Source organism: Burkholderia sp. IDO3 (genome assembly GCF_003366075.1).
GTDB lineage: Bacteria > Pseudomonadota > Gammaproteobacteria > Burkholderiales > Burkholderiaceae > Burkholderia > Burkholderia anthina.
In genome coordinates, this window is record NZ_CP028963.1 from 2159305 (window position 1) to 2389990 (window position 230686).

207 protein-coding genes, 8 tRNA genes and 3 pseudogenes (3 of these 218 only partly in view) are annotated in these 230686 nt (G+C 65.6%); 74 read left to right on the forward strand and 144 right to left on the reverse strand.

Going from position 1 to position 230686, the window contains the following annotated elements; translation table 11 throughout:
- The 4 genes from mfd to DCN14_RS24660 all read left to right on the forward strand — a co-directional run.
- Positions 1–3147, forward strand: partial view of a transcription-repair coupling factor gene (mfd, locus tag DCN14_RS24645; protein WP_096503193.1) — the 3' portion only. Its footprint begins 324 nt before the window's first position; the window shows 3147 of its 3471 coding nt (coding positions 325–3471); its start codon lies off the left edge, out of view; the stop codon is at positions 3145–3147.
- A gap of 95 nt (positions 3148–3242) precedes the next feature.
- Positions 3243–4463, forward strand: coding sequence for an acetylornithine deacetylase (argE, locus tag DCN14_RS24650; protein ID WP_096503195.1), 1221 nt, complete (start codon positions 3243–3245; stop codon positions 4461–4463).
- A 59-nt stretch (positions 4464–4522) separates the two neighbouring features.
- Entirely contained in the window at positions 4523–5542 is a 1020-nt protein-coding gene (locus DCN14_RS24655) for a threonine/serine dehydratase (protein WP_096503197.1), read from the forward strand.
- A 76-nt stretch (positions 5543–5618) separates the two neighbouring features.
- Positions 5619–6152: a DUF3574 domain-containing protein gene (locus DCN14_RS24660; RefSeq protein WP_346265280.1), complete on the forward strand. Its 534-nt coding sequence runs from the start codon at positions 5619–5621 to the stop codon at positions 6150–6152.
- A gap of 86 nt (positions 6153–6238) precedes the next feature.
- Here DCN14_RS24660 and DCN14_RS24665 read toward each other — a convergent pair whose 3' ends face one another.
- Positions 6239–8758, reverse strand: a complete 2520-nt coding sequence (locus DCN14_RS24665) for a penicillin-binding protein 1A (RefSeq protein WP_162826241.1) — start codon at positions 8756–8758, stop codon at positions 6239–6241.
- 440 nt (positions 8759–9198) lie between these two features.
- Between DCN14_RS24665 and DCN14_RS24670 the strand changes: the two genes are divergently transcribed.
- The 4 genes from DCN14_RS24670 (at position 9199) to DCN14_RS24685 (ending at position 12564) form a co-directional block, all read left to right on the forward strand.
- Positions 9199–9879 carry a PspA/IM30 family protein gene (locus tag DCN14_RS24670; protein WP_059233905.1) on the forward strand — a complete coding sequence of 227 codons (681 nt, stop codon included), beginning with the start codon at positions 9199–9201 and terminating at the stop codon, positions 9877–9879.
- A gap of 79 nt (positions 9880–9958) precedes the next feature.
- Entirely contained in the window at positions 9959–11107 is a 1149-nt protein-coding gene (locus DCN14_RS24675; RefSeq protein WP_096503203.1) for a tetratricopeptide repeat protein, read from the forward strand.
- Between the two features lie 235 nt (positions 11108–11342).
- Positions 11343–11774 (forward strand): large conductance mechanosensitive channel protein MscL, encoded by a 432-nt coding sequence (gene mscL / locus DCN14_RS24680; protein WP_096503205.1) that lies wholly within the window; start codon positions 11343–11345, stop codon positions 11772–11774.
- A gap of 343 nt (positions 11775–12117) precedes the next feature.
- The gene (locus DCN14_RS24685) at positions 12118–12564 is read left to right on the forward strand and encodes a hypothetical protein (RefSeq protein ID WP_027784713.1); all 447 of its coding nucleotides are present in this window, start codon (positions 12118–12120) and stop codon (positions 12562–12564) included.
- 66 nt (positions 12565–12630) lie between these two features.
- On the opposite strand, the gene DCN14_RS24690 is transcribed toward DCN14_RS24685, so the two are convergent.
- Entirely contained in the window at positions 12631–13524 is an 894-nt protein-coding gene (locus tag DCN14_RS24690) for an NAD(P)-dependent oxidoreductase (RefSeq protein ID WP_096503371.1), read from the reverse strand.
- Positions 13525–13658: 134 nt separating this feature from the next.
- Here DCN14_RS24690 and DCN14_RS24695 point away from each other — a divergent pair, with 134 nt between their 5' ends.
- Both DCN14_RS24695 and DCN14_RS24700 read left to right on the forward strand, forming a co-directional pair.
- The gene (locus DCN14_RS24695; RefSeq protein ID WP_096503207.1) at positions 13659–13868 is read left to right on the forward strand and encodes a dodecin; all 210 of its coding nucleotides are present in this window, start codon (positions 13659–13661) and stop codon (positions 13866–13868) included.
- A gap of 222 nt (positions 13869–14090) precedes the next feature.
- A complete protein-coding gene (locus tag DCN14_RS24700; RefSeq protein WP_006402708.1) occupies positions 14091–15020 on the forward strand; it encodes a LysR substrate-binding domain-containing protein in 930 nt (309 codons plus the stop codon).
- Between the two features lie 115 nt (positions 15021–15135).
- Here DCN14_RS24700 and DCN14_RS24705 read toward each other — a convergent pair whose 3' ends face one another.
- Positions 15136–16548 carry an 8-oxoguanine deaminase gene (locus tag DCN14_RS24705; RefSeq protein WP_096503209.1) on the reverse strand — a complete coding sequence of 471 codons (1413 nt, stop codon included), beginning with the start codon at positions 16546–16548 and terminating at the stop codon, positions 15136–15138.
- Between the two features lie 510 nt (positions 16549–17058).
- Here DCN14_RS24705 and uraH point away from each other — a divergent pair.
- Positions 17059–17412 carry a hydroxyisourate hydrolase gene (uraH, locus tag DCN14_RS24715; protein WP_012364099.1) on the forward strand — a complete coding sequence of 118 codons (354 nt, stop codon included), beginning with the start codon at positions 17059–17061 and terminating at the stop codon, positions 17410–17412.
- A gap of 54 nt (positions 17413–17466) precedes the next feature.
- Positions 17467–18660 carry a urate hydroxylase PuuD gene (locus DCN14_RS24720; RefSeq protein ID WP_096503211.1) on the forward strand — a complete coding sequence of 398 codons (1194 nt, stop codon included), beginning with the start codon at positions 17467–17469 and terminating at the stop codon, positions 18658–18660.
- A gap of 95 nt (positions 18661–18755) precedes the next feature.
- On the opposite strand, the gene DCN14_RS24725 is transcribed toward DCN14_RS24720, so the two are convergent.
- Together DCN14_RS24725 and DCN14_RS24730 are read right to left on the reverse strand one after the other, a co-directional pair.
- On the reverse strand, positions 18756–19166 hold the full coding sequence (locus tag DCN14_RS24725) for an ACT domain-containing protein (protein WP_096503213.1): 411 nt from the start codon (positions 19164–19166) through the stop codon (positions 18756–18758).
- 248 nt (positions 19167–19414) lie between these two features.
- On the reverse strand, positions 19415–19819 hold the full coding sequence (locus tag DCN14_RS24730) for a RidA family protein (protein ID WP_096503215.1): 405 nt from the start codon (positions 19817–19819) through the stop codon (positions 19415–19417).
- Positions 19820–19970: 151 nt separating this feature from the next.
- Between DCN14_RS24730 and DCN14_RS24735 the strand changes: the two genes are divergently transcribed.
- Positions 19971–20954 (forward strand): LysR family transcriptional regulator, encoded by a 984-nt coding sequence (locus DCN14_RS24735; protein ID WP_096503217.1) that lies wholly within the window; start codon positions 19971–19973, stop codon positions 20952–20954.
- A gap of 62 nt (positions 20955–21016) precedes the next feature.
- On the opposite strand, the gene DCN14_RS24740 is transcribed toward DCN14_RS24735, so the two are convergent.
- The 11 genes from DCN14_RS24740 to DCN14_RS24790 all read right to left on the reverse strand — a co-directional run bounded on the left by DCN14_RS24740 (position 21017) and on the right by DCN14_RS24790 (position 31233).
- Positions 21017–21529 carry an ureidoglycolate lyase gene (locus DCN14_RS24740; protein WP_096503219.1) on the reverse strand — a complete coding sequence of 171 codons (513 nt, stop codon included), beginning with the start codon at positions 21527–21529 and terminating at the stop codon, positions 21017–21019.
- Positions 21526–22539 carry an allantoicase gene (gene alc / locus DCN14_RS24745; protein ID WP_096503221.1) on the reverse strand — a complete coding sequence of 338 codons (1014 nt, stop codon included), beginning with the start codon at positions 22537–22539 and terminating at the stop codon, positions 21526–21528. Before alc ends, DCN14_RS24740 begins: the two co-directional genes overlap by 4 nt.
- Before the next feature lie 62 nt (positions 22540–22601).
- Positions 22602–23123, reverse strand: coding sequence for a 2-oxo-4-hydroxy-4-carboxy-5-ureidoimidazoline decarboxylase (uraD, locus tag DCN14_RS24750; RefSeq protein WP_096503223.1), 522 nt, complete (start codon positions 23121–23123; stop codon positions 22602–22604).
- Positions 23120–24073, reverse strand: coding sequence for an allantoinase PuuE (puuE, locus tag DCN14_RS24755; RefSeq protein ID WP_096503225.1), 954 nt, complete (start codon positions 24071–24073; stop codon positions 23120–23122). The genes uraD and puuE overlap by 4 nt, the downstream gene beginning before the upstream one ends.
- Before the next feature lie 149 nt (positions 24074–24222).
- A complete protein-coding gene (locus DCN14_RS24760) occupies positions 24223–25050 on the reverse strand; it encodes an aspartate/glutamate racemase family protein (RefSeq protein ID WP_096503227.1) in 828 nt (275 codons plus the stop codon).
- Between the two features lie 10 nt (positions 25051–25060).
- Positions 25061–26545, reverse strand: a complete 1485-nt coding sequence (locus tag DCN14_RS24765) for an NCS1 family nucleobase:cation symporter-1 (protein ID WP_096503229.1) — start codon at positions 26543–26545, stop codon at positions 25061–25063.
- Positions 26546–26694: 149 nt separating this feature from the next.
- Complete coding sequence (locus tag DCN14_RS24770) at positions 26695–27399, reverse strand: GntR family transcriptional regulator (protein ID WP_096503231.1); 705 nt, start codon at positions 27397–27399, stop codon at positions 26695–26697.
- A gap of 321 nt (positions 27400–27720) precedes the next feature.
- On the reverse strand, positions 27721–28659 hold the full coding sequence (gene ldcA / locus DCN14_RS24775; RefSeq protein WP_096503233.1) for a muramoyltetrapeptide carboxypeptidase: 939 nt from the start codon (positions 28657–28659) through the stop codon (positions 27721–27723).
- Between the two features lie 113 nt (positions 28660–28772).
- The gene (gene tadA / locus DCN14_RS24780; RefSeq protein ID WP_096503235.1) at positions 28773–29348 is read right to left on the reverse strand and encodes a tRNA adenosine(34) deaminase TadA; all 576 of its coding nucleotides are present in this window, start codon (positions 29346–29348) and stop codon (positions 28773–28775) included.
- Positions 29345–29746, reverse strand: a complete 402-nt coding sequence (locus DCN14_RS24785; RefSeq protein WP_096503237.1) for a DnaJ family domain-containing protein — start codon at positions 29744–29746, stop codon at positions 29345–29347. The genes tadA and DCN14_RS24785 overlap by 4 nt, the downstream gene beginning before the upstream one ends.
- Before the next feature lie 275 nt (positions 29747–30021).
- Complete coding sequence (locus tag DCN14_RS24790) at positions 30022–31233, reverse strand: MFS transporter (RefSeq protein ID WP_096503239.1); 1212 nt, start codon at positions 31231–31233, stop codon at positions 30022–30024.
- 346 nt (positions 31234–31579) lie between these two features.
- Here DCN14_RS24790 and DCN14_RS24795 point away from each other — a divergent pair, with 346 nt between their 5' ends.
- From DCN14_RS24795 to DCN14_RS24840, 10 genes are all read left to right on the forward strand, one after another.
- On the forward strand, positions 31580–32347 hold the full coding sequence (locus tag DCN14_RS24795; protein ID WP_096503241.1) for a GntR family transcriptional regulator: 768 nt from the start codon (positions 31580–31582) through the stop codon (positions 32345–32347).
- Positions 32347–34086, forward strand: a complete 1740-nt coding sequence (locus tag DCN14_RS24800; protein WP_096503243.1) for a fumarate reductase/succinate dehydrogenase flavoprotein subunit — start codon at positions 32347–32349, stop codon at positions 34084–34086. The genes DCN14_RS24795 and DCN14_RS24800 overlap by 1 nt, the downstream gene beginning before the upstream one ends.
- Positions 34087–34103: 17 nt before the next feature.
- Positions 34104–34349, forward strand: coding sequence for a ferredoxin family protein (locus DCN14_RS24805; protein ID WP_096503245.1), 246 nt, complete (start codon positions 34104–34106; stop codon positions 34347–34349).
- Between the two features lie 38 nt (positions 34350–34387).
- Complete coding sequence (locus DCN14_RS24810) at positions 34388–35812, forward strand: ABC transporter substrate-binding protein (RefSeq protein ID WP_096503247.1); 1425 nt, start codon at positions 34388–34390, stop codon at positions 35810–35812.
- A 37-nt stretch (positions 35813–35849) separates the two neighbouring features.
- Positions 35850–36725 (forward strand): ABC transporter permease, encoded by an 876-nt coding sequence (locus tag DCN14_RS24815; RefSeq protein WP_096503249.1) that lies wholly within the window; start codon positions 35850–35852, stop codon positions 36723–36725.
- Complete coding sequence (locus tag DCN14_RS24820; RefSeq protein ID WP_096503251.1) at positions 36722–37510, forward strand: ABC transporter ATP-binding protein; 789 nt, start codon at positions 36722–36724, stop codon at positions 37508–37510. Before DCN14_RS24815 ends, DCN14_RS24820 begins: the two co-directional genes overlap by 4 nt.
- A gap of 32 nt (positions 37511–37542) precedes the next feature.
- Positions 37543–38538, forward strand: coding sequence for a HEAT repeat domain-containing protein (locus DCN14_RS24825; protein ID WP_096503253.1), 996 nt, complete (start codon positions 37543–37545; stop codon positions 38536–38538).
- Positions 38535–38876, forward strand: coding sequence for a gamma-butyrobetaine hydroxylase-like domain-containing protein (locus tag DCN14_RS24830; protein ID WP_096503255.1), 342 nt, complete (start codon positions 38535–38537; stop codon positions 38874–38876). The genes DCN14_RS24825 and DCN14_RS24830 overlap by 4 nt, the downstream gene beginning before the upstream one ends.
- A gap of 160 nt (positions 38877–39036) precedes the next feature.
- Positions 39037–39921, forward strand: a complete 885-nt coding sequence (locus DCN14_RS24835; RefSeq protein ID WP_096503257.1) for an NAD(P)-dependent oxidoreductase — start codon at positions 39037–39039, stop codon at positions 39919–39921.
- Between the two features lie 49 nt (positions 39922–39970).
- A complete protein-coding gene (locus tag DCN14_RS24840; RefSeq protein WP_096503259.1) occupies positions 39971–40453 on the forward strand; it encodes an NUDIX hydrolase in 483 nt (160 codons plus the stop codon).
- Between the two features lie 9 nt (positions 40454–40462).
- Here the strand turns inward: DCN14_RS24840 and thpR are convergent, their stop codons facing one another.
- Together thpR and DCN14_RS24850 are read right to left on the reverse strand one after the other, a co-directional pair.
- Entirely contained in the window at positions 40463–41050 is a 588-nt protein-coding gene (gene thpR, locus DCN14_RS24845; RefSeq protein ID WP_096503261.1) for an RNA 2',3'-cyclic phosphodiesterase, read from the reverse strand.
- Between the two features lie 255 nt (positions 41051–41305).
- Positions 41306–41953 (reverse strand): GntR family transcriptional regulator, encoded by a 648-nt coding sequence (locus DCN14_RS24850; RefSeq protein WP_096503263.1) that lies wholly within the window; start codon positions 41951–41953, stop codon positions 41306–41308.
- A 53-nt stretch (positions 41954–42006) separates the two neighbouring features.
- On the opposite strand from DCN14_RS24850, the gene DCN14_RS24855 reads away from it, so the two are divergent.
- Complete coding sequence (locus tag DCN14_RS24855; protein ID WP_096503265.1) at positions 42007–43173, forward strand: pyridoxal phosphate-dependent aminotransferase; 1167 nt, start codon at positions 42007–42009, stop codon at positions 43171–43173.
- Positions 43174–43197: 24 nt separating this feature from the next.
- Here DCN14_RS24855 and DCN14_RS24860 read toward each other — a convergent pair whose 3' ends face one another.
- Positions 43198–44019, reverse strand: a complete 822-nt coding sequence (locus tag DCN14_RS24860) for an NAD(P)H-dependent oxidoreductase (protein ID WP_240327331.1) — start codon at positions 44017–44019, stop codon at positions 43198–43200.
- Between DCN14_RS24860 and DCN14_RS24865 the strand changes: the two genes are divergently transcribed.
- On the forward strand, positions 43971–44945 hold the full coding sequence (locus DCN14_RS24865; protein ID WP_240327333.1) for a LysR family transcriptional regulator: 975 nt from the start codon (positions 43971–43973) through the stop codon (positions 44943–44945). The genes DCN14_RS24860 and DCN14_RS24865 overlap by 49 nt on opposite strands.
- A gap of 562 nt (positions 44946–45507) precedes the next feature.
- On the opposite strand, the gene DCN14_RS24875 is transcribed toward DCN14_RS24865, so the two are convergent.
- From DCN14_RS24875 to DCN14_RS24900, 6 genes are all read right to left on the reverse strand, one after another.
- Entirely contained in the window at positions 45508–46281 is a 774-nt protein-coding gene (locus DCN14_RS24875; protein ID WP_205212600.1) for a nucleotide-binding protein, read from the reverse strand.
- Positions 46282–46488: 207 nt separating this feature from the next.
- A complete protein-coding gene (locus DCN14_RS24880; RefSeq protein WP_096503273.1) occupies positions 46489–47676 on the reverse strand; it encodes a GIY-YIG nuclease family protein in 1188 nt (395 codons plus the stop codon).
- Positions 47669–49723, reverse strand: coding sequence for a DEAD/DEAH box helicase (locus tag DCN14_RS24885; RefSeq protein WP_096503275.1), 2055 nt, complete (start codon positions 49721–49723; stop codon positions 47669–47671). The genes DCN14_RS24880 and DCN14_RS24885 overlap by 8 nt, the downstream gene beginning before the upstream one ends.
- Positions 49720–52500, reverse strand: coding sequence for a DNA methyltransferase (locus tag DCN14_RS24890; protein WP_096503277.1), 2781 nt, complete (start codon positions 52498–52500; stop codon positions 49720–49722). The genes DCN14_RS24885 and DCN14_RS24890 overlap by 4 nt, the downstream gene beginning before the upstream one ends.
- Entirely contained in the window at positions 52497–53120 is a 624-nt protein-coding gene (locus DCN14_RS24895; protein ID WP_096503279.1) for a recombinase family protein, read from the reverse strand. Before DCN14_RS24895 ends, DCN14_RS24890 begins: the two co-directional genes overlap by 4 nt.
- A 323-nt stretch (positions 53121–53443) precedes the next feature.
- Positions 53444–53770 (reverse strand): hypothetical protein, encoded by a 327-nt coding sequence (locus DCN14_RS24900; RefSeq protein ID WP_172441891.1) that lies wholly within the window; start codon positions 53768–53770, stop codon positions 53444–53446.
- 838 nt (positions 53771–54608) lie between these two features.
- Here DCN14_RS24900 and DCN14_RS24910 point away from each other — a divergent pair.
- On the forward strand, positions 54609–54860 hold the full coding sequence (locus tag DCN14_RS24910) for a hypothetical protein (RefSeq protein WP_096503281.1): 252 nt from the start codon (positions 54609–54611) through the stop codon (positions 54858–54860).
- A 50-nt stretch (positions 54861–54910) separates the two neighbouring features.
- Here the strand turns inward: DCN14_RS24910 and DCN14_RS24915 are convergent, their stop codons facing one another.
- From DCN14_RS24915 to DCN14_RS24950, 8 genes are all read right to left on the reverse strand, one after another.
- The gene (locus DCN14_RS24915; RefSeq protein WP_096503283.1) at positions 54911–55141 is read right to left on the reverse strand and encodes a type I toxin-antitoxin system ptaRNA1 family toxin; all 231 of its coding nucleotides are present in this window, start codon (positions 55139–55141) and stop codon (positions 54911–54913) included.
- A 64-nt stretch (positions 55142–55205) separates the two neighbouring features.
- Positions 55206–56645 carry a P-type conjugative transfer protein TrbL gene (trbL, locus tag DCN14_RS24920; RefSeq protein WP_096503285.1) on the reverse strand — a complete coding sequence of 480 codons (1440 nt, stop codon included), beginning with the start codon at positions 56643–56645 and terminating at the stop codon, positions 55206–55208.
- A gap of 200 nt (positions 56646–56845) precedes the next feature.
- The gene (gene trbJ / locus DCN14_RS24925) at positions 56846–57604 is read right to left on the reverse strand and encodes a P-type conjugative transfer protein TrbJ (RefSeq protein ID WP_096503287.1); all 759 of its coding nucleotides are present in this window, start codon (positions 57602–57604) and stop codon (positions 56846–56848) included.
- Between the two features lie 172 nt (positions 57605–57776).
- Positions 57777–59774: a TraI/MobA(P) family conjugative relaxase gene (traI, locus tag DCN14_RS24930; RefSeq protein ID WP_096503289.1), complete on the reverse strand. Its 1998-nt coding sequence runs from the start codon at positions 59772–59774 to the stop codon at positions 57777–57779.
- A complete protein-coding gene (gene traJ, locus DCN14_RS24935) occupies positions 59774–60145 on the reverse strand; it encodes a conjugal transfer transcriptional regulator TraJ (RefSeq protein ID WP_096503291.1) in 372 nt (123 codons plus the stop codon). Before traJ ends, traI begins: the two co-directional genes overlap by 1 nt.
- 301 nt (positions 60146–60446) lie before the next feature.
- A complete protein-coding gene (locus DCN14_RS24940; protein ID WP_143331662.1) occupies positions 60447–60788 on the reverse strand; it encodes a TraK family protein in 342 nt (113 codons plus the stop codon).
- Between the two features lie 357 nt (positions 60789–61145).
- Positions 61146–62018: a plasmid stabilization protein gene (locus tag DCN14_RS24945; RefSeq protein WP_096503295.1), complete on the reverse strand. Its 873-nt coding sequence runs from the start codon at positions 62016–62018 to the stop codon at positions 61146–61148.
- A 38-nt stretch (positions 62019–62056) separates the two neighbouring features.
- Positions 62057–62287, reverse strand: a complete 231-nt coding sequence (locus DCN14_RS24950) for a plasmid-related protein (RefSeq protein ID WP_096503297.1) — start codon at positions 62285–62287, stop codon at positions 62057–62059.
- A 91-nt stretch (positions 62288–62378) separates the two neighbouring features.
- Here DCN14_RS24950 and DCN14_RS24955 point away from each other — a divergent pair, with 91 nt between their 5' ends.
- Both DCN14_RS24955 and DCN14_RS24960 read left to right on the forward strand, forming a co-directional pair.
- On the forward strand, positions 62379–63359 hold the full coding sequence (locus DCN14_RS24955; RefSeq protein WP_240327334.1) for a LuxR family transcriptional regulator: 981 nt from the start codon (positions 62379–62381) through the stop codon (positions 63357–63359).
- A 79-nt stretch (positions 63360–63438) separates the two neighbouring features.
- The gene (locus tag DCN14_RS24960) at positions 63439–63681 is read left to right on the forward strand and encodes an AlpA family phage regulatory protein (RefSeq protein WP_096503301.1); all 243 of its coding nucleotides are present in this window, start codon (positions 63439–63441) and stop codon (positions 63679–63681) included.
- A gap of 66 nt (positions 63682–63747) precedes the next feature.
- Here the strand turns inward: DCN14_RS24960 and DCN14_RS24965 are convergent, their stop codons facing one another.
- Together DCN14_RS24965 and DCN14_RS38100 are read right to left on the reverse strand one after the other, a co-directional pair.
- Complete coding sequence (locus tag DCN14_RS24965) at positions 63748–64275, reverse strand: GIY-YIG nuclease family protein (RefSeq protein WP_096503303.1); 528 nt, start codon at positions 64273–64275, stop codon at positions 63748–63750.
- A 220-nt stretch (positions 64276–64495) separates the two neighbouring features.
- Complete coding sequence (locus tag DCN14_RS38100) at positions 64496–65725, reverse strand: hypothetical protein (RefSeq protein ID WP_143331663.1); 1230 nt, start codon at positions 65723–65725, stop codon at positions 64496–64498.
- A 79-nt stretch (positions 65726–65804) separates the two neighbouring features.
- On the opposite strand from DCN14_RS38100, the pseudogene DCN14_RS24975 reads away from it, so the two are divergent.
- Positions 65805–66209 (forward strand): annotated as a pseudogene (locus DCN14_RS24975) (tyrosine-type recombinase/integrase); the annotation flags it as partial.
- A gap of 891 nt (positions 66210–67100) precedes the next feature.
- Here DCN14_RS24975 and DCN14_RS24985 read toward each other — a convergent pair.
- The 6 genes from DCN14_RS24985 to DCN14_RS25010 all read right to left on the reverse strand — a co-directional run bounded on the left by DCN14_RS24985 (position 67101) and on the right by DCN14_RS25010 (position 74301).
- Positions 67101–68312 carry a site-specific integrase gene (locus DCN14_RS24985; RefSeq protein WP_096503309.1) on the reverse strand — a complete coding sequence of 404 codons (1212 nt, stop codon included), beginning with the start codon at positions 68310–68312 and terminating at the stop codon, positions 67101–67103.
- A gap of 307 nt (positions 68313–68619) precedes the next feature.
- Positions 68620–70239 (reverse strand): glutamine-hydrolyzing GMP synthase, encoded by a 1620-nt coding sequence (guaA, locus tag DCN14_RS24990; RefSeq protein ID WP_096503311.1) that lies wholly within the window; start codon positions 70237–70239, stop codon positions 68620–68622.
- A 107-nt stretch (positions 70240–70346) separates the two neighbouring features.
- On the reverse strand, positions 70347–70937 hold the full coding sequence (locus DCN14_RS24995) for a hypothetical protein (protein WP_096503313.1): 591 nt from the start codon (positions 70935–70937) through the stop codon (positions 70347–70349).
- 6 nt (positions 70938–70943) lie between these two features.
- Complete coding sequence (gene guaB / locus DCN14_RS25000) at positions 70944–72404, reverse strand: IMP dehydrogenase (RefSeq protein WP_096503315.1); 1461 nt, start codon at positions 72402–72404, stop codon at positions 70944–70946.
- Between the two features lie 263 nt (positions 72405–72667).
- The gene (locus DCN14_RS25005) at positions 72668–73507 is read right to left on the reverse strand and encodes a DUF2182 domain-containing protein (protein WP_096503317.1); all 840 of its coding nucleotides are present in this window, start codon (positions 73505–73507) and stop codon (positions 72668–72670) included.
- 29 nt (positions 73508–73536) lie between these two features.
- Positions 73537–74301: a DUF899 domain-containing protein gene (locus tag DCN14_RS25010; protein WP_096503319.1), complete on the reverse strand. Its 765-nt coding sequence runs from the start codon at positions 74299–74301 to the stop codon at positions 73537–73539.
- A gap of 120 nt (positions 74302–74421) precedes the next feature.
- Here DCN14_RS25010 and DCN14_RS25015 point away from each other — a divergent pair, with 120 nt between their 5' ends.
- From DCN14_RS25015 to DCN14_RS25025, 3 genes are all read left to right on the forward strand, one after another.
- Complete coding sequence (locus tag DCN14_RS25015; protein ID WP_096503321.1) at positions 74422–75642, forward strand: helix-turn-helix domain-containing protein; 1221 nt, start codon at positions 74422–74424, stop codon at positions 75640–75642.
- A gap of 31 nt (positions 75643–75673) precedes the next feature.
- Entirely contained in the window at positions 75674–76357 is a 684-nt protein-coding gene (locus DCN14_RS25020; RefSeq protein WP_096503375.1) for a PQQ-binding-like beta-propeller repeat protein, read from the forward strand.
- 178 nt (positions 76358–76535) lie between these two features.
- Entirely contained in the window at positions 76536–77504 is a 969-nt protein-coding gene (locus DCN14_RS25025; RefSeq protein ID WP_096503323.1) for a DMT family transporter, read from the forward strand.
- A 60-nt stretch (positions 77505–77564) separates the two neighbouring features.
- On the opposite strand, the gene DCN14_RS25030 is transcribed toward DCN14_RS25025, so the two are convergent.
- Both DCN14_RS25030 and DCN14_RS25035 read right to left on the reverse strand, forming a co-directional pair.
- Positions 77565–77888 (reverse strand): RnfH family protein, encoded by a 324-nt coding sequence (locus DCN14_RS25030; RefSeq protein WP_096503325.1) that lies wholly within the window; start codon positions 77886–77888, stop codon positions 77565–77567.
- Positions 77889–77892: 4 nt separating this feature from the next.
- Positions 77893–78330, reverse strand: coding sequence for a type II toxin-antitoxin system RatA family toxin (locus tag DCN14_RS25035; RefSeq protein WP_014896752.1), 438 nt, complete (start codon positions 78328–78330; stop codon positions 77893–77895).
- 98 nt (positions 78331–78428) lie between these two features.
- Here DCN14_RS25035 and smpB point away from each other — a divergent pair, with 98 nt between their 5' ends.
- Entirely contained in the window at positions 78429–78875 is a 447-nt protein-coding gene (smpB, locus tag DCN14_RS25040) for an SsrA-binding protein SmpB (protein ID WP_096503327.1), read from the forward strand.
- Between the two features lie 104 nt (positions 78876–78979).
- Here the strand turns inward: smpB and DCN14_RS25045 are convergent, their stop codons facing one another.
- The 3 genes from DCN14_RS25045 to ppsA all read right to left on the reverse strand — a co-directional run bounded on the left by DCN14_RS25045 (position 78980) and on the right by ppsA (position 82931).
- The gene (locus tag DCN14_RS25045; protein WP_096503329.1) at positions 78980–79915 is read right to left on the reverse strand and encodes an SPFH domain-containing protein; all 936 of its coding nucleotides are present in this window, start codon (positions 79913–79915) and stop codon (positions 78980–78982) included.
- 33 nt (positions 79916–79948) lie between these two features.
- On the reverse strand, positions 79949–80383 hold the full coding sequence (locus DCN14_RS25050) for an NfeD family protein (RefSeq protein ID WP_096503331.1): 435 nt from the start codon (positions 80381–80383) through the stop codon (positions 79949–79951).
- A gap of 148 nt (positions 80384–80531) precedes the next feature.
- On the reverse strand, positions 80532–82931 hold the full coding sequence (gene ppsA, locus DCN14_RS25055; RefSeq protein WP_096503333.1) for a phosphoenolpyruvate synthase: 2400 nt from the start codon (positions 82929–82931) through the stop codon (positions 80532–80534).
- A gap of 375 nt (positions 82932–83306) precedes the next feature.
- On the opposite strand from ppsA, the gene DCN14_RS25065 reads away from it, so the two are divergent.
- Positions 83307–84122, forward strand: coding sequence for a pyruvate, water dikinase regulatory protein (locus tag DCN14_RS25065; protein WP_096503337.1), 816 nt, complete (start codon positions 83307–83309; stop codon positions 84120–84122).
- A 112-nt stretch (positions 84123–84234) separates the two neighbouring features.
- On the opposite strand, the gene DCN14_RS25070 is transcribed toward DCN14_RS25065, so the two are convergent.
- From DCN14_RS25070 to rpsB, 16 genes are all read right to left on the reverse strand, one after another.
- The gene (locus tag DCN14_RS25070) at positions 84235–85017 is read right to left on the reverse strand and encodes an RNA methyltransferase (RefSeq protein ID WP_096503339.1); all 783 of its coding nucleotides are present in this window, start codon (positions 85015–85017) and stop codon (positions 84235–84237) included.
- 135 nt (positions 85018–85152) lie between these two features.
- On the reverse strand, positions 85153–85809 hold the full coding sequence (gene rnhB, locus DCN14_RS25075) for a ribonuclease HII (protein ID WP_096503341.1): 657 nt from the start codon (positions 85807–85809) through the stop codon (positions 85153–85155).
- Positions 85806–86975: a lipid-A-disaccharide synthase gene (gene lpxB / locus DCN14_RS25080; protein WP_096503343.1), complete on the reverse strand. Its 1170-nt coding sequence runs from the start codon at positions 86973–86975 to the stop codon at positions 85806–85808. Before lpxB ends, rnhB begins: the two co-directional genes overlap by 4 nt.
- A gap of 3 nt (positions 86976–86978) precedes the next feature.
- Positions 86979–87767: an acyl-ACP--UDP-N-acetylglucosamine O-acyltransferase gene (lpxA, locus tag DCN14_RS25085; protein WP_096503345.1), complete on the reverse strand. Its 789-nt coding sequence runs from the start codon at positions 87765–87767 to the stop codon at positions 86979–86981.
- 58 nt (positions 87768–87825) lie between these two features.
- Positions 87826–88293 carry a 3-hydroxyacyl-ACP dehydratase FabZ gene (gene fabZ / locus DCN14_RS25090; RefSeq protein ID WP_021159112.1) on the reverse strand — a complete coding sequence of 156 codons (468 nt, stop codon included), beginning with the start codon at positions 88291–88293 and terminating at the stop codon, positions 87826–87828.
- Positions 88294–88421: 128 nt separating this feature from the next.
- Positions 88422–89516, reverse strand: a complete 1095-nt coding sequence (gene lpxD / locus DCN14_RS25095; RefSeq protein WP_096503347.1) for a UDP-3-O-(3-hydroxymyristoyl)glucosamine N-acyltransferase — start codon at positions 89514–89516, stop codon at positions 88422–88424.
- A 16-nt stretch (positions 89517–89532) separates the two neighbouring features.
- The gene (locus tag DCN14_RS25100) at positions 89533–90030 is read right to left on the reverse strand and encodes an OmpH family outer membrane protein (protein ID WP_172441892.1); all 498 of its coding nucleotides are present in this window, start codon (positions 90028–90030) and stop codon (positions 89533–89535) included.
- Positions 90031–90094: 64 nt separating this feature from the next.
- A complete protein-coding gene (bamA, locus tag DCN14_RS25105) occupies positions 90095–92401 on the reverse strand; it encodes an outer membrane protein assembly factor BamA (RefSeq protein WP_096503351.1) in 2307 nt (768 codons plus the stop codon).
- A gap of 64 nt (positions 92402–92465) precedes the next feature.
- Positions 92466–93836, reverse strand: a complete 1371-nt coding sequence (gene rseP, locus DCN14_RS25110; protein WP_096503353.1) for an RIP metalloprotease RseP — start codon at positions 93834–93836, stop codon at positions 92466–92468.
- An 11-nt stretch (positions 93837–93847) separates the two neighbouring features.
- Entirely contained in the window at positions 93848–95044 is a 1197-nt protein-coding gene (locus tag DCN14_RS25115) for a 1-deoxy-D-xylulose-5-phosphate reductoisomerase (protein WP_096503355.1), read from the reverse strand.
- Positions 95045–95059: 15 nt separating this feature from the next.
- Entirely contained in the window at positions 95060–95881 is an 822-nt protein-coding gene (locus tag DCN14_RS25120) for a phosphatidate cytidylyltransferase (protein ID WP_096503357.1), read from the reverse strand.
- The gene (uppS, locus tag DCN14_RS25125; RefSeq protein WP_096503359.1) at positions 95875–96657 is read right to left on the reverse strand and encodes a polyprenyl diphosphate synthase; all 783 of its coding nucleotides are present in this window, start codon (positions 96655–96657) and stop codon (positions 95875–95877) included. The genes DCN14_RS25120 and uppS overlap by 7 nt, the downstream gene beginning before the upstream one ends.
- 49 nt (positions 96658–96706) lie before the next feature.
- Positions 96707–97267, reverse strand: coding sequence for a ribosome recycling factor (gene frr / locus DCN14_RS25130; RefSeq protein ID WP_096503361.1), 561 nt, complete (start codon positions 97265–97267; stop codon positions 96707–96709).
- Positions 97268–97369: 102 nt separating this feature from the next.
- Positions 97370–98083, reverse strand: coding sequence for a UMP kinase (pyrH, locus tag DCN14_RS25135; RefSeq protein WP_011885142.1), 714 nt, complete (start codon positions 98081–98083; stop codon positions 97370–97372).
- A gap of 156 nt (positions 98084–98239) precedes the next feature.
- Entirely contained in the window at positions 98240–99121 is an 882-nt protein-coding gene (tsf, locus tag DCN14_RS25140; protein WP_096503363.1) for a translation elongation factor Ts, read from the reverse strand.
- Positions 99122–99283: 162 nt separating this feature from the next.
- A complete protein-coding gene (rpsB, locus tag DCN14_RS25145; RefSeq protein WP_011352461.1) occupies positions 99284–100024 on the reverse strand; it encodes a 30S ribosomal protein S2 in 741 nt (246 codons plus the stop codon).
- A 390-nt stretch (positions 100025–100414) separates the two neighbouring features.
- Between rpsB and map the strand changes: the two genes are divergently transcribed.
- The 4 genes from map (at position 100415) to DCN14_RS25170 (ending at position 107424) form a co-directional block, all read left to right on the forward strand.
- Positions 100415–101230 (forward strand): type I methionyl aminopeptidase, encoded by an 816-nt coding sequence (map, locus tag DCN14_RS25155; RefSeq protein ID WP_046545985.1) that lies wholly within the window; start codon positions 100415–100417, stop codon positions 101228–101230.
- 47 nt (positions 101231–101277) lie between these two features.
- Entirely contained in the window at positions 101278–103854 is a 2577-nt protein-coding gene (locus DCN14_RS25160; protein ID WP_096503365.1) for a [protein-PII] uridylyltransferase, read from the forward strand.
- A 16-nt stretch (positions 103855–103870) separates the two neighbouring features.
- Positions 103871–105847 carry a pseudouridine synthase gene (locus DCN14_RS25165; protein ID WP_115531444.1) on the forward strand — a complete coding sequence of 659 codons (1977 nt, stop codon included), beginning with the start codon at positions 103871–103873 and terminating at the stop codon, positions 105845–105847.
- A 113-nt stretch (positions 105848–105960) separates the two neighbouring features.
- Positions 105961–107424 carry an IS1182 family transposase gene (locus DCN14_RS25170; protein ID WP_096507328.1) on the forward strand — a complete coding sequence of 488 codons (1464 nt, stop codon included), beginning with the start codon at positions 105961–105963 and terminating at the stop codon, positions 107422–107424.
- A gap of 129 nt (positions 107425–107553) precedes the next feature.
- On the opposite strand, the gene def is transcribed toward DCN14_RS25170, so the two are convergent.
- The 5 genes from def to DCN14_RS25195 form a co-directional block, all read right to left on the reverse strand.
- Positions 107554–108087 carry a peptide deformylase gene (def, locus tag DCN14_RS25175; protein WP_096507327.1) on the reverse strand — a complete coding sequence of 178 codons (534 nt, stop codon included), beginning with the start codon at positions 108085–108087 and terminating at the stop codon, positions 107554–107556.
- Positions 108084–110159 (reverse strand): NAD-dependent DNA ligase LigA, encoded by a 2076-nt coding sequence (ligA, locus tag DCN14_RS25180; RefSeq protein WP_096507326.1) that lies wholly within the window; start codon positions 110157–110159, stop codon positions 108084–108086. The genes def and ligA overlap by 4 nt, the downstream gene beginning before the upstream one ends.
- Before the next feature lie 170 nt (positions 110160–110329).
- Entirely contained in the window at positions 110330–111631 is a 1302-nt protein-coding gene (locus DCN14_RS25185; protein ID WP_096507325.1) for a cell division protein ZipA C-terminal FtsZ-binding domain-containing protein, read from the reverse strand.
- A gap of 85 nt (positions 111632–111716) precedes the next feature.
- On the reverse strand, positions 111717–115229 hold the full coding sequence (gene smc, locus DCN14_RS25190) for a chromosome segregation protein SMC (RefSeq protein ID WP_096507324.1): 3513 nt from the start codon (positions 115227–115229) through the stop codon (positions 111717–111719).
- A gap of 139 nt (positions 115230–115368) precedes the next feature.
- Positions 115369–116310, reverse strand: coding sequence for a DMT family transporter (locus DCN14_RS25195; protein ID WP_096507323.1), 942 nt, complete (start codon positions 116308–116310; stop codon positions 115369–115371).
- Between the two features lie 161 nt (positions 116311–116471).
- Here DCN14_RS25195 and dapC point away from each other — a divergent pair, with 161 nt between their 5' ends.
- The 6 genes from dapC to cls all read left to right on the forward strand — a co-directional run bounded on the left by dapC (position 116472) and on the right by cls (position 122661).
- Positions 116472–117719 (forward strand): succinyldiaminopimelate transaminase, encoded by a 1248-nt coding sequence (gene dapC, locus DCN14_RS25200; protein WP_096507322.1) that lies wholly within the window; start codon positions 116472–116474, stop codon positions 117717–117719.
- Between the two features lie 45 nt (positions 117720–117764).
- Positions 117765–118592, forward strand: a complete 828-nt coding sequence (gene dapD, locus DCN14_RS25205; protein ID WP_009695700.1) for a 2,3,4,5-tetrahydropyridine-2,6-dicarboxylate N-succinyltransferase — start codon at positions 117765–117767, stop codon at positions 118590–118592.
- Positions 118592–118960: an ArsC family reductase gene (locus DCN14_RS25210; protein ID WP_044847939.1), complete on the forward strand. Its 369-nt coding sequence runs from the start codon at positions 118592–118594 to the stop codon at positions 118958–118960. The genes dapD and DCN14_RS25210 overlap by 1 nt, the downstream gene beginning before the upstream one ends.
- Before the next feature lie 88 nt (positions 118961–119048).
- Positions 119049–120188, forward strand: a complete 1140-nt coding sequence (dapE, locus tag DCN14_RS25215; protein ID WP_096507321.1) for a succinyl-diaminopimelate desuccinylase — start codon at positions 119049–119051, stop codon at positions 120186–120188.
- A gap of 11 nt (positions 120189–120199) precedes the next feature.
- Positions 120200–121108: a 50S ribosomal protein L3 N(5)-glutamine methyltransferase gene (gene prmB / locus DCN14_RS25220; protein ID WP_096507320.1), complete on the forward strand. Its 909-nt coding sequence runs from the start codon at positions 120200–120202 to the stop codon at positions 121106–121108.
- A 113-nt stretch (positions 121109–121221) separates the two neighbouring features.
- Complete coding sequence (gene cls / locus DCN14_RS25225) at positions 121222–122661, forward strand: cardiolipin synthase (protein WP_096507319.1); 1440 nt, start codon at positions 121222–121224, stop codon at positions 122659–122661.
- A 131-nt stretch (positions 122662–122792) separates the two neighbouring features.
- Here the strand turns inward: cls and DCN14_RS25230 are convergent, their stop codons facing one another.
- Positions 122793–123272, reverse strand: a complete 480-nt coding sequence (locus DCN14_RS25230; RefSeq protein WP_096507318.1) for a glutathione peroxidase — start codon at positions 123270–123272, stop codon at positions 122793–122795.
- A gap of 136 nt (positions 123273–123408) precedes the next feature.
- Between DCN14_RS25230 and DCN14_RS25235 the strand changes: the two genes are divergently transcribed.
- A complete protein-coding gene (locus tag DCN14_RS25235) occupies positions 123409–125340 on the forward strand; it encodes an ATP-binding cassette domain-containing protein (RefSeq protein ID WP_096507317.1) in 1932 nt (643 codons plus the stop codon).
- A 158-nt stretch (positions 125341–125498) separates the two neighbouring features.
- Here the strand turns inward: DCN14_RS25235 and DCN14_RS25240 are convergent, their stop codons facing one another.
- The 3 genes from DCN14_RS25240 to alr form a co-directional block, all read right to left on the reverse strand.
- Positions 125499–125765, reverse strand: coding sequence for a DUF2866 domain-containing protein (locus tag DCN14_RS25240; RefSeq protein WP_096507316.1), 267 nt, complete (start codon positions 125763–125765; stop codon positions 125499–125501).
- A gap of 149 nt (positions 125766–125914) precedes the next feature.
- A complete protein-coding gene (gene radA, locus DCN14_RS25245; RefSeq protein WP_096507315.1) occupies positions 125915–127291 on the reverse strand; it encodes a DNA repair protein RadA in 1377 nt (458 codons plus the stop codon).
- A gap of 11 nt (positions 127292–127302) precedes the next feature.
- A complete protein-coding gene (gene alr, locus DCN14_RS25250; protein WP_096507314.1) occupies positions 127303–128373 on the reverse strand; it encodes an alanine racemase in 1071 nt (356 codons plus the stop codon).
- 218 nt (positions 128374–128591) lie between these two features.
- Between alr and lplT the strand changes: the two genes are divergently transcribed.
- Both lplT and thiD read left to right on the forward strand, forming a co-directional pair.
- The gene (gene lplT / locus DCN14_RS25255) at positions 128592–129899 is read left to right on the forward strand and encodes a lysophospholipid transporter LplT (protein WP_096507313.1); all 1308 of its coding nucleotides are present in this window, start codon (positions 128592–128594) and stop codon (positions 129897–129899) included.
- Positions 129900–129957: 58 nt separating this feature from the next.
- Positions 129958–130767, forward strand: coding sequence for a bifunctional hydroxymethylpyrimidine kinase/phosphomethylpyrimidine kinase (gene thiD, locus DCN14_RS25260; protein ID WP_096507312.1), 810 nt, complete (start codon positions 129958–129960; stop codon positions 130765–130767).
- Between the two features lie 18 nt (positions 130768–130785).
- Here the strand turns inward: thiD and DCN14_RS25265 are convergent, their stop codons facing one another.
- The 4 genes from DCN14_RS25265 to tsaB are packed head-to-tail and all read right to left on the reverse strand — an operon-like array spanning position 130786 to position 134027.
- Positions 130786–131745, reverse strand: a complete 960-nt coding sequence (locus DCN14_RS25265; protein ID WP_096507311.1) for a DUF1853 family protein — start codon at positions 131743–131745, stop codon at positions 130786–130788.
- Positions 131742–132776, reverse strand: a complete 1035-nt coding sequence (locus DCN14_RS25270; protein ID WP_096507310.1) for a uracil-DNA glycosylase — start codon at positions 132774–132776, stop codon at positions 131742–131744. Before DCN14_RS25270 ends, DCN14_RS25265 begins: the two co-directional genes overlap by 4 nt.
- A complete protein-coding gene (rimI, locus tag DCN14_RS25275; RefSeq protein ID WP_096507309.1) occupies positions 132763–133263 on the reverse strand; it encodes a ribosomal protein S18-alanine N-acetyltransferase in 501 nt (166 codons plus the stop codon). Before rimI ends, DCN14_RS25270 begins: the two co-directional genes overlap by 14 nt.
- Positions 133260–134027, reverse strand: a complete 768-nt coding sequence (gene tsaB / locus DCN14_RS25280) for a tRNA (adenosine(37)-N6)-threonylcarbamoyltransferase complex dimerization subunit type 1 TsaB (protein ID WP_096507308.1) — start codon at positions 134025–134027, stop codon at positions 133260–133262. The genes rimI and tsaB overlap by 4 nt, the downstream gene beginning before the upstream one ends.
- Positions 134028–134168: 141 nt before the next feature.
- Here tsaB and DCN14_RS25285 point away from each other — a divergent pair, with 141 nt between their 5' ends.
- The 3 genes from DCN14_RS25285 to aceA all read left to right on the forward strand — a co-directional run bounded on the left by DCN14_RS25285 (position 134169) and on the right by aceA (position 138058).
- Positions 134169–134438 (forward strand): acyl-CoA-binding protein, encoded by a 270-nt coding sequence (locus DCN14_RS25285; RefSeq protein ID WP_096507307.1) that lies wholly within the window; start codon positions 134169–134171, stop codon positions 134436–134438.
- Between the two features lie 370 nt (positions 134439–134808).
- On the forward strand, positions 134809–136365 hold the full coding sequence (locus DCN14_RS25290; RefSeq protein WP_096507306.1) for a DEAD/DEAH box helicase: 1557 nt from the start codon (positions 134809–134811) through the stop codon (positions 136363–136365).
- A 385-nt stretch (positions 136366–136750) separates the two neighbouring features.
- Positions 136751–138058, forward strand: a complete 1308-nt coding sequence (gene aceA / locus DCN14_RS25295; RefSeq protein WP_096507305.1) for an isocitrate lyase — start codon at positions 136751–136753, stop codon at positions 138056–138058.
- A gap of 227 nt (positions 138059–138285) precedes the next feature.
- Here the strand turns inward: aceA and DCN14_RS25300 are convergent, their stop codons facing one another.
- Together DCN14_RS25300 and DCN14_RS25305 are read right to left on the reverse strand one after the other, a co-directional pair.
- On the reverse strand, positions 138286–138720 hold the full coding sequence (locus DCN14_RS25300; RefSeq protein WP_096507304.1) for a universal stress protein: 435 nt from the start codon (positions 138718–138720) through the stop codon (positions 138286–138288).
- Positions 138721–138912: 192 nt separating this feature from the next.
- The gene (locus DCN14_RS25305) at positions 138913–139818 is read right to left on the reverse strand and encodes a LysR family transcriptional regulator (protein WP_096507303.1); all 906 of its coding nucleotides are present in this window, start codon (positions 139816–139818) and stop codon (positions 138913–138915) included.
- 154 nt (positions 139819–139972) lie between these two features.
- Between DCN14_RS25305 and DCN14_RS25310 the strand changes: the two genes are divergently transcribed.
- Both DCN14_RS25310 and aceB read left to right on the forward strand, forming a co-directional pair.
- Positions 139973–140734 (forward strand): haloacid dehalogenase type II, encoded by a 762-nt coding sequence (locus DCN14_RS25310; protein WP_096507302.1) that lies wholly within the window; start codon positions 139973–139975, stop codon positions 140732–140734.
- Between the two features lie 67 nt (positions 140735–140801).
- Entirely contained in the window at positions 140802–142394 is a 1593-nt protein-coding gene (gene aceB, locus DCN14_RS25315) for a malate synthase A (RefSeq protein WP_096507301.1), read from the forward strand.
- A gap of 132 nt (positions 142395–142526) precedes the next feature.
- Here the strand turns inward: aceB and DCN14_RS25320 are convergent, their stop codons facing one another.
- The gene (locus tag DCN14_RS25320; RefSeq protein WP_096507300.1) at positions 142527–142940 is read right to left on the reverse strand and encodes a gamma-glutamylcyclotransferase family protein; all 414 of its coding nucleotides are present in this window, start codon (positions 142938–142940) and stop codon (positions 142527–142529) included.
- A 283-nt stretch (positions 142941–143223) separates the two neighbouring features.
- Here DCN14_RS25320 and DCN14_RS25325 point away from each other — a divergent pair, with 283 nt between their 5' ends.
- On the forward strand, positions 143224–144105 hold the full coding sequence (locus DCN14_RS25325; protein ID WP_096507299.1) for a helix-turn-helix transcriptional regulator: 882 nt from the start codon (positions 143224–143226) through the stop codon (positions 144103–144105).
- Between the two features lie 24 nt (positions 144106–144129).
- Here the strand turns inward: DCN14_RS25325 and DCN14_RS25330 are convergent, their stop codons facing one another.
- The 9 genes from DCN14_RS25330 to gltX all read right to left on the reverse strand — a co-directional run bounded on the left by DCN14_RS25330 (position 144130) and on the right by gltX (position 147489).
- Positions 144130–144594 carry a GNAT family N-acetyltransferase gene (locus DCN14_RS25330; RefSeq protein ID WP_096507298.1) on the reverse strand — a complete coding sequence of 155 codons (465 nt, stop codon included), beginning with the start codon at positions 144592–144594 and terminating at the stop codon, positions 144130–144132.
- 327 nt (positions 144595–144921) lie between these two features.
- A tRNA-Asp gene (locus tag DCN14_RS25335) sits at positions 144922–144998 on the reverse strand.
- 73 nt (positions 144999–145071) lie between these two features.
- A tRNA-Glu gene (locus DCN14_RS25340) sits at positions 145072–145147 on the reverse strand.
- A gap of 64 nt (positions 145148–145211) precedes the next feature.
- Positions 145212–145288: transfer RNA gene (locus DCN14_RS25345), tRNA-Asp, on the reverse strand.
- An 80-nt stretch (positions 145289–145368) separates the two neighbouring features.
- Positions 145369–145444: transfer RNA gene (locus DCN14_RS25350), tRNA-Glu, on the reverse strand.
- Positions 145445–145507: 63 nt separating this feature from the next.
- Positions 145508–145584 (reverse strand) — tRNA-Asp (locus tag DCN14_RS25355).
- Positions 145585–145664: 80 nt separating this feature from the next.
- Positions 145665–145740, reverse strand: a tRNA-Glu gene (locus DCN14_RS25360).
- A 138-nt stretch (positions 145741–145878) separates the two neighbouring features.
- Positions 145879–145954: transfer RNA gene (locus DCN14_RS25365), tRNA-Ala, on the reverse strand.
- Positions 145955–146079: 125 nt separating this feature from the next.
- Positions 146080–147489 (reverse strand): glutamate--tRNA ligase, encoded by a 1410-nt coding sequence (gltX, locus tag DCN14_RS25370; RefSeq protein WP_096507297.1) that lies wholly within the window; start codon positions 147487–147489, stop codon positions 146080–146082.
- A 280-nt stretch (positions 147490–147769) separates the two neighbouring features.
- On the opposite strand from gltX, the gene DCN14_RS25375 reads away from it, so the two are divergent.
- Positions 147770–148687: a patatin-like phospholipase family protein gene (locus DCN14_RS25375; RefSeq protein ID WP_096507296.1), complete on the forward strand. Its 918-nt coding sequence runs from the start codon at positions 147770–147772 to the stop codon at positions 148685–148687.
- Positions 148688–148834: 147 nt separating this feature from the next.
- Here the strand turns inward: DCN14_RS25375 and DCN14_RS25380 are convergent, their stop codons facing one another.
- From DCN14_RS25380 to cysS, 18 genes are all read right to left on the reverse strand, one after another.
- On the reverse strand, positions 148835–149509 hold the full coding sequence (locus DCN14_RS25380; protein WP_096507295.1) for a C40 family peptidase: 675 nt from the start codon (positions 149507–149509) through the stop codon (positions 148835–148837).
- A 128-nt stretch (positions 149510–149637) separates the two neighbouring features.
- Positions 149638–151260, reverse strand: a complete 1623-nt coding sequence (locus DCN14_RS25385; RefSeq protein WP_096507294.1) for a dipeptide ABC transporter ATP-binding protein — start codon at positions 151258–151260, stop codon at positions 149638–149640.
- Complete coding sequence (locus DCN14_RS25390; protein WP_096507293.1) at positions 151257–152354, reverse strand: ABC transporter permease; 1098 nt, start codon at positions 152352–152354, stop codon at positions 151257–151259. The genes DCN14_RS25385 and DCN14_RS25390 overlap by 4 nt, the downstream gene beginning before the upstream one ends.
- Positions 152355–152429: 75 nt before the next feature.
- On the reverse strand, positions 152430–153473 hold the full coding sequence (locus tag DCN14_RS25395) for an ABC transporter permease subunit (RefSeq protein ID WP_096507292.1): 1044 nt from the start codon (positions 153471–153473) through the stop codon (positions 152430–152432).
- A gap of 52 nt (positions 153474–153525) precedes the next feature.
- Positions 153526–155409 (reverse strand): extracellular solute-binding protein, encoded by a 1884-nt coding sequence (locus tag DCN14_RS25400; RefSeq protein WP_096507291.1) that lies wholly within the window; start codon positions 155407–155409, stop codon positions 153526–153528.
- 205 nt (positions 155410–155614) lie between these two features.
- Positions 155615–155947 (reverse strand): hypothetical protein, encoded by a 333-nt coding sequence (locus tag DCN14_RS25405; protein WP_096507290.1) that lies wholly within the window; start codon positions 155945–155947, stop codon positions 155615–155617.
- Between the two features lie 333 nt (positions 155948–156280).
- Complete coding sequence (gene cyoD / locus DCN14_RS25410) at positions 156281–156613, reverse strand: cytochrome o ubiquinol oxidase subunit IV (RefSeq protein WP_096507289.1); 333 nt, start codon at positions 156611–156613, stop codon at positions 156281–156283.
- Complete coding sequence (gene cyoC / locus DCN14_RS25415) at positions 156614–157222, reverse strand: cytochrome o ubiquinol oxidase subunit III (RefSeq protein ID WP_096507288.1); 609 nt, start codon at positions 157220–157222, stop codon at positions 156614–156616. It lies immediately after the preceding gene.
- Positions 157222–159228 carry a cytochrome o ubiquinol oxidase subunit I gene (cyoB, locus tag DCN14_RS25420; protein WP_096507287.1) on the reverse strand — a complete coding sequence of 669 codons (2007 nt, stop codon included), beginning with the start codon at positions 159226–159228 and terminating at the stop codon, positions 157222–157224. The genes cyoC and cyoB overlap by 1 nt, the downstream gene beginning before the upstream one ends.
- Positions 159229–159231: 3 nt before the next feature.
- Complete coding sequence (gene cyoA / locus DCN14_RS25425) at positions 159232–160119, reverse strand: ubiquinol oxidase subunit II (protein WP_096507336.1); 888 nt, start codon at positions 160117–160119, stop codon at positions 159232–159234.
- A 269-nt stretch (positions 160120–160388) separates the two neighbouring features.
- Positions 160389–161918: an NADH-quinone oxidoreductase subunit M gene (locus tag DCN14_RS25430; protein ID WP_096507286.1), complete on the reverse strand. Its 1530-nt coding sequence runs from the start codon at positions 161916–161918 to the stop codon at positions 160389–160391.
- A 460-nt stretch (positions 161919–162378) separates the two neighbouring features.
- Positions 162379–163752 carry a hypothetical protein gene (locus tag DCN14_RS25435; protein ID WP_096507285.1) on the reverse strand — a complete coding sequence of 458 codons (1374 nt, stop codon included), beginning with the start codon at positions 163750–163752 and terminating at the stop codon, positions 162379–162381.
- A 185-nt stretch (positions 163753–163937) separates the two neighbouring features.
- Positions 163938–164031, reverse strand: a tRNA-Ser gene (locus DCN14_RS25440).
- A gap of 110 nt (positions 164032–164141) precedes the next feature.
- Positions 164142–165395 carry an aspartate kinase gene (locus tag DCN14_RS25445; RefSeq protein ID WP_059450411.1) on the reverse strand — a complete coding sequence of 418 codons (1254 nt, stop codon included), beginning with the start codon at positions 165393–165395 and terminating at the stop codon, positions 164142–164144.
- 342 nt (positions 165396–165737) lie between these two features.
- Positions 165738–167144: a tRNA lysidine(34) synthetase TilS gene (gene tilS / locus DCN14_RS25450; protein WP_096507284.1), complete on the reverse strand. Its 1407-nt coding sequence runs from the start codon at positions 167142–167144 to the stop codon at positions 165738–165740.
- Positions 167145–167187: 43 nt separating this feature from the next.
- A complete protein-coding gene (locus DCN14_RS25455; RefSeq protein WP_006478433.1) occupies positions 167188–168159 on the reverse strand; it encodes an acetyl-CoA carboxylase carboxyltransferase subunit alpha in 972 nt (323 codons plus the stop codon).
- 103 nt (positions 168160–168262) lie between these two features.
- Positions 168263–169129 (reverse strand): DNA-3-methyladenine glycosylase, encoded by an 867-nt coding sequence (locus tag DCN14_RS25460; protein WP_096507283.1) that lies wholly within the window; start codon positions 169127–169129, stop codon positions 168263–168265.
- 43 nt (positions 169130–169172) lie between these two features.
- Entirely contained in the window at positions 169173–170570 is a 1398-nt protein-coding gene (gene cysS / locus DCN14_RS25465) for a cysteine--tRNA ligase (protein WP_096507282.1), read from the reverse strand.
- A gap of 234 nt (positions 170571–170804) precedes the next feature.
- Here cysS and DCN14_RS25475 point away from each other — a divergent pair, with 234 nt between their 5' ends.
- From DCN14_RS25475 to DCN14_RS25490, 4 genes are all read left to right on the forward strand, one after another.
- The gene (locus DCN14_RS25475) at positions 170805–171527 is read left to right on the forward strand and encodes a tetratricopeptide repeat protein (RefSeq protein WP_162826242.1); all 723 of its coding nucleotides are present in this window, start codon (positions 170805–170807) and stop codon (positions 171525–171527) included.
- A 39-nt stretch (positions 171528–171566) separates the two neighbouring features.
- The gene (locus DCN14_RS25480) at positions 171567–172142 is read left to right on the forward strand and encodes a peptidylprolyl isomerase (RefSeq protein ID WP_096507280.1); all 576 of its coding nucleotides are present in this window, start codon (positions 171567–171569) and stop codon (positions 172140–172142) included.
- Positions 172143–172230: 88 nt separating this feature from the next.
- Positions 172231–172722 carry a peptidylprolyl isomerase gene (locus tag DCN14_RS25485; RefSeq protein WP_011352518.1) on the forward strand — a complete coding sequence of 164 codons (492 nt, stop codon included), beginning with the start codon at positions 172231–172233 and terminating at the stop codon, positions 172720–172722.
- 23 nt (positions 172723–172745) lie between these two features.
- The gene (locus DCN14_RS25490; RefSeq protein ID WP_096507279.1) at positions 172746–173546 is read left to right on the forward strand and encodes a UDP-2,3-diacylglucosamine diphosphatase; all 801 of its coding nucleotides are present in this window, start codon (positions 172746–172748) and stop codon (positions 173544–173546) included.
- Between the two features lie 35 nt (positions 173547–173581).
- Here DCN14_RS25490 and cysE read toward each other — a convergent pair whose 3' ends face one another.
- Both cysE and DCN14_RS25500 read right to left on the reverse strand, forming a co-directional pair.
- Positions 173582–174355, reverse strand: coding sequence for a serine O-acetyltransferase (gene cysE, locus DCN14_RS25495; RefSeq protein WP_096507278.1), 774 nt, complete (start codon positions 174353–174355; stop codon positions 173582–173584).
- Between the two features lie 299 nt (positions 174356–174654).
- Entirely contained in the window at positions 174655–175479 is an 825-nt protein-coding gene (locus tag DCN14_RS25500) for an RNA methyltransferase (RefSeq protein ID WP_096507277.1), read from the reverse strand.
- Between the two features lie 280 nt (positions 175480–175759).
- On the opposite strand from DCN14_RS25500, the gene DCN14_RS25505 reads away from it, so the two are divergent.
- The 5 genes from DCN14_RS25505 (at position 175760) to DCN14_RS25525 (ending at position 184484) form a co-directional block, all read left to right on the forward strand.
- Positions 175760–176563, forward strand: a complete 804-nt coding sequence (locus DCN14_RS25505) for an inositol monophosphatase family protein (RefSeq protein ID WP_096507276.1) — start codon at positions 175760–175762, stop codon at positions 176561–176563.
- Between the two features lie 302 nt (positions 176564–176865).
- Positions 176866–178488: an NAD(P)/FAD-dependent oxidoreductase gene (locus tag DCN14_RS25510; RefSeq protein ID WP_096507275.1), complete on the forward strand. Its 1623-nt coding sequence runs from the start codon at positions 176866–176868 to the stop codon at positions 178486–178488.
- A 751-nt stretch (positions 178489–179239) separates the two neighbouring features.
- Positions 179240–180124: a UTP--glucose-1-phosphate uridylyltransferase GalU gene (gene galU, locus DCN14_RS25515; RefSeq protein WP_096507274.1), complete on the forward strand. Its 885-nt coding sequence runs from the start codon at positions 179240–179242 to the stop codon at positions 180122–180124.
- A gap of 450 nt (positions 180125–180574) precedes the next feature.
- The gene (mutS, locus tag DCN14_RS25520) at positions 180575–183232 is read left to right on the forward strand and encodes a DNA mismatch repair protein MutS (protein ID WP_096507273.1); all 2658 of its coding nucleotides are present in this window, start codon (positions 180575–180577) and stop codon (positions 183230–183232) included.
- Complete coding sequence (locus tag DCN14_RS25525) at positions 183213–184484, forward strand: hypothetical protein (RefSeq protein ID WP_096507272.1); 1272 nt, start codon at positions 183213–183215, stop codon at positions 184482–184484. Before mutS ends, DCN14_RS25525 begins: the two co-directional genes overlap by 20 nt.
- Here DCN14_RS25525 and DCN14_RS25530 read toward each other — a convergent pair.
- Positions 184464–185006, reverse strand: coding sequence for a peptidylprolyl isomerase (locus DCN14_RS25530; RefSeq protein WP_096507271.1), 543 nt, complete (start codon positions 185004–185006; stop codon positions 184464–184466). The two genes, DCN14_RS25525 and DCN14_RS25530, sit on opposite strands and share 21 nt — an antisense overlap.
- Positions 185007–185038: 32 nt before the next feature.
- Between DCN14_RS25530 and DCN14_RS25535 the strand changes: the two genes are divergently transcribed.
- A complete protein-coding gene (locus DCN14_RS25535) occupies positions 185039–186256 on the forward strand; it encodes a cupin domain-containing protein (RefSeq protein WP_096507270.1) in 1218 nt (405 codons plus the stop codon).
- A gap of 320 nt (positions 186257–186576) precedes the next feature.
- On the opposite strand, the gene DCN14_RS38470 is transcribed toward DCN14_RS25535, so the two are convergent.
- The 11 genes from DCN14_RS38470 to DCN14_RS25595 all read right to left on the reverse strand — a co-directional run bounded on the left by DCN14_RS38470 (position 186577) and on the right by DCN14_RS25595 (position 195927).
- The gene (locus DCN14_RS38470; RefSeq protein ID WP_172441931.1) at positions 186577–186741 is read right to left on the reverse strand and encodes a hypothetical protein; all 165 of its coding nucleotides are present in this window, start codon (positions 186739–186741) and stop codon (positions 186577–186579) included.
- A 125-nt stretch (positions 186742–186866) separates the two neighbouring features.
- The gene (locus DCN14_RS25550) at positions 186867–187643 is read right to left on the reverse strand and encodes an MBL fold metallo-hydrolase (RefSeq protein WP_096507268.1); all 777 of its coding nucleotides are present in this window, start codon (positions 187641–187643) and stop codon (positions 186867–186869) included.
- Positions 187644–187646: 3 nt separating this feature from the next.
- Positions 187647–188792 (reverse strand): outer membrane protein assembly factor BamC, encoded by a 1146-nt coding sequence (gene bamC, locus DCN14_RS25555; RefSeq protein ID WP_096507267.1) that lies wholly within the window; start codon positions 188790–188792, stop codon positions 187647–187649.
- Positions 188793–188903: 111 nt separating this feature from the next.
- The gene (dapA, locus tag DCN14_RS25560) at positions 188904–189809 is read right to left on the reverse strand and encodes a 4-hydroxy-tetrahydrodipicolinate synthase (protein ID WP_096507266.1); all 906 of its coding nucleotides are present in this window, start codon (positions 189807–189809) and stop codon (positions 188904–188906) included.
- Positions 189810–189856: 47 nt separating this feature from the next.
- Positions 189857–190459 (reverse strand): class I SAM-dependent methyltransferase, encoded by a 603-nt coding sequence (locus DCN14_RS25565; RefSeq protein WP_096507265.1) that lies wholly within the window; start codon positions 190457–190459, stop codon positions 189857–189859.
- A gap of 9 nt (positions 190460–190468) precedes the next feature.
- Positions 190469–191671, reverse strand: coding sequence for a tryptophan--tRNA ligase (locus DCN14_RS25570; protein WP_096507264.1), 1203 nt, complete (start codon positions 191669–191671; stop codon positions 190469–190471).
- 8 nt (positions 191672–191679) lie between these two features.
- The gene (locus DCN14_RS25575; protein WP_096507263.1) at positions 191680–192342 is read right to left on the reverse strand and encodes a site-2 protease family protein; all 663 of its coding nucleotides are present in this window, start codon (positions 192340–192342) and stop codon (positions 191680–191682) included.
- 48 nt (positions 192343–192390) lie between these two features.
- The gene (locus DCN14_RS25580; RefSeq protein ID WP_096507262.1) at positions 192391–193023 is read right to left on the reverse strand and encodes an L-threonylcarbamoyladenylate synthase; all 633 of its coding nucleotides are present in this window, start codon (positions 193021–193023) and stop codon (positions 192391–192393) included.
- 72 nt (positions 193024–193095) lie between these two features.
- Positions 193096–193926: a 3',5'-nucleoside bisphosphate phosphatase gene (locus DCN14_RS25585; protein ID WP_096507261.1), complete on the reverse strand. Its 831-nt coding sequence runs from the start codon at positions 193924–193926 to the stop codon at positions 193096–193098.
- Positions 193927–194008: 82 nt separating this feature from the next.
- Positions 194009–194899, reverse strand: a complete 891-nt coding sequence (locus DCN14_RS25590) for an alpha/beta fold hydrolase (RefSeq protein ID WP_096507260.1) — start codon at positions 194897–194899, stop codon at positions 194009–194011.
- Between the two features lie 161 nt (positions 194900–195060).
- Entirely contained in the window at positions 195061–195927 is an 867-nt protein-coding gene (locus DCN14_RS25595; RefSeq protein WP_096507259.1) for a ferritin-like domain-containing protein, read from the reverse strand.
- Positions 195928–196071: 144 nt separating this feature from the next.
- On the opposite strand from DCN14_RS25595, the gene DCN14_RS25600 reads away from it, so the two are divergent.
- The 3 genes from DCN14_RS25600 (at position 196072) to DCN14_RS25610 (ending at position 198060) form a co-directional block, all read left to right on the forward strand.
- Entirely contained in the window at positions 196072–196596 is a 525-nt protein-coding gene (locus DCN14_RS25600; RefSeq protein WP_096507258.1) for a gamma carbonic anhydrase family protein, read from the forward strand.
- A 25-nt stretch (positions 196597–196621) separates the two neighbouring features.
- Entirely contained in the window at positions 196622–197572 is a 951-nt protein-coding gene (gene hslO / locus DCN14_RS25605; protein ID WP_096507257.1) for an Hsp33 family molecular chaperone HslO, read from the forward strand.
- Between the two features lie 134 nt (positions 197573–197706).
- Entirely contained in the window at positions 197707–198060 is a 354-nt protein-coding gene (locus tag DCN14_RS25610; protein WP_096507256.1) for a hypothetical protein, read from the forward strand.
- A gap of 85 nt (positions 198061–198145) precedes the next feature.
- Here the strand turns inward: DCN14_RS25610 and ftsB are convergent, their stop codons facing one another.
- The 9 genes from ftsB to DCN14_RS25655 all read right to left on the reverse strand — a co-directional run bounded on the left by ftsB (position 198146) and on the right by DCN14_RS25655 (position 209142).
- The gene (ftsB, locus tag DCN14_RS25615) at positions 198146–198568 is read right to left on the reverse strand and encodes a cell division protein FtsB (protein ID WP_096507255.1); all 423 of its coding nucleotides are present in this window, start codon (positions 198566–198568) and stop codon (positions 198146–198148) included.
- A gap of 82 nt (positions 198569–198650) precedes the next feature.
- Positions 198651–199934, reverse strand: a complete 1284-nt coding sequence (gene eno, locus DCN14_RS25620; RefSeq protein WP_006478406.1) for a phosphopyruvate hydratase — start codon at positions 199932–199934, stop codon at positions 198651–198653.
- A 105-nt stretch (positions 199935–200039) separates the two neighbouring features.
- The gene (gene kdsA / locus DCN14_RS25625; protein WP_096507254.1) at positions 200040–200894 is read right to left on the reverse strand and encodes a 3-deoxy-8-phosphooctulonate synthase; all 855 of its coding nucleotides are present in this window, start codon (positions 200892–200894) and stop codon (positions 200040–200042) included.
- On the reverse strand, positions 200891–202549 hold the full coding sequence (locus tag DCN14_RS25630) for a CTP synthase (protein WP_096507253.1): 1659 nt from the start codon (positions 202547–202549) through the stop codon (positions 200891–200893). The genes kdsA and DCN14_RS25630 overlap by 4 nt, the downstream gene beginning before the upstream one ends.
- A 160-nt stretch (positions 202550–202709) precedes the next feature.
- Positions 202710–203555 (reverse strand): alpha/beta hydrolase, encoded by an 846-nt coding sequence (locus tag DCN14_RS25635; protein ID WP_096507252.1) that lies wholly within the window; start codon positions 203553–203555, stop codon positions 202710–202712.
- 170 nt (positions 203556–203725) lie between these two features.
- Complete coding sequence (locus tag DCN14_RS25640) at positions 203726–206227, reverse strand: DNA internalization-related competence protein ComEC/Rec2 (RefSeq protein ID WP_096507251.1); 2502 nt, start codon at positions 206225–206227, stop codon at positions 203726–203728.
- 57 nt (positions 206228–206284) lie between these two features.
- The gene (locus DCN14_RS25645; RefSeq protein ID WP_096507250.1) at positions 206285–207073 is read right to left on the reverse strand and encodes a TatD family hydrolase; all 789 of its coding nucleotides are present in this window, start codon (positions 207071–207073) and stop codon (positions 206285–206287) included.
- Positions 207074–207137: 64 nt separating this feature from the next.
- On the reverse strand, positions 207138–207833 hold the full coding sequence (lolD, locus tag DCN14_RS25650) for a lipoprotein-releasing ABC transporter ATP-binding protein LolD (protein ID WP_096507249.1): 696 nt from the start codon (positions 207831–207833) through the stop codon (positions 207138–207140).
- Between the two features lie 55 nt (positions 207834–207888).
- The gene (locus DCN14_RS25655; protein WP_096507248.1) at positions 207889–209142 is read right to left on the reverse strand and encodes a lipoprotein-releasing ABC transporter permease subunit; all 1254 of its coding nucleotides are present in this window, start codon (positions 209140–209142) and stop codon (positions 207889–207891) included.
- A gap of 151 nt (positions 209143–209293) precedes the next feature.
- On the opposite strand from DCN14_RS25655, the gene DCN14_RS25660 reads away from it, so the two are divergent.
- The 5 genes from DCN14_RS25660 (at position 209294) to DCN14_RS25680 (ending at position 216022) form a co-directional block, all read left to right on the forward strand.
- On the forward strand, positions 209294–210370 hold the full coding sequence (locus DCN14_RS25660) for a regulator (RefSeq protein ID WP_162826243.1): 1077 nt from the start codon (positions 209294–209296) through the stop codon (positions 210368–210370).
- A 10-nt stretch (positions 210371–210380) separates the two neighbouring features.
- The gene (gene recJ, locus DCN14_RS25665) at positions 210381–212078 is read left to right on the forward strand and encodes a single-stranded-DNA-specific exonuclease RecJ (RefSeq protein ID WP_096507247.1); all 1698 of its coding nucleotides are present in this window, start codon (positions 210381–210383) and stop codon (positions 212076–212078) included.
- A 154-nt stretch (positions 212079–212232) separates the two neighbouring features.
- Positions 212233–213337 (forward strand): peptide chain release factor 2 gene (gene prfB, locus DCN14_RS25670; RefSeq protein WP_096507246.1). Its coding sequence is split into 2 segments (ribosomal slippage): positions 212233–212313 and positions 212315–213337, totalling 1104 coding nucleotides; the frame shifts between segments, so codons are not numbered across the junction.
- 83 nt (positions 213338–213420) lie between these two features.
- Positions 213421–214947 (forward strand): lysine--tRNA ligase, encoded by a 1527-nt coding sequence (gene lysS, locus DCN14_RS25675; RefSeq protein ID WP_096507245.1) that lies wholly within the window; start codon positions 213421–213423, stop codon positions 214945–214947.
- A gap of 349 nt (positions 214948–215296) precedes the next feature.
- Entirely contained in the window at positions 215297–216022 is a 726-nt protein-coding gene (locus DCN14_RS25680) for a glycine zipper 2TM domain-containing protein (RefSeq protein ID WP_096507244.1), read from the forward strand.
- 89 nt (positions 216023–216111) lie between these two features.
- Here the strand turns inward: DCN14_RS25680 and iscX are convergent, their stop codons facing one another.
- From iscX to DCN14_RS25740, 12 genes are all read right to left on the reverse strand, one after another.
- Complete coding sequence (gene iscX, locus DCN14_RS25685; RefSeq protein WP_096507243.1) at positions 216112–216321, reverse strand: Fe-S cluster assembly protein IscX; 210 nt, start codon at positions 216319–216321, stop codon at positions 216112–216114.
- A 76-nt stretch (positions 216322–216397) separates the two neighbouring features.
- Positions 216398–216739, reverse strand: coding sequence for an ISC system 2Fe-2S type ferredoxin (gene fdx, locus DCN14_RS25690; RefSeq protein ID WP_096507242.1), 342 nt, complete (start codon positions 216737–216739; stop codon positions 216398–216400).
- A gap of 88 nt (positions 216740–216827) precedes the next feature.
- Positions 216828–218696: a Fe-S protein assembly chaperone HscA gene (gene hscA / locus DCN14_RS25695; RefSeq protein ID WP_096507241.1), complete on the reverse strand. Its 1869-nt coding sequence runs from the start codon at positions 218694–218696 to the stop codon at positions 216828–216830.
- 54 nt (positions 218697–218750) lie between these two features.
- Positions 218751–219278, reverse strand: coding sequence for a Fe-S protein assembly co-chaperone HscB (hscB, locus tag DCN14_RS25700; protein ID WP_096507333.1), 528 nt, complete (start codon positions 219276–219278; stop codon positions 218751–218753).
- 94 nt (positions 219279–219372) lie between these two features.
- Complete coding sequence (gene iscA / locus DCN14_RS25705; protein WP_011885413.1) at positions 219373–219696, reverse strand: iron-sulfur cluster assembly protein IscA; 324 nt, start codon at positions 219694–219696, stop codon at positions 219373–219375.
- 170 nt (positions 219697–219866) lie between these two features.
- Positions 219867–220274: a Fe-S cluster assembly scaffold IscU gene (gene iscU / locus DCN14_RS25710; protein WP_006754131.1), complete on the reverse strand. Its 408-nt coding sequence runs from the start codon at positions 220272–220274 to the stop codon at positions 219867–219869.
- Positions 220275–220342: 68 nt separating this feature from the next.
- The gene (locus DCN14_RS25715) at positions 220343–221566 is read right to left on the reverse strand and encodes an IscS subfamily cysteine desulfurase (RefSeq protein ID WP_096507240.1); all 1224 of its coding nucleotides are present in this window, start codon (positions 221564–221566) and stop codon (positions 220343–220345) included.
- A 63-nt stretch (positions 221567–221629) separates the two neighbouring features.
- Positions 221630–222169 carry a Fe-S cluster assembly transcriptional regulator IscR gene (iscR, locus tag DCN14_RS25720; protein ID WP_096507239.1) on the reverse strand — a complete coding sequence of 180 codons (540 nt, stop codon included), beginning with the start codon at positions 222167–222169 and terminating at the stop codon, positions 221630–221632.
- A 117-nt stretch (positions 222170–222286) separates the two neighbouring features.
- Positions 222287–222769: a low molecular weight protein-tyrosine-phosphatase gene (locus DCN14_RS25725; RefSeq protein ID WP_096507238.1), complete on the reverse strand. Its 483-nt coding sequence runs from the start codon at positions 222767–222769 to the stop codon at positions 222287–222289.
- A 101-nt stretch (positions 222770–222870) separates the two neighbouring features.
- Positions 222871–223098 (reverse strand): hypothetical protein, encoded by a 228-nt coding sequence (locus DCN14_RS25730; RefSeq protein ID WP_096507237.1) that lies wholly within the window; start codon positions 223096–223098, stop codon positions 222871–222873.
- 127 nt (positions 223099–223225) lie between these two features.
- On the reverse strand, positions 223226–224638 hold the full coding sequence (locus DCN14_RS25735; protein ID WP_096507236.1) for a lactate utilization protein B: 1413 nt from the start codon (positions 224636–224638) through the stop codon (positions 223226–223228).
- A gap of 34 nt (positions 224639–224672) precedes the next feature.
- Positions 224673–225395, reverse strand: coding sequence for a (Fe-S)-binding protein (locus DCN14_RS25740; protein WP_096507235.1), 723 nt, complete (start codon positions 225393–225395; stop codon positions 224673–224675).
- Between the two features lie 182 nt (positions 225396–225577).
- Between DCN14_RS25740 and DCN14_RS25750 the strand changes: the two genes are divergently transcribed.
- Positions 225578–226387, forward strand: coding sequence for an IclR family transcriptional regulator (locus tag DCN14_RS25750; protein ID WP_096507234.1), 810 nt, complete (start codon positions 225578–225580; stop codon positions 226385–226387).
- A 117-nt stretch (positions 226388–226504) separates the two neighbouring features.
- On the opposite strand, the gene pbpG is transcribed toward DCN14_RS25750, so the two are convergent.
- The gene (gene pbpG, locus DCN14_RS25755; RefSeq protein ID WP_096507233.1) at positions 226505–227653 is read right to left on the reverse strand and encodes a D-alanyl-D-alanine endopeptidase; all 1149 of its coding nucleotides are present in this window, start codon (positions 227651–227653) and stop codon (positions 226505–226507) included.
- Between the two features lie 654 nt (positions 227654–228307).
- Between pbpG and DCN14_RS25760 the strand changes: the two genes are divergently transcribed.
- Complete coding sequence (locus DCN14_RS25760) at positions 228308–228874, forward strand: phasin family protein (RefSeq protein WP_096507232.1); 567 nt, start codon at positions 228308–228310, stop codon at positions 228872–228874.
- Between the two features lie 204 nt (positions 228875–229078).
- On the opposite strand, the gene lpdA is transcribed toward DCN14_RS25760, so the two are convergent.
- Entirely contained in the window at positions 229079–230473 is a 1395-nt protein-coding gene (gene lpdA / locus DCN14_RS25765; protein ID WP_346265281.1) for a dihydrolipoyl dehydrogenase, read from the reverse strand.
- A pseudogene (locus tag DCN14_RS39170) lies at positions 230415–230686 on the reverse strand (hypothetical protein); its annotated part runs 40 nt beyond the window's last position; the annotation flags it as partial. The gene lpdA and the pseudogene DCN14_RS39170, both read right to left, overlap by 59 nt.
- A pseudogene (locus DCN14_RS39175) lies at positions 230684–230686 on the reverse strand (biotin/lipoyl-containing protein) (its annotated part continues 159 nt past the right edge of the window); the annotation flags it as partial. The pseudogenes DCN14_RS39170 and DCN14_RS39175, both read right to left, overlap by 43 nt.

Genomic DNA, 230686 nt, shown 5'->3' on the forward strand with positions numbered 1-230686 from the left:
GAGGGGCGCTGCGACATCCTGCTGGTGCCCGCGACCACCGCGCTGTACCGGATGCCGCCCGCGTCGTTCATGGCCGCGTACACGTTCGCGTTCGCGCAGGGCGAACGGCTCGACGAGGCGAAGCTGAAGGCGCAGCTGACGCTGGCCGGCTACGAGCACGTGAGCCAGGTCGTGCGGCCCGGCGAATACTGCGTGCGCGGCTCGCTGATCGACCTGTACCCGATGGGTTCGCCGCTGCCGTACCGGATCGACCTGTTCGACGACCAGGTCGACTCGATCCGCGCGTTCGATCCCGATACGCAGCGCAGCCTCTATCCGGTGCGCGACGTGCGCCTGCTGCCCGGCCGCGAATTTCCGTTCGACGAAGCTGCCCGCACGGCCTTTCGCAGCCGCTGGCGCGAAACCTTCGAAGGCGACCCGAGCCGCGCGCCGATCTACAAGGACATCGGCAGCGGCGTGCCGTCGGCCGGCATCGAGTATTACCTGCCGCTGTTCTTCGACGAAACGGCCACGCTGTTCCACTACCTGCCGCAGGACGCGCACCTGGTGTTCGCCGGCGATCTCGAAACGTCGATCCGCCGCTTCACCGCCGACACGAAGCAGCGCCACGCATTCCTGTCGCACGATCGCGAGCGGCCGATCCTCGAACCGCAGCGCCTGTTCCTGTCGGACGAGGATTTCTTCGCGTTCGCGAAGCCGTTCGCGCGCGTCGTGCTGCCCGCGCAGCCGGCCGGCGGCTGGGCGACCGGGCTGCCCGAGCTGACGGTCGATCGCCACGCCGACGATCCGCTCGCCGCGCTGCGCACGTTCGTCGAATCGTCCGGCAAGCGCGTGCTGCTGACCGTCGAATCGGCCGGCCGCCGCGAAACGATCCTGCAACTGCTCGCCGAACATCACCTGCGACCGTCGTCGAACGACGACTTCGCGAGCTGGCTCGCAAGCGACGCGCGCTTCGCGCTCGGCGTCGCGCCGCTCGCGAGCGGCTTCGCGGTGCCGGGCGAAGGCTATGCGCTCGTCACCGAAACCGAGCTATACGGCGCGCTCGGCCGCCGCGCGGGGCGCCGCCGGCAGGAGCAGGCGAGCAACGTCGACGCGATGGTGCGCGACCTGTCGGAGCTGAAGGTCGGCGACCCGGTGGTCCACGCGCAGCACGGCATCGGCCGCTACATGGGCCTCGTGTCGATGGATCTCGGCGAAGGCGAAACCGAATTCCTGCACCTCGAATACGCGGGCGACAGCAAGCTCTACGTGCCGGTCTCGCAACTGCACGTGATCTCGCGCTACAGCGGCGCCGATCCCGACAGCGCGCCGCTGCACGCGCTCGGCTCGGGCCAGTGGGAGCGCGCGAAGCGCAAGGCCGCGCAGCAGATCCGCGACACCGCCGCCGAGCTGCTGAACCTGTACGCGCGCCGCGCGGCCCGCGAAGGCCATGCGTTCGCGCTCGAGCCGCGCGACTACGTGAAGTTCGCGGAAAGCTTCGGCTTCGAGGAAACGCCCGACCAGGCCGCGGCGATCGCGGCCGTGATCGGCGACATGACGAGCGGCAAGCCGATGGACCGCCTCGTGTGCGGCGACGTCGGCTTCGGCAAGACCGAAGTCGCGCTGCGCGCCGCGTTCATCGCGGTGATGGGCGGCAAGCAGGTCGCGCTGCTGTCGCCGACCACGCTGCTCGCGGAGCAGCACACGCAGACCTTCGCCGACCGCTTCGCGGACTGGCCGGTGCGTATCGTCGAGCTGTCGCGTTTCAAGACGACCAAGGAAGTGAACGCGGCGATCGCGCAGATCAACGAAGGCAGCGTCGACATCGTGATCGGCACGCACAAGCTGCTGTCGTCGGACGTGCAGTTCAAGCGCCTCGGCCTCGTGATCATCGACGAGGAGCACCGTTTCGGCGTGCGCCAGAAGGAAGCGCTGAAGGCGCTGCGCGCGGAAGTCGACGTGCTGACGCTCACCGCGACGCCGATCCCGCGCACGCTCGGGATGGCGCTCGAGGGGCTGCGCGACTTCTCGGTGATCGCCACCGCGCCGCAGAAGCGACTCGCGATCAAGACCTTCGTGCGCCGCGAGGAAGAAAGCGTGATCCGCGAGGCGATGCTGCGCGAACTGAAGCGCGGCGGCCAGGTGTACTTCCTGCACAACGAGGTCGAGACGATCGAGAATCGCAAGGCGATGCTCGAGGAACTGGTGCCCGAAGCGCGCATCGCGATCGCGCACGGCCAGATGCACGAGCGCGAACTCGAACGCGTGATGCGCGATTTCGTCGCGCAGCGCGCGAACGTGCTGCTGTGCACGACCATCATCGAGACCGGCATCGACGTGCCGAGCGCGAACACGATCATCATGCACCGCGCGGACAAGTTCGGCCTCGCGCAGCTCCACCAGCTGCGCGGCCGCGTCGGCCGTTCGCACCACCAGGCCTATGCGTATCTGCTGGTCCACGATCCGCAGGCGCTGACCAAGCAGGCGCAGCGCCGGCTCGAGGCGATCCAGCAGATGGAGGAACTCGGTTCGGGCTTCTATCTCGCGATGCACGACCTCGAGATCCGCGGCACCGGCGAGGTGCTCGGCGACAAGCAGTCGGGCGAGATCCACGAGATCGGCTTCCAGCTTTACACCGACATGCTCAACGACGCGGTGAAGGCGCTGAAGAACGGCAAGGAGCCCGACCTCACCGCCCCGCTCGCCGCGACGACGGAAATCAACCTGCATGCGCCCGCGATCCTGCCGGCCGACTACTGCGTGGACGTGCAGGAGCGGCTGTCGCTGTACAAGCGTCTCGCGAACTGCGAGCACGGCGACGCGATCGACGGCATCCAGGAAGAACTGATCGACCGCTTCGGCAAGCTGCCGCCGCAGGCGCACGCGCTCGTCGAAACGCACCGGTTGCGGCTGGCGGCGAAGCCGCTCGGCATCGTCAAGATCGACGCGAGCGAGATCGCGATCGGGCTGCAGTTCGAACCGAACCCGCCGATCGACCCGATGCGGATCATCGAGATGGTGCAGAAACACCGGCACATCAAGCTCGCGGGCCAGGACAAGCTGCGCATCGAGACGCGCTCGCCCGATCTCGCGATCCGCGTGTCGACGATCAAGGAAACACTGCGCGCGCTCGCGCCGCGTCCGGGCGCGACCAGCGCGGCGCGCTGACGGCGCGCGGCGATGCTGCACCGCACTGCGCCGGGCGAAGGCGGGCCGGCGCGTTTTTGAGTATGATTTTCCCATTCCTCTGACGGAGTTTTGCCATGTCCACTCTCGACGCGACGGCCCCGCCCGCCGCCGACCAAGGCGACGCTTCGCTCGTCGGCCTGCCCTGGATCAAGCAGTTGGTATCGATGGACACGACGAGCCGCGTGCCGAACCTCGGCCTGATCGAAACGGTGCGCGACGCGCTGGCCGCGAAGGGCATCGTGTCGACGCTCACGCACGATCCGCGCGAAGGCTGGGCGAACCTGTTCGCGACGGTGCCCGCGCACGACGGCTCGACCGACGGCGGCATCGTGCTGTCGGGGCATACCGACGTCGTGCCGGTCGACGGCCAGCAGTGGGACAGCAACCCGTTCGCGCCAGAACTGCGCGACGGCCGCCTGTACGGCCGCGGCACGTGCGACATGAAGGGTTTCATCGGCACGGCGCTCGCGCTGCTGCCCGAGATGCAGGCGACGAAGCTCGCGCAGCCGATTCATTTCGCGCTGTCCTACGACGAGGAAATCGGCTGCGCCGGCGCGCCGCTGCTGATCGCCGATCTCGTCGAGCGCGGCGTGAAGCCGTCCGGCTGCATCGTCGGCGAGCCGACCAGCATGCGCCCGATCATCGCGCACAAGGGCATCAACGCGTACCGCTGCTGCGTGCGCGGCCACGCGGCGCACTCGTCGCTGACGCCGAAGGGGCTGAACGCGATCGAATATGCGGCGCGCCTCATCTGCCACATCCGCGACATCGCCGACCGCTTCCGCGCCGAAGGCCCGTTCGACGACCTGTACGACGTCCCGTTCACGACCGCGCAGACGAGCACGATCCAGGGCGGCAACGCGATCAATACGGTGCCGGCCGAATGCCGGTTCGACTTCGAGTTCCGCAACCTGCCGACGCTCGATCCCGAGCAGATCTTCACGCGCATCGAAGCGTATGCGCGGGAAACGCTGCTGCCGCAGATGCAGCGCGAGCATCCGAACGCCGCGATCGAGTTCTCGAAGATCGCCGCGGCGCCGGGGCTCGACGCAACCGAACAGGCCGCGATCACACAGCTCGTGCGCGCGCTGACGGCCGACCAGGACAAGCGCAAGGTCGCCTACGGCACCGAGGCCGGCCTGTTCGAACGCGCGGGCATTCCGAGCATCGTCTGCGGGCCGGGCAACATCGAACAGGCGCACAAGCCGAACGAGTATGTCGAGCTCGCGCAGCTCGCGGGCTGCGAGCAGTTCCTGCGCAAGTTCATCCGCAGCATGTCGGTCGACGCACACTGACCGCCCGCCCACGCCGGCCTGCGCGAGCGGGCCGGCTCACTCGCGCCACACGCCACGTCATGTCGACTGAACAACAGGGCACAGCCCATACGACGATCGACGGCGAGCCGATTCCGACGCTCGACGAAATCGCCGCGCAGCATTTCGCATTGTCGCCGTGGGTCGCCCGCACGCCCGTGTTCGAGCGCGCCGACCTGCCGTCCCTCGAAGGCACGCACGTCAATTTCAAGTTCGAGCTGCTGCAGGCGAGCGGCAGCTTCAAGGCGCGCGGCGCGTTCACGCATCTGCTCGCACTCGACGAAGCGCGCAAGAACGCCGGCGTCACCTGCGTGTCGGCCGGCAATCATGCGGCCGCCGTCGCGTATGCGGCGATGCGGCTCGGCAGCAGCGCGAAGGTCGTGATGTTTCACACCGCGAGCCCGACGCGCATCGCGCAGTGCAAGCAGTACCGCGCGGAAGTCGTGCTCGCCGGCAGCGCGTCGCAGGCATTCGACCTCGTGCGGCGGATCGAGGCCGAGGAAGGCCGCTTCTTCATCCATCCGTTCAACGGCTATCACACGATTCTCGGCACCGCGACGCTCGGCTACGAATGGGCGACGCAGACGCCCGATCTCGACGCCGTGATCGTGCCGATCGGCGGCGGCGGGCTCGCGGCCGGCATGGCGACCGCGCTGCGGCTCGCGAATCCGCGCGTGCACGTGTACGGCGTCGAACCCGAAGGCGCCGACGCGATGAGCCGCAGCTTCGCGGCCAATCACACGATCAAGATGAGCGCGATGCAGACCATCGCCGATTCGCTGATGGCGCCGCATACCGAGGAATACAGCTACCAGCTGTGCCGACGTCATGTCGACCGCATCGTCACGGTGTCCGACGACGCGCTGCGCGCGGCGATGCTGTTCCTGTTCTCGCACCTGAAGCTGTCGGTCGAACCGGCGTGCGCGGCGGCGCTCGCGGCGCTGCTCGGCCCGCTGCGCGAAACGCTGCAGGGCAAGCGGGTCGGCGTGCTGCTGTCGGGCACCAACACCGACCCCGCCACGCTCGGCATGCATCTCGCGCACGCGAAACTGCAGCGCTGACCTCCCGCGAAGCACTCAGGGTTATCCCCAGTTTATGTTGACAGCCCTGTTGATAACCCGCCGGACAAACACGCAAGTGGTTGAACGCGCAGCGTTTTGCGCGCGCGAAGGGCGCCGGACGCGAAATAGGCAGATTCCGCCACCGAACGCGCGTCCCGCCGCGTGGCGGCAGCGCTCGCGGCAGATCATCGGCGCTGCCGCGATCGCGCTGCTCGCCGGTTGCGCGGCCCCGCCCTCGCCCGTCGCCAACACTGTCGCCCCGCTCGCCTGCACGCAGCCCGACGCGCATCGCATGTTGCAGGCCGACCTGCTGTTCGGGCGCGATATCGCCGGACGCGGCCCCGTCACCGACGAGGAACGCACCGCCTTCCTTGCCGACGTCGTCACGCCACGCTTTCCGGACGGCTTCACGGTCTGGGACACCCGCGGCCAATGGCGCGATCGCGCCACCGGCCGGACCATCCGGGAAACGGGCTTCGTGGTCCGTATCGTCGCCGACGATACGGCCGATACGCGCGCGCGGCTCCAGGCGATCCGGCACGCGTACGTCGAGCGCTTCCGGCAGCAGTCGGTCGGCATCACCATCGTGCCGGCCTGCGCATCGTTCTGAGTCGCACGACACGGCTTTCATTCGACGCCGCATAAAAAAACGGGCGCCCGAAGGCGCCCGTCGCATGCGAAACATCCGAGTACCGCTTACTTGCTCTCGAACATGTCCATGATCTGCTGCTTCTCCTGCGGCGTGACGGGCGGCGGTGCGAGGCCCGCCGCGCCGGCCGAGCCGAGCGCATCGTTCGCGCTGATCGCGTTCGCGGCCGGGTTGATGTCGACGCTCGCGACGAAGCCGTTGCCCGGCGTGCGATCGGCGTAGTACAGCTCGCCGTCGATCGTCGTCAGGCCGTCCGGCATCGGCATCTGCTGCTCGGGCACGCCGTTCAGCGCGGTGCGCATGTAGTTCACCCAGATCGGCAGCGCGAGCTGCGCGCCGAATTCGCGGCTGCCCAGGCTCTTCGGCTGATCGAAGCCCATCCACGCGACCGCGACGAGCGACTGCTGGTAGCCGGCGAACCAACCGTCCTTCGCATCGTTGGTCGTACCCGTCTTGCCCTGCAGGTCGCCGCGGCCGAGCGCGTTGGTGCCCGCACCGGTGCCGGCCGTCGCGACCGTGTGCAGCAGGCTGTTCATCACGTACGCGTTGCGGCCTTCGATCGTGCGCGGCGCCGTGCCGCCCGCGACCACCGGCTGCGACTTCTGCAGCGGCTGGCCGCGCGCGTCGTCGACTTCGGCGATCAGGTACGGATCGACCTTGTAGCCGCCGTTCGCGAATACCGCGTAACCGGTCGCGAGCTGCAGCGGCGTCACGAGACCCGCGCCGAGCGCCATCGGCAGGTAAGGCGGCGTCTTCGCCGGATCGAAGCCGAAGCGCTGCGTGACGTACTGCTGCGCATACTGCGTGCCGATCGATGCGAGGATCCGGATCGACACGAGGTTCTTCGAGCGCTGCAGGCCGGTGCGCATCGTCATCGGGCCGTCCGGCTGGTCGTCGTCCTTCGGCTCCCACGCGGTGCCGCCCGGCACGCTCGGCGGGAAGTACAGCGGCGCATCGTTGATGATCGTCGCCGGCCCGAGCCCCTTGTCGAGCGATGCCGAATAGATGAACGGCTTGAACGACGAACCCGGCTGGCGCCACGCCTGCGTCACGTGGTTGAACTTGCTCTTGTTGAAGTCGAAGCCGCCGACGAGCGAGCGGATCGCACCGTCCTGCGGTGCGAGCGCGACGAGCGCGCCCTCGACCTGCGGCAGCTGCACGACCTGCCAGCCCGTCTTGCCGTCCTTCGTCACGCGCACGATCGAACCCGGCTTGATCCGCAGCGTCGCGTTCGCACGCGGGCTCAGCGCGGCCGACACGAAGCGCAGCCCGGCCGCGCCGATCGTCGTCGTCGCGCCGCCGACGAACTGCACGTCGACCGCGTTCGGCGACGCCGTCAGCACGACGGCCGACTGCAGGTCGCCGTTGTCCGGGTGATCGGCGAGCGCGTCGTCGATCGCCTCGTCGCGGTCGTCGCCGGCCGCCGGCAGGTTGATCGAGCCTTCCGGCCCGCGATAGCCGTGGCGGCGCTCGTAGTCGAGAATGCCGCGACGCACGGCCTGGTACGCCGCTTCCTGGTCGGCCGAGTTGATCGTCGTCGTGACGGTCAGCCCGCGCGTATAGGTTTCGTCCTTGTACTGCTGGTACATCATCTGCCGCACCATCTCGGCGACGTACTCGCCGTGCACCGCGTACTGGTTGCCCGGCGTGCGCACGTGGATCTCTTCCTTCACCGCCTCGTCATATTGCGGCTGCGTGATGTAGCCGATCTCGAGCATGCGCTTCAGGATGTATTCCTGGCGCACCTTCGCGCGTTTCGGATTGACGACCGGGTTATACGCGGACGGCGCCTTCGGCAGCCCCGCGAGCATCGCCGCTTCCGCGAGCGTGATGTCCTTCAGGTCCTTGCCGAAATACACGCGCGCGGCGGCCGCGAAACCGTACGAGCGCTGCCCCAGATAAATCTGGTTCATGTACAGCTCGAGGATCTGGTCCTTCGTCAGCGCCTTCTCGATCTTGTACGCGAGCAGCATCTCGTAGATCTTGCGCGTGTAGGTCTTTTCGCTCGACAGGAAGAAGTTGCGCGCGACCTGCATCGTGATCGTGCTCGCGCCCTGGCGCGCGCCGCCGTGCAGCAGGTCGGCCACGCCCGCGCGCAGGATGCCGACGAAGTCGACGCCGCCGTGTTCGTAGAAGCGGTAGTCCTCGATCGCGAGCACCGCCTTCTTCATCACGTCGGGAATGTCCTGGAAGCGCACGAGGCTGCGGCGCTCTTCGCCGAACTCGCCGATCAGCACGTGGTCGGCCGTGAACACCCGCAGCGGCACCTTCGGCTGGTAGTTGGTCAGCGCATCGAGCGACGGCAGCTGCGGCGCCATCACGACGAGCGCGTAGCCGACGATCAGCGCGCCGACGACGGCGAGCGTCGCGAACAGGCCGACGAACCACAAAGCGACGCGCGAGCCGAACGAGCGGCGGCCACTGCCCCCGCCTCCGCTGCGCGGCGTGCGACGGTCGTTGTCGCCGTTGTCGTCATCGGGGTAATAGGCTCCCGAAGGCGAACGGCGCAACGTGTAGTGGGGTTCTTTCCGGTCGGAAGAAGAAGACGGTCGTTTGATGATTGGCATGTCGGAATGGCGGGCGTACATGGCGCCCTCGGATGCATGCGGAAATGCAAGCGGATGAATCAGAGTGGGTGCATCGCGGCAACTGTCACGTCGACAGACCCCGCCGCGCGGCGATCCGTTCCCGCGACGTGACAGCGCATTTTAATGAAATCGACCGATCGGCTTCGCGATTTTTTGTAAAAATTCCCGCACGATCGTGAATTGCGGAACGTATTGGCGGCATCCTCGACCTATCATGGACACGCACCCCATGCGTGCCGGCGGCCTTCCTTTCAAATGCGAAAGGTCGGAACGACGCGCACGCACGCTGCTTGAACTTCGGCGCTTAAGCCGTATTTAAGGGGCCGGCGGTGTAATATCCGCCGGCTCTGGCGGACCGCAACCGGTCCGCGGCGAGCACTGCCGCGCTGACGCGGCGTTTTTCAACCACGGAGGATTTCATGTCGCTTTTCGACTCTGTTTCGCGCACGATCAAAGGCCTGCTGAACGATGCGGCCGACTCGGTACAGGATCCGTCGCGCGACGCACGGCAGATCGTGCGGGAGCTCGACGACAGCATCGGCCGTGCCGAGAATTCGCTGATCGAAATCGAAGCACAGGTCGCGACCCAGCGCAGCAAGCGCGATGCGGCCGACGACAAGGTAAAGAAGTACGAAGACGGCGCGAAGCGCGCACTGCAGTCCGGCGACGAAGCGCTCGCACGCGAGGCGCTCGCCGCGCAGTCGAATGCGGAAGCCGAACGCGATGCGCTCGCGGCCGAGCTGACCACGCTCGAACCGTCGGTCGACAAGCTGAAGGGGCAGATCGCCGACATGCGTCAGCGCCGCAACGACCTGAACGCACGCTCGAACATCCTGCAGGCCAAACAGGAAATCGCGCAGGCGAAGGACGTCGCGGCCAGCGCGCTGGGCGGCATCGGCGGCAAGAACCTGTCCGAAGACTTCCAGAAGCTGGAAGACAAGGTCGCGCTGCAGAACGCGCGCTCGGACGCCCGCCTGAATTCGGCCGACACGTCGAGCGGCAAGGCGCTCGACGACAAGCTCGCCGCGCTGAACAAGGGCCCGTCGGTCGAGGATCGCCTCGCCGCGCTGAAGAAGCAGCTCGACACGCCCGCGCAGTAACGGCAACCGCGCCGCGGCCCGACCGGGTTCGCGGCGCGCACCGATCGTCAGGAGACGGGCGCGCGCGCCCGGTTCGACCATGAAGAAATCTCTCGCCGCACTCGGCTTTTCGCTGATGTTGCTGTCGTCCGCCGCATTTGCGGTACCGTCGCTGCAGCAAGTCGAGCAGTCGATCGCACAGCGTGACTGGCAGAACGCCGACACGCAGCTCTCGCAAGTCATCGACGCCCATCCGAACAACGCGCATGCGCGCTACCTGTACGCGCAGGTGCTGGACCGCGAAGGCCGCGCGTCCGACGCACTGACGCAGCTGCAGCGCGCGAAATCGCTCGATCCGCAATTGCGTTTCACCGACGCGTCGCACTTCGCCCAAACGGAATCGCGCATCCGCGCGGACGCTGCACGCACGAGCGGCAACGCGCCGTCGGCCACCCAGTCCGGCTCGCTGCAATCGTCGCTCGCGCCGGCCGCGCCGGTCGCCAAACACGGCCCGTCGACCGGCATGTGGATCGGCCTCGCGCTGCTCATCGCGATCGTCGCGCTCGTGCTGCGCTGGACGCTGCGCCGCGCGCGCTCGGCCGACGACAGTCGCGCGGACGACGAACGCCGCTCGCAACTGAAGCGCGCCACCGACGTGCTCAACGACATCCGCCCGCTCAAGCTCGATGCGCGGCTGTCGACCGCGGCCGGCGCCGCCGCGCTCACGGGCGAGCTCGAAGGCATCGAGACCGATGCGCGCGGGCTCGTCGAAGCGCTGGCGAACGGCAAGAATCCGGTGCCGCCGTATCGCATCGACGAACTCGAACAACGTCACGCGAGCGTGAAGGCGCGCGTCGAAGGACGCCCCGACCCGAGCGCGCAGCAGAACGGCAACGGCTCGGTGTACGCGCAGGAAGCCGATCGCGTCACCGGCATGCAAGGCCAGCCGTATCAGCAGCAACCGTACCCGCCGCAACAGCAGCCGACCGTCGTGGTTCAGCAAGGCGGCGGCTTCGGCGGCGGCATGGGCGGGCTGCTGACCGGCGTGCTGCTCGGCGAAGCGATGTCGGGCGGCCGCGAGCGCGTGGTCGAGCGCGACGTGATCGTCGACGACCCGCGCCGGCGGCAGGACAACGGCCAGGGCTTCGACCTCGGCCGCGGCGACGACGCCAGCTGGAGCGACGGCAACGGCGGCGGCGGTGTCGATCTCGGCAGCAACGACGACGGCTGGACCGACGACAACAGTTGAGCATCACGAACGCGGGCGTCGACGCATGGCGCGACGCCCGCGGCCTACACCGCGCTTCCTTTCATTTTCACTCGCGCCGGCCCGCCGAATTTGTCAATCATTTCAAGATGGGCTACCGGCAATGGGGTACGTTCGTTATCATGCGACCATCGGCGTGCCCCCGATCCCATCCGACGTTTCGCAGCCCTGCGCGTCGCGGCACGCCTCCCCTCGCCCAACCAGGAGAAAGCCGCTTATGAGCATAATCAAGGAATTCAAGGAGTTTGCCGTCAAGGGCAATGTGATGGATCTCGCCGTCGGCGTGATCATCGGCGGCGCATTCTCGAAGATCGTCGACTCGGTCGTGAAAGACCTCATCATGCCGGTCATCGGCGTGCTGACCGGCGGCCTGGATTTCTCGAACAAGTTCGTTCTGCTCGGCACCATTCCCCCGACGTTCAAGGGCAACCCCGATTCGTTCAAGGACCTGCAGGCCGCGGGCGTCGCCGCGTTCGGCTACGGCTCGTTCATCACGGTGGCGATCAACTTCATCATTCTCGCGTTCATCATTTTCCTGATGGTGAAATTCATCAACAAGCTGCGCAAGCCGGAAGAAGCCGCGCCGGCCGCGACGCCGGAAGACACCGTGCTGCTGCGCGAAATCCGCGATTCGCTCAAGCAACGCTGAGCACCGCGCCACGCTGCATCCGCCAGGCCCGCCACGTGCGGGCCTTTTTCATGGACGCGTGCCGCGCATCGCCGCGCGCGGCTTATCCCACTTTTTTGTGACGCGCGAATGCACGCGCGGGAAAAGCAGGTCTATGATGGAGACTAAACGACAGTACGGGCGCCAAGACGCTGGCTGTGTCGATCATCGTGGCAAGCGGGTCGACGGGAGACATTGATCGTCGTACCGCACACGAGTGCAGCATTTTCGTGTGCTATAAAGGATCGACATGCGGCGTACATAGCCGGGAGTGGGTCGCATGAAAGTGCCGCATTTCTTGCAATTGTTTTTGAGGCGAGTGTTTATGTCCTTCCCGAAAAAACGTCGACGCGCGCAGCAGGATGGCCAGGAGTCGTTCCTCGCGGTATTGCGCCACTCCAAGCCGTTCGCACAGCTCGACACCAAGATTGCCCGCGCCCGTGCGCAGGACGAGCCCGTCCTCTACGCGCACGTGCTGCCCGGACTCGACGTGCTCCTGTGCAGCGTGCGCGGCGCACAGCCGCCCTATCCGGCCATCGCCGAACTGCGCAAGCGTTGCATCGAATCGATCGCCAACGCGCTCGAGCAGCCGCTCGACGGCCTCGAGAACGGCGGGTACTGGTACGAGGCGAACGGCTTCGGCTTCCTGGTCTTCGCGAGCCGCGCCCGCGCGCGCATCCTGCCCGAATTTGGTGCAGGCACGAAGGCGAGCCTGCGCGGCGGGCTCGGACGCCAGAACGCCGGCGACACGACACCGCGCTCCCTCGGCTGAACCGACACCGATGCGATGGGCCGCCCGCGAGCGGCCCATCGGTCATTCAGGCTTCCCGCTTCGTCGTCACTGCGCTGCCGCGCGAGCGTGGCCGGGCCGCACGATGTCGATGAATGCGGCGAAATCGGCACCCGCCAGCCCTTGCGCGGCGCCCAGCCGCAGCACCTGCTGCACCGTGGCCGACACCGGCATCACCGCACCCGTTTCGCGCGCCGCGTCGGCGATCGCGTCGACATCCTTCTGGAACGTGGCGAGCGCGCCGATCGGCGGATGGCCGCCCGACGTCATGCGCGGCACGAACGTCTGCAGCAGCACCGAATCCGCCCATCCGCCGGCCAGCGCTTCGGCCAGCCGCGCGGCGTCGATCCCGCTCGCCTGTGCGAGGCCGACGGCCTCGGCAATCGCCGTCACCGTCGCGGTGACGATCGCCTGGTTGCACAGCTTCGCGGTCTGGCCCGCCCCCGCTTCGCCCATGTGCGTGATGCGTGACGCATAGGTGTCGATCAGCGGCCTGACCGCGTCGAGGTCGGCCGCACCGCCGCCGGCCATCACCGCGAGCGTGCCGGCCTGCGCGCCGGGCACGCCGCCCGACACCGGCGCATCGATCCAGCCCGCGCCGAGCGCGGCTGCGCGCGCCGCATAGTCGCGCGTCGCGGCGGGCGGAATGCTCGAATGATCGACGATGCGCCGCACGCGGCGCCCGGCCGCGTCGCCGGCGAAGAGCCCGTTCTCGCCGAACGCGACGTCGCCGACCGCACGCGCGTCGAGCACGCATACGAAGACGGTTTCGACGCGCCCGGCCAGTTCGCGCGGCGTGTCGACCACCTGCGCGCCATCCCGCGCGAGCGCCTCGGCCTTTTCACGCGTGCGGTTCCATACGCTGACCCGGTGGCCCGCCGCCAGCAAATGCCGAATCATCGGCGCGCCCATCAATCCCGGTCCGCAAAATCCGACTTCCACGATGTTCCTCGCCTCCAATTGGGGTTGCACTTGCCGCCCATCATACCTATCACTCAAGAAGCCGGACACGCGCGGCGCCGCTTCGGCCCGCGGCTTGCGCCGGCCGCACATACCGACACCCCAGGGAGCGCATCATGAGCGACCACGTCTACAAGCTGATCGAACTGACCGGCTCGTCGAAGCAATCGTGCGACGACGCCATCCGCAACGCGATTTCGAAAGCCGGCAAGACGCTGCACAACCTGCACTGGTTCGAGGTGACCGAAACGCGCGGCCACATCGAAGGCGACCAGGTCATCCACTGGCAGGTCACGCTGAAAGTCGGCATGCGCATCGACGACTGACGCGCAGCGCAGCGCACGCGGCGCCATGATCGCCGGATGCGTGCAATGCGCATCCGCGCGGTGCCGTGCCCACCTGCATTTCGCCCCGTTCCGGCCCCTCGTCGAGGCCCGACCGGCGGGGGTCTGCGGGTATCCATCCCTTGACGCTGGCTCCGGTTCATATTAAAAACGATATACCCCACCTGCCCCTCGATCAGCCCGGACATATAAAACGGAGATACCATGAGTCAGCAACGCGAGGCGATCGACACGTACCTCTTGCGCGTCTTGCACACCTTGTTGATGGAGCGCAGCGTCACGCGCGCGGCCGTCAAACTGAACCAGTCGCAACCGGCGATCAGCGCCGCGCTGCGGCGCCTGCGCGACATCACCGGCGACCCGCTGCTCGTGCGCGGCAAGTCCGGCATGGTTCCGACCGAATACGGGCTGCGCCTGCTCGAGCCGGTACAGAACGCGCTGCGCGAAATCGAGCGGATCAAGTTCCAGCAGCACAATTTCGACCCGGCCACGTCGATCCGCTGCTACCGGATCGGCTGCCCCGACTACCTGAACGTGCTGTTCGTGCCGACCGTCGTCGAACGCTTCCGCCAGGCGGCGCCGAATGCGACGCTCGAATTCCATTCGCTCGGCCCCGCCTTCGACTACGAACTCGCGCTGGAAGACGGCAAGCTCGACATCGTCGTCGGCAACTGGCCCGAGCCGCCGGAGCAGCTGCACCTGTCGAACCTGTTCGTCGATGAAATCGTCTGCCTGATGAGCAACACGCACCCGTTCGCGAAGCGCGGCGGGCTGACGCTCGACCAGTACCTGAACGCGCCGCACCTCGCGCCGACGCCGTACTCGGTCGGCCAGCGCGGCGCGATCGACGTGCATCTCGCGCGCGAACGGCTCAAGCGTCACGTGGTCGTCACGCTGCCGTACTTCAACCTCGCGCCGTACGTACTCGTGAAGTCGGACCTGATCTTCACGACGACGCGCCTGTTCGCCGATCACTACGCGAAGTTCCTGCCGCTGTCGGTCGTGCCGGCGCCGCTCGACTTCCCGCCGATGCAGTACTACCAGCTGTGGCACGAACGCTGCCACTACTCCGACGAAGTGCGCTGGCTGCGCGGCCTCGTCGCCGAAGCCACCCGCACGCTGATCGAGCCGTAATCACGCACGACGCGCGCCGGCCACGCCGTTACGGCGTGGCGCGGCATCGCGTGACGCGGCGCGGCGGCCGCGCGCCCGGTTCGGCAGCGCGCGGCGCGACCTCCGCCCCGGCGCGTCAGCGCGACGCCTCCACGAGCGCGTGCGCAAGCGCGTTATGACGCTCGATGACGGGCGGCAGATCGAGCGTCGCGAGCCGCCCTTCCCGCACCACCACCTTCCCGTTCACCACCGTGTACGCCGTCTGCGACGGCGCGCAGAACACGAGCGCCGCCACCGGATCGTGCAGCGCGCCCGCGAACAACGGCTGGCGCAGGTCGAACGCGGCGAAGTCGGCAGCCATGCCGGGCTTCAGCGCACCGATGTCGTCGCGGTTCAGCACCTTCGCGCCGCCGAGCGTCGCGATCTCGAGCGCCTCGCGCGCGGTCATCGCATCGGGCCCGAAGCCGACCCGCTGCAGCAACAGCGCCTGGCGCACTTCCGCGACCATCTGCGCGCCGTCGTTCGACGCGGAGCCGTCGACACCGAGACCGACCGGCACGCCTGCCAGACGCATCTTCTTCACCGGCGCGATGCCGGACGCAAGCCGCATGTTCGAGCACGGGCAGTGCGCGACGCCGGTGCCGGTGCGCGCGAACAGGCCGATGCCCGCATCGTCGAGCTGCACGCAGTGCGCGTGCCACACGTCATGACCGACCCAGCCGAGGTCTTCCGCGTATTCGGCCGGCGTCATCCCGAATTTCTCGCGGCTGTACGCGATGTCGTTCACGTTCTCCGCCAGGTGCGTGTGCAACGACACGCCGTATTCGCGCGCGAGCACGGCGGCGTCGCGCATCAGCTCGCGGCTCACCGAGAAGGGCGAGCACGGCGCGACGACCACGCGCAGCATCGCGTAACGGCCTTCGTCGTGATAGGTCTCGATCAGGCGCTGCGCGTCACGCAGGATGTCGGGTTCACGCTCGACGACCGAATCGGGCGGCAGGCCGCCGTCGCGCTGGCCGACGCTCATCGCGCCGCGGCTTGCGTGAAAGCGCATGCCGATCCGCTGCGCGGCGCCGATGCTGTCGTCGAGCCGGCTGCCGTTCGGATAGATGTACAGATGATCGCTCGACGTCGTGCAGCCCGACTGCAGCAGTTCGGCCATCGCGGTGAGCGTCGACACCTCGATCATTTCGGGCGTCAGGTGCGCCCAGATCCGGTACAGGTTCGTGAGCCAGCCGAACAGCTCGGCGTTCTGCGCGGCCGGCACCGCGCGCGTGAGGCTCTGGTACATGTGATGGTGGGTGTTCACGAGCCCCGGGATCACGAGGTGGCCGCGCAGGTCGAGCACCTCGTCGGCGGTGTCGGGCAGCTCGGCGCTCGGGCCGACCGCGACGATCCGGTTGTCTTCGATGTAGAGCCCCGCATCGCGCAGTTCGCGACGCGTGTCGTCCATGGTCACGAGCACGTCGGCGTGCCTGACCAGCAGGGTTTTCGGGCGGGATGAGGATGGGTGCGGCGCGCGTGCGCCGGCGTGCTGCTCGAGGTTCATGCGTTCTCCGCGTCGTTCTGCCCCCGGGAGCCGCTCCCGGAGACCATCACAAAGCCGTTCGAACGCTGATTCGCGGCACGCCCCGGTGCCTGCGTCCGTTCGAACGCGCTGGCCCGGTTACCCGGCGTGCTCGCCGTCTTCGGGGTACGCACCGGACACTGCCCGACGCGCACGGCGGCAGGATCGCCCAAGCGCGCGCCGCGCACAATGCGCGATCCGCAATACCGCGCTTCACGGTTTCGATATGGTACGCCGCGCGACGGGCCGCCGGCCGCGCGAAGCACGGGTCGCCGGCCGCTTCCGGCACGCCGTCGACAGCGGTTCATGCGCGGCGCATTATCTTTGATATCGCGCCCGTATTTACGCGGGGAACCTTTTTACAATGCCTGCACGGCGCTCGCTTCAATTTCGCCGACGGGTATGTAGCCACGTGACGTGGAGCCTCGATCCGCCGCACAGTCATGGATCGAGTCGCCGCCGAACCTCGCATTCACACAAGGACAATTGCGAATGGGAAAGCTCACTACCCACGTACTCGATACGGCGCACGGTCGTCCCGGCGCCGCCATCAAGGTGGACCTCTACGCGCTGGACGGCGAATCGCGCCGCGCGATCAAGACCGTGCTGACCAATAGCGACGGCCGCTGCGACGCCCCCCTGCTCGAAGGCGCGGCACTCGCCGCCGGCGAATACGAACTCGTATTCCACGCCGGCGACTACTTCGCGTCGCTCGGCGTGAAGGTTCCCGAACCGCGTTTCGTCGATCGCGTCGTGCTGCGCTTCGGCATCGCCGACACCGCATCGCACTACCACGTGCCGCTGCTCGTGTCGCCGTGGTCGTACAGCACCTATCGCGGCAGCTGACATACGCATCGGCTGCCCGCATCAAAGACAACGATCTGAGTCTGGAGGAGTTTCATGGAAGGCTTCATCACCGACTGGCTGAACCTCGCGCTGCGATGGCTGCACGTCATCGTCGCCATTGCGTGGATCGGCGAGTCCTTCTATTTCGTCGCGCTCGACAACAGCCTGAAACCGCCGACCGACCCGAACCAGCGCAAGCGCGGCGTGTTCGGCGAACTGTGGCACGTCCACGGCGGCGGTTTCTACAACATGCAGAAGTACACGGTCGCCCCGCCGGAAATGCCGGATGACCTGCACTGGTCGAAGTGGCCGTCGTACACGACCTGGCTGTCGGGGTTCTCGCTGTTCTTCGTGCTGTACCTGCTCGCGCCGAACACCTACCTGATCGACAAGAGCGTGCTCGACATGGGCCCGGTGGTCGCCGTCGCATCCGCGCTCGGCTTCCTCGCGGCCGGCTGGATCGTCTACGACTCGCTGTGCCGCATCCTCGGCACCAACGATCGCGTGCTCGGTATCTGCGTCGGCATCTACGTCGTCGTCGCCGCATACCTCGCCTGCCACATCTTCTCGGGCCGTGCGGCGTACCTGATCGTCGGTGCGATGCTCGCGACGATCATGTCGGCGAACGTGTTCTTCGTGATCATCCCCGGCCAGCGCAAGATGGTCGACAAGATGCTCAAGGGCGAAGAGCCGAACCCGATCTACGGCAAGCGCGGCAAGCAACGCTCGGTGCACAACACGTATTTCACGCTGCCCGTCGTGTTCGCGATGCTGTCGAACCACTATGCGATGACCTACACGAACAAGCTCAACTGGGTCGTGCTCGTGATGATCATGCTGGCCGGCGCGCTGATCCGTCAGTTCTTCGTGATGCGTCACCGCGGCAAGCAGCTGTGGTACCTGCCGATCGGCGGCGTCGCCCTGCTGTCCGGCGCACTGGTATGGACGATGCCGAAGCCGGTCGCACCGGAAGCGCAAGCCGCCAACGCGCCGAAGGTCGTGATCGCCGACATCATGCCGGTCCTGCAGCAGCGCTGCGTCGAGTGCCACTCGGCCAAGCCGACGCTGATGGGCAGCGCGCCTGCCGGCGTGATGTTCGATACGCCGGACGAAGTGTCGAAGAACGCGCAGCGCATCTATGAACAGGCCGTGCGCCTGAAGGCGATGCCGATCGGCAACGTCACGCACATGACCGACGACGAGCGCGTGAAGCTCGCCGCCTGGTTCGAGGGTGGCGCGAACAAGTAAGCCACCGTGCGCCGGAGGTTGTTTGCCGGCGCGATCCTCTCCGTTCGCGGGCCCGGAAACGGGCCCGTTTTTTTTGCGTGCGGCGAATGCGTGCGTCAGTCGCGCGACGCGTCGCGCTGCAGCGCGACCAGTGTGTCGAGCGCGCGCGCACCGTCGCCGAATGCGACGAAGATGTGATCGTGGCACGCGGCCGCCATCACGTTGCAGCTGATGCCGGCCGCGCCGAGCGCCTGCGCGAACGCGGCCGTCAACCCGACCGCCTGCAGGTCGGAATGCACGGTCAGCGTGATCCACGCGGCGCGAAACAGCACAGGCCAGCCGCGGCGGGCCGCCGTTTCCTCGCTGACGATCACCGTCAGTCCTTCGGCTTCCTGGAACGTGGCGACCGTTTCGGATAACGAAACGTCGATGCCGTTCGGCAGCGATACGAATGCGTACGCGCCCGGATGCAGCTCGGGTTGCATCGTGCGCAACAGGGTCGCAAGGTCGTTTTCAGGCTGGCTCATCGGCGGGAATCATCCGGCATGGACGTCGTGGGGTGGCAATGCGGGCACGATAGCACGTGCGATGGCCGGCGCCGGCGTGATGAACGCGTGAGCGCCCCACCCGCAATCCTCGTGTGCAGCTTCGGCATGGCGACACGGCGCAATGCGGTGCCGATCGCCGCGCGGCTGCATCGCGCGGATGAACGGAGGACGCCCCTCTCGCCGTGGCGCATGCCAACACGGCACGCAATCAGCCCGTCGGGCCCCGCTCACCCGTCGACCGTCTCCGGCATCCGCGCGATCGCCTTGATCTCGAACTGGAAACCGTACAGCCAGGTCACGCCGACGGCGGTCAGCGTCGGATGCGGTGCGTCGCCCCAGTACTCCGGAACGATCTGCCAGATCCGCTCGAACGTCGCTTCGGGATCGACGAGAAATACCGTCACGTCGACCACGTCGTCGAACGTACAGCCGGCTGCGTGCAGCACCGCGTTCAGGTTCTCGAACGCACGCCGCACCTGCGTGTCGAGCGCCGGTTCCGGCGAACCGTCGTCGCAACTGCCGACCTGCCCGGACACGAACAGGAAGCCGTTCGACTTCACCGCCGGCGAATACCGGTTGCGCTCGTACAGCGCCCGGCGCCCGGGCGGGAAAACTACGCTACGCTTCGTCATGCCGATCCTCCATTCATCCTTGGGGCCAACCGCCCCGGTATCAACGATGAAGGCACTTTAAGGACCGCTGCCCGACCGATAAACAGGCAATCGTGTCCAGCACTGTTTGCGAAACCCAAACAATTTCCGAGCGACGCGGAGCACACACCCGATGGATCGATTCGACGCGATGCAGGCGTTCGCCCGCGTGGTGGAAACCGGCAGTTTCACGAAGGCGGCCGAGACGCTGCACATGAGCCGGACCAGCGTGACGCAGCTGGTGCAGCAACTGGAAGCGCGACTGCGCGTGAGGCTGTTCAACCGCACGACGCGCAAGGTCGTCGTCACGGCCGACGGCGCCGCCTACTACGAGCGCGTGGTGCGGCTGCTCGCCGACATGGACGATGCCGAGACGAGCCTGTCCGGCGCGTCCGCATCCCCGCGCGGACGGCTGCGCGTCGACGTGCCCAGCCCGTTCGCGCGGCTGATCCTGATCCCGGCGCTGCCCGCGTTCCACGCGCGCTATCCGGACATCCAGCTCGACATGGGCGTGAGCGACCGCGTGGTGGACGTGATCGGCGAGAACGTCGACTGCGTCGTGCGCGGCGGCGAGCCGACCGACCAAGCGCTGGTCGCGCGCAAGGTCGGCGACCTGCGGCTCGGCGTCTACGCATCGCCCGACTATCTGGCGCGCGCCGGCACGCCGTCGCATCCGGCGGAACTCGAGGACACGCATCACCGGATCGTGGGTTTTCTTTGGGCGCGTACCGGCAAGGCGCTGCCATATGCGATGGAACACGACGGCGAGCGCGTCAACGTGCGCGGGCGCTACGTGCTGGCGGTCGACGACGGCAACGCGTACGTCGAGGCCGGCCTCGCTGGCCTCGGCATCCTGTGGCTGCCCGACTACATGGCCGAGCGGCACCGCGCGCGCGGCGAGCTGGTGCCGCTGTTCGAGCACTGGCGGCTCGATCCGATGCCGATGTACGTGGCCTACCCGCCGAACCGGCACGTCAGCGCGAAGCTGCGCGTGTTCATCGACTGGATCGCCGCGTTGACGGCACAGCATGCGCCTGTCACCGAGCGGCGCCGCGGCAGCAGCGGCCAGCACGACACCCGCAAGCGTCGCGCGAACGCCCGGCGCGACGACGCATGAAAAAAACCCGCGCATCGTGCGCGGGTTTCGTCGAACGGAGAACGGCTACGCGAGCCGATAACTCAGGCCGTCAACGCATGCAGCGCTTCGTCGGTGAGCCACAGCGACTCCTGCAGATCCTGCTCGTTCAGGTTCAGCCCGTCGCCGCCGCGATCGACAACGATGAAGTCGCTGACGCCGCCCAGCGCGATCAGCGGGTGATGCCACACGCCCTTCGCGTAGTTCACGCCTTGCCACCCGCTCGTCACGAACGCGCGGATCTTCGACGGATCGAGCTCGCCCGCCGGCGCGACGACGACGAGATACGGCTGGTCGTTCAGCGGCACGAACGCCTGGCTGCCGAGCGGATGACGCTCGAGCATCTTCACCTCGAACGGCAGCGTGCGCGGCTGGCCGCGGAACAGGTTCACGAGCGTGCGGCCGTCTTCGTCGGTCACGTCGACTGTCGCGAGATCGTGAAAGCGGATCGTCGTGCCGAGGTTGATCGGAATCTGCTTCGCGCCTTCCGTTTCGATCACGTCGCCGAACGGCGCGAACGCTTCCTTGGTCAGCGGTTCGATTGCAAGCGTCTTCATTGGTCGAGCGTCCCCCACAGACGCAGGCGCGATACGCCGCCGTCCGGAATGATGTTCAAGCGCACGTGGGTCACCGGGCCCAGCGCTGCGATTTCCTGTTCGAAGTAGTGCTGCTTGTCCATCTGCAGCTTCTGTTCGCCGAGCAGCACCGGCCAGAACATCGACTGCGTGATCAGCGAGCTGTCGGTGCCGCCCGACACGTACGCGGCCTGGATCGAGCAGCGATCCGGGTAGTTGCCCTTGAAGAACGCCGTATCGACTTCGATCTTGCGGATCACGCCCGGCCGCGCCAGCGCGATGATCGCCCAGTCGTTGCCCGGTTCGCGGCGGCGGCGGGTTTCCCAGCCGTCGCCCATGTTCACGCCGCGGCCCGGCAGCAGCAGGTTCGATGCGACGCCGAAGTGCTGGTTGTTCGCCGCCACCACGTAGCCGCCGTTTTCCATCGCCGCGAGATCGAACTGCTCGGTCGCGCTCGCGCCGGCCCAGTCGAGCTGCGGCTGGCCGTACACGCGCAGGCGCGCGATGCCGCCGTCCGGATAGATGTTCACGCGCAGGTGCGTGAACGCACGGGCGTCGCTCGCTTCGACGTAGTGATGGCTGTTGCCCTGCAGCGTCGTCGACGGCACGATCTCGACCCATTCGGTCGCGTGCGTCGGCGCGCCGTCGGCCACGTACGCGGCCTCGATCGACGCGGCCGGCGGGAAATTGCCGGTGAAGTGGCTCGTGTCGATGTCGAAGCCCTTGATCACGCCCGGGCGCGCGAGCTTGACGATGCACCAGTCGTAGCCCGTCGTGCGCTTGCGGCGCGTCTCCCAGCCGTCCATCCACTTGCCGTGGTCGTCGTACTTGCCGGGGATGAATACCGCCGGCTCGGGGTTCAGCATCCGGTCCTTCGGCGCGAAGAAGTCGTCGCTGGCCTCGAGCGCCTGCGCACCGAGACGCGGGTCGGCGAGGTTCACGTAGCGCCGCGTGAAATCGGGTGCGTTCGGATCGAGAAGCGGAACAGCCATGATGTTTCCTTGTTTCAGTGAGGCGGTCAGGCCGCTGCCACGCAGCAGGCCGTATTGCGGTGTCAGGCGTCGATCAGGTCATCGAGGCGGAAGCGCGCGATCCGGTAGATCTGGTCGAGGCTCGTGCGCAGTTCCTCGGTGCGAGAATGATTCACGCGCGCCTCGAAGTTCGCGATGATGCCGTGCCGGTCATAGCCGCGCACCGCGAGGATGAACGGGAAGCCGAACTTCTCGCGATACGTGCGGTTCAGCGTCAGCAGCTTGTCGAACTCTTCCTGCGTGCACTGGTCGAGGCCCGCGCCGCTCTGCTCGCGCGTCGACTCGGCCGTCAGTTCGCCGCGCACGGCGGCCTTGCCGGCCAGCTCCGGGTGAGCGTTGATCAGCGCGAGCTGGCGCACTTCGCCGCTCGCCTCCACCGCGCCCGACATCGTCTTGTGCAGCGCGTCGATATTCGCGAACGGCCGCTCGCCCGCGGCGATCTCGGCCACCCACGGCGAATGTTCGAAGATCCCGGACAGCGCCGCGACGAATGCGCTCGGCGCCATCGTGTTCAGTTGATCCAACGTGTAACGCATCGCCTTCATGCTTTCCCTTCGTTTCGATGATTGGGCTGATACGGATGATGTTCACGCCAATGACGCGCAATATCGACACGACGCGTCACCCATACGCGATCGTGCTTTTCGATGTGATCGAGGAAACGCTGCATCCCGCGGAAACGGCCCGGCCGGCCCAGCAGCCGGCAGTGCATGCCGATCGACAGCATCTTCGGCGCTTCGTCGCCTTCCGCGTACAGCACGTCGAATGCGTCGCGCAGGTAGTCGAAGAAGTGGTCGCCGGTGTTGAAACCCTGCGGCGTCGCGAAACGCATGTCGTTCGTGTCGAGCGTGTACGGCACGATCAGCTGCGGCGACGTGCCGCCGCCCGATACTTCGACGTTCATCCAGAACGGCAGGTCGTCGCCGTAATTGTCGGAGTCGTACAGGAAGCCGCCGTATTCCGCGACGAGACGGTGCGTGTTGGGACTGTCGCGGCCGGTGTACCAGCCGAGCGGACGCTCGCCCGTCACGCGTTCGATCGCTTCCATCCCGAGACGCATGTGCTCAGCTTCGAGCTCGGGCGTCATGCTCTGATAGTGGATCCAGCGCCAGCCGTGGCATGCGATTTCATGACCGAGCTCGACGAATGCGCGTGCGAGTTCCGGATGGCGTTCGATCGCCATGCCGACCCCGAACACCGTCAGCGGCAGCCCGCGCTTCTCGAATTCGCGCAGGATGCGCCACACGCCGGCCCGCGAACCGTATTCGTAGATCGATTCCATGCTCATGTGCCGATCCGGATACGCGGCCGCGCCGACGATTTCGGACAGGAACTGCTCGGAGCCCGGATCGCCGTGCAGCACGCAGTTCTCGCCGCCCTCCTCGTAGTTGAGGACGAACTGCACGGCGACGCGGGCGCGCCCCGGCCAGTTCGCCTGCACGGGATGGCGGCCGTAGCCGATCAGGTCGCGAGGATAGTTGGGATCGAGTGACATGGTTCGAAGTGCGGCGAAAGCTTGCTGAAATAATGGGTTCGCATCAGCCCGCGCGGGTGCCGGAGGGACGCCGTGCGGGCCGATGCGATGACGGCCCAGTGTAGCGAAAAGGTTCATACGCGCCCATACAGCGGCGCAGATAGTGCATGTCAGACGGAGTGTATGTGCGGTTGCGGCAAATTCGGGACCGGTTCCGGTGCGGCAACCCCGCTGCGGGCCGTGGCGACGGCCGCCGGCAGGTCGTCCGGCGGGCTGAACCGCGCGAATTCGCCGTCGTAGCGCTTAGGCAGCGGCCGCGCGTAGTCGCCGCGCTTCGCGGTCGCGAGCCGCAGCGACACGAGCGCCTCGGCCCACTTGACGGCCGCCGTGACGCCCTCGACCACCGGCGCGCCGATCTGCTGCTCGATCTCGTGCGCGAACTCGGCCATCCCGGCGCAGCCGAGCACGATCGCGTCGGCGCCGTCCTCGTCGAGCGCGCGCCGGCATTCGTCGACGATGATGCGCCGCGCGGCCGAGCCGGGCCGGTCGAGCTCGAGCACGGCCACGTCGGTCGCGCGCACGTTGCGGCAGAACCGCTTCATCCCGTAGCGCTCGGCAAGATGCCACGCCATCCCGCACGTGCGCGCCAGCGTCGTGACGACCGAGAAGCCCGGCGCGAGCACGCTGGCCGCGTGCATCGCCGCCTCGGCGATTCCGATCACCGGCCCGCGCGCGACCTCGCGCGCCGCATATAGGCCCGGGTCGCCGAAACACGCGATCACGTAGGCATCGACACCTTCGCGCTCGCCGTGCACGATCTCGGCCAGGAGCCCCGGCGTCGCGAGCGCCTCGTCGTAATACCCTTCGATCGACGGCGGCCCCATCGGCGGGCTCACGGCGACGACTTCCGTGCCCGCGGCCGCGACTTCGCGCGCGCAACGCCCCATCGCGTCGGTCATCCGCTGCGTCGTATTCGGATTGATCAGCTTGATCTTCATCGCGCGCTCCTCAGGCCTTCGCGTTCACGAGCAGCCGGTAGAACAGGAAGCCGAGCCCCGCGCCGATGAACCACGAGAAGTTCGCGGCGGCCTGCCAGCCCGGCACCATCACGCAAACGATCGCGATCACCGCGGCCGGCAACAGCGCCGCGAGCGCGCGGCGGTTCACGCCGCCCGTGTACCAGTACGCGCCGCGCTCCGACATCGTGTAGAGATCGTCGCGCACGAGCCGGCCGCGCTTGACGAGGTAGAAGTCGGCGACCAGCACGCCGTACAGCGGACCGATGAACGCGCCGAGCACGTCGAGCGTGTAGTGGATCACCGCCGGGTTGTTGAACAGGTTCCACGGCGTGATGAAGATCGATGCGACGGCCGCGAGCATCCCGCCCGCGCGCCAGCTGATCAGCCGCGGCGCGACGTTCGAGAAGTCGAACGCCGGCGACACGAAGTTCGCGACGATGTTGATGCCGATCGTCGCGATCGTGAAGGTCAGCGCGCCGAGGATCACGGCGGTCGGATGGTCGATGCGACCGACCGTCTCGACTGGATCGGTGATGAGTTCGCCGAACACCGGCAGCGTCGCGGCCGTCGTGATCACCGTGACGAGCGAGAACGCGAGGAAGTTGACGGGCAACCCCCAGAAGTTGCCGCGCTTCACTTCGCCGAACGAGCGGCAGTAGCGCGAGAAGTCGCCGAAATTCAGCATCGGCCCGGAGAAGTACGACACGACGAGCGACACGGCCGTGATCATCACCGGGATCACTTCCGCGCCGTGATACTTGACGCCGCCGAGGTTGATGCCGATGTTGCGCCAGCCCGCGCGCCACACCATGTAGCCGGCCAGGATGAACATCACGACGTAGACGGCCGGGCCCGCGAAGTCGATGAACTTCTTGATCGTCTCCATCCCGTTCCAGAACACGAACGCCTGCAGCACCCACAGCAGCATGAAGCCGGCCCAGCCGATCGCCGACAGCCCGAGAAAGCCGTAGCGATGGACGTCGGCGTACGGCATCCATTGCGGAAAGAACTTCAGCACGACGATCACGAGCGCGCTGGACGCGAGATAGGTCTGGATGCCGTACCACGCGATCGCGATCAACCCGCGGAGCACGGCCGGCACGTTCGCGCCGAGCACGCCGAACGTCGCACGGCAGGCGACCGGATACGGCACGCCGATCTGCTGGCTCGGCCGCGCGATCAGGTTGCACAGCCGGTTCACGATCGTGATGCCGACGATCAGCGCGATCAGCACCTGCCAGCTCGTCAGCCCGAGTGCGAACAGGCTGCCCGCGAACACATAGCCGCCGACGCTGTGCACATCCGACATCCAGAACGCGAAGATGTTGTACGAACCCCACGTCTGATTTTTTAGGGGTGCCAAATCTTCGTTATACAAACGTCTGCTATAGCCGTCCGGCAACGTGGGATCGCTGCCCTCGCCGCCTTCTTCCGCCGGATACGCGCTGTCGTGCGCGACACTGAACTGAGCCATGACTTCTCCTTGACGCGGCCGGACAGCCGCTCCACCGTCATCGATATCGCTCCGGATCGTCGCCCGGAGTCGGACTGGCAGCCGGCGGCAGATACCGCCGGCCTGCATTGCTCTCGTTCTGTGGCGCGCGGCCGGGTTCGCGTCGCCGCTCAGGCGCCGCCGAACACTTCGCGCAAATCGACCTGCCCTTGCGCGGGCCGATCCAGCATCTTCAGTTCGACATGCTGCAGGTGGTGCGCCATCAGCGTCACCGCCCGCTTCGGATCTCCCGCTTCCAGCGCGGTCAGGATCTCGTCGTGGTCGTCGCACGAGCACGGGCTGCGCCCGTGCGATTCGTACAGCGCCGACATCAGCGTCGAGCGTGCGACGAGCCCGTCGAGGCACTCGCAGAGCGTCGCATTGCCCGTCAGCGCCGCGAGCGCCGTATGGAATTCGCCCGACAGGCGGATCCATGCCGCGAAGTCGTGCCGCTCGAACGCACGGCGTTCCTTGTCGATCAGCGCGGCGACGCCCTTCAGCCGCTTCGCGCCCGGGCCCGTCGCGAGCCGCTCGACGACGGCCAGCTCGACGATCCGGCGCATTTCGAACACCTCGTGCACGTCCTGCAGCGTCGGGCTCGCGACGAACGCGCCGCGGTTCGGCTCGAGATCGACCAGCTTGTCGGCCGCGAGCTGCGCGAGCGCCTGCCGGATCGGCCCGCGCTTCACGCCGAACACGTCGCAAAGCTGCGCTTCCGTCAGCTTCGCGCCGGGCGCGAGCCGATGCTCGAGGATCGCGGTACGGATCCGCTCGGCGATCGCTTCGGGACCGGCTGCGCCGGACGGGTGGGAATCGGGCTCGTTCATGATCTGCATCGCGTGATGGTCCTCATCCTAGAACGGACATAAAGATTGTCAACAATTCTTTTCTCGAAATGCGCACAATCGGCGTGCGTTTCGATGTACCGAATCGGTGCGTGCCGCTCCGAATCCATGCATATCAAGCCTCTCAGGCTTGCCCACGGCCGATCACGGCGTATACCCTCACGGTCGTTTTGTTGACAAAAATGGTGCGTGACACGGTGCCGACTCGATCGGTGTCGACGAAAAATCCAGACCGTTAGTTGCGCATTTACTTAAAGAAAAAGGCGGGAAATCCCGCCTTCCGATCGTACCCGACCGTCGCATCCGGCCGGCTCAGCCGAGATGCGGATAGTCCGACAGCGTCAGCCGGAAGCCGTGCGCATTCGCGACGAGCTGCGCCTTCGCGCCGAACGGCAGCGTCAGCAGGTCGGGCACGTGACCGAACTGCAGCCCCGTGACGACCGGAATGCCGACCACCGAGCGCACCTGGTCGATCATCGCCTGCATGTCGTAGCCGTTGTCGTATTCGAACGGCCGCGCACCGGTGAACTGGCCGAGCACGAGCGCCTGCTGGCGCGCGAGCAGCCCCGACAGGTGCAGCTGATAGATCATCCGCTCGATCCGGAACGGCTGTTCGTTGACGTCCTCGATGAACAGGATGCCGCCTTCGATATCGGGCATGTACGGCGTGCCGACGAGCGACGCGAGGATCGCGAGGTTGCCGCCCCACAGCGTGCCCGTCACGTTCACGGTCTGCACCTGCGGCGCTTCGGCGACGATCGTCGTGGTCGGCTGCGACAGCGTCTGCCAGAAGTGCTGCATCGTGAAGTCGCTCGGCGTTTCGGCGCCGAAGTCGGCCGACAGCATCGGGCCGCCGAAGGTCTTGATGCGCGCCTTCGCATACAGCGCGAGCTGGATCGCGGTGAAATCGCTGTGGCCGACGAGCGCGATCGGCTGGTCGCGCAGGCGACGCTCGAGCCCGAGATAGTCGAGCCCGTGCAGGATGCGCGCCGCGCCGTAGCCGCCGCGCACCGCGAGCGCGATGTCCGGCAGCGGCCGCTCGGGATCCGCCAGGCGGTTCAGGTCCCCCGCCCGCTCGCCGTCGGTGCCGCCGAAACGCTGAAAGCGGCGCTGCGTCGCCTCGATGTTCTCGATGCGATGCTGCGCACCGCTCAGGCGTTCGAGCGCGCGATTGATCGCATCGGGATCGTGCGGATAACCGGAGGGCGCCAGCAGGCGGATGGTGTAGGACGCGGCGGGCTGGAAGGACATGGCGAAAGGTATCGGGTCGTCAAACCTGCTTAGAGGGTCCGAACCGTCTCCGGTTCACGGGCCGGGATCGCAGCGACGCTCACGGAAGCCGGCCGCTGCGCGAGGCGATGCGCTTATGACGCGCCGGATGCCGCGTCGCGGGCCAGCCGCGCTTCGCGCAGCGCGCGGCGGCGCTCCCCGAAGAACGACTTCAGCGCGGCGCCGCACTCGTCGGCGAGCACGCCGCCGGTCACGTCGGTATGGTGGTTGAGCTGCGGATTGGCGAACGCGTCGATCACGCTGCCGCACGCACCCGTCTTCGGATCGGCGGCGCCGTACACCACGCGCGCGATGCGCGCATGCATGATCGCGCCCGCGCACATCAGGCACGGCTCGAGCGTCACGTACAGCTCGCAGCCGGGCATCCGGTAATTCTGCAGATGCTGCGCGGCCATGCGCAGCGCGGCCATTTCCGCATGAGCCGACGGGTCGTGCCCGCCGATCGGATGGTTGAAGCCGCGCGCGATCACTTCGTCACCGCGCACGAGCACCGCGCCGACCGGCACTTCGCCGGCCGCGCGCGCCTCTTCGGCGGCAGCCTGCGCGAGACGCATGAAATGCAGATCGCGCGCCGACACGGGCGAGGCTTCGGAAACAGGAGAAGGCGCGACGGATTCGGTTGCCGCGGGGTGCAGCGCGTCGGCGCTCACATCGGCCCCGCTTCGGCCGACACTTCGTCGAGCCCGCGTTCGCACAGACGTTCGGCGATGCGCCGGCAATAGTCGCGCGGCATCACCATCGGGCCGCCGCGCAGCGATTCGAGCGCCATGTCGAGCGCGAGGATCTTCGCCTGCAGCCGGCAACGCGCGGCCCGGTCGCTGACCGCCTGCAGTTCGTCCTGCAGATTGCGCAGCGCGCGCAGTTGCTCGACGGCCGGCGGCACGAAACCCGCGTTCTTCAGGATACGGTTGGCCACCCGCACCTCCTCGGGTACGAGCAGGTCGTCGTCCAGCGCCTGCGGCGCGCCAGCACCCGGCAAGTCGTCGAACTCGCCCCGCGCGGCGGCGGCGGCGATACGTTGTTCGACCAGTGCGTCAAGCAATCTCATCAGTCAATCGGAACAATGCGGCAGCCGAATTCTAGCAGGGTGACGCGCGGATGACAGGCTCTTCGAAGGTATGCTCGATATTGTGTTTTTTAGGGGCCGAATCGCCGCGCATGCGTGCCGATCGACGCGATTTGCCGCTCTGCTGCGCCGCAGCAGGCTCCGCGCGGGTTTGGTGTCATTTCGGACCGGCAGCGTCCGCCCCCGTTTTTTTATTTCGTATCCTTGCAAATCGACGTTCGTTTCGCTGCCGACACCGCCTTTGTGATCCTGCCCGGTCACACGGCAACCGTTTGCGACGGCGCCTTCGGAAACGGCCTGAACATCATCGCCACGGCGAACGCGGCGATGCCGATCACGAACGATCCGATGTACAGCCAGCCGTAGCTGCCGAGCGCATCGACGATCAGGCCGCCCGCGACGGGCCCCGCCGCCATCCCGAGGCTGCCGGCCATCGCGCTGCCGCCGATCACGGTGCCCATCATCCGCAGCGGAAAATTCTCGCGGGCGAGCACCGAATACAGCGGCATCACGCCCGCATAAATGAAGCCGAACAGCATCGCGACCGCGTAGAACCCGTCGAGCGTGCGCACGAAGTAGTAGCCGAGCGCGCCCAGCGCCTGCGCGAGCAACCCGGCCGCCAGCATGCGCTTCGCGCCGAAACGGTCGCCGAGCAGCCCGAATGCGATCCGCCCGCCCAGCCCCGCGAGCCCTTCGACGCTGTAGATCGACACCGCGGCGATCAGCGGAATCCCGCAGGTCACCGCATAGCTGACCGTATGGAAGATCGGCCCGGAGTGCGTCGCGCAGCAGAAGAAATTGGTCAGCAACAGCACGACGAACTGCGGCGAGCGCAGCGCGTTGCCGACCGACAGCGGCGCGGGCGCACCGGCCGCCACCGGTTCGGCAGGCGGGCGGTCGAGCGCCGGCGGGCGGCGTACGAGCAGCGACGCCGGGATCATCACGGCGGCCGCCAGCACGGCGATCGTCAGCATCGACGCGCGCCAGTCTTCGCGTGACACGAGCCACGCGGCAAGCGGCGACATCGTCATCGGCGCCATCCCCATGCCGGCCGACACCAGCGACACCGCGAGGCTGCGGTGCGTGTCGAACCAGCCCGTCACGCACGCCATCATCGGCGCGAACACCGCGGCGGCGGCACTGCCGACACCCAGTCCGAAAATCAGCTGGAACGCGAGCAGCGACGGCGCACGGCTCGCGAGCGCGAGACTCGCCGCCAGCAGCACCGCGCCCGTCGCGACCACCGCGCGCGTGCCGATCCGGTCCGACAGGCTGCCCCACGCGATGCTCGCGAACGCCATCGCGATGAAGCCGAGCGTCATCGCGGCCGAAATGCCGGTCATCGACCACCCCGTGTCGCGCGCGACGGCCCGCAGGAACACCGGCAGCGAAAACATCGCGCCGATCGCGATGCAGCTCAGCAGGCCGCCCGCGGCGACGATCACCCAACGGTATCGGGAATCCGGCATCCGGTAGCTCCTTTCTCTGTCCAGCAGCCATCGACGGGGAACCGGGCAGCGTTCGCGCACGGGCGCGGCGACGCCATCCGGTCGACATCGATACGACGAACGACACATCGGGAAATCGACACGCGCGGCACGCCAGCCGCGAATTTCCGATTGTCGGCCGATTTCCGCGCGTGGCAAGCGGCCAGGGGGACCGATCGACGTGCCGCCCGGCATCGGCCCCCATCATTCGGTCCACGGAACCCCACCCCGCTTTTCCGGAATCGGAAAGTCGAAATCAGAAATAGTTGGTTTGGGCGCGCGAGCCCGCTCACTACACTCCAGTCTTCTTGTCATAACAAGTTGACCGATGACCCCACCCAACGTCGTGCCGCTATCGACGGCCCCGCTCTACGTGCAGATCAAGGACACGCTGCGCGCGCGCATCCTCGACGGCACCTATGCGCCGCACAGCCGGATGCCGTCCGAGCACGAACTCTGCGCGATGTTCGACGTGAGCCGCATCACGGTGCGCCAGGCGCTCGGCGACCTGCAGAAGGAAGGCCTGCTGTTCAAGCTGCACGGCAAGGGCACGTTCGTGTCGAAGCCGAAGGCATTCCAGAACGTGACGTCGCTGCAGGGCTTTGCCGAAGCGATGTCGTCGATGGGCTACGAGATCGTCAACCAGCTGCGCAGCTTTCGCACCGTCAAGGCCGATCGCCATCTCGCGACGAAACTGAACGTGCCGGAAGGTGCGCCGCTCGTCGAGATCCACCGCGTGCGGCTCTTGAACCGCGAGCCCGTGTCGCTCGAACAGACGTGGGTGCCCGAAGCGCTCGGCAAGCGGCTCGCCGGCGCCGATCTCGCGACCCGCGACATCTTCCTGATCCTGGAAAACGACTGCGGCGTGCCGCTCGGCCACGCCGACGTGTCGATCGACGCGATCCTCGCCGACGACGAGATCGTCGACGCGCTGCGCGTCGAGGAAAGCAGCCCGGTGCTGCGCATCGAGCGGCTCACGCACGACGCGTCGGGTACGCCGATCGACTACGAATACCTCTACTTCCGCGGCGACGCCTTCCAGTACCGGTTGCGCATCGACCGGCAGAAGACTCGCCAACCTGCAAGGAACCCGTGATGAATACCCATGTACTCGAATACGACATCGTCGTGGTCGGCGGCGGCACGGCCGGCCCGATGGCGGCGATCAAGGCGAAGGAGCGCGACCCGTCGCTGCGCGTGCTGTTGCTGGAGAAGGCGCACGTGAAGCGCAGCGGCGCGATCTCGATGGGGATGGACGGACTGAACAACGCGGTGATCCCCGGCCATGCGACGCCCGAACAGTACACGCGCGAAATCACGATCGCCAACGACGGGATCGTCGACCAGGAGGCCGTGCATGCATACGCGACGCACAGCTTCGCGACGATCGAACAGCTCGACCGCTGGGGGGTGAAGTTCGAGAAGGACGGCACCGGCGACTACGCGGTGAAGAAGGTCCATCACATGGGCTCGTACGTGCTGCCGATGCCGGAAGGACACGATATCAAGAAGGTGCTGTACCGGCAGTTGAAGCGCGCGCGCATCGCGATCACGAACCGGATCGTCGCGACGCGCGTGCTGACCGACGCGCAAGGCCGCGCGAGCGGCGTACTCGGCTTCGACTGCCGCACGGCGGATTTTCACGTGATCCGCGCGAAGGCCGTGATTCTGTGCTGCGGCGCGGCCGGCCGCCTCGGGCTGCCGGCGTCCGGCTACCTGATGGGCACGTACGAAAACCCGACCAATGCGGGCGACGGCTACGCGATGGCCTACCACGCGGGCGCCGCACTCGCGAACCTCGAGTGCTTCCAGATCAATCCGCTGATCAAGGACTACAACGGGCCGGCCTGCGCTTACGTGACGGGCCCGCTCGGCGGCTTCACCGCGAACGGCAAGGGCGAACGCTTCATCGAGTGCGACTACTGGAGCGGCCAGATGATGTGGGAGTTCTACCAGGAACTGCAAAGCGGCAACGGCCCGGTGTTCCTGAAGCTCGACCACCTCGCGGAAGAAACGATCCAGACCATCGAGCAGATCCTGCACACCAACGAGCGGCCGAGCCGCGGCCGCTTCCATGCGGGGCGCGGCACCGACTACCGGCAGCAGATGGTCGAGATGCACATCTCCGAGATCGGCTTCTGCAGCGGGCACAGCGCGTCCGGCGTGTACGTGAACGCCCGCGCGGAAACGACCGTGCCGGGGCTCTATGCAGCCGGCGACATGGCGGCCGTACCGCACAACTACATGCTCGGCGCGTTCACGTACGGCTGGTTCGCCGGGCAGAACGCGGCCGACTACGTGGCCGGACGCGATCACGCGCCGGTGGACGACGCGCAGGTCGCGGCCGAGCGCACCCGCGTGCTCGCGCCGCTCACGCGCGAACGCGGCCTCGCGCCCGCGCAGGTCGAATACAAGCTGCGCCGCATGGTGAACGATTACCTGCAACCGCCGAAGGTGACGCGCAAGATGGAAATCGGCCTGCAACGTTTTGACGGAATTATTGAGGATATCGAAGAAATCAAGGCGAACCATCCGCACGAACTGATGCGTGCCGCCGAAGTGCGGGCGATCCGCGACTGCGCCGAAATGGCTGCGCGTGCGTCGCTGTTCCGTACCGAAAGCCGCTGGGGACTGTACCACCATCGCGTCGATTTCCCGCATCGCAACGACGCGGAATGGTTCTGCCACACGTGGCTGCGCAAAGGTGCCGACGGTGCGATGCGCAGCGAGAAGCGTCCGGTCGAACCCTACATCGTGCCGCTCGCCGACGACGAGCGCAGCGCCTACGCGCACCTGCGCATCCGCGAACCGGCCGCACTCGCGGCCGCCCTGTGATTCCGAGGAGCCTTACCGTGTCCCATACCCCGCACGACATCTTTCTGCGCAGCAGCGCGCCCGTGACGATCGACGAGGACCGCTGCATCGCCGACAAGGGCTGCACCGTCTGCGTCGACGTGTGCCCGCTCGACCTGCTCGCGATCGACGTGACCAAGGGCAAGGCCTACATGCAGTTCGACGAATGCTGGTACTGCATGCCGTGCGAACGCGACTGCCCGACCGGCGCGGTCAAGGTCGACATCCCGTACCTGCTGCGCTGACCCGGCGCGCCGCTTCCCCACCATCGGACCTACGACACATGAACCCTACGCTACGGATGTTCCACCTCCTCGCCGCCTCGCTCGCGCTGTCGGCCGCCGGCCTCGCGCACGCCGAAACGATCCGCGTCGCGATCGGCACGCAGGACACGACGATCAACTGCGCGACCGGCGGCCTGCTGATTCGCGAGCTGCATCTGCTCGACAAATATCTGCCGCACACCGGCAAGTACCAGGACGTGAAGTACGACGTGCAGTGGAAGGACTTCACGTCCGGCGCACCGCTGACCAACGAGATGGTCGCCGGCAAGCTCGACTTCGGCGCGATGGCCGATTTCCCCGGTGCGCTGAACGGTGCGGCGTTCCGCAAGGCCGGCCGCAAGAGCGTGTTCATCACCGTGCTCGACGGCAGCATCGAAGGCAGCGGCAACGGGATCGTCGTGCCGACCGGTTCGCCGGTGCGCTCGCTCGCGGACCTCAAGGGCAAGACGATCTCGGTGCCGTTCGCGTCGACCTCGCACGGGATGCTGCTGCGCGCGATCAAGGCGCAGGGCTGGAACCCCGATACCGACGTGAACATCGTCACGCAGGCGCCCGAAGTGGCCGGCAGCGCATTGAAGGCCGGCAAGATCGACGCGCATGCCGACTTCGTGCCGTTTGCCGATCTGTTCCCGTATCGCGGCATCGCGCGCAAGATCTACGACGGTGCGCAAACCCATGCGCCGACTTTCCACGGCGCGCTCGTCGACGCGGACTACGCGCAGCGCTATCCGGAGGTGGTCGTCGCGTACCTGCGCGCCGCGATCGAAGCGAACCGCCTGCTTGCGCAGAATCCCGAGAAATACAGCCTGCTGATCGAAAAGGTCACCGGCATCGAGGCGCCGGTCGACTATCTGTATCACGGGCCGCTCGGCATCCAGACCCGCGATCTCACGTGGAAGCCCGAATACCGGCAGGCCGTCGCGACCGCCATCGACACGCTCAAGCTGCTGAAGAAGACCGACACCGCGCCCGATCCTGCGACCTTCATCGACGACCGCTATATCCGCGCCGCCTTCAAGGCGTCGGGGCTCGACTACGACGCCGCGCTGAAACACTACGGCAAGCAGCCGCTCGTCGCGAACGACGCGACGACGGGCAAGCCGATCCGCGACTTCAACGACGTCGCACAGGTCTGGCTGGTCGACGACGAACCCGTGCGTCACTATGCGAGCCCCGCAGCCGCGTTCACTGCGCTCGGCAAGCTCGGCCCGGCCGCGAAGGTGCGTGCGGTCTTCGTGCACGACCATGCGAGCGGGCTGAAGCTGTTCGCAGACCAGGCGTGGTACGTGAAGGACGCGCACGGCGCGTTGAGCGCATTCCTGCTGAAAACGAGCGCAGATGCGTACGCACAGCGGGTGTCCGGTTCGGTCGTCGACTACGCGGCCGCGAAGACCGGCGCCGCGCAAGCGCTTGCATCGCGCTGAACCTTCCCCGCCCTCTTCACCGACACCGGATATCCGCATGGCCGCCACCGTCGAGCTTGCCAAACGCCGTCTCTCCGAATCGCCGCGCGCCGGCGACACCCGCACCACGCATGCCGCCGCGCATGCGCGCCCGACCTCGTTGCGCCGCCGCGCATGGCGAATCGCATCGCTCGTCGCGTGCGTCGCGCTGTGGCAGGCGGCCGTCCAGTGGCGGCTGTCGCTCGGCATCGTCACGTTCGCGAACGTGCCGGCGCCGGCCGACGTCGGGCCTGCGCTATGGTCGCTGCTGCATTCGCCGAAGCTGCCGATGCACCTGTTCGCGAGCATCACGCGCGTACTCGCCGGCTTCGTCGCGGCGGCATTCGCCGGCGTCGGTCTCGGGCTCGCGATCGGCCGCTATCGTGCGCTCGAAGACACGCTGCTGCCGCCGCTCGAAGTGCTGCGGCCGATTCCGGCCGTCGCGTGGATTCCGCTCGCGATCCTGATGTTTCCGTCGTCCGAACTGAGCATGATGTTCATCACGTTCGTCGGCGCGCTGTTCCCGATCCTGTTGAACACCGTGCACGGCGCCGAAGCCGTCGACCCGCGGCTCGTCGCGACCGCTCGCAGCCTCGGCACGCGCGGCATCGCACTCTACGCGGAAGTGATCCTGCCGGGCGCGGCGCCGGCGATCTTCACGGGGCTGTCGATCGGGATGGGCACGGCGTGGTTCTGCCTCGTCACGGCCGAGATGATCGCGGGCCAGTACGGCATCGGCTATTTCACATGGGAGTCCTATACGTTGCAGAACTATCCGGACATCGTCGTCGGGATGGCGCTGATCGGCCTGCTCGGGATGGGCAGCAGCCTGCTCGTCAAACGAATCGGCACGGCGCTCACGCCGTGGTACGCACCGCGTGGAGGCCGGCAATGACCACCGCCGCTCTTGCCACGGCCGCACCGGGCCGCGTCGGCGTACGTGCGCTGACGATCGAACTCGGGCCGCCGCATGCGCGCTTCGCGGCGCTCGATGCACTCGACGTCGACATCGCACCCGGCGAATTCGTCTGCGTGCTCGGGCCGTCCGGGTGCGGAAAGTCGACGCTGCTCGGCGCGCTCGCCGGACACGTCGAGGCCACGCACGGCGAGATCGTCGTCGACGGCGAACCGGTCGACCGCCCGCATCCCGATCGCGGGCTCGTGTTCCAGCAGCACACGCTGTTTCCATGGAAGCGCGTGATCGACAACGTCGCATTCGGCCTGAAGATGAAAGGCGTGCCTGCGCGCGAGCGCCGCCGCGAAGCCGCCGCGCTGCTCGAACTCGTCGGGCTCGGCGACTACGGCGCGCACTACCCCGCGCAGTTGTCCGGCGGCATGCAGCAGCGCGTCGAGATTGCCCGCGTGCTGATCAACCGGCCGCGCATCCTGCTGATGGACGAACCGTTCGGCGCGCTCGACGCGCAGACGCGCCGCATGATGCAGACGCTGCTGCTCGACATCTGGTCGCGCATCGGCACGACCGTGTTGTTCGTCACGCACGACATCGAGGAAGCGCTGTTTCTCGGCGACCGCATCCTGATGCTGTCGCCGCGGCCCGCGCGCATCGTCGCCGACATCCCGGTGCCGCTCGCACGACCGCGCACCGACGACAGCACCACCGAGTCCGCGTTCGTCGACATCAAGCGCCGCTGCCTCGCGCTCCTGCGCGACGCCGTTTGATCGCGCGCCCCTCACCGCTCCGCCTATTGCCCATGACCGCTTCTTCTCCTGCTTTCCCGCTGCCCGGCGCGTTCGATCCCGACCTTGCCGGCCTCGTCGCGCGCGTCGGTTCGCCCGACGCACCGGTGCGCCGCCTTGCACTCCTTGAACTCGCCGACCTCGAGGATCCCGATCTCGTGCCGGCATTCGTTGCGGCACTGCGCGACGATCCGTCGGCCGACGTGCGCGGCGAAGCCGCGCGCGTGCTCGGCGCGTGGGAACAGCCCGACGTCGTCGACGCGCTGTGTCACGCGCTGCTCGACCCGGACGACGGTGTACGCGCGACCGCTGCACAAAGCCTGTCCGAGCTGAAGGACGTGGCCTCCGGTGCCGTGCTGTGCCGCTGGGCCGAACGGCCGGAGCCGTTCGTGCGCGGCGCCGTGCTGCGCGGGCTGCGTGAACTGCGCGACCCCAACGCGTTCGCGCCGGCATTGCGCGCGCTCGACGCGGACGCGGCGGCCGTGCGGGCGGAAGGCGTCGCCGTGCTCGGGTGGCTCAAGGACGCTCGCGGGCTCGCGCCGCTCGCCCGCGTGGCGACAGCCGACGCTCATGCCGACGTACGACGCATCGCGGTCGGCGCGGTCGGATTTGCGGCATCGAGCGACACAGCCGTCGCGACCGCATTGCTTGCGGCGTTGCGCGACGCCGAATGGCAGGTCCGCGAAGAAGCGGCCGCGACGCTCGGCAAGCTGCGCATCGCGGCCGCGCGTGCGCCGCTCGTCGCCGCGCTCGACGACGATTACTGGCAGGTGCGATTGCGTGCGGTGCGCGCGCTCGGACAGTTGCACGATGCCGCAGCAGCATCGGCCGTCGTCGCCTTGCTCGCGCATGCGATCAGCAACCTGCGCAAGGAGGCCGCGCTCGCGCTCGGCGAACTGCGCGATCCCGCGACGTTGCCCGCATTGCATGACGCGCTGGAGGATCGCGATCCCGAAGTCCGCAAGGCCGTGCGGATCGCCATCGCGCAGATCGAAGGAGACGCACGATGATCGCGCCGACCGAGATCCTGCTCGACCATGCGGCCCGCGCGCTGACGCTGCGCTGGCCGGATGGCGCTACGCAACGCATCGGCTATGCGCGGTTGCGCCGCGATTGTCCGTGCGCCGCGTGCAGGAAAATCCGGTTCGACGGCGGCAGCGTTCGCGCGCAACCGGGCCTGATGCTGGACGGTGTCGAAGCGGCCGGCTACGGCATCCGGCTGCTGTTCGGCGACGGTCATGCGCGCGGTATCTATCCGTGGCCGTATCTGGTCGAACTCGGCAAGGACCGACCGGATACAGGCCTCGCTTCGCACGGCTTGCATGCTCGCGACGAGTCCGCGGGCTGAATACCGAACGAACGGCCTTCGATCTGCCGTTTCACCGTCCCACCGGGTCGCGATCCGCACGGCTTCAGTGCACCCCACCGGCACGCGCCCGCACGAGTCCGAAAACGCTGCGATACTGACGCCTGCGCGCTGCACTCCCCTTTCCCGAAGGAGCACGGACATGCAAACGGCAGTCGGATTCATCGGCCTCGGCGTGATGGGCACGCCGATGGCACTCAACCTCGCGCGGGCCGGCACGCCGCTCGTCGTGTGGAGCCGATCGCACGGCAGCGACGATGCGCTGCGCGATGCCGGCGCGCAAGTCGTCGAACGCGTCGACGACGTGTTCGACGCGTGCCGCACCGTGCTGCTGATGCTCGCGAACGACGCCGCGATCGATACCGTCCTCGCCCGCGGCACGCCCGATTTCGCCGCACGCGTCGGCGGACACGCGATCGTGAACATGGGCACGAATTCGCCCGAATACTCGCGCGCGCTCGCCGACGAAATCGCCGCCGCATCCGGCCGCTACGTCGAATCGCCGGTGTCGGGTTCGCGCAAGCCGGCCGAAGCCGGACAGCTCGTCGTGATGCTGGCCGGCGCGCCGGAAGACGTCGACGCGATCCGCCCGCTCGTGAAGCCGCTGTGCCGCGACAGCTTCGTGTGCGGCGACGTGCCGGCCGCGCTGACGATGAAACTCGCCGTGAACCTGTTCCTGATCACGATGGTCACGGGCCTGACCGAAGCGACGCATTTCGCGCAACGCCACGGCATCGATCTCGGGCGCTTCGCCGACGTGCTGAACGCCGGCCCGATGGCAAGCGACGTGTCGCGCGTGAAGCTCGGCAAGCTCGTCGCGTCGAACTTCGACGTGCAGGCGGCAATCACCGACGTGCTGAAGAACGCGCGGCTCGTCGCCGAATCCGCGCGCGGCATCGGGATCGCGTCGCCGCTGCTGGACATCTGCCATGCGCTCTATGGCGAAACCGAGCAAGCCGGATACGGCTCGTCCGACATGGTCGCCGTAATTCATGCAATCGAGCAGCGCAGCAACGACGTGCGATGAATCGCAGGTACACCAACCCGTTCGCGTCCGCTGGCGCCTAGACCCGATCATGTCCGAACCCTCACGCTCCCCGACCGCCGACGCATCGCCGCTGCGTGCCGTTCCTGCCGTGATCGGCGTCGTGCTGCGCGACCGCGACGTGCTGCTCGTGCGGCGCGCGAATCCGCCGGACGCGGGCCGGTGGGGATTCCCCGGCGGCAAGATCGAACCGGGCGAGCCGATCGCGGACGCGATCGTTCGCGAGATCGCCGAAGAGACGACGCTCGACGTCGAAGCGCTCGACGTACTCACCGCGCTCGACTCATTCGATCACGATGCCGCCGGCCGCGTGCGCCAGCATTTCGTGATGGTCGCGGTGCTGTGCAGATGGCTGCGCGGTACGCCCGCTGCCGGCGACGACGCGCTGGAGGCACGCTGGTTCGATCTCGTTGAACTCGAACGCGACGATCTGCCGATGAGCGCGGGCGTGCGCGGCGTTGCGCTGCGTGCCGTCGCGCGGGCCGCGGACATCGACCGATCGAACCGTCCGTGAGCGGCGCCCTTACTGCAAGCCATCGTCGCTCAACGGCCAGCACCCTTTGATTTCGTGATGTGTCTTGCCGAACCAGCTGTCGATCAGCACGAATTCGCGCACGCGCCACGTAATCGGCGCAATCTCGCGCGGCCGGAATCGGTGTTCGCTATACAACAACGTGACATGAGGCGTGAAATGCCTGCCTGATGCGCGAAACCCGGCCCAGTTGAGCGCGTCGACCAGTTTCTGATGGAACGCAGTCAATGCACCCGGCGCGATCTCCGGGGTCAGCACCCACGGAAAATTTCCCGGCCGGCCCTTGAAGCTGAGAATCCGGTCGAACGTCACGTCGAACGGCGCCACGTGGATGCGTTGCGCCGCCAGGCACGCACGTGCGGCGACGCCCGACGGCACCTGCATGAACGGCCCGAGCGACTGCAACGTGATGTGGAAACGGTCGGCGTCCTGCAACCGGCCTTCGACGGGCACCTCGGCCTGCAGTCGGCCGGCCTGGTCCGCGATGCGCGCGGCGGTATCCGGATCGGGCTTCACCGCGAAGAACAGGTGATGCTCCAGCCGGCCCGCTTCGATTCCGGGTAGCGTCAGTTGGGTCATGGCAGCATGGGAAATACGCCGAAGATGACGCTTCCATTATGGTCAATCGGACGACCATGTGCCCACGGCATAGAAAATGCCCGGCAGGTTCCCCTGCCGGGCATTTCGCATCGTTCGATGCCGTGATCCGTTACCGGGGCATGCCCCATTCGCCCCCTTGGCGAATATCCCGATCAACGCTTCGTCGAAGGAACGCGTTGACTCGTGGGCTGTGTATACGGACACGTTACCCACCTGGCGTGCGGGTTGCGGCAGTCAGCGCTCAAGTGCCGCCGCGAGCGCATCACCCGCACCAATAATATGGCTGGAGAGCGCCGCGCAGGCCGCTTCGACATCGCGAACACGAAGTGCCTCGACAATCTGCTTGTGTCCATCATGCGACTGGGACTGCCAGTCCAGCCGTTTCCACGCAGCGAATAAATGGCGTGTGCTGGCGCGATGCAGGTCGTCAATTGCGGTGAGTAGACGCGGCATCGCGCAATGCTCGACCAGCGCGCGATGCAACCGCTGATTGAGCACTTCGAGTTGCAACACGCTGCGCTCGGACGATTCGTCGTCGAGCAGTCGATCAATGTCGGCAAAGCCGGCGTCGGCTAACGCCGGCATGGACTCGCGCAACGCGAGCGTTTCAAGCGCCGCCCGCATTTTCGCGACCTCCCGCACCGCCAGCGGATCAAGCGGTGCCACACGCACCCCGCGCCTCGGCTCCGAAACGACGAGACCCTGCGCTTCGAGTCGTCTGAAGGCCTCGCGCACGGGCACGTGGCTCGCCTCGAACTGGATAGCCAGTTCGTCCTGACGCAAGCGCTCGCCTGGCGCAATGTCGCCCGAGATGATGCGCTCCGCCAGCGACGTCGCGATTTGTCCGGCGATCGAACGATTCTCCTTGACATTGAAGTTCATTGCGAACATCCTTTTTGTAGATTATCTATAATCTATCACGAAATGGAGATCGCATGAGTCGCAATCGCCCAGCACGTCTTGCGCACATTGCCGGTATTGGCGTCGATCGAATGGGTTCATTGGCCGACCACACGGGCGGCGACCTGTTGCGCCTCGAGAATCTCGACACGGACATCGCGCCAGTGGCTGAAGTGCTGGCAATAACCCAGGCGTCCGTCGTGCGCGATTCGGCCAATTCCTATCTGCCGTTCGTGGGCCACGATCGATTGCGCGCGACCGCTGCCGCGCATGTCTCGGCGCTGTCCGGCGTGCCCTACACCGCCGACAACGTCGTGATTTCCGCGGGCGGCTTGTCCGGCATCCTGAATGTGCTGCTCGCCACCATCGAGGTCGGCGACGAGGTGATCGTCACGGACCCGACCTACGCCGGGTTGTTGAACCGGATCCGGCTGGCGGGTGGCTCGCCGCGTCAGGTGCCGTTCGACTTTAATCAGGAAGGCGAATGGAAGTTGAACCGCGCGGTGCTGCGGACGGCCATTGGGCCGCGAACGCGCGCGATGCTTCTGATGTCGCCCTCGATGCCCTCCGGCGGCGTATTGGATTCCGAAGACTGGGCGCTCGTCGCTGAACTGTGCGTGCGCAACGATCTTCTGCTGATCGTCGATAGCGCAATGGAACGGCTGCTGTTCGATGGACGCAAGGTGATCCATCCCGCCGGTTACGCGGGGATGATGGATCGCACGATAACGGTTGGCGCCGCCTCAAAGGAATTGCGCATGATTGGCTGGCGCGTCGGCTGGATCGTGGGGCCGGCTTGGCTCATGCCGGACCTGATTGCCGTGTCGCTCGCCAACGTCGTGGTACCCGTCGGCATCGCGCAGGAAGCGGTGTCCGTCGCACTGGAGCGCTCCAACCAGGATTTGCCCGCTTATGTCGCCGAGCTCGAGCGCCGGCGCGACACGATTGCGAACGCGCTCGCGGGATTGCCATTCGGCATGCCGGCGGGAGGCTGGTCGATGTTGTTGCGCGTCTCGGAGTTTGGCCTGACCGGCGAGCAAATGGCGCAACGCCTGTTCGCCCGTGGAGTCTGCGCGACAGGCATGGCGGGATGGGGACGCCAACACGGAGACGACTACATTCGATTCGTGTTTTCCAATGAGCCTGTCGAGCGTTTGCGCAACCTCGGCGACAAGGTTCGCCGTGCGCTTGACGGCGGCTGAAACTGGCAAGCATGCTCCGACGCCTTACCCGGTGACCCCGGGTTTCAGCACACCATGCTCGTCCCAGTCATCCCATCCGGGAAAGCGGAGCGGCGTATCCGTCTGCCAGTTCGCGAGGCGGCGGGCAAGGTTTTCACGATGCGTGGCCAGCTCGGCGATGAACGGCGCATCGGCCTGATACGCATAGCCGCCGCGCGTGTCTTGCACGCCGTGCGCAAGCACCGGCTTCAACACGTCGTAGCCCATGTAGTACAACGAATAGTGGATCGGCCACAGCAACAGGTCGATGTCGCCGCTGCGCCCATCCGGGGCGAATGTTGCCGCCGGCGCGCCGGTCGTGACCGAACAAATTGCGCGCCGCCCGCGGAAATGGCCATGATCGTAACGCCGACTGCCGGTGTACAAGCCACCGTTCACGAACACGCGATCGAACCATCCCTTCAGCATCGCGGGCGCAGCATGCCACCAGATCGGAAACTGGAAAATCACAAGGTCGGCCTGCTCGAGCCGGCCGATTTCCCGACGAACGTCCTCGGGCAGCGTGTCGTGCGCGCTCGCGTGGCGCTGCTCGGCCAGCGCGGAAAAAACGTCGTCGTTCGCGCGGCACCGGTAATGGCGCGGCGCCTCGACCGGATCGAAGGCTTCTGCGTATAGATCCGACACGTCAATTTCATGGCCGAGCGTGCGCATCGCCTGCGCTGCGGTGTCGCGCAGCGCAGCGTTGAACGAACGTGCTTCCGGGTGGCAATGGACGATCAGTGTGTTCATTTGCGACGATCCTCGATGGTGTAAAGGATGTGGCGATCTCGCTGCTGCGGTGGCCGGTATATGCTTGCTACGGTACACGCGGCGAAAATGCGCGGGAACCGGCCAACTTCGCAAACGAGGTTTGCATGAATGAACAGCGAATGTCATGGGACGATCTGAGATTGGTGCTGGCCGTTTCGCGGACCGGGTCGCTCGCAGGTGCTGCGCGACTACTCGGAACCAGCCACGCGACAGTGTTCCGCCGACTGTCGGCGATCGAGACGGGGCTGCGCGTCAGGCTGTTCGAGCGGTCTCGGACCGGTTATGTGCCTACGCCGGACGGCGAGGATGTCGCAGCTGCCGCCGCAAGGATCCAGGACGAGGTCAATGGCATCGAGCGACGCGTGGCCGGTCGCGACGCGCGCCCGTTGGGCACCGTCCGCGTGACGACAACCGACACGCTGCTGTCGGGGCTGCTGTCGCCGCTGTTTGCCGCATTCCGGCGCGCCTACCCGGAAATCGCGCTTGAGGTGTCCGTGTCGAACACGGTATTCGATCTGTCGAAGCGCGAGGCCGATGTCGCGATCCGCCCGTCGTCGTCGCCTCCGGGCACATTGATCGGCCGCCAGATCGGGACAATCGCGCAAGCCATTTATGCGACGCCGGCGTGGCGCGCACGTGGCGATGATCTGGAATGGATCGGCCCGGACCCGAAGATGGGCTACCGTTCGCTGGAACAATGGATGTGCGCGCAGGGGGCTGACACGCGTTGCGCGTATCGGGTCGATACATTGCTCGGCCTGCTCGCCGCAGCGCGCGAGGGCCTTGGCGCGGTCGTGCTGCCGTGCTATCTGGTCGACGGTGATCGCGATCTGGTGCGAATCGGCGGCCGGATCGATGCACTGGCGACGGACCTGTGGATGCTGACTCATCCGGATCTTCGCAAGACCGCCAGGATTCGTGCGTTCTCGTCGTTCGTCGCGGCGTCGATCGATACGCTGCAAGCACGTCTCGCCGGCGCGTAGCGCAGCGATACCGGCCCGCGTATCGACGCTTCGCGCGCACGACATGCCAACCTGCTGTGCAAGTGGATCACGAAATACTTGATGGCGCGCGAGAAAGGCCGCTCATCGGCACCGCAGGACAATGGCAGCGACGGGCAGGATCAGAAGCCTTATATAAATCTTGGATTTGGGCTTCAGATTGCTAGTACAGCGTCAGGGATCGGGATATCTGTTGATGCTCGGAAAGCCGTGTAAAACAAGCTTTCCCGAGAAGACTTTTACCGTCAAGGACGGTAAAAGTCTGAATCGTGAATGCGAATGTCGGCCTCGGTTCTTACCGTCAGATTTATCGTCAGCCTTTTTTGCTGGCCGGCGGATAGCCGCCGATAGGTGCCGCGACGCATTGACTTGAAAATCAACACGTCACGACAGTTTTTCGATAGCTGGCGATAGTCTTCGAAGGACGTCAATTCACTCCCACTCAGTCATAAACGGCGCTTGCAACATACTGATTTTGTTGCGTTTTCAAAACGTCACTTTGGCCGATACCCCGGAAAATACCCTGACCAGAAAACGCGAAAATTCACAGCTTGTATGTGGCCTTCAACTCACGAACAAGTACGCCGAACGACGCGCTGACGTTGCCTTTGGGGAACGGCACGTAGACTACGCCGGACAGGTTCGTTGGAATGCTCACGGCCTCTTCGTGCAAAACGCAAACACGGGATCGACCGTACTTGGCTTGAAAATATCCGATCTCGTGCATGACATTCTCGCGCACACGAGCCTTGCCTTCGTCGTCCGTGTCATCGCCGGTCATCACGATCACGGCGCTGTCGCAGGAAGAAGCGTTGTTCTCAAGCTTCTCAATGATCGTTTGCCCGGCGCTTGGCTCTTGCGCAAGTTCCAGCGTCGCAAGGCCAATGTCCTTCTCGATGTACGCTTGAACTTCCCGCCAGTCGTTTGATCGACCGTGTGAAATGAAAACGCGCTTGAGTTCTTTGGCATCCTGTGCCGCCGGCTGTGAAAGCTCGCTGTTCGCACGAATCTCCAGCACTTGGTCAATGTCGCGCCCTAGCCTCTCAACCTGCTCTCGACCGTAGAAAAGCCGCTTCTCCCCACCCTTTTCCAACAGGACTACTTCCGTCGTTGGCTCCGTGGCGATCTGCTGGAAGTCTCCATATAGCTGCGGTAGGAATTCGCGCAGTTTTTCGATCTGGTTCGCAGCCTGCTTGAAATGATGCTCGACTGAATCCGGGTCAAAACTCCTGCGTGGCACCTTTTCGCGGCCTCGCGTCAGGAGCATTTCATCCAAAGCTGCGGTAACAGCTTTGCGAATGCCGGCAAGCTTTGCCATAGCAGTTCCAACGTCTTCCATTATTGGCCTCTTGTTGGTTCAACTACAGCATGTTACCGGCAAATTCATGTCTTGGTCCTACCTCTCAGCCGTCAGATAGCAGCCCCCATTCGCCGTTAGTCGCCGCCCAAGCGTCCGATGGCTTCCTCGTCTGGTGCAGCGGAGCTGTCGCAGCCACTCTTCGGTGGGCTTCAACTTGAACTCGAACTACTCTGCTTTCACCAGCTTTGCCGCTTGGGGATCGTAGATGTAGCCGGTGATGCTGCCATCCTTGATGCGTGCGACGGCCTCGTCGATGACGAACAGTGGAACGAGAAACCATTCCTCGGGCTGCACGGGGTGACCGAAGCGGTCGTTGATGGTGATGTTCAACCGTGCGGGTGCAAACAGTCTGTGAAACAAGTTCTCCATCCGGGTGCGGTTGATGCCCGCGAGCTTGTAGGTCGCCACCACTTCGACCTTCGCCAGCAGGTAGGTGGAGTCGTGTTCGGCGTTGGCGATGCGCGTCTCCACTCTGCCGCCGGTCACGCCCATCTTATGAATGATGTCGCGGTGCTGCGCAACGTACGGATGATCGGACAGAGAGCGCAGGACGTAGATCGTGCCGCTTTCGACATCATCGGCCTCAAGCTCACCGCCGAAGGAGAGTTGCCCGCTCTCGGGCGAAGCCAGCCGCCGCGCGGCGGGGTCGTTGTAGAACGCACGCTGGAGCGAGCGCAGCAGCAGATTGCTCTCGGTACCATTGGAGAAAATGAGGCGCAGGCGGCGGTCCACCTCCCTGGCGGTCGTCTTCAGCGGCTCGCCGACCTCGGCGACGTAGAGCGTAATGCCATCGAGAACGAAAAAGTCCCCGGCTTCAATCGCGCGGCTGCCCGCGCCTATGGGCTGGGACTGGCGAAAGCCGATCTTGACTTCCGTCGTTACGCGCTCGAACAGTGGCTTGAACGCCTCGAAGTCCTCGCAGGGTTTGCGATCCGCGATCTCCTCAGCAGCGCGCTTGTCGGCGCTGGTACGGACATGACGCAGGACCGTAATGTCGTTCGCGTCGCCGGTGCCCGCCAGCTCGGCAGCCAGGTCGTTGATGTCAACGGGTTGCTTCGCCGAAGCAGCAACGGTCAGCGCCCCGGCAAGCAAGCCCTGATGGTCTAACGGCTCAAGCAGAGCGCGGCAGTCCGGGAGCGCGCGCAAGCGGTCGAGCCGTACCGCGTAAAGACGCTCGAATATGTCACGGTCTTCACCATGCTGCGGCGCATGCCCGTGCTGCTCGGTGAAGCGCTGGATTTCCTCGAAGCCTGCGATGACGCGCTCCTCGCTAGCCGGGCGTCCGCCCTTCTCCTCGGGCGGTGCGAAATCGGCAAGCTCCGCAGCGAGTGCGTCAAGATCGGAGTTACTCATACCGCCCCTCCGCCTTGAAACGCATGAATGCGGCCGCGCCTTCGGCCATGCGTCGCTCCCACACATCCTGAGAATCGAGCGCCGGAATGCGTCCGCGCTCCTTCTTGAACTGGACGGCGCGAACGGCCATCTCCTTCGCCTCATCTGGCGTCAGGCTCGTGCGTTTGGCCGAGATGGCCGCCGCGACCTGCTTCAAGCTATCCTCGCTCATGGTTTTGGCGAGGATGGCGTAGGCTTCCCCGAACGGGTTGATGCGGTCGATGAGGTCGATATCCAGCTCGCGCACGTCCATCGCAAAGCGGCGCACGCCATCGACCAGGGCGGTGTTTGGCGGTCCGTCGCCCTCGACTTCGGTGACAAGGCGCTTGGCTTGTTGCGTAATGTTAAGGGCGGCAATGGCGTGCTGGCGCACGGCCTCCTGATCTTCGGCGTCAAGGTCAGGGTATTTATCCTTGATGATCTTACCCATGCGAACCTGCGTCAGCTCCTCAGGCACCAGTTCCTCATCGAACAGGCCACGCTCGATGGTGGACTTATCCTGTACGAAGGCTGCGATGACTTCGTTTAGGTCTTCCTGGCAGATACGCGCAGCCTCCTTGCTTTTCGGCTCGGCGAGGCCCTTGATCTCGATTTGATACGCTCCCGTCTGCTCATTGACACCGATATTGCAGCGATCAGGGTCGTAGCCACCCTCGCCGTAGTCAAAGCCCGGCGTCGGACCACTGTCGGGGTTCTTCGGTTTGAACTCGAAGCGCGGGGCAAGCACCTGCTCCATCAGCAGGCTCGCCGCGATGGCCTTCAACGTATCGTTGATAGCCTCAGTGACAGCCGCTTCGGTCGCATCCGGCTCGGCGATCAGGTTGGTGAATCTCGCTCGGGTCTTGCCTGGCGCATCGCGAGTCGCGCGCCCGATGATCTGCACGATCTCGGTCAGGCTAGCGCGGTAGCCCACTGTCAGCGCGTGTTCGCACCAAATCCAGTCAAAACCCTCCTTCGCCATGCCAAGCGCGATGATGATGTCCACATGACCGCGGTTGTTCTTCTGTGTCGGGTCTTTCAGCGCGGCGGACACGCGGTCGCGCTTGCTGGCATCGTCATCGACAAGATCAGCAATGCGCAGCATGCGGCCATCGGGGCGCATGACGAGCTGGAAGCCGGTGCCGGCGTCGATGCCCTGCCACTCCCCCAGCGCCTCGATGATGTGTTCCACCTCGCGCATCTTGTCCTTCGTGCTTTCGCGCGAATTGACGTTGGGAATGTGGATGATGGTCTTCTCGGCTGGATTGAGGACGTTGAGAATGTCATCGACGTAGGGGCCGCTGTAGAAAAAGTAGCCGATGTCGAGTTGCTTGAGGTACTCGTAGCCGTTAAGCTGTTCGTAGTAGGTGTAGGTGACGGTGTCGAACTTGGCCTCATCGGCCGGAGCAAGCACGGCCTCAGCGTCGCCGCGGAAATAGGAGCCGGTCATCGCGACGATGTGCGTCTTGCCGCGCGCGATGAATTGACCCAAGTGCGCGCCCAACTTGTTGTCAGGGTTGGCTGAAACATGGTGAAACTCATCGACGGCGATCAGGCGCTCGTCGAATGCCTCCACACCATAGGCATCGACCGCGAAGCGGAAAGTGGCGTGGGTGCACACCAATACCTTGTCGTCACTTTCAAGGAATGCACCCAGGGATTTGACCTTGCCGCCATTGTCGTTGCCCGGCGCGTTGCACAGGTTCCACTTGGGTTCAACATGCCAGTCGGACCAGAAGCCGTACTTTGCCAACGGCTCGTCATTGAAGCTGGCACCGATAGACTTCTCCGGCACAACAATGATGGCCTGCTTCAATCCCTGGTTCTGCAACTTATCCAGCGCGATGAACATGAGGGCTCGGCTCTTGCCCGATGCGGGCGGCGACTTGATGAGCAGGTATTGTTCACCTCGCTTCTCATAGGCGCGCTCCTGCATGGGCCGCATCCCAAGCGCGTTAGCCTTGGCCGATGCGCCGTTGCGAGCGTAGGTAACGGAAACGGACGGTACAGATTTAATCTTCTCGCTCATGCGTTGGCTCCGGCTTTTCGCTTCTTTCCCCTGGCCGGTGCGGCCGAAGCGGTCATCTTGGTGTAGAGGTCAAACAGCTTTTCGAGCCGCTCAGTGTCGTTCTTAAAACGCCGGCCGATATAGATGCGCTCCAGCACTTCGTCGTTACGCTCATGAGCCGCGCGCAGATCGGCAGGCATGTTCTCGGGGTCGTACAGGTCTGCGATGGTCGCGGGGAAGTGATGCTCGCGCGCAAGCAAGATGTCCTCGGCACAGCGTGCGAGGTCAGCCATGTTTTTTTCCGTCAAAGTCGGGACTGGAAAAGTGTTCCATCCTAGAGTGTTGGAGTATCGATAGTCGGTTTTCATCTTGCCGCACACAGCTCCAATCCATACGATGTGCAGGCGTGATGCAATCAGGGCGAGGTTCCAAAGGGGGGCGTCATACATGGCACAAACGGCGTCGGAAGCGACTGCATCGCTTGGCACATAACCACACGGGAGATACTCGCGCGTTTCAGAAGATACCCTTGGAACAATTAGCGTCGAGTACTTGCCACTAAGCGTTCTTTGAAATTGGTGCGGTCGTCCGGCCAACTCCCTGGCAGTAGCGCCTCCATTGAGTCTTAGGCGGTGCACGTTTTGAATGCGCTGAGAAATAGGCTGGATCGTTTGTGCTTCGGCTAGATGTTGATCTTGAATCCAAAGACAATAACGTTCCAGGCCACGAATGAACTCAGCTGAACCATATATTCGACGAATGAAGCGGCTTTGTTGACTTGGCGTAAGGTGCAACGAGTCGCGCTCATCGCGCGAAAGAAGCAAATTACCTCCATCTAGCGGCATGTTCCCGAAGGTCATCTCGCTGCGTGAGTCGAGGGGTTGGCTCGCCTTTTCAACAATGACACTTTCGCCCGGCGCAAGATATGCATTGATATGTGCGCATTGGCGTTCGATGGTCTGACCGGTATCGTCGAGGGAGAACAAACGCCTCGGACTGCGAGGTTGCGTCGTAATGCCGACGATGACTACGGTCACGCCTGCATTGTGACTTGCAAGATTGGTCCACCGAAACGATGTGTGAGCAAATTCAATCTGACAGCCACTGCCGAAAATGGCTGGCCAGAGGACTGGAACTTGTAATCCTTGGCAAATGGAGTTGGTGGACACAAACGCCGAAATCGACTTAGTGTTTGTGCAGTAGTCGGTCGCCTTCAAGAACCACCCGGCGACATAGTCAAGGGACTTCCAGTTATTGATCCGCTTGTCGAATAGAAGCCGCAGATCAGCCTTCTGTTCTTCCTTCTGATCGCGCGATCCTAGGTAGGGCGGATTGCCACAGAGGTACGTCTCACCACCCTCGTTCTCGAAGTCAATCTCGGCTTGATCTAGCGGCGTGCCAAACAGATCATCGGCCTGCACCGTCACGCCTGTTCCCGTCGGCGGGCAAATACTTAACCAGTCGAGCTGTAGCGCGTTGCCGCAGGTGATCCAGTTCTCGTTTCGGAGCGGCAAGAACTCGGCCAATGCCAGCTTCTGCCCCCGGTACAGCACATCACACTGGTATTCGGCGATGACGAGAGCAAGGCGCGCGATCTCCGCCGGGAAGTCGCGCAGCTCAATCCCACGGAAGTTCGTCAGCGGGATACCTGATGCCCGATCCGGCTCACCGCGCCGTCTGTTGACCTCAGCCTCGATGGCGCGCATTTCCTTGTAGGCTATGACAAGGAAGTTGCCAGAACCGCAGGCCGGATCGAAGACCCTGATCTTAGCCATGCGCTTGCGCAGGTTTAGCAACGTACGAGGATTGTCACCCGCCTCTTCCAGCTTGGAACGCAGGTCGTCAAGGAACAGCGGATTCAGCACCTTCAGAATGTTGGGGACGCTCGTGTAGTGCATCCCCAGCTCGCCGCGCTCCTCGTCCTCGGCGACGGCTTGGATCATCGAGCCAAAGATGTCAGGATTGATCTTGGTCCAGTCCAATCCGCCGACGTGCAGCAGATAGGACCGGGCAATCTTGCTGAATCGCGGTACTTCGTCGCCGCCAGCGAACAACTGCCCGTTGACGTAGGGGAAGTCTTCGGCCCAGCGGGGAATCTTGGCTACGGCCCGGTCCTCGCGCTTAGTGTTCATGGCGCGGAACAGGGTGGCGAGGACCTCGTGCGTATTCGACGAGTCCTTGGCACTCATCTGCGCCACGGTTTCGGTGAAGCGGCCCTTGCCGATGAAGATATCGGTGTCCTCGGCGAAGAAGCAGAAGATCAGCCGCGCCATGAAGTGGTTCATGTCATGGCGCCGCTCCGAAGTACTCCATTCAGGGTTATCTTTCAACAGTTCGACATACAGGCGATTCAGGCGGCTGGTGGCCCGGATGTCGAAGGCATTTTCGCTAATCTGACGGACGGTGCTGATGCCCGCTAGCGGCAGGAAAAAGCCGAAATGGTCTGGGAAGTCCTTGAAGGCGCATGCGACGGTCTCGCCGCTGGTCAGGTCTTCAGCCTCGAAGTCCATGCCGTCAGTTGCGAGGATGAACTTCGCCTTGGCCTTGGCGGTGGCCGGGCTCGCCTTGAGGGCGGTCAGCGTCGTTGTGACTTGGTCTGTGCCGCAGGTCAGGATGTGAATGTTGCTGGTCTGCAGAACGCCGCCCAGGTCAGACTTGTTCGACGCCCCGGCGCGAAGGCGCTTGATGGTCGTGTCCTTATTGCCGAAGGCTTCAAGAAAGGCGTAGGGGAATTCTGCGGGGTCGAAGGGCTGCTCCGCGAGGTCCGTGATGGCTTGTTCGATTTCTACTGCGTTCATGTGGCATCTTGCCTATGTGACTTTTTCCGGCCCGCGTCCGACCGAGGCTCACTAGCGGGCGCAGCACTGCGGGGGGCCACATTGTAAATAGTTGTCCGCGAGACCTTGTAGCGCTCCGCAATCTGGCCGACCGGGATAGTCGGGTCAGACATCAAGCGCTTGATCTCCCTTATTTGTCGCGCATCCAGCTTCGGTTTGCGTCCCCCAGAGCGGCCACGTGCTCGTGCCGCGACCAGACCAGCCCGTGTCCGCTCCCGAATCAGGTTGCGCTCGAACTCTGCCAGCGCCGCAAAAACATGGAAGACCAGCTTCCCGGCCGCGCTAGTGGTCTCGATCTTCTCGGTGATGCTCTCGAAGCCGACACCCTTTTCCTCCAATCCAGCGACGATGTTCACAAGGTCCGGTAAGCTACGCCCGAGCCTATCCAGCCGCCAGACTACAAGGGTGTCGCCCGCTCGCAACGCCTTCAAACAGTGGTCAAGCTCCTGCCGAGCAGCATCCTTGCCGCTAGCCGCTTCTTCGTAGATGGATCCCACCCCTGCTAGGCACAGCGCATCGCGCTGCAGGTCCAGGTTCTGGTCATCTGTCGAAACGCGGGCATAGCCGATCCGTTGATTCATTGACAGTTGCCGGACGTTGAAAAATTGACGGGAATTTTAACAGACCGAAGGCGTTTCTAGCGGTCAGTTCGCATGAGGCGGCATGTGTTCACCAAACCAACGTTTGATGAACAAGCCATGCGAGCACGTGCCGTCCACCGGAGCTGTTCGTTGACACTTGAGGGATTGGCTCGAACCCACCCATCCACCAAGATCGCATGTTTTTTTAGCCGCTAAAATCCAAGCGGCAGCAGTCGAGTAGCCTAGCGAATTCACTGCGACACCGATCCCTCAAGTGTCAAAGACCGCCTCCCGTCAGACGATCTCCTCACGAGACCCAAGGCTCACGGGTTCTCGGCAGACAGATGCGAGTCCTTCCAAACCTGCCGAAAGGCAAGCTCGGCCGCATCCGGTTCGCGGCAACGTTCGTCCATCAACCAGGCCTCCCCTGCGGCCAGCGCTTCCGAGCGGCCGCAGTAACGTTGCTCCAGTGCACTAAAAATATTCCCCGTGCGGATGTTCACTTCCCACGCTCGACCATCGTGAGTACGGCACACCGCATAGGCAAAGTAGCTTCTCGAAGCATTCATCTCGTCGTGAGCCGTTTGCAGCTCCGCGCGAAGCGGCGGCAAACCGTCAGCGGTGCCACATCCACGGTTACGGTTGCTCATCGTGATTTCCTTTCGGTTCGACTTCCCAGCCTTCAATGAGGCTCATCGCAACCTCGCACCACGCGAGCACGTCCGCCTCTGACTGAAACATTTCGATCTCGCGATTTCGATCGAGCGTCCCCGCCCTGTCAACTGAATTCACCTAGTCCTCCAATGTTTCACTCCTGTTTCGAGCGGATATGCACTTGGCAGCATCTCCCACATCAGTATGAAAGGCCGGCCGCGGCGTGTCACGTACCACCGCCATAGACACCGCGATTCTCGCTATGATTGGTAACTTGCTACCGCAATATTCCTCGAAATGAAGCCCTCTGATTTCCATATCGGCCTGGCGTTCACATGCGGCCCCTTCTGGTGGCGCTGTACGGATGTTGGCTCTCGCACTGTGACAGCAATCAGGCTCATTGAAGATGACCCGATCTGGTACGCAGGGCCGCCGTATAAGGTCGAAGAAATAGTATTTGACGAGGCGGAACTCGAGTGCGCGTACCTGTCGGATGACGACGCGATTCGCGCGGCGATAAGAGAGGCGGATACGTCCGGACATCCAGGATGTCCCGCACGAAGTAGTCAGCACGATGTTTGCTGCACGTAACAACGCCCGGGCTTACCCGAGACAACCTCTGCTGCGCTTTGATCGCGTTCGCGAGGATGGTGAAATACTGCACCCCTACGCTGCGGCGCAAATCGGGAGGGATTGGGTCATCAGACTGTATTTGCCGTTCACCGCCGAATGGGCGGAGTTGCCCGAAGCAGGGTTCGTGCGATTGCCCATGTCGACCAGCGTGGACATCAAACGTCGGAGCCAAACGCATCGAGGCAATGCTGAGGAACAGCAATGAACGCCAAGAAACCCGTAGCGATTGAAGAAATGAACGAGGTCACGGCCAAAAGTTGGACGGCAGGGGGCCTAGCCGGCCTCGCTCCGGCTGAAGAAATCGACGCATGGGTAGCGAGTTGGGGAACCGAAAACGTGCGTCCCGTACCTATACTCGCCGATCTGCTCGCCAACATCACTCCGGACAATCTGCATGACGAGATTGATTTCGGGCCGCCGGTCGGCCGCGAGATCCCCGGTCAAGACAATTGAAAAGGGCGGCCAGTTCACACAGTGGCCGCCCTTTTCACATCCCTATTGCGTCAGTGTCGAGCCAACGACCGCTCAACGGCGGTCTTCGCTTCACGAAAATCCATTGGCGTAGCCCGGCCTGTTTCGGCCTGGTAGAACACGACCATGAACAGGTTTGCGATCGCCTCAGCCATCTGCGCCAGCTCGCGCGCAGTGTTCTGATCCATGAAATGCAGCGCCACGAGCTGCTCCGCCGCTTGATGGATAACCTGTTGTGCTTCGGTATGATGTGCAGTTGCCATGCTTCACCTCTCTATCAGGTGTTGTCGTGGAAGTGCCGGCCGGTTGCCGCCGGCCGGTGCGCCTTCATGCGTCCTGCAAAGGCTGTCGATTGACGAACGCGGCTACCTCGTCGTTGATTGACTGAGGCCGGCCCTGCGCGCCACCTACGCTGTTGCCGGTGAAACTCGCTGCATCCGCTCCAGCCTGCTGCTTAGCCTCCGAACCTTCCTGAATGGCTGACGCGATCTTGCCGCCCGTGGTTTGAGCGATACGATCCTTCGCCGCGTCCATCATGCCGGCAGCCTTGTCCTTGGCAACAGCACCTGCCCCTTGGGCCAGGCTTGTGCCCATGTCGGCCGCGAACTTGCCGGCCGTGCCAAACACCGACGCAAAACCACTGCTACCGCCCGACGAACTGCCGTTCGTACCACTCCCGCCGAGACTGCTGGAACCAGCACCGCCCGAGAACATGCCTGTGCCGTTCGCCATGTTCTGCTGTGCAGACTGAAACGCCGCACTCAGCGCCGACGCACCGCCGGCCGCGCTGGACGCCGCGCCCATCGCGGCGGAACCAACCGCAGAGGCAGCACCAACCGCGAATCCGGCCGCGCCGATCGCTGAACCTGCGGCAGCGGCCGCCGCACCAGCACCGAAAGCGCCGATTCCCCCCGTCGAGCTGCCGCCGACAATGCTTGCGAGCATTGGCGGCACTTTATTCACCAATGCAAGCAATACGATGGACACCAGAAGGAGCAGGAACAACGCGTTTAGCGAAAGCTCCTGGCCCTTGAGTGAATCGTAATATTGATCGACAAATGACTTGCCAATGCCGACCAGCAAGATCATCGCGAATATCTGAACGCCAACACCAAGGACCGTCTTATAGAATTGGATCGCGATATCGGATGTCCAGCGCGCCCCACCAAAGCCCAGCAGGAACACTCCGCCGTAAGCGAGCATCCAGCCCGTCACCAGGAGCAGCAGCATGTTCACGCCGACCAGCGCGAGCACAACGAGATTGACACCGGCAACCAGGATTCCGATGGCTGACTGAACAGGCTCCGACCAATGACTGCCGTCCGAAACGCGCTTCAAGATATCGAAACCGATATCGACGATTCCCGAAGGGGCCAGGCCATTGCTCAGGCCCGATGCCTTCGCCGCGATCTGTCTCATCGAATCGGTTATCGAGACTGAAATTGCCGGGCCGTTGCTGAGAATCCACCAGAAGAAACCCAGCACGGTGAAAAACCGAATTGTTTCGGCCATGAACTCACCGATGTCGGCCTTGCGCAAGGCCATCATGCCGTATGTCCACGTCATACTAAGCAACGCAAGCCCCCAAAAAAGCCAGGAGGCATAGCTCACCATCGTCGTGCTCCAGCTACTGGCAACGTCGGCGTATCGTTGCAGGATAGTGTTCAAGAGATCATCGCTTCCGTTCGTCACCGACACCGCTGCATGAGCGTGCCCGGCAAACGCGACAGCTGCCAGAAAGAGACCTGTTGTTGAAAGCTTTTTCATCGTATTACCTCACCACTGTTTCGAGGAACTTGGCTTGCTCGTCCCACCGAGAAAGCAACCACTGGCCGGGTGATCCTTGCAGGACATTTCACTCGCATCGCGCATATTTTCCTTCGCATGTCGATCGCACCCAGCGAGCACCCCCAAGGCAACTGCAATGATCACGATCGCTACTGGCATTCGCATGGCAACACCTCCACTCACCACTGTTTATCGGAACTGCGCTTGCTGGTTCCGCCGAGAAACTGCGAACTTGCTGCCATCTGTTGAGCTTCCCGATCTGCCGCTACCTGCGCGCGCGTAGCCTCTGCCGCCTGCTGCGCGACGAGCAGGCCACGGATTTGCAGCAGCTGGTTAGCCTGCGCGCTGGCGAGCTGATTCGCGGCTTGGATCGCCTGCATCTGCCCCGTCGCGCTGGTGGCTTGTGATTGCAACGAACGAAGGTTCGCCGCGTCGGCCGTGAGCGTCTGTTGCTGCTGATCGACGCCTTTTAGCACCGCATCGTTCACGGCCTTGACCGAGGACGAGCCGTTGGCCTGTGCATCGATCAACGCCTGTCGCTGTGCATTCGTACAGCCGCTCGATGTGAAGCATGGCGACGACCTGTAGTAGCTCACGTCCTCATAGCGGGAAAGATATTGATCGAGACTGCCTGCCTGGCTCTTGAACTGCGTCAACACATCCTGCGCGGCTAGCAACTTGCTGATCGTCTGGTTCGCCTGGTCCCACACCCAGGCAGCCGGCGCGAGCGTGTTTTGCAGCATGTTCTGGTACTGCTGCAACTGCGTCTCGTACTGCTGAATCTGTTTTTCGACCGCTGCGACGTTCTGGATTGCGCTGACGGTGGCCTGCGCAATGTTCGTGGCGTCGATGACCGGAATGCCCTGTGCGCCGGCGGACATCACAACGCCGAGCATCACGGCCAGCGCGGCAGTTTTAGCAGCTAAAATTTTTCTCATGACGGATACCTCTGATACGTGGCAATCGGTACATCGAATGGCTGCGCCACGAAAGCCATCGGTGCTTGACCTGGGCGACACCGAAGCCCGGCCATCTTGGGGTGATGTCACGGTGTCGGAGTGCCGGACGATGCTCAGGCTGACCGGCACACACGCCTGCTCAGCACCCGCGTCAGCGCGAATGCCCTTTCGGCTTGGCTCGCGCCTCGCGCAACTGCGAGTCGCCATTACCCTGCGCTGCGGCCTCGCGACGCATCCTTGCAAGTTCGATTTCCTGGCGTTCGGGCGACTGAGCATTGAAGCGCTCGATGCGCTGCTGCAGCGTCTCCGGGAGGCTTTGCCATGCGTTGCCCCGATCACCGTAGCCGTTGGCGCGCATCTTCCGGCGATTGGCGACGGCCCGGAACCGGCTCACGGCCTGACTTGCCGCCTGCTCGGCCCGTTGACGAACATGGTCGGGCACGGCCGGCGGAATGGTCGCCGGACGGGCGACCGCCTGCTCGCGACCACCGACAACCAACGCGCGGAGCTGGGACAGCGTACGCAGACGATTCCTGCTCTCCGGTGGAGGCTCCTGTCCGACTGGTTTCAGGGCGGGCCGGCGGGTCGGCACTCGGGATCTATGTGCGGCCTGGTCGCCCAAATGCTGTTGCCGCAACCTCTCCATCGACGGATCATCGAACGTGACCGGAAGTCGCATATCGACCGCCGCACGAATAACACGCGCTTTGAATTCGGCGCTACCGGTGACAGTGATACGGTCGCCGTAACGCTCAACCGCCATCCGTAACGCCTGTTGCACGCCGGCCTGATTCGCTTCCCGCGATACCTGGAGACGATCGCCGTCATCGCGCACAGCGCTACCGCCGGCGCGATAGATGATCGTCCCCTTCTTCGTGATGTTGTCGATCACCGGGGCACGACCAGACTGAGCCTGCCCTTCGGCCCGAATGGTGTCGCCCTTTAAGCCTTGGGCGGCCTCTCTGGCTCTCAACGCAGCCAATGCCTCAGCATTACCTTGCAAGGCTTCCTGCTTGAGCCAGTCGGCCCATGTGTATCGGCGATGCTGCTCATACAGGTGCTTGCAGGCGACACGATGCTGCGCGTAAATCGATTCCAGCTCCGACTTCATCGCACCGCTTACCTGGGCATACAGCAGCTTTTTAGTTAGGCGACCACCGCCCAGCAGCTTGATCGCTGCACGACGAGCATGCCCCACCTTCTTGGCGTTCTCGACCTGCTTTTCCTTCTGGCGACGCAGCTCCGCCAGCGCGGCTGCACGATTCTTGCTGATGCGCTGCTGCGCAGATTGATACTGCCCATACAGTTCCACCGTGTTCACGCGCAGCCGCAAGGGCTCTTTCCGGTACTCTCGTTTCGGCCGTGCGTCGGCTTGTCGTTCCGGCGATGCAGAGAAAGGCCCATACTGGCTTTCCAGCTTCGCCTTTGAGAACTCCCGGCCCAAGGTACTCGCCTTGATCTGCATACCGTTGCCGGCTTGGATCACCAGCCCGTTCCCCTTCGCACGGATTTCTAGTCCGTTCGCGTGCATGACATCGTGCAGCTCAACCCAGCTCCGAGCGCCACGAATTTCCGTAAGGCACTCGCGCTTGATCCAGCCGACCAGACTTTCGATGCCGGAATGCCGCTCCATATCGGCAGCGCTTGCCTCGGCACCTCGCCGACGCGGCTCATGGTTGTCGCGTTGCAGACCGTAGGCACGTTCAAGCACGTCGCACAGTTCGGCCAAAGCCCGATGCGGGTAGTACGGCTCATGAATCGTGTTCCGCACCGGGTGAATCTTGTTGATGGCGATATGGATGTGCAGATTGTCGGTGTCGTGATGCACGGCACTGACGCGCTGATGCTCGCCAAACCCGAGGCCGGCGCATATCCGAGATTCGATGGCTTCCAGGGTCGCTGCGTCAGGTTGTTCGCCGGCGCGAAAGCTGACCAGGAGATGGTAGGTCTTGTCCCCCTTCGCCCGGGTATTCGCGCGCTGCGTCGCGAGCACTTCGGTCATGGCGTCTCGCACCGTATAGGCAGCGCAGTTCGTCATACGCACTTCGCCAATCCGGTGCTCCCTTGCCTGATCGGCCGTGATGTACTTCACCAGCTCGGCAAAATCGCTCTTGCCGAGTGACCTCATAGGAACGTGCTTCGCGATCATCACCGGCCCCTCGGCCGCATCACGCTTTCCATGATATGGCTCATCTCGTCGCGGGTCGCCTCGATCCTCGACAACAAGGCGTGAATCGTCGCCGGGGTAAAACCTGCAACACGCGCGTCGTTCGTCAGCCATAGTTTGAGCAGGCCGCCAAGACGGCCGAGATCGCCGTTCACGCGCACCAGCTCGCGTACCTGCTCGGCATCGACAATCCCCTCGACCCGATACCCCAACCCGACCAGGCGCAGGTACGTTGAGGCGCTGTTCCCGCTCGTAGCTGCAAGCGTCTCAATTTCTGCCCGCTCGTCGGGCAAGCAATACACCTTGATAGGTGTCGTGCCCTTGCGCGTCGCGGCTTTCACCGTTTCCTCCATGGGAACCCTCGCAGTCAATCTCGCCGGCACCGCCGGCTGGCCTCGCAGAGCGGGATGCCCGTTGAGTACCGAAGGTGCGAATAAGGGAAAGTGAAATAGGAACGCCGGCTTGCCGGTGGTACTACTTCACACATCCTGCCCCGATCACCACCTTGATTTCTGTACAACTCAATGTTTGCTAAAGGCTGTTTTTCGCTGCATCCGCCACGTAGCAACAAAACTGAACGCGAAAAGATCGCATTGAACGATGATTGAACGCCAAGGAACGGGAGAAGCACGCTCATGGCTCCGTTACTGCCAATCAAAGCAGATCCTTTGTGTCCGCCAGCGGATTGAACGTAAAACTAGAGGTGGGAGCTACTGCCGCCTTTTCTGCTGGCCTGCTAGCGCTGAACTTACCCCTGCGTTCGATGCTGCATCGGTCGGGCAACAGCTGATTCACGTACCTCCGAAAAGCCTGGTAGCTGAATGTCAATCGCCCCTCGTCATGCAAGGTCTGGTAGATCGCCAAGACAGACCACCCATCGTTGACCGCCTGTTGAATATCCGAACGGAGTGCCAACACTACGGCGCGATTCGAGTGCGGAGTGACCACTGCCTTATCGCGCGCCCGCTCTGCAATTCGTTCCGACAGAGATTTCATGGCATCAACCTCATAGCCCCGTGAAAAATGCATCTGAGCCAGATTGGCAACTTCCCAACCACCCGGGCAATTCATGGTGATCGTTGAGTAGCTGCACGGGCTCCTCAGTTTCGGTGGCGGTCTTGTCACTCACGGTGATGGCGATTCGTTTCATGAATGTCCCTCAGTTGGAGTTGTCCACACTCTCTGTCGGTAGAAAAAGGTAGAAAGAAGGTAAACGGCAAAAACGGGCGGAAAAATTCAATTGCTTCAGTGGGTTGTCAGGTGGCGTCGCGACGTAACCCCGAAAAAGCGCGATGTAACCCCGACAAAACGCGACGTAACCCCGGTGTGCGCGCGACGTAACCCCGATAGCAGTCATAGCTTTATCCACATGGCTTGGGCGTTACCTTTGGTGCTGGTCCCGATGCGGCCGTCAGTGATGATTTCGAGCCGTTCAAGCTCTCGCATCGCTCGCTCCAGGGCATCGACGAAATCACGCATGCGTCCCGTGTATTCCAGCTTGGCCTTGAGCCAGTCGAGTGCATATTGCTGAATCCTTCTGTCGGAGGTCGCAACCAAGCGTTGCAGCGCTTTCGCCATGTCCTGGCGTGCCCCGAAGCGAAGGCGCTTTTCCCAGTCGATGAGTGCGAATTCACTGTTGCCGAACATTGCCCTCCAGCGCGGATCGATACGCAACGTGTAGGCCTCGGCGACGTCGTCATAGTCGAAGCCCTCAACCATGTGCAGTGCGCGGTTCTTACCAACCGCTAGCTTCGGTTTGCCGTCTTTGGTGCGAACTTCGATCACTAGCATCGCGAACGTCAGCGCCTGCATAGTCCGGTTCAGCCACTTGTATTCGTAGTTCCCTGTTTGTCGTCCGATAGACCGCAAGAACTCGGCACGCTTGATGATGACCGGCTCGCCCAGCGGCCAACGACATGCCTCATACATAGCCTGCATCCAGACATCCGCTTGAGCTTCGTCCAATTGCTCTCCCCAAAATTTGATGACTGCATCGGCACGGCTAACAAGAACCGTGTCTTTGTGAATGCGCTTTCGTCCGCGCGCAACTGGCGCAAACAGACTGGATCGGGCGATGTGGTTCGGCATGGCCCGCATGAAATCTTCAAGGCCAGGAAGGAACAGTTGCTGTGGTTCCATCGCTTCGCGGCGTGTTTCGAGGCGCGATTGCGCTTCGGCTGCACGTGCGACCACATTCGGGAATCGTTGCAACAGCGACCTAGACATCAGATATATCTAGGAGCAGCAGACCACGGCCGAGCCATTCATGCGTTCGACTCCGCTACAGCACCGTCAATCAACTTGGCAATTTCTTCGGTTCGGAAATACACGCGCCCGCCGATTTTCAAGCGGGCCGTGTTGATTCGCTGCGCCCACTCGTTCGTTGCACGCAGGCTGATCCGCAGTCCGTCGGGCGAACGATCCAAGACAGTAGCGAGCTGCGCAATGCTTAGTAGTGGGCCAAAGCGTTGCAACAGCGTGTCTTCTATCGTCATTGCGTAAACCTCCGTAATCAACTGAATTGCTACGGAGTTTAGGTGCTACTACAGGTTGTCTACACCCTATTAATTGTTCAAAATGGTTGACATGAAGAACGAACCAACCATTTCCATCTGGGAAGGCTGCGACCCCACCGTCTCAGAGGCCATCCGGCAATTTCAGGATCGCTGGCGACCGTACTCCGCATCATCGCGGCGCTATCCCATCGCGCGATTGATACAGGAACTGATCGATCCCGCTGTGACCACCTACATGGCAACCCTTCCAGCGCGCTATTCAGGGCACGTCCCTGGCGCCGGCACGGGAGTTCGCTTCAGCGAAATCATTCGGCTGGTGGGACTTGATGCAATGGTTCGCTTGCAGCGACAACTGCTGCGCGCGTTCGTTCTCACGGAAGATCGACAGTCCGCGAGAGATCGGCGCTTTGTCGCAACACTGGAATCACTAATCGAACTCGTGTGGGACTGTGCCTGCAAACGGCCAGCGAAATCGCAGGTGCGTGACACTCGCCTGAATGGCGAGCGCCATCAGGGGTTTTGTCGATTCTGCGGAACACTCGCCGAGCTGACTTCATTCGCTGGTGGAAGCGATGACCCAAAGGTCGACGATCCAGAAGAGAGGCTTCGACTCAGCAACCTGTACTGCCTAAATCACCGACCCAAATTGCCGAGCGGCGCGTGGAATCCTTCATACAGGCAAGCGAGACGCTCACTCGCTCAGTTCGACCTCGAACTTGCAAGGCTTAGCCAGCAGTGTGCAAAGCCGGCTACGCCCCAAGTGAAATCGGGCGATCAACTGGTTGACAGCTACTTCTTCCACTACGTCGCTGGCCAGGCCTTGCAGTCAGCGGACAAAGCCGAACTACGCAATCAAGCGCGGCAGATGGTGGACTCGAAATTGTCGGATCGCAAGAAGCAGATGTTGATGCTCCAGTGGTCTGGACTCAATCAGTCGGAGATTGCGCGAAAGCTGGGCATCGAGCGCCAAGCGGTATCGAAGGCGCTGGCATCGATACCCGAAATCTTCTTCTTGAGCACAAAGCCGCGCCTGCGGCGTCAACCTATTTGACCAACTAATAGGACGAAACAATCAGCATTCGCAGGCACTATCATGCACATGTTCGCAAGTGACTGAAAGAGGCCAAGGGATGCAGGCAACGACAAGTAAGACGCTCATCAACCGAAAGAAACTACTGGCAATGATCCCACTGTCTGAGCGCACGATTTTCAACATGGAGCAGCGCGGGGAGTTTCCACGTCGCATTGCACTCACCCGCCGAAACGTCGCGTGGGACTTGGCCGAGGTCGAGGAATGGATCGAAACGCGGAAGTCGTCGGGCACCCAGGCCATGCGTCCTGGCTTTAGCTCTGCTTCCCCTTTTAGCGGCTAAAATGCTATGCCCCTCAAGGGTCAATGAAATCCGAGCCAATGCCTCGGCGCTCGGGCAACACACGACTTATTGCTGGAGTTCGACGGCAAGCTTACCAGCCCGCAGCAAGGGCGCCGAAAGCTCTCGCGCCAAGAGGTCAGCAATCTCTGCTGGGCTCGCGTTTTGAGCGCTCTCAATCGGATCGCGCCCCTTTCGAATTGGTAGTTGAATTCTTAAAAACTGGAACTCATGTCGATGCAACATGATTTCGAACTCCGAGCTCACGGAGTCCGGCATGTCCCAAAGCTCTTCGTAAGTGAATCCACCTTCATTTATTCTCGAAAGCACGGCATCAAGCGTTGCAAAAAAGCTCTTCGTCCCTTCGTACCACTCTGCGCGAAGGCACTCTGATTCTAAAAGAGCGTGTAGAAGCTTTTCTAGGCCCTCAACTTCTTCCCGATACGCGGACCGCACAACGAAAGCATGCGTTATCGAATGTGGGCATCCGGTCTGAATGTTTGACAGGCGACGCTGAATGCTTGATGTCAGACCGAGCTTTACGTAGATCTTGCTTTCATCGCGACAGGCAATTAAATAAACATAGTGTGTATCCATTGGTACGGCCTCCCTGGCAGTCTAACCTGTAAAAGGTTGGACTAGATCAAACAGGCAGCGTCAGATCGGCTGACTCAGTTCGGCCATGAAGGGACATTCACGCCAATAGTCCGAATGACCGATATGATCACCAAGCGACGCTCAGTTCTTTGATGAAGGCGTGGTCGCGTCGGCAGCTTGCTCCAAGTCATCAACGATTGCTTTTCGCGTCCAATCATGCTTAATAATCCATATTATCGTGCATATCCTGAACATCGTTCCAGTGTGAAATGTATTCCTCAACATCTTGGCTGGTCGATTCGTTTAAGGCTGCATATTCTCGCAAACTGTCTTTGTCCCACGCGGGGTTGACTCCCCCGTCAGCGAGAGCACTCGGGATAGTCATGCTCGCCGCGCAGAGAAGCGCATCAACCTCGTCGAACAGCTTACACGCCGATGCGTGGTCGTCAGTATCGACAGGAATAAACTCGAAGCGCGCACTGTTCCTTGTTCTACTTAAATTGCCAGGAATTGCGCCAACATAGGGAACATGGCAAAAGATGGATCCTCGATCATTCTCAACTCCACCGTGAGCGAACGGATTTCGAATTCTCTCTTTCAGCTCTCGAAGTCGCCCCAGTATTAGCCTGCAGGTGCCGGCATCAGATTTCGGGATAACCATTTTGAGCTTTTCGTCCCACTTTGCACCTAAAATAGTCTCCAATTCCCCTTCCATTATGGGCTTGCCAGTGAACGCTCGCAGCAACGTCAGACGATGCTCAAGATAGCTAAAGTACGCATCTATCATAGCCACCGAGTAGTAGAATCCTTCGTTTTTCAGCTTTATCGTTCGTTGAAATTCCCCCATAATCGCCGTTAGGCCTTGTGACAGGTTCTTATTTTTCTCTTTGGATTTCGATCGAGTGGGCCGCTCCGCTTTCTTGAACGACACTGCCGCACGGTCGCGGAAGAACTCATAGCGGTGACGAAACTCATGCGAACGATTCGCGATGGTTGCATCTCCACTTTTAATCGCAGAATCGATTAGTGGCATTAAATGCTTCTCAAGCCGCCCCAAAGCTTTTTTCAACTGACCTTTGATTCGATTTATATTTACATCACTATTTTCACGATACCAAATCCGCAACCCGAACTTCGCGAGTTCGATGCGCACAAGCTCGCCATTGAAATTGAAGTGCACCGCCCATCGCACTTTCTCCTCGTGGCCGGACCACTGAAATCCCATCACATTTCGCAATAACATAAGCAAAAGTTCCGGAACAGGGAACTCCTCTCGGCTTGGGCGAGACCAAGTCCACTTGCCGAGATTTTCAGTGGCTCCCGGCTCTGCTTTGCTAAAGCCCGCAAGATCGCGCGCGAACGCGGCGCGAGCACTAGCAATCGGATTTACAGGACTATTAGCATTACGGCGCGGCAAGTTATTTGTCATTTTCGCGTGACGTGGCGTCATTTAAGTGTCGGAACCAAGCCGCGATTGTCTCATGCGTCATCTGAAGCGGACACGAGGCAGTCTTTTCAGAAGGACTGCAAGCCGCGTGGCGTCCAGAGCGACAATCATGCAGCAGAAGACCCAGCGGCCAGTGCAATTCGAAATCACGGAACAGACCCGTGAGAGCCGCGAAGCGTGGATCGAAGCGCGAGGATTGAAGGCGGCGGATTTTCTGTTCCGGAGCTGGTTGCATACGTCACCGCATCTATCACCGCGGCAATATGCCCGGCTGGTACATCACTGGGTTGCATCGATCGGCCTTGACGATGCCGCATACGGAACCCACACGATGCGCCGCACAAAAGCTTCACTGATCTACCGGCGAACGAAGAACCTTCGGGAGGTGCAGTTGCTGCTCGGACACACGAAGCTGGAAAGCACGGTTCGTTATCTCGGAATCGAAGTCGACGATGCGCTCGAGATAGCAGGGCAGACGGGGGTTTGATGGCATCGCGGCCGGCGAGCGGTCGCTTGCCGGCTAGGAGGCGTCATTCGCCGCCTCCGTTGTCCGATTAGCCCAATGACTGCTACACCTCAAAAAAACAGACGTTCGGCTTACGAGTCTCGAAAGGAAAAATAAGTCGGAAACGGCGCCTCATGTTGCCTGACGAAGGTCAAAGGCCCTTTGCATTCCGAGCCACAGGACCCTTCGACCGATGGACTGGGATTACAGAACGATCGTGACGTTCGAACCATCAATCTTCGCAAATTTTTCCAAGGACGTGGAGGTGTAATTTCCCGCGTGAATGGTTATATGAAGGTTCTTGGAAGTGACGATCTTTACAAGCTTCTCGACAGTGGTCGAAGTAAATCCAGAGTTGGCAGTAATCTCCAGGTTGACATTCAAATTCGCCAGCTTCTCTGCCGTGGTGCTATTAATTGTCATCGAAAATCCCCGTTGCGGTTAGTGGCCACTCTAAAATTCAGTGATATTTTGACGCTAATCATTTCCGACTCCGTGACTTTGACATCGCCTCAATTTTCGCGCCGAAACATCCCCCAGCATCGCATCATATCAGTGTTTTTTCCTTTCGCGGCGATGATAGCCCTAGCTGTCTTTCTCAACCTGGTTGTGTCTTTGGGATAGGGGATTTACCGCTCAGATACTCGTGTGATTTGCTACGAGGCGTTCATGCATGTTGGTCGGCTTTGGTCCCTACCGAGGCAGCCCCGCAGACCGGTTGAATGGCCGTTATACCTCCGGAACCTGCCTGAGCCTGAGATTTGAGCGAGCGTCGGCAACGGGTCGATCGGCTACGAGCGGTCGTATTGTCCGAGACCTAATCTGACGTTGACTGACTGGTCAGGTCTCGGCCTATACATCTAACCGCAGATTTCAACTGGCTAGCTCCTTTGGCTGCTTTAGCGTCCATTCGTCGATCATGTCCGCCCAATCCTGCAACATCGCCGTGCGCTGCTCTCGATACTCAGCCTTGTTGTAGACGGCCCTGACGCCCCTCTGCTCGTGCGCCAAGCACTTTTCAATCCAGTCCGTGTTGTAGCCGGCCTCATGCAGCAGCGTGCTGGCCGTTCGCCGCAAGTCATGTGGCCCGAACTTGGCGAGCGACTTCCCCTCATTCTGCGCCAGCCGGTATGTCAGCGTCAGCACCTGGTTGAGCGTGGCGCTGCTCATGGGCAAGTCCGAGTCATATCGCGACGGCAGCACGTAGTCCGAGCCACCAGCAAAGGTTTTGAGGGCAATGAAGATATCCAGCGCCTGCCGGGACAGGAACACCAGATGCGGATTGCGCCGCTTCATTCGCTCCTTCGGAACCGTCCAAAGCGCGTCACTGAAACTGATCTCGCTCCAGGTCGCGTTGGTCAGCTCGCTCTTGCGCACCATCGTCAGCAGCAGCAGCTTGGCGGCTGCCCGGATCGATGGCGTCGTGCCGATGCGCTCCATGTACTGGTACATCAATCCGATTTCTTCGGGTGTCAGCGCACGATCGCGCGGCTCAAACTTGGCGATGGACGTTGGGCGCACCAGTTCTGCCGGGTTCTCGACCTTCTGCCCGCGTTCGACAGCCCAGCGAAAGACCTGCAATACCACCTCGCGAGCATGCACTGCGGTTGCCGGAGCACCGCGCTCCACGATGGCGTCGGTTAGCATCCGCAGGTCTTCATGCGTAATCTCCGCCAACTTCTGGCTACCAAATTTGGGCTTCAGCTCGCGCTCGTAGACTGAACGCCGCATGTCCCGCGTGGAGTCAGCCATCTGGTACCCACGCAGCCATTTTTCCGCCCAGGCGTCGAAAGTCTCCGCATCCTTGATGCGGGCCTTGTCCCGCGCCTTCTCCTTGGCCGGCGACTTTCCAGCCGCAATCATCTTCTTGGCCTCACCAAGACGCTCGCGCGCCTCCGAAAGGGTAATGCCCCCGACTGCGTACCGGCCAAACGTGATGGTCTCCTGCCGGCCGTGGATCGAGTAGTTATAACGAAACGAGATAGCTCCGGCAGCCGTGACGGCAACATAGAGGCCATCGCGGTCGTTCACCTTGTACAGCTTGTCCTTCGGCTTGAGGTTGCGCAGCTTGGTATCGGTCAGCATGATCGGTGTTCAGATTCGGTACAAATACCATGATCTGAGGACCGTCCAATTCTGGATGAAAAACACGAAAAATCAATGTGTTATCCAGAATCAATACCATGATGCGCCGCAAGGCAGGCGCATGGTATCGGTAGCACGTCATGGAATCACGCAGAAACGATACCATCGTTCATACCATAAGGAAAACGTGCTTGAGGGTGCCGGAAGGTACCGGCCATTGCCAGACAGGAATGCAAAAAAGCCCGCAAAATCGCGGGCTTAGGTGTGTTTTACTGCCAACGGATGCCGGCCGGTGCCGGACGCCGGATCATTCCCACTCGATCGTCGCCGGCGGCTTCCCCGAGATGTCGTACACCACACGGTTGATCCCGCGCACCTCGTTGATGATCCGGTTCGACGCACGGCCGAGCAGCGCGTACGGCAGGTGCGCCCAGTGCGCGGTCATGAAGTCGGTGGTCTGCACCGCGCGCAGCGACGTCACGTAGTCGTACGTACGGCCATCGCCCATCACGCCGACCGACTTCACCGGCAGGAACACCGCGAACGCCTGGCTCGTCAGGTCGTACCAGGTCTTGCCGACGTCGGCCTCGCCGCACAGGCCCGCTGCCGCATCCTGTGCGGTGGCGGTCGTGCCGCGCAGTTCCTCGATGAAGATCGCGTCGGCACGGCGCAGCAGATCCGCGTATTCGCGCTTCACTTCGCCGAGAATCCGCACGCCGAGGCCCGGGCCCGGGAACGGATGGCGGTACACCATCTCCGGCGGCAGGCCGAGCGCGACGCCGAGTTCGCGCACTTCGTCCTTGAACAGGTCGCGCAGCGGCTCGAGCAGCTTCAGGCCGAGCGTTTCCGGCAGGCCGCCGACGTTGTGGTGGCTCTTGATCGTCGTCGCCTTCTTCGTCTTCGTGCCACCCGATTCGACGACGTCCGGATAGATCGTGCCCTGTGCGAGCCACTTCGCCTTCGACAGCTTCTGGGCCTCGGCCTGGAACACCTCGACGAATTCGCGGCCGATGATCTTGCGCTTCGCTTCCGGATCGGTCACGCCGGCCAGGTGGCCGAGGAACTGCTCGGATGCGTCGACGTGCACGACCTTCGCATGCAGGCGGCCCTCGAACATGTCGAGCACCATCTTGCCTTCGTTCAGGCGCAGCAGGCCGTGGTCGACGAACACGCAGGTCAGCTGGTCGCCGATCGCGCGATGGATCAGCGCGGCGGCCACGCTCGAGTCGACACCGCCGGACAGGCCGAGAATCACTTCCTCGTCACCGACCTGCTCGCGAATCTTCGCGACGGCTTCCTCGATGTGGTTCTTCATGATCCAGTCGGGCTTCGCGCCGGCGATCTTCAGCACGAAGCGTTCGATGATCTCGCGGCCCTTCACCGTGTGCGTGACTTCCGGGTGGAACTGCACCGCGTAGTAGCCGCGCGCCTCGTCGGCCATGCCGGCGATCGGGCAGCTCGGCGTCGACGCCATCAGCGCGAAGCCCGGCGGCAGCTCGGCAACCTTGTCGCCGTGGCTCATCCAGACCTTCAGCATGCCGTGGCCTTCGTCCGTCGTGAAATCCTCGATGCCGTCGAGCAGGCGCGTATGGCCGTGCGCACGCATTTCCGCGTAGCCGAACTCGCGATGATCGCTCCACTCGACCTTGCCGCCGAGCTGCACGGCCATCGTCTGCATGCCGTAGCAAATGCCGAGCACCGGCACGCCGAGATCCCACACGGCCTGCGGCGCGCGCAGTTGATGGTCTTCGTACGTGCTCGCGTGGCTGCCCGACAGGATCACTGCCTTCGGCGCGAACTCGCGGACGAAGTCGTCGGACACGTCGTTCGGGTGGATCTCGCAGTAGACGTGCGCTTCGCGCACGCGGCGCGCGATCAGTTGGGTGACTTGCGAACCGAAGTCGAGAATCAGGATTTTGTCGTGCATGGCTGCGGACGGGATGAAGAGAATAAGAAAAGCAGCGCATGAAGCGCTGCGTCAAAAGCATGGACAGCGGCGTCGGGCGGCAGGCGGCTCGCGCGACGCATCGCAGGTCAATCCTGCGACGGCGGGCGCGCGTCGAATGCGACGCTGCCTGACGCGCGATCGGATGCGGCCGACGTGCCTGACGCGGCCGGCGCCGCAGGCGCCTCGGGACGGCTGACGACCGGCTCGACACGCTGCGGCACAGGCGCCGGCTCGACCGGCCCCTTCGCGACCCGCGCCTCGAGCGCCTGCGTTTTCTCGCGCCGGCGCACGGCCGATGCGAGCCGCACGCCGCCGAGGCCGAGCACGATCAGCGCGACGCCGGCCACCGCCGACAGCACCCTGCCGGCAGCAGCGAGCGCGGGACCGTTACCGGTGCCGATCGACCACACGACCGTCAGCACGCCGATCAGCCAGTTCACATGGCCGACCGCCCGCGCGACCGGCGCCGTGAGTTCGCCGTTGACCGCCGCGTGAAACGCGAGCCACGCGAGCCCGAGCAGCGCGATGCCGAACGCCTGGCCAAGCATCGCCGGCTGGATGTTCGCGAGCTGCAGCGCGTTGAAAAGCGCCTGCCAGGGCGTCAGCACGAACAGCACGCCGAACGCCAGCAGCAGCACGGCATCGATGATCAGCACGGCTCGCAGCAGCGGTTTCATCGGCAATCAGTCCACGTGGTAGTTCGGTGCTTCCTTCGTGATCTGCACGTCGTGCACGTGCGACTCGCGCATGCCCGCCGCGGTGATCTGGACGAATTCGGCCTTGTCGTGCAGCTCGTCGATCGTCTTGCAGCCGCAGTAGCCCATGCTCGCGCGCACGCCACCGACCAGCTGGAACAGGATCGCGTTGACCGAGCCCTTGTAGGCGACGCGGCCTTCGATGCCTTCCGGCACGAGCTTGTCGATGTTCGCGGAGTTGTCCTGGAAGTAGCGGTCTGCCGCGCCGTCCTTCATCGCGCCGACCGAACCCATGCCGCGGTACGACTTGTATTGACGGCCCTGGTACAGGAACACGTCGCCCGGCGCCTCTTCGGTGCCCGCGAGCATGCTGCCCATCATCACCGCGTTCGCGCCGGCCGCGAGAGCCTTCGACACGTCGCCCGAGAAACGCACGCCGCCGTCGGCGATGCACGGCACGCCGGTGCCCTTCAGCGCTTCCGAAACGTTCGCGATCGCGCTGATCTGCGGCACGCCGACGCCCGCGACGATCCGCGTCGTGCAGATCGAGCCCGGGCCGATACCGACCTTGACCGCGTCCGCGCCGTATTCGACGAGCGCCTTCGCGGCGGCGGCCGTTGCGATGTTGCCGCCGATCACTTCGACGTGCGGGAAGTTCTGCTTGACCCAGCGCACGCGCTCGAGCACGCCCTTGCTGTGGCCGTGCGCGGTGTCGACGACGATCACGTCGACGCCTGCCTGCACGAGCAGCTCGACACGCTCTTCGTTGTCGGGGCCGACGCCGACTGCCGCGCCTGCGCGCAGCTTGCCGTGTTCGTCCTTGCACGCGTCCGGGTGCTCGGTTTGCTTGGTGATGTCCTTGACGGTCATCAGGCCGCGCAGTTCGAACGCCTCGTTGACGACCAGCACGCGCTCGAGGCGGTGGCTATGCATCAGCGCCTTCGCTTCGGCGAGCGGCGTGCCTTCCTTGACCGTGACGAGACGATCGCGCGGCGTCATGATCGACCTGATGGGTTCGTCGAGACGCGTTTCGAAACGCAGGTCGCGGTTCGTGACGATACCGACGAGCTGCGGGCCTTCGACGACCGGGAAGCCCGAGATGCCATGCTGGCGCGACAGCGCGATCACGTCGCGCACCTTCATCTGCGGCGGGACCGTGATCGGGTCGCGGACGACGCCCGATTCGAAACGCTTGACCTTCGCGACCTCGCGGGCCTGCTCGGCCGGCGTGAGGTTCTTGTGGACGATACCCACACCGCCCTGCTGCGCCATCGCGATCGCGAGGCGACCTTCGGTGACCGTGTCCATCGCGGCGGACACGAGCGGCATGTTCAGGGAGATGTTGCGGGTCAGCTTGGTTTTCAGGCTGGTGTCGCGCGGGAGAACGTCGGAAAAGGCGGGAACGAGGAGCACGTCATCGAAAGTGAGTGCTTTTTGGATCAGACGCATGGCAAATCCTATGGGCGCAAAAGCGAATTATACGCGAAGCGCTGCGAATTTTCACAACACGAACAACGGGTTAGCCGTTTTCCAGTGTTCGGGGGCCGAATCGTTCGGATCGCCGTTCGGTTCGTTTTCGATCGTCTTTCGTTTCACCCCGGCGTCGCCCCATTCGCACAACCGGCCGCCACCGGGCCGATTTCATGCCGCCGGCGGCCCATGCGGCGTTGGCGACAACGCATCCGCCGGCCTTGCGGCGCCGCACAACCGCCCTAACCCTGAGCCAGCCCGGCCGCACACATGACCATCATGATTCCGGCGCCGATCGCGGCACCGCCGACGATCGCTCGCACCGCGCGTTCGCCGCCGGCCGGTACCAGCCGCTCGGCGGCGATCGCCACCGTCACGGCGGCCATTACCCGCAGATCCATCCCGCCCGTCGCCAGTGCCGCGACCATCAGGTTCCCGCAGCAGGTGCCGCAGCGCAGCGCGGCCCGCACGCCATGCCGCCACGCGGCGCCGGCACCCGGCCGCCCGGCACATCCGGCAACCGGCGCATGCCGACAGCACGCGAGCCGACGCGCTTTCCATGCCGAAAACTGCAGCACACCCGCACCGAGCACGACCGCGCCGGCGGCGAACGGCATCGCAACCGCGAGCGAAGGCAGTCGCCGCGCGGCAACCGCCAACGCGTCGCCAGCGGGAAACACCGCCGCGCCAACCGCCATCCACACCGAAAAGTACCCGGCGCCCGAAATCGCGACGAGCCATGCGCCGCGGGCCGATGTCATCGCACGAATGCGCTGTCGATACCGCCAGAGCACCGGCGCCAGCACCGGCAGCATCATCGCCACCGTCATCGCGCCCCACATGCCGACAAACGCCGCGAAAGCGCGCCCCGCGCTCCATCCGCACGGCCTCGCCCATCCCGCCGACAATGCCCGGCCGCCTGGCACCGGCATGCCGCCCATCGCGTCCATCGCGTCCATCGACGCATGCTGCGCGAGCATCGCCCACACGGCGACGGCGAACACCCCGGCGAGCACGGTACCGAACACCCGCCAGCCTGCGTCTGTCGCGCCCGTCGCAGCCGGCTTCGTCGCTCGCATCATCGCCGCCCCCGGTGGTCGCCGCCCTACGCTCAACCGCGCGCGTACTCGTCGTGACGACGCCACCACGGGCCCGTCTCGTTGCGCCCGAGCGGCGCGCGATCGAGCCACTGGTACATCCCCCACAGCCCGTCGAGCCCGCGCGCATAGGTCGAATACGTGTGGTGGACGACACCCCCTTCGCGCACGAACGCGCTCATCCCCGGCCGGTCGAGCGAGTACGTGGCCGCGTCGGTGCCGCAGGTCGCCGCGAACTGCGCGACGGCGGCCGGTGGCGGCTCCATGTCCATCGCATGCGCGGCGCGCGCATAGTTGTATTCGACGTCGCCCGTGCGCTGCTGCGTTTCGGTGAACGACACGTTGAAGTCGAAGTTGAAATCGTTGCCGACCGACGACACCCACGGGAACGTCCATCCCATCCGCTGCCGGTACGCAAGCAGCTTCGCGAGCGGCGCGCGCGACACCGCCGCGAGCGTCACGTCATGGTTCGCGAGATGGATCGCAAAGCCGTCGAAGCCGTCGGCCAGCGCCGAGCACGACGGGCAACCCGCCTTGTAGTCGGGGCCGAACATGAAGTGATAGACGAGCAGTTGCGAGCGGCCGTCGAACAGGTCGGCGAGCGTCGCCTGCCCGTCCTCGGTGTCGAACCGGTAGGTCTTGTCGACACGTACCCACGGCAGTGCCCGGCGCTGCCGCGCGAGTTCGTCGCTTTGCCGCGTCAACGCCTTTTCAGCCTCGAGCAGCGCCCTGCGCGCCGCCAGCCATTCGGCGCGCGTTCCGGCGAGATGGTTCGTCATCCTGGGTTCTCCTTTCGACATCCGACAGGTATCCGGGCACGGCACATCGAGCCGTGTACGTGGTGTTAGATTAGGACCGGGCATCGGATCGCAGGGAGTGACAACTGTGTCGGGATTCGGATGGATTCGCTGATTACGGCGGCAGCCCGCGCGCTCGCGGCAGGCGACCCGCTCGGCGCGCTGAACCGCGTTGCGCTGCGCGACGATGCGCCGGCGCTCGCACTGCGCGGCATCGCGATGGCGCAGCTCGGCGATTTCGAACGCGCGCGCACGCTCGTGCGCGGCGCGGCACGTGCATTCGGTGCGAAGGAAGCCGTCGCGCGGGCACGCTGCATCGTCGCGGAAGCCGAGATCGCGCTGGCGTCGCGCGACCTCGGCTGGCCGTCGCACGCACTCGACGCCGCATGCGCGACACTCGACGCGCACGGCGACCGCACGAACGCCGCACACGCGCGCTATCTCGGCGTGCGCCGGCTGCTGCTGATCGGGCACATCGACGACGCCGAGCGGCGGCTCGCGAGCCTCGATCCCGCGCCGCTGCCGGCCGCGTCGCGCGCCGCCCATGAACTGATCGCGGCCGGCATCGCGATGCGCCGCATCCGCCCGCACGCGGCCCGCGAGGCGCTCCATCGAGCCAGCGCAGCCGCGCACGACGCCGGCATCGCCGCGCTGACGGCCGAAGTCGACACCGCCGCGCGCGTGCTCGATACGCCGGCCGCGCGACTCATCGCGCACGGCACATCGCGGCTCGTGCTGCTCGACGAGGTCGAGGCGCTGCTGGAATCGAACACGCTGATCGTCGATGCATGCCGTTACACGGTGCGCGACGCGCGCACGACCGTGTCGCTCGCCCGCCGCCCGGTGCTGTTCGTGCTCGCCCGTGCACTGGGCGAAGCGTGGCCTGCCGACGTATCGAGACACGCGCTCGTCGCCGCGGCGTTTCGTGCGAAGCACGCGGACGAATCGCATCGCGCACGGCTGCGTGTCGAGATCGGCCGGCTGCGCGCCATGCTGCGACCGTTCGCGAACATCACCGCGACACCTGACGGCTTCGCGCTCGAGCCGCTCGGCGGACGCGAGACCGTCGTGCTCGCGCGCCCGGTCGACGACCGCCACGCAGCCGTGCTCGCGCTGCTCGCGGACGGCGAAGCGTGGTCGAGCTCGGCGCTGGCGCTCGCACTCGGCGCGAACCAGCGCACCGTGCAGCGCGCGCTCGATGCACTGGCCGGCGCGGGCAAGATACAGGCGCTCGGCCGCGGTCGCGCACGCCGCTGGATGACGCCGCCGCTGCCCGGATTCGCGACGACCTTGTTACTCCCTATGCCGCTGCCGGGAGACTAGGATGGGTGCACCGAACGACGAGGTGACAGACATGAAACGCTCCACCGCAGACATCATTCGCGAATACGGCCCGTTCCCCGGCGGCGACGGCGTGCACGGCGTCACGTTCGACGGGCAGCACGTATGGTTCGCGTCCGGCGACAAGCTGAACGCGCTCGATCCGGAACGCGGCACGACCGTACGCACGCTCGACGTCGCCGCGCATGCCGGCACGGCGTTCGACGGCCGCTACCTGTTCCAGATCGTCGAGGACCGCATCGAGAAGATCGATCCGGACTCGGGCCGCGTGCTCGCGACGATTCCCGCGCCCGGCGGCGGCGCCGATTCCGGGCTCGCGTGGGCGGAAGGCACACTGTGGGTCGGCCAGTACCGCGAGCGCAAGATTCATCAGGTGGATCCGCAATCGGGCGCCGTGCTGCGCACGATCGAATCGAACCGCTTCGTCACCGGCGTGACGTGGGTCGACGGCGAGCTATGGCACGGCACGTGGGAAGCCGACCAGGGCGAGCTGCGACGGATCGACCCGCACACGGGACAGGTACTCGAACAGGTCGACATGCCGCCCGGCATCGGCGTGTCGGGGCTGGAATCCGACGGCCGCGACACGTTCTTCTGCGGCGGCGGCAACAGCCGCAAGCTGCGCACCGTGCGGCGCCCCGCGCATGCACGCGCGGCCGATGACGATGCGACGACGGCCGAACCGGTCGAGCGCTGATCCGCTGATCGCCTGCAGGCAACCCGACCCGCCGCGATCCGCCGGCAAACAGGACCGGATCGCGGCAACCTCGGCATCCCGCTCCATCCCGAGTGCAGAAGTGCAGGAATGAACAAGACGCGGTCGCGCCTGCATCGTTAAGATGCGCGCTCGTCAGTCATTTTGTTCGGAGCAGTCGATGCAGCGCGGTGTAGTGTATGGCGTCCTCGCAGGCGCGTTGTGGGGCATGGTATTTCTCGTTCCGCGCCTGATGACCGATTTCTCGCCGCTGCTGCTGAGCGCCGGCCGCTATGCCATGTACGGCCTCGTGTCGCTGGCGGCCGCGCTGCCCGCGGCCCGTTCGCTGCTCGCGCGATTGACCCGCGAGGATCTCGTCGCGCTCGCGACGCTCGCGCTGATCGGCAATCTCGCGTACTACATGCTGCTGTCCACCGCCGTGCACCTGATCGGCATCGCCCCCACGTCGCTGATCATCGGCGTGCTGCCCGTGACCGTCACGCTCGTGGGCCTCGGCGACCACGGCGCGGTCCCGCTGCGGCGCCTCGCCGCCCCGCTCGCGCTGGTGATCGCCGGCATCGTCTGCATCAACATCGACCTCTTCACGTCGGAAGCCGCGCAGGCGACGACGCTCAGCCAGAAGCTCGCCGGCATCGCGTGCGCAAGCGGCGCGCTCGCGAGCTGGACCTGGTACGCCGTCGCGAACGCGCGCTACCTGCAGCGCCACCATCATTTCAGCGGCAACGAGTGGTCGGTGCTGTGGGGTGTCGTGACGGGGCTGATCGGCGGCCTCTGCTGGGTCGCGATCCTCGCGCTGCCGTCCGGCACGGTGCAGGCGGCCGTCCCGGCGTCGCGCTGGCAGTTGTTCTGGGGGCTGAACCTCGCGCTCGCGATCGGCGCGTCGTGGCTCGGCAACGGATTGTGGAACGCAGCGTCGAAGCGGTTGCCGCTCACGCTGTCGGGCCAGTTGATCGTGTTCGAAACCGTGTTCGCGATGCTCTACGCGTTCGTCTACGACCACCGGATGCCGCGCACGCTCGAGATCGCGGCGCTCGCGCTGCTGCTGGCGGGCGTCTACGGGTCGGTGCGCCGGCACAGCGACACGCACGCCGGCGGCGCGGCCGCGAGCGCGAACAGCGCGGCCCACTGAGCGCGGCCGCGCGTCTTGTCTGATGAATCGGGGAACAGAAGGCGGATGGAGCGGCACGCGTCAGCGCGCGTCCTTGTGCATCCACTTGCGGCCCTCGATGGAGCCTTCGCGACGGGTCTTGTCGACGCGCCGCTGGCGCGCGAGCTTCGGATCGACAATCAGCGGGCGGTAGATCTCGACGCGATCGTGGTCGACGAGCGGCGCGTCGAGCGATGCGAGCTTGCCGAACACGCCGGTCTTCGCATGCGCGAGATCGATCTCCGGGTGCCGCGCGAGCACGCCGCTCGCGTCGATCGCCTCGCGCACGGTCGCGCCGTCGGGCAGCGACACGGGAATCAGCGTCTGGCGATCCGGCAGCGCGTAGCAGACTTCGATCGACAGCATCGCGTCACCCCTTCCCGTAGCGCTGGTCGGCGCGCTTGACGAACGAATCGACGAACGTGTTCGCGATATGGCTGAACACGGGCCCGATGATCTTCTCGAGCAGGATGCTGGAGAACTCGTAGTGCAGCGCGAATTCGATCTTGCACGCGTCGGCGCGCAGCGGGATGAAGCGCCACGAGCCCGTGAACTTCTTGAACGGGCCGTCCGCGAACTCCATGTCGATCCGCGTCGGACGCTGCTGCGTGTTGCGCGTCGCGAAATGCTGCTTGATGCCCTTGAAGTTGATATCGATGCGCGCCTCCATCCCGCTGTCGTCCTGACGACGGACTTCGACGCCGCCGCACCACGGCAGGAAATTGGGGTAGTCGGCCACGTCGGTGACGAGGTCGAACATCTGTTCCGCCGAGTGGCGGATCAATACGGTTTTCTGGACATCTGCCATAAATCGCGCGGCATCGCCTTAAGTGAGAACGCAAGCCGGGCGATTGCCGCCCCGCTTTGCTAAAATCGTGATTTTAAACGAGTTGGCCCGATCCTTTCATGAGCATCATCGACAACAGGAAAGCGCACTTCGATTATCACATCGAGGAACGCTACGAGGCGGGGCTCGTGCTGGAGGGCTGGGAAGTCAAGGCGCTGCGCGCCGGCCGCGGCCAGATCAAGGAAGGTTACGTCGTCGTCAAGAACGCCGAGATCTTCCTGATCGGTACCCATATCAGCCCGCTGCCCGAAGCCTCGACGCACATCACCCCCGATCCGGTCCGCACGCGCAAGCTGCTGCTGCACCGCGAGGAAATCAAGAAACTGATCGGCAAGGTCGAGCAGCGCGGCTACACGCTCGTACCGCTGAACTTCCACTACAAGGGCGGTCGCGTGAAATGCGACATCGCGCTCGCGAAGGGCAAGAAGCTGCACGACAAGCGCGAAACCGAGAAGAAACGCGACTGGGAACGCGAAAAGGCCCGCATCATGCACGCCGGCACCTGATTCGCCCAGCCTGCATCGCAAACGACACGGCCCGCTCGACGCGGGCCGTGTTGCTTTCTACGGTATGAGGCGCCGGAGCCGATCGCCGTGCGTTCGGCGCACGCTCAGCCCTTGCCGCCCGCGGCCGGTGCCGCGCTCTTCACGATCGTCAGCGCCGATGCGATCGCCGTGCCCAGATCCGACAGGTTCGACGGCACGATCAGCGTATTGCCCTGCTTCGCGAGGTTCGAGAACGCGCCGACATACTGCTCGGCGACCTTCAGGTTCACGGCGTCCATCCCGCCTTGCGACTGGATCGCCAGCGCGATTTTCTGGATCGCCTGCGCGTTTGCCTCGGCAACCGCGAGAATCGCGGCCGCCTCGCCCTGTGCCTGGTTGATCGCGGCCTGCCGCTCGCCTTCCGACTTCTGGATCGCCGCCTCGCGCGCGCCCGACGCGAGGTTGATCTGCTCCTGCTTGCGGCCCTCGGAGGCGGCGATCAGCGCACGCTTTTCGCGCTCGGCGGTGATCTGCGCCTGCATCGCGTGCAGGATCTCCTTCGGCGGCGTCAGGTCCTTGATTTCGTAGCGCAGCACCTTCACGCCCCAGTTCGCCGCGGCCTGGTCGAGCGCCGACACGATGTTGTGGTTGATGAAGTCGCGCTCCTCGAAGGTCTTGTCGAGCTCGAGCTTGCCAACCACCGAGCGCAGCGTCGTCTGCGCGAGCTGCGTGATCGCCAGCACGAAGTTGCTCGACCCGTACGACGCCTTCATCGGATCGGTGACCTGGAAGTACAGCACGCCATCGACCTGAAGCTGCGTGTTGTCGCGCGTGATGCAGACCTGGCTCGGCACGTCGAGCGGAATTTCCTTCAGCACGTGCCGGTATGCGATCCGGTCGACGAACGGCAGCACGATATTGAGACCGGGCGACAGCGTCGCGTGATAGCGCCCGAAACGTTCGAGCACCCACGCATGCTGCTGCGGCACGATCTTCACCGTCTTCGACACGATCACGATGGCGATGACGAGCAGGACGACCCAGATGACCAGCGTATCCATGAAGCGTTCCCTCCTTGTTGTATCAGTGGACGATCAGCCCGCGGGTTTCGCTACGACGACGAGGCAGTTGCCGCGCACGGCACTCACCTGATACACGCGCGCATCGTCGCGCTCGCCGCGCGCGAGCTCGACGTCCCAGTCGGCGCCGCGATACTGCACGCGCGCGCGGCCGTCATGCCACGCGTCGACCGTGACGGTCGCGCCGATATCGAGATTGACGTCCGGATTCGTCGACGTATCGCGCTTCTGCTTGCGCCCGAGCCCCGAGCGGCGCAGCACGACCATCGCGATGATCGCGACCGCGGCGGCCGCGCCGAACTGCGCATGCGGCGCGAAGCCCGCGAGCTGCAGCAACGCGCCCGCGAGAAAGCCGAGCGCGATCATCAACAGATAGAACGTGCCGGTCAGCAATTCGGCCACGACCAGCACGCCGCCCCCGATCCACCAGAACAGATGCCCCGACATCATTGCGGTCTCCAGAAAAACATCCCCGACGCATACCGACAAACAAAAACACCCCGGTGCTTACCGGGGTGTTTATAGCATGAAGCTTGCATTTTGCCTTCAACGAAAGCGCGGCAGCACCGCCCTTTCGTCGAATCGGCATGACCGGGCGTTACTTCCGGTTCGCCAGCGCCTGCCACGTATCGATGATCGTGTCGGGGTTCAGCGAGATCGACACGATGCCTTCGTCGGTCAGCCATTCCGCGAAATCCGGGTGATCGGACGGGCCCTGGCCGCAGATCCCGACATACTTGCCCATCTTGCGGCAGGTGTCGATCGCACGCTTCAACAAGAACTTGACGGCCGGGTCGCGTTCGTCGAAGTCGGCGGCCAGCAGTTCCATGCCCGAGTCGCGGTCGAGGCCGAGCGTAAGCTGCGTGAGGTCGTTCGAACCGATCGAGAAACCGTCGAAGTGTTCGAGGAACGCTTCGGCGAGGATCGCGTTGGTCGGGACTTCGCACATCATCACGAGGCGCAGGCCGTTCTCGCCGCGCTTCAGACCGAACTTCTCGAGCAGGCCGACGACACGTTCCGCCTGCTTCACGGTGCGCACGAACGGCACCATGATCTCGACGTTGGTCAGGCCCATCTCGTCACGCACGCGCTTCAGTGCGCGGCATTCCATCTCGAACGCCTGTGCGAAGTCTTCGGCGATGTAGCGCGACGCGCCGCGGAAGCCCAGCATCGGGTTTTCTTCGTCCGGCTCGTAACGCGAACCGCCGATCAGCTTCTTGTACTCGTTCGACTTGAAGTCGGACAGGCGCACGATCACGGGCTTCGGATAGAACGCCGCGGCGATCGTCGCAACGCCTTCCGTCAGCTTGTCGACGTAGAACTGGCGCGGCGACGCGTGACCGCGCGCAACGCTCTCGACGGCCTTCTTCAGATCCTGGTCGATGTTCGGGTACTCGAGGATCGCCTTCGGGTGCACGCCGATGTTGTTGTTGATGATGAACTCGAGACGCGCGAGGCCAACACCGCCGTTCGGCAGTTGCGAGAAGTCGAACGCGAGCTGCGGGTTGCCGACGTTCATCATGATCTTGACCGGGATTTCCGGCAGTTCGCCGCGCTGCACTTCCGTGACTTCCGTCTCGAGCAGCCCGTCGTAGATCTTGCCTTCGTCGCCTTCCGCGCACGACACGGTAACGAGCGCGCCATCCTTCAGGATGTCGGTCGCGTCGCCGCAGCCGACGACTGCCGGCACGCCGAGCTCACGCGCGATGATCGCCGCGTGGCAGGTACGGCCGCCACGGTTCGTGACGATCGCCGACGCACGCTTCATCACCGGCTCCCAGTTCGGGTCGGTCATGTCGGCCACCAGCACGTCGCCCGGCTGCACGCGTTCCATTTCCGACGGATCCTGGATCACGCGCACGGGGCCCGCGCCGATCTTCTGGCCGATCGCGCGGCCCGTCGCCAGCACCTGCGACTGGCCCTTCAGCTTGAAGCGCTGCTCGGCCTTGCCGCTCGCCTGGCTCTTCACCGTTTCCGGACGTGCCTGCAGGATGAAGATCTTGCCGTCGCGGCCGTCCTTGCCCCACTCGATGTCCATCGGACGCTGGTAGTGCTTCTCGATGATGACCGCGTACTTCGCGAGCTCGATCACGTCTTCGTCGGTGATCGAGTAGCGGTTGCGCTGTTCGTGCGGCACGTCGACCGTCTTCACGCGGCCTGGCTCGCCCGGCTGCGTGAATTCCATCTTGATCAGCTTCGAGCCGATCGAGCGGCGGATGATCGGGTACTTGTCCTGCGCGAGCGTCGTCTTGAACACGTAGAACTCGTCCGGGTTCACCGCACCCTGCACGACGGTTTCGCCCAGGCCGTAGCTCGACGTGATGAACACGGCGTCCTTGAAGCCCGATTCGGTGTCGATCGTGAACATCACGCCGGCTGCGCCGACGTCCGAGCGGACCATGCGCTGCACGCCGGCCGACAGCGCGACTTCCGCGTGCGTGAAGCCCTTGTGCACGCGATACGAGATCGCGCGGTCGTTGTACAGCGACGCGAACACGTGCTTCATGCGGTCGAGCACGTCCTCGATGCCGACGACGTTCAGATATGACTCCTGCTGACCGGCGAACGATGCGTCGGGCAGGTCTTCCGCGGTCGCGGACGAACGCACGGCGAACGACAGCTCGCTCGGCGAGCCGCTCTTCAGGATTTCGAACTGTGCGCGGATTTCCTGCTCGAGACGTGCCTGCATCGGCGCGTCGACGATCCACTTGCGGATTTCGGCACCGGCTTCGGCGAGCGCCTTCACGTCGTCGATGTCGAGCGACTCGAGACGCTTGGCGATGCGATCGGTCAGATCGTTGTGCTTGAGGAAATCGCGGAAAGCGAGCGCGGTCGTGGCGAAACCGGTGGGGACGCGAACGCCTGCCTCGGACAGCTGGCTGATCATCTCGCCGAGCGACGCATTCTTGCCGCCCACGATCTCCACATCGGTCATCCGCAACTGCTCGAACGGGATTACATACGCCTGGTCCTTTGCGACGTTTGCTGCGTTAGTCATACAAGCCCCTAAGTGTGAAAAAAATGCTCGATTGCGCAAGTGGGCTCGGACGCGGGCGCTTGCAAAAAGGCGCGGCGCGTCTTGCGCAACCTGTTAGATAAACAATCGCAGGACGGAATCGCTTCCGACCCGATTTGCAAAAATCCCGGCAGAAAGGCGATATATTCATACCAATCGCCGAACTTGCCGGGAGTTTTGGATCAAACGCGGCAAGCCCGGGGTGCCGTTTGCACCCTGCCCCCGCAATTGCTTATCCAACAGGTTGCCGCTATTCTACCGTGCCGGCTGCCGGATGTGGCGCGACCTTGTCACTGCGTCTGGAGGCGAACCTCCAGCCGTCCGCGCAACTGCCCTTCACGCTCGACGCCCAGATTCATGCTGCCTACCGTTTTCATCGTCTCCGACGGCACCGGGATCACTGCCGAAACCTTCGCGCATTCGATCCTCTCCCAGTTCGACCAGAAATTCCGCCTCGTGCGCGTGCCGTTCGTCGACTCGCTCGAGAAAGCCTATGCGACCGTCGAAAAGATCAACGACGCCGCCGTGCACGACGGCCGTCGCGCGATCGTGTTCACGACGCTCGTCGACAGCGAGTCGAACGACATCGTCAAGCGCTCGAACGCGCTCGTGCTGGACATGTTCCAGCGCTTCGTCGAGCCGCTCGAACAGGAGCTGGAGCTCAAATCGAGCCATGCGATGGGCCGCGGCCACCAGAATGCCGATACCGACGAATACAAGACGCGGATCGAGGCGATCAACTTTTCGCTCGCGCACGACGACGGCCAGTCGAACCGCAACCTGTCGGAAGCCGACGTGATCCTGGTCGGCGTGTCGCGCAGCGGCAAGACGCCGACGAGCCTGTATCTCGCGATGCAGTACGGCGTCAAGGCGGCCAACTACCCGTTGATTCCGGAAGACTTCGAGCGCGGCAAGCTGCCGTCGGCGCTGTCGCCGTACAGCGAGAAGCTGTTCGGGCTGTCGATCGATCCGCAGCGCCTGTCGGAGATCCGCAACGAGCGCCGCCCCGGCAGCAAGTACGCGGCGCCCGAGAATTGCCGCTACGAGATCAACGAGGCCGAAGCCATGATGCGCCGCGAAGGGATCAAGTGGCTGTCGTCGACGCACAAGTCGATCGAGGAGATCGCGACGACGATCCTGCAGGAGATCCGTCTCGACCGGCAGTCGTACTGATCGCCTGCCCGCTGACGGCCGTCAGGCCGCCGTGAAGAACAAAAAAGGCCGCGTCGGACGCGGCCTTTTCATTTGTTGCGGCGTACCTGCAGGCACGCCGCGCGTCACGTCGTCATCCGTGCCGCTGCTGCCGCACCTGCTCGAACAGACACACCGCCGCTGCCGCCGCGACATTCAGCGACTCCATTCCGCCCGGCTGCGGAATCGTCACGCGATGCGTGGCCGCGTCGCGCCAGAACGCCGACACGCCCGCACCCTCGTTACCGAACACCCATGCCACCGGCCCGGCCAGGTCGCAGTCGTAGATCGCCTGCGCACCGTGCGAGTCGGTCAGCGCGACCGGCACGTCGAGCCGCCCGGCGAGCACGTCCGGCGCGACGTCCTCGTGGATCGACAGCAGAAAATGCGCGCCCATTCCCGAGCGCAGCACCTTCGACGACCATGCATACGCGGTGCCCGGCGCGCAGAACACGTGCCGCACGCCGGCCGCCGCCGCACTGCGCAGGATCGACCCGACGTTGCCGGCATCCTGCACGCCGTCGAGCACGACCGATGTGTGCGTCACGCGCTCGGGCAACGGCTGCGCGGGCCGGTCGACGAGCAACAGGAAACCGACGCCGCTGACCACGTTCGACAGTTGCCCGAACAGCGCATCGGGCAGCGTGACCACCCGCTGCGCGTCGATGCGCGCGATGATCGCCTGCGCCTCGGCGTGACCGAGCGCGCCTTCGGTCGCGACGCACAGCTCGGGCGTGGCGCCCGTCTCGAGATACGCGCTCGCCAAGTGGAACCCTTCGAGCAGCGCCTGGCCGCCGCGGCGCTGCTGGGACGTCGAACCCGCGAGCGCCTTCAGGCGCTTGTACAGCGGGTTGTCGCGGGAAGTAATGCTTTTCATCAGAGGGTCTGTTCCCGCTAATAACGGGCTTGCGAACGTGCGTTGCCGGTCGCAGTGGAAGCAACGCGCGACGCCGCAATGCGGCCGGCAACGCACGTTCCCGAAACTAAAAATCCCTTTCCAGGGGCTGACCCGTTATGAGCGGGAACCGGCCACCAGATCGAGCGCCGCCCGCACGGGCGCGAACGAGCGCCGATGCGCTTCGCACGGGCCGTGTTCGCGTAGCGCAGCCAGGTGTTTCGCGGTGCCGTACCCGGCGTGCACGTTGAAGCCGTACATCGGGAAGCGTTCATGCAGATCGACGAGCATCCGGTCGCGCGTGACCTTTGCGATGATCGACGCGGCCGAGATGCTCGGCACGAGCGCGTCGCCGCTGACGATCGCCTCGGCACGCACCATCAGCGTCGGACAGCGATTGCCGTCGATCTGCGCGAGCGTCGGCAGTACCGACAGACCCTCGACGGCCCGCTTCATCGCGAGCATCGTCGCGTGCAGGATGTTGAGCGTGTCGATTTCGTCGACACTCGCCGACGCGACGCAATACGCGCGAGAACGCGAGACGATCAGTTCATACAGCGCGTCGCGCTTCTTGGCGGACAACGCCTTCGAATCGTCGAGCCCGTCGATCGGCTGCGCGGGATCGAGAATCACCGCGGCGGCGACCACCGGCCCCGCGAGCGGACCGCGGCCGGCTTCATCGACGCCGCAGACGATCTCGCCGGGGCGGCTGAAGTCGAACCCGCCCTGCTCGTCAAGCGACGCGCGGCGGCGTGATACACGAACGGTCGTCATGCGCGCCCCTTGCGTTGCTCGAGTACGCGGACGACCGCTTCGGCGGCCTTCGCGGCCGTGTTCTGCCGCAGCGACACATGCATTTCGGTAAAGACTTCGGTCAGCGTGCGGCGGTTCGCATCGTCGCGCAGCTGCGTGAGCGTCGCGTCGGCAAGCGCCTCGGGCGTCGCGAAATGCTGCAGCAACTCCGGCACGACGAAGCGCCCCGCCAGGATGTTCGGCAAGCCGACATACGGCAGATAGCCCTGCCGGCGCATGATCTGCCCGGTCAGCCAGGGCACCTTGTACGAGATCACCATCGGCTTCTTCAGCAACGCGGCTTCCAGCGTGACGGTGCCGCTCTTCACGAGGATCGCGTCGGCAGCCGTCATCGCGACCTGCGAGCGGCCGTCGGTGATCGTCAGCGCGAGTTGCGGATGCGCGTCGACGAGCGGCTGCAGCAGCTCGCGCAACGCGGGCGTCGCCGCCGGCATCACGAACCGCACGCCGGGCTCGCGCTGCTGCATCAGCGCCATCGCCGCGAAGAACGTCGGGCCGATCAGCCCGATCTCCGAGCGCCGGCTGCCCGGCAGCACCGCAATCACGGGGCCGTCGGGCGGCAGCCCGAGCGCGATGCGCGCGCCGTGCGTGTCGGGCTCGAGCGGAATCTCGTCGGCAAGCGGATGGCCGACGTACGTCGACGCGACGCCTGCCTTGTCGAGCAGCGCCGGTTCGAACGGGAACAGGCACAGCATGTGATCGACGGACTTCGCGATCTTCTTGATCCGGCCGCCGCGCCATGCCCAGATCGACGGGCACACGAAATGGATCGACGGGATGCCCGCGTCGCGCACCGCCTGTTCGACGTTGAAGTTGAAATCGGGTGCATCGACGCCGATGAACGCGTCCGGCCGCTCCGCGAGCAGCTGGCGCTTCAGCTCGCCGCGAATCCTCAGGATCTCGGGGATCTGGCCCAGTGCCTCGACATAGCCGCGCACCGTCAGCTTGTCCATCTGCCAGTGCGAGTCGAAGCCATGCGCGAGCATCCGCTGCCCGCCGATCCCGTAATACTGGGTCGACGCGGGCAGACGCTCGTGAAGTCCGCCGAGCAGCGAGGCCGCGAGCAGGTCGCCCGACGGCTCGCCGGCCACCATCGCGAGCCGGATCTGATTGGTCGGGAGCGACATCGCTTAGCGGATGATGCCGCGCTGCGATGCGTCGACGAACTCGACGAGCGCAGTGACTGCCGCGTCGCCTTCGCCGCCCGCCGTCGCCAGTTCGCGCAACTGCACCTTCGCTTCCTCGAGCGACAGGCCGCTCTTGTACAGCACGCGGTATGCGCTGCGCAGCGCCGAAATCGCGTCGGGCGAGAAACCGCGCCGGCGCAGGCCTTCGACGTTGATGCCGTGCGGCTCGGCCTTGTTGCCGGCCGCGATCACGAACGGCGGCACGTCCTGCACGAGCGCCGATGCGCCACCCAGCATCGAGTGCGCGCCGATGCGCACGAACTGGTGAACGCCCGACATCCCGCCGACGATCGCCCAGTCGCCGATCTCGACGTGACCGGCCATCTGCGCATTGCTCGACAGGATCACGTTGTTGCCGACGCGGCAGTCATGACCGATGTGCACATAGGCCATGATCCAGTTGTCGTCGCCGAGCGTCGTCACGCCGACATCCTGCACGGTGCCCGTGTGGATCGTCGTGAATTCGCGGATCGTGTTGCGGTTGCCGATCTCGAGCCGGGTCGGCTCGTCCTTGTACTTCATGTCCTGCGGACGGCCACCGACCGACGCGTAGTGGCCGATGCGGTTGTCCTCGCCGAGCGTCGTGTGACCTTCGATCACGCTGTGCGAGCCGATCGTCGTCCGCGCGCCGATCGTGACGTTCGGACCGACGATCGCGTACGGGCCGATCTCGACCGATTCGTCGATCTGCGCGCCCGGTTCGACGATCGCGGTGGGATGAATCCTGGTCATGCGCCGTTGCCTCTCGATATGATGTGTCGCGTTGCGTTGCCTGTCCGTGCCGCGTCGCTCAGGGCGCCACGTCGGTCGTCTTGACCGTGCACATCAGTTCGGCTTCCGCCGCCACCTTGCCGTCCACTTCCGCCACCGCCTTGAACTTCCAGATGCCGCGAATGTAGCGTTCGAACGTCACGTTCAGAATCAGTTGGTCACCCGGCTCGACCGGTCGCTTGAAGCGCGCGCCGTCGATCCCGACGAAGTAGTACAGCGTGTTCTCCGGATCCTTCGGCTGCTCTTCCGAGAAGGTCAGCAGCGCCGCGGCCTGCGCCAGCGCCTCGAGGATCAGCACGCCCGGCATCACGGGCCGCTTCGGGAAATGCCCCTGGAAGAACGGTTCGTTGATCGACACGTTCTTCAGCGCTTTGATCCCTTTGTGCGGTTCGAGTTCGAGCACGCGATCGACGAGCAGAATCGGATAGCGGTGCGGCAGCAGCGTGAGGATCTTGTGGATGTCGAGATTGATTTTTTCAGTGCTCATGATGGTTCGTCTCACGCAGGTGCTGCGCGGTGGTGATGCAAAGGCTGAAGCGGGCCGTCATGCGGCCCGGTCTGGCGAACCGGGCCGGATGCGCTGGCCGTGCCCGGTTCGTGGTCTCGCATGATGGGTCAGGCGTCCGTGCCGCCCTGGGCGGCAAGCGCGGTTTCAAGCGCCTTGATGCGGTCGCGCAGCTTGTCGAGGTTGCGCACGAGCGCGGCGCTCCGGTTCCATTCGCCGTGGTCGACGGCCGGGAACGCGCTCGTGTAGATGCCGGCCTTCGGCAGCGACTTCGACACGCCCGACTTCGCGGTGATGATGACATAGTCGCCGAGCGTCACGTGGCCGGCAATGCCCGCCGCGCCACCGATCATGCAGTGGCGGCCGATCGTCGTGCTGCCCGCGATGCCCGCGCTGCCGGCGATCACCGTATAGGCGCCGATCCGGCAGTTGTGGCCGATCTGGACCTGGTTGTCGATCTTCACGCATTCCTCGATGACGGTGTCCGCCATCGCGCCGCGATCGATCGTCGTGTTCGCGCCGATCTCGACGTCCGGGCCGACCGACACGCCGCCGACCTGCGGGATCTTGACCCAGCTGCCGGTGCGCGCGTCGCCGTCGCCGACGAAATCCGGCGCGAAGCCGAATCCGTCGGAGCCGATCACGGCGCCCGAGTGGATGATCGCGCGCGGGCCGATCTTGCAGCCGTGGTACACCGACGCGTTCGGATACAGGTGCGAATTCGCACCGATCGTCGTGCCGCGGCCGATGAACACGTTCGCGTCGAGCTGCACGCCGTCCTCGATCACCGCACCGGCTTCGACCGTCACGTGCGGGCCGATCACCGCGCTCGCGGCAACCTTTGCGGCCGGATCGATCGTTGCGCTCGGATGCACGCCGGCCGCGCGCTGCGGCGTGGCGAGATCGATGAACATCTGCGCGACGCGTGCGAAGTACGCGTACGGGTTCGGCGTCACGATGAAATTGCGAGGGCCGGCCTCCTGGGGACCGGCAGCCGCGCGCAGCTTTTCGAGATCCTTCGGCGCGATCAGCACCGCGCCGGCGCGGGTCGCTTCGACCTGCGACAGGTATTTCGGATTCGCGAGAAACGCGAGTTGCTGAGGGCCTGCCTGGTCGAGCGGCGCGAGGCCGCTCACCTTGCACTGGGCGTCGCCGGCGATCTCGCCGCCGAACCGCTTTACGAGTTCCTCAAGCGTCAATGCCATTCGTCGTCTGCTCCGTTCAGTTCGTCGAGCCGGACGCGAGCGCCTTGAGCACCTTGTCGGTGATGTCGATGCGCGGGCTGACGTACACGGCTTCCTGCACGATCAGGTCGTAATTCTGCTGCTCGGCGATCTGCTTGATGACCCGGTTCGCGCGCTCCAGCACGGCAGCGAGTTCCTCGTTGCGGCGCTGGTTCAGGTCTTCGCGAAATTCGCGCTGCTTGCGCTGGAAATCGGTATCGAGCTGCGCGAGATCGCGCTGCTTCTGCGCGCGATCGGCCGCCGACAGCGACGCGCCGTTCTTGTCCAGCGAATCGGACATCGTCTTCAGACGGGCCGCCATGTCCTGCAGATCCTTGTCGCGCTTCGCGAACTCGGCTTCGAGCTTCGTCTGCGCCGCCTTGGCGGGCGCGGACTCGCGCAGGATCCGATCCGAATTGACCGCCGCGATGCGGGCGACGTCCTGAGCATGTGCCGTCGCCGCGCCCAAGGCCAGCGCAACGGTCAGCGCACACATCACTCGTTTCGAAAACTTACCGGTTAGCAAAATTACCCTCTCGTTGCTGTTGTCATGCGTTCGATCAGAACGCCGTCCCGATCTGGAACTGGAATTTCTGGTACTGGTCGCCTTCGTGCTTCTGCAGCGGGAAACCGAGGCTCAGCTTGAGCGGGCCGATCGGCGAGATCCACGCCAGACCGACACCGTAGCCGTAACGCAGGCCGTTCGCACCCGTACTCGTGCCGCCCGGCGCGTTGCCCCACACGTTACCGCCGTCGAAGAACGTGAACACGCGCAGCGTGCGGTCGTAGCCGGTGCCCGGCAGCGGGAACGTCAGTTCGATGTTGCCCACGACCATCTTCGAACCGCCGATCGGGTCGTTGGTCGTCGTGTCGCGCGGGCCCAGCGAGCTCGGCTCGTAGCCACGCACGGAGCCGATACCGCCCGCGTAGTAGTTCTTGAAGATCGGGTACGAGTTGCCGATACCGTTACCGTAACCGCCTTGCAGGTTCATGCCCAGGATGAAGCCGCGCGAGAACGAATAGTAGTACTGCGCCTGCAGGTCGGCCTTGTAGTACTGGATCTTGCCGATCGGCGCACCGTACTCGACGTTCGCCTGCGTGAAGTAGCCGCGGCTCGGAATCAGCGCGCTGTCACGCGCGTCGCGCGACCATGCCACCGTCAGCGGCGCGGTGTTCGACACGCGGCCGAACTCGTTCACGTAATCCTTGTAGCTCTGCGGCGTCGCCGAATCGACGTCGAGACGGTTCTGCTCGAGACCGACGCCAAAATACACGGTGTCGACTTCCGAGAACGGGATGCCGAACTTCAGGTCGCCGCCCGCGCTGATGATCCGGAAGCTCGAGCTCGTCGAATAGTAGAGCGGCTGGTACGTGCGGTAGTAGACGTCCGTGATCCGCTTGATGCCGTCGACCGTGAAGTACGGATCGACCTGCGTGACGGTCAGCGTACGGTAGCTGCGTGCGGTGTTGACGTTCACCGACAGGCTCGTGCCCGAACCGAACACGTTGTCCTGCGACACGCCGGCCGACAGCACGACCTTGTCCGTCGACGAGAAGCCCGCGCCCAGCGTGATCGCGCCGGTCGGCTTTTCGTCGACCTTCACGTTCACGTCGACCTGGTCGTTCGTGCCTTCGACCGGCACCGTCGTCACGTCGACGTTGGTGAAGTAGCCGAGACGGTTCACGCGGTCCTTCGACAGCGCGAGGCGGTTCGAATCGAACCACGAGCTTTCGAGCTGACGCATTTCGCGACGCACCACTTCGTCGCGCGTACGCGTGTTGCCGACGACGTTGATGCGGCGCACATACACGCGGCGGCTCGGGTCGACGACGAGGTTCAGGTTCACCTTGTGGTTCGCCTGGTCGATTTCCGGCTGTGCGTTGACGGTCGCGAATGCGTAGCCGTATTCGCCCAGCTTGTCGACGATCGACTTGGTCGTCTGCTGCAGCTTTTCAGCGGAGAAGCGATCGCCCGGCTTGATCTTGATCAGCTTGTTCAGTTCGGCTTCGCGATCGAGCAGGTTGCCCGACAGCTTGATGCCCGACACGGTGTACGGCTCGCCTTCGTGCAGCGTGACCGTCAGGTACATGTCCTTCTTGTCGGGCGAGATCGACACCTGGGTCGACTCGATGTTGAACTCGAGATAGCCGCGGTTCAGGTAGTACGAGCGCACGGCCTCGAGGTCGCCCGTCAGCTTTTCCTTCGAGTACAGGTCGTTCTTCGTGTACCAGGAGAACCAGTTCGGCGTCGACAGCTGCATTTCATCGCGCAGCGTGCCGGTGCTGAATGCCTTGTTGCCGATGAAGTTGATCTGGCGGATCTTCGCGCTCGGGCCTTCGGCGACCGCGAACAGGATCGACACGCGATTCGCGTCGACCGGCGTGATCGTCGTCTTGACCTCGGCCGCGTAGAAGCCGCGCGTCAGGTACTGACGCTTGAGCTCCTGTTCCGCCTTGTCGACGAGCGCCTTGTCGTAATAACGACCGTCGGCCAGGCCGACCGCGCGCAGCGCCTTCGTCAGGTTGTCCTTGTCGAATTCCTTCGTGCCGGTGAAGTCGATCGACGCGATGGCCGGACGCTCCTGCACCTGCACGATCACGACGTTGCCTTGCGTGGCGATGCGCACGTCGTTGAAAAAGCCCGTCGCGTACAGCGCGCGAATTGCTTCGGATGCCTTGTCGTCGGTGAAGGTATCGCCCTGCTTGATCGGCAGGTAGGCGAACACCGAGCCCGCTTCGACGCGCTGCAACCCCTCGATCTTGATGTCTTGCACCACGAACGGTGCCGCTGCATGCGCCGCGAGGCCGTGAGCGGCGAGCGCGGCCGCTGCAACTGTCTTAGGTACAAAGCGATGAGGTTTGAACAACGTGCATCCCCAATATTTAGCTGCATCGAATCAGGCGACTGCCCAGCGGCGGCCGCCTGACGCTTCAGAAATGGATTAACCGAGCCAGGTCGTTGAACAGCGCGATCGCCGACAACGCGACGATGCAGATCAACCCGGCTCTTTGCAGAATCAGCTGCCAGCGCTCCGAGATGGCTTTCCCGGTCGCGGCTTCAACCAGATAATATAACAGATGCCCCCCGTCCAAAACGGGAATCGGCAGCAAGTTCAGTACGCCGAGGCTAATGCTGACAAGGGCGAGGAACGATAGAAAGGCCGACGGACCGAGTCGCGCGCTCTTGCCCGCGTAGTCGGCGATCGTCACCGGGCCGGACAGATTCTTCAGCGATGCGTTGCCCGTGATCATCCGCCCGAACATCTTCAGCGAATAGACGGAGATGTCCCACGTGCGGCGCGCGCCGAGTTGCAGGCTTTCGATCGGGCCGTAACGGACGTCGACCGACGGCGTGTGCATCGACAGCGCCGCGCCGATGCGGCCGATCTCCTGCCCCGTGTCGTCGTCGCGCTGCGTCTGCGGCACGACCGACACGGTCTGCGTGGCGCCGCCACGCTCGATCTGCAGCTCGACCGGCTTGCCCGCATGGTGCTTCACCGTGTCGATGAAGCGCGATGCGCCGCCGATGGGCGTACCGTCGAGCGCGAGCAGCTTGTCGCCGGTCTTCAGGCCCGCCTGCTCGGCCGCGCTGCCGGGCTGCACGGACGCCACCGACAACGTGCCGCCGCCGGCCTCGAAGCCCAGGCGCGTCATGAAATCGTCGTCGAGCTGGCTTTCGGGAACGTTGCGCAGATCGACGCGGAAGTCGAACGTCGAACCGCCGTCGCGCGCGCCGAGCACGATCTCGCGATGATCGAATGCGGCGGACAGCAGCTTCCAGCGCAGATCCGACCACGATCGCACAGGCTCGGACTCGCTGCCGTGCTCGTCGCGGATCGACACGATCGTCTCGCCGCCGTCGAAGCCCGCGCGCGCCGCGACCGTGCCGGTGGCCGGCGGTGCGAGCACCGCGACCGGCTCGGTCACGCCGGTTGCGAATACGGCGGAAAACAGGACGATTGCCAACAGGAAGTTCGCGATCGGGCCCGCGGCGACGATCGCGATGCGCTTGAATACCGATTGCCGGTTGAACGCCTGGTCGAGCTCTTCGGGCTTGACGTCCGGCCCCGGCTCGCGCTCGTCCAGCATCTTCACGTAACCGCCGAGCGGCAATGCGGAGAGCGTCCATTCGGTGCCGGTCTTGCGGCTGACCCAACGGGCAACGGGCTGGCCGAAACCGATCGAGAAACGCAGCACCTTCACGCCGCACCAGCGCGCGACGCGATAATGTCCGTACTCATGCACGACGACCAGCACCCCGATCGCCACCGCAAACGCGATCAGTTCGACCAGCACGTTCATGAGCACCTCATTCAGACAGTACGCTCCACGCGGGGCGCAGGCGCTTTGGCAATGATTCCGGCGGCGAGGCGGCGTGCCTCGGCATCCGCCGCAAGGACGTCGTCGAGCCCGTTCGGGTTGCGGTTCGGCAGCGCGTTGAGCACGGCATCGACCGTCGCCGCAATCGCCATGAAGCCGATCCGGCGCTCGAGAAACGCTTCGACCGCGATTTCGTTCGCCGCGTTCAGTGCGGCGCTCGCGATGCCGCCCTCTTCAAGCGCCTTCAGCGCGAGCGCGAGGCACGGGAAACGCGTGTAGTCGGGCTTTTCGAACGACAGCTGTGCGATCTGCGCGAGGTCGAGCTGCTCGACGCCCGCGTCGACGCGCTCCGGGAACGCGAGCGCATGCGCGATCGGCGTACGCATGTCGGGGTTGCCGAGCTGCGCGAGCACCGAGCCGTCGCGGTACGACACCAGCGAATGGATCACGCTTTGCGGATGGATCAGCACCTCGATCCGGTCGCCGGCCAAGCCGAAGATCCAGTGCGCCTCGATCACTTCGAGGCCCTTGTTCATCATCGTCGCGGAATCGACCGAGATCTTGCGGCCCATCACCCAGTTCGGATGCTTGCAAGCTTCGTCCGGCGTCACGTCGACGAGCGTGGCCGGCTCGCGCGTGCGGAACGGGCCGCCCGACGCGGTCAGGATGATCTTCGAAATCCCGCCGTGCTCGTTCGCGTCGCGCGGCATGCACTGGAAGATCGCGTTGTGTTCGCTGTCGACCGGCAGCAGGATCGCGCCATGGTCGCGCACCGCGTCCATGAAGATCCCGCCCGACATCACGAGCGATTCCTTGTTCGCGAGCAGGATGCGCTTGCCGGCGCGCGCGGCCGCGAGGCTCGGCGCGAGGCCGGCCGCGCCGACGATCGCCGCGACGACCGTGTCGCAACCGTCGCTCTTCGACACGTCGACGAGCGCCTGCGGCCCGTACAGCACCGTGGTCTTGCTGCCCGCCGCGCGCAGTTTCGCCTCGACGTGCGCGGCCGTTGCCGCATCGCCGACCACCGCGACTTCGGGCGCGAAGCGCAGGCACTGCTCGACGAGCTTGTCGCCATTGCGGTGCGCGGTCAACGCGTAGACCAAGAAACGCTCCGGATGGCGGGCGACCACGTCGAGCGTGCTGTCTCCGATCGAGCCCGTGGAACCGAGCAGTGTCAGACGTTTTTGCATAACAGAAATAGTGGTTTAACCAAGCAGCAGCATCGCGAGCGGCAGCACCGGCAGCAGCGCATCGACACGGTCGAGCACGCCGCCGTGACCGGGCAGCAGTCCGCTCGAATCCTTCACGCCCGCCTGACGCTTGAGCAGCGACTCGAACAGGTCGCCGATCACGCTGTAGACGACCAGCAGCGTCAGCGCGGCCCACGCACCGGGCATCCCGTAGCGCGCGGCAAATGCGGAAAACAGGGTCGGCTCGAACCAGTGCGCGGCCATCGCGACACCGGCTACGACCATCACGGCAAGCCAGCCGCCGATCGCGCCTTCCCAGCTCTTTCCGGGACTGATCGTGATCGCCAGTTTACGCTTTCCGAAGGCCTTGCCGGCGAAGTATGCGCCGATATCGGCCAGCCAGACGACCAGAAGCAGCGACAACACGAACGGAACGCCCTGCGCACGCGCCGCAACGAGCGCGTGCCAGCAGGCCGCGAAGACCAGCAACCCGGCTGCGAGCAGGAACGGCCGCCATATGCCGGCCGCGAGCGTCGGCTTGCGCCGCAGCGCAAACGGTCCGACCAGCAGCCAGAACACGCCGGCCGCCATGAAAAGGGGGCGGGATGAAGCCGCGTCGACGCCGAGCGGCACGGTCGCCGCGAGTACCAGCGCCGCGACGACTGCATAGACGACGGAACCGGCGCCGCCCAGCTTCAGCAGGCGCGCCCATTCCCACGCGGCGAACACGAGCACGACGCCGATCAGCGCGCCGAACGCCGTGAGCGGCGCGAACAGCGTCACCGGCAGCAGCACTGCCAGCATGACGATCGCCGTGATCACACGGGTTTTCAGCATGAAAGGGAGTCGGCGTTCTGCGATTGCGGTTCGAGTTGCGCGCTGGTGCGCCCGAAACGGCGCTCGCGCTCGGTATACGACGCGATCGCGTCGGCCAGCGCCGCGCCGTCGAAGTCCGGCCAGTATTTGTCGGTGAAATAGAATTCTGCGTACGCGAGCTGCCACAGCAGGAAATTGCTGACGCGCTGTTCGCCGCCGGTACGGATGAAGAGATCGGGCTCCGGCGCGTAGGCCATCGCCAGATGCGGCGCGAACGCGTCTTCGGTCACGTCGACCTCGCGCCCCTCGCGCACGGACTGCTCGATGAGTTTCTTCGTCGCCTGCAGGATGTCCCAGCGGCCGCCGTAGTTCGCGGCGATCGTCAGGGTCAGGCGGGTGTTGCGCGCCGTCTTGGTTTCGGCGCGGCGGATCAGTTCGCGGATGCGCGGCTCGAAGCGGTCGAGGTCGCCCACGACGCGCAGACGGATTCCGTTTGCGTGCAGCTTGCCGACTTCGCGCTCCAGCGCGGTGATGAACAGCCGCATCAGGAACGACACTTCTTCGTTCGGACGCCGCCAGTTTTCCGAACTGAACGCGAACAGCGTCAGGTATTCGACGCCGGCGCGCGCGCAGCCTTCGACCACCGCCCGCACGGCATCCACGCCGCGGGTGTGCCCCGCGACGCGCGGCAAGCGGCGTTCGGTCGCCCAACGGCCGTTGCCGTCCATGATGATCGCGATGTGACGCGGCACGGCGCCGACGTCAGGCACGCGAACGGTAGAGCTGGTATAAGTCATGGCCGTTGAGACAGTAATGCGGGAAGAAGGCGGCGCGCGAGGACGGTCGTCAGACCGTCATGATCTCGGCTTCCTTGCTCTGCACGAGCTTGTCGACTTCGGTGACGTGCTTGTCCGTCAGCTTCTGCACGTCGTCGCTCGCACGGCGCTCGTCGTCTTCCGAGATTTCCTTGTCCTTCACGAGCTTCTTGAGCGCTTCGTTCGCGTCGCGGCGCAGGTTGCGGATCGCGACCTTGGCCGTTTCACCTTCGCCCTTGACCACCTTGGTCAGCTCGCGGCGGCGCTCTTCCGTCAGCGCGGGCATCGGCACGCGGATCAGGTCGCCGGACGTGGCCGGGTTCAGGCCGAGATCGGCTTCGCGGATGGCCTTCTCGACCTTCGCGACCATGTTCTTTTCCCACGGCTGCACGCCGATGGTACGCGCATCGACGAGCGTCAGGTTCGCGACCTGCGAGATCGGCACCATCGACCCGTAGTAGTCGACCTGCACGTGATCGAGCAGACCGGTGTGCGCACGGCCCGTGCGGATCTTCGCCAGATCGTTCTTGAACGCTTCGATCGAGCGCTGCATCTTCTGCTCTACGCCCTTCTTGACATCAGCGACACTCATTTCAACCTCCGAACCTTCAAACCTTCAAAGAACGCGGGCCCCGCCCGGCGCGCTTCGCACCACGGCCGACGACCCACGCCGCTTGCCCGCATCCGCGGGAGTTTACACGTGGACGAGCGTACCTTCGTCCTCGCCCAGCACGATGCGCTTGAGCGCGCCCGGCTTGTTGATCGAAAACACGCGAATCGGCAGCTTCTGGTCGCGGCACAGCGCGAAGGCCGTCGCGTCCATCACCTGCAGATTGCGGCTGATCGCTTCGTCGAAGCTGATCGTCGTGTAGCGCGTGGCCGACGGATCCTTCTTCGGATCGGCAGAATATACGCCATCGACCTTGGTCGCCTTCAGCACGACCTCGGCGCCCACTTCCGAACCGCGCAGCGCGGCGGCCGTGTCCGTCGTGAAGAACGGGTTGCCCGTGCCGGCCGCGAAGATCACGACCTTGCCTTCCTCGAGCTGGCGGATCGCGCGGGGCCGGATATACGGCTCGACGACCTGGTCCATGCGCAGCGCGGACTGCACGCGCGCGACGATACCGGCGTGGCGCATCGCATCCTGCAGCGCCAGCGCGTTCATCATCGTCGCCAGCATCCCCATGTAGTCGGCCGTTGCGCGGTCCATGCCCGCCGCACCGCCCGCGACGCCGCGGAAAATATTACCGCCGCCGATCACGACGGCGAGCTGCGTGCCGAGACCCACGACTTCGGCGATATCCGCCACCATCCGCTCGATCGTCGCGCGATTGATGCCGAAGGCATCGTCGCCCATCAGCGCTTCGCCGGAGAGTTTGAGGAGGACGCGTTTATAGGCATTGGACATAGGGGCTTCCGAGCGACGAGAGGATGACAACCACGAACTGTAGGGGCGAAATACTGATTCGGGCAAGCGCCGACGGTCGAACCGGGGTTCCCGGCCGGCCGGCGGCGGCGCCGGCCGCGGCGGAGCGGACGCCCGCCGCGGATACTGCCTAACTGCTTACTGCTGCTTTGCTGCTGCGACTTGCGCGGCCACTTCGGCGGCGAAGTCGTCCTGGCGCTTCTCGATGCCTTCGCCGACCACGAACAGCGCGAACTTCTGCACTGCCGCATTCGCTGCCTTCAGCATCTGCTCGATCGTCTGCTTGTCGTTCTTAACGAACGTCTGGTTCAGCAGCGACACTTCCTTCAGGTACTTCTGGATGCTGCCGTCGACCATCTTCGCGACGATTTCAGCCGGCTTGCCCGATTCGGCAGCCTTCTGTTCGGCGACGCGGCGTTCCGTGTCGATCAGTTCCGCCGGCACGTCGGCCGACGACAGCGCGACCGGCTTCATCGCGGCGATGTGCATCGCGACGTCCTTGCCGACCTGCTCTTCCGCGCCCGTGTACTCGACGATCACGCCGATACGCGCGCCGTGCAGGTACGTCGCGATCTTGTTCGCGGTTTCGAAACGCACGAAACGGCGGATCGAGACGTTTTCGCCGATCTTGCCGACCAGGGCCAGGCGCACTGCGTCGACCGTCGAGCCCTCCAGCGGCAGCGCCGACAGCGCAGCCACGTCGGCCGGGTTTTGCGTCGCGACGAGTTCTGCAACCGTCTTCGAGAATGCGAGGAAGTCGTCGTTCTTCGCGACGAAGTCGGTTTCGCAGTTCAGCTCGACCAGCGAGCCCGCGTTGCCGCCGACGAACGATGCGACGACGCCTTCGGCCGTCACGCGCGATGCCGCCTTGCTCGCCTTGTTGCCGAGCTTGACGCGCAGCAGCTCTTCGGCCTTGGCCAGATCGCCGTCGGCTTCCGTCAGCGCCTTCTTGCACTCCATCATCGGTGCATCGGTCTTTGCGCGCAGTTCTGCCACCATGCTTGCGGTAATTGCCGCCATCATTCGCTCCTTGAGTCTGTATTCACAACGCCGCCCGCTTGGACGCGAACGGCCGAAAATCGTTTCCGGACCCGCGCCGATTCGACGCGATCAGGTCCGGCGCACAAGCTTAAAAAAAGGGGGCCTGTTGAGAGCCCCCTTTTTGCGCCGGCTCGGGGCCAGTTACGCGTTTTCCTCGACGTATTCGTCGTCGCCGCGTGCGGCCTGGACCACTTCGTTGACCGCGTTCGCACGGCCTTCGAGGATCGCGTCGGCCACGCCTTCGGCGTACAGCGCGACCGCCTTGCTCGAGTCGTCGTTACCCGGGATCACGTAATCCACACCTTCCGGCGAGTGGTTCGTATCGACCACGGCGATGACCGGCACGCCCAGCTTGTTCGCTTCCGTGACGGCAATCTTGTGGTAGCCGACGTCGACGACGAAGATCGCGTCCGGAATGCCGCCCATGTCCTTCACGCCGCCGATCGACTTCTGCAGCTTGGCGATTTCGCGTTCGAACAGCAGCGCTTCCTTCTTGCTCATCTTCTCGGTTTCGCCCGATTCGACAGCTGCTTCCATGTCCTTCAGGCGCTTGATCGAAACCTTCAGCGTCTTGAAGTTGGTCATCATGCCGCCGAGCCAGCGTGCGTTGACGTACGGCATGCCCGCGCGCTGCGCTTCCTGAGCGATCGTGTCGCGCGACTGGCGCTTCGTACCGACGAACAGGATCGTGCCGCGGTTAGCTGCCAGCTGGCGCACGTACTTCTGTGCGTCCGTGAACATCGGCAGCGTCTTTTCGAGGTTGATGATGTGAATCTTGTTGCGGTGACCGAAAATGAACGGAGCCATCTTCGGGTTCCAGAAGCGCGTCTGGTGACCGAAGTGGACACCCGCTTCCAGCATTTGGCGCATCGTAACTGCCATGTAAATTCTCCACGAGGGTTGGGTCTTAAGCCGGCTGCCGTACCGCCGCGCGAACGCGCCCCGAAGGACCTTCGTTCCGCGCGGCCGGCACCCTGGTTGCGCCGGCTTGCGATTCGGCACGTGCGAAAATGCCCGTGCCGCAAGCCTTTCATCGCCACTGCCGCCCCGCCGGAGGCAGGCCCGAGGCAGGTTCGGCATTTGGATGTCGACTTAGCCAAAGAGTATAGCACGCCGATTTGTCGGCTCTCAAGTCGCCCGCCACTTTTGCTTGCCGCGCGGCAGCGGGCCGGGCAATCCGCGAAAACCCGCATCCGCACCGCCGGCAGGGGCTGCGAGGCCCGCCATAAGGTGCGATAATCCGTCAATTCACCGCATTCCAGGCATACCTCGATGGCTATTACGCTCAAAAACGAACACGACATCGCCGAGATGCGCGTCGCCTGCCGTCTCGCGAGCGAAGTGCTCGACTTCATCACCCCGCACGTCGTCGCGGGCGTCACGACTGCCGAGCTCGACCGGCTCTGTCACGAATTCATGCTCAACGAGCAGGGCACGATCCCCGCGCCGCTGAACTATCAGCCGCCCGGCTATCCGCCGTACCCGAAGGCAACCTGCATTTCGGTCAACGACGTGATCTGCCACGGCATCCCGGGCGAGAAGGTGATCAAGAACGGCGATGCGCTGAACATCGACATCACCGTGATCAAGAACGGCTACTTCGGCGACACCAGCCGGATGTTCATCGTCGGCGAAGGCTCGATCCTCGCGAAGCGCCTCGTGCAGACCACCTACGAGTGCATGTGGCTCGGCATCGATCAGGTCAAGCCGGGCGCACACCTCGGCGACATCGGCTATGCGATCCAGAAGCACGCGGAAGCGCAGGGCTACAGCGTCGTGCGCGAATACTGCGGCCACGGCATCGGCACGGTGTTCCACGAAGATCCGCAGGTCGTCCACTACGGCCGGCCGGGCACCGGCATCGAGCTGAAGGCCGGGATGATCTTCACGATCGAGCCGATGATCAACGCGGGCAAGCGCGACATCCGCACGATGCCCGACCAGTGGACGGTCAAGACGCGCGACCGCAGCCTGTCCGCGCAGTGGGAACACACGGTACTCGTCACCGAGACGGGTTACGACGTGCTGACCGTGTCGGCCGGCACGCCCGCGCGGCCGGTGTTCGCGCAACCGGCCGCCGCGGTCTGAGCGCGCGGTCGCGCCAGCCCGCCCTGCCCGCACCTGAACGGCCGCCCATGAGCGCTCACGCCGCCCCCTCGCCCGAAGCGCTGTCGCGGCGCGCCGAATTCAAGGCCGCCAAGACCGACATGCTCGAGCGCTTTCGCAGCGCGACCAACGTCGCGTCGCTGATGCACGCGCTGTCGAAACTCACCGACGATGCGCTCAGGCGCGTGTGGGACGACTGCGGGCTGCCCGCGACGCTCGCGCTCGTCGCCGTCGGCGGCTACGGGCGCGCCGAGCTGGCACCGTACTCCGACGTCGACATCCTCGTGCTGCTGCCCGATGCGCACGACCCCGCGCTCGACACGCGGATCGAGCGCTTCATCGGCATGGCATGGGATCTCGGTCTCGAGATCGGCAGCAGCGTGCGTACCGTTGCCCAGTGCATCGAGGAGGCATCGCAGGACGTCACCGTGCAGACTTCGCTGCTGGAGGCGCGCCGCATCGTCGGCAGCACCGCGCTGTTCGAGCGCTTCACCGTGCGTTATCACGAAGCGCTCGACGCGCGCGCGTTCTTCACCGCGAAGGTGCTCGAGATGCGCCAGCGTCACGCGAAGTTCCAGGACACGCCGTACAGCCTCGAGCCGAACGTGAAGGAAAGCCCCGGCGGGCTGCGCGACCTGCAGACGATCCTGTGGATCGCGCGCGCGGCCGGCTTCGGCAGCAGCTGGCGCGAACTCGACACGCGCGGCCTCATCACCGAGCGCGAAGCGCGCGAGCTGCGCCGCAACGAAGGATTCCTGAAGACGCTGCGCGCGCGGCTGCACGTGATCGCCGGCCGGCGCCAGGACATGCTCGTGTTCGACCTGCAGACGCAGGCGGCCGAGAGCTTCGGCTACCGGCCGACGCCGGCCAAGCGCACGAGCGAGCAGTTGATGCGCCGCTACTACTGGGCAGCGAAGGCCGTCACGCAGCTCGCGACGATCCTGATCCAGAACATCGAGGCGCAGCTGTTCCCCGCGACGAGCGGCATCACGCGCGTGCTGTCGCCCGACCGCTTCGTCGAGAAGCAGGGCATGCTCGAGATCGTCGACGACAGCGTGTTCGAGCGCCATCCCGACGCGATCCTCGAAGCGTTCCTGCTGTACGAGACGACCCGCGGCGTGAAGGGCCTGTCCGCCCGCACGCTGCGCGCGCTGTACAACTCGCGCGAAATCATGAACAACGCGTGGCGGCGCGAACCGCAGAACCGCCGCATGTTCATGCAGATCCTGCAGCAGCCCGAAGGCATCACGCATGCGTTCCGCCTGATGAACCAGACGAGCGTGCTGGGCCGCTACCTGCTGAATTTCCGCCGCATCGTCGGCCAGATGCAGCACGACCTGTATCACGTGTACACGGTCGACCAGCACATCCTGATGGTGCTGCGCAACATCCGCCGCTTCGCGGTGGCGGAGCACGCGCACGAGTACCCGTTCTGCAGTCAGCTGATCGGCAATTTCGAGCGCCCGTGGGTGCTGTATGTGGCCGCGCTGTTCCACGACATCGCGAAGGGCCGCGGCGGCGACCACTCGACGCTCGGGATGGCCGACGCGCGGCGCTTCTGCCGCGAGCACGGGATCACCGGCGACGATGCGGCACTGATCGTGTGGCTCGTCCAGCATCACCTGACGATGAGCCAGGTCGCGCAGAAGCAGGACACGAGCGATCCGGAAGTGATCAAGCGCTTCGCCGAACTCGTCGGCACCGAGCGCCGGCTCACCGCGCTGTACCTGCTGACCGTCGCCGACATCCGCGGCACGAGCCCGAAGGTATGGAACGCGTGGAAGGGCAAGCTGCTCGAGGATCTGTACCGGATCACGCTCGCGGTGCTCGGCGGCGCGAACCCCGACGCGCATTCGGAGCTGAAGTCGCGGCAGGAGGAAGCACTCGCGCTGCTGCGCCTCGAGACCGTGCCCGACGACGCGCACCGCGCGCTGTGGGATCAGCTCGACATCGGCTTCTTCCTGCGCCACGACGCGGCCGACATCGCATGGCAGACGCGCGTGCTGTACCGGCACGTGAATGCCGAAACCGCGATCGTCCGCGCGCGGCCGTCGCCGATCGGCGACGCGCTGCAAGTGCTCGTGTACGTGAAGGACCGCCCCGACCTGTTCGCGGGCATCTGCGCGTATTTCGACCGCAACGGGCTGTCGGTGCTCGATGCACGCGTGAGCACGACACGGCACGGCTATGCGCTCGACAACTTCATCGTCACGCAGACCGAACGTGACGTGCGCTACCGCGACATCGCGAACCTCGTCGAACAGCAACTCGCGACGCGGCTCGCCGAAACCGCAGCGCTGCCGGAGCCGTCCAAGGGCCGCCTGTCGCGGCTGTCCCGGACGTTTCCGATCACGCCGCGCGTCGACCTCCGGGCCGACGAGCGCGGTCAGTACTACATCCTGTCCGTGTCCGCGAACGACCGGCCGGGCCTCCTTTATTCGATCGCGCGCGTCCTGGCCGAGCATCAGGTCGGCGTCCACGCGGCGCGGATCAATACGCTCGGCGAACGCGTCGAGGACATCTTCCTGCTCGACGGTGCCGGCCTGTCCGACAACCGCCTGCAGATCCAGCTCGAAACCGAATTGCTGCGCGCGATCGCAGTCTGAATGAATCCCAGCGTTTATGCGCACCAAATTAACCGTCAAGAATCCGAAGCCGGCGTCGCCGACCCGCGCCCCCGTCCGCTCCGGCAGCCTCGTCGCCCGCAAGGCGGTGCGCCCCGCCGCACCGTCCGCGGCCGACAAGCCGGCGCGCCCGAAGAAGGCGTCCGCGCCGGCAGCCGCCGGCGAACGTGCATTCAAGCCGCGTGCCACGGAACGTCCGGATGCGGAGCGTGCTCCGGCGAAGCGGGCCCCGCGTGACGGCGGTGCGGAACGCGGCTATCGCAGCGATGCGAAGCCGGGCGGCCGCGGCGAGCGCGGCGATGCCCGTCCGTATCGCAGCGCCGAAGGCGGTGCACGCGCACCCTATCGAGACAAGGCAGCCGGTGAAGGCGCGAAGCGCAGCTTCGGCGAACGCGGCGCATCGTCCGATCGCCCCGCACGTCGCAGCGACGACGATGCGCGGCCGCGCCGCTCAGGTGCCGAAGGCGGCGCACGCGCGCCCTACCGCGACAAGGCAACCGGCTACGGCGAGAAGCGCAGCTTCGGCGAGCGCGGCGCGTCGTCCGATCGCCCCGCACGTCGCAGCGACGATGCGCGGCCGCGCCGCTCGGATGCCGAAGGCGGCGCACGCGCGCCCTACCGCGACAAGGCAACCGGCTACGGCGAGAAGCGCAGCTTCGGCGAGCGCGGCGCGTCGTCCGATCGCCCCGCACGTCGCAGCGACGATGCGCGGCCGCGCCGCTCGGATGCCGAAGGCGGCGCACGCGCGCCCTATCGCGACAAGGCAACCGGCTACGGCGAAAAACGCAGCTTCGGCGAGCGCGGCGCGTCGTCCGATCGTCCGGCCCGCCGCAGCGACGACGATGCGCGGCCGCGCCGCGCCGGTGCCGAAGGCAGCACACGCGCACCCTATCGCGACAAGGCAGCCGGTGAAGGCACGAAGCGCAGCTTCGGCGAACGCCGCACGTCGTCCGATCGTCCGGCCCGCCGCAGCGATGACGATGCGCGACCGCGCCGCGCCGGCGCCGAAGGCGCCGCACGCGCGCCCTATCGCGACAAGGCGGCCGGTGAAGGCGCGAAGCGCAGCTTCGGCGAGCGCCGCACGTCGTCCGACCGTCCGGCCCGTCCCGCACGCGACGGCGAACGCAGCAGCACCGCGCGCCGCTCGAGCGGCGCGCCGCTGAAAACCGCGCAACCCGTCAAGCGCCGCGAGGCCGACATCGATCACGGCGACGAAACGGGCCTGATGCGCCTGTCGAAGCGCATGTCCGAGCTCGGCCTGTGCTCGCGCCGCGAAGCCGACGAATGGATCGAGAAAGGCTGGGTGCTCGTCGACGGTGAACGCATCGACACGCTCGGCACCAAGGTCCGCCCCGACCAGAAGATCGAGATCGACGAGCGCGCCAGCGCCGCGCAGGCCGCGCAAGTGACGATCCTGCTGCACAAGCCGGTCGGCTACGTGTCCGGTCAGGCGGAAGACGGCTATGAGCCCGCATCCGTGCTGATCACGCGCGCGAACCAGTGGAGCGGCGACCGTTCGCAGGTTCGATTCTCGCCGCAGCACCTGCACGCGCTCGCGCCGGCCGGTCGCCTCGACATCGATTCGACCGGCATGCTCGTGCTGACGCAGAACGGCCGGATCGCGAAGCAACTGATCGGCGAGCAGTCGGACATCGACAAGGAATATCTGGTGCGCGTGCGCTTCGGCGAGCGGCTCATCGACATCGATCAGCATTTCCCGGCTGAATCGCTCGCGAAGCTGCGCCACGGTCTCGAACTCGACGGCGTCGCGCTGAAGCCGGCGATGGTGAGCTGGCAGAACGGCGAGCAGTTGCGCTTCGTGCTGCGCGAAGGCAAGAAGCGTCAGATCCGCCGCATGTGCGAGCTGGTCGGCCTCGAAGTGATCGGCCTGAAGCGCGTGCGCATGGGCCGCGTGATGCTGGGCGCGCTGCCGCAAGGGCAATGGCGCTATCTGTCGGCCGACGAGTCGTTCTGACGTTCTGACGGCGAGCACGCTACGCGTGCCACGCAAAGAAAAAGCCCGCTTGCGCGGGCTCAGATTGTTGACAAACCCTCGCCAAGCGCGAGGGTTTTGTTTTTAATAGCGTGATGCTGAAGATTCCGACGCCCACGCAGCACGAACTCGAGATGGTGACGCTCGAGGAACTCGTGCCGAAGGACCACCTGCTGCGCCAGATCGATGCGGCGGTGGATTTCGAGTTCATTCGCGAGAAGGTGGCGCACTTGTACTGCGTGGACAACGGGCGGCCAGCGCTGGACCCAGTGGTGATGTTCAAGCTGTTGTTCATCGGCTACCTGTTCGGCGTGCGCAGCGAGCGGCAATTGATGCGCGAGGTGCAGGTCAATGTCGCCTATCGCTGGTTCGCCCGATTTCGGCTGACCGACAAGGTGCCGGATGCCTCGACGTTCTCGCAGAATCGTCGCCGACGCTTCACGGACACGACGGTGTATCAGGAGATATTCGACGAGATCGTGCGGCAGGCGATCAAGCGCGGGCTGGTCGACGGTCGGGTGCTATACACGGACAGTACGCACCTGAAGGCAAGCGCGAACAAGGCCAAGTTTGACACGGTGAAGCTAGAGCAGACGCCTGCGGCGTATACGGAGGCGCTGAATGCGGCGGTGGACGCGGACCGGGCCGCGCACGGCAAGAAGCCGCTGGATCGCGACGACGACGAGCCCCCCCCGAGCAAGGACACCAAGGTCAGCCGGACTGATCCGGACAGCGGCTACATGGTCCGGGACGACAAGCCGAAGGGATTCTTTTATCTGGATCACCGCACGGTGGATGCCAAGCACACGATCATCACCGATACGCATGTGACGCCGGCCTCGGTGCACGACAGCCAGCCGTATCTGGATCGACTGGATCGGCAGCGCAAGCACTTCGAGTTCAAGGTTGAGGCAGTCGGACTGGATGCGGGCTACTTCACGCCGGCGGTGTGCCAGGGGCTGGAGGAACGCGGGATTGCCGGGGTAATGGGCTATCGCACGCCGAACCACAAGCCGGGCATGTTCTACAAACGGCAGTTCAAGTACGACGCGTATCGCAACGAATACGTATGCCCGCAGGGGCAAGCACTGCCGTACAGCACGACCAATCGGGTCGGCTATCGGGAATACAAATCCAATCCACAGATCTGCCGGCACTGCCTGGTGCGCGCGCAGTGCACAAACAGCGCGAATACGGTGAAGGTGGTAACGCGCCATGTCTGGGAGCGTGCCAAGGTGCGAGTGGACGCGCGGCGCCTGACCGAATGGGGTCAACGCATTTACGCTCGGCGCAAGGAGACGGTGGAACGCAGCTTCGCCGATGCCAAGCAACTGCACGGGCATCGCTATGCGCGCATGCGCGGGCTGCGCAAGGTGGCCGAACAGTGCTTGCTGGCCGCGGCGGCACAGAACATCAAGAAGATCGCGATGCTGTTGGCCCGGAGAGGGAAAAAGGGGCCAGCGGGTCCCGATTGGCGCTTCGCACGCATTCTGCTACGTCTCGTGAGCGGTTTGCCTGGCAGATTCGACTGCTCGCTCGCGGCGAGTCTGTCACCCTGATTCCGAAAAAACAAAACCCCACGCTCCGAAAAACGTGGGGTTCGTCAGCAGTCTGAGCCCGCTTGCGCGGGCTTTTTCTTTTCCGGTGCAGCGCCTGCACCTCATGCCGCGCAGGCGTCCGCGTGCCGGTCAGTCGTCGTCGGCCGGATCGAGCCCCGGGAACAGCACCTCGGTGAAACCGAAGCGCGTGAAGTCGGTGATCCGCATCGGATAGAGCTTGCCGATCAGGTGGTCGTATTCATGCTGGACCACGCGCGCGTGGAAGCCTTCGGCGACGCGGTCGATCTTCGCGCCGAACTGGTCGTAACCGCTATAGCGCACCTTCGCGTAGCGGCTGACGACGCCGCGCATGCCCGGCACCGACAGGCAGCCCTCCCAGCCCTCTTCCATGTCCGGCGGCATGTATTCGATCTTCGGGTTGATCAGCACGGTCTCGGGCACGGGCGGTGCGTCCGGATAACGGTTGTTGCTGCCGAAGCCGAAGATGATGATCTGCAGCCCGATGCCGAGCTGCGGCGCGGCGAGCCCCGCACCGTTCGCGTGATGCATCGTCTCGAACATGTCCGCGACGATCTCGTGCAGCTCGGGTGTATCGAACCGCTCGACCGGTTTGGCGACTTCGAGCAGGCGCGGGTCGCCCATCTTCAGGATCTCGCGAATCATGGCGTGTTGCCCTCCAGGAGTTGGTGCAGTCCGTCTTCGTCCAGTACGGGAATGCCGAGTTCCTCGGCCTTCACGAGCTTGCTGCCCGCCTCGGCACCCGCAACCACGTAATCCGTCTTCTTCGATACCGAGCCCGCGACTTTCGCGCCCGCCGCTTCGAGCATCTCTTTCGCGGCGTCGCGCGTGAGCGTAGGCAGCGTGCCCGTCAGCACGACCGTCTTGCCGGCCAGCACACCCTGCGGCGCCTTCGGCGCAGGCGGGCCCTCCGGCCACGTGACCCTGCCGGGCGCGCGCAGTTGCTCGATCACGGTCCGGTTGTGCTCTTCCGCGAAGAACTGGTGAAGCGACTCGGCGACGATCGGCCCGACGTCGTTGACTTCGAGCAGTTCGTCGATCGACGCGTCCATGATCGGTGTCAGCGAACCGAAATGCTTCGCGAGATCCTTCGCGGTCGACTCGCCGACATGCCGGATGCCGAGCCCGTAGATGAAGCGCGCGAGCGTCGTGTGCTTCGCCTTCTCGAGCGAGTCGAGCAGGTTCTGCGCGGACTTGTCGGCGAACCGGTCGAGTTCCGCGAGCGTCGCGAAACCCAGATTGAACAGGTCGGCCGGCGTGCGCACGAGATTCAGTTCGACCAGCTGATCGATGATCTTCTCGCCGAGCCCGTCGATGTCGAGCGCGCGGCGCTGCGCGAAATGCCACAGCGCCTGCTTGCGCTGCGCCGGGCAGAACAGGCCGCCCGTGCAGCGCGCGATCGCCTCGTCGGGCAGCCGCTCGATCTTCGAGCCGCACACCGGGCATTCGGTCGGCATCACGAATTCGGCCGCATCGGCCGGCCGGCGATCGAGCAGCGCGCCGACGACCTCCGGAATCACGTCGCCCGCTCGTCGAACGATCACGGTATCGCCGATCCGGATGTCCTTGCGGCGTACTTCATCCTCGTTGTGCAGCGTCGCGTTGGTCACCGTCGCGCCACCGACGAACACGGGTTCGAGCCGTGCAACGGGCGTGATCGCGCCGGTGCGGCCGACCTGCACGTCGATCGCGACGAGCTTCGTCAGCGCTTCCTGTGCGGGAAACTTGTGCGCGAGCGCAAAGCGTGGCGCACGCGACACGAAGCCGAGACGGTCCTGTTCGTCGCGCCGGTTCACCTTGTAGACGACGCCGTCGATGTCGTACGGCAGCGACTCGCGCTTCTCGCCGATCTTGCGGAAGAAGCCAAGCAGCCCGTCGGCGCCGTGCACGACCGCGCGCTCACGGTTCACCGGCAACCCGAGCGACTCGTACCAGTCGAGCAGCGCGCTGTGCGTATCCGGCATCGGCATGCCGTCGAGCACACCGATCCCGTATGAGAAGAACGACAGCGGACGCTGCGCGGTGATCTTCGGGTCGAGCTGGCGCAGGCTGCCCGCCGCCGCATTGCGCGGGTTCGCGAATTCGCGCTGCTCGGCCGCGCGCTGGCGTTCGTTCAGGCGTGCGAAATCGCGCTTGAACATCAGTACCTCGCCGCGTACGTCGAGCACGGCCGGCACGTGGGCGCCTTTCAGCTTCAGCGGAATCGAGCGGATCGTGCGGACGTTCTCCGTCACGTCCTCGCCCGTCGTGCCGTCGCCGCGCGTCGACGCCTGTACGAATACGCCGCGCTCATAGCGCAACGAGATCGCGAGTCCGTCGAACTTCAACTCGCACGCGTATTCGACGGGGTCGGTCACCGAACCGGCGAGGTCGGTCGTCTTGTCGAGCGCATCGGCGACGCGCTTGTCGAACGCGACGATGTCCTCGTCGGCGAAGCCGTTGTTCAACGACAGCATCGGCGCGTCATGGACGACCGGCGTGAAGCCGTTTGCCACTTCGCCGCCGACGCGTTGCGTCGGCGAATCGGGCGTCACGAGTTCGGGATGATCGGTTTCGAGTTGCTGCAGCTCGCCAAACAGCCGGTCGTATTCGGCGTCGGGCAGATCCGGCTGGTCGAGCACGTAGTAGGCGTGGTTCGCCCGCTCGAGTTGATCGCGCAGCCACGCGGCACGCGCGTCGGGCTGGCTGGCTGGCGGTTCGGCTTGGGTTCGGGCCATGCTGGCGGCAGATTCGTTCTGAAAAATCGGATGTTCGATTATCTCAGTTTGACGCCGCGACGGCGACACGCAATGCGTGCCACACGGCCCCTCGCAGCGCACGCGGGCGGCGTGTGTGCGGCACTGCGGCGACGGGCGGCGGCACCGGATGCCGCCGCCCGCAACACGCGTTACTGGCTGAAGAGGCGGCGCGTGACCGGCGAACCGGCCGGGATGCCGGCTTCCTCGAGCTTCGCGTACAGCTTCATCAACTGCTGATCGATCGCGACCAGCGTCGATTCCGGCAGCGGCCGGCGCGAATCGTCGACGACGCGCGCGCCGATCCGCTCGGACAGCGACTTCGCGTAATCGCACATCAGCCGGAACGGCAGGATGTCCTCTTCCGCGACCGGCACGTCGAGCACCAGCGTGATCATGTTGCCGCCCTTGTACGTGAGGTCGTCGCGCAAGAAGTTCGTGTCGCCGAACTGCAGCATGAACACGGGGTTCTGCTTCGCGTCGAGTTTCACGAAGCGCGTGCCGTCGCGCGACAGCAGCAGCCCGTCCTGCGAGGCAACAGCCTGCACGTAGTTCGCCGACCACGGTGCGCCGTCCGACATCACGTTGATCGACAGCTGCGCATCGCACTGCGCGGCAAAGCCGTCGAGCTCGCGCGCCATCGCGACCGTCTCCATCATGTCCGGGAATTCCGGCGCGCCGTCGATTGCATCGGCGAACTGCTGGACACCCGTCACGAATTCGGAGAATTCAAGCTCGTTGAGCGCGCCGCTGCGATTCGCGAGCTGTGCGGCCGCGCGCAGCTCTTCATAGCGCACGCCGTTCTGCAGCAGCTCCCACTGGCCGCCTTCCGGCTTGCCTTCGATATGCACGGGCTTGCTGCCCGCCCGGCGCAGCCGCTGGGCGGCCGGCAGGATCTTGTCGCCCGGCAGCGATCCGCCAAGGCGGATCGGCACGATGCAGTCGATCCGGCGGTCGACGATCGCGGGAGGCGCCGACGAGATCGTCGTCGCAGCCGGCAGCACGGGTTCGGCCGGCTCGTTCGATGCCGCGGGCGCCGGTGCTTCGGACGCGGCGGCTGCCGGTTCTGCGTGAACGGCCTGTTCGGTCGATGCAGCCGATTCGGTCGACTCCGGCGACGGGTCGGTGCCGGTCGCCTCGGCCTGCAGGTCGGCCGGCGTGTCCGCCGGCGCTACGCCGCCGAACGTCGGCTCGACGCGCGCGGCGTCGGTCGACGCACTCGCGGCCGCCGCCGGCGCCGGTGCAGCCGGTTCACGCCGCGTGGGCTGGCGCACCGGCTCGATGAACGGCCGCTCATCGTCGCGCTCGGGGCGATTCATCGCCTCGGCCGCTTCTTCCGGCATCGGGCGCGGCATCTTGCGCCGCACCTTCGCGCCCTGCCACGCGTTGTAGACCACGACGCCGCCCACCACGACGGCGCCCGCGCCGATCAAACCGAGTGTCAACTCGTCCATGCACGCTCCATCAGCAATTCTTTTTCGTCGGAACCGCGAACGGGCGCCCATGCGCCGCGCGAACGCGATCCGGTTTCGTCAAACGTCAATTCTGCGCAAAACCCGCGGCGGTTTCCATGTCCACCGCGACGATCCGCGACACACCCTGCTCCTGCATCGTCACGCCGATCAGCTGCTGCGCCATCTCCATCGCGATCTTGTTGTGCGAGATGAAAAGGAACTGCGTCTTGTCGGACATTGCGCGCACGAGATTCGCGAAACGCTCGGTGTTCGCGTCGTCGAGCGGCGCATCGACCTCGTCGAGCAGACAGAACGGCGCCGGGTTCAGCTGGAACATCGCGAACACCAGCGCGGTGGCGGTCAGCGCCTTCTCGCCGCCCGACAGCAGGTGGATGGTCGCGTTCTTCTTGCCCGGCGGCTGCGCCATCACCTGCACGCCGGCATCCAGGATTTCGTCGCCCGTCATGATCAGCTTCGCCTGGCCGCCGCCGAACAGGCGCGGGAACAGGTCGCTGAAGTGACGGTTGACCTCGTCGAAGGTGCCCTGCAGCAACGTGCGGGTTTCCTGGTCGATCTTGTGGATCGCGTCCTCGAGCGTCGTGATCGCGTCGGTCAGGTCGGCCGACTGCGCGTCGAGGAACACCTTGCGCTCGCTGGCGGCCTTCAGCTCGTCGAGCGCGGCCATGTTCACCGGGCCAAGCGCATTGATCGCGTTGTTCAGGCGCGTGACTTCGCCCTGCAGGTACGATGGCTTGAGATCCGGCGTCAGCTTGTCGCGCAGCGCTTCCTCGTCGACCTCGGCCGCCGTGAGCTGCTCGGCGAACTGCTCGACGGACAGGCGCGCGGCCTGCTCCTTCAGTTGCAGCTCGGTGATGCGATCGCGCAGCGGCTGCAGCGAACGTTCGGCCACGAGACGCTGCTCGTCCGATGCGCGCAGCTTCGCGGTCAGGTCGTCGAGTTCGATCCGCGCGGCCTGCAGCGCTTCTTCCTTGACCGCGCGAATTTCGAGCGCGTCCTGCAGGCCCGTATGCGCGGTCTGCTCGTTGATCGTTTCGAGTTCGGCACGCGCGTCTTCCAGCGAGGCGGCGACGCGTTCGCTCTGCTCGTGCGCGACCTGGATGCTGCGCTTGAGCTCGTCGATCCGCGTGACGGCGTTGCGCGCGGCGAAGCGCGCGTCGTTCGCGCCGCGCTCGAGGTCGCGGGCTTCCTGGCGTGCCTGCGTCAGCGATTCGTCGAGTGCTTCGAACGCGAGCTGGTTGTCTTCGAAACGCGCCTGCAACTCGGCAAGCTCGCCGTCGAAGCGCTCGAAGTTCGCTTCCGACTCCGCGCGCAGCGCACGCTGCTCGTCGACCTGCGCGCCGATTTCCTCGAGTTCCTCGCGGATCTGCGTGCTGCGCTGCGTGTAGCGTTCATGTGCCTGCGCGAGCTTCAGCACGTCCATCTGCAGCGCGTGCACGCGCTGCGTCGCGCGTTCGGCCTGGGCGCGCACGTCGCCCAGCGCCTGGGTGGCCTGCGTGTGCGCGGCTTCCGCCCGCACGGCGGCCGTGCGCGCCTCGTCGGCAAGGAGCGCCTGTGCGCGCACCTGGCGCGTCAGGTTTTCGATTTCCTGCTGGCGGGCCAGCATCCCGGCCTGCTCCGAATCGGCTGCGTACAGCTGCACGCCGACCCGCGTGACGATGTGGCCGGCCTTGACGACGAATGCGCCGCCCGCCGGCAGTTGCGCGCGCGCCGCGAGCGCCTGCGCGACGTCGTCGGCGACGTACACGTTGCCGAGCCAGTCGTTCAGCACCGCGCGGATGCCCGCGTCGTCGATGCGCAGCAGCGACAGCACCGGGCGCAGCCCGGCTGCCGCGGCAGGCGGTTCGCCGGCCGCGGGCGGCGCATAGAACGCGAGCTTCGCGGGCGGCGCGTCGGTCGCGAACGCCTTCACCCAGTCGAGATTCGACACTTCGAGCGCAGCGAGACGCTCGCGCAATACCGCCTCGAGCGCCGCTTCCCAGCCCGGTTCGACGTGCAGCTTCTTCCACAGGCGCGGCAGCGCGCCGAGTTCGTGCTTGTCGAGCCACGGCTGGATCTTGCCTTCGGTCTGCACGTTCTCCTGCAGCTGCTTCAGCGCGGCGAGCCGCGCCTCGAGCTGGTGGATCTGCGCGCTTTCGGCCTGCACGCGCTCTTGCGCGGCGCGGCGTTCGCCGTCGAGGCGCGGCACCGTTTCCTGCGCGTCGGCAAGCCGCGCCTGCGCTTCGGCGAGGATCTCTTCCTGTTCGGCGAGCTGCATGCGCAACTCTTCGAGCTGCGCCTCGTCCGGCGCGTCGAGCCCGCCCGCCTCGGACTTCAGGCGCTCGTGGCGCTGCTGAAGCTGCTGGAGCTGCTGGTCGGCGTTGCGCTGGTGCGCGGCTTCGAGCTTCAGCGACTGTTCGGTCTGCGCGATCCGCGTGCGCTCGTCGTTGAGCTGTGCCTGCGCGTCGCGCCACTTCGCTTCGAGGGCCGGCAGCGCGTCGTGCTTCGCCGCCGCGTTGTCTTCGGCGAGCGCGGCCTTCTCGTCGGCCATCGCGCGCGCCTCTTCGGCTTCCTCGAGTTCGTCCTGCGCCTTCCCGGCCTGCGCGCGCCATTGCTCGCGCTGCGCGTTCAGTGCGGCGATCTGCGCCTGCACGCGGTTGCGCGATTCGACGATGAACTTGATCTCGGCCTCGAGGCGGCTCACTTCGGCGTTCGCCTCGTAGAGCGCGCCCTGCGCGCCCTGCATCGCGTCGCTCGCCGAGTAATGCGCGACCCGCAGCGTCTCGAGCTGCGACTCGACCTCGCGCAGCCTGGCCGTCTGCGCCTCGAGGTCGATCTGCGCCTGCTCGATCGCCCGCTGCTGCTTCTGCTGCTCGCCCGCGGCCTCGTTCTTGCGCAGCAGCCACAACAGGCGCTGCTTCTCTTCGCCGTCGGCGACGAGTTCCTTGTACCTGGTCGCGACGACGGCCTGCGCCTCGAGCTTCTCGAGGTTCGCGCCGAGCTCGCGGACGATGTCCTCAACGCGCGTCAGGTTCTCGCGCGTGTCGTGCAGACGGTTCTCGGTCTCGCGGCGGCGCTCCTTGTACTTCGACACGCCCGCGGCTTCCTCGAGGAACACGCGCAGCTCTTCCGGCTTCGCCTCGATGATCCGCGCGATCATCCCCTGCCCGATGATCGCGTACGCGCGCGGGCCGAGACCGGTGCCGAGGAAGATGTCCTGGATGTCGCGGCGGCGCGCCGGCAGGTTGTTGATGTAGTAGCTCGACGTGCCGTCGCGCGTCAGCACGCGCTTCACGGCGATCTCGCCGTACTGGCCCCACTGTCCGGCCGCGCGGCCGTCGGAGTTGTCGAAGATCAGTTCGACGCTTGCCCGGCTGCCGGGCTTGCGGGCGGTCGAGCCGTTGAAGATCACGTCCTGCATCGACTCGCCGCGCAGCTCGGACGCGCGCGACTCGCCGAGCACCCAGCGCACGGCATCGATGATGTTGGACTTGCCGCACCCGTTCGGGCCCACCACGCCGACAAGCTGGCCCGGAACCTGGAAATGCGTGGGATCGACAAAGGATTTGAAGCCAGCGAGTTTGATCGAGCTCAGACGCACGGCGGTATCGGATGTGAAGAAGGTGTGAAACGGACGGGGCCGCGATGCGCGGGGCCGAACGGCCCGTGTGCGCGACGCGCCCCGGAATTCAAAAGCGGGGCCGCGCGCATCCAGCGTTGGGCCCCGCAAACGGCTTCCATCATACCATCGCGCGCGCGCCGTCCCGCCCGTCGCCGGGTTTGCCCGGTGCCGGCGTGGCACGATGGACCCGGCTCGACAGCAGCGTCGCGAGCACGATGCACGCGCCGCCCGCCCACTCGCGCGCGGTCGGCAGTTCGTTCGCGAACACCCACGCCGACAGCGCGGTGATCACGATCTCGAACAGCATGATGATCGACGCGCGGTTCGCCGGCACGCGCGCGAGCCCGTATTGCACGAGCAGGTTGTTCACCGCGATCGTCACGCCGATCGCGACGATGATCAGCGCCGCGGTGCCGAACGGGCCGCCCGCCGGCGCGGCCGGCAAGCCCTCGAACAGCGACGCGATCGCGCCGAACACCGCCGCGCCGCCGAACAGCGTCGCGGTGCGCATTTCCGCGCGCATCTCCGGCAGCTCGCGGCTCGCCTTGATCACGAGCACGTTGCTCATCGCGAAACTCAGTCCGGCCGCGAGCCCCGCCCACTCGGCCGGGTTGGCCGGCAGCGGCACGCCGAGCTTCGGCGACCACAGCATCAGCATCGCGCCGCCGATCGACAGCGCCGCCAGCCCCGCGCCGGCCCAGGTCAGCCGCTCGCGCAACAGGAAATGCGCGTAGATCGCGGTCCACGCCGGGGTCAGGTAGAACAGCAGCATCACGCGCAGCACTTCGCCGTGGATCGTGCCCCACACGAAGCCGAGGTTCGTCACGCCGGCCGTGATCGCGATGCCCGGCAGCACCCAGTGCCAGCGCAGCGTCGAAATCGTGCCGTGGCGCACCACGACCACGAACAGGAACGCGACGGCGCTCGTCAGCGCGCTCGCGAGCGTGCCGGTGAGGCCGAGCGACGCGAGGATCCGCAGCGGATACCAGATCAGGCCCCATACCGAGGCGCCGATCAGGATGGCCAGCGTCGGCAGGCTGCCGCGTACCGGGTTGTTCATTTGGTTCAATACCCTTTATTCGACCGGCCCGGCCGCCGTTCCGGCGGGCCGTGACCGCATTGCGCCACGCTATAATCGTCCGTTGCGAACCGCGCGCCGTCGGCGCCCGTTCGCAGCCGCGCGGCCCCTGAGCCGCCCCCTTTCGCCCCAACCAGGCCGCGATGGCCGCTTCGCCCGTGAACCCTCGACTCGACTCGCTCCAGCCCTATCCCTTCGAAAAGCTGCGCGCCCTGTTCAAGGACGTGACGCCCGGTGCCGGTACGCCGTCCGCCAGCCTGAAACCAATCAGCTTCGGCATCGGCGAGCCCAAGCACCCGACCCCGGCGCTGATCCGCGACGCCGTGGTCGCGGCCCTCGACGGCCTCGCGTCGTACCCGGCCACCGCCGGCTCGGACGCGCTGCGCACGTCGATCGCGCACTGGCTCGAACGCCGCTACGGGCTGCCGGCGATCGATCCGGCGACGCAGGTGCTGCCGGTGTCCGGGTCGCGCGAGGCACTGTTCTCGCTCGCGCAGACGGTCATCGACGCACGCCCGACCGAGGACGGCAAGAAGGCGATCGTACTCTGTCCGAATCCTTTCTATCAAATTTACGAAGGCGCGGCGCTGCTGGCCGGTGCCGAACCCTATTTCGCGAACAGCGACCCGGCGCGCAACTTCGCGTGCGACTACGCGGCCGTCCCCGACGAAGTCTGGGCGCGCACGCAGTTGCTGTACGTGTGCTCGCCGGGCAACCCGACGGGCGCCGTGCTGACGCTCGACGACTGGCGCGAGCTGTTCGCGCTGTCCGACCGTCACGGCTTCGTGATCGCGTCCGACGAGTGCTACTCGGAAATCTATTTCGACGAAGCGGCGCCGCCGCTCGGCGGCCTCGAGGCCGCGCACCGCCTCGGCCGCGGCTTCGAACGCCTCGTGATGCTGTCGAGCCTGTCGAAGCGCTCGAACGTGCCGGGCATGCGCTCGGGCTTCGTCGCCGGCGACGCCGCGCTGCTGAAGAAATTCCTGCTGTACCGCACGTACCACGGCGCCGCGCTGTCGCCGGTCTGGCAGCATGCGAGCATCGCCGCGTGGAACGACGAAGCGCACGTGCGCGAGAACCGCGCGCTGTACGTGCAGAAGTTCAATACCGTCACGCCGATGCTGGCCGACGTGATCGACGTGAAACTGCCCGACGCCGCGTTCTACCTGTGGGCCAACGTCGCGCGCACCGGCCTGTCGGACACCGAGTTCGCCCGCCGCCTGTACGCCGACTATAATGTGACGGTTCTGCCCGGCTCGTACCTGGCGCGCGATGCGCACGGCACGAATCCGGGCCGCGATTTCATCCGGATCGCGCTCGTCGCGGGCACCCCCGAATGCGTCGAGGGCGCGCAACGCATCGTCGATTTCTGCCGGGCTCTCGCGCAGTAAGACGTCCATACCGATCAATTCCATTCCTCTCCTGCGAAAACGAACATGTCGCAACAACTTCAGCAAATCATCGATACCGCCTGGGAAAACCGCGCCGAGCTGTCGCCGAAGGCCGCGCCCGCCGAAGTCCGCGAAGCCGTCGCTCACGCGATCGAGCAGCTCGACAAGGGCGCGCTGCGCGTCGCCGAGAAAATCGACGGCAACTGGACCGTGCACCAGTGGCTGAAGAAGGCCGTGCTGCTGTCGTTCCGCCTGGAGGACAACGCACCGATGCCCGCCGGCGGCTACTCGCAGTTCTACGACAAGGTGCCGTCGAAGTTCGCGAACTACACGGCCGAAGACTTCGCCGCAGGCGGCTTCCGCGTCGTGCCGCCGGCCATCGCGCGCCGCGGCTCGTTCATCGCGAAGAACGTCGTGCTGATGCCGTCGTACACGAACATCGGCGCATACGTCGACGAAGGCACGATGGTCGATACGTGGGCAACGGTCGGTTCGTGCGCACAGATCGGCAAGAACGTGCACCTGTCGGGCGGCGTCGGCATCGGCGGCGTGCTCGAGCCGCTGCAGGCGAACCCCGTCATCATCGAAGACAACTGCTTCATCGGTGCGCGCTCGGAAGTCGTCGAAGGCGTGATCGTCGAAGAAAACTCGGTGATCTCGATGGGCGTGTACCTCGGCCAGAGCACGAAGATCTACGATCGCGAAACGGGCGAAGTCAGCTACGGCCGCATCCCGGCCGGCTCGGTCGTCGTCGCCGGCAACCTGCCGTCGAAGGACGGCTCGCACAGCCTGTACTGCGCGGTGATCGTGAAGAAGGTCGACGCGAAGACCCGCGCGAAGGTCGGCCTGAACGAGCTGCTGCGAGGCGACTGATGGCCAAGCCGCGTACCGTGGTCGTCTACGGCATTCCGAACTGCGACACCGTGAAGAAGGCCCGCGTGTGGCTCGACGATCACGGCGTCGAATTCGAGTTCCACGACTTCAAGAAGCTCGGCGTCAGCGCACCGCTCGTCGAGGACTGGCTGAAGGACGTGTCGCTCGACGCGCTCGTGAACAAGCGCGGTACCACGTGGCGCGGCCTGGACGACGCCATGAAGGCCGCCGCAGAAACGAAGTCCGGCGCGGTCGCGCTGATGATCCACAAGCCGTCGGTCATCAAGCGCCCGGTGCTCGTCGTCAACGGCCGCGTGAAATCGCTCGGCTTCGTGGCCGATCAGTACGCAGCGCTGTTCGCCGCCTAGGGCCGCGCGCTGCGCCCGCGGGCGCAGCCCGACGTCTCATCGCTGCCGGCCACCGCGCCGGCATTTTTTATCCAAAGTGGTCCGAACCATGTCCGCCACCCTAGCCCTTACCGAACAGCTGATCGCCCGCGCATCCGTCACGCCCGACGACCAGCATTGCCAGCAGATCATGACCGAACGCCTCGCCGCGCTCGGCTTCGAATGCGAGACCATCGCGTCGCACGGCGTGACCAACCTGTGGGCCGTCAAGCGCGGCGCCGACGGTCGCGACGGCAAGCTGCTCGCGTTCGCGGGCCACACCGACGTCGTGCCGACCGGCCCGCTCGAACAGTGGACCTCGCCGCCGTTCATCCCGGCCCATCGCGACGGCAAGCTGTACGGCCGCGGCGCGGCCGACATGAAGACGTCGCTCGCCGCATTCGTCGTCGCGTCGGAGGAATTCGTCGCGGCCCACCCCGGCCACCGCGGCGCGATCGCCTTCCTGATCACGAGCGACGAGGAAGGCCCGGCCACCGACGGCACCGTGAAGGTCGTCGAGCTGCTGGAAGCGCGCGGCGAACGGCTCGACTACTGCATCGTCGGCGAGCCGACGTCGACCACCGAACTCGGCGACGTCGTCAAGAACGGCCGCCGCGGCTCGATGTCGGGCGAACTGATCGTCAAGGGCGTGCAAGGCCACATCGCATACCCGCATCTCGCGAAGAACCCGATCCACCTGCTCGCGCCGGCGCTCGCCGAGCTCGCCGCCGAACAGTGGGACGAAGGCAACGAATACTTCCCACCGACCACGTGGCAGGTGTCGAACCTGCACGCCGGCACCGGCGCGACCAACGTGATCCCCGGCCACGCGGACCTGATGTTCAACTTCCGCTTTTCGACGGCGAGCACCGTCGAGGGCCTGCAGGCACGCGTGCACGCGATCCTGGACAAGCACGGCCTCGAATACACGCTGAAGTGGTCGGTGAGCGGCCTGCCGTTCCTCACGCCGCGCGGCGACCTGTCGAACGCGCTGGAGAACGCGATTCGCGCCGAGACCGGCATCACGACCGAACTGTCGACGACGGGCGGCACGTCCGACGGACGCTTCATCGCGCGCATCTGCCCGCAGGTGATCGAGTTCGGGCCGCCGAACGGCAGCATCCACAAGATCGACGAGCACATCGACCTGCGCTTCGTCGACCCGCTGAAGAACGTGTACCGCCGCGTGCTCGAACAACTGATCGCCTGATGGAGCCTCGCATGACGACACCTTTTGCAACCGTTCGCGACCTGCTGCGCTATGCAGTCACGCGCTTCTCGAAGGCGAAGCTCTCGTTCGGCCATGGCTCGGACAACGCGTACGACGAAGCCGCCTACCTCGTGCTGCATACGCTCGACCTGCCGCTCGACACGCTCGAACCGTTCCTCGATGCGCGCCTGCTGCCCGACGAGATCGCCGCGGTGCTCGCGGTGATCGAGCGGCGCGCGACGGAACGCGTGCCGGCCGCGTATCTCACGCATGAAGCGTGGATGCACGGCCATCGCTTCTACGTCGACGAGCGCGTGATCGTGCCGCGCTCGTTCATCGGCGAACTGCTCGACGACGGGCTGCAGCCGTACGTCGCCGACCCCGAGCAGGTCGGCGCGGTGCTCGAGCTGTGCACCGGCTCGGGCTGCCTCGCGATCCTCGCGGCCAGCGCGTTCCCGAACGCCGAGATCGACGCGGTCGACCTGTCCGACAAGGCCCTCGAAGTCGCCGAAATCAACGTGCGCGACTATGGCCTCGACGACCGCATCGCGCTGCATCGCGGCGACCTGTACGCGCCGCTGCCCGCGTTTCGCGCCGAACCCGATACGCGCTACGACGTGATCCTGACGAATCCGCCGTACGTGAACGCAACGTCGATGGCGGCACTGCCGCCCGAATACCGGCACGAGCCGGAGATGGCGCTCGCCGGCGGCGACGACGGAATGGACATCGTGCGCCGGATCATCGCCGAAGCGCACAAGTGGCTGCACGACGACGGCGTGCTCGTCGTCGAGATCGGCAACGAGCGCGAGAATGTCGAAGCCGCGTTCGGCGGCCTCGATCTCACGTGGCTGCCCACCAGCGCCGGCGACGACAGCGTATTCCTGATCCAGGCGTCGGATCTGCCGCGCAAGGCCTGACGGCCCCCCGGGACCGAACCGTGCGGTACGGCATACCGCTGCATCGCACGGTTCGGTAAGATGCGCGTAAGCGGCCGCCGCGCCGCACGACTTCAGGAGTCCGTCACGCGCTTATGACCCTCGACTGGCTACACCTCGGCACCCTGATCCTGGCCATCCATGCGCTGGGGATCATCGCGGCATGTCACGCGATCATGAACACCCGCACGTCGCAAGGCGCGATCGCGTGGGCCGTGTCGCTCGCGGCGATGCCGTACCTGACACTCATCCCCTACCTGTTCCTCGGCCGCAGCAAGTTCTCCGGCTACGTCGACGCACGACGCCACGAGATGGAAGCGTTGCGCACGCACACACCGCGCACGCCGTGGCTCGAGGCCGACGCGGCCGACGGGCCGACCGCCGATGCGATCGGCCGGGCCGCCGTGCTCGCGCTCACCCGGCTCGGCGGCATGCCGTTCGTCGGCGGCAATGCGGTGCGCACGCTCGTCAACGGCGATGCCACGTTCTCCGCGATCCTGTCGGCGATCGACGAGGCGCGCGACTACGTGGTGGTCCAGTTCTTCATCGTGCGCGACGACGCGCTCGGCCAGATGCTGCGCGACGCGCTGCTCGCCCGCGCCGCGGCCGGCGTGCGCTGCTACCTGCTGTACGACAGCATCGGCAGCTTCGACCTGCCGCACAGCTACGTCGACACGCTGCGCCGCGGCGGCGTCGAGGTCCACCCGTTCGCCACCCATCGCAAGTTCGTCAACCGCTTCCAGCTCAACTTCCGCAACCATCGCAAGATCGTCGTCGTCGACGGCAACCGCGCGTTCGTCGGCGGGCACAACGTCGGCGTCGAATATCTCGGCGCGAACCGGCGCCTGTCGCCATGGCGCGACACTCACATCGAGATACGCGGCCCGGTCGTCGCCAGCATTCAGTACGTGTTCGCCGAAGACTGGCACTGGGCGACACAGACGCTGCCGCCGCTCGCCGCACCGCCGGCGACGCTGCCCGACGACGCGATGCACTGCCTCGCGGTGCCGATGGGGCCCGCCGACAAGCAGGAAACCGGATCGCTGTTCTTCGTCGAGGCGATCAACGCGGCGCGCGAACGGGTCTGGATCACGACGCCGTACCTCGTGCCCGACGAAGCGGTGATCGCCGCGCTGAAGCTCGCGGTGATGCGCGGCGTCGACGTACGCATCCTGATCCCGAGCCGGCGCGACCACTACGTCGTGTTCGAGGCGTCGAAGCTCTACGCGCGCGATCTCGTCGATGCCGGGGTGAAGGTGTTCCGCTACCGGCCCGGCTTCCTGCACCAGAAAGTGGTGCTGATCGATCGCGTGGCGGCCGCAATCGGCAGCGCGAACCTCGACAATCGCTCGTTCCGGCTCAATTTCGAGATCATGGTGCTGACCGTGGACCGCACCTTCGCCGGCGAGGTCGAGGCAATGCTCGATACCGACTTCGCGCAGGCCTACGAGGTCGATGCGAGCGAGTATCGGACATCGCCGGCGTGGCGGCGCATCGCGATGCACGTCGCGCGCCTGTTCGCGCCGATCCTGTAGCGAGTAACGAGTGCACGAACGCCGCCGCCGGCGACAAGCACGACGGTACGGCGACGCGCTCCCGGCGTTCCCTGCCCTGCTCGCCCCGCGGCGACACGCAGCCCGGCCGGCCCGCCCGCCGCCTCATGCGGTTACAGCAGCTTGTCGATATCCGCGGCGATTTCCTCGGGCTTCGTCGACGGCGCGTAGCGTTTGACGATGCGCCCGTCGCGGTCGACCAGGAATTTCGTGAAATTCCACTTGATCGCCTTCAGGCCCAGAATGCCCGGCGCTTCGCCGGTCAGATAGCGATACAGCGGATGCGCGTGATCGCCCTTCACGTCGATCTTCGCGAACATCGGAAACGTGACGCCGTAATTGCGCTCGCAGAACGCGCCGATCTGCGTGGCGTCGCCCGGCTCCTGCTTGCCGAACTGGTTGCACGGAAAGCCGAGCACGAAGAAGCCGCGGGCTGCGTACTGGTCGTACAGCTTCTGCAGCCCCGCGTACTGCGGCGTGAAACCGCACTCGCTCGCGGTGTTGACGATCAGCAGCACCTTGCCGCGGTACGCATCGAGCGAGGCCGGCTGGCCGGCAAGCGTCTCTGCGCTGAACGAATACAGGGTGGACATCGGGCACTCCTTTTACGAAACCGGATCGACGTGGAGTCTAGGCGAAATCGCGCCGTTGCGGCATCCGCCGAACGGCCGATGCCCGGGGCGAGTCACGCGCAGTCTAGAATAGCGGTTTTGGCCAGTCATTCACGCCGTGATCCGTTTCAATCAGTTCAGCCTTGCGCGCGGCACCAAGCCGCTGTTCGAGTCGGCCTCGTTCGTCCTCAATCCCGGCGAGAAAGCCGGCCTGATCGGCGCGAACGGCGCCGGCAAATCGACGCTGTTCTCGGTCCTGCGCGGCGAGCTGCATTCCGACGCCGGCGATTTCTCGATGCCGCCGTCGTGGCGGATCGCCCATGTGTCGCAGGAAACGCCCGCCGTCGACCGCTCCGCGCTCGACTACACGCTCGACGGCGACACCGCGCTGCGCGAGATCGAAGCGCGCATCGCCGCCGCATCGGCCGCGCATGACGGCGCAGCCGAAGCTGACGCGCACGCGGCTTTCGCCGACGCCGACGGCTATACCGCGCCCGCGCGCGCCGAGGCGCTGCTGCTCGGCCTCGGCTTCACCCTCGCGCAGACGCGCGAATCCGTGGCCAGCTTCTCCGGCGGCTGGCGCATGCGCCTGAACCTCGCGCAGGCGCTGATGTGCCGTTCCGACCTGCTGCTGCTCGACGAACCGACCAACCACCTCGACCTCGACGCAATCGTCTGGCTCGAAGACTGGCTGCACCGTTACGCCGGCACGCTCGTCGTGATTTCGCACGACCGCGAATTCCTCGATTCGATCTGCAACGTCACGCTGCACCTGGAAAATCGTCAGGTGAAGCGCTACGGCGGCAATTACTCGCAGTTCGAAGTGCTGCGCGCGCAGCAGCTGGCGCTGCAGCAAAGCGCATACGAAAAGCAGCAAAAGACGATCGAGCACCTGCAAAGCTTCGTCGACCGCTTCAAGGCCAAGGCGACCAAGGCCAAGCAGGCGCAAAGCCGGATGAAGGCGCTCGAAAAAATGGAGCTGATCGCGCCCGCGCACATCGCGTCGCCGTTCACGTTCGAATTCCGCACGCCCGATGCCGCGCCGAACCCGATGATGGTGATGGAGGATGTCCGCTGCGGCTACCATGCCGACGACGGCGCGGACATCCCGATCGTCGAACGCGTGGCGCTGTCGATCCAGAACGGCCAGCGCATCGGGCTGCTCGGCGCCAACGGCCAGGGCAAGTCGACGCTGATCAAGACGCTGGCCGGCACGCTCGCGCCGCTGTCGGGCCACGTGCGCGACGGCAAGGGGCTGACGATCGGCTATTTCGCGCAGCACCAGCTCGAAACGCTGCGCGAGGACGATTCGCCGCTCGCGCATCTGGCGCGGCTTGCGCCGGACACGCGCGAGCAGGAACTGCGCGACTTCCTCGGCGGCTTCAATTTCTCGGGCGACATGGCGACGAGCCCCGTCGGCCCGTTCTCCGGCGGCGAGAAGGCACGGCTCGCGCTGGCGCTGATCATCTGGCAGAAGCCGAACCTGCTGCTGCTCGACGAACCGACGAACCACCTCGATCTCGAAACGCGTCACGCGCTGACGATGGCGCTCGCGCAGTTCGAAGGCACGCTGATCCTGGTATCGCACGACCGCCACCTGCTGCGCGCGACGACCGACCAGTTCATGCTCGTCGCGAAACACCGGCTGCAACCGTTCGACGGCGACCTCGACGACTACCGCGACTGGCTGCTGCAGCACGCGGCCGAACAGCGCGCGGCCGCCAAGGCCGATAGCGCGGCGGCGGCGGGCGCGGATCCGGGCGTCAACCGCAAGGATCAGAAACGTCAGGCGGCCGAAGAGCGCCAGCGGCTGTCGCAACTGAAGAGGCCGCTGCAGAACCGCATCACGAAGCTCGAGAAGGAAATGGAAACGCTGCACGCGGAGAAGGCGCGCCTCGACGCGTTCGTCGCCGATCCGGCGAGCTACGAGGCCGCGCGCAAGACCGAACTGACCGAAGCGATCCGCAAGCTCGGGGAAGTCAACGCACGGCTCGAAACCGTCGAGGCGGACTGGCTCGCGTTGCAGGAAGAACTCGAGCAGATCGGCTGAGGCCGGACACGGCCCGGCGGCCACTCGCCGGGGCCGCCGCCGGCAGCACCGCGCAAGCGGCATTTCAGCGAGCGACGAGCCGGCTCCGGGCCCGTAAACGACAAAGCCGGGCACCCTGGCCCGGCCGCTTGGTCGGCATTTCGCCGTGCTCTGCCCGCTCAACGCCGCGGCAACGTATCGCGCGGCATCTGCTCGTCGTCGCCCATCAGGTGACGCCGCCCTTCGGTCGGCCGGCGAATCGCCGCGGCGACTTCCGCTTCCGTCACGTCCTCGGAGACGACGCGGCGCGCGAGGCGCCCTTCGTCATCGATCCATTCGACGATCCGGCATCCTCCGCCCCACGGGTGGACGATCGGCTCCGACACGCGGCAGCCGCGCAGGTTGTAAAGGCGTCCGCTCGGCGCTTCCCCATACTGTTTCAACATAGGTTCCCTTCGCATTGCGCGGTTCGACAATCCGGCAAAGGATAGGGAAAAGCAATGTCCGGCGGGTTACAGAAGCCTACATATTCTTTACACAGAATTACGCGACAGATCACCGCGGGCCGGTGTGCGATGGCGCCGGCCACGTGCGCTCATTCGAGATCGCGCACGCTGTCGATCGCCTGTTCGAGCCGCTCGACGGCCATCACCTTCAGCCCTTCGATCGCCTGCTTCGGCGCATTCGCCTTCGGAATCAGCGCAATCGTGAAGCCGAGCTTCGCGGCCTCGCGCAAGCGCTCCTGCCCGCGCGGGGATGGCCGGATTTCACCGGCCAGCCCGACTTCGCCGAACACGATCAACCCCTTCGGCAGCGCCTTGTTGCGCATCGACGAGTGGATCGCGAGCAGCACCGCGAGGTCGGCGGCCGGCTCCGTGATCTTCACGCCGCCGACCGCGTTGAGAAACACGTCCTGGTCGAAGCACGCGATGCCCGCATGACGGTGCAGCACCGCGAGCAGCATCGCGAGCCGGTTCTGCTCGAGGCCGACCGCGAGCCGGCGCGGATTCGGCACGTGGGCCGTGTCGACGAGCGCCTGGACCTCGACCAGCAGCGGCCGCGTGCCTTCCTGCGTGACGAGCACGCACGAGCCCGGCACGACTTGCTCATGCTGCGACAGGAAAAGCGCGGAAGGATTCGCGACGCCGCGCAGCCCACGCTCGGTCATCGCGAACACGCCGAGTTCGTTGACCGCGCCGAAGCGGTTCTTGAACGCGCGCACGAGCCGGAACGACGAATGGGTGTCGCCCTCGAAGTACAGCACCGTGTCGACGATGTGCTCGAGCACGCGCGGACCGGCAAGGTTGCCCTCCTTCGTCACGTGCCCGACCATGATGATCGCGGTGCCGGACTGCTTCGCGATGCGCGTGAGCTGCGCCGCGCATTCGCGCACCTGCGCGACCGAACCGGGCGCCGACGTCAGCGCCTCCGAATAGACGGTCTGGATCGAGTCGATGACGGCGACGTCCGGCCGTTCGGCATCGATCGCCGCCTGGATCTTCTCGAGCTGGATCTCGGCGAGCAGCTTCAGCTCGGCCGCCGGCGCGCCGCCGTCGAGCAGCGCGAGCCGTTGCGCGCGCAACGCGATCTGCGCGGCCGATTCCTCGCCACTGATATAGAGTGCGCGCCGCTCGCTCGCGATGTCCGCGAGCGACTGCAGCAGCAGCGTCGACTTGCCGATGCCCGGATCGCCGCCGATCAGCACGACGCCGCCCGGCACCAGCCCGCCGCCGAGCACGCGGTCGAATTCGCCGATCCCCGTCGTGAAACGCGGCACGTCGGCCGCCTCGATGTCGACCAGACGCTGCACGGGCGCGCGCTTCGCGAGCGACTGGAAGCGATGGGCCGCCGGCGACTCGGCAACCGATTCGACGAGCGTGTTCCAGGCCTGGCACGACGGGCATTGCCCCTGCCACTTCGGTGTTTGTCCGCCGCACTCGCTGCAGACGTAGACGGTTTTCTGTTTGGCCACGCGCGACGCCCTTATTCCGCGCGCACCGGTACGCGGGCGGCGACCGCGCACATCAGTTCATAGCCGATGGTCCCGCAATGGCGCGCGACGTCGTCGATCGGCAGCGCGTTGCCCCACAGCTCGACCCGCGCACCGACGCCGGCCTGCGGGCACGGCGTCAGGTCGACGGTAATCATGTCCATCGACACGCGACCGACGATCCGCGTACGGATGCCGTCGACGATCACGGGCGTGCCTTCGGGCGCAACGCGCGGATAGCCGTCCGCATAGCCGCACGCGACGACGCCGATGCGCATTTGCGCTTGCGCGGAGAACGTCGAGCCATAGCCGATCGCCTGGCCCTTCGCGATCGTCTGCACCGCAATCAGCTCGGACGTCAGCGTCATCGTGGGCTTCAGCCCGGTATCGGCGATATCGGCCGACAGCCCCGACGGCGATGCGCCGTACAGCATGATCCCCGGGCGCACCCAGTCGAAGTGCGTATCCGGGTGCCACAGCACGGCCGCCGAATTCGCAAGGCTGCGCGCACCGGCAATGCTTTGCGCGCCGCGCTCGAACGTCGCGAGCTGCGCGGCGACGCCGCGCTCGGTATCGGCATCCGAAAAATGGGTCATCAACGTGATCTGGCCGATGCCGGGACACGCGCGCGCGCGTTCCCACGCGGCACGGTATTTTTCCGGCACGTAGCCGAGCCGGTTCATCCCGCTGTTCATCTTGAGCTGCACGTTGACGGGCTTCGACAGCCGCGCCGTCTCCAGCATCCGCATCTGCTCGTCGTTGTGAACGGTCGTCGTGAGGCTGTAGCGGTCGATCACGTCGATGTCGGTCGAACGGAAGAACCCTTCGAGCAGCAAAACCGGACCGGCCCAGCCGAGCTCGCGCAGCTTCACGGCCTCGTCGAGGTCGAGCAGGCCGAAGCCGTCGGTGCCGCGCAAGCCGGGAAACGCGCGTGCGAGACCGTGGCCGTACGCGTTGGCCTTGACGACCGCCCAGACCTTGGACGGGCCGGCAAATCGGCGGACGACGGAGAGATTGTTCGCGAGAGCGGCGGTATGGATGGTGGCGGAGATCGGGCGCGGCATGGGAAATTTACGTAAAGACGCTTGCGAATCATCAGCTTACCGCGCCTTTTGAGCACCGAAGCCGACAATTTGCGGAACGATCGGGGAATCTTGCTAGTCCGAATTGCCGTATTTTCGTGTTATAAAGCCGTGCGCACAACCCATTTCGAACGGAATAAGCCGATCGCATACCAGGCGGCCTACGCGGCCCTGCCGCAGCGACGAAAGCATCGCATCAGATGAAAAAAGGTTTTTACACCATCATGGCCGCGCAGTTTTTCTCGTCGTTGGCCGACAATGCGCTCCTCATCGCCGCCATCGCCCTGCTGAAAGACTTACACGCCCCCAACTGGATGACACCGCTGCTCAAGCTGTTCTTCGTGTTGTCCTATGTGGTGCTGGCGGCGTATGTCGGTGCGTTCGCCGATTCCCGCCCGAAGGGCCGCGTGATGTTCATCACCAACACGATCAAGGTGGTCGGCTGCATGATCATGCTGTTCGGCGCCCACCCGCTGATCGCGTACGGCATCGTCGGGTTCGGCGCCGCGGCCTACTCGCCCGCGAAATACGGCATTCTGACCGAACTGCTGCCGGCCGACCGGCTCGTCGCCGCGAACGGCTGGATCGAAGGCACGACCGTCAGCTCGATCATTCTCGGCACCGTGCTCGGCGGCGCGCTGATCAGCCCGCACATCGCGTCGCACGTGATCGCGCACACTCCCGCCTGGATCGGCACGCCCGCCGAAGCGGCGATGGCGATCATCATGGCGATCTACGTGATCGCCGCGATCTTCAACCTGCGGATTCCCGACACCGGCGCGCGCTACCCGAAACAGGAGCGCGGCCCGGTCAAGCTCCTCACCGATTTCGCCGACTGTTTCATGGTGCTCTGGCGCGACAAGCTCGGCCAGATCTCGCTCGCCGTCACCACGCTGTTCTGGGGCGCGGGCGCGACGCTGCAGTTCATCGTGCTGAAGTGGGCCGAAGTGTCGCTCAACATGTCGCTGTCCGAAGGCGCGATCCTGCAGGCCGTGGTGGCGGTCGGCGTCGCGGGCGGCGCGATCGCGGCCGCTGCGCGCATCCCGCTGAAGAAGTCGCTCACCGTGCTGCCCGTCGGCATCATCATGGGCATCGCCGTCATGCTGATGGCGTTCTATACGCGCAACCTGTTCCCGTCGCACTGGGCGCTGCACTTCGGCCACCTGCGGCTGCCGGTTTACCTGATGGTCGCGTACCTGTTCCTGATCGCCGTCGGCGCGCTGTCCGGCTATTTCGTGGTTCCGATGAATGCGCTGCTGCAGCATCGCGGCCACGTGCTGCTGTCGGCCGGCCACTCGATCGCGGTTCAAAACTTCAACGAGAACCTGTCGGTGCTCGTGATGCTGTGCCTGTACGCGGTGCTGGTCTGGCTCGACGTGCCGGTCGGCGTCGTGATCGTGCTGTTCGGCACGTTCGTGTGCCTGACGATGTGGCTCGTGATGCGCCGCCACCAGGCGAACCAGCGTCAGTTCGATTCGGTCGCGCTGATCGGCGAATCGCGGCACTGACGCTACACTTCCCGTTTCCGTCCGTCGACGCCGGTCTTCGAACCGGCGCCTTGCCATCATGACGCACCCGATACCCAACGTCCTGACGATCGCCGGCTCCGACTCGGGTGGCGGCGCAGGCATCCAGGCCGACCTGAAGACGTTTTCCGCGCTCGGCGCGTACGGCGCGAGCGTGATCACCGCGCTGACCGCGCAGAACACGCGCGGCGTGACCGGCGTCCACGCGCCGGACGCGTCGTTCGTCACCGCGCAGCTCGACGCCGTGTTCGACGACATCCGCATCGACGCGGTCAAGATCGGCATGCTCGCGAACGCGGCGATCGTGCACGCGGTCGCCGACGCGCTGCGGCGTCATGCACCGCGCTTCGTCGTGCTCGATACGGTGATGATCTCGAAGAGTTCGCATGCGCTGCTCGCGCCCGACGCGGTCGACGCGCTGCGCGACGTCCTGCTGCCGCTCGCAACCGTCGTCACGCCGAACCTGCCCGAAGCGGCCGCGCTGCTCGGCGACGCACCCGCGACGACCGAAGACGACATGGTGCGGCAAGGCTGCGCACTGCTGAAGACCGGCGCACGCGCCGTACTGATGAAAGGCGGCCACCTGCCCGATGCGGCCGCGAGCCCCGACTGGCTCGTCGATGCGGCGCATGACGTCCGGCTCGACGGCACACGCGTGCCCGTCAGCAATACGCACGGCACGGGCTGCACGCTGTCGTCGGCAATCGCGGCGCTGCTGCCGCAACAACCCGATCTCGTCAGCGCGGTACGCGAAGCGAAGGCCTATCTGACCGGCGCGATCGCCGCGAGCGGCCGGCTCGACGTCGGCCACGGCGTCGGCCCCGTCCATCACTTTCATCGCTGGTGGTAAGCGCCGCGCGATGCGGCGTCAGTCGCCTTCTGCGGCAAACGCCTGCGCGCGTGCGGGCCAGTCGTCCGGCACGATGAAGCCGCGCGACATCTCGCGCCATGCGCCGTCGCCGTCCTGTCGATGAACGCCGATCAGCGCGGGGGCCTGGCGCGCCGTCAATACCGACGGCAGCGCGAGCGCGTTCGCCAGCGGCTCGGGCGCGGCATCGGCCGCACCATACCGCGGCGCAAGCCATGCGAGTCGCGCCAATACGTTCCAGGCCGCGCCGCCCGGTTGCGAGGCTGCCCAGTCCGGCCACTGCGCATGCGTGAGCCAGAAGCCGCGAGAATGATTCGCCGCGATTTCCGCGGACACCGGCGGCAGCGGCTCTCCATGCGGATAGAACAACCACCCCTTGACGAACATCTGTGCATCGGACGGCGCGCCGTAGCCGAGCAGCGCAAATCCGTGGCGATCGCTCAATCTCAGCTGATGGTCGAGCAGCCGGCTACGTTTGCGGTCGAGGCGGTCGACGAGATTCGGCCCGACGAAATCCGCGAGCGATGCGTCGCCACGCACCGGCGCGCACAGATAGCACTTCACCGCGAGTTCCCAGTGCAGGCGCTGCCCGCCCGGCGCATCGACGAGGAAGTCGACTTCGCCGAGCGTCTTGCCGTTGCTGCGTAGCGGCAGATTGGCGGCGACGAGCCGCAGCGATGGCCCGTGCGTGAGGAAATATTCGAGCAGGCATTCGGCATAGCGGCCGAGCCGTACGGGCCGCAACCCGTCGAGCGCCCGGTGCAGCGGCTCGGGCGCGGCGTCGAGCGCGACGAGCCACGCTTCGACGGCCACCCGTTCGACCGCATCCGACCACGGATGCGCGAGCGGCGCGCCGGGCGCCGCGGTGAGCAGGCTCGGGCTCGCGAGGAGCCAGCCCAGGTCACGAACCGCGACATCGCGCAGCGTATCGACGAACGCGAACGCCGCGCCGCTCGTCATTGTCCGGACGGCTCGTTCGCGTCGGCGCTGCCTGCGCGCAGGAACGTGTCGCGGGCGAGACACAGATCGGCCCAGGCCTTCGACTTGTCCTGCAGGCTGCGCAGCAGATACGCGGGGTGGTAGGTGACGATCACCGGCACGCCCTCGTACTGGTGCACGCGCCCGCGCAGCGACGCGATGCTCGCGTCGGTCTTCAGCAGCGTCTGTGCGGCGAAACGGCCGAGCGCGACGATCAGCTTCGGCTTCACGAGCGCGACCTGGCGCTGCAGGTACGGCTCGCAACGCGCGACCTCGTCGGGTTCCGGATTGCGGTTGCCGGGCGGCCGGCACTTGATCACGTTCGCGATGTAGACGTTCTCGCCGCGCTTGAGCGACAGCGACTGCAGCATGTTGTCGAGCAGCTTGCCGGCCTGGCCGACGAACGGCTCGCCCTGCTTGTCCTCGTTCTCGCCCGGCGCTTCGCCGACCAGCATCCAGTCCGCGTCGCGATCGCCGACACCGAACACGGTGTTGGTGCGTTTTTCGCACAGACGGCAGCTCGTGCAACCGGCCACGCGCGCGGCGAGCGCATCCCAGTCGAGCGCCGCAACCGGCGTTGCGGCAGGACGCGGCTCGGCGGCCGGCAGCGGATCGCCCGGCGGCGCGGCGTCGAACCACGCGAAATCGTCTTCGGTGACCGGCGGCATGTCGTCCGCGGCAGCCGCCGGCATGCGCTGCACGGGAGCACGACCTTCGGCGATCGCCGCACGGGCAGCGTTGCCCGCGCCATCGGCCGGCACCGCACCGCGCGCGGGCCCGCCAGCCGGCGGCGCATCGTCACGTGCGCGTTCACGGGCTGCCGGAACCTGCGCGTCGCGCGCCGGCTCGACCGCCGGCTGCGACGCTTGCGCGACGGTTGCAGCCGCAACGACAGACGGCTCGTCCACCGCAGCGGGCGCTTCGGTCGCCGCGGCGCTTTCCACGCGCTGCCCGCGCCGCACCCAGCGCTGCGCGAGCCCCATTTCCTCGAGCGCTGCTTCAGCCCACGTCATGCGCGTCCCCTCCATCCTTGTTCAGCGTCAGACGCATCACGATCGCGTCCTCCCGGCTGCGATGCCGCGCCGGATAGTAGTTCTTGCGCCGGCCGATCGTGACGAAACCGAAACGCTCGTACAGATGGACCGCGCGCAGATTGGACGGTCGCACCTCGAGCAGCACGCCGTCGAGCCCTTCCGCGCGCGAAACGCGCACGGCTTCACGCAGCAGCGCGAGGCCCGCGCCCGATTGCTGGGCGGCCGGCGCGACGCACAGGTTCAGCAGGTGCATCTCGTCGATCACCGGCATCAGCACGCAGTAGCCGACGAGCGCGCCCGTCACGTGCCGCAGGCACACGCCGAAATAGCCGTTGCGCAGCGAATCCTCGAAGTTGCCGCGGCTCCACGGGAATTCGTACGCGACCTGCTCGATCGCGACGACCTCGTCGAGATCCGTATCGGTCATCGGCGACAGATAGCGGTCGCTCAGCAGTACGCCGGTCATCCTTTCGCTCCGCCCGCCTGCGCGGCACGCGCCGCGACCCGCTCCGCGGTGGTCTGCGCGACCTTGTCGCGCACGTATTCTGGCGCGGCCTGATCGGCCGGCACCGCACGGCCGGCGCGAAACGCCCGCAGCGCGGCATGCGCGACCGCCAGCGCATGCGGCAGCGCTTCGCCGTCGATCGCGGCCGCGCGCGCCGCGGCCGGCAACTGCGCGCCGAATGCAGCCGCCGCGTTGCCCGCCAGCGTAAACGGCGCGTCGGGTACGCCGACGGCGCCCGGCGCATCGAGCGAAGCCGGATGCAGCGTGCGCCAGTCGCCCGTACTGTCGTCCCACGCGAAGTCGGCCCAGTACGCTTCGTCCATTCGCGCGTCGAGCGCAGCCAGCACTCGCGTCGTGCCGGGCGCACGCAGCCGCGCGTGCTCGGCGCATGCGAGCAGCGTGCCGATCGGCACGACCGGCAGCCCGCGCCCGAACGCGAGGCCCTGGGTAATGCCGGTCGCGGTGCGCAGTCCGGTAAACGAGCCGGGGCCCGCGCCGAACGCGATCGCGTCGCAGTCGGCGAGCGTCAGGCCCGATTCGGCAAAAATCTCCTGGATCGCCGGCAGCACGCGAGTGCTCGACACGGCGCCCGTCAGTTCGTGGCGGACCCAGGTTTGCGGGGTGGAAACGGCGTCATCGGCCTGAGCCGAGCGCAGCAGCGCGACCGAGCAGTATTCGGTCGACGTATCGATGGCGAGGAGCACTGTTTGCGTCATGGCCGACATTGTAGCCCCGCTCCCACGGGCGATCGGGCCCGATTCCGCCCCTGCGCCCGCGCCGCCGTCGGTTTGGAAGGATCGCTCGACCCCGCGCGGCGCTTCGCTTGCTAAGATCGCCCCAACTTGAAACCCTTACGGAGACACACGATGAGCGAACTCACCGCCCAATTCGACCAGGCCCAGGTCGACGTCAAACAACTGACCGAGCGTCCGGGCAACCTGACCCTGCTGCGCCTGTACGCGCTCTTCAAGCAGGCCACCGACGGCGATGCGCACGGCGACAAGCCGGGCTTCACCGACATCGTCGGCAAGTACAAGTACGATGCGTGGGACGCGCTGAAAGGCACGTCGCAGGATGCGGCGAAGCAGCAGTACATCGAGCTCGTCGAATCGCTGAAGAACGGCACGGCGTCCTGATCGCTCCGTCCCCGCCTGCGGTAGGCAACGCAATAGGCAATCAAATCAGTGGCGCAGCGCAGCAAAAGTCTTTATAATGCGGCCTGCGTCACCTCCCGCGCTCGGCTCGTAAGCCGTTCCGGCCTGACGCCTCGTAGCGTTAAGCTCCAATCCGGTTTAGAACCTGTCCCCTCCTGCTTCGACCCTCGCGGTCGTCAACTAGGCTGGCGGCCTCGCTCCAGAAGCGCGCCGCACCCAAAACAGCTTCTAATGCCTCATCCGCCGAAGGTTCGGCGGATTGCACCCGTTTCCCGATTTGCTCGCTGAATCCGACGACTTGGGTATGCGCGATTGGCGCCGACGTTTCACCCACTGTGTTTCAAGGATTGTTATGACTTCGAGCATCAACACCAGCCCGCTCAACGCGATCGCCGACCAGGCGCTCGGTCTCGACGACGCCGCCGCACCGGCCGCGGTCGAACCGGCGTCGGACGAGCCGACTTTCGCGTCGCTCGGGCTGTCGCCGGAGATCGTCTCCGCGCTGCAGGCCGCCGGCTACGCCAAGCCGACGCCGGTCCAGCAGCGCGCGATCCCGGCCGGCATCGCCGGTCGGGATCTGCTGGTATCGAGCCCGACCGGTTCGGGCAAGACCGCTGCCTTCATGCTGCCCGCGATCGAACGCTTCGCGCAACTCCAGAAGACGCTGGCGCAGCAACCGCGCGCGCCGCGTGAACCGAACCAGGGCGACCGCCGCGTGCGCCGCCCGCAGCCCGTCGCCCGCCCGGGCCTGCTCGTGCTGACGCCGACCCGTGAACTCGCAATGCAGGTCACCACGGCCGCGTCGACCTACGGCAAGCACCTGAAGCGCCTGCGCACCGTCAGCATCCTCGGCGGTGTCGCTTACGGCCAGCAGCTGATGCTGCTCGCGAAGAACCCGGAAATCCTGGTTGCAACGCCGGGCCGTCTGCTCGACCACCTCGAGCGTGGCCGCATCGACCTGTCCGAGCTGAAGATGCTCGTGCTCGACGAAGCCGACCGCATGCTCGACATGGGCTTCATCGACGACATCGAAACGATCGTCGCCGCCACGCCCGAGTCGCGTCAGACGATGCTGTTCTCGGCCACGCTCGACGGCAAGATCGGTTCGCTGACGAGCCGCCTGCTGAAGGATCCGGAGCGCATCGAAATCCAGCAGCGCCTCGAATCGCGCGCGAACATCGCGCAGACCGTGCATTACGTCGACGACCGCGACCACAAGGATCGCCTGCTCGATCACCTGCTGCGCGACGACGCGCTCGACCAGGCGATCATCTTCACGGCGACCAAGATCGACGCCGACCAGCTCGCCGGCCGTCTCGCCGACGCAGGCTTCGAATCGGCCGCACTGCACGGCGACCTGCCGCAGGGCGCGCGTAACCGCACGATCCGTGCGCTGCGCGAGCGTCGCGTGCGCGTGCTGGTCGCGACCGACGTCGCGGCACGCGGTATCGACATCCCGGGCATCACGCACGTGTTCAACTACGACCTGCCGAAGTTCGCGGAAGACTACGTGCACCGTATCGGCCGTACGGGCCGTGCCGGCCGTTCGGGCACCGCGGTGAGCCTCGTGCACCACGCCGAGCAAGGCGCGCTCAAGCGCATCGAGCGCTTCGTGCGCGCGCCGCTGCCGGTCAACGTGATCGAAGGCTTCGAACCGCGCAAGGCGCCCCCGCGCAACGATCGCGGCACCGGCGGCCGCGGCCGTCCGGGCGGCGGTAACGGCGGTCGCCGTTTCGGCGGCAAGCCGGGCGGCGGTTACGGCGGCAACGGTGGTGGCAACGGCGGCCGCAGCTACGGCGGCGGCAATGGCGGCGGCTGGAGCGGCAAGCCGAGCGGCAGCCGTGACGGCGGCCCGCGTCGCGACGGCCAGCGCAGCAGCGGCCCGCGTCGCAGCAATTCCGCGTCGTAAGCACGCACGGGCGGCCGCTCGGCCGCCCCGCCCTACCCATCGGGCAGACCGGCGCATCCGCGCCGGTTTTTTTTCGTCCCGCGCCGCATTTCACGATGCGGAAAAATTTTTTGCGTCGTAAAAAATCATGCTGCGTGGCACAACCTTACAATTGCAGGATGGGAAAATACGTTCCTCATTACGAAATTCACATCGCAATTCATTGATTTATAAAAATAAAAATTTCACACCCATCTCGAAAAAGTCCCTGTTCCGCTCCGGTCGATTTGCCTAGACTCTTATACAAGACTTCACGAACCGGCATGCAACACCCGCCCGCTTCGAGAACAGCATCGCCACCGTCCGTTTTGACCCATTAGGCAACACGCACATCAAGGAGCGCATCATGTCGCGTCAGCAACAGGCACAGGAACTGCAAAAACAATGGGAATCCGATTCGCGCTGGAAGGGCATCAAGCGCGGCTACACGGCTGAGGACGTGGTCCGCCTGCGCGGCTCGATCGTGGTCGAGCACACGCTGGCCAAGCGCGGCGCCGAAAAGCTGTGGAGCCTCATCAATGAAGCGCCGTTCGTCAACGCCCTCGGCGCGCTGACCGGCAACCAGGCCATGCAGCAGGTGAAAGCCGGCCTGAAGGCGATCTACCTGTCCGGCTGGCAAGTGGCGGGCGACGCGAACGTCGCCGGCGAAATGTACCCGGACCAGTCGCTGTACCCGGCCAATTCGGTGCCGCTCGTCGTCAAGCGCATCAACAACACGCTGACGCGTGCCGACCAGATCCAGTGGTCGGAAGGCAAGAACCCGGGCGACGACGGCTATGTCGACTTCTTCGCACCGATCGTCGCGGACGCGGAAGCCGGCTTCGGCGGCGTGCTGAACGCGTTCGAGCTGATGAAGGCGATGATCGAGGCCGGCGCATCGGGCGTCCACTTCGAAGACCAGCTCGCTTCCGTGAAGAAGTGCGGCCACATGGGCGGCAAGGTGCTCGTGCCGACACGCGAGGCGGTCGCGAAGCTGTCGGCGGCGCGTCTCGCGGCCGACGTGATGGGCACGCCGACGGTGCTGGTGGCACGTACCGACGCGGAAGCAGCGGATCTGATCACGTCCGACGTCGACGACAACGACAAGCCGTTCCTGACGGGCGAGCGCACGGTCGAAGGCTTCTTCCGCACGAAGCCGGGCATCGAGCAGGCGATCTCGCGCGGCCTCGCCTATGCGCCGTACGCCGACCTCGTCTGGTGCGAAACCGGCAAACCGGATCTCGAGTACGCGAAGAAGTTCGCGGAAGCGATCCACAAGCAGTTCCCGGGCAAGATGCTGTCGTACAACTGCTCGCCGTCGTTCAACTGGAAGAAGAACCTCGACGACGCGACGATCGCGAAGTTCCAGAAGGAACTCGGCGCGATGGGCTACAAGTTCCAGTTCATCACGCTGGCCGGCTTCCATGCGCTGAACTACTCGATGTTCAACCTCGCGCACGGCTATGCCCGCACGCAAATGAGCGCGTTCGTCGAGTTGCAGCAAGCCGAGTTCGCAGCGGCCGACAAGGGCTTCACGGCGGTCAAGCATCAACGCGAAGTCGGCACCGGCTACTTCGACGCAGTGACGCAAACGGTCGAGCGCGAAGCATCGACGACCGCGCTGCACGGCTCGACCGAAGACGAACAGTTTTTCGACGGCAAGAAGGTCGCCTGACGCGCGCCAGTGTCGCACCGATGCCCGTCCGTCACGCGACGGCGCGGCATCGGGCAGTACCGAATAAAAATCAGGGAGGAGACGGCAGGCGCGCGATGACTCGCGCGACCGGCCGCGCGGCCTCGTGCCGCCAGTCGTAGCGCGCCGGCGTCGTCCGGCGCGCCCTTTTTCTGCGGCGCTACGGCGCTGCCGTGCGGCCGCCCGCGCGGCGAAAACCGCCGCCAGTTCTACCGATAGACGATCACCGGAATTTTCGTATGGGTCAGCACGCGCTGCGTTTCGCTGCCGATCAACAGGCTGCCGAGCCCGCGACGTCCGTGGGACGCCATGAAAATCACGTCGCAGCCGCCGCGTTCGGCCGCCTCGATGATGCCGAGGTAAGGCGACGGATGCACGCTCGTCCAGCTGTCGCAAACGACGCCGGCCTCCCGCGCGGCCGCCTGCACCTCGTCGAGATGCGCACGCGCTTCACGCTCGCTACGCGCCCGGAAATCGGCGGGCGGCTCGATGATCACTTCGGAAAACGGCGAGTACGGATATTGCGGCAGGCACGCATAGGCCGTGACCTGCGCGCCGACCGCTCGCGCCAGATCGATCGCGCCGTCGATCGCCTTTTGCGACAGTTCGGAACCGTCGGTTGGAACGAGGATGTGCCGGAACATCGCGCCCTCCTGCGTCAGTCGCACCGCGTGCGCCGCGAACCCGTGCGATCCGGCCGCGACGCGTCGCGCATGCCAGTTTCGATTGTAGTGCGCGAAACGGCGCGACCGGCGCCGGCAGCGGGTTCGCCCTCATATCGGAAACACGCGGGCCGGCACGGCTCGCCACCCGCATCGGCTCGAGCGGCCGGCACCCTACTCGCCCCAATACCCGGGCCTTTCGTACGTATGTTTCAGGTAATCGAGAAAAAGGCGCACGCGCAACGGCAGGTGGCGACGCTGCGGGAATACCGCGTGAATGCCGATCGGCGGCGCCGCGAACGCGTCGAGCACGCTGACGAGGTGGCCGGCCGCGATGTCCTCGCCCACCTCCCACCACGATCGCCATGCGAGGCCGTAACCGGCGAGGCACCACTCGTGCAGCACCGCGCCGTCCGAGCACTCCATCGTGCCGTTCACGCGAATCGACACGACCTTGTCGTCCTCCTGGAACGCCCAGCCGCGCTGCTGGTTCGCGTTCGCGGCAAGCGCGAGACAGTTGTGACGTGCCAGTTCCGCGAGCGTGACCGGTGTGCCGCGCCGCGCGAGATACGCGGGCGACGCCACGCACACGCGGCGGTTCTCGCCGAGCTTGAGCGACACGAGGGACGAGTCGGGCAGTTCGCCGAGCCGCACCGCGCAATCGAACCCCTCGTTGACGAGGTCGACCATCCGGTCGGACAGATCCAGCGTGACCGACACGTCCGGATGCGCGCCGCTGAATTCGGGTACGAGCGGCGCGACGTGGCGCCGTCCGAACCCGGCCGGCGCCGAAATGCGCAGGTGGCCGCTCGCCTTCACGCCGCCGGCGGACACGCTCGCCTCGGCGTTCTGCATGTCGTTGATGATCCGCTGGCAATCCTCGAGGAATGCCGAGCCCTCGAAGGTCAGCGTGAGCTTGCGCGTCGTGCGCACCAGCAGCTTGACGCCGAGCCGCTCCTCGAGCGCGTCGAGGCGACGGCCGATGATGGCCGGCGCGACGCCTTCCGCGTGCGCGGCCGCCGACAGGCTGCCCTTCGCCGCGACCGCGGCGAACGTTTCGATCTGTTTGAACCGGTCCATGACTCGAAAGGATGGCGTTTCCGCCCTTCACATGACTGAAGCCGCTCAAGATTAGGTATATGAAAGTAAAAGATCAAGTGATGATTAGCGTCTTTTTTAGCACCTGCGATCACGAATAGAATCGATCCGACCTCTGAAACTGGAGCGCAAGGCTATGTCGGCCACAACGACACTCTCCTCTCCCGACGCAATCATCTTCGACGCATTCGGCACGTTGTTCGACGTGCGTGCGGTGCTGGCCGCTGCGGAGCAGATGTTTCCCGGACACGGGGAACGGTTGTCGCAGCTGTGGCGACGCAAGCAAATCGAATACTCGCAGTTGCGCACGCTGGCCGATCCGGCCGGCGCGCGCTATCGCCCGTTCCGCGACATCACGCTCGACGCGCTGCGGTTCGCCGCACGCCGGCTCGGGCTCACGCTGAACAGCGCGGCCGAAAAGCGGTTGATGGACGAATACGCGTGCCTGTCCACCTATCCCGACACGGTGCCCGCGCTGCGCAAGCTGCGCGCGCTCGAACCGCGCCCGCCGCTCGCGATCCTGTCGAACGGCACCCCGCAGATGCTCGACATCGCGATCAAGAGCGCCGGCATGAGCGGCCTGTTCGATCGCGTGCTGTCGGCCGATGCCGTCCGCGCGTACAAGCCGAGCCCCGTCGCGTACGCACTCGGCACGGCCGCGTTCGGCGCGAACCCGCGCGACATCGTGTTCGTGTCGTCGAACGCCTGGGACGTCGCGGGGGCCGCATGGTTCGGCTACACGACGTTCTGGCTCAACCGCACGGGCGCACCCGCCGAGGAACTCGGCGCGCCGCCCGACGGCACGGGCACCGGCATGGCCGACCTGCTCGCATTCCTCGCCACCCCGGCTCCGTCCGGCAAACCCGCAAACCGCGCGCGCCCCAGCCCGGGCGCATGACGTTCGCAGCGCTGCCGCCTTCCCCCTTCACCGAAACCGCAACTGACCGACCAAGGAGATGAGACTCATGAGCACCCCGATCACGCTGCCGCAAGGCATGGCGATCACCGGCGAAATCAAGCCGGGTTACGAAGCGATCCTGACGCCCGAAGCGCTCGCACTCGTCGCAGCGCTGCACCGCACGTTCGAACCGCGCCGCCAGGCGCTGCTGCAGGCCCGCGTCGAGCGCACCCAGCGCCTCGATGCCGGCGAACGCCCCGACTTCCTGGCCGACACGAAGGCGATCCGCGAAGGCGACTGGAAAGTCGCGCCGCTGCCGGCCGACCTGCAATGCCGCCGTGTCGAGATCACGGGCCCCGTCGAGCGCAAGATGATCATCAACGCGCTGAACTCGGGCGCCGATTCGTACATGACGGACTTCGAAGATTCGAACGCGCCGAACTGGACGAACCAGATCGACGGCCAGATCAACCTGAAGGACGCGGTGCGCCGCACGATCTCGCTCGAGCAGAACGGCAAGTCGTACCAGTTGAACGACAAGGTCGCGACGCTGATCGTGCGTCCGCGCGGCTGGCACCTCGACGAGAAGCACGTGACGGTCGACGGCCAGCGCGTGTCCGGCGGCATCTTCGATTTCGCGCTGTTCCTGTTCCACAACGCGAAGGAGCTGATCGCGCGCGGCTCGGGCCCGTACTTCTATCTGCCGAAGATGGAAAGCCATCTCGAGGCGCGCCTGTGGAACGACATCTTCGTCGCCGCACAGGAAGGGGTCGGCGTGCCGCGCGGCACGATCCGCGCGACCGTGCTGATCGAAACGATCCTCGCCGCGTTCGAGATGGACGAGATCCTGTACGAACTGCGCGAACACAGCTCGGGCCTGAACGCCGGCCGCTGGGACTACATCTTCTCGGCGATCAAGAAGTTCAAGAACGACCGCGATTTCTGCCTGGCCGACCGTTCGAAGATCACGATGACGGTGCCGTTCATGCGCGCGTACGCGCTGCTGCTGCTGAAGACCTGCCACAAGCGCAACGCGCCGGCGATCGGCGGGATGAGCGCACTGATTCCGATCAAGAACGATCCGGAAGCGAACGAGAAGGCGATGGGCGGCGTGCGCTCGGACAAGCAGCGCGACGCGACCGACGGCTACGACGGCGGCTGGGTCGCACACCCGGGCCTCGTGCCGATCGCGATGGAAGAATTCGTCAAGGTGCTCGGCGACAAGCCGAACCAGATCGCGAAGCAGCGCGACGACGTGCAGATCGAAGGCAAGAACCTGCTCGACTTCCAGCCTGAAGCGCCGATCACCGAAGCCGGCCTGCGCAACAACATCAACGTCGGTATCCACTATCTCGGTGCATGGCTCGACGGCAACGGCTGCGTGCCGATCCACAACCTGATGGAAGATGCGGCCACGGCCGAGATCTCCCGCTCGCAGGTGTGGCAGTGGATCCGTTCGCCGAAGGGCGTGCTCGACGACGGCCGCAAGGTCACGGCGGAACTCGTGCGCGAATACGCGAAGGCCGAGCTCGACAACGTGAAGCGCTCGGTCGGCGGCAACACGCAGCCGTACGAGCGTGCCGCGGCGATCTTCGAACAGATGTCGACGTCGGAAGGCTTCACCGAATTCCTGACGCTGCCGCTGTACGAGGAAATCTGACGGCCGGACCGGGCCCTGCCGGGCCTGGTCTTTATCGTTCTGCCCGCCTGCCCTACGGCACGGCGGCATGAAAAAAGCGCTCCGCGGAGCGCTTTTTTCTTTTTGCGGCGCGGCTGTCGGCCGCACGGAGGCTCAGGCGGCTTCCCGCTCCCGCCGATGCTGGACCCAGTCGCCCGACGCGATGCGCGGACGGTCGGCCACCGCATGCGCGGCAACCGGATAGTAGACGCACGCATACTCACGGCCGCCAAGTTCGACGCTCACCGGTTCCTGACGGAACAGCGTGTCGACGCCCGGATAGACGCGCTCGATCTCGTCGAGCACGGGCATCAACTGCTCGTCGACTTCATAGACGTCGCCCCATACCAGCGACCGGCCGGCCGGGCCGGCGATCATCCCCGGATACGTGCCGAAATCGTACAGTTCGCCCGGCAGCGCGACCGCACCGAGCAGCGTCGGCGCGGTAATCCCGTGCCGCGTGGCCGCATGGCCGATGTCGTTGGCTTCTCCCGCTCTCAACGTGCCGTAGACGAATACGTAGCGCATCTGGTTCTCCTCTTCGATTCAGGGGTTGCCGGACCGGACGCCGCGTGCGCGTCGCTCGCCCGCAGAACGCACAAAACACGTCCGCATCGATAGACCGTGGCGGCCCGAAGGTTCTTTTCGACGGGCGACACTGCCCGGCACCGGCTCGTGCCGCACGCCGGAATTCGCACGGCCCCATACAAAGTTCATTTGAACGGTGCATTATCGGCCGAAAAACCGCCGCATGCGCCTGCGCGGCGCCTTCTAAAATAACGGCATCGCCGCCGCGCAGCCCGAGTCGTCCATGAATCCGCCTGTCCAAGCCGACGCATCGAATCCCTACGACGTGATCGACATCCCGCCCGAGTTCGCGCCCACGCGCGTTCACCCGATGCGCGTTCGCGCGCGGCAGGTGGATGCCGGCCGCCGGATCCCGCTGCACACGCACGCGTGGGCGCAGCTCGCGTACGCGTCGCGCGGCGTGCTGCGCGTCGCAACGACCGGGACGACGTGGATGGTGCCGCCGTCCCGCGCGATCTGGGTGCCGCCGCACATTACGCACGAGGTCGTGATCGTCGAAGAGGCGTATTTGCGCACGCTGTATATCGACGAGTCGATCGTGCCGGACGGGCTCGACGCGTGCCGGGTCGTCGAAGTGACGGGCTTGCTGCGCGAACTGATCGTCGCGCTCGACGCGCGCGACCTGAGCAGCACCCGCGAGCGGCTGCTGTGCGGGCTCGTGCTCGACGAACTGAGCCACGCCGAACCGCTGCCGCTCGCGGTGCCGATGCCCGACGAAAAACGGTTGCGCACGCTGTGCGAATCGGTGCTCGCACAACCCGCGCACGCGGAGTCGCTCGAACACTGGGCGAGCGAGGTCGGCGCGAGCACACGCACGATCTCGCGACTTTTCAAGCAGGAACTCGGTGTGAGCTTCTCGCAATGGCGGCAGCAGGCGCTGCTCGCGCGCGCCATCCCGCTGTTGAACCAGGGGCGGCCGCTGTCGCATATCGCGCGCGAGCTCGGCTATCAAAGCCAGAGTGCGTTTTCGGCGATGTTCCGGCGCGCATTCGGCGAAAGCCCGCGCGCGTTCATGCTGCGCGGCTACGAGCACCGCGGCCCGGAAGGCAGCATCGCGGCGGACGACGAAGTGTCCGACGACGATGCGATCGACGCCGGACGCTGAGCAGCGCGTCGCATCCTTGCGCGTTCAGACGGGGCGCACCATATGACGGATCGATCCGAGCTGCGCAAGCCTCGGCCCGGTGACGCGGTAGCCCATGCGCTGGTAGAGCCGCGCGGCGGGATTGTCGACGAACACGCGCAACTGCAGTTCGTGCAGCCCGCGGGCGCGCGCCCAGCGATGCGACATGTCGAGCATGTAGGTGCCGGCGCCCTGCCCGCGATGGCCGGCCGCGATCTGCACGTCGCGGATATGCAGCGAATCGCCTTCCTCGGTCACGCGCAGCACGCCGATGCGCTCGCCGTCGGCCTCCAGGATGAAGTTCTCGGATTCGCGCCAGCTCGCATAGAACAGGTCGCTGCGCCAGACAAGCCCGTGGCGCTTGTAATAGCCGCCCATGTTGCCGTGCGTCAGCGCTTCGGCAAACGGGAAATCGCCAGGCTCCGCGGGCCGGAGCTGGTACAGCAATCGCAGGTCGGTCGGATCGAGCATCGCGCAGGGGTCAAGAACGCATCCCGCCACGATAGCGCAGTCGCGGGCGGATGCAATCGCGAATTTCTCGTAGCGGCGCCAACGGTAGCGCACACGCTGAAGCACGAATGAAAAAGCCCGCACGAGGCGGGCTTCTTCATTTTCTGGCGGAGCGGACGGGACTCGCCTACGTCTCGCAGGCCGCGGCTGCGCATGCATGCGCAGCCCTTCGAGTCCCGCCGGAAGCCGCGCAGGCGGCTTCCTCCGCGCCGCAGTCACGCGCCCGCCAACGGGCGCAACCGACGATACAAATGAAAAAGCCCGCACAAGGCGGGCTTCTTCATTTTCTGGCGGAGCGGACGGGACTCGAACCCGCGACCCCCGGCGTGACAGGCCGGTATTCTAACCGACTGAACTACCGCTCCAGTCTTGCTTCTTGCCTGGCAGGCGTCGGTTACTTCCTGCCGGCGCATCGTTTGTTCGAACGACGCCGAAATCTGGCGTCCCCTAGGGGATTCGAACCCCTGTACTCACCGTGAAAGGGTGATGTCCTAGGCCTCTAGACGAAGGGGACAGCGTACTGCTTACATCTTTAATGCAAAAGCCCGTTCAAAGCGTTCATTTGAACGGGCTTGTTCTGGCGGAGCGGACGGGGCTCGAACCCGCGACCCCCGGCGTGACAGGCCGGTATTCTAACCAACTGAACTACCGCTCCAGCTTTCTGCTCTATCACCTGCAGGACCACATTCACGCCCTGCAAGCGTTGCGACACTTCTACGAAACGCCGCTGAATCCTGGCGTCCCCTAGGGGATTCGAACCCCTGTACTCACCGTGAAAGGGTGATGTCCTAGGCCTCTAGACGAAGGGGACAGCGTACTGCTTACATCTTTAATACAAAAGCCCGCTCAAAAACGTCTTGAACGGGCTTCGTTCTGGCGGAGCGGACGGGACTCGAACCCGCGACCCCCGGCGTGACAGGCCGGTATTCTAACCGACTGAACTACCGCTCCAACTTTCTGCACCGTTACCCGCAGGACGTCGGTTACGTTCCTGCAAGCCTCGCGACATTTCTACGAAACGCCGCTGAATCTGGCGTCCCCTAGGGGATTCGAACCCCTGTACTCACCGTGAAAGGGTGATGTCCTAGGCCTCTAGACGAAGGGGACATGATCTTTTCAGACCTGTCTGACTTTCGCTATTCACTTATCGTCAACAGCGAAGGCCGAAATTTTAACTGCTTTAAAGCATTTTGTGAAGCATTTATTACTACCACCACTGCTTCGCAAATCAATCTTTTGTTCTGTTGGTGGAGGTAAGCGGGATCGAACCGCTGACCTCTTGCATGCCATGCAAGCGCTCTCCCAGCTGAGCTATACCCCCTTGCAGAACAGAAATGAGATTATATGGACCGAATTCGAACTTGTAAATACCCTTTTTGCGATTGGAGCGAAATTTTTGCGAAGCCGACGCAACGTCACGTGTCGACGGCTTCGCGCGCCCCAACCTCAGGACAGCGCAGCCTCGATGCGCGACACGACGATGTCGCGACCGAACAGCACCAGCACCGCGTCGATCGACGGCGTATGCGTCGTACCGGCCACCAGCAGACGCACCGGCATCGCGAGCTGCGGCATCTTCAGCTTGTGCGTGCCGAGCGTCGCCTTCAGCGCGGCGGACACCGCTTCCTTCGTCCAGTCGGCCGCCTTCAACGCGGCAACGAGATCGGCCAGTGCCGGTCGCACGGCATCGGTCACGTGCTGCGCGATCGCATCGGCGTCCGGGGTCGGCACACGGTAGAACATTGCGGCACCTTCGGCGATCTCCTTGACCGTCGTCGCGCGGTCCTTCATCAGGCCGACGACCGCGTCGAGCGCCGGGCCCGTCGCGATGACCGCATCGTCGATGCCGAGCGCGTCGAGGAACGGCTTCGCCAGCGCGGCGAGGCGCGCGTTGTCGGCTTCCTTGATGTAATGGGCATTCAGCCAGCTCAGCTTGCTGTGGTCGTACTGCGCGGGCGACTTGCCGAGGTGTTCGAGATCGAACCATTCGACGAACTGCTCGCGCGAGAAGATTTCGGCGTCGCCGTGCGACCAGCCCAGACGGGCGAGATAGTTGACGACGGCCTCCGGCAGAAAGCCTGCGTCGCGATAGGCCATCACGCTCATCGCGCCATGCCGCTTGCTCATCTTCTCGCCCTGCTCGTTCAGCACGGTCGGCAGGTGCGCATAGACGGGCGGCTCGCCGCCGAGCGCATGCAGAATGTTGATCTGGCGCGGCGTGTTGTTCACGTGGTCGTCGCCCCGGATCACGTGCGTGATGTTCATGTCCATGTCGTCCACGACCACGCAGAAGTTGTAGATCGGCGTGCCGTCCGGACGCGCGATCACGAGGTCGTCGAGTTCCTCGTTCGAGATCTCGACACGGCCCTTCACCGCGTCGTCCCACACGACCGTGCCGGTCAGCGGGTTGCGGAAACGCAGCACGGGCTTCACGCCGGCCGGCGGCTCGGGCAGCACCTTGCCCGGCTCCGGACGCCAGGTGCCGTCGTAGCGCGGCTTCAGGCCGGCTTCGCGCTGGCGCTCGCGCAGCGCGTCGAGTTCCTCGGCCGACATGTAGCACGGGTACGCGAGGCCCTTCTCGAGCATCTGCGCGAGCACCTCGCGATAACGGTCCATCCGCTGCATCTGGTAGATCGGGCCTTCGTCGAAATCCAGGCCAAGCCACTGCATCCCCTCGAGGATCGCATCGACGGCTTCCTGCGACGAACGCTCGACGTCGGTATCCTCGATACGCAGCACGAACGTGCCCTTCATCTTGCGGGCGAACGCCCACGGATAAAGCGCGGAGCGGATGTTGCCGAGGTGAATGAAGCCGGTGGGACTCGGCGCGAAGCGGGTACGGACAGGACGGGTCATAAACGGTAACTCGAACGCCTGGGGCGCATGAATGATTCGACGCGGGATCGACGGCGACAGCCCGGACAGCAATGGGGCCGGCCGCGCCCGGAACGGGAAAGAAGCCGGAATTATACTCGCGCCGGTCATCGCGCCAAGCGCACCGCTTGCTTTATGATGTGCGCGCCGCGGCCGCCAGCCGGCGCCGCGCCGGCCGCCCGGATCCCGCCGCACGGCCGCTCGGAACCTATCGCCGCCGCGGGCCGCACGGCCCGCCGCCAAGCCGCCGGAGAACCATTCGATGTCGTCCCCTCGCCTGTCGCGCCGCCACTTCACGATCGCGTGCGCGTCCGCCAGCCTCGCCGCCTGCACGTCGTTCGGCGACAAGTCCCGCCCCGACAACACCGCGCAATCGCACGAGAAACCCGTGAAGATCGGCATCGCGCTCGGCGGCGGCGCCGCCCGCGGCTTCTCGCACATCGGCGTGCTGAAGGCGCTCGAGGCCCGCGGCATCCCGATCGACATCGTCGCGGGCACGAGCGCGGGCTCGGTGGTCGGCGCGTTGTACGCATCCGGAATGAGCGGGCTGCAGATCAACAAGATCGCGCTCGACATGGATCAGGCGTCGATCAGCGACTGGGCACTGCCGTTCCGCTCGCGCGGGCTGCTGCAGGGCGTCGCGCTGCAGAACTTCCTGAACAAGGCGCTCAACAACCGGCCGATCGAAAAGATGACCAGGCCGCTCGGCGTCGTCGCAACCGATCTGCAGAGCGGTCAGCCGATCCTGTTCCAGCAGGGCAACACGGGGCTCGCGGTGCGCGCGTCGTGCAGCGTGCCGTCGGTGTTCGAACCCGTGAAGATCGGCAACCGCGAGTACGTCGACGGCGGTCTCGTGAGCCCCGTGCCCGCGTCGTTCGCGCGCAAGATGGGCGCGAACTTCGTGATCGCCGTCGACATCTCGGCGCGCCCGGACGGCGCAGCGACCAACAACCCGATCGAGATGCTGCTGCAGACCTTCACGATCATGGGGCAGACGATCAAGACCTACGAGCTCGACAAATACGCGGACGTCGTGATCCGCCCGAACCTCGCGGCAATGGGCGGCAGCGACTTCAACCAGCGCAACGCGGCGATCCTCGCGGGCGAGGAAGCCGTCGCGCGCATCATGCCCGAGCTGCAGCGCAAGCTCGCGGCGGCCCGCGGCGCCGCGGCCGCGTAACACGACGACGCGCGGCAGCCGACAGCGGCGCCAGCCACCCTCCGCCGCCGATCCGCTCACCGCGCACGCTTCGCGCGCACCCAAACAAAAAACCCTGCCGCCTTTCGGTGACAGGGTTTTTGTGATCCGGCGGTTTGCCGGCGAGCGTCAGTTGTTGCCGTTCGCCGTATCGTCGCCGATCGTCGCGCGCACGCGCTGACGCAGATCGTCGGCCTTCATCGGAAACTCCGATTCGATCCGGCGCGCGCCGGTGAACCGCTTTTCCCAGTAGCCGTTGTCGAGATCGTCGACGCGAACGGTGCTGCCGGTCGACGGCGAATGCACGAACTTGTTGTCGCCGATGTAGATGCCGACGTGCGAGAACGTGCGGCGCATCGTGTTGAAGAACACGAGGTCGCCCGGCTTCAGGTTGCTCATGCTGACCTTCTCGCCAACGCGGCTCATCTCTTCCGCGCGACGCGGCAGCGACATGCCGAGCGTGTCCTGGAACACGTAGCGCACGAAGCCGCTGCAATCGAGGCCGGAATCCGGGGAGTTGCCGCCCCAGCGATAGCGCACGCCGATCATGTTGAGCGCGCTGACGACGACGTCGCCTGCCTTGCCCGCCATGCCGGACAGGAACGACTTCGCGCCGCCGCTCGACGGCTGTGCACTGGTCTGCTGGAGGGAAGAATTCGACCCGATTTGAGTCGAATTCGCGACATTTTGACTAAAACTGCTGACTTCGTCGGCGAACGCGCCGGGAGCTGCTGCGAACAGGGCGCCGATGAACAGCCCGGCGATGGTGCGCGCGCATGCCTGGGTCAGGGATCGATGCTGCATTGGTCGATGGAATGTGCTTAAAAATCAGCTGATTGGCGGAAAATTTCGGTCGATACTAGCCAGCGCGTAATCGTTTGTCAAAACAAATTAATAAATACAATCGAGATAGTCAGACCATTGGACGCGTATCACGCTTTCCAGACCGCTTTCAACAGCTTTTGTGTGTAAGGATGTGACGGCTTCGTGAAGATGTCGGCGACGTCGCCGGACTCCACGACCGCCCCGCCCTGCATCACCGCGACCCGATGCGCCATCGCGCCGATCACTTCCAGGTCGTGGCTGATGAATACATAGCCGAGGTTGTATTTCTGTTGCAAATTCGCGAGCAGCTTCAGCACCTGCTGCTGGATCGACACGTCGAGCGCGGAAGTCGGCTCGTCGAGGATCAGGATGCGCGGCTCCAGCACGAGCGCACGCGCGATCGCGATCCGCTGGCGCTGCCCGCCCGAGAATTCGTGCGGATAGCGATGCAGCACCGTGCGGTCGAGGCCGACTTCACGCAGCACTGCGAGCGACTTCGCGCGGCGCGCATCGGGCGTCAATTCCGGGCGATGCAGTTCGAGCCCCTCGCCGACGATCCGCTCGATCGTGTGGCGCGGCGACAGCGAACTGAAGGGATCCTGAAAGACGACCTGCATGTTCGAGCGCAACGCGGTCTGCTCGCGGCCGCGATAGGACGACAGCGCACGGCCCTGGAACTCGATCTCGCCGTGCGCCGTCCGCTGCAGCCCGAGCAGCGCCATCGCGAGCGTCGATTTGCCGGAGCCGGATTCGCCGACGATGCCGAGCGTCTCGCCCTGCCGCACCGACATGGATACGTCCGAGACGGCCGTCACCGGCATCGTGCCGAACCAGCCGGCAAAACCCGGCCGCTTGCGCGCGAACTGAACACTGACGTGGCGCGCATCGAGCACGACCGGCGCGATCGGCATCACCGGCGCGACCGCACGCTGCGGCCGGCTGTTCAGCAAACGCCGCGTGTACGGATGCTCCGGCTCCGCGAAGATCCGCTCGACCGGCCCGCTTTCGACCAGCTTGCCGTGCTCCATCACCGCGACCCGCTCGGCGAAGTGCCGCACGAGATTCAGGTCGTGCGTGATCAGCAGGATCGCCATCCCGCGCTTTTCCGCCTCCTCGCGCTGCAGTTCGAGCAGCAGATCGACGATCTGCGCGCGGATCGTCACGTCGAGCGCGGTGGTCGGCTCGTCGGCGAGCAGCAACCGAGGCCGGCATGCGAGCGCCATCGCGATCATCGCGCGCTGGCGTTGACCGCCCGACAGCTGGTGCGGGTAGCTGTCGACACGCTTCTCCGGCTCGTCGATGCCCGTGCGCGCGAGCAGTGCAATCGCACGCTTGCGTGCCTCGGCCGCCGTCACGCCGTCGTGCAGCACGATCGTCTCGCCGATCTGCGCGCCGATCGTATACAGCGGATTGAGCGCCGTCATCGGCTCCTGGAAGATCATCGCGATATCCGAGCCGCGCAGCCCGCGCATCTGGCGCTCGCTCTTGCCGGCGAGATCATGCCCCGCGAAACGGATGGTGCCGCTCACGTCGGCATCGCGCAGCAGCCGCAGGATCGACAGCGCGGTCACGCTCTTGCCCGAGCCCGACTCGCCGACCAGCGCAACGCGCTCGCCGCGGCCGATCGCGAGCGTCACGTCGTCGACGGCCACCGTGTCGCCGAAGCGTACATGCAGATGCTCGAGCGACAGCAGCGGCTCGCCCTGCTTCGATACGGCCGTATCGCTCATCGCTGGCCTCCCGCCGCGCGCACCGAGTCGGAGATCCGCGTGTCGAGCGCGTTGCGCAAGGCGTCGCCCATGAAGGTCAGCAACAGCAGCGTCGCGACCAGCACGCCGAACGTCGACAGCGAGATCCACCACGCATCGAGGTTGCCCTTGCCCTGCGCAAGCAGCTCGCCGAGGCTCGGCGTCGGCGGCGGCACGCCGAGCCCGAGGAAGTCGAGGCTCGTGAGCGCGAGGATCGCGCCGCTCATCCGGAACGGCAGGAACGTGATCACGGGCGTCAGGCTGTTCGGCAGCACGTGGCGCCAGATGATCTGCCAGTTCGTGAGCCCCATCGCGCGGGCCGCGCGCACGTAGTCCTGCATCCGGTTGCGCAGGAACTCGGCGCGCACGTAATCGGCGAGCCCGATCCAGCCGAACAGCGACAGCAGCACGATCAGCAGCAGGAAGCTCGGCTCGAAGATCGACGCGAAGATGATCAGCAGGTAAAGCTCGGGCAGCGAACTCCAGATCTCGATCAGCCGCTGCCCGACGATGTCGATGCGGCCGCCGAAGAAACCCTGCACGGCGCCCGCGGCGATCCCGAGCAGCGTGCCGATCACGGTCAGGATCAGCCCGAACTCGACCGACACGCGGAACCCGTATACGAGCCGCGCGAGCAGGTCGCGCCCCTGCGCGTCGGTACCGAGCCAGTTCGCGCGCGACGGCGGCGCCGGGTTGGGCACGGTCGAGAAGTAGTTCAGCGTGTCGTAGTAGTAGCGGTTCGGCGGGTAGACGGCGAAGTTGCCCGGCGCTTCGATCCGCTTGCGGACGTACGGATCGAGATAATCGGCCGGCGTCGGGAAGTCGCCGCCGAAGGCCGTCTCCGGATACGCATGGAACATCGGGAAATAATAGTGGCCGTCGTAGCGCACGACGAGCGGCTTGTCGTTCGACCACAGCGGTGCCGCAAGGCTTGCCGCGAACGCGATGACGAAGATCACGAAGCTCCAGTAGCCGAGACGCTGCTGGCGAAAGCGCCGCCATACGCGGCGCGCGGGAGACGGCGACACGCGCGCGCGCGCCGCGTCGATGCGGGACGACACGGCTACCCGACTCATCGCGCACCTCGCCCGGCGACGCCGGGCATGCGGGCAGGCGCGCCGGCAAGCGGCGTGCGAACGGACGGTTTCATGTCAGCGCTCCAGGTTGTCGAATTGAATGCGCGGGTCGACCCACACGTAGCAAAGATCGGAGATCAGCTTGGTTGCAAGCCCGATCAGCGTGAACAGGTACAGCGTGCCGAGCACGACCGGATAATCGCGCCGCACGACCGACTCGTACGACAGCAGCCCGAGGCCGTCGAGCGAGAACAGCGTCTCGATCAGCAGGCTGCCCGTGAAGAACGCGCCGATGAACGCGGCCGGAAAGCCGACGATCAGCGGCAGCATCGCGTTGCGGAACACGTGCTTCCACAGCACGGTGCGCTCGGCGAGCCCTTTCGCCCGCGCGGTCAGCACGTACTGCTTGCGGATCTCGTCGAGAAACGCGTTCTTCGTGAGCATTGTGACGACGGCGAAGCTGCCGACGACCGACGCCGTGATCGGCAGCGCGATGTGCCACAGATAATCGAGCACCTTGCCGATCAGCGACAGCTGGTCGAAGTTGTCCGACGTGAGCCCGCGCAGCGGGAACAGCTGCCAGAACGAGCCGCCGCCGAACAGCACGAGCAGCAGCACGCCGAGCACGAAACCGGGAATCGCATAGCCGACCAGCACGACGAGGCTCGTCGCGACGTCGAACGGCGAGCCGTTGCGCACGGCCTTCGCGATGCCGAGCGGCACCGAGATCAGGTAGGTGATGAAGAACGTCCACAGGCCGATGCTGATCGACACCGGCAGCTTCTGCACGATCAGCGACCACACGCTCTGGTGCCTGAAGTAGCTGTCGCCGAGATCGAAGCGCGCGAAGCGCTTCAGCATCAGCCAGTAGCGCTCGAGCGGCGGCTTGTCGAAGCCGTACAGCGCCTTCAGCTGCGCGAGCTGCTGCGCGTCGACGCCCGTATGCGCGCGCATGCCGAACGGCGTCGCGCCCTGCTCCGTCGCGCCCTTGCGCAGCTCCTGCACGGCCTGCTCGACGGGGCCGCCGGGCACGAACTGGATCACCGCGAACGTGAGCGTGAGCACGCCGACGAGCGTCGGGATCATCAGCAGCAGGCGTTTGAGGATGTAGCTCCACATAGGGCGTCGACTCGCGATCGATAGGCTGGGTTGAACGAAGGGCCGGCAGGTTTCAGCGATCGGGCTTGGCCCACCAGGTCGACACGACCCAGCCCTCGGCCGAATAGTACAGCGGCAGCGTTTGCGGATAGGCGAGCGCGCGCTTGTACGCGATCCGGTGCGTGGTGCTGTACCACTGCGGAACCGCGTAATAGCCGTGCATCAGCACGCGGTCGAGCGCATGCGTCGCATCGAGCAGTTCGTCGCGGGTCTGCGCGGTGCCGAGCGCGTGCAGCAACGCGTCGACGGCCGGCGACTTCAGGCCGATGATGTTGTCGGAGCCCGGTTCGTCGGCGAACTTGCTGTCGAAGCGCGAGAACTGCTCGGCACCGGGCACCTGCACGCCCGGATAGCGGATCGTCGTCATGTCGTAGTCGAACGCGTCGAGCCGTTTTTGCAGCAGCGCATAGTCGGCCGTGCGAAAACGCGCGTCGATGCCGAGCTTCGCGAGATTGCGCTGGTAGGCCGTCACGATGCCTTCCATCGCCGCGCCCGAGTCGTCGAGGATCTCGAACGTGAACGGCTCGCCCTTCGCATTGCGCAGCGCGCCGTCGCGGTAGGTCCAGCCGGCTTGCGCGAGCAGCGCACGGGCCTTCAGCAGGTTTGCGCGCAGCGAGCCCGGCGGATGGGTGTCGGGCTGCACGACCATCGGGCCGAACACGGCCGGATCCAGCTGCGCGCGCAGCGGCGCGAGCAGCTTCAGCTCGCCCGGGCCCGGCGTGCCCGTTGCCTGCAGGTCGGTGTCGGCGAAATAACTGTCGAGGCGCGTGTATGCGCCGTAGAACAACTGGCGGTTCAGCCATTCGAAATCGAACGCGAGGTCGAGCGCCTGGCGCACGCGCACGTCGCGAAACAGCGGCCGGCGCAGGTTCATGAAGAAACCCTGCATGCCCGCGCCGTTGTGCTGGCGGAATTCGCGCTTCACGAGCTCGCCGCTGTCGAAGCGCTTGCCGACGTCGCGCCGCGCCCAGTTGCGCGCGATGTATTCGACGAGCACGTCGTACTCGCCGGCCTTGAACGCCTCGAGCCGCGCGACGCCGTCGCCGTACAGCTTGTAGACGATCCGCTCGAAGTTGTTGGTGCCGACCCGCACCGGCAGGTCGGCACCCCAGTACGCGGGATTGCGCCGGTACGTGATCGTGCGGCCGTTGTCGTAGCGCTCGATCAGGTACGGCCCGCTGCCGATTGGCTGCTCGAACGCGAGCTGGTCGAACGGGATGCGCGAGCCGTCCGCGCGCAAGCCCCACTTGCGCGAGAACACCGGCACGCCGCCGGCGATCAGCGGCAACTCGCGATTCGCACTGCGGAACTCGAAGCGCACGGTCGCCGGGTCGACCACCACGGCCTTCGCGATGTCGGCGAAATACGCGCCGAATTGCGGCGCGGCGAGCTTGCTCTTCAGCGTGTCGAACGAATACTTGACGTCGTCGGCCGTGACCGGGTCGCCGTTGGAAAAGCGTGCGCGCGGGTTCAGATGGAATGTGACCGCGCGGCGGTCCGGCGCGATCTCGATGTCGTCGGCGAGCAGCCCGTAAGCGGAAGCCGGTTCGTCGAGGCTGCCGGTCGCGAGGCTCTCGAACAGCATGTCGATGCCCGGCGCGGGGTTGCCGCGCATCGTGAACGGATTGAACTTGTCGAACGACGTGAGCCGGTTCGGGTTGGCGAGCACGAGCGTGCCGCCCTTCGGCGCGTCCGGATTGACGTAGTCGAAATGCTTGAAGCCCGGCGGATATTTCGGCTCGCCGTATTGCGCGATCGCATATGCTGCGTGTGCGGCCGTCGCGGCCAGCACCGCCTGTACTGCCAATACTGCCGCCGTGCGGCCGGCAGCCCATACGGCATGTGCGGCGCCGAAGCGGATGCGCGCGGCGACAGCCCGGGGCGAACCCTTCGTCATAGAGGCCCTGTCGGTCGATTGATGGGTGTAACGAGGGTCGATTCTACCCATTCAATTCGGCGTCGAGCCAGCTTGCGGGCGTTCGCGCGTGGCGCCGGCGCATCGCGCCGCATGCATGCCGTCCGCTCGAGGCAAAAGAAAACCGCCACGCGGGCGGTTCTCCTCCCCTCCTGCGCATACGCATCGCGCATGCGCCGCATGTCGATCAGTGCCGGTGACCGTTGTTCCAGTGACCACGCCCATGATCGCCGCCCCAGCCGCGGCCATGATGGCGATACCACTCGTCGCGCCCCCAGTAGCGGCGGCCGTCCCAGTAGCGGTCGCCATGCCAGCCGATCACGATCGCCGGCGCGGGCGCATACACGGGCGCCGGCTGATAGACGACCGGCGGCGGCGGCGCGTACACGGGCGCGGGCGCGACGTAGACCGGAGCCGGCACGCCGACGTTGATCCCGACATTGACTCCCGCCATTGCTGCGCCCGACACGAGCAAGGCCGTCATACCGGTCAAGAGCGAGGCAACACGCAAAGTCTTCATGGATTCCTCTTTGAGTTGTGTCATGTGTGATTCGACTATAACGGCAAGCGCCGTCCCAGCATATTTCAAGTTTGTAAGAACTGATGCGCGGCATCGCAACGGGAAGCGCCCGCTAACGTCTTGTAACAATTGACGGCCCGATCACGGCCCTGCGCGCCGCTCCGGCCCGCCCGCCGGGCTTCTCGCCCGGACTCGCGTCGAATCATACTGCGTCCGGACGCTCGTTCGCCGTGCCAATGCAATTGAAATGATGCGCGCGGATTTCGCAGGCGAAAAAAAAGCGGCACTCGCGTGCCGCTTCTTCATGGCCGGCGCGTTGCGCCGCGACGTCGCTCAGCGCGACATCATGTTCATGCTGACGTTGTGCATCACCCACAACGTCCCGACGATCAGGATCGCCGCGGTCAGCACCGTATAGCTGAACGCCATCACGTTCCAGCGCTGGCCCGACGAACCGTTCATGTGCAGGAAGTACACGAGGTGCACGACGATCTGCACGAACGCGAGCGCGGCAAGCGCGATCAGCGACGCGTGCGGCGACAGCACGCCTTCCATCACCAGGCCGAACGATGCGGCCGTGAGCAGCACCGACAGGATGAAGCCGGCGACATAGCCGCCGACGCTGCCGTGCCCTTCTTCGAGTTGAGACGAATGCGAATGGGCCATTTAGATCACGCTCGCAAGATAGACAAAGGAAAACACGCAGATCCACACGATGTCGAGGAAGTGCCAGAAGAGGCTCAGGCACGTCAGACGACGCAGATCGCGATCGGTCAGGTCGCCACCGCGCAGCACGATCTGCCCGGCGAGCACGACCATCCACAGCAGGCCGGCCGTCACGTGCAGGCCGTGCGTGCCGACCAGCGTGAAGAATGCCGACAGGAACGCGCTGCGTTGCGGGCCCGCGCCTTCCGCGATCAGGTGCGAGAACTCGCGCAGTTCCATCGTGAGGAACGCCGCGCCGAGCAGGAACGTCACCGCCAGCCAGGCGAGCAGCGCGCCGCGCCGTTGCTTGTACGCGGCCAGCATCGCGAAGCCGTAGGTGATGCTCGACAGCAGCAGCGCGGCGGTTTCCAGCGCGACGCCCGGAATGTCGAACAGGTCCTTCGCGGTCGGACCGCCCGCGTACTGGTTGCCCAGCACGGCGAACGTCGCGAACAGCGCCGCGAAGATCACGCAGTCGGTCATCAGATACAGCCAGAAGCCGAACACCGAGTGCGACGGCGGATGGTCGTCGTGCTCGAGCAGGGTTGCGCTCAAGGTTTTCTGCAACATCAGTTGGCCTCCAGTTCCACGTCGTCGACACGCGTGGCCACGCGCACCGCCGGTTGCTTCTCTTCGATCTTGCGCACCTTGGTCGCCGGAATGTAGTAGCCGTCGTTGTCACGCGAGCTATAGATCACGAGCGTCGCGACGATCCCGACCAGGCCGCCGATCGCCATCCACCAGATATGCCACACCAGCGCGAAGCCCAGCACGAGGCTGAAGATCGCGACCACGAGACCCGCACACGTATTCGACGGCATATGGATGTCGCGGATCGACGCCGGGTTAGGACGGGCATCGCCACGTGCCTTCATGTCGGCATACGCGTCCAGCGTGCGCACCTGCGGGGTCACCGCGAAGTTGTAGTCCGCCGGCGGCGACGTGGTGGCCCACTCGAGCGTGCGACCGCCCCACGGATCGCCCGTGGTATCGCGGTATTCCGGCAGGTTGCGGTTGCGGATGCTGACGACCAGTTGCAGCAGCTGGCATGCGATGCCGATCGCGATCAGCACGGCGCCGAATGCGGCGACCAGCAGCCACGGATGCCATGCCGGGTTGTCGTAATGGTTCAGACGACGCGTCATGCCCATGAAGCCGAGCACGTACAGCGGCACGAATGCGACATAGAAGCCGACCTGCCAGAACCAGAATGCAGCCTTGCCGAGCTTCTCGTTCAGCTTGAAGCCGAACGCTTTCGGAAACCAGTAGTTGAAGCCCGCGAGATAGCCGAACAGCACGCCGCCGATAATCACGTTATGGAAGTGCGCGATCAGGAACAGGCTGTTGTGCAGCACGAAGTCCGCACCCGGAATCGCCATCATCACGCCGGTCATCCCGCCGATCGTGAACGTGACCATGAAGCCGATCGTCCACAGCACGGGCGTCGTGAATTCGATCCGGCCGCGATACATCGTAAACAGCCAGTTGAACACCTTCACGCCGGTCGGGATCGCGATGATCATCGTCATGATGCCGAAGAACGCGTTCACGTTCGCGCCGGAGCCCATCGTGAAGAAGTGATGCAGCCACACGAGGAACGACAGCACCATGATCGCGCAGGTCGCGTACACCATCGTCTTGTAGCCGAACAGCGGCTTCTTCGAGAACGTCGCGATGACTTCCGAGAAGATGCCGAACGCCGGCAGGATCAGGATGTAGACCTCGGGATGGCCCCACGCCCAGATCAGGTTCAGGTACAGCATCGCGTTGCCGCCGGCTTCGTTCGTGAAGAAGTGCATGCCGAGGTAACGGTCGAGACCGAGCAGCGCGAGCGTCGCGGTCAGGATCGGGAACGACGCCATGATCAGCACGTTCGTGCAGAGGGCCGTCCACGTGAACACCGGCATCTTCATCAGCGTCATGCCGGGCGCGCGCATCTTGATGATGGTCACGAAGAAGTTCACGCCGGTCAGCAGCGTGCCGACACCCGATATCTGCAATGCCCACAGGTAGTAGTCGACCCCTACCCCCGGACTGAACTGCAGCTCCGACAGCGGCGGGTAGGCGAGCCAGCCCGTCTGCGCGAATTCGCCGATCACGAGCGAGATGTTGATCAGGATCGCGCTGACCGCCGTCATCCAGAAGGAGAGCGAGTTGATGAACGGGAACGCGACGTCGCGCGCGCCGATCTGCAGCGGCACGACGAGGTTCATCAGGCCGACCATGAACACCATCGCCATGAAGAAGATCATGATCACGCCGTGTGCCGTGAAGATCTGGTCATAGTGGTGCGGCGGCAGGTAGCCGGGCGCGTTGTACGCGAGCGCGAGCTGCATGCGCATCATGATCGCGTCGGCGAAGCCGCGCAGCAGCATGATCAGCGCGACGATGATGTACATCACGCCGAGTTTCTTGTGGTCGACCGTCGTCAGCCATTCCGTCCACAGCCACTTCCAGCGGCCGGTGATCGTCAGGCCGGCGAGCACGCCCAGCACGGCCAGCCCCATGAAGGCGCCGGCCACCATGATGATGGGCTGATCGAACGGGATCGCCGATAGTGTGAGTTTGCCGAACATGCGTTACCCCTTCGTGCCGCAGGCGGCGTCCTTCAGATCGAGGACGTGGCCATCGTTGTATTTCGCGATGATGTTGTGGAAGAGCCGCGGATCGACCGACGAGAAGTAGCGCACCGGCGCCTTCTCGCTCGGCTGAGCGACCGAGCCGTACACGGTCGCGTCGAGACGATCAGGCGATGCCTTGACCTTCTGCACCCAGGCATCGAACTGCTCGCGCGGCTCGGCCAGCGTGCGGAACTTCATGTCGGAGAAGCCGCGGCCGCTGAAGTTGGCCGACGTGCCCGCGTAGTCGCCGGCTTCGTCGGCGATCAGGTGCAGGCGCGTCTGCATGCCGGCCATCGCGTAGACCTGGCCGCCGAGCTGCGGAATGAAGAACGAGTTCATCACCGAATCCGACGTGATGCGGAAGTTCACCGGCGTACCGACCGGAATCGCGAGCTGGTTCACCGACGCGATGCCGAGTTCCGGATAGATGAACAGCCACTTCCAGTCGAGCGCGACGACCTCGACGTCGATCGGCTTCACCGACGATTCGAGCGGCTTGTACGGATCGAGCTCGTGCGTGGTCTTCCACGTGAGCACGCCGAGGAACAGGATGATCAGCGTCGGCACCGTCCAGATCACGATTTCGATCGCGGTCGAGTGCGACCAGTTCGGCGCATAGGCGGCGTTGCGATTCGACGCGCGATAACGCCACGCGAACCACAGCGTGAGCAGAATCACCGGCACGACGACGACCAGCATCGCCCACGTGGAGGTTGCGATCAGCGCCTTTTCGGCGGCACCGACACTTCCTTTCGGATTTAGTACATCTAAATTACAGCCTGACAGGCTCAGCGCCGCGCCGATTGACATCAGCGCCGTCCAGCCTTTTGAAGCTTTTCTTTTCATCACACAGCCCGAGGGGTCATTGAATCCGTAGCGTATGCCCGATGCGCATTCGATCCACGAAAGTGGACCGAATCATACGTCGCGCGAGCACGATGAAAAACCGGTGGATGCGGAAAATCATCATTGCAAAATCTGCCGTGAGACAGATTGTCGCGGGGCAATTTCACGCAGCCGGAAGTGGGCAGGTGCGCTCGGCACCCGCTCCGATGGATGCGCGCGCAACGACTGCATCGTCGTGCGATGCGGCCGTCGTGCGCGGTGCACTGCGGTCAGTTGCGTGCCGAGGCCATGTAGGCCGGCTGCGGCGGCGTGATGCCGTCCCCTGCCGGCACCTTCGAGCGGCTGGCGTCTTCGATCAGTTGCGCGACGGTCGGATCGATTGCATCGGTGAACGGCTTCGGATAGATGCCGACGCCCAGCACGATCAGCGCGAACGATGCGAACACCGCGATCTCGCGACGGCTGAGGTCGGAGAGCTTCGCGACACGTGCGTGATCGATCTTGCCGAACACGACGCGCTTGATCATCCACAGCGTGTACGACGCGCTGAGGATCAGCGTGAGCGCCGCGATGGCGCCGATCCAGAAGTTGAAACGGATCGCGCCCATGATGACCATGAACTCGCCGACGAATCCCGACGTGCCCGGCAGGCCGACGTTGGCCATCGCGAACAGCACCGCGAACATCGCGAAGCGCGGCATCACGCCGGCCACGCCGCCGTATGCGGCGATCTCGCGCTGCTTGGTGCGATCGACCAGCACGCTTACGCACAGCAGCATTGCGCCCGCGACGAAGCCGTACGAGACGAGTTGCACGATCGCGCCTGCGACGCCGATCTGGTTGAACAGGAACAGGCCGAGCGTGACGATCCCCATGTGCGCGACCGTCGAGTACGCGAGCAGCTTGGTGAGATCGGTCTGCGCGAGCGCGACCAGGCTCGCGTAGACGATCGCGAACAGCGACAGCGCGATCACGGCCGGCGCGAAGAAGTGAGCTGCATCCGGCGTGATCGGCAGCGCGAAGCGCAGGAAACCGTAACCGCCGAGCTTCAGCATCGCGAGCATCAGCGCGGCGCCCGTCGGGCCGTCCGTGTAGACGTCGCGCAGCCACGTGTGAACCGGCCACATCGGCACCTTGACCGCGAACGCGGCGAAGAAGCCGAGGAACACCAGCAACTGCGGCGAGAAGCCGAGTTCCAGCGTGCGCCATGCGTTCATGTCGAACGTATGCGACTTCGCATACAGGTAGAGCATCGCCATCAGCAGCAGCAGCGAACCCGCGAACGAGATGAAGAAGAACTTCACCGCCGCGTACACACGATGCTCGCGGCCCCACGTACCGATCAGCAGGTACAGCGGAATCAGCGTCGCCTCGAAGAAAATGAAGAACAGCAGCCCGTCCTGCGCGACGAACACGCCGACCATCAACCCCGACAGGATCAGGAACGACGCGTAATACTGCGCGATGCGAACCGTGATCGATTCCCACGATGCGATCACCACGATGAGCGTCGTGAATGCGGTCAGCACGACGAGCCAGAGCGATGCGCCGTCGATGCCGACACGCCAGCCCGAGTTGAATGCCGCAAGCCAGTCGCGGGTTTCGACAAACTGCATCGCAGCCGAATGCGAATCGAAACCGGCGACGAGCGGGACGACCGCTGCCAGCCCGATCAGTGCGCCGATGAGCGCGATCAACCTCGTGCGATTGGGATGATGGTCGCTGCCGGCACGTAGCAGGCACGCGCCGACCAGGATCGGAGCCCAGATCGCCAGGCTCAGAAAGGGAAAATCATGCATGTCAACAAACCTAGAGAGGGTCGCGCACTGCATCGGGACAGGCGGGACGAAAGAATCGAAACCAAATCGTAAGATAGATTTCGCGAATCACCCTTGTTGGCGAAATGTAAAGCAACGTCAGAACGAAGTTTGACGCGGCTCAAGCGCAATCGGGTTAACGAGGATAAATCGATTGGAGAAATTTTGCATCGCAACAGACTCTAGTTCTTCGGCGCACTCACAACCAGCTGATTTTTATACGTAATTTTTTGTATTATCAGAAGCCGTGACACCCAAGAATCGGTGCGATGCCGCATTTTTGACGTCAGACCGCTGTTTTGGCGTGCCTGAACAGGATGCCCGGAACGGTGGGCGCGTCCGGCATGAATCTTACATTAGTACTTTCATTTAACTTACATTTTCCCGTCATCAAAATACCCACTGAAGGCGCGCGATACCGCGCGCGTCGCAGCCCTTCCGGCTAGAGCTGATGACTCAACCGGTCCCATATGCGCATCGCCACCGCGCGGTAGTGGTTGTGTTGCGCGGGGAAATGAACGAAGCGACTGTCGCGCGTGGCATAAACCGGCGAAGTCGCGAGCGTGATCGCGTCGACGATATAGCGCGCGTCGATCATGCCCGCCCGCAGCAACTCGACATAGATGGCCTGCTGATCGCCGCCGCTCGCGTAGACGGACGATCGATCGTCGAAGCTCTCGATACGCGCGCACATGCGCTCGACCAGTTCGCGCATCGGCGCGACATTGCGCACGCCGATCATGCACGAGTTGATCGCCCAGGCCGTATGGTCGGTGCCGATCACGAAATCGCGGCCGTCGATCACACCGTCGACCGGCTGACTCTGGTCGATCGCGAGGATGTCCGCGTCGACCCAGAACACGAACGCATGATCCGGCAGATGTTCGCGAATCAGATGCAGCTTCGCCCAGTTCGCGTCGATGCCGGCCGGCAGGAACGCCGGCGGCTCGCGATACGCATGGTACGCATAGCCGTGGCGCGTGCAGTAGCGCACGAAGTTCTCCTCGTGCAGATCGCCGTAACCGGCGATGTGCGACGTGTGCAGGCTCACGAACGCAATGCGCGCATGCGGATTCACGTGTCGCGCCGGCTCGCGCGGCCGCTGCTGCGCGGCACGCCAGTCGTCCATCGCGCGCGGCTGCTCGCCGCGCCGGGCCCGCGCCGCATCGTCGACGAGTGCGACCACGTAGCGAAAGTCGTAGTCGGGCGGCGGCGCCCACTCGCCGTCCGTCTGCCGCCATTCGGGCGCATGGTGCGCGACGAGCGGGTCTGCGACGACGACGGCATCGATCGCATACGCATCGGCCCACACCGTTTGGGCCGACGCGAAATAGCCGCTCGCGAGCGGCTGATCGAACGGCAGCGGCGGAAAATGCGCGGCAAGCAGCGTCGCTTCGCATGCGTGTCGCCGCGCCGGCAGGCGCATCGCCCACTCGCCCAGTTCGACCGCGAGCTTGCGCAAGCGCTCGCGCACGTCGGGCACGTTGCGAAAGATCATGCCGCTTGCCGCGGGTAGCGGCGATTGCGGCGTCTGCGTCGTGACGATCGCGTCGTAACCGTTCGCGACATCCGGCAGCGCATGCTGGCCGAATACGACCGAGAACGGATCGAGCACGAGCAGCAACGCCCCCTGCTCCATCGCGACGAGTTGCGCGACGATCGCGTGGTACTTGTGCAGCACCTGCTGGCGCTCGCCGTACACATGCATGCCGTCGACGATCGCATGCCGGTAGCCGTGGCATCCTGCGTAACGCTCGTGGTTGGCAACGAGCCCGTCGACGGGTCGATGAGAAAGAAAAGTCAGTACGGAATGCATGCGTGCCAGGACTCCAGCTTGGGGCGCGACGGGCGATACGCCTATTTAGCGCATGTGCGTCGCTCAAGTCGAGCATTGCTTGGCTGTCCGGACCCAGTGCGCGCCGATCGGTGAGTCCAAAAAACGAAGGGGGAAAAGAAAAAGCCCCGCAAGTCCGAGAACTTGCGGGGCTTTGTCACCGCTTTTGGCGGAGACGGAGGGATTCGAACCCTCGATCCAGGTTTTGGCCCAGATGCTCCCTTAGCAGGGGAGTGCCTTCGACCTCTCGGCCACGTCTCCCAAACTTTCGCTCGCACCAGGGAGGCAGTGCGACGAGAACGAGATAATATAGGGTTTCGAACCGGTCGTCAATTTCCGTGATGCACTTTCTTCAATGCATCACAAAAAATTCACGCTGCCTGATCGAGCTCGAATGCCTTGTGCAGTGCGCGGACGGCCAGCTCCATGTATTTCTCGTCAATCAGCACCGAAATCTTGATTTCGGACGTCGAGATCATCTGGATGTTGATGCCCTCTTCCGACAGCGTGCGGAACATCTTGCTCGCGACGCCCACGTGCGAACGCATGCCGACGCCGACGACCGACACCTTCGACACCTTCGGGTCGCCCTGCACGCGCTCGGCGCTCACATGGCCCTGCACCTGGTTGGTCAGGATGTCCATCGCCTTCTGGTAGTCGCCGCGACCGACCGTGAACGTGAAGTCCGTCTTCCCTTCGACGCTCTGGTTCTGGATGATCATGTCGACATCGACGTTCGCGTCGGCGACCGGGCCGAGGATCTGATACGCGATGCCGGGCTTGTCGGGCACGCCCATCACAGCAATGCGTGCTTCGTCGCGCTGGAACGCGATGCCGGAAATGACTGCCTTTTCCATGGTCTCGTCTTCTTCAAAAGTAATCAGGGTGCCCGAGCGCATTTCTTCGTCGAGCGCAATCAGCGGATCGGTCAGGCTCGACAGCACACGCGTCTTCACCTGGTATTTGCCGGCGAATTCGACCGAGCGGATCTGCAGGACCTTCGAGCCGAGGCTGGCCATTTCCAGCATTTCCTCGAACGTCACGCGATCGAGGCGTCGCGCCTCTTCGACCACGCGCGGATCGGTCGTGTAGACGCCGTCGACGTCCGTGTAGATCAGGCACTCTTCGGCACCCAGCGCGGCCGCCACCGCCACCGCCGACGTATCCGAGCCGCCACGGCCCAGCGTCGTGATGTGGCCGTCCGGATCGACACCCTGGAAGCCCGTGATGATCACGACCTTGCCTGCGTTCAGATCGGCCTTCACGCGTTCGTCGTCGATCGAGTGGATACGCGCCTTCGTGAAAGCGCTGTCCGTCTTGATCGGCACTTGCCAGCCTGCATAGCTCACGGCTTCGACGCCGATTTCCTGCAGCGCGATCGACAGCAGGCCGACGCTGACCTGCTCGCCGGTCGATGCGATCATGTCGAGCTCACGCGGGCTCGGCTGGCTCGAAATCTCTTTCGCGAGACCGAGCAGACGGTTGGTTTCGCCGGACATCGCGGACGGCACGACCACCATCTGGTGCCCGGCCTGATGCCATTTTGCGACGCGTTTCGCGACGTTCTTGATGCGCTCGACCGAGCCCATCGAAGTGCCGCCGTATTTGTGTACGATGAGTGCCATTGTCGTTCTGAACTGGAGGAGAAACCGCACGGGCGCGCTGGACAGGCCGCGTTGCCGTTCGGTCACGCGGCTTGTGGCTGTGGACGGACGACGAGGGGGACGGCTGGGACGCAACACGCAAGCGTGACGGATTTTGCCCGGAAGGCCGATCAGGCCGCGCAAACCGGGTACGTCACGCGGAAAACCTGCACAAATCGCTCAAAAATCGAGCCGAGCAAACGACCGAGCGTACCCGATAGACGCCCGCTTGACAAGCCGCTCGCCGCGCCGGCGGGCGTTCCGGCGCTGTTTACCAAATGGTGAAAACCGGCGAGCGAGCGCGCCGCCGGAAACCTGCCGCGGCTACGCGATCAGCAGGTCGGGACGCCACTCGATCCGGCGCCACGCCCCGCCGCCGGACAACCCGTCGCCGTGATTGACGCCGAGCCGCGGCACGTAGACGAGCCGGTCGCCCGCGAACAGCAGCGGCACGTCGCGCTGCCATGCCGGCACGCCGCGCTCCTGGAACAGGTTCTTCAACGTGCGGCCCGGGCCGCCGGGCGACGTACGCATCCGCTCGCCGCCCGCGCGGGCACGCGCGGCGAGCGCCGCGGCGCGCAGCAGCGCCTCCGGCACCGCGCCGTCGCTGCCGGCTTCGGCCGGCGCGAACACGAACGTGCCGCGCCACGCCGGCAGGCGCCAGATTTCCTGTCCGTCCCAGCCGAGCACCGATTCCGGATGCGGCGTCCCGGTGCCGTCATCGGCCGGCTCGGCACTGTCGCCCGCCTCCCAGTACACGACATCGCGATACAGCCGCAGGCACTGGCCCGCATGATCGACACGCAACGCATGCGCATCGTGCGCGGCCCGCAACTGCCGCATCATGTTCGCGAGCCGGCCGGCGGACGCACCCGGCAAGCCGAGCCGGCGCATCCAGAAACGCAGCAGGTTCGCGCCGCGCGTGTCGTCGAACGCGACCAGCGCATCGCGCGACAGCGCGCGTCCGTCGTCGCGCGCGGCGGTCGCGAAATCCAGTTCGGCCAGATCGTCGAGCAGCCGCTGCGCGGCGGCCGCATGCTGGGCCGCGCGGCCCAGCGCATCGCGAAAGCCCGGAAAATGCACGGCAAGCGCCGGCAGCACGTCGATACGCAGCGCATTGCGCGCATAACGCGTGTCGCCGTTCGATTCGTCGTCGATCCATGTGAGCTCGCGCTGCGCCGCATAACGCTCCAGTTGCGCGCGCAACAATCGCAGCAGCGGGCGCACGCGCTCGACGCGAGTACCTTCCGGGCGGTAGCACGGCGCCATCGCGGCCAGACCGGCGATCCCCGCGCCGCGCAGCAACTGCAGCAGCACCGTCTCGGCCTGGTCGTCCGCATGCTGCGCGACCCATAGCGCGACCGTGCCGTGACGTTCGCACATCGCGTCGAGCACCGCGTAACGACGCTCGCGCGCCGTCGCCTCGATACCGAGGCCGCTGTCGCGCGGCACGTCGACGCGCTCCGCGTCGAACGCGACGCCGAGCCGGTCGGCCGTCGCTTGCGCGTGCGCGACCCATGCGTCGGCGTTCTCGCTCAGGCCGTGATGCACATGCAGCGCCACGCAACGCGCAGCGCCCGCGACGCGCACGGCCGCGTCGAGCAGCACCGTCGAGTCGAGGCCGCCGCTGTACGCGATCGCGATACGTGCATCGGGCGGGACGTCGGAAAGCGCAACGCCGACCGCATCGAGTACGACGCGGTCGGCGGAGAATTCGGTCGGGGGGATCACGAGAGAAGCGCGCGCCGCACGGCGCGCGATGCGAGCACGCCGGTCATGCGCCGGGCGTGGTTTCCTTGAACTTGCCGTAGGCCATCAGGCGCTCGAAGCGACGCTCGCGCAACGCATCGATGCTCATGCCCTGGAACTGACGCAGCGAATCGGCAAGCGCGCGACGCAGCAGCGCGGCCATGCCCTTCGGATCGCGATGCGCGCCGCCGAGCGGCTCGTTGATGATCTTGTCGATCAGGCCGAGCGCCTTCAGTCGATGCGCGGTCAGGCCCAGCGCTTCCGCGGCTTCGGGCGCCTTCGCGGCGCTCTTCCACAGAATCGACGCGCAGCCTTCCGGCGAGATCACCGAATAGGTCGAGAACTGCAGCATCATCACGGTGTCGGCCACGGCGATCGCGAGCGCGCCGCCCGAACCGCCCTCGCCGATCACGGTCGTGATGATCGGCGTCTTCAGTTCGGCCATCACGTACAGGTTGCGGCCGATCGCTTCCGACTGGCCGCGCTCTTCCGCGCCGATGCCCGGGTACGCGCCCGGCGTGTCGACGAACGTGAAGATCGGCAGCCCGAACTTCTCGGCGAGACGCATCAGGCGTTCGGCCTTGCGATAGCCTTCCGGACGCGGCATCCCGAAGTTGCGCGCAGCGCGCTCCTTCGTGTCGCGGCCCTTCTGATGGCCGATCACCATGCACGGGTGGCCGCCGAAACGCGCGAGACCGCCGACGATCGACAGGTCGTCCGCGAACGCGCGGTCGCCATGCAGCTCGTGAAAATCGGTAAACAGTTCCGCAACGTAATCGAGCGTGTACGGACGCTGCGGATGCCGCGCGATCTGCGAAACCTGCCACGGCGACAGATTCGCGTAGAGGTCTTTCGTCAGTTGCTGGCTTTTCTTCGACAGCCGCTCGATTTCTTCCGAAATATCGACAGCCGAGTCGTCCTGCACGAATCGCAGCTCTTCGATCTTGGCCTCGAGTTCGGCGATCGGCTGTTCGAAATCCAGAAACGTGGTCTTCATGTGTTCGAATCCTTGGGTCTTGCGGCAGCGCGTATTCTACCCGCGCAGACGATACGCAAGACCGGTTCTCAACTATTGATGTTTAAAACCCGATAGCCGTCAATCAGGCGTCGGCGTCAGGCGCGTCGAGGCTGCGCCACATGTACCAGGTCGCGACGGTGCGCCACGGCTCCCAGTTGGCGGCCACTTCCCGCGCCTCGCTGCGCGTGACGGGTTCTCCGCTGAAGTAATTGACGCTGATCGCGCGGATCAGGCCCGGATCGTCGAGCGGCAGCACGTCCGGCCGCGACAGGTTGAAGATCAGGAACATCTCGGCCGTCCAGCGGCTGATGCCGCGGATCTGCGTGAGTTCCGCGATCACGTCCTCGTCGTCCATCGACGTCCATTTGTCGACATGCAGCGCGCCGGACACGAAGTGTTGCGCGAGATCGAGAATGTATTCCGTCTTGCGCTTGGACAACCCGCACGCAATCAGCTTGTCCGCGCCGAGCCGGATGACCGGCTGCGGTGCGAGTTTCGGACACGCATCCTCGATGCGCGCCCACAGCGCCTGTGCGGACGGCACCGAGATCTGCTGGCCGACGACCGAACGCGCGAGCGTGACGAACGGATCGCCGCGCTTCACGAGATGCGCGGGACCGAACTTCGGAATCAGCTTCTTCATGATCCGGTCGCGCTTGACGAGATCGGCGCACGCCTTGTCCCAGTATGCGGGACGCACGACGCCATCGACGCCGTCGGCTGCCGCCTCGGACGCACGCGTCTTGCGGGCCGCGTCGGCGGCCGCCATCGCCGCTTCCGGCTGCACCGCATCCGCGCCTTTCGCGCGGGCGGGCTTCGCATGACCGTTGAGCGCGCCGTTCGGCACGGCGCGCGTCGCGTCCGCCTTCGCCGCTGGCGCGCGCTTGGCTGCCGGACGCGCGGCGACCGGAGTCGCGCGCCTGACCGGCGCTTTTCTGGCCGTTGCCATCTTGCCTCCTACCTGACGGATCGGTCAGTGGAACGCACCGCGCTCATACGCGACGCCATTCGGTCGATCCGCCCGGTTTGTCTTCAAGAGCGATCCCGGCCTCGAGCAGTTCCGCCCGAATCCGGTCCGCTTCGGCATAGTCCTTCGCTTGTTTCGCCGCGACGCGCGCGGCGATCTTCGCTTCGATCTCGTCGGCTGCGAGCCCGCCCGCCTGCGCGGCGCCGGCGCCCTGCTGCAGGAACGCGCGCGGTTCGCGGCCAAGCAGGCCCAGCAGGCCCGCGAGTTGTTTCAGTTGCCGCGCGAGCGACGCATCGCGCGTGCGGTTGACTTCGCCCGCCAGCTCGAACAGCGTCGCCACTGCGACCGGCGTGTTGATGTCGTCGTTCATCGCGGCCGAGAAACGCTGCGCATGCGGCTCGTTCCAGTCGAGCGCGAGCGCGTCGGGCTCGACGTCCTTCAGCGCCGTGTACAGGCGCGTGAGCGACGCGCGCGCATCGTCGAGATGCACGTCGCTGTAGTTGAGCGGCGACCGGTAGTGCGTGCGTACGATGAAAAAGCGCATGACCTCGGCGTCGTACCGCTCGAGCACTTCGCGGATCGTGAAGAAGTTGCCGAGCGATTTCGACATCTTCTCGTTGTCGACCTGCACGAAGCCGTTGTGCATCCAGTAATTGACGAACGTCGTGCCGGTCGCGCCTTCGCTCTGCGCAATCTCGTTCTCGTGGTGCGGGAATTGCAGATCCTGCCCGCCGCCGTGAATGTCGAAATGCTCGCCGAGCAGCGTGCAGCCCATCGCCGAGCACTCGATGTGCCAGCCCGGCCTGCCCATCCCGTACTTCGACGCCCACGACGCGCCTTCCGGATCCCCGGCTTTCGCACGCTTCCACAGCACGAAATCGAGCGGATCTTCCTTCGCGTCGTTCGCGGCGACGCGTTCGCCCGCGCGCAGATCGTCGAGCGACTTGCCCGACAACTTCCCGTAGTTCGCGAACTTGCGCACCGAATAATTGACGTCGCCGTCGCCCGCCTGATACGCGTAGCCGTTCGTCTCGAGCTGCTCGATCATCCCGAGCATCTGCGGAATGAACTGCGTCGCGCGCGGCTCGATGTCGGGCCGCTGGATGCCGAGCGCGGCTTCATCCTCGTGCATCGCGCCGATGAACCGGTCGGTCAGCGACTTGATCGTCTCGCCGTTCTCGACCGCGCGGCGGATGATCTTGTCGTCGATGTCGGTGATGTTGCGCACGTACGTGACCCGATAGCCGATCGCACGCAACCAGCGCTGGACGAGATCGAACACGACCAGCATGCGCGCGTGGCCCACGTGACAATAGTCGTAGACGGTGATCCCGCATACGTACATCCGCACTTCGCCGGAATGGCGCGGCACGAAAACTTGCTTGTCACGCGCGAGCGTGTTGTAGATGCGCAGTGATTCCATAGAGATGAACCGTGAGCCGAAGGAAACCGCCCTGGCGAAGCTCGCCCAGCATGCGAAACGGACGGACCACCTGCTGCGGCACGACGCCGCGCGTCCTCGATATCACATGGGGCGGTCAGGCTGCAAGCACAGCGGTGACGGCCACGAGAGGCAAAGAAAGACTGTCTGCGGCTCGCCGGAACGCGCAGACGTTTTGTTAGAATGGCTCGGAGTATAACATTCCGATTTACGCCTATGAAACCTCATCGCGGCCGCGCGCCGAGCGCTGCGACCCTCGTTGCGACCGCCGTCATGGGCGTCGCGCTGGCGCTTTTCGCAGCCCCTGCGGCGCATGCGCAAAAGGCCCCGGCCGTCGCCGACGGCACCCCTGAAATCGACGCATCGATCGCCGGCAAGCAGTGGAAACAGGCGCTCGCGCAACTCGACGCCCGTATCGCGGCGAACCCGCACGACGTGCAGGCGCAGTTCAAGCGCGGCACCGTGCTCGCGCGCCTGAACCGCGATGACGACGCGATCCAGCAATTCGTCGCGATCACGCAGGCGTACCCCGAACTGCCCGAACCCTACAACAACCTCGCGGCGCTCTACGCGAAGCACGGGCGCTACGACGAAGCGCGCAGCGCGCTCGTCACCGCGACGCAATCGAACCCGAGCTACACGCTCGCGTACGAGAACCTCGGCGACCTGTACCTGCGCCTCGCGGCCGAATCGTACAAGCGCGCGCAAGCGCTCGGCCATACGAGCGGCGCGACGGCCCAGCGCCTCGCCGATCTGCAGAAGATCGTATCGCCGCCGAAGTCCGCCGCGAACGCGCGCGCCGTCACGCCGGCAACGCGCGAGTACACCGACCGCGCGGCCGCGAACGTGAGCACCACCACGCTGCCGATGTCGCCGACGTTCCAGTTCAACGGGCCGTCGGGGGCGCTGGCGGCGCCGTACGTCGCGCCGTCGCAGTAAGCGGCGCAACCTTTCTTCCCTCCCAACCTGAGGATCGCAATGAAACGTCTGTTGCTGGCGCTTGGCGGCGCCGCCCTTCTCGCGACCGCGCCCGCGTTCGCGCAATCGGCTACCGCGCACCCCGTCGTGCAGCTGAAGACCTCGCAGGGCGACATCCGCGTCGAGCTCTACCCGGAGAAGGCGCCGAAGACGGTCGCCAACTTCCTCGATTACGTGAAGGCCGGCCAGTACAACGGCACGATCTTCCATCGCGTGATCAAGGGCTTCATGATCCAGGGCGGCGGCTACAAGACCAACTTCGACGAGAAGCCGACCCGCGCGCCGATCCCGCTGGAAAGCCGCAATGGTCTGAAGAACCTGACCGGCACGATCGCGATGGCACGCACGAGCGATCCGAATTCGGCCACCGCGCAGTTCTTCATCAACACGGTCGACAACAGCGGCCTCGACTACCCGAACCCGGACGGCAACGGCTATGCGGTGTTCGGCAAGGTCGTGTCGGGCCTCGACGTCGTGAAGAAGATCGAAGGCGTCGCGACGACCTCGCGCGGCCCGATGCAGGACGTGCCGGCCCAGCCGGTCGTGATCGAATCGGCCAGCGTCGTCTCGAAATAAGCACCTGCCGGCACGTCCGGCGCCACACGCGGCCGCGTCGCACGACCGGCCGCGTGCCATTTAAACCGCCTTACCGAAGGAATCCATCATGGTTGAACTGCACACGAACCACGGCGTGATCAAGCTCGAGCTCGACGCCGCGAAGGCACCGAAGACGGTCGAGAACTTCCTGAACTACGTGAAGAAAGGCCACTACGACGGCACGGTGTTCCACCGCGTAATCAACGGCTTCATGATCCAGGGCGGCGGCTTCGAGCCGGGCCTGAAGCAGAAGCCGACCGATGCGCCGATCGACAACGAAGCGAACAACGGCCTGAAGAACGACAACTACACGGTTGCAATGGCGCGCACGAACGATCCGCATTCGGCCACCGCGCAATTCTTCATCAACGTGAACGACAACGACTTCCTGAACCACTCGTCGCCGACGCCGCAGGGCTGGGGCTACGCCGTGTTCGGCAAGGTCGTCGAAGGTCAGGACGTGGTCGACAAGATCAAGGGCGTCAAGACGGGCAACGCGGGCTTCCATCAGGACGTGCCGGCCGACGACGTCGTGATCGAAAAGGCCGTCGTGGTCTGACGCGCGGTAACGGAGGCACTTCGATGTTGCAGGAGAGTCCGCCGCGAAGCGTCTCCGCGGGCGTGCCTGGCGAGCGCGAATACGCGCAAGCCGCACGCCCGTTCCTGTTTCTCTCCGATCTGCACCTGAGCGAAGCGATTCCGAAGACGGTCGCCGCGTTCGAGCATTTCGTGAAATACACAGCCGACAGCGCCGATTCGGTGTTCATCCTCGGCGACCTGTTCGAATACTGGATCGGCGACGACATACTCGACGACGATCCGTTCGCGGCACGCATGGCCGCGCTGATGCATACGTTCTCGGAGCGCGGGATCGCACTCTACGTGATGCACGGCAACCGCGATTTCCTGCTCGGCCGGCGCTTCATGAAGGCAGCCGGCGCGATGCTGCTACCCGATCCGGCGCTGATCACGGCATTCGGCCAGCGCATCGTGCTCGCCCATGGCGATGCGCAATGCACGGCCGATCGCGGCTATCAGGTGTTCCGGCGGTTCGCCCGCAATCGCGTCGCGCAATGGCTGTTTCTCGCATGGCCGTTCCGCTGGCGCCGCGCACTCGCGCAGCGGATGCGCTCGAACAGCGAAGCGGGCCGGATGCGCCCCGCTTCGCCGGTCTACGACGTCACGCGTGAAGGCGTTGCCGCCCTGTTCCGGAAAAGCCGGGCGAGCGTGATCATCCACGGCCATACGCACCGCCCTGCGCGGCACGTCGAACCGGGCGGAATTCGCTGGGTGCTGCCCGACTGGGATCTCGACCACGGCATGCCGCGCGGCGGCTATCTGCGCGTCGACGCGGAAGGCATCCACGCGATGCCGCTCGACTGACGCAAACCGCGCCGCCGGCCACCGCCGGCATGCGCTTACGACTGGCGCTCGACCGTCTTGCCTTCCAGCACCGCCGACAACCGGCGCAGGTCCAGACGCGCCGCATCCGCACCCTGCAGCGTTTCCAGATGCGTGCCGAGTTGCTCGAGCGCCGCGACGATTTCGTCGACGCGCCGGCTTTCCTTCGCCGCATGATCGATCAGGCCGTGAATCGCGAGCGACATCGGATCGTCGGCGTTCGGCGTGATCCCGTATGCGCAGAACGCAGCACGCTCCGGCTGCGGCTTCGGCTGAGCCGGCATCACGATGCGCGCCGGATTGCCGACCGCCGTGCCGCCCGCCGGCACCGGCTTCACGACGACTGCGTTCGAACCGATCTTCGCGCCCGCGCCGACCGTGAAACCGCCGAGCACCTTCGCGCCCGCGCCGACGATCACGCCGGCCTCGAGCGTCGGATGGCGCTTCGCGCCGCGTGTGAGCGACGTGCCGCCGAGCGTCACGCCCTGGTAGATCGTGCAGTCGTCGCCGATGATCGCCGTCTCGCCGATCACGACACCCATCCCGTGATCGATGAACACGCGCCGGCCGATCGTTGCGCCCGGATGGATCTCGATACCGGTCAGGAAACGTCCGGCCTGCGACGCGAAGCGCCCGAGCCAGTAGCGCTTCGCGCGCCAGCACGCGTGCGCGAAACGATGCAGGACGAGCGCGTGCAGCCCCGGATAACAGGTCAGCACTTCCCAGGCACTGCGAGCGGCGGGATCCCGCTCGCGAATCGTCGCAACGTCTTCGCGCAGTCTAGTGAACATGATCTGATCGGGGAAAAGGCCGGCGTGCCCCGCCGGCGATGGCCGGCCGTTATCGCGCCGGGTAATTTGCTTATGACGTTCGGCGATTGTAGGGCCAGTCGCGCGCGGCCGCACAGCACCGCGCGTTCACCCCGCCGCCGGCGCGGGTATTGGCGCCGGACGCTTGCGGTGACGGCCTTCCCGGATCGAGCGGCGAACCGGCGCGCGCCGGACCGGCACCGCCGGACGACCGATACGGCACGATCGCTGCGGGCCGGAACGCCGGGTTCGCAGCGTCCGGCATTCAGCGCGCCGACCGCTCAAGCATCGCCGTCGGGCGTGCCGGATTTCAGCAGGATGTGCTTCGCGATGCCGCGCAGGATGTTGACCTCCTCGCGCTCGAGGCCCGTGCGCGAAAACAGCCGCCGCAGCCGCGGCATCAGCTTCTTCGGGTTGCGCGGGTCGAGGAAATCGAGCGCGATCAGCGCGTTCTCGAGATGCGCGTACATCCGCTCGATCTCGTCGCTCTGCGCGAGTGTGCCGACCTCGGCCTGCGCCGGGTGCGACGACTCGCCGTGCTGCCCCAGGAGCGCGACGCGCAGCTCGTACGCGAGCACCTGGATGGCCTGCGCGAGATTCAGCGAACTGTAGGCCGGGTTCGCCGGGATATGCGCGAGTACGCTGCACTGCTCGACGTGCTCGTTCGCGAGACCCGTGCGCTCGTTGCCGAACACGAGCGCGATGTCGCCGGTGCCGACCTGCATGCACGCCTGCTCCGCGGCCGCGCGCGGCGCAAGGCGCGGCGGCCCGTATTCGCGCGTGCGGGCGGTCAGCGCAATCGACCAGTGGACGCCGGACAGCGCGTCGCCAAGCGTGGGCACGACATGCGCGGACGCGAGGACGTCGTCCGCGCCGCTCGCCATCGCGATCGCCTCGGGGTCGCTTTGTACGTGCGGCACGCGCGGCGCGACCAGCACGAGCCGCGAGAAACCCATCGTCTTCAGCGCGCGGGCGGCCGCCCCGACATTGCCGGGATGGCTCGGCTCGACGAGCACGAAGCGGGTGGACGTGAAACCGCCCGACGGCGGCGGGGAGGTGGCCGCGCCCGATTCGGACGGCGCGGCGGTGTTCTGCGGAGTTTCCACTACGATACGGCTCGGTTCATCGGAATGGCAGTATGGTATCGCCATCGCCCCGGCAAACCCACTCGTCCGGACGGACAGTGGGGTTTCCCCGCATTCCGGTCACCTGAAACTCTCGAAAATCGGGTAAAATCATGCGTTTACGCGTCGCACCTCGTGCGGCGCGGGTCGTACCCCGCTCTTTGTCAATTTGCGTCTCATCTCGCCAGGCACGTTTGCGCCGTTCCGGGCGGGTTGTCCCACTTCGTGGCGGCTCGTGCCGCCGGCTACAGGATTCAGGCTCATGCATCCCATGCTCAACATTGCTGTCAAGGCTGCGCGCCGCGCCGGACAGATCATCAATCGCGCCTCCCTCGATCTCGACCTGATCGAGATCCGCAAGAAGCAGCAGAACGACTTCGTCACCGAAGTGGACAAGGCCGCCGAAGAGGCGATCATCGAGACGCTGAAGACCGCCTACCCCGACCACGCGATCCTCGCGGAAGAATCGGGCGAATCGGAGAACGAATCCGAATTCAAGTGGATCATCGATCCGCTCGACGGCACGACCAACTTCATCCACGGCTTCCCGTACTACTGCGTATCGATCGCGCTCGAGCATAAAGGCGTCGTCACGCAGGCCGTCGTCTACGATCCGAACAAGAACGACCTGTTTACGGCCACCCGCGGCCGCGGCGCCTACCTGAACGACCGCCGCATCCGCGTCGGCCGCCGCGACCGCCTGTCGGACGCGCTGGTCGGCACGGGCTTCCCGTTCCGCGAAAAAGACGGCCTCGACGCCTATGCGCGCCTGTTCACCGAAATGACGCAAGCATGCACGGGCCTGCGCCGCCCGGGCGCCGCGGCGCTCGACCTCGCGAACGTTGCGGCCGGCCGTCTCGACGCATTCTTCGAGCAAGGCATCAACGTGTGGGACATGGCAGCGGGCAGCCTGCTGATCACCGAGGCCGGCGGCCTCGTCGGCAACTACACGGGCGACGCCGATTTCCTGCATCGCCATGAGATCGTCGCGGCGAACCCGAAGATCTACGCGCAGATGATCCCGATCCTGAACCGCTACAGCCGCCTGCACCCGGCAGCGGAGTAAGCCTTGAGCCGCACCCGTACGGTGCGGCTTTTGCGCGAACCACTCGCCGGTACCGTCATGATGGAGCGTCTGCCGCCGTTCGATTGCGCCGAGGGATAACGCATGTTCCCCGCGCAAGAACCGCTTCAGGCGCCTATCCTGACATTGCGCGCGTCGTCTGTGCTGCAACCCGCCGAGCGTTTCCCGGCACCAACCGGGTCGTCTGCGGAATGCGCGCGCGGCGCACCACGCCGCCATCGGCATGCCGCCCCCCACCCGTCTCAACACCGCCACGACGTCGTGGCAACCGTATCCGAATACTCATGTTACGGCTAAGCGAACTTAAACTCCCTCTCGACCACCCCGAAAGCGCCCTTGAAGCCGCGATTCGCGCGCGCCTCGCGGAACTCGGCGTGGCGGCGGACGGGCTCCTCCGTTACACGGTGTTTCGCCGCGCGCACGATGCGCGCAAGCGCTCCGACATCAAGCTCACGTATATCGTCGATGTCGAAGTCAAGGACGAAGCGGCCGTGCTCCCGCGACTCGCCGGCACGCCGCATTGCGGCGTGACGCCCGACATGGCGTACCACTTCGTCGCGCAAGCCCCCGAGCACGGCGACTTCCTGCGCCCGGTCGTCATCGGCATGGGGCCGTGCGGCCTCTTTGCAGGGCTGATCCTCGCGCAGATGGGCTTTCGCCCGATCATCCTCGAACGCGGCAAGGCCGTGCGCGAACGCACCAAGGACACCTTCGGCCTGTGGCGCAAGAGCGTGCTCAACCCCGAGTCCAACGTGCAGTTCGGCGAAGGCGGCGCCGGCACGTTCTCCGACGGCAAGCTGTACAGCCAGATCAAGGATCCGAACCACTACGGCCGCAAGGTGCTCGACGAATTCGTCAAGGCCGGCGCGCCGGAGGACATCCTGTATCTGAGCCGGCCGCACATCGGCACGTTCCGCCTCGTCAGCATGGTGGAAAAAATGCGCGCCACCATCCACGAACTGGGCGGTGAAGTACGCTTCGAAACCCGGGTCGAGGACATCGAAATCGATCAGGGCAAGGTACGCGCGCTCAAGCTGTCGAACGGCGAAACGCTGCGGTGCGACCATGTGGTGCTGGCCGTCGGCCACAGCGCGCGCGACACGTTCCAGATGCTGCACGATCGCGGCGTCTACGTCGAAGCGAAGCCGTTTTCGCTCGGCTTCCGGATCGAACATCCGCAAGGGCTGATCGATCGCAGCCGCTTCGGCAAGTTTGCGGGCCACAAGCAACTCGGTGCGGCCGACTACAAGGTCGTCCACCACTGCAGCAACGGACGGGCCGTCTACAGCTTCTGCATGTGCCCCGGCGGCACGGTGGTCGCGGCGACCTCCGAGCCGGGCCGCGTGGTCACCAACGGGATGAGCCAGTATTCCCGCGCCGAGCGCAACGCGAACGCGGGTATCGTCGTCGGCATCACGCCGGAAGACTATCCGGGCGGGCCGTTGGCGGGCATCGCGTTCCAGCGCAAATGGGAAGAACGCGCGTTCGAACTCGGCGGCGGCGACTACAGCGCACCGGGGCAACTGGTCGGCGATTTCATCGCGGGCCGGCCGTCGACGTCGCTGGGCTCCGTGGTGCCGTCGTACAAACCCGGCGTGCACCCGACCGACCTCAGCACCGCACTTCCCGACTACGTGATCGAAGCCATTCGCGAAGCGCTCCCGCAGATCGACAAGAAGATCGCCGGCTTCGCGATGCACGATGCCGTGCTCACCGGCGTGGAGACGCGCACGTCGTCACCGATCCGGATTCGCCGCAAGGACGACTACCAGAGCGTGAACACCGCAGGGCTCTATCCGGCCGGCGAAGGCGCGGGCTATGCGGGCGGCATCTATTCGGCGGCCATCGACGGTATCGAAGTCGCGCAGGCCGTGGCGCTCGACCTGATGGCGACGCACACGTCCTGAGTTGCCGGAAAGTTGCCGGAAAGGCTCGGCACACGAAGATTCGTGTGCCGAGCCGAACCTGACAACGCAACATGGGGCGCTCGCGCGGCGCCACCCTGTCCAGACGAGCCGCGCGTAGCGGCCACCTCGTTAAAGCCATCGGAAGGCAGCGAGCTGAAACGCAAAGCCGACCGCGCCGTTGCTGATCTTCCCGCGCCGGGCCGCACTCGCCTCCATGGCCATTCCTCCGGCTGCAAACACCCTCCTCCCGGTTTGCGCACCAGACGACCGCCCGGTCATCACCGCGCACGATGCCCCCTCCGCAGTTGAACCTCGAGCGCGTTCGCGCCTGCCTGCCACGACCTCGATAACGCGCGCACGCGGCGATCGGGCACGGCGATGTGGTGGCGCTCCGGGCGCGACCGCCTTGCAGGTATTCGTTGCCGCGGTGGTCATGCGGCGCCCGCGCTCCCGCAAGAAAATCCGGGCGATACCTGCGTCTTTTCATGACGACCGGATGTTATTGAATGGTCATCGCAGAACAGGTGGATTCCGATACCCGTTTGATCCAGCCAAGTTACCTCCCGGCTTTTCAATAGCGCGACGCTTCAGTAGACTCCCGTTTCCGTTGGCGCGGCATTCGCGTGCCGGTTGAAAATCCCGATCCATAATAAAACCCGACAGACCATTCATTCGGGTGGACGAAAGACGGTCGGACGCACTGCTTCGGTAATTCGTCCGGAGCCGCGACGACTCCTATCAGGAAAATGCAATGCTAAGAGTAACGAAAGCAGTTTTCCCCGTAGCCGGTTTAGGCACACGCTTTCTGCCGGCAACCAAGGCCAGCCCCAAAGAAATGCTGCCCGTCGTCGATAAACCGCTGATTCAGTACGCCGTCGAGGAAGCGATCGCCGCCGGGATCACCGAAATGATCTTTGTCACGGGCCGAAGCAAGCGTGCCATCGAAGATCATTTCGATAAATCGTACGAGGTCGAAGCAGAACTCGAAGCCCGCGGCAAAGAAAAACTGCTGAATCTCGTGCGCAGCATCAAGCCGCGCAACGTGGACTGCTTTTACGTACGACAGCCCGAAGCACTCGGGCTCGGACATGCGGTGCTCTGCGCTGAAAAGCTCGTCGGCGATCATCCATTCGCCGTCATTCTGGCCGACGACCTGCTCGACGGTGAACCGCCCGTCATGAAGCAAATGGTCGATGTGTTCGATCATTACCATAGCTCGGTTATCGGCGTCGAAGAAATCCCGCCGTCCGATACGAAATCGTATGGGGTGGTCGACGGTAAAGAATGGGAAGAGTCGATCATCAAGATGTCCGGAATCGTCGAAAAACCGGCACCCGATGTCGCACCGTCCAATCTCGGCGTCGTCGGCCGCTATATTCTCAAACCGCGGATTTTCAAACATCTGCGCGGACTGAAACCCGGCGCGGGTGGCGAGCTTCAATTGACGGACGGGATTCAGGCGTTGCTCGCAGAAGAGCAGGTTCTCGCCTATCGGTACGCCGGCACCCGATACGATTGCGGCAGCAAGCTCGGCTACCTGAAAGCGACGGTCGATTTCGCGCTCCGCCATCCCGAGGTCGGGAATGATTTCACCGCGTATCTGGCTGCACGGGCGCACGCGACGCCGGCGGAATGACCTGAAGACTGATTCGATGCCGCCGGCGTTCGGGATGCGTCCCGCGTTCTCGATTGCCGGGACATCGGAGTCACCGCGCCGCCGTCGGTTTCGATCGGTGTGCGGCTCGCTACGCCACCTGCCGCTGCGCTTCGGTCTGCCCGCGTGTCCGTCTCTTCAATGCATGACGCAATGAAGCAGGCCTTCGACGACGATCCCGGCGTCGGCGTGCTGAATGCGGGTCCGCTCGTCCGTTGCGTCGCCCGGCACGCTCAGCGTCCGTTACATCTGTCCCCGCACCTCGGATTCCTGGGGCGCCGCCGTCCGCAGGCCCCTGCAGCGAGCGGTTGAAAAAGATAAAGACGAGCTTCGAATCGCGGACCGAAACTGTCCGATTGGCGAACATCGGCCGTAACGACCGGAGCCACTGGTAAACTCGGGCAACTCAAGCAACAACTTTACGCCGGATCTATGACCACGCTGTCGCCCGAGGCCTTTGCAGGCCACACTCCGATGATGCAGCAGTATCTGCGCATCAAGGCCGATCATCCTGACACGCTCGTCTTCTACCGGATGGGCGACTTCTACGAGCTGTTCTTCGACGACGCGGAGAAAGCCGCGCGCCTGCTCGACCTGACCCTCACGCAGCGCGGCGCATCGGCCGGCACGCCGATCAAGATGGCCGGCGTCCCGCATCACGCGGTCGAGCAGTATCTGGCGAAGCTCGTGAAGATGGGCGAATCGGTCGCGATCTGCGAGCAGATCGGCGACCCGGCCACGTCGAAAGGGCCGGTCGAGCGCAAGGTCGTGCGCGTCGTCACGCCCGGCACGCTGACCGATGCCGCGCTGCTGTCCGACAAGAACGACGTCTATCTGCTCGCGATGTGCTCCGGTCACAACAAGCGCGGCATCGCGATCAATATCGGCCTCGCCTGGCTGAACCTCGCGAGCGGCGCACTGCGGCTCGCCGAAATCGAACCCGACCAGCTCGGCGCCGCACTCGAACGCATCCGGCCGGCCGAAATCCTGACGGCGGACGGCGCGACCGACGCCGTGCCGGCAAGCGCCGGTGCGATCAAGCGCGTACCCGCGTGGCACTTCGACATCGCCTCGGGCACGCAGCGTCTGTGCGACCAGCTCGACGTCGCCGGCCTCGACGGTTTCGGCGCGCATTCGCTGACGAGCGCATGCGGCGCGGCGGGCGCGCTGTTGCTGTACGCGGCCGCGACGCAAGGTCAGCAGCTGCGTCACGTGCGCAGCCTGAAGGTCGAGAACGAAACGGAATACATCGGCCTCGATCCGGCAACGCGCCGCAACCTCGAACTGACCGAAACGCTGCGCGGCACCGAATCGCCGACGCTGTATTCGCTGCTCGACACCTGCTGCACGACGATGGGCAGCCGCCTGCTGCGTCACTGGCTGCATCATCCGCCGCGTGCGTCGGTCGCCGCGCAGTCGCGCCAGCAGGCGATCGGCGCGCTGCTCGAAGCACCCGCGAACGCGAGCCTGGATGCACTGCGCAGCGCGCTGCGCCAGATCGCGGACGTCGAGCGGATCACCGGGCGCCTGGCCCTGCTGTCCGCGCGGCCGCGCGACCTGTCGAGCCTGCGCGACACGTTCGCGGCCCTGCCGGCATTGCGCGAGCGCATCAGCGCGATCGTCGCGAACGCGGATGCGCTCACGCGCGTCGACGCGGCGCTCGCGCCGCCCGCCGAATGCCTCGACCTGCTGACGAGCGCGATCGCGCCCGAGCCGGCCGCAATGGTGCGTGACGGCGGCGTGATCGCACGCGGCTACGATGCGGAACTCGACGAGCTGCGCGACATTTCAGAGAACTGCGGACAGTTCCTGATCGATCTCGAGGCACGCGAGCGCACGCGCACCGGCATCGCGAACCTGCGGGTCGAATACAACAAGGTGCACGGCTTCTACATCGAGGTCACGCGCGGCCAGACCGACAAGGTGCCCGACGACTATCGCCGTCGCCAGACGCTGAAGAACGCCGAGCGCTACATCACGCCCGAACTGAAGACCTTCGAGGACAAGGCGCTGTCCGCCCAGGAACGTGCGCTGGCACGCGAACGCGCGCTGTACGACGGCGTGCTGCAGGCGTTGCTGCCGTTCATTCCCGAGTGCCAGCGCGTCGCGTCGGCACTCGCGGAGCTCGACGTGCTCGCCGCGTTCGCCGAGCGCGCCCGCACGCTCGACTGGGTCGCGCCCACCTTCACCGACGAAATCGGCATCGAGATCGAACAGGGGCGTCACCCGGTCGTGGAAGCGCAGGTCGAGCAGTTCATCGCGAACGACTGCCGGTTCGGCACCGAACGCAAGCTGCTGCTGATCACCGGCCCGAACATGGGCGGTAAGTCGACGTTCATGCGGCAAACCGCGCTGATCGCGCTGATGGCGTATGTCGGCAGCTACGTGCCCGCGAAATCGGCATGCTTCGGCCCGATCGACCGCATCTTCACGCGAATCGGCGCGGCCGACGACCTCGCCGGCGGCCGCTCGACGTTCATGGTCGAGATGACCGAAGCCGCGGCGATCCTCAACGACGCGACGCCGCAAAGCCTCGTGCTGATGGACGAAATCGGCCGCGGCACGTCGACGTTCGACGGCCTCGCACTCGCATGGGCCATCGCGCGCCATCTGCTCGCGCAAAACGGCTGCTACACGCTGTTCGCGACGCACTACTTCGAGCTGACGCAACTGCCGGCCGAATTCCCGCAAGCGGCCAACGTCCACCTGTCTGCCGTCGAGCACGGTCATGGCATCGTGTTCCTGCACGCAGTCAACGAAGGGCCGGCGAACCAGAGCTACGGGCTGCAGGTTGCGCAGCTCGCGGGCGTTCCGGCACCCGTGATTCGCGCCGCGCGCAAGCATCTCGCGTATCTCGAACAGCAGTCGGCCACGCAGCACACGCCGCAGCTCGACCTGTTCAGCGCGCCGCCGGCGGCAGCCGACGAATTCGAATGCGCGGATGCGCCGGCGCCGTCCGACATCCCGCATCCGGCACTCGAAAGGCTGCGCGACATCGATCCCGACGATCTCAAGCCGCGCGACGCCCTCGACCTGCTGTACGAACTGCGCACGCTGGTCCGTTCGCACGATGCCGACGGGCACGCCTAAACGCCTCCCGTCGGGCCGGCCGGCCCGCGTCGTCGCCGCGCTCGCCGCGGCCGCGCTCCTGCTGGCGCAGGCCGGCGCACAGGCCGCGCCACCCAAGCGCGCGGCCCCGCCCTATTCGTTCGCGGTCATCTCGGGTGTCATCAGCGTGCCCGCCGACGAGCCGGCGGCGCAACGACTGCTCGAATCGATCGCGCGCGAGCGCAACCTGGCCTTCGTCGTCTATGCAGGCGACATCAAGGGCGCGCAGGAAGCGTGCCGCGACTCGCTCTATATGCAGCGCGGCGCGATCCTGGACGCGTCGCGCGTGCCGCTCGTGTTCATCCCCGGCCACGACGACTGGGTGACGTGCAACACCGCGGCAGGCGGCAGCTACGATCCCGTCGAGCGACTGGACTTCCTCCGTCAGACACTGCTCGCCGATGCAGCGCTGCCCGACACCGGCGCACTGCCGATCACGCGCGAAAGCGAGGTTGCCCGATTCCGGCCGTATCGCGAGAACGCACGCTGGATGCACGACGACGTCGTCTACGTCGCGCTGAACGCACCGGCACCGAACAACCACTTCCTGACCGCCGGCGGCCGCAACGGCGAATTCGAAGACCGCATCATCGCGAACGATTTCTGGATCGACCATGCGGCCGAATATGCGAAGCGGCGCGAAGCGCGTGCGATGGTGGTGATTTTCGAAGGCGATCCGCAGTTCGATCGCTACGACCGCGCGGAACGGTTTGCATGGCTGCGTTTCAACCGGCCGCGCGTGCGCGACGGCTTCCGTGAACTGAAACGAACGCTGGTGAAGGCGGCAGCGGCATTCCGCGGCCCGATACTGGTAATGCACGCAAGCAGCGAACCGCTCGCGAACGGATTCCTGATCGATCGCCCGCTGCATGCGGACGACGGTGCGCTGGTGGGCAATGTGACGCGCGTCGCGATCGGACCGCGTCATCCAGCGAATCAATGGGTGAAGGTGAGCATCTCGCCGGCCCGGCAGACCATCTTCAACGTGAGCCTGCACGACGTGCCGAAGAACCTGCCGATCCCGCCCGCGCTGCCGCTCGTGCCGCGCGACGATGTCCCGCTGCCCCAGATGCCGGAAATTCCGGCGTTGCCGGCCCTGCCCGACTCGTCGTCGGTCGCGCCGCCGCTGCAAGGCGACGGCACGATGCCGGGCGGTGCGTCGTGGCCCGCGCCGCCCCCTGCTTCAGGGCCGGCGCCGGGCCTGCCGGACAGTTCAGTGCAGGGTACGCCCTGACGGCGCGTCGCCGTCCTCGTCTTCGTCCTCGTCGACGATTTCCAGCCCTTCCGCGCCGTGCGCGTGCTCATGCTCGATCTCGTCTTCGGTCGCTTCGCGCACGTCCTTCACGGTGAGCGCAAAGCGCAGCGCCATGCCCGCGAGCGGGTGGTTGCCGTCGAGCACGACTTTGTCTTCGGCGATGTCGGTGACCGTGTAGATCAGCGAATCGACTTCCTCGTCGCCGTCTTCCGGCGTGCCTTCGAACTGCATGCCCACTTCGAGCGGCTCGGGAAAACGATCGCGCGGCTCGATCTTCACGAGTTCGGGATCGTAGTCGCCGAATGCGTCCTGCGGTTCGAGCTGAACCTGCGCCTGGTAACCCGGCTCCTGGCCGTCGAGCTGTTCCTCGATCTTGGGGAACGTGCCATCATAGCCGCCGTGCAGATAGATCATCGGCTCGTCGCTTTCCTCGATCAGATTGCCTTGTGCATCCGACAGCTTGTAAGTGACCGATACGACGGTGTTTTTTGCGATTTTCATCCAATTCTCCCAAATACAAGTCTCATTATACGATGCGCAACCGGTCTCAAGCCGAACCGCAGGATGCCGCCGCCGCGCTCGGCGCGCCGTCCCCCGATCTTCCCACGCCGCTGCTCGGTGGGCTTACGCCGGCGCAATTCATGCGCCGCTACTGGCAGAAAAAGCCGCTGCTGATCCGCCAGGCGATTCCCGGAGTGAAGGCGCCGGTCACGCGCGACGCGCTGTTCGAGCTGGCTGCCGACTATGACGCGGAATCGCGACTGATCACGCATTTTCGTAACAAGTGGCAACTGGCGCACGGTCCGTTCGAACCGGGTTCGCTGCCGGCCGTTTCGCGCAAGTCCTGGTCCTTGCTCGTGCAAGGGCTGGACCTGCACGTCGACACGGCACGCGCGCTGCTCGACCGCTTCCGCTTCGTCCCCGACGCACGCCTCGACGACCTGATGATCTCGTATGCGACGGACGGCGGCGGCGTCGGCCCGCACTTCGATTCGTACGACGTGTTCCTGCTGCAGGTCGAAGGCCGGCGCCGCTGGCGCATCGGCGCCCAGAAGGATCTGTCGCTGCAGCCGGACGTGCCGCTGAAGATCCTCGAGCACTTCGAGCCGAGCGACGAATGGGTGCTGGAACCCGGCGACATGCTGTACCTGCCGCCGCACATCGCGCACGACGGCGTGGCCGAAGGCGAATGCATGACCTGCTCGATCGGCTTTCGGGCGCCGTCCGCCGGGGAGCTGGGCGCGCAGTTCCTGTACTACCTCGCGGAGCGCGGCGGCCTGCGCGACGAGCACGGCGACACCCTCTATCGCGATCCGAAGCAGCCCGCGGTCGGCTCGCCAGCCGAACTCCCGCCTGCGATGGTCGAACGCGTCGCCGAGATCGTCGATGCGATCCGCTGGCGCAAGCGCGACGTCGCGCAATTCCTCGGCTGCTACCTGAGCGAGCCGAAATCGAACGTCGTATTCGAGCCGCCGGCACGCCCGCTGTCCGAGGCCGCTTTCGTTGCCCAGGCGTCACGCCGTGGCGTGTATCTCGACAGACGCGCCGCATTGATGTATAACGCGCGCTCGTACTTCATTAATGGCGAGGAAGAACCGCTCGAGCAGGCCGGTGAATGGCTGCCCGAACTGGCCAATCTGCGCCGGATGGAGGCGAAACGGTTTGTAACACTATCCCGGGTTCCCTCAATGACAGCCTTGCTGCACGAGTGGTATTGTGCGGGCTGGATACGGGTCGGAAACCGGGTTTAGTGGGCCGCCCCGTATGCCCGTACAGATCAAATTCTGTATGGGAAAGACAACGTATTGACCCCGCATTTGTCGACGGTCGATAGGAAAGTGCATATAATTTCCGCCCAAGCCGTAGGGAAGATTCACGCTCTAGAAGTGCGTCTCCACCAGCGGCCCAGGTCGGTGTTGGAGCACATTACCGGTATTGTTTCGCGCTGTTGCTTACCTTTAACCATAAAAGGACGTGATCATGAAGAAATCCCTCCTCGTAGCTTCCCTGTTGGCTGCTGTTGCACTGGCTGCTTGCAACAAGAGCGCTGATCAAGCTGCTTCGTCGGCTGCTAGCGACGCATCGGCTGCTGCTTCGTCGGCTGCTTCGGCAGTTGCTGGTGCTGCGAGCGACGCTGCTGCTGCTGCTTCGTCGGCAGTGGCTGCTGCGAGCGACGCAACGGCTGCTGCAGCGTCGGACGCTTCGGCTGCCGCGGCTGCTCCGGCTTCGGGCGCAAGCCAGTAAGCCTCAGCGTCAGCTGAAAAAAAACCGGCCCGAGGGGCCGGTTTTTTTACGTCTGCCGATTCCGCGCATCGCGCCGGACAACCGTCCGATCGGGCCAGGCGCCGCCGCCCGCCCCGCTCAGTCGAGCGTCAGCCAGTCGAAGCCCGCATCCTGCGTGGCCACGACCACCTCCTCCCCGTCCGTTCCCAGCACGCCGGCCAACGCCTGGCGGGCCAGCTCCGGCCGATTGTTCTGCTGGCTCAGGTGCGCCGCAACCAGATGCCGCAAACGGCTGCGTTCGAGCGACGCAAGGATACCGGCCGCCGCATCGTTGCTCAGGTGGCCGTGATTGCCGCCGATCCGCGCCTTCAGCGACTGCGGGTAGCGGCTTCCCGCGAGCATCGCGGTATCGTGGTTGGATTCGAGCACCAGCGCGTCGCAGCCGCTCAGGACGGTCGTGATGTGCGACGTAGCCATCCCGACGTCGGTCAGCACGCCGAGCCGGCTGCAGCCGTCCATGAAGACGAACTGGAGCGGTTCCCGCGCGTCGTGGGGCACCGTATAGGGCATGACGGCCAGATCGCGTATCGAAGCCGTCTCGTCGCCCCACAGCACGTGGAGATCGACATCGGCCTCGTCCGCGCCCACCGCGCGTGCCGTGCCCCAGCTCATGTAGAGCGGCAGCGACCCGCGCCGCGCGAGCGTCAGCGCACTGCCGACGTGGTCGCTGTGTTCGTGGGTAATGAGGATCGCATCGAGATCGTCGATGCCGAGATTCAGGCGGCCGAGCCGGCGCTCGACCTCCTTTGCTGAAAAGCCGCAGTCGAGGAGCACACGGGTGGTCGTCGTACCGCTCGAGGCCTCGACGACCAGCGCGTTGCCTTCGCTGCCGCTACCGAGGCTGGCGAAGCGCACGCGTTAGTTCAACTGCGCGTGGAGCAGCGAAATGATCCGCTGCGCATCCGACGAGTTGTCGACCTGGCCGTTTGCGTCGACCACCGCGACCTGCGTGCCGCCATTGCCCTGCGCGCGCACGTTGACCAGGTATTCCTTGCCGGGCTTGGCTGCCGTCGGGCCGCCGTAGAACAGCTTGCCGAACAGCCCGTCGCGCTTGAGCTCTTCCACCGTATTCGCGTAGCGGACGGTGTACAGGCCCTTTTCGCGGTCGCGATTGTCGACCGCGAAGTTGGTGCGGTCGAGTGCGAGGCCGACACGCAGCCACGCACGGTCGAACGATTCGGCCAGTTGCAGCGTCGCCGCGCCGTTGCTCGCGTCGCTGACCTGCGCCTGTGCCGCCGCCGGATGCGCATCGGCCAGCAGTTGCTTCGCCTGCGCATCGGTCAGGCCGAACTTCTGCATCAGCTTCGACAGGAACACGGCCTCGAGCACCGGATTGCGCGGACGCTCTTCCCAGCGCGACGACGTGCCGCCCTGCGGGCCGACCATCATTTCCTCCATCGCGCTGTGCGTGATCGAGATGTCGGTGTTGCCGTTCGGCGTGCGGGTCACGAGCGTACGGAAACGGTCGCGCGTGCCGGACGAGTATGCGAAGTCGATGACCTTGCCGATCGTGCGGCGGAACCAGTCGTCAGGAATGTTCCCGCGGTTCTCGGCCCAGTCGGTCGCCATGATGCCGGTCGACGGCGCGTCGGTCTTCAGCGAGAAGCCGTTTTCCTGCCAGAATTCCTTCAGGATCGGCCACAGCTGCTCGGGCGTGCGTCCGTCCACGACGAGCCAGCGGTGGTCGCCATCGCGCTCGATGTGCATGCCGAGCGGATCCTGCGCGCTCGGGACGCCGTCGGTGGCGTTGCCGGCGGTCGTCGTCGCCCGCGGCGGCAGCGTGCCGAGGCCGGCGTTGGTCGGCGGCGCGACGAACTGCTGCGTCGTCGGCACGGGCTTCAGGTCGCTCGGCACCGCAAGCGGCGGCGCCGAACCCGTGTTCTTGTAGTTGACCCGGTCAGGGGCCAGATAATCGTTCAGCGTATCGCAGCCGGCGAGCGCGCCCAGCGCCAGCGCCACCACCGAAACCTGGATGGCGCGAGAGGAAAAGGCGAAACGTTTCATGAAATCCTTCGTCTTGCTAGAACGCTCGTCAGGAGCGGCGCCGGACGGAGCCGGCCGGTGCGGGTTGATGAGGGGTCGAGCCGGCGGCCGCAGGGCGCGGCCGCCTCTGCATCAGGCGAGAACGCCGGCCTCGACGAGGGCCGAACGCACGACATCGTGGCAGCGCTCGTCGAGCGGCGTGAGCGGCAGGCGAATGCCGCCCTGCATCTTGCCCATCGCCTGCAGCGCCCACTTCACCGGAATCGGGTTCGCCTCGATGAACAGGTTCTTGTGCAGCGACAGCAGCTTCATGTGCAGCTCGCGCGCCGTTGCGACGTCGCCGGCCAGCGCCGCGCGGCACAGGTCGCTCATCGCGCGCGGCGCGACGTTTGCCGTCACCGAAATATTGCCGTGGCCGCCGAGCAGCATCAGCGCGATCGCGGTCGGATCGTCGCCGCTGTAGATCGCGAAATGCTTCGGCGCGGCCTTGATCAGGTGTGCGGCGCGATCGATGTTGCCCGTCGCTTCCTTCACACCGATGATGCCCGGCACCTGCGCGAGGCGCAGCGTCGTCTCGTGCGCCATATCGGCAACCGTACGGCCCGGCACGTTGTACAGGATCACCGGCAGGTCGACCGCTTCCGCGATCGTCTTGAAGTGCCGGTACATCCCTTCCTGCGTGGGCTTGTTGTAGTAAGGCACGACCTGCAGCGTCGCGTCGGCGCCGACGGCCTTCGCGTGCTTTGTCAGCTCGATTGCCTCCGCCGTCGAGTTGCCGCCCGCGCCGGCGATGATCGGAATGCGCTTCGCCGCATGCTCGACCGCCGTGCGGATCATCAGGATGTGCTCCTCGACGCTGAGCGTTGCCGACTCGCCGCTCGTGCCGACCACGACAAGCGCATCGGTGCCTTCCGCGATATGCCAGTCGATCAGTTTGCGGAACGCCGGCAGATCGAGACTGCCGTCTTCGAGCATCGGGGTGACGATCGCGGGGATGCTGCCGCGGATTTGAATGCCGTCTTGGGTGCCGTTAGCCATGAAACGCGATTGATTGATGTACCGGTAAACGTTGAGATTGTAGCGGATTAGCCGGGCAGTTCGTAACGTGGAATTCCCGCCCCCGCCGTCGGGGTCGCGCCCTCGCGTACTGCGCAGATGCGCTGAACGAATGCCTCGCGCGGCGCGGCGACGAAGCCGTCCTCGTACGCGACCACCCGCAGGCGGCCGCGCACCGCGTCCAGCAACTCGCCAGGAGCGAGCAGGAACGCGGGATTGGACGGTTTGCCGACCGTTTCGTTTCCTTGCGCGAAGGTTTCGTAGATCAGCACGCCGCCTGGCGCCAGTGCATCAAGCAGATGGGGCCAGAGCGGACGATGCAGATAATGGGTGACGATCACGGCCGAAAACGACTGCTCGGCCGGCAGCGGCCATGGCGCGCCCTCGAGGTCGGCATCGCGCACGTCGACGCCGGGCATCGCGCGCAATGCGGCGAGCGCGGCCGGGTCGCGGTCGACTGCAACGACCGGATGCCCGCGCGACGCGAACCAGCGTGCGTGGCGGCCGCCGCCCGCGGCAACGTCGAGCACCGCGCCGCCTGCCGGAACGAGCCCGGACCACCGGGCGACCCAGCGCGACGGCTCGGTCTGGGCGACGTGGCCGCCCGCGGCGGCAATGACAGGTTCGCGCATGCCGTCCGCTCAGGTGTACGACAGGCCCATCGCGTCGCGCACGTCGCGCATCGTCTCGACCGCGTGCTTGCGCGCCTTGTCGCAGCCGTCCGCGACGATCGCGCGCAGCAGCGACGGATCGTCCATGTACTTCTGCGCGCGCTCGAGCATCGGCTGCTGTTCGCGCAGGATCCCTTCGACGACCGGCTGCTTGCAGTCGAGGCAGCCGATGCCCGCCGAACGGCAGCCCTTCTGCACCCAGTCGTGCGTCGCTTCGTCGGTATAGACCTGATGGAGCTGCCACACCGGGCACTTGTCGGGGTCGCCCGGATCGGTGCGGCGCACGCGCGCCGGATCGGTCGGCATCGTGCGGACCTTCTTCGTGATCGTCTCCGCGTCTTCGCGCAGGCCGATCGTGTTGCCGTACGACTTCGACATCTTCTGGCCGTCGAGGCCCGGCATCCGCGACGCTTCGGTCAGCAGTGCCTGCGGCTCGACCAGGATGATCTTGCGCGCGCCCTCGAGGTAGCCGAACAGGCGCTCGCGGTCGCTCATCGACAGGCTCTGCGATTCCTGCAGCATCGCGCGCGCCTGTTCGAGCGCCTCGTCGTCGCCCTCCTGCTGGTATGCATTGCGCAGCTCGTGATAAAGCTTCGCGCGCTTGCCGCCGAGCTTCTTCGCGGCTTCGAGCGCCTTCTCCTCGAAGCCCGGCTCGCGGCCGTACAGGTAGTTGAAGCGGCGCGCGATCTCGCGCGTCATCTCGACGTGCGGCACCTGGTCTTCACCGACCGGCACGAGCGAGCCGCGATACAGCAGGATGTCGGCCGCCATCAGCACCGGGTAGCCGAGGAAGCCGTAGGTCGACAGATCCTTGTCCTTCAGCTTCTCCATCTGCTCCTTGTAGGTCGGCACGCGTTCGAGCCAGCCGAGCGGCGTGCTCATGCCCAGCAGCAGCGCGAGCTCCGCATGCTCGGGCACCTTGCTCTGGATGAACAGCGTCGCCTGCGCCGGATCGATGCCGGACGCGAGCCAGTCGATCAGCACGTCCCATACGTTCTTCTCGATGACCTCGGGCGTTTCGTAGTGCGTCGTCAGCGCATGCCAGTCGACCACGCAGAAGAAACACGGGTACTCGGACTGCAGCTTCACCCAGTTTTTCAGCACGCCGTGGTAGTGGCCGAGGTGCAGCGACCCGGTGGGTCGCATGCCGGAGAAAATACGATCTGGGAACATGATTGTCGTTAGAAAAGCGAGGCGAAGGGAGACAGGATGGCACTCAGGATGCCCGCAGCGGCGTTCACGAGCGGACGCAGCCAGAAGTTCGTCAGCACGCCCGTCGCGACCAGCACGAGGACGATGATGAAACCGTACGGCTCGATGCGCGACAGCGCGATCGATTGCTTCGGCGGCAGCAGCGCCGCCAGAATGCGGCCGCCGTCGAGCGGCGGCAGCGGGAACAGGTTCAGCACGCCGAGCACGAGGTTGGCGCTGACGCCGGCATAGGCCATCCGCGTGAAGAACGGTTCGTCGATGCCGGTCGCGGCAAGCACGACGCTCAGCACGCCCCAGATCAGCGCCTGCACGAAATTGCACGCGGGGCCCGCGAGCGACACCCACAGGCTGCCCCAGCGCGGATCGCGCAGGTTGCCGAACGACACCGGCACCGGCTTCGCATAGCCGAACAGGAAGGCGCCGCCGGTCAGGAAATACATCGCGAGCGGGATCGCGATCGTGCCGACCGGATCGATGTGGCGCATCGGGTTGAACGACACGCGCCCCATCATGTAGGCGGTGTTGTCGCCGAGCAGGCGCGCGGCGTAGCCGTGCGCGGCCTCGTGCAGCGTGATCGCGAAGATCACAGGCAGCGCGTAGACGGCGATGGTCTGTATCAGGGAAGCATCCATATCGCGTTATTGTAACAAGCGCACTCGCGCAAAAAATGAACGGCGCGCTTACGCGGCCGAAAGGCCGAACGGTTCGAGTGCGCCGCGCCCCGCGCGCACGAGTTGCGGCTCGTCGCCCGTCAGGTCGATCACCGTCGACGGCTCGCGCGGGCATGCGCCACCGTCGATCACGAGATCGACCTGCTTCTCGAGCCGCGCGCGAATGTCGTCAGGGTCGTTGAGCGGCTCGTCGTCGGGCGGCAGGATCAGCGTCGTACCGAGCAGCGGCTGGCCGAGCGACTCGAGCAGCGCGAGCGTGATCGCGTGATCCGGCACGCGCAGCCCGATCGTCTTGCGCGACGGGTGCGACAGCCGGCGCGGCACTTCCTTCGTCGCCTGCAGGATGAATACGTACGGGCCCGGCGTCACCGACTTGATCTGCCGGTACTGGCGGTTGTCCACCATCGCGAAATTGGCCAGCTCCGACAGGTCGCGCACGAGCAGCGACAGGTGCTGCTTCTCGTCGAGGCCGCGGATGCGGCGCACCCGTTCGACCGCATCCTTGTCGTCGAGATGGCACGCGAGCGCATAGCTCGAATCGGTCGGCATCGCGATGACGCCGCCCTTGTTGACGATCTCCGCGGCCTGATTGATCAGGCGCGGCTGCGGATTATCCGGATGAATCCTGAAGAACTGGGACATGGGGGATACGTAAAGAGGGAAGAGTCGGATGCGCGCGCGACGGCAACACGAACGGCGGACGGCCGATTCGGATCAGAGCCAGCGCTCCCAGACCGGTTTCAGGTCGGGCGGCAACGGCGGCAGGCTGCCGAGCTCGATACGGCCCTCGCCCGGCGCATGAAAATCCGAGCCGCGCGACACTTCGAAGCCGAAGCGGCGCGCGACGTCCGCGTATTCGCGGTACTGGTCGGGCGTGTGGCTGCCCGTGATGACCTCGATCGCGCGGCCGCCGAGATCGATGAATTCGCCGAAGAATGCGTCGAATTCGACCGGCGTATAGCGATAGCGGCCCGGATGCGCGACCACGGCCTCGCCGCCCGCGGCGCGGATCCAGGCAACCGCGTCGGGCAGCGTCGCCCAGCGGTGCGGGACGAAACCGGGCTTGCCGTCGCCGAGCAGGCGGTCGAATACGTCGGAGGTCGATGCGGCGTGGCCGTTCTCGACGAGAAAGCGCGCGAAGTGGGTGCGCGAGATCAGGTCGGGATTCGATACGTACTTCAGCGCGCCTTCATACGCGCCCGGAATGCCGAGCGTCTCGAGCTGCGCGGCGATCGCCTGCGCACGCCCGGCGCGGCCGTGGCGCGTGCGATAAAGGCCGTCGACGAGCGTCGGGTTCGAAGGATCGATGTTCAGCCCGACGATGTGCACGGTGCGCGATGCCCACGTGACCGAAATCTCGACGCCGCTCAGGTAACGCATCCCGAGCGCTTCCGCCTCGCTTCGCGCCACCGCCTGGCCGCCGATTTCGTCGTGGTCGGTCAGCGCCCACAGGGTCACGCCGCCGGCATGGGCGCGGCGCGCGACGTCGGCAGGCGACAGCAACCCGTCGGACACATTCGAATGGCAGTGGAGATCAGCGTTCATTGTCGGTATGGCAGGTGAAGCTTCATTCTACTGCAACGCGGCAATTCCGCCGCCCGCCTGCCCCGCCGCTGCCGCCGCCGGCCTATGCGCAGAACGCCTCGATCAGCGCCGCGATCTGCTCGGGCTGGTCGTGATGGACCATGTGACCGGCATCTTCGACGAGCTTTTCACGCCAGTCCGGGAACGCGCCGAAGCGCGCCTTGAACTCCGGCAGCGGGATGTCGCCGGCAAGGTACGCGAGCGTCGGCGAATTGACCGCCTCGACGTGCAGCACCTTCGCGCGCACCTTCGTCCAGACGGCCATCACCTCGTCGAGCCGGTACAGCATCGGGCCCGCCATCTTGTGCGCCGGGTCCGCCAGCAGGTGATACAGGCCGTCGTCGCCACGCTTCGACCAGTGAGCGGCGAGAAACGCGGCGCGACGCGGATCGAGCCGCGGATTGGTCTTGGTCAGCCGGGCCGCCACCTCGTCGAGCGACGCGTACGGGCGCAGCACCGGCGGCTCGCGCAGCTCGTCGAGCCAGCCGCGCAGCCGGCGCGGCGCCTGCTCGGCGCGCGCCGGCGCAAGCCCAAACCCTTCGAGATCGACCACGCGCCGCACCCGCTCCGGCCGTGCGCCCGCGTACAGGCACACGACGTTCGCCCCCATGCTGTGCCCGACCAGGTTGACTTCGCCGGTCGGCGCATAGTGGTCCAGCAGCGCGTCGAGATCGCCCAGGTACTCGTGGAACCAGTAATGGCCGCCACCCTGCCGCGCGACCGGCCAGTCGGACAGGCCGAAGCCGCGCGCATCCGGCGCGATCACCTGCCAGTCGCCGGCGAGCGCGTCGACGACGAACTGAAACGATGCCGCGACGTCCATCCAGCCGTGCAGCATGAAGAGCGTCGGCGCGTCAGGCCGGCCCCAGCGTCGCACATGCAGCCGGACGCCGCGGACCGTGACGAAATCGGAAACAGAACTCGAGGCATTCATTGCAGTCGCCAGAAAAAAGAATGGTCGTTCGATTATAGCGGCGGCGTTTTCGTTCCGGCACTCGACAGTGGAGGCGGGTCTCTAGCGGCAACGCGCCCGAGACGCGATGAAACGCGGTGCCCGAACGCCGACAACAGCCGTCGGGCGGGCCGGCAGTCACACTAGTCCGCGGTCTTTCCGGCTCCCGCGTCCGCGCCATCCTGCGCGGCCAGTTCGTCCAACTCCGCCTGTTCGAATCCCGCCGTGCGGCGCGCGTCGAAATTGAACGGACCACGCAGCCGCGGCGCGTGGTATTGCGCGGCGAGCTCGCGGTAGGCCGGCACCGGATCGCGCCCCGCCTCGTCGCACAGGTGCCGGAACCAGCGGTTCCCGATCGCGACATGGCCGATTTCGTCGCGCAGGATCACATCGAGAATCGCCGCCGATGCATCGTCGCCCGCCTGCACGAGCCGCGCGCGAATGGGCGGCGACGCGTCGAGCCCGCGCGCCTCGAGCGTGCGCGGCACGAGCGCCATGCGCGCGAGCACGTCGGCCTTGGTCCGTTCGCACATGTCCCACAGTCCGTTGTGGGCGGGAAAGTCGCCGTACCCATGTCCGAACGCGACGAGCCGGTCGGACAGCAGCGTGAAGTGATAGGCCTCCTCGGCCGCGACCTTCAGCCAGTCCGCATAAAAAGCGTCCGGCAGCCCGCGAAAGCGCCACACGGCGTCGAGCGCGAGGTTGATTGCGTTGAATTCGATATGGGCGAGCGCGTGCAGCAACACCGCGCGCCCGGCGGGCGAGCGCATGCTGCGCCGCTCGAGCTGGCGCGGCTCGACGAGCGGCGGGCGCGCCGGGCGGCCGGGCAGCCCGGCCGGCTCGCTCAGGTCGAGCCGCGGCGAGATCGCGGCCCGTCCGGCCAGCAATGCGTCGTACAGCGCGCGGACCTGCACGGCCTTCGCGGCCGGCTCGGACATCTGCAGCGCGTCGAGCGCGGCGCGGCGCACGCAGGCCGGCGCGGCAGAGAAAGAAAAAGACGCCATGTTCATCAAACCGGAACACCGCCCGCGCGCATCGCGGGAGCGCACGCACGCGACGGTTTACAATATGCGTTTGTGCCGCGACGCAATGCGCCGGGCACGCCAGACGCGCCATTCTACCGGCGCCCATCATCGAAGAGACCAGGAGACTCCGTGACGATCTACAAACTGGGCGATACGGCCCCGACGATCCACGAAAGCGTATTCGTCGCCGATACGGCGGCCATCATCGGCAAGGTCGTGCTCGAGGAAAATGCAAGCGTTTGGTTCGGCGCGACGATCCGCGGCGACAACGAAACGATCACCGTCGGTGTCGGCAGCAACGTCCAGGAAGGCGCGGTATTGCATACGGACCCCGGCTTTCCTCTGACGATTGCCGAAAACGTGACGATCGGGCATCAGGCGATGCTGCACGGGTGCACGATCGGCGAGGGTTCGCTGATCGGCATTCAGGCGGTGGTCTTGAATGGAGCGGTCATCGGCCGCAACTGTCTGGTAGGTGCCGGCGCGGTCGTGACGGAAGGCAAGACGTTCCCGGACAACTCGCTGATTCTCGGCGCACCGGCGAAAGTCGTGCGTGAGCTGTCGGCAGACGACATCGCGCGGCTGCGCGCAAATGCGAAGACGTACGTCGAGCGGCGTGCGCATTTCAAGGAGCAACTCGTGCGGATCGGGTGATTCGCGCGGATTTCAAGGAAGAAGAGTGAGCGACCAGTTACAGAAATTCATGTTCAATTCGGCACCGGTGCGCGGCGAGATCGTTTCGCTGCGCAACACGTGGCAAGAGGTGCTCACGCGCCGCGACTACCCTGCCCCGGTGCGCACCGTGCTCGGCGAGATGATGGCCGCGTGCGCGCTGCTGTCCGCGAACCTGAAATTTCACGGCACCCTGATCATGCAGATCTTCGGCGACGGGCCGGTCCAGATGCTGGTCGTCCAGTGCAGCTCGGATCTGTCGATGCGGGCCACGGCCAAGTTCGCCGGTGACTCGGCCCAGACGATCGGCGACGACACGAGCTTCGCGTCGCTCGTCAACGCGAGCGGCCACGGCCGTTGCGTGATCACGCTCGATCCGGCCGACAAGCTGCCGGGCCAGCAACCCTACCAGGGCATCGTGCCGCTGAACGGCGTCGACGGCCCGCACGAATCGGTTTCGCAGGTGCTCGAGCATTACATGCACCACTCGGAGCAGCTCGACACGCGGCTGTGGCTCGCGGCCGATCGCGACCGCGCGGTCGGCATGCTGCTGCAGAAGCTGCCGGGCGACGGCGGCATCGTGCCGCGCAACGCCGAGACGGACGCCGACACGTGGGAGCGCGTCTGCACGCTCGGCAGCACGCTGTCCGCGAAGGAACTGCTCGAGGTCGAACCGGAAGTCGTGTTCCGGCGGCTGTTCTGGCAGGAAAACGTGCAGCACTTCGAGCCGACCGGCGCGCGCTTCCAGTGCTCGTGCTCGCGCGAGAAGGTCGGCGCGATGCTGCGCATGCTCGGCCGCGACGAAGTCGACAGCGTGATCGTCGAGCGCGGCCACGTCGAAATCCACTGCGAGTTCTGCAACCAGCGCTACGAGTTCGATCCGGTCGACGTCGCGCAGTTGTTCGCCGCACCGGAGCTCGCGACCGGCATCACGCCCGCGACCGAGCAGCGTCACTGACGCGCGCGCCCGTGCCTGCGATGCGGGTGCGGGCGCATAATGACGCACGAGCGTCGTACGCACGGCTCAGGCGCCGCAGGCCCGCCCTTCGGCGCAAGCCGCTTCCCGTCGTCGGCGCGCTGCTGGAGAAATGCATGGATTACCCGTTCCGCTCCGTCGTCCTGACCGGTGTCGTCGCCGGCACGCTCGCGCTCGCCGGCTGCGCGGTCCAGCCCACGTCCACGATCCTGAGCCGCCTGCCCGAACCGGGCGCATCGGGCGGGCAGCCGCCCGCATTGTCGAGCGCCGAGCGCAAACGCTACGACGAGATCGACAAGCAGGTGCTGCGCGAACAGAACAACGCAATGGCGGCCGAGGCGGCCGCACGCGCGTGGGCGTATTACTCGCCGCCGCCCATGACGATCTATGGCGGCTATTACGGCGGATGGGGAAACCGGTGGGGAACCGGCATCGGCTACGGTTACGGCTATCCGGGCGGGTGGTGGTAATGCTTCGCCCGGTCGATTGACGACTGCCAGGAAATAAAAAAGCGCGGTATTTCCCGCGCTTTTTCAATGGTTCGGACTGCTGCGCTCAATGATGAGCGGCCTTGCCCTTCTCGCCGTGATGCCGCGGCGATCTCGCCATCGGCTGAGGGTTCGGCACGACGCGCACGGGCGCCGCAGATACGTCCGCGCGTATCGACGTGCTTGCAGGCGCGTTGTTCAGCGGGCCGGCCGGCGCGTTCGGCGACACGAACTGCACGAATACTTCGCCGTCCTTCACCATGCCCATCTCGTAGCGCGCACGCTCCTCGATGGCCGCGGTGCCGCTTTGCAGATCCTGCACTTCGCCGGCGATCCGCTCGTTGCGTAATTTCTCGTCCGCATTCTTCTGGAGCTGGTCGTCAAGCTGCTGACGCAATTCGTGCACCCGCAGCCAGCCGCCGTGTCCCCACCATAGGGGGTACTGAATGAGCGCCAGCAAGGCAATCAGGACGACAGTGACAAGCCGCATGTAAGAAACGCAGATATAAGAAGCGCCGCTCCGCGCGACATGCACAGAGCGGCGTCGAGATGACGAACCCGATAGTAGCGCGTTAGCGCAGGTTATAGAAAGCCGATTTGCCCGGGTAGCTCGCGATATCGCCGAGATCTTCCTCGATGCGCAGCAACTGGTTGTACTTCGAGATGCGGTCGCTGCGCGACAGCGAACCCGTCTTGATCTGACCGGCGTTCAGGCCGACCGCGATGTCCGCGATCGTCGAATCTTCCGTTTCGCCCGAGCGGTGCGAGATCACGGCCGTGTAGCCCGCGCGCTTCGCCATCTCGATGGCCGCGAACGTTTCGGTCAGCGTGCCGATCTGGTTGATCTTGATCAGGATCGAGTTGGCGATGCCCTTCTCGATGCCTTCCTTCAGGATGCGCGTGTTCGTGACGAACAGGTCGTCGCCGACCAGCTGCACCTTCTTGCCGAGGCGGTCGGTCAGCAGCTTCCAGCCGTCCCAGTCGCTTTCGTGCATGCCGTCTTCGATCGACACGATCGGGAACTTGTCGGCGAGCGTCGCGAGATAGTCGGTGAATTCGGCCGACGACAGCTGCAGGCCTTCGCCCGCGAGCTGGTACTTGCCGTCGTGGTAGAACTCGGACGCCGCGCAATCGAGCGCGAGCAGCACGTCTTCGCCCGCACGGTAGCCGGCCTTCTCGATCGCCTGCAGGATCGTCGACAGGCACTCGTCGTTGCTGCCGAAGTTCGGTGCGAAGCCACCTTCATCGCCGACTGCGGTGCTCATGCCGCGGTCGCTCAGGATCTTCTTCAGCGCGTGGAACACTTCCGCGCCGCAACGCAGTGCTTCACGGAACGTCGGCTGGCTGACCGGAACGATCATGAATTCCTGAATGTCGAGGCTGTTGTTCGCGTGCGCGCCGCCGTTGACGATGTTCATCATCGGCACCGGCAGTTGCATCGCACCCGAACCGCCGAAATAGCGGTACAGCGGCAGGCCGGCCTCTTCGGCAGCGGCCTTCGCGACGGCCATCGACACGGCCAGCATCGCGTTCGCGCCGAGGCGCGACTTGTTGTCGGTGCCGTCCAGCTCGAGCAGCGTCTTGTCGAGGAACGCCTGTTCCGACGCGTCGAGGCCCATGATGGCTTCGGAGATTTCGGTGTTGATGTGCTCGACTGCCTTCAGCACGCCCTTGCCGTTGTAGCGGCCGGCTTCGCCGTCGCGCAGTTCGATGGCTTCACGCGAGCCCGTGGACGCACCCGACGGAACCGCCGCGCGGCCCATCGTGCCCGATTCGAGCAGCACGTCGCATTCGACGGTGGGGTTGCCGCGCGAATCCAGAATCTCGCGGCCGATGATATCTACGATTGCACTCATGGGTTTCCTCTGAGAATGACGATGGATTCTTCAAACTGCGACGGCACGCACGCCGGAAGCGCTTTCGCTACAGACGCGCAAAGCCGCCGCAGGTTCATTCGATCTTTAGTTGAAATCGTTTTCCAGGAACGGATTGCGCTTCACCGCCTGGTCGAGCGTGACGAGGGTCTCCAGCAACGCGCTCATCCGGTTCAGCGGCACCGCGTTCGGGCCGTCCGACTTCGCTTCGGCCGGATTCGGGTGCGTCTCCATGAACAGGCCCGCGACGCCCGTCGCGACCGCCGCACGCGCGAGCACCGGCACGAATTCGCGCTGGCCGCCCGAGCTCGTGCCCTGCCCGCCCGGCAACTGCACCGAGTGGGTCGCGTCGAACACGACCGGCGCGCTCGTCTCGCGCATGATCGCGAGCGAACGCATGTCGGACACGAGGTTGTTGTAGCCGAACGAAACGCCGCGCTCGCACGCCATGAAGCGGTCTTCCGACAGGCCGGCTTCACGTGCTGCGTCGCGCGCCTTGTCGATCACGTTCTTCATGTCGTGCGGCGCGAGGAACTGGCCCTTCTTGATGTTGACGGGCTTGCCCGAGCGCGCGCACGCATGGATGAAATCGGTCTGGCGGCACAGGAACGCGGGCGTCTGCAGCACGTCGACGACCGACGCGACCTGCTCGATCTCGTCGATCGAGTGCACGTCGGTCAGCACCGGCAGGCCGAGCTGGCGCTTCACCTCGCCGAGGATCCGCAGCCCCTCGTCCATTCCGAGGCCGCGAAACGACTTGCCCGAGCTGCGATTCGCCTTGTCGTAGGACGACTTGTAGATGAACGGAACGTTCAGCTTCTCGCAGATTTCCTTCAGGCGGCCGGCCGTGTCGATCGTCATTTGCTCCGATTCGACGACGCAGGTACCCGCGATCAGGAAGAAAGGCTGGTCGAGACCGACCTCGAAATCGCACAGCTTCATGCTTTCACTCCGCGCGCTTGCTTGTTGGCGAGCGCAGCTTCGACGAACGACTTGAACAGAGGATGGCCATCACGCGGCGTGGACGTGAATTCCGGGTGGAACTGAACGCCCACGAACCACGGGTGCATCGAACGCGGCAGCTCCATCATTTCCGGCAGATCCTCGCTCGGGGTACGGGCGCTGATGATAAGGCCGCCGGCTTCGAGCTGGGGCACGAAGCGGTTATTGACTTCATAACGGTGGCGATGGCGCTCGTTCACGTCCTTGCCATAGATCTCCTCGGCCATCGTGCCGGGCTTGATCGGGCAACGTTGCGAGCCGAGGCGCATCGTGCCGCCGAGATCGGACTCTTCGGTGCGCATCTCGACCTTGCCTTCGCGGTCGTACCACTCGGTGATCAGCGCGACCACGCGTTCCGGCGTGTCCGGATCGAATTCCGTGCTGTTCGCCTGCTTCAGGCCGACGACGTCGCGCGCGAACTCGATCACCGCGAGCTGCATGCCGAGGCAGATGCCGAGGTACGGCACCTTCGCTTCACGCGCATAGCGGATCGCCGCGATCTTGCCTTCCGTGCCGCGACGGCCGAAACCGCCCGGCACCAGCACGGCGTCGAGATGCTTCAGGCTGTCGACGCCGTTCGTCTCGACCTCTTCCGAGTCGATGTACTCGATGTTGACCTTGGTCGCCGTGTGCAGCGACGCGTGGCGCAGCGCTTCGATCAGCGACTTGTACGATTCGGTCAGATCGACGTACTTGCCGACCATGCCGATCGTCACTTCGTGCTTCGGGTTCTCGAGCTTCTCGACGAGTTCCGCCCACATGCTCAGGTCGGCGTCCTTCGGCGACAGCTTCAGCTCGTCGCAGATGATCCGGTCGAGGCCCTGGTCGTGCAGCATCTGCGGAATCTTGTAGATGCTGTCGGCGTCCCACACCGAGATCACGGCGTCTTCGGGCACGTTCGAGAACATCGAGATCTTCTTCGATTCGTCGTCGGGGATGCGGCGGTCCGCACGGCACAGCAGCACGTGCGGCAGGATGCCGATCTCGCGCAGCTTCTGCACGCTGTGCTGGGTCGGCTTCGTCTTCAGCTCGCCGGCCGTCGCGACGTACGGCACGAGCGTCAGGTGCACGAAGCACGCGCTGTTGCGGCCGAGGCGCAGGCTCATCTGGCGCGCGGCTTCGAGGAACGGCAGCGACTCGATGTCGCCGACCGTGCCGCCGATCTCGACGATCGCGACGTCCGGTTCGCCGCAGGTGGCCGATGCCGCCCCGCGCTCGATGAACGCCTGGATTTCGTTCGTGATGTGCGGAATCACCTGCACGGTCTTGCCGAGATAGTCGCCGCGGCGTTCCTTGCGGATCACCGATTCGTAGATCTGGCCGGTCGTGAAGTTGTTGGCCTTGCGCATCTTCGTGCTGATGAAGCGCTCGTAGTGGCCGAGGTCGAGGTCAGTCTCCGCCCCGTCTTCCGTCACGAACACTTCGCCGTGCTGAAACGGGCTCATCGTGCCGGGGTCGACGTTGATGTAGGGATCGAGTTTGAGGAGGGTGACTTTCAGACCGCGCGATTCGAGGATCGCGGCGAGAGAGGCGGCGGCAATACCCTTGCCGAGGGAAGAAACTACGCCGCCGGTGACGAAAACATATTTGGTCATCGCTGGATGCTCGCGGGAAAAACGGATTATACCGTAAAGCCCGCCCTTCTCTCAGCAATTGACGCGATGATCCCGCCCCTTCGCGCGGCGCCGCACCGGCCTTGCGCGCCCGGGCGAACCGGCCGGCCGGTCGGTGCAACCGCACCCGCGGGACGATGCGTCAGGCGCGCTTCGCGAGCGCCACGCCGTCGCGCGGCAGGCCGCCCTCTTCCGCTTTCAGCGAATTCAGCATCCGCTGCAACGCGCGGGCCGTCTCGATCGGCCGCTCCATCGGGAACAGGTGGCTGCCGTCGAGCCATTCGATGCGCCCGCGCGCCGCGCGCCGCGTCGCATCGAGCCCGACCTGGCGCACTTCGCGCGAGCGCGTGCCGGCGAGAAAGCCGAGCGGCACCGGCGAGCCGTGCGCGAGCCGCGGGCCGAGCGTGTGCGGCAACGTCCGGTAGATCAGGTATTCGACCTGCCGGTCGAAGGCAAGCGCGCGTTCGCCGTCGGCGCCCGCCTGCGGAATGCCGTGATCGATGTAGTCGGACAGCATCCGTTCGTCCCAGCGCGCGAACGCCGGCTTGTCGTGAAAGTGCCGCCACACCTCATCGCGGCTGACCCAGCGCGTGCGCCGGTTGCGGGTCGCCGCGGCCGGCGACAGCCGCTCGTCGAGCCCCGCCCACTGGCTCGCGCGCAGCGCGCCGGCGCGCCAGCCCGCGATGATCGGGGAATCGATCATCACCACGCCGCGCACCCATTGCGGCTTTTTCAGCGCGGCCATCAGCGACAGGTAACCGCCGAGCGAATGGCCGACGAGCCACACCGGGCGCTCGTAGCGGCTGCCGATGTCGTCGAGCAGTTGCTCGACGAGATGCGGCCAGTCGCGCGTCACCGGGTAGCGGCGATCGTGACCGATGCGCTCGATGTAGCGCAGTTCGTAGTCGTCGGCCAGTTCGGCGAAGATCGTCCGGTACGTCGATGCCGGAAAACCGTTCGCATGCGAGAAATGGAGGATGTCCTTCAAAAGCCGATGTCTCCTTTGTCGACGGGAACGGGCAATTCAACACCGACTCCCGTCCCATGCTTCGCGGTCGACCGGGGCCGGGGTTTCGGCACGTGCCCCGGCGCCGTGCGTCGCATCCGGCCGCAGCCGTGCTTCGCCGCGCGGCGCCACGTTCTTCCCTGCACGCGCCGTCACCGATCCATCCAGTACCGCCGCTGCGCATCGCGATAACGCTCGAACACGAAGCTGCCGCCATCGGGCGCGATGTCGAACCGTACGGCCCCGTCGCGATCGGTACGCGGCAGCGGGATCCCGCGCGCTTCGTAGCGCGCCAGGACCGTCCGGTGCGGATGCCCGAAGCGATTGCGATAGCCTACAGGAAATACCGCGACGCGCGGCCCGACCGAATCGAGGAAAGGCTCGACCGACGACGTGCGGCTGCCGTGGTGCGCAACGACGAGGATCTGCGCGGCCAGCGCGTCGTGCGCGTCGGCCACGAGCCGGCGTTCGGCGCGCGCCTCGATGTCGCCCGTCAGCAGCGCGGACGTGCCGCCCGCGTCGACGCGCAGCACGCACGACTGTCCGTTCGACGAGCCCGATCGCGCCTCGCCCGGCGGCCAGAGCATCGTGAAGACGACGCCGTCCCATATCCAGCGCTGCCCGGCCGCGCAACGCAGGCGATCGGTCACGCCGGCCGCTTCCGCGTCGCGCCACAGCCGGTGCGGCGACGCAATGCCGGCGAGCACCTGGCGGACTTCGGTTGCCGCATAAACGGCGGCCGCGCCGCCCGTGTGATCGGCGTCCGCATGGCTGAGCACGAGCGAATCGATCGTCCGGATTGCGCGCGCCCGCAACGCCGGCGCGACAATCCGCGCGCCGGCATGGGTCGACTCCGCCCCCGGCCCCGCATCGAACAGCAAGACCCGGCGCGCGGTCTCGACCAGCACCGACGCGCCCTGCCCGACATCGAGCACGGTCAGCCGGAAGCCGCCCGGCGACGGCGCATCGGGCGCCGGCGCGACAAGCGGCAGCCACGTGAGCGGCGCCGCCCAGCGCAGCGGCCAGCCGCGCGGCATCAGCGCCCAGGCCACGCCCACGCATGCGAGCGCCAGCACCGGCCAGTCGGGCATGCGCAGCCAGAGCACGCCTGCCGGCCAGTCGGCGAGATGCCCGAGCAGCGCCATCATCGGTTCGAGCGCCGCATGCGCGAGCCGGAACGCATACGCGTCGAGCGGTGCGGGCAATCCGATACCGGCCAGCACGATTGGCGTCACGACCGAGCTGACCCACGGAATCGCAAACGCATTGCCGACGGGGCCCGAGACCGACATCTGCGCGAACCACGCGGCCGTCAGCGGCGCGAGGCCGATCGTCACCGCGTACTGCACGCGCGCTGCCTCGCCGATACGGCGCATGACGCGCGCACGCCATGCGCGCAGCCGGCCCCGGCGACCGGTCATTGCGGCGCCATCGATCGTGCCATCATCGCCATCGCCGCCGCCGTCGAATTCGCGCACCGCACGCCAGCCCGCCACGGCCATCAGAATCGCCGCGACCGCACCGAACGACAGCCAGAACCCGGCCGACAGCACGGCCCACGGATCGGCAAGCAGCACGCCGCCGAGCGCCGCGCACAGCACCGCGGAGGTCGGCACGCTGCGTCCGGCGAGAAACGCAGCCGCGCCGGCCGCGATCATCCACCACGCGCGCTGCGCCGGCACGTTGAAACCGGCGAGCGCCGCATAGCCGGCGGCAGCCGTCAGTGCCGCGACAGACGCCACATAGGGTGCCGGCATCATGAGCGCCGCGGTTCGTCCGCGCCAGCGCAAGCGACGCCAGACCATCGACACGATCCCGCCCGCGATCGCGCCGACGAGCCCGACATGCAGGCCCGAGATCGCGACCAGATGGCTCGTGCCCGTATTGCGCAGCACGCGCCAGTCGTCGTCGCCGATGCCCGATTGATCGCCGACCGCGAGCGCGGTGACGATGCCGCGATGACGCGCATCGCTGCCCAGCACTTCGCCGATACGCGTACGCAGCGCGTCGCGCAACCGGTCGATCGACGCATGCCACCCCGATGCGCGCGCATCGAGCAGCGCCGAGCGCGGCGGCGCCGCGACGTAGCCGATCGCACGAATGCCGGCGGCCAGCCATGCCGCCTCGCTGTCGCGCACGCCGGGGTTGGCCTCGGCATGCGGACGCTTCAGACGCACGACCAGGCGCCAGCGCTGCGCGGCGCGCAACGCGGGAATCGCATCGCGTGCCGCCTGCGAGCCGTACGTGCCCCACGACAACCGGATCAGCGGCGGGAAACGGGCCAACCCCGCCTCGTTCGATTCGACCGCGAGCAGCAGCCGCGCGCCCGTGTCGTCGATCACCGGCAACCCGCGGATGACGCCCGTCACGACGATGTCGCGCCCTTCCCGCTCGACCGGAAGACTATCGCGCAGCCGCCACTCGGCGCGTGCGGCTGCATAGCCGAAGCCGATCGCACATGCCGCGCTCGCGCAGAGCATCCAGCGCAGCGCGCGGGTCGCGCGGGTCCGGCGGCGTCGCGCGCACCATGCGAACGACGCGCCGCCCACCACGAGCACGATCGCGCCGGCCACCCAGGCGCCCGCGCCCGGCAACGCCGCCTGCCGCTGCAGCACGACGACGCCGAGCGCGAACGCGATCCACCACACGCGCATCGCGCCTCCTCGTCCATTCGGCGCCGCCGTTGCCAATCCGGCGCCTGCCGGCAACGATTATGCGGACGAAAGCGCGAGGCGCGGCAGCGCGGCGAGCGCGTTAGCCGTTGTGGATAGGGACAGGGCGTGCGCGTCGGTCCCGCGCAGCGCGGCGAGCACTTCGCCGATGCGCGGCACCTGGTCGGGCGCGTTGCGGGACTTGTACGCCCATTCGGGCGCGATGTCGGGTGCGTCCGTCTCGACGACGATCGATTCGGCCGGCAATTGCGTCGCGAGCCGGCGAATCTGCAACGCGCGCGCGAAGGTCACGTTGCCGCCGAAGCCGAGATGCAGCCCTTGCGCGAGATACGCATCGGCCTGCTGGAAACTGCCGTTGAACGCATGCGCGATGCCGCGCCGCACGCCGAAGCGGCGCAGCCCGGCGAGCACGCGGTCCTGCGACTTGCGCACGTGGCACAGCACCGGCAAGTCGAATTCGCGCGCGAGCTTGAGCTGCCCCTGATAGAAGAATTGCTGCCGGCCTTCGTCGAGGCCCGGCACGAAGTAGTCGAGACCGATTTCGCCGATCGCGACGAAGCGCGGATCGTCGATGCTCGCCTCGATCTCCATGCGCAGCCGGTCGAGATCCGCATCGTGCGCATGCGGCGTGAACATCGGATGGATGCCGAGCGCATAAACCGCGCCCGGCGTGCGCTGCGCCAGCTCGCGCACCGTCGTGAAATTGTCGCGCCCGACGCTCGGGATCACGATGCGCGACACGCCGGCCGCACGCGCCGCCTGCGCGACCGCGTCGCGGTCGGCGTCGAATTCGGCGGCATCGAGATGGCAATGCGTATCGATCCACATGTCGGCTTTCCTGCGCCCGGGTTGCCGCGCCGGAACCAACCGGCAGCCCGGCGCGGACGTTCGTTTACACCGGCAGCGCCGGCTCCTCGTACAGCACGCCGTCGCGCAGGCGCATGATGCGGTCGCAGCGCGCGGCGAGCTCGGGATCGTGCGTGACGATCACGAAACTCGTTTCGAGCGTCTCGGACAATTCGAGCATCAGGTTGAACACCGTATCGGCCGTCCCGCCGTCGAGGTTCCCGGTCGGTTCGTCGGCGAGTACGCACGCCGGCTTCGTCACCAGTGCGCGCGCGATCGCGACACGCTGGCGTTCGCCGCCCGACAGCTCGCCCGGCCGGTGTTTCGCACGCGGGCCGAGACCGACACGCTCGAGCATCGCCTGTGCCTGCTCGCGCGCGTCCTCGGTGGTCATCCGGCGGATGCGCAGCGGCATCGCGACGTTGTCGAGCGCGGTGAATTCCGGCAACAGGTGATGGAACTGGTAGACGAAGCCGAGCGCGTGATTGCGCAGCTCGTTGCGCTCGCGCTCGGCGAGCTGCGTAAACGGCTTGCCGAGCAGCGACACCTCGCCCGCGCTCGGTTCATCGAGGCCACCCAGCACGTGCAGCAACGTGCTCTTGCCCGAACCGGACGCGCCCACCACCGCGAGCTTCTCGCCGCGCCGCACCGTCAGCTCGGTGTTGTTGAGCACCTGCACGTTGAAGCCGCCCTGCACGAACGCCTTCGTGATCCCGCGCGCCTGAAGCACGTATTCCTGCATACCTGCCGAATCCTGTCTGATGGGTTGTCGTGAATCCGCGAACGCGGTCGCGCGGTCATTCATAGCGGAGCGCCTCCGCCGGCTTCACCTTCGCGCCGCGCCAGCTCGGATAGAGCGTCGCGACGGCCGACAGCGCGAACGCGATGAGGCCGATCCTGATCACGTCGCTCGCGACGAGCTCGGACGGCAGCTCGCTGATGAAGTACACCGACGGCGGCAGGAACTGCACGCCGAACAGATGCTCGATCATCGGGATCAGCCACGGAATGCTCCACGCGATCAGGCAGCCGAGCGCGACGCCCGTCGCGGTGCCGACGAAGCCGATCGTCACGCCCTGCACGACGAAGATCTTCATGATCGAGCCCGGCTGCGCGCCGAGCGTGCGCAGGATCGCGATGTCGGCCTGCTTGTTGGTCACGGTCATCACGAGCGACGACACGAGGTTGAATGCGGCCACCGCGATGATCAGCGTGAGGATGATGAACATCATCCGCTTCTCGATCTGCACGGCCGAGAACCACGTCTTGTTCTGCTGGGTCCAGTCGCGGATGTACAGGCTGCCCGACAGCGTATGCGACAGTTCGACCGCGACCTGCGGCGCCTTCTGCATGTCGGTGAGCCGCAGCCGCACGCCGGTCGGCGCCGTCATCCGGAACAGCGCCTCCGCGTCGCGGATGTTGATCATCGCGAGCGTGCTGTCGTATTCGTAGTGGCCCGACTCGAACACGCCGACGACCGTGAACTGCTTGAGCCGCGGCATCATGCCGGCCGGCGTGATCGTGCCTTCGGGCGCGACGAGCGTGACCTTGTCGCCGACCGTCACGCCGAGGTTGCCGGCGAGCGCGTCGCCGAGCACGATGCCGAACTGGCCGGGTACGAGCGCGCTCAACTGGCCCGCCTTCATGTCCTTGCCGATGTCCGACACCTGCGGCTCGAGCGACGGCTCGACGCCGCGCAGCATCACGCCGCTCACCGCGTCCTGGCGCGTGAGCAGCGCCTGCGCGTCGACGTACGGCGCCGCGCCGATCACCTCGTGATTGCGGCGCGCTTCCTGCGCGGTCAGTTGCCAGTCGGGCATCGAGCCGGTCGGCGAGAACACCTCGACGTGCGCGAGCACCGACAGCATGCGGTCGCGCACCTCCTTCTGGAAGCCGTTCATCACCGACAGCACGACGATCAGCGCCGCGACGCCGAGCGCGATCCCGAGCATCGAAACGAGGGCGATGAAGGAAATGAAGCCGTTGCCGGTCGTGCGTTTGCCGGCGCGCGTGTAGCGCCAGCCGATCTGCCATTCGTACGGAAGTTTCAAGCGAATCCTTTCTGCTGGTTACGGCGGGGAAGCGGCCCGCGGCCGGACCGCCGGCCGGCGGCGCCCCGCCGGCCGGGAGCGGTCGAAAAAACGGTCGCCGGACGCAATCGGGCCGTCAGCCGGCCCGATCACGCGCGCAGTTTGCCATACAATGCGCACCATCATGCACGACCGACGCCTCCATTTTCTCGTTCCGTTCGCGCTGCCGCCGGCGGCCGATGCGGCCTCGTCCCTGCACACCCTGGACAGTCCCGCGCTCGAAAAGTTGCTCGCCCGCGCGAGCCTCGTCGAGCGCGTGACCGGCGAAGACTTCCAGCGCACGCTGCCGCACGAGCGCTGGCTGGCCCGCCAGTTCGGCGCGACCCAGGGCAACGCCGCCGACGAAGCGCCGCTCGCGCCCTACATGCTGCTGGCGGACGGCGGCGACCCGGGCACGCAGGCCTGGGCCTGCGTGGAACCCGTGCACGTCGAAATCGCGCACGATCACCTCGTGCTCGTCGATCCGTCGAGCCTCGCGCTCGACGACGGCGACGCGGCCGCGCTGCTGGCCGTCGCGCGGCCGCTGATCGAGGAGCTCGGCGTGCGGCTCGAAGCGCCGCAGCCGTCGCGCTGGTATCTGTCGAGCGAACAGCTCGCCCGCCTCGCCGGCGCCGCGCCGCTGCGCGCCAGCGGCCGCAACATCGAGATCTGGCTGCCGCACGAGGCGCGCACCGGCGAACGCTCGCGGATGTGGATGAAGCTGCAGAACGAGGTGCAGATGGCCTGGTTCCAGCATCCGGTCAACGAAGCCCGCGAGGCGCGCGGCCTGCCCGCCGTCAATACGATCTGGTTCCACGCGCAAGGCACGCTGAAGCCGGTCGGCAAGCCGTTCGGGCGCGTGCTGTCCGCGTCGCCCGCGGCGCTCGGCCTCGCGCGCGCGGCGCAAGCCGACGCGGGTGCGCCGCCAGCCGCGTTCGGCGCGCTGCCCGCCGCCGCCGGCGCGACGCTCGTCGAGCTGCCGGCGCTGACCACCCCGTTCATCGAACAGGACTGGGCGCGCTGGCACGACACGCTCGCCGCGCTCGAGCGCGACTGGTTCGCGCCGGCGCTGGCCGCGCTGCAGAACGGCGAGCTGGCGAGCGTCGATTTCACGCTGTGCGGCGACACGAGCTCCGTGACGCTGCACGCGACGCGCGGCGACCTGCGCAAGTTCTGGCGCCGCCGCGCGCTGGCGTCCCTGTTCGAATAACCAGACCTGTATGACCCGGATCGTTACCCGCCCCGTCGCCCCCGCCGACGCAGAAGCGCTCGCGCGCCACGGCCTGCACCCCGTCCTCGCACGCCTGTACGCGTCGCGCGGCGTGCAGTCGCCGGCCGACATCGAAACGGCGCTCGCGCGCCTCGTCCCGCCCACCGAACTGAAGGGCTGCGCGGACGCCGCTTCGCTGCTCGCCGACGCGATCGCCGACAAGCGGCGCCTGCTCGTCGTCGCCGACTACGACTGCGACGGCGCGACGGCCTGCGCGGTCGCGGTGCGCGGCCTGCGGATGTTCGGCGCGCAGATCGACTATCTCGTGCCGAACCGCTTCGAATACGGCTACGGGCTCACGCCCGAGATCGTCGAACTCGCGGCCGCACGCAAGCCCGACCTGCTGCTTACCGTCGACAACGGGATCGCGAGCGTCACGGGCGTCGAAGCCGCGAATGCGCGCGGTATCGACGTGCTCGTGACCGACCACCACCTGCCCGGCGACGCACTGCCCGCCGCGCGCGCGATCGTCAACCCGAACCAGCCCGGCTGCGCGTTCCCGAGCAAGCACCTCGCCGGGGTCGGCGTGATGTTCTACGTGCTGCTCGCGCTGCGCGCCGAACTGCGCCGTCGCGGCGCGTTCGCGAGCAAGGAGGCCGAGCCGCGTCTGGACGGGCTGCTCGACCTCGTCGCGCTCGGCACCGTCGCCGACGTCGTGCGGCTCGACGGCAACAACCGGGTGCTCGTCGCGCAGGGGCTGCAGCGTATCCGCAACGGCCGCATGCAGCCGGGCATCGCCGCGCTGTTCCGCGCCGCCGCCCGCGAGGCGCGCACCGCATCGGGCTTCGATCTCGGCTTCGGCCTCGGCCCGCGCCTGAACGCCGCCGGACGGCTCTCCGACATGTCGCTCGGCATCGAGTGCCTGATCACCGACGACATCGGCCGGGCGTGGGACCTCGCGCAGCAGCTCGACGTGATGAACCGCGAGCGCCGCGAGATCGAGGCCGGCATGCAGCAGCAGGCGCTCGCCGATCTCGCCGACGTCGACCCGGCCGACGCGTGCACCATCACGCTGTTCAATCCCGAATGGCACCAGGGCGTGATCGGGATCGTCGCCGGCCGGCTCAAGGAGAAATTCCACCGCCCGTCGTTCACGTTCGCGCACGCGGACGAAGCCGGCACGCGGGTCAAGGGCTCGGGCCGGTCGATTCCCGGGTTCCACCTGCGCGATGCGCTCGATCTCGTGTCGAAGCGCGAGCCCGACCTGATCGTCGCATTCGGCGGCCACGCGATGGCGGCCGGCCTCACGCTCGACACCGACAACGTGCCGCGCTTCGCGGCCGCGTTCGAGGCGGTCGCGCGCGAGTGGCTGTCCGACGACGCGCTCGCGCGCGTGATCGAGACCGACGGCGAACTCGAGGAAGCGTATTTCACGCCGCAGTTCGTCGGGCTGCTCGACGAGGCCGTGTGGGGCCAGGGCTTTCCGGCCCCGCTTTTCTCCGGCGAATTCGACGTCGTGTCGCAGTCGCTCGTGAAGGAAAAGCACCTGAAGCTGCAACTGGCGCGCGGGCGCCAGCGCTTCAACGCGATCTGGTTCAACCACACCGAGCCGCTGCCGGCGAGCGCCCTGATCGCGTATCGCCTCGTGGCCGACACGTGGAACGGCGTGACGCGCGTCCAGCTGATCGTCGAGCACGCGGCCGGCTGAACGCCGGCGCGGCGGCCCGAGGCCCCGCGCAAAGCGCATGCGCGCCGCGCCGGACGGGGCTGCGGCATGCATGCCGGCACAGTCCGCGTCACCGGGAAACCCCGCCGATCGGCTATAATTCCGCTTTTTTACGAAGCAAGAAAAGCGAACGATCATGGAAGCGGAACGTCTCAACGCGATCGAAAGCTCCCTGCTCGACCTGCGCAATCGCGCGGGCGAGCTTCGGGGGTATCTTTGACTACGACGCCAAAGCTGCGCGTCTGACCGAAGTCAACAAGGAACTCGAAGACCCGAACGTCTGGAACGATTCGAAAAACGCCCAGGCGCTCGGCCGCGAGAAGAAGCTGCTCGAAGGCGTCGTCTCGACGCTGACGGTGCTCGATAGCGACCTGCGCGATGCGCTCGACCTGTTCGAGCTGGCACGCGAGGAAGGCGACGAAGACACCCTCGTCGCGTCCGAAGACGATGCGAAGAAGCTCGAAGCGCGCGTCGGCGACATCGAATTCCGCCGGATGTTCTCGAACCCGGCCGATCCGAACAACTGCTTCATCGACATCCAGGCCGGCGCCGGCGGCACCGAGGCGTGCGACTGGGCGTCGATGCTGCTGCGCCAGTACCTGCGCTACTGCGAACGCAAGGGCTTCAAGGCCGAAGTGCTCGAAGAGTCCGACGGCGACGTCGCCGGCATCAAGAACGCGACGGTCAAGGTCACGGGCGAATACGCTTACGGCTTCCTGCGCACCGAAACGGGCATCCACCGCCTCGTGCGCAAGTCGCCGTTCGACTCGTCGGGCGGCCGCCACACGTCGTTCTCGTCGGTGTTCGTGTATCCGGAAATCGACGACTCGATCGAGGTCGAGGTCAACCCGGCCGACCTGCGCATCGACACGTACCGCGCATCGGGCGCGGGCGGCCAGCACATCAACAAGACCGACTCGGCCGTGCGGATCACGCACATGCCGACCGGCATCGTCGTGCAGTGCCAGAACGACCGCTCGCAGCACCGCAACCGCGCCGAAGCGATGGCGATGCTGAAATCGCGCCTGTACGAAGCCGAAATGCGCAAGCGCCAGGCCGAGCAGGACAAGCTCGAATCGAGCAAGACCGATGTGGGCTGGGGCCATCAGATCCGCTCGTACGTGCTCGACCAGAGCCGCGTGAAGGACCTGCGCACGAACGTCGAAATGAGCAACACGCGCGCTGTCCTCGACGGCGATCTCGACGACTTCATCAGCGCGAGCCTCAAACAGGGCGTGTAAGCGCCGCGGTGCGGCCCGTCCAGGCCGCGCCGTCCTTGCCCTTCCCGTTGGCGTTGCCGCACCCACTCCGAATTCCGACCATCATGACCGAACCGACTCAAACGCAGCCCGCCGTCGCGGCGGACGAAAACCAGATCATCGCCGAGCGCCGCGAGAAGCTGCGCGCATTGCGCGAGCAAGGCGTCGCCTATCCGAACGATTTCCGGCCGACGCACCACGCCGCCGATCTCCAGGTGAAATTCGCCGACTCGGACAAGGCCGCGCTCGAAGCCGAGCAGGTCGAGGTATCGGTCGCCGGCCGCATGATGCTCAAGCGCGTGATGGGCAAGGCGAGCTTCGCGACGGTGCAGGACGGCTCGGGCCAGATCCAGTTCTTCGTGACGCCGAACGACGTCGGCGCGGAAACCTACGACGCATTCAAGAAGTGGGATCTCGGCGACATCGTCGCCGCGCGCGGCGTGCTGTTCCGCACCAACAAGGGCGAGCTGTCGGTCCAGTGCAAGGAACTGCGTCTGCTGTCGAAGGCGCTGCGGCCGCTGCCGGACAAGTTCCACGGCCTCGCCGACCAGGAAATGCGCTATCGCCAGCGCTACGTCGACCTGATCGTCACGCCGGAAACGCGCGACACGTTCCGCGCGCGTACCCGCACGATCGCGTCGATCCGCAAATTCATGGACAACGCCGAGTTCATGGAAGTCGAAACGCCGATGCTGCACCCGATCCCGGGCGGCGCGGCGGCCAAGCCGTTCGTCACGCATCACAACGCGCTCGACATGCAGATGTTCCTGCGCATCGCGCCGGAGCTGTACCTGAAGCGCCTGATCGTCGGCGGCTTCGAACGCGTGTTCGAAATCAATCGCAACTTCCGGAACGAAGGCGTGTCGCCGCGCCACAACCCGGAATTCACGATGATGGAGTTCTATGCCGCGTACACCGATTACCGCTGGCTGATGGACTTCACCGAGCAACTGATCCGCCAGGCGGCGATTGATGCGCTCGGCACCGCGACGATCCAGTACCAGGGCCGCGAGCTCGACCTCGCGAAGCCGTTCCACCGCCTGACGATCACGCAGGCGATCCAGAAATACGCGCCGCAGTACACCGACGGCCAGCTGTCGGACGACGCGTTCCTGCGCACCGAACTGAAGCGCCTGGGCGTCGACGTGTCGCAACCGGCCTTCCTGAACGCCGGCATCGGCGCACTGCAGCTCGCGCTGTTCGAGGAAACGGCCGAAGCGCAGCTGTGGGAGCCGACCTACATCATCGACTATCCGGTCGAGGTGTCGCCGCTCGCGCGCGCATCGGACACGGTGCCGGGCATCACCGAGCGTTTCGAGCTGTTCATGACCGGCCGCGAGATCGCGAACGGCTTCTCGGAGCTGAACGATCCGGAAGACCAGGCTGCGCGCTTCAAGAAGCAGGTCGAGCAGAAGGATGCGGGCGACGAGGAAGCGATGTTCTTCGACGCCGACTACATCCGCGCGCTCGAACACGGGATGCCTCCGACGGGCGGCTGCGGGATCGGCATCGACCGTCTCGTGATGCTGCTGACCGACAGCCCGACAATCCGCGACGTGCTGCTGTTCCCGCACCTGCGCCGCGAAGACTGACGGCCTGACCCGCGTGTGCGCCGCGCCTCGTGGCGCGCACGCGTCGGCTTTGTAACCGCGCGTAAATCCCGCCTGCCGGCGCCCGCCGGCTTTCGATCCTTCCCCGTTTTATTCTCACACCGCAACGACCTTCCCCGGGTTTTCCCGGCCGCGATCGCCTGCGCGCCACTGCAATTCGTTACACCTTGATACGGTGCCCTCCTCCCCGGTGGATGACACTCCCGTTGCGTCACCACGCATGACCACGGGACCAGAACGAAGCGCCGGAACGCCGAGTCTGCTCGATCCCGACGCGTGGGATCCGCCCCGACGCCAACGTGCAGGGGCCGGGTCGACACCGGAGAAAAAAATGGACAACCAGAATCAAGCCACACCGCAAAAGCAACGCCTCCACCCGCTCGTCGCCACCGCCGCCGGTGCCGTCATCGTCGCCAGCCTCGCCGCGACAGCCGCGATCACGGGCATCTTTCCGAAGGCCAGCAGCAACGAACAGAACACCACCCAGACCCAGGCCGCGCTGATCGCATCGCAGCCGGCCGTCGACACGGCCGCGGCAGCCAGCACTGCCCTCGCCGCTCAGGCACAGCAGCAGGCAGCCGAGCTGGCCGCGCAGCAAAAGGCGGCCGCGCAGGCCGCACCGAAGCCCGCGCCGCGCCCGGTGGCAACGCATCATCGCCACACGCCGGCGCCGCAGCCGCCGCAATATGCGCAGCAACCGTACGCGCCCGCGCAGCCGACGTATTGCCAGTCTTGCGGCACGATCGTCGCGATCACGGAGAGCCGTACGCCGGGCCAGAGCTCGGGGATCGGCGCGGTCGGCGGCGCAGCGGCCGGCGGCCTGCTCGGCAACCAGTTCGGCCACGGCAACGGCCGCACCGCGATGACGATCATCGGCGCACTGGGCGGCGGTCTGGCCGGCAACCAGGTCGAAAAGCAGGTGCGCGCGGAAACCGACTATCAGGTGCAGGTACAGATGGAGAGCGGCGCGACGCGCACGTTCACGTACCACAACGCACCGCCGTTCGGCCAGGGCCAGCGCGTGCGGATCGAGAACGGTACGCTGGTCGGCGCATGACGCACCGCGCGGCAACGAAAAAGGCTCGTGAAGATCACGAGCCTTTTCTTTTTGCGGGAGCCGTACGAGCGCCGATGCCGGCGCGAATCTCAGTCTTCGTCGTCGAAGTCGGATTCGTCGATCCAGTGGGCCTGGATCGCCTCGAGAATCTTCTCGCCCGAGTGGGAAGGATCGTCGTCGAAGCCGTCGAGTTCGATCACCCATTGGCGCAGGTCGACGAAATTGATCCGCTGCGGATCGATGTCCGGATGCTTGTCTGCAAGCGCGATGGCGACCTCGCGCGAATCGGTCCATTTCATGGCCTGCTCTCCCGTGTAGGTGGCGGGTCCACCGGGCGCGGCGACCATGCCGCGCGCCGCCCGGCCCGCCGATCCGTCAGTGATTTTCCTTCGCGTGGTTGATCGAGTACTTCGGAATCTCGACCACCAGGTCCGACTCTTCCGTCACGATCGCCTGGCACGACAGGCGCGACGTCGGCTCGAGGCCCCACGCCTTGTCGAGCAGATCGTCTTCGTCCTCGTCGGACGGCTCGAGATCGTTGAAGCCCTCGCGAATCACCACGTGGCAGGTCGTGCACGCGCACGACTTCTCGCACGCATGCTCGATCTCGATCCCGTTGTCGAGCAGGTTGTCGCAAATACTCTTGCCGGGCGTCGCGTCGATCACTGCGCCGTCCGGGCACAGTTCGACGTGAGGCAGCACCACCAGTTGAGGCATGTCCGTTCCGTCAGTCAAGGTGCGGCGGCGGGCGCCGCACGGTTCAATATCGCGCGGGCCGTCGCCGGCCCGCATGCAGGTCGTTCGTTCAGATCTCGTCGAGCCGTCGGCCCGACAGTGCGCGCTTGATGCTCTTGTCCATCCGGCGCGCCGCGAATTCGTCGGTGCCGTCGGCCAGCGCCTTGGTCGCGGTTTCGATCGCGCCTGCATCGTCGCCCTGCGCGATCGTGCTCAGCGCCGCGACGAGCGCATCGACCTGCGTCCGTTCGGCCGCGTCGAGCAGTTCGCCGTCGGCCGCGAGCGCTGCCTGCGTCGCCTCGATCATCCGCTGGGCTTCGACCTGCGCTTCGCGCAGCGCGCGGGCGCGCATGTCGATCTCGGCGGTCTTGAAGCTGTCCTCGAGCATCTTCGCGATGTCGTCATCGGCCAGGCCGTACGACGGCTTCACGACGACCGATGCCTCGACGCCCGAATGCTGCTCGCGTGCGAACACCGACAGCAGCCCGTCCGCGTCGACCTGGTAGGTCACGCGGATACGCGCCGCACCGGCCGTCATCGGCGGGATGCCGCGCAGCTCGAAGCGCGCGAGCGACCGGCAGTCGGCGACGAGCTCGCGCTCGCCCTGCACGACGTGGATCGCCATCGCGGTCTGGCCGTCCTTGAAGGTCGTGAATTCCTGCGCGCGCGCGATCGGAATCGTCGAGTTGCGCGGAATGATCTTCTCGACGAGGCCGCCCATCGTCTCGACACCGAGCGACAGCGGGATCACGTCGAGCAGCAGCCAGTCATCGCCGCTGCCGCGATTGCCGGCGAGCAGGTCAGCCTGGATCGCCGCGCCGAGCGCGACGACCTGGTCGGGATCGAGATTGACGAGCGGCGGCTGGCCGAAATGTTTCGCGACCGCATCGCGGATCACCGGCATGCGCGTCGCGCCGCCGACGAGCACGACACCCTTGATGTCGGCCGGGCTCACCTGCGCGTCGCGCAGGGCCTTGCGGGTCGGCGTCAGCGTACGCTGGACGAGCGGCTCGACGAGCGCGGCAAACGTGGCGTGCGAGATCGTCTGCACGAGATGCGCACCGCTCGACAGCGTCACGTCGAGCGACGCCTGCGGCGCGGACGACAGCGCTTCCTTCAGCACGCGCACGCGGTCGAGCAGCAGGCGTACGTCCTCCGGCGCGAGCGTCTGTGCGTCGATGCCGGCCTGCGCGAGCACGTGGCCGAACAGCGCATGGTCGAAATCGTCGCCGCCGAGCGCGGAATCGCCGCCCGCGGCCAGCACTTCGAACACGCCCTTCGTCAGCTTCAGGATCGACAGGTCGAACGTGCCGCCGCCGAGGTCGTATACCGCGTACAGGCCTTCGGCCGCGTTATCCAGGCCGTAGGCGATCGCCGCCGCGGTCGGTTCGTTCAGCAGGCGCAGCACGTTCAGGCCCGCGAGGCGCGCGGCGTCCTTGGTCGCCTGGCGCTGCGCGTCGTCGAAGTACGCCGGCACCGTGATGACCGCGCCGACCAGCTCGTCGCCGAGCGTATCTTCCGCGCGGTAGCGCAGCGTCGCGAGAATCTCGGCGGACACTTCGACCGGGCTCTTCACGCCGTCGATCGTGCGGATCTGCACCATGCCCGGCGCATCGACGAATTCGTACGGCGCGTTCGCCGCGCCTTCGACCTCGGCCTTGCCGCGGCCCATGAAGCGCTTGACCGACACGATCGTGTTGCGCGGATCGGTCGCGGCCTGTTCCTTCGCTTCGTGGCCGATGCGGCGGCCGCCCTTCTCCAGATAACGGACCACCGACGGCAGCAGCACGCGGCCCGCTTCGTCCGGCAGGACTTCGGGCACGCTGCTGCGCACCGCGGCGACGAGCGAGTTCGTCGTGCCGAGATCGATCCCGACAGCGAGTCGCCGCTGATGCGGCGCCGGCGCCATGCCCGGTTCGGAAATTTGCAGTAAAGCCATCTTGGTTCGTTCGGGCGCTCGGCCCGTTTGCTGCGCGTGCCGCAAGGCACGCGGTTAAGTTTCGAGACGCTCGATCTGCGCGCCCACTTCCGACGCGACCCGCTCGATGAACATCAACTGGCGCACGGCCTCCGCGGCGGCCTGATCGGCACCGCTGTCGAGCAGCGTGCCGAGGCGTTCGAGACGCACGCGCTTTTCGCCGCGCAGTTCGGCGAGCAGCGCATCGAGCGCGTCGACGTTGCGAGCAGCCGCGGCATCCTCGATGCCTTCGCGCCACTCCATCTGCTGCATCAGGAACGCGGGCTCCATCGCGGTGTTGTTCTCGGCACCGATGTCGACGCCGCGCAGCGACAGCAGATAGGTCGCGCGCTTCAGCGGATCGCGCAGCGTGCGGTACGCCTCGTTCGCACGGGTCGCCCATTGCATCGCGATACGCTTTTGCGCGTCGCCGGCCGCCGCGAAGCGGTCCGGGTGCACCTGCGTCTGCACCGTGCGATATGCGCTGTCGAGCGCCGCCTCGTCGAGCGCGAATTGCGCCGGCAGGTGAAACAGATCGAAGTGGCTGTCTTTCAGCGAAACCATCGTCGCGTTCAATTCCGGTTCGTCGCGCGGCAAACGCCGCACATTAAAAAGGCGGCCCGTGCCGCCTCTTGCCCGCATCGCGCGGAAACCCGCGTCACACGCGGAACGATTCGCCGCAGCCGCACTCGTCCTTCACGTTCGGGTTGTTGAACTTGAACCCTTCGTTCAGGCCTTCGCGCGCGAAGTCCAGCTCGGTGCCGTCGATATACGCGAGGCTTTTCGGGTCGACGACGACCTTCACGCCATGGCTCTCGAACACCTGATCCTCGGGAGCCAGCTCGTCGACATACTCGAGCTTGTACGCGAGCCCCGAGCACCCGGTCGTGCGAACGCCAAGCCGCAGGCCCACACCCTTGCCGCGACGGACGAGGTATTTCTGGACGTGCTGTGCTGCTTTTTCGGTCAGTGTAATTGCCATGATGTCCTTGCCGCGGCGCGCCCCAAAGGGCTGCCGCGTTCCGTCTAAGCGCCCCCAAACCTGTCGCTACGCGCCAGGCCCCCCGAGGGGGTCATCCCCCAAGGGGACTTCCTGCGGGGCGAAAAACTTGGGGCGGCCCGGCGTTTTCCTGCGAAGCCGCTCGATGCCGCTCAGGCTGCTGCCTGATCGCCTTCCGTGGTGTCGTGACGCTTCTTGTAGTCGGCCACGGCTGCCTTGATCGCGTCTTCCGCGAGAATCGAGCAGTGAATCTTCACCGGCGGCAGGGCCAGCTCTTCGGCGATCTGCGTGTTCTTGATCGACAGCGCTTCGTCGAGCGTCTTGCCCTTCACCCACTCGGTCACGAGCGAGCTCGACGCGATGGCCGAACCGCAGCCGTACGTCTTGAACTTCGCGTCTTCGATCACGCCGTCCGCGCCGACGCGGATCTGCAGCTTCATCACGTCGCCGCAGGCCGGCGCGCCGACCATGCCCGTGCCGACCGCGTCGTCGTCTTTCGCGAACGAACCGACGTTACGCGGGTTTTCGTAGTGATCCAGAACCTTGTTGCTGTAAGACATGACTCAGACTCCTTGACTCGTTACGTCTGCGCGCGCGAATCCGCCCGCGAATGTATTGGATGCGGCGTTCAGTGTGCGGCCCATTCGATCGTCGACAGATCGATGCCTTCCTGGTGCATTTCCCAGAGCGGCGACAGCTCGCGCAGCTTCGCGATCTTGCTGTTCAGCAGATCGATCACGAAGTCGACTTCCTGCTCCGTCGTGAAGCGGCCGACCGTGAAGCGGATCGAGCTGTGCGCCAGTTCGTCGTTGCGGCCGAGCGCACGCAGCACGTACGACGGCTCCAGCGACGCCGACGTGCACGCCGAACCCGACGACACCGCGACGTCCTTGATCGCCATGATCAGCGACTCGCCTTCGACGAAGTTGAAACTGATGTTGAGGTTGTGCGGGATACGGTGCTCGAGGTCGCCGTTCACGTACGTTTCCTCGATTTGCGACAGGCCGCGCAGCAGCTTGTCGCGCAGCATGCGGATGCGCTCGTTCTCGGTCGCCATTTCTTCGCGCGCGATGCGGAACGCTTCGCCCATGCCGACGATCTGGTGCGTCGGCAGCGTGCCCGAACGCATCCCGCGCTCGTGACCGCCGCCGTGCATCTGCGCTTCGATGCGCACGCGCGGCTTGCGACGCACGTACAGCGCGCCGATGCCCTTCGGGCCATACGTCTTGTGCGCCGAGAACGACATCAGGTCGACCTTCAGCTTCGCGAGGTCGATCTCGACCTTGCCGGTCGCCTGTGCGGCGTCGACGTGGAACACGATGCCCTTCTCGCGGCAGAGTTCACCGATCGTCTCGATGTCCTGGATCACGCCGATCTCGTTGTTCACGTGCATCACCGACACGAGGATCGTGTCCGGGCGCAGCGCGGCCTTGAGCACGTCGAGGTCGAGGAGGCCGTTGTCCTTCACGTCGAGATAGGTGACTTCGAAGCCGTCGCGCTCGAGCTCGCGGCAGGTGTCGAGCACGGCCTTGTGCTCGGTCTTCACCGTGATGATGTGCTTGCCCTTGCCCTTGTAGAAGTTCGCGGCACCCTTGATCGCCAGGTTGTCCGATTCGGTCGCGCCGGACGTCCAGATGATCTCGCGCGGATCCGCGTTCACGAGCGCGGCCACCTGCTCGCGCGCTTCCTCGACCGCGCGTTCCGCATCCCAGCCGTACGCATGGCTGCGCGACGCCGGGTTGCCGAACTGCTCGCGCAGGTACGGCACCATCTTGTCGACCACGCGCGGGTCGACCGGCGTCGTCGCGCTGTAATCCATGTAGATGGGCAGGTGGAGAGTCTCTTGGGTCATCTGTCGCTCCGGATATTCTGTGCAGGGACTGTATGTGTTATGGGGTGTGCGGCGCGTTCGCGCTCACGAACTCGCGATGTTGAACACCGAATTGGGGCCGAGGGGCATCGTGCGCACCGGTTCGGCCGGTGCCGCGGCGGGCTCCGACGCGCGCCGGTCGCGCAACACCGTGGGGGCGCCTTCTCGCGCGCGCTGCTGATCGACGAGATCCTGCAGCGACACCGAATCGAGGTATTCGACCATCTTCTGATTCAGGGTCGACCACAGCTCGTGCGTCATGCAATGGCCGTCGGGCTGCTTCGAGCCGTCGCACGTGCCTTTGCCGCCGCACTGCGTGGCGTCGAGCGGTTCATCGACCGCGATGATGATGTCGGCGACGGTGACGTCCTGCGCGCGGCGCGCGAGGTTGTAGCCGCCGCCCGGGCCGCGCACGGATTCGACGATTTCATGCCTGCGCAGCTTGCCGAACAGCTGTTCGAGATACGAGAGCGAAATCCGCTGGCGCTGGCTGATGCCTGCAAGCGTCACCGGGCCCTGCTCCTGGCGCAGTGCCAAGTCAATCATCGCCGTGACGGCGAAACGGCCTTTGGTGGTGAGTCTCATGGTGTCTAGGGGACTGCAATCTTGACGATTTTGGTCAAGTATAAATATTTGACGTTTTTAGTCAAGTATCCATGTCTTTGACAGGGTATTCGCAGACCGCTGAATTTCCTGCCGCAATCAGCGCGCGGTGCGCGCCTGGAGGGTGTCCAGCAGGCCCGCGCATGCGCGCTCGACCTGATCGAGCACCTGCTCGAAACCCTGCGCGCCGCCGAAATAGGGATCGGCGACTTCGGTCTCGGCCGCGCCCGGTGCGAATTCCATCAGCAGGCGCACCTTGTCGCGATGCTGCGGCGGGCAGCGCCGATGCAGTTCCGCGAGATTGGCCTCGTCCATCGCGAGCAGCAGGTCGAAACGCTCGAAATCCGCCGCACTCACCTGCCGCGCCCGCAGCGCCGACAGGTCGTAGCCGCGCGTGTGCGCGGCAGCCTGCGCGCGCGTATCGGGCGGCTCGCCGACGTGCCAGTCGCCGGTGCCGGCCGAATCGATCGCGATCCGGTCGGTCAGCCCGGCCGCGTCCACCTGGTGGCGCATCACGCCTTCTGCCGTAGGCGAACGGCAGATATTGCCGAGACAGACGAAACAGATCGCAACGCGGTTCATCGCACTATCGGAAAGCCGCGGCGAACCGCGTGGGAGAAGAGCACGCCATTATACAAAGGCGCCCGGAATCGCGCCGTCGCGCAAAGCGACGGCGGCATGCGTCACAGCGCCTTCGGTGCGGCGAGCACAACGTCGCCGGATGCGGGCGGCAGCGACTTCGTCGCGTCGTCGACCAGACCGAACGACACCGCGCGTGCCAGCTCGGCCGATGCCTGATGAACGGCGAGCGGGCCACGCGACGGCGCGCCGGCCATCGCGTGCAGATAAGCGGCCGCCGCGAGCGGAACGACGATTGCCAGCGGCCAGTACATCGATATTGTCTTTTTCATGATGCGGCTCCTTGACCTCATTCCCCGAAACCCAATTTCGGGGACTACAGGCAAGATTCTATAGACCGCATCTATCGAGATAAATACTCGAATAGCGAACGCACTGTTGCTGCCCGATGAACAGTCGTCAGCCGAGATGACTCTTCGATGCCGCATACAACTCGCGGAACGTGCGCCCGGTCGGCATCGGCATGTCGCGCGTGTCCATCCAGCCGCCCATCATCGGCAGGCGCCGCAGCGTGCCGCCGCTGCTGCCCAGCCGCTCGAGGATGCGCACCGCGAGCTTGGTCGTCAGCGCGTAGAGCACCGGCCGGCGCGCGAAAAAGCCCCACGCGGCGAGCCCGGCGCGCTCGCGCCACGGCCGCAGGTGCCGCTCGACCTGCTTCTCGCGCAGCGCGCGCAGCAGATGCGACAGCGGAATCCCGGCCGGGCACACGCTGTCGCACTCGCCGCACAGCGTCGCGGCCTGCGGCAGGTCCAGCGCCTGCTCGACGCCGACGTAGCTCGGCGTCAGCACCGAGCCCATCGGCCCCGGATAGACCCAGCCGTACGCGTGGCCGCCGACCTTCTGGTAGACCGGGCAATGGTTCATGCACGCGCCGCAGCGGATGCAGCGCAGCATCTCCTGGAACTCGCCGCCGATCAGGCCGGTGCGGCCGCCGTCGACGAGCACCACATAGTTGTGTTCCGGGCCGTCCTCGTCGCCGGGGCCGCGCGGGCCGGTGAGCAGCGAGAAGTAGTTCGACGTCTTCTGCCCGGTCGCCGAGCGCGGCAGCAGGCGCATCGCGGTCGCGAGATCCTCGAGCGTGGGCAGCACCTTCTCGATGCCCGTCACCGCGACGTGCACGCGCGGCATCACCGTGCACATCCCTTCATTGCCTTCGTTCGTGACGACCGCAACCGAACCCGTCTCGGCGATCACGAAGTTGCCGCCCGTCACGCCCATGTCGGCCGACATGAAATGCGGGCGCAGCACTTCGCGCGCCTCGCGCGTCATGTCGGGAATCTCGGTCAGCCGCTCTCGATGGTGCGTGCGGGCGAACAGGTCGGCGATCTCGTCCTTGTCCTTGTGCACGACGGGCGCAATGATGTGGCTCGGCGGCTCGTTGTCGTTGATCTGCAGGATGTATTCGCCGAGGTCCGTCTCGATCGACTGCACGCCCATCTCCGCGAGCACCGCGTTCAGGCGCATTTCCTCGGACACCATCGACTTCGTCTTGATGACCTTCTTCACGTCGTGGCGGCGCGCGATGTCGGCGACGAGCCGCGCCGCGTCGGCGGTCGTTTCCGCGAACAGCACGGTCGTGCCGCGCCGCGTCGCCTCGCGCTCGAATGCCTCGAGCCAGACGTCGAGGTTTTCCAGCGCACGGTTGCGGCGCGCCTTCAGCGCGGCGCGGGTCGCCTGGAAGTCGATCGCGGTCATCGCGTCGGCACGCGCGGACACAAACTTCGTCGACAGCTTCTTCAGGTTCTGCTGCAGGCGCTGATCGGCCAGCTTCTGGCCGGCGCGCGCCTTGAAATGCATCGATTGAACTTGCATCGCGGTATCGGGGAAAAGTGAGCGGAACCGGGCGTCAGACGTCGCCCGCCAGCACCTGCGCGACATGCAGCACGCGGGTGTCGCGGTCGCCCGTGCGGCGCAACCGCCCTTCGATGTTCAGCATGCAGCCGAGATCGCCGAGCACGACGGCGCCCGTGCCGGAGGCCCGGACGTTCGCGCATTTCTCGTCCGCGATGGCCGCCGAGATATCGCCGTACTTCACCGCGAACGTGCCGCCGAAGCCGCAGCAGTGCTCGCAATCCTTCATTTCGGTCACGGCGACGCCGCGCTGCGCGAGCAGCGCGCGCGGCTGCGCCTTCACGCCGAGTTCGCGCAGCCCCGAGCACGAGTCGTGATAGGTGACGGGTCCCGTGAATTCGCCTGGAGCGAGCGTGACCTTCGCGACGTTCACAAGGAAATCGGTCAGTTCGTAGACTTTCTGCTGGAACCGCCCATAGCGCCCCATCAGTTCGGGGTCGTCGCGAAACAGGTCGCCGTAGTGCGCGCGGATCATCCCGCCGCACGAGCCCGACGGCGCGACGACGTAATCGAACTGCTCGAATTCGCGCAATGTCTTTTCCGCGAGATCGCGCGCGAGCGCGCGGTCGCCCGAGTTGTAGGCCGGCTGGCCGCAGCACGTCTGCGCGGGCGGCACGAACACCTCGTAGCCGGCGTCGCGAATCAGCTTCAGCGCCGAAAAACCGATTTCCGGACGCATCAGATCGACCAGGCAGGTCACGAACAAACCGACTCGCATACGTGCTCCTTCGAGAAAACGGCTCTCATTATCCGCCGTTTGACCGGCAAGACCAACGCCGGCGCACACGCAAGCGCACACCGCCAGATGCGAGGACTTCCTCGAACGGCGTTCGCTTTTTTCACGATACGAGATACAATCGACGCAACACCGCTTGACGCGTCAACCGATTCTCCCCCGACATGAGCCAACCCACCCCGGATTCCAAAACGTCGATCCAGGTGATCGAACGCATGATGCGGCTGCTGGACGCGCTTGCTGCGCACAGCGACCCCGTCAGCCTGAAGGAGCTTGCGCAGCGCACGGATCTGCATCCGTCGACCGCACACCGCATCCTCAACGACATGGTGACCTGCCGCCTCGTCGACCGCTCCGATCCCGGTACGTACCGGCTCGGCATGCGGCTGCTCGAGCTCGGCAATCTCGTGAAGGCGCGCCTGTCGGTACGCGACGCGGCGCTGATGCCGATGCGCGAGCTGCACCGCCTCACCGGCCAGACCGTCAACCTGTCGGTACGTCAGGGCGACGAGATCGTCTATATCGAGCGCGCGTATTCGGAGCGCTCGGGGATGCAGGTCGTCCGCGCGATCGGCGGCCGCGCGCCGCTGCACCTCACGTCGGTCGGCAAGCTGTTTCTCGCGGTCGACGAAACCTCGCGCGTGCGCGCCTACGCAACGCGCACGGGGTTGTCCGGCCACACGCAGAACAGCATCACCGACATCGCGAAGCTCGAGCGCGAGCTGACGCTCGTTCGCCAGCAATCGTGCGCACGCGACAACGAGGAGCTGGAGCTCGGCGTGCGCTGTATCGCGGCCGGCATCTACGACGATTCGGGCAAGCTCGTCGCCGGGCTGTCGCTGTCGGCCCCGGCCGACCGCCTGCAGGACGCCTGGCTCGGCCAGTTGAGCCGCACCGCGCTCACCATCTCGGAATCGCTCGGCTACCGGCCCGCGCCCGCGAAGGACACGGACGGGCTGCAGCGGCACGCATAAGCGCTGCCACCCGCTGCGCCGCAGCCGAACGAAAAAAAGCCCCGCGATTGCGGGGCTTTTTTTCGTTACGGCGATCGCGGGGATCCCGGCATACGGCGGCGAACCGCCGAAGCCCGATCAGGTACCGCCGTTCGCCGTATTAGCCGCCGTCAGGCGCTCGCCGCCGCCGGCATCGAGCCAGTTGCGCAGGCGCGCCGCATCGGCAAAGCGCGAATACTTGCCGAACGAATCGAGCAGCACCATCACCATCGGCCGGCCATGGATCGTCGCCTGCATCACGAGACATTCGCCTGCTTCATTGATGAAGCCCGTCTTCTGCAGACCGATGTCCCACGAGCCATTGCCGCGGATCAGCGCGTTCGTGCTGTTGTAGACCAGGTTGCGCTTGCCCGTGTACACGTCGTACGTACGATCGGTCGAGAACTGACGGATCATCGGGTACTGGTACGCAGCGTTGACCATCTTCACGAGGTCGCGCGCGCTCGACACGTTCGAGCTCGACAGACCGGTCGAATTCTCGAAGTGCGTGTCGGTCATCCCGAGCGCCTTGGCCTTCGCGTTCATCGCGGCGATGAACGCCGGACGGCCGCCCGGGTAGTAACGCGACAGCGCAGCCGCGGCGCGGTTTTCCGAAGCCATCAGCGCGATGTGCAGCATGTCTTCACGCGACAGGACCGAGCCGACCGACAGGCGCGAGCCCGTGTTCTTCTCGTAGTCGCGATCTTCGTCGGTGACTTCGATCTGTTCGTTCATCGGCGCCTTCGAGTCGAGAACGACCATCGACGTCATCAGCTTCGAGATCGACGCGATCGGCACGACGGCGTGCGAATTCTTGTCGAACAGCGGCTCGCCGGTGTTCTGGTCGACGACGTACGCGACGCTCGAGCGCAGCGCGAGCGCGTCCGGCGTGTCGTGCAGGCCGAACGCCTGACCCACGGTGGGCCGGCGCGGCTGGAACGCGACCTTGCGGACCGCGCCACGATGGCCGTGCACGTTCGACGCGAGCGTCACGCGCTTGCGCGACGCCTTCGCACGCGGCGCATCGGCCGATGCGACCTTGGCGGATTTTTCGGACGCGGCCTTGACCGACTTCTTCTTCGCGGACGAAGCGGAGGCAGTCTTTTTGGCGGCGTGGTGGGTGTTCGCAGTGGCAGCAAAGGCGTCAGCGGGCGCGGCGGTCGCCAGCAAGGCGACGGCGACCGACACAGCCGTGCCGAGCGTCATGCTCTGCAACAATCTGCGGGGTGAAAACGATTCGGCTTTCATTGGGGTCTGGACAAAGCGGGCGGGAGGTTTCCGCAAGTGTAGTTAAAGCTGAAAAAAAGAGCAATATTAGGCACTTACCGATCGTCGTTAAACCGGAATGTAAGGGTCGCTCGATCGTGATCGATCGCCCCTTCCGCTCCCATTGAAAAAATCGATGGGATGCGCTGCCCGACAGCACCCGTTTCCCGATTACCACACGGTTAATTGAGATAACGTCACTTCGGCGACGAATTAAAGCGGGGAAAGTACGTATCCGGCGCTCGGTGTGCCATCGGCACCGGTCTTGGCTGCGGCGGCGGCACGTCGCCACGGCACGCGCATTGAAACGACGCGCTTTTCGACAAGGACAGAAGCATAACGTTCCACACGCCTGTCAGGTTTACCTGTGCAAGATCATGGTGCGGCGCGCCTGCCCCGCCGCGGTGCGCACCATGTGGGACCGCGCCTGAAACCGATTCCGGACGGCCACGATAACTTGTTGTTTTATCGATAATTTGTCGCGATTGTGCAACGCACAAAAAATACTTGACAAGACTTTTCTCTGCCCTAAAATACGACTCATTGCTGCGTTGCACAAAGCACGTGGCACCGAGATTCCCCAGCGTAGTGCCCTTTCCCCCTGCGATCGACGCGATCGCTTTTCAGGAGCTTGACATGTCCTTGCTGACCCCCGAGCAAATCGCCGCCGCCCAGAAAGCCAACCTCGAAAGCCTGTTCGGTCTGACGACCAAGGCATTCGAAGGCGTCGAAAAGCTGATCGAACTGAACCTGCAAGTCGTGAAGTCGACGCTGACGGAGAGCCAGGAAAACGCCCAGCGCCTGCTGTCGGTGAAGGACGCGCAAGAGCTGATCGCGCTGCAAGCGAGCCTGTCGCAACCGGTCGCGGAAAAGGTTCTGTCGTACAGCCGTCACCTGTATGAAATCGCGTCGTCGACGCAAGCCGAATTCGCGAAGGTTGCAGAAGCGCAATTCGAAGAGCAGAACAAGAAGGTCCAGGCCCTCGTCGACAACGTCGCGAAGAACGCCCCGGCCGGTTCGGAAACGGCTGTTGCCGCACTGAAGTCGGCACTGAACGCCGCGAACACGACGTACGAAACGGTTCAGAAGGCTGCCAAGCAAGCCGTCGAGATCGCTGAAACGAACTTCAACGCGGCTGCCGCTGTCGCGACGAAGGCTGCGAGCGCTGCTGCATCGCGCCGCACGAGCAAGCCGGCCGCGTAAGCGTCCCCTGCTCCTGAAAGAGCCGCGCACTGCGCGGCTTTTTCGTTTCCGGCGCCGGAACGCACACGCCTTGCGGGCCGTCGCCGGCCGGCACGGAACATGCCGAGCAGCCGCTGACCGCGAACAAAACAAAACGCCGCCGTCCGGATTTCCCGGGCGGCGGCGTTTTTCCTGGCCGGCGTAACGCCGGCCATGCCGGTCGCGTTACTTCTTGCGTTGCGGCGGCAGGTCCGTACAGACGCCTTCGTACAGTTCGGCGGCCATGCCGACCGATTCGCCGAGCGTCGGGTGCGGATGGATCGTCTTGCCGATGTCTTCCGCGTCCGCGCCCATTTCAACGGCGAGGCACACTTCGCTGATGAGGTCGCCCGCGTTCAGGCCGACGATGCCGCCGCCGATCACGCGATGGGTTTCCTCGTCGAAGATCAGCTTCGTGAAGCCTTCGTCGCGGCCGTTCGCGATCGCGCGGCCCGACGCGGCCCACGGGAACACGGCCTTGCCGTACTTGATGCCTTCGGCCTTGCACTGGTCTTCCGTCTTGCCGGCCCATGCCACTTCCGGATCGGTGTACGCCACCGACGGAATCTGCAGCGCGTCGAAGTATGCCTTCTCGCCGTGTGCCGCTTCCGCTGCGACGTGGCCTTCGTGCACCGCCTTGTGCGCGAGCATCGGCTGACCGACAACGTCGCCGATCGCGAAGATGTGCGGGACGTTCGTGCGCATCTGCTTGTCGACGTCGATAAAGCCGCGGTCGGTGACGGCCACGCCTGCCTTGTCCGCGCCGATCTTCTTGCCGTTCGGGCTGCGGCCCACCGCGACGAGCACGAGGTCGTAGCGCTGCGCTTCCGCCGGGGCCTTTTCGCCCTCGAACTTCACGTAGATGCCGTCTTCCTTCGCTTCCGCGCCGACCGTCTTGGTCTTCAGCATCACGTTGCCGAAGCGCTTCGCGTTGTACTTTTCCCAGACCTTCACGAGATCGCGGTCCGCGCCCATCATCAGGCCGTCCATCATTTCGACCACGTCGATCTCGGCACCGAGCGTCGAGTACACCGTTGCCATTTCGAGGCCGATGATGCCGCCGCCGATCACCAGCATGCGCTTGGGCAACTGGCGCAGTTCGAGTGCGCCCGTCGAATCGACGACGCGCGGATCTTCCGGCATGAACGGCAGCTTCACCGCTTGCGAGCCGGCGGCGATGATCGCCTGCTTGAACTTGACGACCTTCTTGCCGTTCTCGCCCTGCACTTCCATGTGGAACGGATCGACGAACGCGCCGACGCCGGTCACGACTTCGACCTTGCGCGCCTTCGCCATGCCGGCGAGGCCCGTCGTCAGTTTCTTGACGACGCCGCCCTTGAAGTCGCGCAGCTTGTCGAGGTCGACCTGCGGCGCGCCGAACGTGATGCCGTGCGACGCGAGCGCAGCAGCTTCTTCAACGACGAGCGACGTGTGCAGCAGTGCTTTCGACGGGATACAACCGACGTTCAGGCACACGCCGCCGAGCGTCGAGTAGCGTTCGACGAGCACCGTCTTCATGCCGAGGTCGGCTGCGCGGAAGGCAGCCGAGTAGCCGCCGGGGCCGGCGCCGAGCACGAGCATGTCGCACTCGATGTCGGCTGCGCCGGCGTAGCTGCCGGCTTGCGGCGCTGCTGCCGGAGCGGCGGCGGCCGGTGCCGGTGCGGCGGCTGCGGGCTTCGCCGCTTCGGGTGCTTTCGCGGGAGCGGCTGCGCCTGCCGATGCTTCGACGAGGGCGATGACCGTGCCTTGCGAGACTTTCTCGCCGGCCTTGACCTTGACTTCCTTGACCGTGCC

Coding starts and splice junctions, on each gene's coding strand:
- argE (WP_096503195.1), top strand. CDS start 3,243: ATGTCCACTCTCGACGCGACGGCCCCGCCCGCCGCCGACCAAGGCGAC.
- DCN14_RS24655 (WP_096503197.1), top strand. CDS start 4,523: ATGTCGACTGAACAACAGGGCACAGCCCATACGACGATCGACGGCGAG.
- DCN14_RS24665 (WP_162826241.1), bottom strand. CDS start 8,758: ATGCCAATCATCAAACGACCGTCTTCTTCTTCCGACCGGAAAGAACCC.
- DCN14_RS24670 (WP_059233905.1), top strand. CDS start 9,199: ATGTCGCTTTTCGACTCTGTTTCGCGCACGATCAAAGGCCTGCTGAAC.
- DCN14_RS24675 (WP_096503203.1), top strand. CDS start 9,959: ATGAAGAAATCTCTCGCCGCACTCGGCTTTTCGCTGATGTTGCTGTCG.
- mscL (WP_096503205.1), top strand. CDS start 11,343: ATGAGCATAATCAAGGAATTCAAGGAGTTTGCCGTCAAGGGCAATGTG.
- DCN14_RS24685 (WP_027784713.1), top strand. CDS start 12,118: ATGTCCTTCCCGAAAAAACGTCGACGCGCGCAGCAGGATGGCCAGGAG.
- DCN14_RS24695 (WP_096503207.1), top strand. CDS start 13,659: ATGAGCGACCACGTCTACAAGCTGATCGAACTGACCGGCTCGTCGAAG.
- DCN14_RS24700 (WP_006402708.1), top strand. CDS start 14,091: ATGAGTCAGCAACGCGAGGCGATCGACACGTACCTCTTGCGCGTCTTG.
- DCN14_RS24705 (WP_096503209.1), bottom strand. CDS start 16,548: ATGAACCTCGAGCAGCACGCCGGCGCACGCGCGCCGCACCCATCCTCA.
- uraH (WP_012364099.1), top strand. CDS start 17,059: ATGGGAAAGCTCACTACCCACGTACTCGATACGGCGCACGGTCGTCCC.
- DCN14_RS24720 (WP_096503211.1), top strand. CDS start 17,467: ATGGAAGGCTTCATCACCGACTGGCTGAACCTCGCGCTGCGATGGCTG.
- DCN14_RS24725 (WP_096503213.1), bottom strand. CDS start 19,166: ATGAGCCAGCCTGAAAACGACCTTGCGACCCTGTTGCGCACGATGCAA.
- DCN14_RS24730 (WP_096503215.1), bottom strand. CDS start 19,819: ATGACGAAGCGTAGCGTAGTTTTCCCGCCCGGGCGCCGGGCGCTGTAC.
- DCN14_RS24735 (WP_096503217.1), top strand. CDS start 19,971: ATGGATCGATTCGACGCGATGCAGGCGTTCGCCCGCGTGGTGGAAACC.
- DCN14_RS24740 (WP_096503219.1), bottom strand. CDS start 21,529: ATGAAGACGCTTGCAATCGAACCGCTGACCAAGGAAGCGTTCGCGCCG.
- alc (WP_096503221.1), bottom strand. CDS start 22,539: ATGGCTGTTCCGCTTCTCGATCCGAACGCACCCGATTTCACGCGGCGC.
- uraD (WP_096503223.1), bottom strand. CDS start 23,123: ATGAAGGCGATGCGTTACACGTTGGATCAACTGAACACGATGGCGCCG.
- puuE (WP_096503225.1), bottom strand. CDS start 24,073: ATGTCACTCGATCCCAACTATCCTCGCGACCTGATCGGCTACGGCCGC.
- DCN14_RS24760 (WP_096503227.1), bottom strand. CDS start 25,050: ATGAAGATCAAGCTGATCAATCCGAATACGACGCAGCGGATGACCGAC.
- DCN14_RS24765 (WP_096503229.1), bottom strand. CDS start 26,545: ATGGCTCAGTTCAGTGTCGCGCACGACAGCGCGTATCCGGCGGAAGAA.
- DCN14_RS24770 (WP_096503231.1), bottom strand. CDS start 27,399: ATGCAGATCATGAACGAGCCCGATTCCCACCCGTCCGGCGCAGCCGGT.
- ldcA (WP_096503233.1), bottom strand. CDS start 28,659: ATGTCCTTCCAGCCCGCCGCGTCCTACACCATCCGCCTGCTGGCGCCC.
- DCN14_RS24785 (WP_096503237.1), bottom strand. CDS start 29,746: ATGAGATTGCTTGACGCACTGGTCGAACAACGTATCGCCGCCGCCGCC.
- DCN14_RS24790 (WP_096503239.1), bottom strand. CDS start 31,233: ATGCCGGATTCCCGATACCGTTGGGTGATCGTCGCCGCGGGCGGCCTG.
- DCN14_RS24795 (WP_096503241.1), top strand. CDS start 31,580: ATGACCCCACCCAACGTCGTGCCGCTATCGACGGCCCCGCTCTACGTG.
- DCN14_RS24800 (WP_096503243.1), top strand. CDS start 32,347: ATGAATACCCATGTACTCGAATACGACATCGTCGTGGTCGGCGGCGGC.
- DCN14_RS24810 (WP_096503247.1), top strand. CDS start 34,388: ATGAACCCTACGCTACGGATGTTCCACCTCCTCGCCGCCTCGCTCGCG.
- DCN14_RS24815 (WP_096503249.1), top strand. CDS start 35,850: ATGGCCGCCACCGTCGAGCTTGCCAAACGCCGTCTCTCCGAATCGCCG.
- DCN14_RS24820 (WP_096503251.1), top strand. CDS start 36,722: ATGACCACCGCCGCTCTTGCCACGGCCGCACCGGGCCGCGTCGGCGTA.
- DCN14_RS24825 (WP_096503253.1), top strand. CDS start 37,543: ATGACCGCTTCTTCTCCTGCTTTCCCGCTGCCCGGCGCGTTCGATCCC.
- DCN14_RS24830 (WP_096503255.1), top strand. CDS start 38,535: ATGATCGCGCCGACCGAGATCCTGCTCGACCATGCGGCCCGCGCGCTG.
- DCN14_RS24835 (WP_096503257.1), top strand. CDS start 39,037: ATGCAAACGGCAGTCGGATTCATCGGCCTCGGCGTGATGGGCACGCCG.
- DCN14_RS24840 (WP_096503259.1), top strand. CDS start 39,971: ATGTCCGAACCCTCACGCTCCCCGACCGCCGACGCATCGCCGCTGCGT.
- thpR (WP_096503261.1), bottom strand. CDS start 41,050: ATGACCCAACTGACGCTACCCGGAATCGAAGCGGGCCGGCTGGAGCAT.
- DCN14_RS24850 (WP_096503263.1), bottom strand. CDS start 41,953: ATGAACTTCAATGTCAAGGAGAATCGTTCGATCGCCGGACAAATCGCG.
- DCN14_RS24855 (WP_096503265.1), top strand. CDS start 42,007: ATGAGTCGCAATCGCCCAGCACGTCTTGCGCACATTGCCGGTATTGGC.
- DCN14_RS24875 (WP_205212600.1), bottom strand. CDS start 46,281: ATGGCAAAGCTTGCCGGCATTCGCAAAGCTGTTACCGCAGCTTTGGAT.
- DCN14_RS24880 (WP_096503273.1), bottom strand. CDS start 47,676: ATGAGTAACTCCGATCTTGACGCACTCGCTGCGGAGCTTGCCGATTTC.
- DCN14_RS24885 (WP_096503275.1), bottom strand. CDS start 49,723: ATGAGCGAGAAGATTAAATCTGTACCGTCCGTTTCCGTTACCTACGCT.
- DCN14_RS24890 (WP_096503277.1), bottom strand. CDS start 52,500: ATGAACGCAGTAGAAATCGAACAAGCCATCACGGACCTCGCGGAGCAG.
- DCN14_RS24895 (WP_096503279.1), bottom strand. CDS start 53,120: ATGAATCAACGGATCGGCTATGCCCGCGTTTCGACAGATGACCAGAAC.
- DCN14_RS24900 (WP_172441891.1), bottom strand. CDS start 53,770: ATGAGCAACCGTAACCGTGGATGTGGCACCGCTGACGGTTTGCCGCCG.
- DCN14_RS24910 (WP_096503281.1), top strand. CDS start 54,609: ATGAACGCCAAGAAACCCGTAGCGATTGAAGAAATGAACGAGGTCACG.
- DCN14_RS24915 (WP_096503283.1), bottom strand. CDS start 55,141: ATGGCAACTGCACATCATACCGAAGCACAACAGGTTATCCATCAAGCG.
- trbL (WP_096503285.1), bottom strand. CDS start 56,645: ATGAAAAAGCTTTCAACAACAGGTCTCTTTCTGGCAGCTGTCGCGTTT.
- trbJ (WP_096503287.1), bottom strand. CDS start 57,604: ATGAGAAAAATTTTAGCTGCTAAAACTGCCGCGCTGGCCGTGATGCTC.
- traI (WP_096503289.1), bottom strand. CDS start 59,774: ATGATCGCGAAGCACGTTCCTATGAGGTCACTCGGCAAGAGCGATTTT.
- traJ (WP_096503291.1), bottom strand. CDS start 60,145: ATGGAGGAAACGGTGAAAGCCGCGACGCGCAAGGGCACGACACCTATC.
- DCN14_RS24940 (WP_143331662.1), bottom strand. CDS start 60,788: ATGAAATCTCTGTCGGAACGAATTGCAGAGCGGGCGCGCGATAAGGCA.
- DCN14_RS24945 (WP_096503295.1), bottom strand. CDS start 62,018: ATGTCTAGGTCGCTGTTGCAACGATTCCCGAATGTGGTCGCACGTGCA.
- DCN14_RS24950 (WP_096503297.1), bottom strand. CDS start 62,287: ATGACGATAGAAGACACGCTGTTGCAACGCTTTGGCCCACTACTAAGC.
- DCN14_RS24955 (WP_240327334.1), top strand. CDS start 62,379: ATGAAGAACGAACCAACCATTTCCATCTGGGAAGGCTGCGACCCCACC.
- DCN14_RS24960 (WP_096503301.1), top strand. CDS start 63,439: ATGCAGGCAACGACAAGTAAGACGCTCATCAACCGAAAGAAACTACTG.
- DCN14_RS24965 (WP_096503303.1), bottom strand. CDS start 64,275: ATGGATACACACTATGTTTATTTAATTGCCTGTCGCGATGAAAGCAAG.
- DCN14_RS38100 (WP_143331663.1), bottom strand. CDS start 65,725: ATGACGCCACGTCACGCGAAAATGACAAATAACTTGCCGCGCCGTAAT.
- DCN14_RS24985 (WP_096503309.1), bottom strand. CDS start 68,312: ATGCTGACCGATACCAAGCTGCGCAACCTCAAGCCGAAGGACAAGCTG.
- guaA (WP_096503311.1), bottom strand. CDS start 70,239: ATGCACGACAAAATCCTGATTCTCGACTTCGGTTCGCAAGTCACCCAA.
- DCN14_RS24995 (WP_096503313.1), bottom strand. CDS start 70,937: ATGAAACCGCTGCTGCGAGCCGTGCTGATCATCGATGCCGTGCTGCTG.
- guaB (WP_096503315.1), bottom strand. CDS start 72,404: ATGCGTCTGATCCAAAAAGCACTCACTTTCGATGACGTGCTCCTCGTT.
- DCN14_RS25005 (WP_096503317.1), bottom strand. CDS start 73,507: ATGATGCGAGCGACGAAGCCGGCTGCGACGGGCGCGACAGACGCAGGC.
- DCN14_RS25010 (WP_096503319.1), bottom strand. CDS start 74,301: ATGACGAACCATCTCGCCGGAACGCGCGCCGAATGGCTGGCGGCGCGC.
- DCN14_RS25015 (WP_096503321.1), top strand. CDS start 74,422: ATGGATTCGCTGATTACGGCGGCAGCCCGCGCGCTCGCGGCAGGCGAC.
- DCN14_RS25020 (WP_096503375.1), top strand. CDS start 75,674: ATGAAACGCTCCACCGCAGACATCATTCGCGAATACGGCCCGTTCCCC.
- DCN14_RS25025 (WP_096503323.1), top strand. CDS start 76,536: ATGCAGCGCGGTGTAGTGTATGGCGTCCTCGCAGGCGCGTTGTGGGGC.
- DCN14_RS25030 (WP_096503325.1), bottom strand. CDS start 77,888: ATGCTGTCGATCGAAGTCTGCTACGCGCTGCCGGATCGCCAGACGCTG.
- DCN14_RS25035 (WP_014896752.1), bottom strand. CDS start 78,330: ATGGCAGATGTCCAGAAAACCGTATTGATCCGCCACTCGGCGGAACAG.
- smpB (WP_096503327.1), top strand. CDS start 78,429: ATGAGCATCATCGACAACAGGAAAGCGCACTTCGATTATCACATCGAG.
- DCN14_RS25045 (WP_096503329.1), bottom strand. CDS start 79,915: ATGGATACGCTGGTCATCTGGGTCGTCCTGCTCGTCATCGCCATCGTG.
- DCN14_RS25050 (WP_096503331.1), bottom strand. CDS start 80,383: ATGATGTCGGGGCATCTGTTCTGGTGGATCGGGGGCGGCGTGCTGGTC.
- ppsA (WP_096503333.1), bottom strand. CDS start 82,931: ATGACTAACGCAGCAAACGTCGCAAAGGACCAGGCGTATGTAATCCCG.
- DCN14_RS25065 (WP_096503337.1), top strand. CDS start 83,307: ATGCTGCCTACCGTTTTCATCGTCTCCGACGGCACCGGGATCACTGCC.
- DCN14_RS25070 (WP_096503339.1), bottom strand. CDS start 85,017: ATGAAAAGCATTACTTCCCGCGACAACCCGCTGTACAAGCGCCTGAAG.
- rnhB (WP_096503341.1), bottom strand. CDS start 85,809: ATGACGACCGTTCGTGTATCACGCCGCCGCGCGTCGCTTGACGAGCAG.
- lpxB (WP_096503343.1), bottom strand. CDS start 86,975: ATGTCGCTCCCGACCAATCAGATCCGGCTCGCGATGGTGGCCGGCGAG.
- lpxA (WP_096503345.1), bottom strand. CDS start 87,767: ATGACCAGGATTCATCCCACCGCGATCGTCGAACCGGGCGCGCAGATC.
- fabZ (WP_021159112.1), bottom strand. CDS start 88,293: ATGAGCACTGAAAAAATCAATCTCGACATCCACAAGATCCTCACGCTG.
- lpxD (WP_096503347.1), bottom strand. CDS start 89,516: ATGGCATTGACGCTTGAGGAACTCGTAAAGCGGTTCGGCGGCGAGATC.
- DCN14_RS25100 (WP_172441892.1), bottom strand. CDS start 90,030: ATGTGTGCGCTGACCGTTGCGCTGGCCTTGGGCGCGGCGACGGCACAT.
- rseP (WP_096503353.1), bottom strand. CDS start 93,836: ATGAACGTGCTGGTCGAACTGATCGCGTTTGCGGTGGCGATCGGGGTG.
- DCN14_RS25115 (WP_096503355.1), bottom strand. CDS start 95,044: ATGCAAAAACGTCTGACACTGCTCGGTTCCACGGGCTCGATCGGAGAC.
- DCN14_RS25120 (WP_096503357.1), bottom strand. CDS start 95,881: ATGCTGAAAACCCGTGTGATCACGGCGATCGTCATGCTGGCAGTGCTG.
- uppS (WP_096503359.1), bottom strand. CDS start 96,657: ATGACTTATACCAGCTCTACCGTTCGCGTGCCTGACGTCGGCGCCGTG.
- frr (WP_096503361.1), bottom strand. CDS start 97,267: ATGAGTGTCGCTGATGTCAAGAAGGGCGTAGAGCAGAAGATGCAGCGC.
- pyrH (WP_011885142.1), bottom strand. CDS start 98,083: ATGTCCAATGCCTATAAACGCGTCCTCCTCAAACTCTCCGGCGAAGCG.
- tsf (WP_096503363.1), bottom strand. CDS start 99,121: ATGGCGGCAATTACCGCAAGCATGGTGGCAGAACTGCGCGCAAAGACC.
- rpsB (WP_011352461.1), bottom strand. CDS start 100,024: ATGGCAGTTACGATGCGCCAAATGCTGGAAGCGGGTGTCCACTTCGGT.
- map (WP_046545985.1), top strand. CDS start 100,415: ATGGCTATTACGCTCAAAAACGAACACGACATCGCCGAGATGCGCGTC.
- DCN14_RS25160 (WP_096503365.1), top strand. CDS start 101,278: ATGAGCGCTCACGCCGCCCCCTCGCCCGAAGCGCTGTCGCGGCGCGCC.
- DCN14_RS25165 (WP_115531444.1), top strand. CDS start 103,871: ATGCGCACCAAATTAACCGTCAAGAATCCGAAGCCGGCGTCGCCGACC.
- DCN14_RS25170 (WP_096507328.1), top strand. CDS start 105,961: ATGCTGAAGATTCCGACGCCCACGCAGCACGAACTCGAGATGGTGACG.
- def (WP_096507327.1), bottom strand. CDS start 108,087: ATGATTCGCGAGATCCTGAAGATGGGCGACCCGCGCCTGCTCGAAGTC.
- ligA (WP_096507326.1), bottom strand. CDS start 110,159: ATGGCCCGAACCCAAGCCGAACCGCCAGCCAGCCAGCCCGACGCGCGT.
- DCN14_RS25185 (WP_096507325.1), bottom strand. CDS start 111,631: ATGGACGAGTTGACACTCGGTTTGATCGGCGCGGGCGCCGTCGTGGTG.
- DCN14_RS25195 (WP_096507323.1), bottom strand. CDS start 116,310: ATGAACAACCCGGTACGCGGCAGCCTGCCGACGCTGGCCATCCTGATC.
- dapC (WP_096507322.1), top strand. CDS start 116,472: ATGGCCGCTTCGCCCGTGAACCCTCGACTCGACTCGCTCCAGCCCTAT.
- dapD (WP_009695700.1), top strand. CDS start 117,765: ATGTCGCAACAACTTCAGCAAATCATCGATACCGCCTGGGAAAACCGC.
- DCN14_RS25210 (WP_044847939.1), top strand. CDS start 118,592: ATGGCCAAGCCGCGTACCGTGGTCGTCTACGGCATTCCGAACTGCGAC.
- dapE (WP_096507321.1), top strand. CDS start 119,049: ATGTCCGCCACCCTAGCCCTTACCGAACAGCTGATCGCCCGCGCATCC.
- prmB (WP_096507320.1), top strand. CDS start 120,200: ATGACGACACCTTTTGCAACCGTTCGCGACCTGCTGCGCTATGCAGTC.
- cls (WP_096507319.1), top strand. CDS start 121,222: ATGACCCTCGACTGGCTACACCTCGGCACCCTGATCCTGGCCATCCAT.
- DCN14_RS25230 (WP_096507318.1), bottom strand. CDS start 123,272: ATGTCCACCCTGTATTCGTTCAGCGCAGAGACGCTTGCCGGCCAGCCG.
- DCN14_RS25240 (WP_096507316.1), bottom strand. CDS start 125,765: ATGTTGAAACAGTATGGGGAAGCGCCGAGCGGACGCCTTTACAACCTG.
- alr (WP_096507314.1), bottom strand. CDS start 128,373: ATGCCGCGCCCGATCTCCGCCACCATCCATACCGCCGCTCTCGCGAAC.
- lplT (WP_096507313.1), top strand. CDS start 128,592: ATGAAAAAAGGTTTTTACACCATCATGGCCGCGCAGTTTTTCTCGTCG.
- thiD (WP_096507312.1), top strand. CDS start 129,958: ATGACGCACCCGATACCCAACGTCCTGACGATCGCCGGCTCCGACTCG.
- DCN14_RS25265 (WP_096507311.1), bottom strand. CDS start 131,745: ATGACGAGCGGCGCGGCGTTCGCGTTCGTCGATACGCTGCGCGATGTC.
- DCN14_RS25270 (WP_096507310.1), bottom strand. CDS start 132,776: ATGACGTGGGCTGAAGCAGCGCTCGAGGAAATGGGGCTCGCGCAGCGC.
- rimI (WP_096507309.1), bottom strand. CDS start 133,263: ATGACCGGCGTACTGCTGAGCGACCGCTATCTGTCGCCGATGACCGAT.
- tsaB (WP_096507308.1), bottom strand. CDS start 134,027: ATGTCGGCCATGACGCAAACAGTGCTCCTCGCCATCGATACGTCGACC.
- DCN14_RS25285 (WP_096507307.1), top strand. CDS start 134,169: ATGAGCGAACTCACCGCCCAATTCGACCAGGCCCAGGTCGACGTCAAA.
- DCN14_RS25290 (WP_096507306.1), top strand. CDS start 134,809: ATGACTTCGAGCATCAACACCAGCCCGCTCAACGCGATCGCCGACCAG.
- aceA (WP_096507305.1), top strand. CDS start 136,751: ATGTCGCGTCAGCAACAGGCACAGGAACTGCAAAAACAATGGGAATCC.
- DCN14_RS25300 (WP_096507304.1), bottom strand. CDS start 138,720: ATGTTCCGGCACATCCTCGTTCCAACCGACGGTTCCGAACTGTCGCAA.
- DCN14_RS25305 (WP_096507303.1), bottom strand. CDS start 139,818: ATGGACCGGTTCAAACAGATCGAAACGTTCGCCGCGGTCGCGGCGAAG.
- DCN14_RS25310 (WP_096507302.1), top strand. CDS start 139,973: ATGTCGGCCACAACGACACTCTCCTCTCCCGACGCAATCATCTTCGAC.
- aceB (WP_096507301.1), top strand. CDS start 140,802: ATGAGCACCCCGATCACGCTGCCGCAAGGCATGGCGATCACCGGCGAA.
- DCN14_RS25320 (WP_096507300.1), bottom strand. CDS start 142,940: ATGCGCTACGTATTCGTCTACGGCACGTTGAGAGCGGGAGAAGCCAAC.
- DCN14_RS25325 (WP_096507299.1), top strand. CDS start 143,224: ATGAATCCGCCTGTCCAAGCCGACGCATCGAATCCCTACGACGTGATC.
- DCN14_RS25330 (WP_096507298.1), bottom strand. CDS start 144,594: ATGCTCGATCCGACCGACCTGCGATTGCTGTACCAGCTCCGGCCCGCG.
- gltX (WP_096507297.1), bottom strand. CDS start 147,489: ATGACCCGTCCTGTCCGTACCCGCTTCGCGCCGAGTCCCACCGGCTTC.
- DCN14_RS25375 (WP_096507296.1), top strand. CDS start 147,770: ATGTCGTCCCCTCGCCTGTCGCGCCGCCACTTCACGATCGCGTGCGCG.
- DCN14_RS25380 (WP_096507295.1), bottom strand. CDS start 149,509: ATGCAGCATCGATCCCTGACCCAGGCATGCGCGCGCACCATCGCCGGG.
- DCN14_RS25385 (WP_096507294.1), bottom strand. CDS start 151,260: ATGAGCGATACGGCCGTATCGAAGCAGGGCGAGCCGCTGCTGTCGCTC.
- DCN14_RS25390 (WP_096507293.1), bottom strand. CDS start 152,354: ATGAGTCGGGTAGCCGTGTCGTCCCGCATCGACGCGGCGCGCGCGCGC.
- DCN14_RS25395 (WP_096507292.1), bottom strand. CDS start 153,473: ATGTGGAGCTACATCCTCAAACGCCTGCTGCTGATGATCCCGACGCTC.
- DCN14_RS25400 (WP_096507291.1), bottom strand. CDS start 155,409: ATGACGAAGGGTTCGCCCCGGGCTGTCGCCGCGCGCATCCGCTTCGGC.
- DCN14_RS25405 (WP_096507290.1), bottom strand. CDS start 155,947: ATGAAGACTTTGCGTGTTGCCTCGCTCTTGACCGGTATGACGGCCTTG.
- cyoD (WP_096507289.1), bottom strand. CDS start 156,613: ATGGCCCATTCGCATTCGTCTCAACTCGAAGAAGGGCACGGCAGCGTC.
- cyoC (WP_096507288.1), bottom strand. CDS start 157,222: ATGTTGCAGAAAACCTTGAGCGCAACCCTGCTCGAGCACGACGACCAT.
- cyoB (WP_096507287.1), bottom strand. CDS start 159,228: ATGTTCGGCAAACTCACACTATCGGCGATCCCGTTCGATCAGCCCATC.
- cyoA (WP_096507336.1), bottom strand. CDS start 160,119: ATGAAAAGAAAAGCTTCAAAAGGCTGGACGGCGCTGATGTCAATCGGC.
- DCN14_RS25430 (WP_096507286.1), bottom strand. CDS start 161,918: ATGCATGATTTTCCCTTTCTGAGCCTGGCGATCTGGGCTCCGATCCTG.
- DCN14_RS25435 (WP_096507285.1), bottom strand. CDS start 163,752: ATGCATTCCGTACTGACTTTTCTTTCTCATCGACCCGTCGACGGGCTC.
- DCN14_RS25445 (WP_059450411.1), bottom strand. CDS start 165,395: ATGGCACTCATCGTACACAAATACGGCGGCACTTCGATGGGCTCGGTC.
- DCN14_RS25455 (WP_006478433.1), bottom strand. CDS start 168,159: ATGAAGACCACGTTTCTGGATTTCGAACAGCCGATCGCCGAACTCGAG.
- DCN14_RS25460 (WP_096507283.1), bottom strand. CDS start 169,129: ATGGCAACGGCCAGAAAAGCGCCGGTCAGGCGCGCGACTCCGGTCGCC.
- cysS (WP_096507282.1), bottom strand. CDS start 170,570: ATGGAATCACTGCGCATCTACAACACGCTCGCGCGTGACAAGCAAGTT.
- DCN14_RS25475 (WP_162826242.1), top strand. CDS start 170,805: ATGAAACCTCATCGCGGCCGCGCGCCGAGCGCTGCGACCCTCGTTGCG.
- DCN14_RS25480 (WP_096507280.1), top strand. CDS start 171,567: ATGAAACGTCTGTTGCTGGCGCTTGGCGGCGCCGCCCTTCTCGCGACC.
- DCN14_RS25485 (WP_011352518.1), top strand. CDS start 172,231: ATGGTTGAACTGCACACGAACCACGGCGTGATCAAGCTCGAGCTCGAC.
- DCN14_RS25490 (WP_096507279.1), top strand. CDS start 172,746: ATGTTGCAGGAGAGTCCGCCGCGAAGCGTCTCCGCGGGCGTGCCTGGC.
- cysE (WP_096507278.1), bottom strand. CDS start 174,355: ATGTTCACTAGACTGCGCGAAGACGTTGCGACGATTCGCGAGCGGGAT.
- DCN14_RS25505 (WP_096507276.1), top strand. CDS start 175,760: ATGCATCCCATGCTCAACATTGCTGTCAAGGCTGCGCGCCGCGCCGGA.
- DCN14_RS25510 (WP_096507275.1), top strand. CDS start 176,866: ATGTTACGGCTAAGCGAACTTAAACTCCCTCTCGACCACCCCGAAAGC.
- galU (WP_096507274.1), top strand. CDS start 179,240: ATGCTAAGAGTAACGAAAGCAGTTTTCCCCGTAGCCGGTTTAGGCACA.
- mutS (WP_096507273.1), top strand. CDS start 180,575: ATGACCACGCTGTCGCCCGAGGCCTTTGCAGGCCACACTCCGATGATG.
- DCN14_RS25525 (WP_096507272.1), top strand. CDS start 183,213: ATGCCGACGGGCACGCCTAAACGCCTCCCGTCGGGCCGGCCGGCCCGC.
- DCN14_RS25530 (WP_096507271.1), bottom strand. CDS start 185,006: ATGAAAATCGCAAAAAACACCGTCGTATCGGTCACTTACAAGCTGTCG.
- DCN14_RS25535 (WP_096507270.1), top strand. CDS start 185,039: ATGCGCAACCGGTCTCAAGCCGAACCGCAGGATGCCGCCGCCGCGCTC.
- bamC (WP_096507267.1), bottom strand. CDS start 188,792: ATGAAACGTTTCGCCTTTTCCTCTCGCGCCATCCAGGTTTCGGTGGTG.
- dapA (WP_096507266.1), bottom strand. CDS start 189,809: ATGGCTAACGGCACCCAAGACGGCATTCAAATCCGCGGCAGCATCCCC.
- DCN14_RS25565 (WP_096507265.1), bottom strand. CDS start 190,459: ATGCGCGAACCTGTCATTGCCGCCGCGGGCGGCCACGTCGCCCAGACC.
- DCN14_RS25570 (WP_096507264.1), bottom strand. CDS start 191,671: ATGTTCCCAGATCGTATTTTCTCCGGCATGCGACCCACCGGGTCGCTG.
- DCN14_RS25575 (WP_096507263.1), bottom strand. CDS start 192,342: ATGGATGCTTCCCTGATACAGACCATCGCCGTCTACGCGCTGCCTGTG.
- DCN14_RS25580 (WP_096507262.1), bottom strand. CDS start 193,023: ATGTCCCAGTTCTTCAGGATTCATCCGGATAATCCGCAGCCGCGCCTG.
- DCN14_RS25585 (WP_096507261.1), bottom strand. CDS start 193,926: ATGAACGCTGATCTCCACTGCCATTCGAATGTGTCCGACGGGTTGCTG.
- DCN14_RS25590 (WP_096507260.1), bottom strand. CDS start 194,899: ATGAATGCCTCGAGTTCTGTTTCCGATTTCGTCACGGTCCGCGGCGTC.
- DCN14_RS25595 (WP_096507259.1), bottom strand. CDS start 195,927: ATGAACATGGCGTCTTTTTCTTTCTCTGCCGCGCCGGCCTGCGTGCGC.
- DCN14_RS25610 (WP_096507256.1), top strand. CDS start 197,707: ATGGATTACCCGTTCCGCTCCGTCGTCCTGACCGGTGTCGTCGCCGGC.
- ftsB (WP_096507255.1), bottom strand. CDS start 198,568: ATGCGGCTTGTCACTGTCGTCCTGATTGCCTTGCTGGCGCTCATTCAG.
- eno (WP_006478406.1), bottom strand. CDS start 199,934: ATGAGTGCAATCGTAGATATCATCGGCCGCGAGATTCTGGATTCGCGC.
- kdsA (WP_096507254.1), bottom strand. CDS start 200,894: ATGAAGCTGTGCGATTTCGAGGTCGGTCTCGACCAGCCTTTCTTCCTG.
- DCN14_RS25630 (WP_096507253.1), bottom strand. CDS start 202,549: ATGACCAAATATGTTTTCGTCACCGGCGGCGTAGTTTCTTCCCTCGGC.
- DCN14_RS25640 (WP_096507251.1), bottom strand. CDS start 206,227: ATGCGCGTGTGGTGGATCGCGTTCGCGCTCGGCGTCGTCGTGCTGCAG.
- DCN14_RS25645 (WP_096507250.1), bottom strand. CDS start 207,073: ATGTGGATCGATACGCATTGCCATCTCGATGCCGCCGAATTCGACGCC.
- lolD (WP_096507249.1), bottom strand. CDS start 207,833: ATGCAGGAATACGTGCTTCAGGCGCGCGGGATCACGAAGGCGTTCGTG.
- DCN14_RS25660 (WP_162826243.1), top strand. CDS start 209,294: ATGCGCACCATCATGCACGACCGACGCCTCCATTTTCTCGTTCCGTTC.
- recJ (WP_096507247.1), top strand. CDS start 210,381: ATGACCCGGATCGTTACCCGCCCCGTCGCCCCCGCCGACGCAGAAGCG.
- lysS (WP_096507245.1), top strand. CDS start 213,421: ATGACCGAACCGACTCAAACGCAGCCCGCCGTCGCGGCGGACGAAAAC.
- DCN14_RS25680 (WP_096507244.1), top strand. CDS start 215,297: ATGGACAACCAGAATCAAGCCACACCGCAAAAGCAACGCCTCCACCCG.
- iscX (WP_096507243.1), bottom strand. CDS start 216,321: ATGAAATGGACCGATTCGCGCGAGGTCGCCATCGCGCTTGCAGACAAG.
- fdx (WP_096507242.1), bottom strand. CDS start 216,739: ATGCCTCAACTGGTGGTGCTGCCTCACGTCGAACTGTGCCCGGACGGC.
- hscA (WP_096507241.1), bottom strand. CDS start 218,696: ATGGCTTTACTGCAAATTTCCGAACCGGGCATGGCGCCGGCGCCGCAT.
- hscB (WP_096507333.1), bottom strand. CDS start 219,278: ATGGTTTCGCTGAAAGACAGCCACTTCGATCTGTTTCACCTGCCGGCG.
- iscA (WP_011885413.1), bottom strand. CDS start 219,696: ATGGCAATTACACTGACCGAAAAAGCAGCACAGCACGTCCAGAAATAC.
- iscU (WP_006754131.1), bottom strand. CDS start 220,274: ATGTCTTACAGCAACAAGGTTCTGGATCACTACGAAAACCCGCGTAAC.
- DCN14_RS25715 (WP_096507240.1), bottom strand. CDS start 221,566: ATGACCCAAGAGACTCTCCACCTGCCCATCTACATGGATTACAGCGCG.
- iscR (WP_096507239.1), bottom strand. CDS start 222,169: ATGAGACTCACCACCAAAGGCCGTTTCGCCGTCACGGCGATGATTGAC.
- DCN14_RS25725 (WP_096507238.1), bottom strand. CDS start 222,769: ATGAACCGCGTTGCGATCTGTTTCGTCTGTCTCGGCAATATCTGCCGT.
- DCN14_RS25730 (WP_096507237.1), bottom strand. CDS start 223,098: ATGAAAAAGACAATATCGATGTACTGGCCGCTGGCAATCGTCGTTCCG.
- DCN14_RS25735 (WP_096507236.1), bottom strand. CDS start 224,638: ATGCAAGTTCAATCGATGCATTTCAAGGCGCGCGCCGGCCAGAAGCTG.
- DCN14_RS25740 (WP_096507235.1), bottom strand. CDS start 225,395: ATGCGAGTCGGTTTGTTCGTGACCTGCCTGGTCGATCTGATGCGTCCG.
- DCN14_RS25750 (WP_096507234.1), top strand. CDS start 225,578: ATGAGCCAACCCACCCCGGATTCCAAAACGTCGATCCAGGTGATCGAA.
- pbpG (WP_096507233.1), bottom strand. CDS start 227,653: ATGAAAGCCGAATCGTTTTCACCCCGCAGATTGTTGCAGAGCATGACG.
- DCN14_RS25760 (WP_096507232.1), top strand. CDS start 228,308: ATGTCCTTGCTGACCCCCGAGCAAATCGCCGCCGCCCAGAAAGCCAAC.
- lpdA (WP_346265281.1), bottom strand. CDS start 230,473: ATGCTCGTGCTCGGCGCCGGCCCCGGCGGCTACTCGGCTGCCTTCCGC.